Origin of the sequence: Clostridium sp. BJN0013, from assembly GCF_040939125.1 — a bacterium.
Taxonomy (GTDB): Bacteria; Bacillota; Clostridia; order Clostridiales; family Clostridiaceae; genus Clostridium_B.
On sequence record NZ_CP162495.1, the window covers coordinates 1,895,836 to 2,126,521 of the forward strand.

Here is a 230,686-nt window from a genome sequence, read left to right on the forward strand (position 1 = left end):
GTGTAGGAATAGATTTAGGCGTTCATGATTTAGCTATAGTAAATTGTCTGGACAATCCTATAAAAAACATTAATAAATCAGGTAAAGTTAAGAAATTAAAGAAAAAACTTAAAAGATTACAGAAACAAGTATCAAGGAAGTATGAAGCAAATAAACAAGGATTCCAATTTATCAAGACTAATAATATTGTTAAATTGGAAAAGAAGATATAAATTAGTAGAATAATCACATGAAAGATACTACTAATGTGTAGGATGAGTTGTATCCGAATTTAAGCTCTGGGAGTGTTATATCAAACGAAAGTAGTATATTCTTTTAGGATTACAAAATCGGACACTATGAATAGAGAATTAAACAAATTTATATATATTTATACATTCGTATAGATTTTTATAGAATTTTGGCAACTGATTAGGATGAATGATAGAATTTTAGAAGTAAAACATATCTCTAAAAAACGAGGGAAGAAAAAAGTATTAGATGATATTAATTTTTTCATAAACAAAGGAGAAATCTGTGGTTTTGTAGGAAGAAATGGTGCAGGTAAGACCACATTAATTAAAATTATAACAAGTATGTTATTTCCTGATGAAGGTGAAGTTATAATCTGCGGAAAAAATCTTAAAACTGAAAGAGAGGAAGCCTTAAGAAATATTGGAGCAGTGGTAGAAACACCAGTAATGTATGGATATATGACAGGAAGACAAAACTTAAATTATATATCAAGTATGCTTAAGGATGTAACAAAAGATGAAATAGAAGATGCTATAAAATTTTCAAATTTAGGAATTAAAATTGATGAAAAAGTGAAAAAATATTCATTAGGTATGAAACAAAGGCTGGGTCTTGCACAGGCCATAATGTCTGAACCGGAATTATTAGTATTAGATGAACCAACAAATGGATTAGATCCTATAGGAATTAGTGATCTTAAAAGCACCATTAAAAAATTATCAAATGATAAAAATACTACAGTATTTATATCTTCACATATTTTAAGTGAAATAGAGAATGTGTGTGATAAAGTTATTTTTATAGATAATGGCAAAATTGTTGACATACTAAATATTAGGCAATTGCGAAACTCACTGATAAAAATGAATTGAGGAGTAGGGGGAATTTCAAAAAAGATAATTAGAAGATTAAAGGTGATTTTCCTGATTTGTAATGGCTAAATAGAAAAAAAGGGTGCAAGAAATAGAACCATGATTAATTCTAAAATTTAAAAATAGCTGATATTTATGCAATTAATGGTTTTAGACTTCTGATATATTCATGCTTGTGTATTTTATTGGCTATAACAACTGTTATTAGCTGGGTTATGCCTGAAAGAAGTAAGTCAGCATGAAGAGTTTTTTCATTTTGTGTTCTACGGTTTGCAATGCAATAGCTGTTTTTAAAATGTCCAATGCTTTTTTCAACAGTAGAACGAATTTTATAAGTATAATTCCAATCTTGGGAACCACGAGTTGTTCCTGGGTATGCACGCAAATTTTTTTCTGGATAAATGTAGAACATTCTGCCACAAGATGATTTAGTACAAGGATCTTCACAAAGAGTTTTTCGTTTACTCTTTTTCGTTTCTTTATTATAAATCCATTTCATTTTAGGGCAAACGAATTTCATTGTTGGAATTTCTGAGCGTAAGTGTGATTTGCTGCCTTCTTGCTTCATGGGTAGTGAATGATCATGAGGGCAGCATGGAATACCATCTTCATTCAAAGGACAATCGGATTCTTCTGGTGCAAGCTTAGTTTTTAGTGGAATATATGCTTTTTCAAACTTTAGTTCTTGAAAAAGATATTGATAAATTTCAATACTATCAAAAGCAGCGTCACCTAAAAAAGTTTTAGGATTTATCAAAGGATGTTTTTCAAAAAAATCCTTAAGGACAGGTATAAGTGCTTTAGAATCAGCAAGGGACTTATCTTCATCAGGAGAATTGGATTTTTTCTCAACAACGATATCTGGATGAGTTTTAAGGAAATCTTGGTTGTAAAATGAAATATCTCTCACAATACCAAGGCCGTTGGTTACAATGCCAAATTTAAAAGCGTAACAAAAATGACCGTTAATGTACATCTGCTGGATGGCTGGATTAGCTGCAGCATGAGAAGGCATAGCCCTGTAAGCAGCTTTATAAGGGTCATAAGAATCATCCAGACCATGTGTCTTCTTAAAAGCTTTAAGTTGTTTTATGATGCGGTTAGCATATTTAGGGTTGTTTTCAGTGACGAAAGCTTCAATACCAGAAGTATCAAAGATAGTCATAGAAGCAAGGTTCTTATCAATTTGTTGACATATTGGCTCAGTAATATTAACAAGATTATGGAACATTGATTGTAAGTCCAAAATAAAATCTTGTCTAAAGCGTGTGAATTTAGAAGCATCAGGAACTTTGGTGAAACCGCAAAAATCCCTCAACTCTTTTGAATATTTAAGAAAAATAATCAAAAGGGAATCTGTAGGAATAGAAAAAATACGCTGCAAAATCAAAGCACGAAGCATGGCATAAAGTGTATATTTACGAGGTCTTCCAGTAGAAGCATAAAAATGATTTATAAAAGAAACTGGAACTAAATCATCCAGATCAATAGTATCTTCAAGTAAAGAAAGAAACTGGGGCTTGTTGTTTTCAAATTTTTCTTTGCAATCAGAAAAAACTTCTGCCAAAGAAAGCTGTTTATATGGTATCATAAGTATATAACTCCTTTCTGAGGTATATGGTGATTTTGTTTCTTGGCAATTCAATTTTACCATAAATCAGTGAGGAGTTATTCTATTTTACAACAAAAAATATACCGCATTTATGCGGGTTATAGCGTTTCGCAAACCCTATTACTAAATATGGATGAAAGGAATAAAAAAAGTATTGGGAAAACTATATTTATAAAAACAAACATGAATAAAGAGGCAGTAAAGATTATAGAGAATATAGAGAATATAGAAATAATTGATATAAAAGAAAAAAGTGTTGTAATTTATATAAAGGACAATTCACTTGATACTTTTAGAATATTAAAACAATTACATGACAATGGTATTGAAGTACAAGATTTTCACGAAAAAAAGGAAAGTTTAGAAGATATATTTATGAAAGTTGTTGGGAGAAAAAAACATGATTAATTTTATATATGAAGAATTAAAAAGAATAGTGATAAAGAAAAAATATATGTTAATTATGATTTTCCTAATAATAATCATTTTTGGCATATTAATGATTAGATTTATAGGAAGCAATGAAAAAAATATAACTAAATTGGAGAGTGCAATAGGATACTTTAAAAAAGCTGAAGTATCAACTTATGATAAAGATAAAAAAGAATATTATAAAAACCAAATAAATGTTGAACAACAAATCCTAAATAATTTAAAAAATCAGAAAAAAGAAAATTATGACGAAACTAAAGTTGATAATACAATAAATTTGTTAAATAAACAATTAAAATCTCAAAATGATGATAATATAAATCAACAAATATTAAAATTACAATATTATAAGGAGCATGATATAAATAAAAAAAACTTAATGGCAGAAGGTATGCAAAATGCCATCCAAATATTAGGCATATTGTTTCCCATACTTTTAGGATTTATATTAACTGCAGTAGCATCCGATATAATCTCTGGAGAATATTCACCAAATACAATAAAATTATTAATTACAAGACCAATTTCACGTGGGAAAATTATAATAGGGAAAATATGTTCGTTATCAATCGTAAGCAGTGTCATTGTTGCTATTAGTTTTATAATTATTTCTGTTGAATGTGGTATTGTATATGGCTTTAGTGATTATAAGCTTCCAATTATGGTAGGTAAAAGATATGTACAAGATAAATCTATAGTAATAACAGAAATAACATCTCAAATGAAATATATAAAAGGAAGTGGTGAGTTGATTTCGAATGTAAGTGCTATAATAATAATGGCACTTATGCTAATAATAGTATCAATAGCATTAATATCGTTTTTAGTATTTATCTCTATTGTTTGCAAAAATTCTTTAAGTTCAGCACTGTTAAGCATAGGCATATCAATAATTTTAGAGAGTTTAATGTTTTATGAATGTGGTTTTGATCAAGTTAAACATAGAATATTTATAGGAGCATTACTTCAATTTTTTCCATATACTTTTTTAAATGTTGGAGATACAATCACGGGAGACTTAGCATTAAAAACTAATATACCATACATGAATGTAAACTATTCCATAACTATATGTGTAATATGGATTATAATTATGATTATCTCAAGTGTATTTATTTTTAAAAATAAAAATATTGATTGATACTATAAAAAATATATTCTCCTTTTTTTATTAAAAATGGACACAATTCTGATTTTTATGAAAGGCTGTGATTATTTAAAAGATTGACATGTACTCGAATTGATGAACACATATGAGTTAGATATAATAATCATATGGAGGAGATAAGAAATGTCAGGCAATAGTAACAGGTATAATGCAGAATTTAGGGAAGATGCTGTTATTACCCAGGAGGAATTCTTTAAAGATGTATCTGCTACAGGCAATATAAATACAATTGAGAAAAATAGTAAACAGTATAAAGTAGGCACTACCGTTAATCCAGAAAAATTAATAGATAAACTTGAAAAAGAAAAATAAGTGATATAATTGTTTCAGAATTTTAACCAATAAGGGTGAGTTAAGTGGAAGAAAAAATATTAATTGTAGATGATGATGCAGATATAAGAGAAATGCTTGTAAATTATTTTACTAAAGAAGGTTATATTGTACAAGCTGCATGTAATGGAGAAGATGGGATTCAGATTGTAAAATCAAAGTCAATCTCTTTAATACTTCTGGATGTGATGATGCCTAAAATGGATGGCTACACAATGCTCATTAAACTCAGGAAATTTTCAAACATACCTGTTATATTGCTTACTGCAAAAGGACAGCAGGTAGACAAAATAAAAGGATTTATAGATGGGTGTGATGATTATATAGTAAAGCCCTTTGATTTTACTGAACTTTCATTAAGAGTTATGGCTATACTTAGGAGAACTAAGATTAGTAGTGCAGTACAAAATCATATTCTCAAGGTTAAAAATATTGAAATCAATACTTTAGAACATACAGTAAAAAAAGATAGTGTGGAAATAGTATTAACTCCAAAGGAATATGAAATTTTATACACGTTGGCATACAATCGAGGTAGAGTGTACTCAACCAAAATGCTTTATGAAATGCTGTGGAAAGATAACTTTATGCAAAATGACAATACTGTGACAATGCATATTAAAAATTTGAGGGAGAAGCTTGGTGACAGTGTTAAACAGGGTAAATATATAAAAACTATCTGGGGAGTAGGGTATAAAATTGAAAAGAATATTTAAGCTTAGGAGTGAATTAGTTTTTTGTGCAATTATTTCGTTAATTATATCAGTTATACTTGTAGTTTTTTTGAAGGAATTTGTTTTAGGCTCTTTTCTAAATGATTCTAAAGATACTACAAAATATGTACATGAAGATATGATTGCTAAAGTTGAACAGGACTTAAAAAATATGAATATCAATGATTCTAATAAATTGCAAAAATATATGGATGAAAAATTCAGCATGTTATACTTTATTTTTATAGTACATAAAGATGGAAAAATAATAGCTTCAAATAACAAGGAAATAGAAAGTATAGATGCTAATAAAATTGTAGATGGTAAAAAAACATTTAAATTTTTGAATGCACATAGGGACAACTTAGTTAAAATAACTAGATGTGATTATTTAAAAGACGGATGTTATTTATACTATATATATATTGGTTATGGGAAATTAGAAAATGGAAATATTGTAGGTATAATGATATTTATAATTTTTGTAATTATTTTTTTCTTACTTATATGGAGACGTATATCCTATGTATCTAAAATAAAATCAACAGTTAGAAATATTACAGAAGGTAATTTATCTAATCGTGTTCCATTGAAGTACAAAAATGAACTACGTGAGCTTGCTGAAGACATAAATTACATGGCTTTAAAGATTGAAAAAGAAGAAAAAAATAGAAATGAATTCTTGACTAATATAGCCCATGATCTAAGAACACCATTGACTACTATTCTTGGATACATAAATATGATTAGGAATGATAAATATGAGTCAAGAGATGAACTTAACAATTATATAGACATAATGGATAAAAAAGGGCTTTATTTAAAAAGGATGCTTGACGATTTTTTTGAATACTCAAAACTCTCATCTAATGATATTGTCCTTGAAAAACAAAAACTTGAAGTAAATGAATTGGCACGTCAGATATCAGAAGAAGAGGAAGACGAATTCATGCAAAAAGGACTGAAACTTTCACTTAAGTTGCCACAAGAATCTGTTTATATTGAAGCAGATCCTAATTTATTCTTAAGAGCAGTGAATAATCTCTTAAGTAATGCATTTAAATACTCCAAACAGAATACAATTGTTGAGTTTAGTGTTAATAAAGAAATTTTTAATAACGCATTTTATGCAGTACTTTGTGTGTCAAATATACCCTATGACTTAATTCCCAATAGTGATCTAGAAAATTTTTTTGAGAGATTATATAAAAAGGACTCATCAAGGCAAAAAGAAGGTAGTGGTTTAGGATTATCAATTGTTAAAAATATAATAAAGCTTCATGGAGGATTTGTAGAAGTCTATAGGAAAGGCAGTAGATTAGTATTCAAAATATATCATCCATGTTAGAAAAGAGCAAGAAAGTTTATATTTTAAGGTAGATTCTAAAACAATTTATGAAATTCTAGTATAGATAAATCGGAAAAACCCATGCTAAAACATATTTTAATTCATTACTTATTATTTTCAGCATAATATTTTAGAGCTTCTCCGATAAATTTAGACGTACCCTTCCCATATCTCTTATCTGCAGTATTCATTTACTCCTCACTATCTATTTATTAATAAAAACTATTTAATTTTTATTTTTGTTGGATTTATATTTACATAAGATTCACCATTTGAATAATTAAGTTGATTTATCACCAGATATAATTTATTTATTTTGTTAAAGTAAGGGCTTTCAAATGATAAATTTACACAATTTTCCGAATCCATACTTACCAAAGCATTTCCTGAAATACTATATTTATTTCCTTTCTCATCTGTCAAATAAGGCAATTTGCTATTATCCCCTCCAATTATTCTTCCAATTGAGTTACATTGAGATTTATTGATACTATTTTTACCTAATTGTATCCTAATTTCAGTATGGGTAGGGTAGATTTTTACACTTTTTAAAGTGAAATCAGTATTATTAATTGAAAATGGAATATTATTATATTCTTCTGGTTTTTGTGATTTTAGGTTTTTGTCAAGTTTTATTTCAAAATTCCAATTGCCAGATATATTTTTTGGCTCTCTATTGAATTTTGAAGTAAAATTACTGTAAGCTTCTTTAGAGTAAGACATATTATATGCTTCAGTAATACCTGAAACCATTAAATTTATTTCATCAGGTATTTTCATATCCTTTATACTTATTAACTCTATTGAACCAAAAGTTTTCTTATTTTGGGAATAATTTTTAATAGAATTACCTAATGATGAAATTATGCATTTATAATTTGTATTGCTTAACGATAAGCTATCTTCATTTTTATTATTCAGCTTAGGCGGAAGTATTTGTGACCTAAAATCATTACTACTCAAGAGAGTTTTTCCATTGTTATCATTTATAGAAAATTTTTCTAACAAAAGATTTTTGATATCCTCATCAGCCATTGTTCCATTTAACGTATATAATATAAATATATCTTTATCATCTGTAATTACATTATCAATAGTAATACTTATATTTTTATCTTTTTGAATTTTACTTATATCTTGAGATAAATTTTGATTTACAGCACTATTTATATTTTTATCATAATGAAATTGTACGGCATTGGCTATAGATGATATTACAGGCACATCATTTAATGACTCTGCAAAAGCAGGCACAAAATTAACACTACTAATAAAAATAATAATCAATGAAGCTATCGCAGCATTAATCTTAATCAGTCTTAGTTTTATAGTTCTTATTTTTTTATCCCTCTTCGCTTTTGAAATAGATTTTTTAATTACGTCATCAAGCCTGTTTGATATAGTAATTTTTTCAAATCCATTTTTAGGATCATACTTCATTTAAATATACCCCTTTTCTAATTCAACTTTTAATTTTTTTAATGCTCTTCGTAAATAAACTTTTACCGTACCTTCCGGATATTCCAAAAGTTTAGAAATTTGAGGAATAGTCATATCCTGAAAATATTTTAAAATAATTAAGTTTTTATATTTTATACTCAAATTATCCATAGCATTATATAAGTCAATATTTTTAGATATGTTAAATTCCATTTCTGAAATATTGCTATCTTTATCTAATAAATTATAATCATCTACATAAACAATATTTTTATTACTTTTCAATTTATTTATAGATAAATTTATGAGTATTTTTATAATCCAACTGCTAAAATACTGTGATTCTCTTAATTTATTTATATTCATATAAGCTTTATATACAGTATCACTCACAATATCCAAAGCATCCTGTTCATTTTTAACGTATATAAACGCCATTTTATAAAGATTTTCTTTATAAGAATTTATTAACTCAACAAATGATGTATCATCCCCTTTTTTAGCATTATTCACAAGAATTTGAATTTTATCTGTTTCTTTCACTACCTCACTCCTCTATAAAAACATCTGAGAATAATTTATCATACACTAATTAGACAATTTTAATATATAAAAAGTTACACTTAATACCAATTATTGAGTTAAAAAAGTTAATAAAATTTCTAAATAAAAAAATAAATTATCATAATTTACGATAATTTATTTTAAAATTGGGTTTATTTTTTTAAAAATGTGCTATAATATAGTTAAAAGAAGTCGTTGCGGTTTTTTATAATTGAATGTAATTTTTAATTAAACTAAATGTACTTTGAGAGAGTGCATTTAGTTTTTTGAGTTTTTATCTTTAATACTGTCAACAGTAATTGAAATTTCATTATCACTGTCTTTGAAGCTGTTCTTAAATTTAAGAATAGCTTTTTCTTTTAGGTATGCTAGTATAGCAAAAATACTTACTATACTTACTATAGCAACGCATACTATAGATGTAATAACAATATCATCACTCATTGTGCCACCTCCCCTGCTGTCAATTAACCGCAATGACCTCTTTGTGAGAAATAAAACCTGGAAGGTGGCTAACTAAAAATCTTTTATTTTCTCATAAATATTATATCATAACAGAAGATAATTATATAGAAATTTAAGTACCTTTCAAGCCATTTTTCTACAAGCTCTGTACGCCTTTTCCCTATTATCTTTGTTACAGTAGGGGTGTCGCCAACATTTCCAACAAAACCCACGCTAAGACATAAAATGGATAATATTTTCAACTATTATGCTTTACATAATAGTTAAATTCATTTATAATAATATTAACTAATATGTAATGCAATATAGATGAGGTTAGGAGGGATATTTTGAAGCAAACTCAGCTTTTGAAAGGTGTACTTAAAGGATGTGTTCTTCTGATTGTTTTGGGAAATGAAGTATATGGATATGAAATGGTACAGTTGTTAAAAGAATATGGGTTTAAGAAAATAGTTGCAGGTACTGTGTATCCATTATTACAAAAATTAGAAAAACAAGGGTATCTTTCAAGTACAATAAAACCTTCACCAGAGGGTCCAGATAGAAAGTACTATCATATAACTCCAGAAGGAAGGATTCATTGTGAAGGATTTATTGAACAGTGGGAAGATTTAGCATCTACTGTTAACAATCTGATATGTTTGAAAGGAGAAAAACTATATGAGTAAACAAGGTAATTCTGTGGAAAAAATGATTGAAGAGAATAATAAATTACGAGAAAAACTAACAGATAATAACAAAGAATATTATGAAAAGCTGTTGTTGTATATTCGCAGCGCTGGTTTATTTTACGACGATTATGAAGTAGAAAGTTTATTACTACAAATTTTACAAGATATAATATCTGCTCAAAACCATGGACAATCCGCAGAAGAGTTCTTTGGAAAAAATCTGCAGGTGGCAGCAGATGAATTAATTCACAATCTTCGAAAATCCAGCAAGAAAGAAATATTCAAACTAATAGGTTTAGTCTTTAGTATTAGTTCTTTCTTTTATCTATTGGGTGTATTAACTACTAAGGATAGAGGGATAAATATACTTGTGCTAATTTTAAATGGCTTATTAAGTTTTTTAGTTGTGGGAATCGTATTTTTCATACTACACAAGGGCATTTATAAAAAAATCATTACAAAAAAATTTACTGATTTTCTGTTTATATGGCTCTTTTTTGTTTTGATTATCGGGTTGTTTGTATTGATTCAATTATTTACTCCTTCCATTTTAACGGTATACTTATCGAACTTATCAGGAATTTGTATGATATCCATATTGCTTATTGGTATTACTGTATTCACATTTACTCGTAATAATCAAGTTAGACAGAGTTGGTGGACCTTTTTACCTTTTGTATGGATTTTAGGGGTTATCGGGATTGTCTCAAGATTACCCTTAATGGAAAATTATATATCAAGTAATAATGGTAAAATCATGATAATATTATTGACTGTTTTTGGACTAATCCTTTTTTATGGATTGACCTATTTAAACTTCAGAAAGGAAAAATAGATTTTTTCCACTTAATTAAATATGAAATAGAAAAATTGGACTTGATATTGTTTGAAGGCGAGTTCAATAATAAATATGTAAAATTTATATATAATTTTAATTTATAAGGGAACAATATATTTGTAAAAAAGTTTAAGGAGGGAAAATTTATGGTAACTGGTGAAAAACAATTAGATTCCGGCAATTTAAAGGTATTAAAGGATCAAATAGGATATGAAGCACTGATGAATAAAAAATTTAATGATTGTTCAGGAAAGTGCGGTGATGTTCAAATAAAGAATTTGTGCAGTGAAGCTGCTCAAGTTCACAAACAAAATTTTGTTTCTTTAAAAACATACTTGGATTCACATCAATAAAAGAGAGGAGAATTAGAATTATGGATGAAAGAGAACTTATGCAGGACCTTTTAACTAGTGAAAAACAGGTTATTTCAGCGTATAGTACAGGGATAACAGAAACTTCTTGTGTCAATTTAAGAAATACTCTGGTAAACAATTTCAAGAATGCTCAGGATGTTCAATACAAAATTTTTGATACTATGAGACAGAAAGGTTGGTATCCTACAAAGGATGCTCAGGCAACAGAGGTACAACAATTGAAAGATCAGTCTAATCAGATGATGAGTTCATTGAAATAGTGGAAATATGAAGTATTTAGGATAATCCACTGAGGATAAAATGGAGCGGTATAAATGTGCAATGCGTGTATTTTTAAAGTGCACGTCATTTATATTGCTCCATAACTATTTTAAAAAATCAGATATAATAATATTATGGCAGAACTCTACTTGAATTTAAAAATCACTTGATAAACATAATAAATATTGTAGAAACTACTCCAAAATTTCTGGATTTATCGTATAATGTTAATAAGATAACTACATATTATGATAAAAATGGATTTTAATCAAGTGATTCTTAGGTTCAGGTGGAGTTCGCTATAGAGAAATACCTATCTCCATCTGAACCTTAGAAGAACTTATCCAGGCGCGTAGCAGTGTTTATCTCCCACTTTGAAGAAGATGGGAGTGTTATCAATGGTAGCGTTCGGATAAAAATTATATAATACGTAAGAGAAAGGAAGAGTGTTTATGCCTTATATAAATTCAAGACTTACAATGGAACTTTCAAAAAAGCAAAAGGAAGATTTAAAGAGAAAAATGGGAGAAATTATTGGAGAAATTCCAGGAAAATCTGAAGAATGGCTTATGGTAAGTTTTGATGATAATAAAACTGTTTATTTTAGAGGAAAAGAAATGGATAAAGCAGCTTTTGTGGAGGTAAAGATATTTGGAACTACTGAAAGGGAATATAAAAATAAGGTTACCCATTTAATATGTTCTCTTTATGAAAAAGAGCTTGATATACCAGGAGACAGCATATATATAACTTTTAGTGAGGTAAGGGACTGGGGTTTTAATGGTAAATTATTCTAAGCATTTAGAATATAGTACTAGGCTGAGGGGGATTATTTATGGAGGAGAAAAAACAACGTGAACTTGAGGAATTAAGTGATGAAGTGGATATAATACTTTCATATAAAGATACTATATCCACAGAGGAAATAAATAATTTTGTAAATAAATTCTCCTTATTATCTGAATATGAGATAAGAGAAAAAATAAAAGAGTTAACTGGAGACAGTCTATATATACAGGAATCTGATGACAAAGCCATAGAAGAAAAGCAATATGAAGATATAAAAAAAATAGAGATCATGGAAAGTACAGAAGAGGATTTAAAACCGCATAATAATGCATCTCAGGACTCTGAGGCTAAAAGTATGTCAGAAAATGAACCTTTCTATAATACACCAGAGGAAGTATTTGATATAAATAATATTCCAGAAGTTTCTTTTGTAAAGGCCGAAGTGAAGTATGGACAGCTCTCTTTGGAGTGGGGATGGCCCCGGGGTATAAACAAGGTTATGCTGTGTTATAGAATGGATAGGTTTCCTTCAGGATATAAGGATTCTTCTGCCCATCAGATTTTAATAGAAAAAAAAGATCCTTCTTCTGCAGGAGATTATATAATGGATAGGGTAGTGGAGGGAAACTACTATTTTTCCATTTATACTTTAGTTGAATGTGGAGGAAAAATGATATTTTCCCAGGGTCAAAGAAGACTTGTAATAAATAAGATACCTCAGGAAATATTTTATGAGATAAAAATAAGAAGAAATATTTTAGGTAAATTAAAAAGTGCGGAGTTGATTTTATCTACAGATAAAAAAGAAATAAATGTTCCACCGCTTGTTTTGATTGGTAGAGTGGGGAATATGCCTCTTCAAAAATCCCAGGGAGAAACTCTGGTTACCACAGATTATCAAACTTTTACAAAGAATGAAAGATTATCTTTTCCCATATCAACTGACAGTATAGGAAGAAATATGTATGCAAAATTATTTTTTGTAGAAGATATAAACAGTAAAATGTATAGAATAATATCTCCGGCAAAGAATAAGTTATATTTTAAGTGACTTTGAATATAAGGTACATGATAAGGAGGTTTTCGGATGAAGTTTAACTTAAAAAAGAAAGATTATTACATATGTCCCTATTGTTTCTCAAAACATAGTTTAAATGATGTGAACTTTATATGTAAAAATGATCCTGACATATGTAAAAATGCCAAAGAAGGCATTATACTGAAACCAGATAGAGAGGAAAATAAAAATGAAATATTAGATTCTATATGCTGCGGAGAATGTGGAGAGAGAACTCATATAAAGATATGTCCAACCTGTCAGGCAGAATTGCCTTTTGCCATAGGACAATATGATGATTTGGTATTTGCAGTAATTGGGGCAAAAGAAGCAGGGAAAAGTCATTACATTGCAGTTCTGATAAATAAAATAATGAATGAAATAGGCTCTGCCTTTAATTGCAGTCTTTCTGCAGTAAATGATGCCACCATAAACAGATATAGAAATGATTTTTATAATCCTGTTTTTAAAAGAAACGAGCTTATAAGGGTAACCCGTTCCGCTAAAACAGATTCCTCTGTAAAACAGCCTCTTATCTATAACCTTACATTTAAAGAACAGGGTATTATGGGGAAATTTTTTAAAAGCAAGAGAATAAGTAATGTAGTTACCATTGCTTTTTTTGATACTGCAGGTGAAGACCTGGATTCTGAAGATACTATGAAAACTGAAAATAGATATATATATAATTCTTCCGGTATAATATTTCTTCTTGACCCACTGCAGCTAGAAAATGTAAGAGAAATGCTGCCAGAGGGAACAGTACTTCCTGAGGAAAATACAAAAATAGAGGATTTGCTCTCAAGGACTGCAAATCTAATTAGAAAGGCAAATGGTATAAAAATGAATAAGCTTATAGATATACCTGTAGCTGTGGCTTTTTCAAAAATGGATGCAGTGGAATCTTTAGTAGATCCCTCCAGTTGTATAAATTATCCCAGTAAACATATAAGCAGGGCCTGTTTTGACTTATCAGATTTTGAGGATATGAATGGAACTATGGAATCTTTGGTTAGAAGCTGGGGAGGAGAAAACTTTGCAGAGCAGCTCAGCCTAAATTTTAAAGAATATGGATATTTTGGGTTAACTGCTTTAGGATGTAATTCTGTAGATGGGAAAATTACAAAATTAAGACCTCATAGGGTAGAGGATCCCTTTTTATGGCTTTTATACAAACATAAACTGATAAAGGGAGAAAAAAGGAAGTGATTGTGAGTTATGGCAATTAAACAGCTTTTTTATACTTCATGTAAAAGGGGGGTATCTTCAGGTATGGGATTCCAGACATATTCCATGTCAGAAGGTATCAGCCATGAAGAACGAAAAGAAATAGAGAGCTATTGTGTATATATACCTCCGGACAATCTACCTACATTGCCTTCTCATGAAGAAATAGATAAATTGTTTCCACTATCTTTTTCCTCTTTTAAACTTAAAAATAATAAATACTGTATATGCAGCAGCAAATATATAGGCAGAGATTATTCAGGAAGATATGGAAATTACTTTTGTCATGTGCTAATATCCCAAGAGCCCTGGGATTTTTATCCCATAGAACTTTATGGCTCTCCTGTTTTTAGGGAATTTCTCACGGATGAAGAGCAAAATAGAGAAGAAATTGCATATCTGCCGGAGCTGGAAGAAATACCTTTAGGCAATATAATTAATTTTGATACCATAAGCCAATTTCTTAAAAAAGGTGCAGTAGGTAAAAAAAGAAAGAGTTTTATACAGCTTATGGAGTCAGTTCTGGATTATAGTGAAAGCAAAAAAAGAATAATATACTGTGATGATAAAGATAATGTACCCTTCTGGATTGGGGCAGTTTTAATGTGTCTTCCTAAAAAATTGGCCAGGCAATTTAGCTTTACTACTTACTGTTATAATCCTGAGGATTTAAATTGTATAATTTGTGCTGTAGATAAAAAAGGAAGTAAATTTAATTTTAAAGAGAGTCAGAAATCATATATGTATCACATCCATAATTTTTCCGGGGAGTTTAATTATGAAGTTAACTACAGCAGCAGTTTCATAAAACTGGCTGAAGTAGGGTATACAGTCTCCAAAGAAATATTTTTACCTTTTATAGATTTTATAAGTCAGTTTGAATATAATTTTTTGGATAAAGATATAGATAACTGTGTAAATCTATATAATATAGTGAAAAGAGGAATAGAAAAATCCAATATTGAAAATATTAAAAAAGCATTAAGTTTTGCAATTAACTATAAGTCCATAGGGGCTTATAATGAACTATTTGACATGCTTGTTCCAAAACTTGAAAAGATGAGTACTCAGGTAGACTTGGAACTTTTAGAGATAATAACAAAATTTTTATTTAAAGCTGGACTGGAAATAGAAAATAGGGAGTATGTAACAAAAACTTATGAATTCTTTTTTAATTCTATTCATTATCTATTGGTAGATGTTGAAGAGATTCCATTAGAAGATATAATAGATTTATATAATAAAATAAGAGAATTAGAACAGGTGTCTACAGACCAGTTTGCTAGAGCTTCACTTAATATAGATAGAATAAAAAATATTGAAATCTATATTAAAGGGGGCAAGATAAGACATGCAAAGTTCTATTTTAATACTTTGGTAAGGGATATAATTATATTTAACAATAAATGTGATACTGAAAGCAGAAAAGTTCTATTCAGCATGGAGCAGGAGGAAGATAAGAATATAACCATTTTATTTAATAGGTGTCTGGAAATACTAATAAAATCTCCAGAAGATATTTTAGACATACTAAACTCTTTTAAAAAAGATTATGAATACTTTGCAAAGATAATTTTAAGGGCTTATTATATTAATAATTATTCACAAAGACGCAATGAAGTTGAAAAAATTCTAGCAGGTTTTATTATAGATGAGGGAAATAAAGACAGTCAATGGAAGAGAAAAATATATTCTGAAATAAACAAGTTAAATGGTGCAGAGAATTTTTTCTTTTCCATATATAGTTTTGAACTAATAGAAAATGGTGATAAAGAGAATTTTTTTGTAAATTATTGCCAAAATGTATTTTGTTTTTTTCAAGATTACAGAGATAAAAAATTTTCTGAATCCCTTGAATTATACCTATATAATGAGGATATTCCGCTGGAAGAATATAAGAATATAATAGATTACATAGATAAGGGTTCTATAATAAGCCTAATCTCTAAAAATGTACTTGAAAAACTTTTTACAGATTTTGAAGAAAAGATTCATATAGAAGATGCAGAAAAGGAAAATTATATTATAGAAAAGGCTGTAGATATAAAAAATCAGTTTAAAATAAAAACTCCTTTAAGCATAACAGAGTTGTTGTATACGGGAAATAAAATTCAAAATTATAAAGAGGGCCATGAGGGTCATAAAGTTACACTTCTTAAAAAGATTAAAATTGATTTTTCTAATATGGATGAATATGAATATGGAGAATATTTAAAATGGTTTTTATCTAACATATGTGTATACCTTGAAAATGCAGGGGAGCATTTTAAGGTTAAGAAGGCCCTTTGGTGTGAGAGGCATTCAAATATTTTTTATAGTGTATATATGGATACACTGGAGGATATTATACTTACCAAAAAGTATAAAGATGTATTAAGAGCCTATGGCATAGAGGGATATACCATATTTCTGGATTTTATCATATCTACATTTAAGAATATGGATAGTATGGATGAGAAGTCAGAAGAAATTTTAGATAATAGAATTATAGATATACTTACAAAGATTTCTGAAAGAAAATTAAAAGAGTATAATAGTTATTTTACAGAAAAGGTTAAAAGACTTGTGCAGGTAGAGCAAATTATCACAAGATGGCAGTATATTATGACTAAAGTACATGAAAAAAATAAAAATAAAAGCCGATTTAAATTTTTTAAGAAATAGTAAAAACTCATAATTGAACTGCCAGGAGGTGATTCTTAAAACATATGTTTAATTTTATTTCATTAGTGTTTTTAGGTACAGCAGGTATAATTGCAGGAATAGTTTATGGATTTTTAAAGTGTGCCTTAAGCTATTTTAAAGCTTTCAACTATAGTTTTAATAGAAAATATTCACTGAAAACCAAGGCAAAATTGGGAGAACCTGCAGTGGAAAAATATTTTTTTAATAAACAGTATGAGGATTTGTCAAATACTTATGAAAGTGCAAAATCCATCAACAGTGGTAATATTTTAATGTTAAAAAGCCAGATGGAAACGAAATCATATTTTACATATTACAGGGTAAAAACTGCTCAAAAGGTAATATATATATTAGGTAATTTAATAAACGTAATCTGTGTTTCAATACATTTTTTAATAGTAACCATTATAAGTATGCCCATTTACCTGTTTTATTTTATAGTGTTATGTGGTGAAAAGTTTAAATTTAAAAAAGGAAAAATAGGAGGAGTGTGTCCAAGCTGTCTAACCAGGTTTGATATACCTTATTATATATGCCCAAATTGTGGAAGAGTTCATAAAATGCTAACTCCAGGACCCTATGGTATAATTAAAAGAAAGTGCAAGTGTAAAGAAGTAATTCCCTGCACTAATTTAGGAGGAAGATTTAAGCTTCAGGCTATATGCCCTGTATGTGGAAAAGATATTGAAAGCAGAGAATCCTCTCCTATATGTATACCTGTTGTAGGACCGGAATATTCAGGGAAGACTTCCTTTATATATTCTGCTATAAATACCTTAAGGGATCATATTTCAAGAGAAAAAAAGTGGAATGTAGCATTTTTAAATCAAGATTGTGAGGATGAAATTAAAAAGTGTTTAGAATCTTTTAAAAAAGGTATTCCACCTAAAAAGACTGATAACAGTCATACAGAGGTATATAATATTTTTATACATTCACCTAGATTTTTCAATAAAAAACTTTTATATTTTTATGATATTGCAGGGGAATATTTTAATTCAAGGGCTAATATAAGGACACAAAAACATTATAAGTATATAGAAGGTTTGATTTTTGTCATGGATCCCTTGTGCATGGCTCAGGGGGAAAGGTATATTAAAAAAGATGAATCTGTAAAAAGTAGGTTCAGAGATATAAAAAATATACATGATTTTATAGATCGTTTTATACTTGGATTAAGGGAAATTAATCAAATCGAGCCTAAGAAACTTATTACAATACCTGCTGCAGTTGTAATAAATAAAATGGACTTGTTTGGGTATAGTGGACCTATAGAAGATTTTCTTCGGGAACTAGGAGAAGATGCCATAATAAAAAAATTTGAATATAACTTTGCAAATTATAAATTCTTTTCCTGCAGCCTGTTTCAATATGAAAAAACTGCTACAGCAGAAGTTGTAAGCTGGATTTTAAGTGAAGCAAATAGTGAGCTTAAATAAGGAGTGTATTATTGTGAAGAGCAAAACTAAATGGACTTTAGTTGTAATTTTAATATGTGTGCTTCAGATGTTTTTTATTCCTTTTTCAGGGGTTGGAGCAGAGGAGGCTTCTAAAGGTACCAGCATGGATGTGATTTTTGCACTTGATTCCAGTGGTTCCATGGCAGAAAGTGACCCTGAAAAAATACGGGAGGAAGCCATAAAGATGTTTCTTGATATGGGTCAGATTCAAGGTAACAAGGCAGGTCTTGTAGCTTATTCAGACAGCATAGTGAGAGAACATAATTTAGACAGTATAAATTCATCGGAAGACAGAGACAGAATAAAGAGTATGGCCTCTAATATTTCTCTTGGGCAGAAAACAGATACAGGCAGGGGACTTTTAGAGGCAGTAAAATTAATGGAAAGTGGCCATAAAAGTGGAAACAATCCGGTTATAATTTTATTATCCGATGGGAAAAATGATCCTGAAAGGAGTCAGGATGAGTCTTTAAATGATTTAAAAAATGCCCTTCAAATCTGTAAAAGTAAAGGTTACCCTGTATATACCATAGGACTTAATTATAATGGAACCGTAGATAAAACTCAGCTTGGTGACATATCCAGTTCAACTGGAGGTAAAAACTACATAACAAATACAGCCTCGGATCTTCCTGCCATCCTTACAGATATATATGCAGATAATTCAAAGCTTAAGGTTCAAGATGGAGGTACCATTAAAGCTAATGGGGATTTCCAGGAATTAAAGGTTAACATCCCCAATTCAAATGTACTTGAGGCCAATATATCAATGCTTTCAAGTACTCCTGTAGAAGTGAAACTTTTAAATCCTTCAGGAAGTGAGGTTTCCATACCTTCTGAAAATACCCTGTTTACCTCATCTAATAAATATTCAATGCTTAAACTTATCAACCCTGTAAAGGGACAGTGGACAGTTAAGGTTAAAGGAGTAAGTGGAAATGATATAAAAGTAAGTTATATATTTAACTATGATATTCAACTGAAGGCAGCCTTTACCCCTGAAAATCCAGGTAAGGGAGACAAGATGAAGATTGAAGCTTATTTTACCAGTAATGGAAATAAGGTTACAGATGAGGAACTTTATAAAAATGCAGGGGCAAAACTCATTGTTAAAAATTTAAAAGACAGCTTGTCTAAGGAAATACCTTTAATTTCAGAGGACAATTTATTTAAAGGTGAATATTCCTATTTGGAAGAGGGAAAATATGAGCTTAAGGTAAGAGTAGATGGAGACAGCTTTTATAGGGAAAGCAATACCCTGGTTATAGGAGATAATACTGGTGTGGGGACGCCTAAGGCCCAGCCAAAATCCTTTATTAAAAACCCAATAATTTTAACTGTAATTGGAATTATACTGGCAGCTATTTGTATTTATATAATTATTATAGTGATAAAGAAAAAACGTATCAGAGGCTTTGGACGCATAGAGTTAAACATAAGGGATGAGAATACCGGTGAAGCTTTATCTCCGCAATTTAGAAATTTAGACAACTACACAGGAAGCTTTACTCTATTTGATGTATTGGGGCTTAAAGAAGAATATGCAGAAACTGAATCCATCAAATTTATATTTAAAAAGGATGACAGCATAGAACTAATTAATAAGTCAAACTGTACCCTTCAAAGGTCAGGAAAAATATTGGAAAATAACTCCGGCATAATACTTTATAATGGAAATAAAATAAAAGTGTTTTTAAATAAAGTTCCAAAAAGCATACTGGTGGAATTTCATGCTAAATAGGTTAAAAGGTAAACTTATATGAAGGGAAGATAAATTATGAACAGTAGAATTAGAGAACATCTTCAAGACCTTGAAGTAAGCAGGGGAGGAGGAATTATAAGCGATAAAATACGTATAGAAACCATACCAAATCCCATGCTTATAATAGGACTTGGAGGAACTGGCATAGATGCAATGCTTAGATTGAAATATCAAATCAACAAAAGATTTATCCTGGAGGAGGATACTATTTCAAATACAAGAAAAGATAAGCCCAAAAAAGTAGAATTTTTAGGCTTTGAAACCAACCAGGGAGAAAAGAATAAAAGATATCCTGGAAATGGGGGGGTGGGACTTGACCCTCAAAGTGAATTGGTCATGCTGTCAAATGCAGAAATAAGATCTATTTTAAAAGATCGTAAAATATTGGATGACTGTATAAAGGAGTGGCTGTCACCGGAGCTGTCTTCTGAAAGTGGTACCGATGGTGCAGGAGGGGTAAGACAGGTAGGAAGACTTTTACTATTTACAAAAATCAATGAAATTGTTGACTGTATTGAAAAGAAAATAAGATTACTGCAGGAAGACAAAGAAGAAACTCTTCATGTATTTATACTTTCCGGACTTTCAGGGGGAACTGGCAGTGGTACTTTTATAGATATAGCCTATATAGTAAGGGGAATAATGAATAATATATATGGCTCAAAAGGTGATGACAAGGTAAATATAATGGGATATTTATTTACTCCTGATGTAAATTTGTCGAGGTCTGCGGATAATCAGTCTTCACAATCCTATATTATAAAAAATGGTTTTGCAGCACTTAAAGAGTTGGATTATCTCATGGGTATAGGAGACAGACACGAGAGATTCACACAGAAATACAGAAACAGACTTACTGTAGATTCACCAATGCCCCCTTTTAATTTGTGTCATTTGATTTCTGCCACCAATATAGATGGAAGACCCATGAGTAATGCCTATGATTACTGTATGAATGTTACAGCGGAAAATATTGTTAATTTCATGTCCAGTGAAGTAAGGGAATCCGGTGGAGTATTTGCAATACAGGATTATATAAGTAATTTAAAACAAAATACTGATAACATGGCAAAGCCCTATATGTCAAACTACAAATATGTAATTATAGGAGCATCTTCTGCAGTACTGCCTCTGGAAGAAATAACTACATATCTTGCCTATAAACTTTTTGAAAAAATGCAGTATATATTTCATAATATTCCAGAGGAAAATGAAGTGGATAAGTTTATAAAAAGGCTTAATCTGGACGAGGATGGTGTAATTGAAAGATTTGAAGAGCAGGTTCAAAACAGGAAGCCAATAACAGGGTACAAAGATAGAGAAAAATACAACTATAGCAATGTAATAAAAAAACAATCAGTTAATATTGATGAGGAAATGAAAGAATATTTAAGAGACTGTATAAATGAATATAATAAAGTGAAAGTTCAATATCCAGGACAAATTCAAAAAGAAGTACGGGAATTGGTAGATGGAATTTTTAAAGATCCAAAAAGAGGACCTTTTTATGCATCTAGAATTTTATTTTCCAAAGGCTTTTGTGTTATAAAGACATTGGAGGTAGAAATTACATTCCTTAAGGAAAGATTGTCTAATATATCCCGGGAAATAAAGTTAAAAAAGGAACTAGCTGAGGATAAATTTATACAGGCTAAAAAAGCAATTTTGTTCACCAAAGAGGGTAGAAAAAATGATTTCATAGAAGCAAAAAGTGAGGAGTATATATTAAAAGCAGAAGAAGAAAGAATCATAAGAATGATAGAGTTCTATGAAAAAGTAATTGAAAATTTAAGCCAATTAAATAATAGAATATACAAGGTATATACAGATATATTAAATGAATTAAATAAAATATTTAAAGAAGACGGGGATATACTGGCAAAAGGTGAAGAAATAGAAGGGGCTCTTGGAAGGACTTATTCCTGGACGGTAGTTAGGGTGCCGGATTTAACAGACTATATAGAGAGGGTTGTAAACAAGGAAACTGCAGATGAACTGGTGAGAAAATTCTCCTATAAACTTTTGGAAGAATCCCAGAAGTGGCTGGATGAGGTTCACATAGATGTGGTGGGCTCAATTTCAAATTTTGTCTCTGAAGAGTACGGAAGTGTAATAACCCAGTCCATGGAGGAATTTTTATCTCTTGAATATGGAGAAGATAAATCAATTATCAGCATAATAAAGGATAAAATAGCACCAAAACTTGATAAGGATGCAGTTCCTATTTTCCATATAAATAATATGGAAGCTTTGAATTTTCCTACATGGAGCATGGTTTCAGTACCTACAAACGCCAAAAAGATTCTTGAGGGAATTAAAGAGTATAAGAGAAATTCCCATAAGGGTGATTCTATTAATATTAAAAAAAGTACAGTGACTAACAGGATATTCTGGCTTAACACCAAAAATGGAGTACCTCTTTATTCCTATGCCCCTATAAAGCATTATGAAGAAATTTATGAAAAAACACTATTTGAAAGAGATGGAATAGGAAGACACTTATATCAAAGTGAAAATAAAAACTGGATATATCTCCCTTCACCTATTCCAGAGCAGTCCTGGGGTACAACTTATGTAAATGAAAGGGTAAAGAACTATAATGAGGAGGTAAGAGGCCTTTTTAAAAGGGCAATGGAACTTGGATGTATAGTAGATACGGAAAAAGGAAGCAATGAAAGATATAAATGTATTATTACAAAAAAGTTTAATATTGATGAATTTATGAATCAGTACAGTATTGATATGCAGGAAGATAAACCTAATGTAGGGGAAATAAAAAGGGCAATATCGGATATTGAAAAACTTTTGGAAGAGGGAATTACCCCTGTGGAAAACCATGATATGCAGAAATATTATATATTTGAAAGCAGTGATGAGGAAAAGGCACAAAATAATCTTATAAGAACTCCTGAACTTACCAAACTTTTAAGAGGAGAAGTAGAAAAATATGAAACAATTCTGGCTAAGAAAGAGGAGCTTTGTAATATAATAGAAAATTTAAGCAAGTCTCAAGCAGATATGGATAATTTTATAAGGGCTTTATATACAGATACTATAGCGAAAAAGGGGGTATTTTATGTTTACAATGGAGGAGAAGAGAGTAAAGTAAGTATAGAACCTTTTATAAACACTTTAAAACAAAAGGAATATCAGCATGAAGCTATATTTAGAAAATATGTTTCACTAGATGAAAGAGATAAGGTAATTATAGATGTAACCTCTGATAGAAGGCTTGAAAATCTTTCAATGGAGGAGAATACTAAAACTCTTATTTTAAATATAGATACTCTCCTAGAAACTTTTAAAGATTGTGTTCGGGAATTGGATATCAGAAAATATCAACTGGTAAATGGAGATGAACTTTTTGCTTTCTACAATGAAATACTTTCAAGGCTGCAGGAAGTAAGAAAACAATTGGAACAATAGTTTTGAAGGTAAGGTTAGGCCTTGCCTTCCATTTCCTTAGGAGGAATTTTTATGGAGCATATGTTGAAGAGTTTCAAGGAAGAATATGATTCAGTAATTCACAGAAGAATTTATCATGGTAAAGGAGGAAGGAGTGTAAATAATCCTATACTTTTTGTATTTTTGGGAGAAGGCGTCAAAGAAGCATATGAACATATAGAAAGCAGTATAAGGCAACAATGGGACAATGGAGAAGGTATAGCCTTTATAAATATTACTGTAGATAATGTAGAGGATAAAGACAACTCCTTTAATTTTCAATTTGAATTTGATCTTGAAGATAAAAAGTGTTTGAGAAAAAATATCAGAGAAAAATTTTATAATGATAAGGAAAATCTGGAATATTTAAATAAAAAAATAACAATGGCAAGAGATAAAATACTATCCAATGGAAGTTTGTTTAATTCTTTTGAAAATATAAGTATTTCTGTAATTACTGCTTCAGATGATCCTTTTAATATAATAGTTCCAGAAATAACTTTGCTTATAAGAAAAAAGATGATGGAAGTATTTAAGACAGGTACTTTAGATCTTTATATTCTCATAAGGGAAAAAAATATGGAAGATGAATTTTTTTCCAGGGCAGTTTCGGTAAGCTTTTTTAGGGAAGTAGAATATATGCAAAGTGATAATTTTAATTTTAATGAAAAAATAGATGTGTACGGAGAGGGTAGGGAGCTTTCTGTAAGTTTTAAGGGAGCTGTATTTTATATGACCTACGTCCTGGAAGAAAAAAATGAAAAGGGCATAATACCAGAGAGCTCCATGGTCAATAATTACGAAATAATATCCTATATTAACCTTATAAAAAATAAAAGTATAAATATTGATAGTTTTGCAAATACGGAAAATCAGCATTACGATAATGCAAGGTTCAAAGCAAATATATTAAGGGAAGGTTTTATAAACAGATATGTTACCGCAGGGCTTTCTAAAGTGAGGAGACCAGGAGGTGCCATTTGTATAACAGTACTTAAGGCTTTTTACGAAAGAATTATAGATAAATTGAATGAATTCTCTATAAAAAAAGTGGAATTTATAACTGAAATCTTAAAAATAGACGAGTCAGGTTTAAATCTAACAGTGGATAATATTTTACCAAAGCACATATCTGTAATGGATATGAAAGGCATTATGATGTCACCTATTTCAAGACTGGAAAGATTTACTTTAAAACAAATTGAAGAAAAGTTGTATAGAGATAGATGTAAAAATTTTTTTAAGGAAAATTTTATAAAGCCTTCGGAAAATAATCTGGAAGCCATAAATTTTGAGGCACAGATTAAAGCTTTAGTAAAGAAAAATATAATAGATAACACTAAGTTAGGATTATACTGTGCTTTAAAGTGGACAGGGGAAGAAGGAGAGACAGTAAAATATTTAAGAGATAAAATAAACTCTATGGATATGCTTATAAATAACATAAAAAATGAAGTCAATAACCTATATGAATCAAGATTTATAGAAGGTTTCAGCCTTAAAAATATTTTTGTCAAAAGTAAAGGATTAAAGGAAGCAAAGAAAAAAATATTTAAGGAAATATATCCTAGAAAGCTTGAAATTTTAAAGTTAAGTATTTCAAAAAAAATTCTTAAACAATATGAATGTATTTTACTGGAAATCCATAATCAGCTTTTAGAAGAAATGGGAAAGCTTACCTGCATTGGAGAAGTAATTAATAAATATGAAGACAAAACAATAAAAGGTGAAGATGACTATGCAGCACAAAATGTAAAAGCTTATTATAAAAATGTGGTAAATAATATTTTGGATGATCTTGAAAAAAATTATGGTGAAGCTTTTTATCTGGAAGATAACTATATAGGAAATATTTCAATAGGATTAAGGGAAGGAAAGGAAAAAATACTTGAAAAAATGATACTGTTTTGCAATAAATATATTTTAACACAAGATGAATTTAACCAATCCTTTGAAGAAGAGTTCAATAAAAGAACCAATATTAGTCTTTCCGACTATAATCTAAAGGTACTTTCCAGGGAGGAACTTTACCGTAAACTTTACAATATGCTTGAGGATAATTCTGCCCTTAAAAGCCATATTATGAATTATGACGTAAAGATGTACCAGGAGAAATATTTTTTTGGAGATTACAGCAGTGATTTTATAAAATATGCTTTTGATTTTGACAGAAAAACGAGAAACTATAAAATAGGATATATACATGAAATAAAAAGCAGCGGTATTGAAAAATTAAATCTAATGGGAGGATTCGGGGCAAAGGATATTATTTATATAAAATCTTCTATTGAATTTTATGATTATTGTCTGAAAAAGGGATACCTGCTTCATGGTATTGATATAAACCTATTGCCTCATATAATTTAGATTTTGAATCATCTAAAGGAAGGTAATGTTATGAAAATAGTTGAACTTTTAGATAATAAAGATGAAATATACAATATAAGTTGGGAACTGGATAGGGATAAATTTACTATAAGATGGAGATGGCCCAAAGATATTGATATAGTGTATATAGTAAAAACAAATACCCTGGATAATTTTTCTCTAGATAATATAGATAAAAATAATGTTAAATTATATACTAGGGAGGAATATAGAGAATTTAATGGATACTGTGAAGCTGTAAGAGAAATAAGCCAATATACATATTATATTTTTCCTGCAGTTGAAAAAGAAGATGAGATCTTGCTTTTAAAACAGGAAAATGGCAAAAACAAAGTATTGATAAACACGGGAAAACCTAAAATTTATTATGAAATAAGGCAGATAAAACCTTTGAGAAGTTTTTTTTCCAAGGAAAAAATATTACAGATTATTATAGATTCAGAAGCAGCTTTAAATAAAGATGTGTTATGCTATGTGAAAAAGTTAAATTTTTATCCACTTAATAAAGAAGATGGTATAGCTTTTGATTTTATTGACAATATTTCTGCAGGAAAAAATGTTATGCCAAAGATAAGGGTGGGAAAAAATGAGTATGTAAAAGTTTTTATAAAAGATACAGATAAATATGGCAGTGCCTATACTTTAAAAGGAAAGTAAAAATAATATCTGGCAAGTTTAATTTTCTTTGCAGGAAAGGAGCAGGGTTTATGGGCTTTTTAAAAATTTTTTCTGGAAACAGAAAAAAACAAAATAATGATTATATAAAAGCAACTTATGAAAAGGGGCCTTTTATGATAAAATGTCCTTTTTGTTTTAAAAAGTTTAAAACTGATCAGGTGATTTTTAGGGCCTCTCACTTTGAAAAGGGAGATCCTGAATATGAAAAAACAGTAGATGAAGTGCTTAATGAATACAATAAAAAGATAGGAAAAGGGCTGCTTGGAGAAATAAACCCTGTAGTCAGGGCAGAAAGTCTTCCAGAGAGCAGTAAAACAAGGGTGGATAAAGTGCTTATAGAAATTAAGGATAAGTACGATATAAGTACTAATGAAAGGCTGTGTCCCCACTGTCACAATGAGCTTCCCATAACCTCGGGAAGAGGACCTTCTAAAATTATTTCCGTTGTAGGGGCTTCCCAGGCAGGAAAATCTGTATACATGACAACTCTTTTATATGTTCTTGAAAGATATACCTGTGAAAGAATAGGTGCTTCCATAATTGCAGGAAGTTCCACATATAACGATGAAATAAGAGAAAATCAGGAAAGAATTTTTGACAGAAATATAATGCCGGACCCTACCCCAAAACAGCATATGGAACCACTTATAGAAAATTTTAAATTTAAAGATGATAAAATACCACCAATTACCCTCATTTTTTATGACGTACCTGGAGAGGGTATGACGGACAAGGGGTATATAGAAAAACACGGAGAACATATAAAGAATTCCGACGGTATAATATTTCTTGTAGATCCCCTGCAGATGAGGGCTCTAAGAAAAAAGATAAATATTGCAAACAGGGAATTTAAAGGAGATTTTACAGAAAAATATCAAGAATCAAAAGATATAATTGTATATTTATTTGAAAATTTTATATCTAAGCAGTCAAGAGAGAGAACCCCTATACCTACGGCGGTAGTGATAACTAAAAGTGATATGCTGAAAAATTTAAATGATGAAGAATACATAAGTAAAAACAGTAATATATTTAAAAATTACAACCACAGAAAGTTTTTTAATTTAAATGAATTTGAAAATATTGACGGTGAAGTGAGAAAATTTTTAGCCAGGGTAGACAGTGCTTTCAAAGGAGCTATGGATACATATTTTAAAACTACAGGATACTTTGCAGTATCATCTTTGGGATGTAATCCTCATAACCTTCAAATAGACAGCAGTACAAGTATAAATCCCGTGAGAGTGGATGAACCTTTTTTGTGGCTGCTTTACTGCATGAATTATTTAGATGGGGGAAGAGAGTAAAATGATTGAACAACATTATTACACAAGGGATAGAAAAGGAGTTTTCAGTAAGACCCCAGGCTATGATACTGTAGCTAAAAGTTCTGGACTTGAAAATGAATTTATAATAAACACTCTTCAGAATTTATGTTTTTATGAAGCTCCTGCTCAGCTTGCAGGAGAAGAGGACATACTTAAATACCCTGTGGCACTGTTTTGTGCAAATACAGGAAATAAAATGATAATTGGTGTATCTGCCTTTGGGGGAAAAGACTATACAGGGCAGAGAAATCGTTATTTTACCCACAGTTATATAATTCCAGAAGAAGAAAGAGAAAATTATATAGAAAACCCCGAAAAAATAATATATGCTTCAGGATTTGTAAAGGATTATGATATAGAAGAAGGAAACACCCTGGAGCAGATAAGTAAAATTCCACTAAATAGTCAGGATGACTGCTTCAATTCTATAGAAGACATGTTTTCTGCAGTCAATATGAATAGGGAAGTATTTGAGGATTTAATTAAAGCTTGTTTTAAGTCAGTTAAATACTGCAGAAAAATATATATTGTACTGGATGTGGATTACAGCCATATAAATTCTACTTCAAAGGGAATACTTAAATATCTATATAGGGTACTTCCCTTTGAAGTAAGGAGAAATTTAGGCTTTATAACTTATATGAAAGAACCTAAGATAAAAGATCCAATAAATATTATATTTTTGGCCAGGGGAAGTATAAAGAGACTTTCTACAGAAATAAAGGCAGGTTATATATTTGATCTTTCAAAGGAAGATTTTTATTTAGATGATATTGACCATGAAAAACATGAATTTATAGAGTTAACTTGAAAGAAATTCAGGTGTTTTTGAACATGACAAAAAGACCTATTAAAATGAGGTCAAAAAAAGAGACTTATATTATTTATAATTAAAAATCAACTTATTTTCGGTGATATCTCTTGACTTACTTTTGTTACTTCAAAGCCTTGAGCTTGAAGAAATAAAATAATTCTATCTATATCAGGTTGAAAATGTCGAGAAGTGTTTTCTCTTTTTAGATATTTTTCATAAATAGAATTATCAAAGGCTTCATTTTTTAAAAGCATATTATAAATACAGGTTAAAAGCATTCTTGCTATAGCAATAATTGCTCTTTTGTGCCCACGTCTTTTCTTTATACTTTCATAACGATATTTAAAGTATGGGCAGGACTTGTTTTTTATTGCTGCATTAGCACACTGAATAAGTATTGGCTTTAAATAAGCTCCGGCACGGCTTATACGAACACTTTTCTTTTTGCCAGCACTTTCATTATTTTGTGGTGTAAGACCTGCCCAAGAACACAGATGTTTAGCATCTGGAAAGACTGACATATCCACTCCAATTTCAGAAATTATAGTTGTAGCAGATTGTGTAGTTATCCCAGGGGCAGAAGCAATAAGCTCAATTTGTGACTTAAATTCACTTGAAATTAATGAAATGGCAGTATCAAGTTGAGAAATACAATTGTTAATATAATCATAATGATTCAAGCATACAGACATCTTTGCTGTTTGATTTTTAGAGATGCTTCCTTGCATAGCAATCTTAATTTCGTCAGCCTTAGATAACATACTCTTGTGTAGAAATTGAGTATAGTCTATATCTAATTTATCAGGATGCTCCATGGCATATTTAATTATAGCTGATGATGATTTACCAAAGGTATCTGATACTACGCTTGAAATCATGATATTTGAAACTGTTAATGAATTTTGGAATCTGTTTTTCTCACTTGAACGGAAATTTGTAAGTTTAAAGCGATAGCGCATAAGGTCTCGTAGTTCTCTTATGGCCTTTGGAGGAATAAAACTTCCTTTAACTAATCCATGCTTATGTAAGTCTGCAAGCCATAGAGAATCTTTTTTATCAGTTTTTTTGCCGGGAATGTTTTTAACGTACTTTGGGTTAGCCAGAGTAATATTACAGGAATCTTCAAGTATGTTATAGATAGGTATCCAGTACTTTCCGGTGCTTTCCATACAAACTTCTTTACAGTTATGCTCAGATAACCACTCTTTTAAATGGAAAAGATTCTTTGAGTAAGTACTGAATTGTTTGGTTGCATAGGTAGTGATGTTATTCTCATTGGTTGATGTTACAGTTGCAACTACAAATTTTTTGTGAACATCAATACCGCAACAAATAGAATAAACGATTTTTAACATTTATATCACCTACAAATAAAAAAATAAAGTACACAGGTGTTGACTGAATACTCATACTTTTAAACGGTCTTTGTTTAAACAAAGATTAACTTACGTGCCCTAGGGCACACTTATTTGTACTTAAAAGAGTAATCGGCACATGTTATTATACGGATTACAGTGAAGTGCAATCACACTCACCCCGCCGTGCTCTGTAGTACACCTGTATACTTGTCTATATTATTCACAGTAATTGGTAATTTTAATCACTCTTTCATTAATTTTTGTGCCTTGAGCACAGCGAAAGGAATGAATGTTATTATGGATAACATTGAAAATATAGAGAAATTAAAAAAAATTTTTTCTATGGTGGATAGTGCTCTTTTAGAAGATAGATTAAATATATGTGAATATGATGGATTTTTTAAAGAACCCATTCAGGAGGAAAAAGAGGTACCTTTGGAAAATTCTACAATGCCTTTAGTAAATAAAAATAGTAATTTCTCTTTTAAGGGTACTTTTAAAAAAATTTTTGCTTTTTTAAAGAATAAGTAAAATTTAAAAAGTTATTTTGGGTAAATGAGAGGAGATAGTAATTTGAGCAAGAATTATCAAGAACTAATTTTAAATTAAGTATATAAAATTAAGTATATAGTTAATATATCTTCTTGAAAGGAAGGTGTGTGGAAGTAATAAATCAAATAATGTTATAAGTATCAGAACATACAATTAGTGTAGGTCAGTCAGGGAGTGCCGCTTCATATGTTTTAATAAAGTCTATTTGCAAATTTAAAAAGAAATGATTAAATACATCAAATATGCTACTTACTAAAGTTCTTACCTCACCTTTGGAATGATTATTACCACATTCTCCTAAAAATGCTCTGTTTTCATCAGAATTTGGGACTTCTGCTTTACTTCCGTCAACAGCAAACACTAGATAGTTATTCCATAATATTGGCTCGGTAGAGTGATAAAAATCCTTGAGATATTCCCTGTTCAAAAATGAAAAAACTTTGTAGTAAACACCCCTACTTTATTCTCAAAAGCCAATGAATATTAGTGAATGTTTATGCAAAGAAGTAAGACGCATACCTTGCTTCTTTGCTAACAAATTATATTATATGGATAATACCACCATTTGAGCATTATACTTATACTACCGATATATTATTCTGTTTGCTCTTTTCTGGCATTCATTTCGCTCAATGCCTTTGTTAACAATGGTGAAGCTATATATAGTGCTTTGAGATTATCCCTAAGCATCGTATGCTGCCAAGTGCCTTGCTTTAATTTTTTCTGGGCTTTCTCACTCTTGCTAATCAGTGAAGCTATTGGTGCAAGCGCTTTTTCCAAGTCTTCTTTCGTAAATTTATCTGTTACATCATTCTCTGCTAATTCATTTATTATTAATGACGAGGCTGCATAAAGCGCTTTGCTCCTGTTCCTTTGCAACGTGTACTGGGAAGTACCTTGTGCAAATTTTTCTTGTGCTTTCTCACTCCGCTCAATCATTGAAGCTATAACTCGGAGTGCTTCCTCCATATCTATCTTCGTGGAATCATCCATAAACTCAAACTCCTCACAACATATAAATTTGCCACACCTACACGCATTATAATCATAATTATCTATTGTAAATATTATATCAGAATTATTGACTTTTGAGTAGAACGAATAATTATTAGACAATATTCAATCAGAAAATGTTTTATAGACTTTGTCAATACCTCCATGTTGGCTCAAAGTGCCGAGACAAGATTCGCAAAGTCTTGACAATATTGTCGTTCCCTTTCACGAATGGTAAAATATAGGCAGAACCAAGCCAAGAAAGGGGTTGCTATTATGAAGGTCATACTAAAAATCTTGCGATACCGTTCATTATTGCGTTGAGCATCACTGTCGCATCTCTGTATTCCATTTTCTGTGTTTCTGAATGGATATGTACGGCTGCCGCTGTCCTACTTGCCACGTTAGGAGCAGTAACGTTTATTACAGGCGGCTCTGCTTTTAGCATCTTTATCGTGAATTTCGGGCCAAGTTGGCCTGAAGTTGCAGGGTTTGGGGAGGCTCTCCAACAAGTAATTTTTTGTATGCGCTATTGACTTCAGAGTCAACGGATGCTATACTGAAATAGATATATTGACTTTTAAGTCAATAGAATATGAGGTTGGAGGTTATATTAATGGCGAGGAAGAAAGACGATGCCGAATTTATATGTGAATATAAAATCAAAGACCATAAAATTATAACTATGGAAGAAGAAAAACGTGAACGGGTTATCGCAGCAGCATTTAGAGAATTCAATAAAGGATACCATCTGGCAAATTTAGATGAAATAGCCAAGAAGGCGGGTATATCTAAGGGATTAATATTTCATTATTTTGGCTCGAAAAGGGGGCTTTTCCTGTTTCTCATTAAGTATTCACTGGACATTATTATTATGGAGTATAGAAAGGTTATTTTAGAAAGCAGTGACTTTCTTGAAAATATCAGGATTGTGTCAAAACAGAAACTAGAGATGTTCTTTCGTTACCCGCTTATGTTTGGGTTTCTGGTGAAAACCTACTCTGACTCAGCAGTGAAGGATGTTTTTCCGGAAGGGCTTCCGGGAGATTTGCCGCAATCGTCGCCCTTTATTGCGGTGCAGTTGGTCCGCCAAAGATCCAATCATGACAATATGCTGTTCAAGGATGATATTGACAGTGAAAAGGCACAAAACATCATTATGTGGACGATGCATGGCTACATCGACAGCTTGTTCCGGTATGGCGACGATGTTGACGCCTACAAGGCGCATTCTGAGGAGATGCTAAAAGAGCTTGACGAGTATCTGCAGATTCTTCGCAAAATCTTATATCGATAAAAGGAGGAAGATGATATGTTCATTGAGGTTACAACCTTAAAGAAAAGCTACACGACGGATGTGATTAAGACCGAAGTCTTAAAAGGAATCGGGATGAAGCTCGATAAGGGAGAAATCGGCGTCATTCTCGGGCCTTCCGGTTCTGGAAAATCCACACTGATGAATATCATCGGGGGTATCGATCGTGGCGACAGTGGACGGGTTTTCGTTGACGGTGTCGAGATCAACAATCTGAATGATGATAGGTTAACCGATTATCGGCGCGGGGACGTCGGTTTCGTCTTCCAGTTTTATAATTTGATTCCCAATCTTACAGTCGGGGAGAACATTGAAGTGGTATCCAATATAAGTAAATCACCTCTCGATACTGACGAAGTTTTAGCAGCAGTCGGTATGCAGGATAAAAAGCACCGCTTCCCCCGGGAGCTTTCCGGTGGTGAACAGCAGCGGGTATCCATTGCAAGGGCGATTGTCAAAAATCCGAAGCTGCTGCTTTGTGATGAACCAACCGGAGCACTGGATTTTCAGACTTCCCGCAGCATTTTGAAACTCCTGCAAGAGGTGAACAAGAAATACGGAACCACCATTTTGATGATCACCCACAACGCCGCCATTGCCGGTATGGCGAACCAGGTGTTCAAACTCAGGAGCGGTGAAATCGTGGAAGAATTGGTGAATGAGCAAATTGTTCCGGCGGAAAGGATTGAATGGTAATGGTCATCAATAAGAGAATCAAACGTATTTTTTTCGAGAACAAGGCGCAATATATCGGCTCCGTTTTACTGATTCTTTTAAGTTGCGTCCTGTTTACGGGCATGGTTTTAGTAGGCAGCAACCTAAAACGGCTAACGAATGAATTTGAAAACGGATATGTGCAGGAAGACGCTTCTTTTATAACTGACAAAAGCATAGACAGTTTACCTGAGCTTGAACTGGCGGGAGACGCGGTCATTGAGGAAGGCAAAAGCATCGATTATGTGCTTTCAGAGGGGATCACGCTGCGCGTTTTCACTAAAAATGATAAAATCAATATTCCGGCCATCATCGAAGGCAATGAACTAAACGGAAGCGGAGAAATCCTGCTCAACCCGGCTTTTGCCGCCGCCCAAAATTATAAAATCGGTGATGTGCTGACCATAATGGATAAGCAGTTTACGGTTGCCGGTTTTATGGCGCTGCCGAATTATATTTATCCGCTGAAATCAGAAACAGACCCTAACCTACGGACAGCTAATAACCATATAAATGGGAATTAAAATTTGTATAGAAATATTCTGAAAATAATAAAAAGCACCAATTCATAGTATAAAATTGATTTGCAGCACAATTTTACTAGAAAAGGTGGCTTATTATGATCAATGATCAAGAATATATTACTACAGAATTAAAAAAAATACTAGAAAAAATGATAATTTTATCATCATACCGTTTAAATAACTTAATAGCTATAGTTGTAGGAATAATAGTTTCACAGTCAGTTATATTATCCAAAATATCTCAAGAGCTGAAGGATTCCTATTCTTCAGGTACAGAAGAAAGTAAAATTAAAAGATTGAGAAGATTTTTAACTAACAAGGCTATTAATTGTGAGAAAATATATGAATTCTTCGCATATAGGTTACTACAAAAGTATAAAAGTCATTCAAAGAAAATATATATAATTTTTGATCACACAACTATTATAGATAAATTTGTTATATTACAGTTTTCTTTAAAAGTGGGAAGAAGGGCAGTTCCCCTGTGGTATAAGATGTTCTTATATAAAGATGAGGGAAGTAAAGATTTCAAGTATATTAAACAAGGACTTAATTTTATACATAAAATAGTAGTTCCCTATAATTTTGATGTTACAATTTTAGCAGACAGGGGATTTAAAAGTGTCGATTTGTTTAAGTTTATAGATAAGACTTTAAAATTCAAGTATTGTATCAGGTGTACAAAAAATTTAGAAATATCAATATGCGGTAAACCAAATATAAAAAAGCTGGGAAATATAATACCTTTAAAGGGAAAGACAAGACACTTTTACAATGTAAAATTAACATCTAAAAAATATATATGCAATCTGGCAGTCTGCAGGGCAGAAAGTTCTGATGATACCTGGTTCATAGCAAATAATTTAGAACAGACCTTTTCAATTAGAGAATATAAAAAAAGATTTGATATAGAAGAAATGTTTAAAGATTTTAAATCTGGTGGGTTCAATTTAGAAGGTACCTGGACACATAATATCCAGTATGCAAGAACCTTATATTTATGCATTTGTATAGCTTACTGCTGGATGATAACCCTTGGAACATCTTGTACAAAAGATAAGAAAAATAAACTTATTGGGGCTACAAAAACATTGAGAGACAAACAGGTAAGAATCTACAGCTTATTTAGGGCTGGAGTTAAATGGTTCAAAAGATGTTATTATTCTTTAAGAAATACCTATTATTTAAAAATTGCTTTTACATTATATGAATATTAGTTCCTTTTATTTACATTGACATAAAACACTGTTATAAGTATAAATTTATACTTACATTTTAATCAATTTATTCAATAATGATCAATTAGGAATATGATTAAATCCTTGAGTATAAACATCAACATCAATCATTATACTTTAATGGAATTTTATATAAATTTACTGTCCGTAGGTCAGGTGGTGATGATTGTTTTATATTAATTGATATCTGGAAAATAAAATGTGTATCCCCTCATCTTGTAAAAGTTGGGGGATTTGGTTAATTGTATCCTTAGGATAAAGGTATATTGACAATATATATTCTTCTAGTGTATTATAACTATAGTACACTAGAAGAATATATGAACAATATTATCTTGAAAATGGAGGGAAATTATATGATAGAAATAAAAAATGTCTCAAAGATTTATAATATGGGTAAAGAAAAGGTAATTGCACTGGATAATGTAAATTTAACTATTAAAGAAGGTGAATTTACAGCTATAGTAGGACCTTCAGGTTCAGGTAAATCTACTTTGATGCACCTCGTGGGAGGGCTTGATACACCTACCTCAGGAAGTATTTTTATAGATGGAAAGGATATAAGCAAGCTTAAGGATAAAGATATGTCAAAGTACAGAAATAAATCTGTGGGCTTTGTATTTCAATCCTTTAATCTTGAAAATACACAAACTGCCCTTGAAAATGTGATGATGCCCTTGATATTTTCTGGCATTGATAAAAGAAAGAGGAAAGTAAAGGCAGAAAAGGCTCTTGAAATGGTGGGACTTAAAGATAAAATAAAAAATAAGCCCACAGAGCTTTCTGGAGGACAGCGTCAGAGGGTGAGTATAGCAAGAGCCCTTGTAAATGAACCTAGAATAATTTTTGCAGATGAGCCAACGGGAAATTTGGATTCAAAAAATGGACAACTTATAATGAATCTTTTAAGTGATTTGAATGAGAGAGGGTATACAGTTATCATGGTTACCCATAATATGGAAGAGGCAAAAAGGGCAAGGAGAATTATAAGTATAAAAGATGGTAAAGTGCAGGAGGTAAAACAGGATGAAATTTAAAGACATATTAAAAGTGGCTTTAAATGGCCTTGGGAGCAGAAAAGGAAGAACCTTTCTCACTTCTCTGGCAGTTGCCATTGGAACTATGCTGATAGTGACTCTTGTGAGTATTGGAACCTCAGGTGAGAATTTAATTTTAAAAGAGGTGGATGTTTCACAGTTAAAGCAAATTCAGGTAATGAACTTTAAATATTATGATATGTATGAAACAGACTCTGGTGATATTGACATGAATGATATGTTCAAAAAGATTGGTGGAGATACCGTTGAGAAGTTTAAAGGTATAAAGAATGTAGAAAATGTACAGGCATTTGTAAATACATCTGCAGGAAGTATAAAGGTAGAAGATAAGGAAGATAATCAAGGAACTAAAATAACGGCACTTTACAATAATGATAATTACTTTACAGATGAAAAAATTACATCTGTTAGAGATAAAAATAAAGACAGCAGCTTAAAACCTATAATTGCAGGGAGAAATTTAGTGAAATCAGATAAGGAAGCATTACTTGTAAGCAAAAAATATCTGGACTCCATGGGCATAAAAAATTACAATGAAGTTCTGGGAAAGGATGTACTTATTACGCAGTCTAAAACCAATAATTCCAATATTACTCTGCAGCCTTTTCAGATTAAAGCAAAAATAGTTGGGATAATAGGAGATAAGTTCCATGAGGATGAAAGAATAATATCATCACTGGACATTGCTTCAGAAATTAGCAGTTATACTTCTCTTCAGAAGGATTACATAGAAAATTTGGGATATGACAGTGTAATTATATATACAAAGGATTCAAAAAATGTTTCTGATATAACAAATTCAATAAAAAAAATGGGGTATTTATATGTCAGCTATCAGGATATGATAGAAAAAATACAAAATTCATTTAAGGTAATAAAAGTAATACTTGCCCTTCTTGGATTAATAGTGTTGTTTGTTGCCAGCGTGGGTATTGTAAATACCATGACTATGGTTATATATGAAAGAACTAGATTTATAGGCATAATGAAGACATTAGGTGCGAATAGAAATAATATCCACAACATATTTATCACCCAGTCAGGAGTAATAGGATTTATAGGGGGTATAATGGGAATTGTATTTAGCAGTATAAATTTAAGCATAATCCAGTTTGCATTGAACATGTATATGAAAAGCAGGGATATAACACAATCTGTCAATTTGAATATGCCTCTTTGGCTTCCACTGGCTACTTTGGCCTTTTCAATTGCCATTTCCATAATATCAGGGATTTATCCGTCCAGAAAAGCTTCAAAGATGAATCCTGTAGATGCTTTAAATTCATAAGGAGGAGATTTACATGAGATTTTCAGATTGTTTAAAAATGGCATTTTCAGATCTTGGCAGGAGAAAAATTCGTACTGTACTTACATCCTTTGGCATAGCTATAGGGGCAATGTTGGTGGTTTTAATGGCAGGTTTTGGCCAGGGAATTCAAAAAATAGCCATGGATCAAATAAAACAGATGGATACTATGAGAATAATTCAAGTAAAACCTGAACAAAACAGCAGTAAAAATTCACAGCAAAATAAAAGTGAATTTAAAAAGATAGACAATGCTGTGCTTGATAAATTTAAGAGTATGAAGAATGTAGAGGAGGTCAGTGCATCTATTGACACCCAGATACAGGAGACTTTTATAAATGGAAAAGAAATTTCCGAGGTAAATGTTAAAGGAAGCAATATGGAACTTCCCATATTTTTAAACTCACAGCAAAATGAAATAAAGTCAGATAAAAAGAAGACCCAAAAATATGGATATAATCCCATTATTTCAGGGAAGATTATAAAACAGGGAGATGAGGATTATGTACTCTTAGGTCAGGGACTTGCAGATAAAGCTGGTATAAAGGACTATAAAAGTATTATTGGAAAGAATATAGAAATGAGAGTTTATCTGCCTTCTATTCCAGGACTTCCTGAAAAAGAACCTCTTGTGATAAATGCAAAAGTTTCAGGTGTTGTAAATAAAAATTATGACAATGGAAAAAATGTAATAACAGCTTCCAGTAAAACAGCAGCAAAAATTCAACAATATTATACAGAAGAAGAAAATTACCTGGAGGAAAAGGGATATAACAACATAAGTGTGGAGGTAAATACCGCAGAGGGTGTAGAGAGTGTGGACAGCAGTATTAAGAAAATGGGATATGTTACAAGTTCACAAGTTGAAAGCACTAAAACCTTAAAAACCATGATGACCATAATAAAGGCACTTTTAACTGCCGCAGGTATAATAGTGCTTCTGGTGGCATCCATAGGAGTAATAAATACCATGACCATGGCAGTATATGAAAAGACCAAATCCATAGGTATAATGAAGGCAGAGGGTGCATCCAGAAAGAATATAAGCAGAATGTTTACAGTTCAAGCTGGAAGCCTGGGATTTATAGGGGGTCTTTTTGGAGATGTAACAGCTGTTGTATTAGGTATTGTTATAAATAAAGTTGTGGTAATGTATAATATAGGAGGTATACAGCCCGGCATGAAAATAATAGATGTAAATATTTCAGTTTTTGTATTTACCTTGTTATTTACTATACTGGTATCTGTAGCTGCAGGTATGGTTCCAGCTAGGAGAGCTTCTAAACTGAATCCTGTGGATTCACTGAGAAATGAATAATAGGAGGGAGCTATGAACATTCAAATATTTGGTACTAAAAAATGCTTTGATACCAAGAAGGCAGAAAGGTATTTTAAAGAGAGAAAAATAAAGTATCAATTTATAGATTTAAACCAAAAAGGACTCAGCAAGGGGGAACTTGAAAATGTTAAAGCTTCTGTAGGTTTAAATAACTTAATCAATGTGAAGGCGAAGGAATACAAGACACTAAATATGGACAAGATAAGAAGCAGTAGTGTAAGAGAAGAAATGCTTTTAAACAATCCTAAATTATATGAGACTCCTATAGTTCGCAACGGCAAACAGGCTACTATTGGATATGAGCCTGAAGTATGGAAAAACTGGGAGTAACAGATGTTGACCACAGTAGTCAATGGTGATATAATTTCATTATTGACTACTGTGGTCAATTTATTTTAATTCATTTAGAAGAAGGTGATATTATTTTCTCAAAATTTTTGAGTTTAAGTGAGGAAAAACAGCAGCGCATTTTAAATGCGGCATTAAAGGAATTTGCACAAAAGGGCTATAAAAATGCATCTACAAACCAGATTGTAAAGGAAGCTGATATATCAAAAGGTTTGTTATTTCACTATTTTAAAAATAAGAAACAACTATTTTTATTTCTGTATGATTACTGCATAGAGCTTAGTATGAAAGAATTTTATAAACAATTTAATTTAGATGAAAAAGATTTTTTTATCAGGCTGCGGCAAGTACAGTTGATTAAGCTGGAATTGTTAAATAAATATCCACAAATACTTAAATTTATAGAAATTGTAAATGTAGAAAAATCAAATGATGTAAAAAATGATTTAGAGACTATAAACAGAGAAACTATAGACAGTGCCTCTTATAAGGTATTTGAAAATATTGATGTTTCTAAATTTAGAGAAAATGTAGATGTGAAGAAAGCAGTAAATGTAGTTATGTGGACTTTTAAGGGATTTAATGAGAAGTTGATGGAAGATGCAAAATTATCTCCTTCAAGGCAAATTGATTATGAAAAAGCTGTTGCAGAAGTAAATGTATATACAAAAATGCTTGAAGATTGTTTTTATAAATAATATTTTTAAAATAGTGAATTCATAAAGGAAGAAGGTGTTTCATGTGCTGGATATGGCTAAAAGTTTTAAAGAGCTTACTCCAGAACTTGAAAAATTTGCAGGAGGTAAGGGATATATGCTTTCTAAGATGTTTCAGGATGGCTATCCTGTACCAGAGGGATTTGTAATTTTACCTGCAGCTTTTCAAGAAGGAGAGCTTAAAAGTGAAGTCTGGAATAAAATACAGTACTATTTAGATGCAATTAAAGATAAGAAAGAAAAGGCTTCTTTTGCAGTCAGATCCTCTGCTTTAAGTGAAGATTCCGCAAAGGCTTCTTTTGCAGGAGAGTTTGAAACAGTTTTAAATGTCAAAACATATGAGGAGATTAAAAATGCTATAGATATAGTTTTTAAATCCACACAAACAGAAAGGGTAAGGGTCTACAGTTCTGCTCAGGGTATAGACAGATCTCATCAGATTGCCGTGGTGGTGCAGCTTATGGTACAGTCTGAGATTTCCGGAGTACTGTTTACTGCTGATCCAATTACGGGAAGTCATGCAAATATGGTGGGGAATTTTGTATATGGATTAGGAGAAAAACTTGTATCAGGAGAGTCAAATGCACATACCTTTACACTTAAGAGGCCTAAAGGAAAGTATGAGGGATCTGCAGACTTAAAAAAATATGCCTCAAAATTATATAAGTATTCATCCAGCCTTCATATAAAATACAATGCTCCCCAGGATATTGAGTGGGCTGTAGAGGATGGAAAATTATATATACTTCAGGCCAGGCCTATTACAACTTTGAGGACTGGTAATCCAGATACCTATGAATGGAATGATTCTCTTGATGGAGATTATATTTGGACCAATAACAATGTGGGAGAGGCAATGTCTGATGTTTTTACCCCGCTGAGCTGGTCTATTATAAGAGATTTAGATGAAGAACAAACTCCAATCCCCGGATATTATCTGTTTTCTGGTAATGTATATGGAAGAGCATACACAAATATAAGTTATGCATTGTCTATATATCCTGCCTTTGGTAAGAGTATAAAATCTCTTATGGGAATAATGAGTGAAGTATTTGGACAAATGCCAGAAGGGATAGAGGTACCTGTTTATCCATTTTCCAAGTTAAGTTTAATGAAACAAATGATTCCCACAGTGGGGCATCGTTTAAAGAAAATTATTGAAAGTTCCAGTAAAATACCAGACCATTTAAAAGATTCACCTAAATGGTGTATAAATATGAGAAAAAGGATTGGAGAAATAAAAAGCAGAGAAGAGCTTTATAACTTATGGAAAAAAGAACTTTTACCTTATAATTTTAAAGCTTTATGGATTGCGCTTGCAGGTGGGCGTAAAATGGTAATTGCCAATAAACTGAAAAATGAACTTGTAAATCTGGTGGGAATTGAGGATACTAATATACTAATGTCAAATTTTAGGGGAAATTCATCTCTTGAAAGTCTTGGTCCCATTGTGGGAATGTCAAAGATCATAAGGGGAGAAATGAGCAGGGATGAATACAAAGTGCAGTACGGTCATAGAGGACCTCATGAATTTGAACTATCCATACCAGATTCTCTAGAGGATGAAACCTGGTTTAATAACCAAATAGAGGAATTACGAAAATCAAATACAAATGTAGAAAGTCTGCTGGATAAGCAGAAGACAGAATATGAAAATGCTTTAAAGGAATTGAAAAAGCGCTTTCCTCGGAAAGTACGAAGCATTGAGAAAAAAATGATAAAGGCAAATAAAGCAGCACGTCTCAGGGAATCAGTGCGTTCAGAGTGGACCAGGGCATTTAGAGTGAATCGTGCTTTTGCCCTTAAAGCAGGGGAACTTACAGGCATAGAAGATAATGTATTTTTTTTATACATTGATGAAGTTTTAAATCTGCTTTTAGGAGATGATTCTGCAGTAGGACATATTGCTGCAAGAAAAGATAATTATAATAAGTATAAAAAATTGCCTCCTCTGCCATCCATTATCCGTGGGACTTTCAATGCTTTTGATTGGTCACAAAACCCAAATAGAAGAAGTGACTATTATGACTCTAATGCAGCTGCAGCTGGTCAATCTGATTCTGGGACACTAAAGGGATTTGCAGGAGCAGCAGGGAAAGTAGAAGGAATTGTGAGAGTTATTATAAATCCTGAAGAGGGAGAAAATCTTAAAACAGGTGAGGTTTTAGTAGCAGCTACTACTAATGTAGGTTGGACGCCTCTTTTTCCCCGGGCCGCAGCTATAATTACAGATATTGGTGCACCATTATCTCATGCTGCCATAGTTGCCAGAGAACTTGGCATTCCAGCGGTAGTTGGATGTGGTAATGCCACTAGAAGACTTAATACGGGAGATAGAGTCATAGTTGATGGTGGACATGGAATTGTGCAGATTGTCAGTGGAAATGATTGTGTGTCAGAAGATTCATATGGTAAAATGTAATTACAATTTTAAGTCATTAAATGAATTGTTGGTATTAGGAGTTGAATTTATGAATTTACCAGAGAAAAAATTCATTACTATTGATGAATTTTATAAAATGAAGGAAGAAACTGATGATATATTAGAATATATCGATGGAGTTGTATATATGTCTCCTTCACCATCTATAAAACATCAAAGAGTATCAGGTAGATTATATGTTAAATTATTTGATTTTTTAGAGGGAAGGGAATGTGAAGTATTTTCAGCACCTTACAATGTACAGCTGCATAGTGAAGAGTTTGAAGGAGATAGAGTAGTAATACCAGATATTTCGGTTATTTGTGATAAAACCGGTATAGAAGACAATAAATATGTTGGTATACCTACTCTTATAATGGAAATAGTATCACCTTCTAATCAATCAAATGACTTGGTGGTAAAACTAAACTTATATATGAAATATGGTGTTAAAGAATATTGGATTGTAAATCCTATAATTAATACGGTGCAAATATATAGCCTTAATGATGATGGATTATATGATCAACTTGATGTTGTTAAAAATAGTGGTAGTATAGCATCCAGTATTTTTACTGGATTTACTGTAGATGTAGAAGAGTTGTTTTAATATAAAAAGATTGTAATAGACGCAGTTGGAATTGATTTACACAGATCTAACTGCGTTTATTTTTATTTTTTTGCGAAGTTTTATTAAATCATAGTAATTTACAAGTATTTTATGATAAAATGATAATTAATATGTTAATTAATTCATAATTTGATTATAGGGGAGGGCGGAGTATATGCAAGACAAGATAGTGCTTGCGGAAGATGAACCCATTACTAGAATGGATATTTTTGAAATACTTACATGTTGTGGATATAATGTGGTTGGAAAAGCCTCTGATGGACTTGAAGCTGTTGAATTGTGCAGGATAAATAGGCCAAATCTAGTCATTATGGATATAAAGATGCCAAACCTGGATGGCATACAGGCTGCTAAAATTATAGCAAAGGAAAATTTGGCAGATGCTATAGTTATGCTTACAGCTTATAGCGGAAAAGAATTTATGGATAAGGTAAAAGAAGTTGGTGCTATAGGGTATGTTGTAAAACCTATAGATGAAAGAAATTTAATTCCACAAATTGAAATTGCCATATCAAAAAGTAAGGAAATAAAAAACATTAAAGATGAGGCAGCTTGCGCCAAGCAAAAAATTGAAGATATGAAGGTAATATATAGAGCTAAAGAGATGTTAATGGACAGGTATTCTATAAAAGAAGAAGATGCCTATAAGAGAATAAGAAAGCTTAGCATGGATAGGCAGTGCTCTATTTTAAACACTTCAAGAAGTTTAATAAGAGGATATGAAAGGTAGATTAACATGCTTAGAAAATTGTGCAGGACATACACAAACTTATCCCAGGAAGATATAAAAATTTTAGAAAATATGGAAAAGTATCTTCAAAGTGTATCCAATCTAGTTAAAGCGGATATTTTTATTGACTGTCTAACCAGAGAATCAGGAACTGCCATTGTAGTTTCGGAAGCTAAGCCTTCAAATTCCATATCTCTATATAGGGGAACAGTAGTGGGTGAACTTGCTTTAATGAAAAATGAACCAGCTGCACTTAGAACGCTTCAGATAGGCATGGGAACTTCAGATTTAAAGGCAATTACCCAGGAAAATAAAGTAGTAAAACAAAATACGGTACCTATTAAAAATAGTGAGGATAAAGTAATAGGTGTGCTTATAATGGAAAAAGACATAACTGAGGATTTAAGTAAAAATAGAAATATGGAAATATTGTCTGAAACCACAGAACAGTTAAGTCAGACACTCATGAATTTAAAGAGTCCAGAACTATCTAATACTGTAGATTTTAATCTGATTAATGATGCTGTTATTATATTTAATGAGTGTGGAATTTCTATTTATGCTAACCATATTGCAGAGGATATTTACATAAAACTTGGTTATAAAGATAAGATTGTGGGAATGAAATTTGATAACCTTGTTTTAAGTAAAACCAGTTTTTCCAAAATATTAAAAGAGAATAATTCTATATTATCTGAAGTTTCAATAGGAAATTTTTCGCTGCAGATAAAGTATGCTGTTCTTAAAAAAAATAATAGTATATGTGGTGTTGTTATGTTAATTAAGGACATAACAGATATAAAAGAAAAAGAAAAGCAGCTTATTCTAAAAGCTGTGGCAATAAGAGAAATACATCATAGAGTTAAGAATAATCTTCAAACTATAGCAAGTATTTTAAGGCTGCAATCCAGGAGGATAAATAACGAAGAAGCTAAAAAAGCCTTTAAAGAGAGCATAGGCAGAATACTTAGTATAGCTGCAACTCATGAGGTGCTGGCACAAAACGGAATTGATGATGTGGATATAAAAAATATACTATCCAAAATTAAAGATAATGCCATTAGAAACTTTATTCAATGCAATAAACAAATAGATATAAAATTTATTGGAGATAGTTTTTATGTGGACTCGGACAAGGCTACATCTATAGCTATAGTGTTAAATGAATTACTTCAAAATTCCCTTCAGCATGCTTTTGTAGATAAAAATGAAGGATTTATAGAGATAATTATAAAAAAAGGTATTATGTATTCCAATATATCAGTTATTGACAGTGGAAAAGGATTTGATATAAATCTAGTTAAAAATGAAAGCTTGGGACTGGACATTGTAAAAAGTATAGTAAAGGATAAATTAAATGGGGATATAAATATTGATTCAAGTAAAAGCGGGACAAAAGCAGTTTTTTGCTTTAAAAATTAATATAGTAAAGCGTATTGAGGATGCATTAAATTATAGGAGAATATTTTATTAATTTTTTATAAAAATACTCTTTACATTGATAAATTGTTATGATAAACTGTGTATAAATTATAAATGAAATGCAATGGAGCATTTCATTCAAAGTTTATAATTTTTGTTTAAAAATTTATAAATAGTTAGAGAGCAGCGGAGCTTAAAATATTTTAGGTATTTTAAGCTCTTTTTTCATCTAGTGGCCTTAAAGGGAGGTGTACCAAAATAGTAAATGACAAAATATTAAGTGTAGGAATTGACATTGGTACCACCACTACACAAGTTATATTTAGTGAAATCACAATACAAAATACAGCAGGTTCTTTTTTTGTACCAAAAGTTAAAATTGTAGATAAAAGAATAACTTATAAAGGTAAAATATACTTTACCCCACTGGTATCCAGAAAAAGCATAAATTTAGAAAAGCTAAAATCTATAATACAGCAGGAATATAATAGAGCCAATGTGAAAAAAGAACACATTTCTACCGGGGCAATAATAATAACCGGGGAAACTGCAAGGAAAGAAAATGCACAGCAGGTTTTAAATATTCTTTCAGACTTTGCAGGGGATTTTGTAGTGGCAACTGCCGGGGCTGATCTGGAATCAATACTGGCAGCATATGGGGCTGGAGCTTATAAGGTTTCTAAAAATATTTCCGGAAAAGTTGTAAATTTTGATATAGGAGGTGGTACAACTAATGCATGTGTGTTTGATGAAGGAAAAATAGTGGATTCCTTTGCCCTGCATATAGGGGGAAAGTTAATTGAATTTGATGACAGCGGTAATGTAATTTACATATCTGAAAAGATAGAAAGGCTGCTGGAAAGCTTAAATTTAAATATCATTATTGGCAGCAAGCCTAAATTTTGTGATTTAAATATGCTTGTAAGTAAATTTGCAGATATTATTTTTAAAATTGGAAGTAACATAAATTTATCTTCAGAAGAAAGGGAGCTTTTTATCCAGCATAAAAATAAAGAATTGACGGCACAAATATTTATGTTTTCAGGAGGGGTTGCGGAATTTATATATAGTGATTATGAGGTAAATACACTGCAGGATACTTTAAAGTACAAAGATATAGGACCACTTCTAGGAGTGTATATAAGAGGCATTTTAAAGGAAGGCAAATATAAATTTTTGGAGCCAAAGGAAAAAATAAGGGCCACAGTAATAGGGGCAGGAAGCCATTCTATAAAAATAAGCGGAAGTACCATAATTTTTGATGAAGACATACTGCCAATAAAAAATATACCTATTATAAAGATAAAGGATGATTTGTTGGAAGACCAAGATGTGATGTATGAATATGTATCAGAAAAAATTAAGCTGTATGATGATTCTATGGTGGCCATTTCCTTTAAGGGACCATTAAGCCCTTCTTATAGGCAAATACAGCTAATGGCTGGAGGAATAATAAAATGTTTTAAAATTATAAAGGATTACCCAATTATAGTTGTGGTAGAAAATGATTTTGCAAAGGCACTTGGACAGACAATAAAAGCTGGGTGTAATTTTTCTAGAAAAGTAATATGTATAGACGGAATTTCCACTGACAACGGAGATTATATAGATATTGGAAAATCTGTAGGGGGAATTATACCTGTTGCTGTGAAAACTTTAATATTTAACAATTAATTCATTGATGGAAATTATAAATAGTTTTGGGAGGGTTTTTAATGCAAAGTGAATTAAAGAAGACATTATCACCATTTCAACTTTGGGCTATTATAGTTGGTATGGTTATATCAGGTATGTATTTTGGATGGAATAATGCATTGGCATTTGCAGGACCGGTGGGGTTTATAATAGCAATAGTAATTGTAACTATTTTTTATACTGCTTTTATGTTCAGTTATGCAGAACTTTCCACTGCTATACCTGATGCAGGAGGGTCTGCCGAATATGCAACTAGGGCTATGGGAAGATTTGGAGGTTTTTTGGCAGGCTTTTCTTCTGTAGTTGAATTTTTATTTGCTACGCCAGCTATAGCTATATCTATTGGCGCCTATGTTCATTTTATAATACCGGCTGTACCAATAACTGCGGCTGCCCTTGTATCTTACGGGATTTTTGTGATTATAAATTGTGGGGGAGTTAAAACTGCGGCTATTATTGAGACTGTAGTTACTATTGTTGCCATTGTAGGACTTGTAATATTTGCAGGTGCCAGTTTTACCCACATTGATATTACAAGAATAGTAGGACAGGGTGCTTTCCGTGGAGGGGTTGGAGGCGTATTTAATGCTATACCATTTGCCATATGGTTCTATTTAGCTGCAGAAGGAGGGGCAATGTCTGCAGAAGAATGTAAAAATCCAAAGAAAGATGTACCTAAGGGCTTTATACTTGCCATACTTACTCTTGTAGTGCTGGCACTTGTTACTTTTGTATGTACTGCAGGAGTAATGGATGCTAAGGCACTTGGTTCGACTGATTCACCTCTTCCTGATGCACTTGATGTAATATATGGAAAAGGAAATGCATTTTCTAAATTGATGAGTTTTATAGGACTTTTTGGGCTTATAGCCAGTCTTCATGGAATAATAATTGGGTATTCAAGACAGATATTCGCAATGTCCAGGTCAAGATATTTACCTAAATTTTTATCAAAAGTAAATTCGAAAGCCTCACCTGTAGCGGCAACAATTATACCAAGTCTTATAGGAATGCTATTTGTACTTTTAAATAGTACCGCAGTAATTATAGTGATTTCAAGTTTTGGAGCTATTGCACTTCATGCAGTGAGTATGGCTGCACTGTTAATTTTAAGAAAAAAAGAACCTGATTTAGAAAGACCATATAAAGTTTCGATTACACTTCCTATAATATCTCTTGTACTTGATGTAATTTTACTTGTGACTGTTGGGTATTCAAATATATCAACTGTATCTTTTGTAATAGGTGCTTATGTACTGGCCATCATATATTATTTTGTGTATTCAAGATTTACTGAAGTATCATCAGAAAAGGAGGTATCACAAAAAATTACAGAACAGGATAGGGCAATTTAAATATATTTAAGACAGGTGATTTCTATGAATTTAAAGACTATTTTATTTAATAAAGTATACAAATTTAAGGATATAAAAGATTTACTGGCTAAGGCCAATGAAAAAAAATCTGGAGATGCCCTTGCAGGAATTGCAGCCTGCAGCACTTCAGAGAGAATTGCTGCAAAAATTGTATTGGCAGATATAACTTTAGAAGATCTTAGAAATAATCCCGTTGTTCCCTATGAAAAAGATGAAGTAACAAGAATTATACAAGATTCCATAGATAAGTTTGCTTACAATAAAATAAAGCATATGACAGTGGGAGAACTTAGAGAGTTTATATTGAGTGCCAAAGAAAGAGATATAAAATTAATAAGAGATGGATTAACTGCGGAAATGATTTCCGCAGTGACAAAACTTATGAGCAATATGGATCTTATATATGCTGCACAGAAAATTTGTAATACCGCATGCTGTAATACTAAAATTGGAGAAAGAGGAACTCTTTCTTCAAGACTTCAGCCAAACCATCCAACGGATGATATAGAGGGAATAATGGCATCGGTTATGGAAGGACTAAGTTATGGTATAGGTGATGCCGTAATTGGATTGAATCCTGTAAATGACAGCATAGATAGTGTATACAGAATTTTGTGTAAATTTAAGGAGTTTACTTCTGAATGGCATATTCCAACTCAAAATTGTGTACTTTCCCATGTAACTACCCAAATGGAAGTTTTAAAGAGGGGAGCACCTATGGACTTGATGTTTCAAAGCATAGCGGGCTCAGAAATATCCAACAGGAGTTTTGGCATAAATACTGCCCTTATGGATGAGGCCTACTTCCTTATGAGAGAAAATAAGTATTCAAAGGGAGCAAATTTTATGTATTTTGAAACGGGACAGGGTTCAGAACTTTCCTCGGATGGAAACAATGGTGCGGATCAACTTACCATGGAAGCCAGGTGCTATGGTTTTGCTAAAAGGTATAATCCATTTTTAGTAAATACAGTGGTAGGATTTATAGGTCCTGAATATTTGTATGATGGAAGTCAGGTTATAAGGGCGGGACTTGAAGATCACTTTATGGGTAAACTTACGGGATTGCCTATGGGAGTTGATGTATGCTACACAAACCATATGAAGGCAGAACAAAATGACATGGATAATCTAGCAATGCTTTTAACAAATGCTAATTGTGCTTACTTTATGGGAATTCCCTGTGCTGATGATGTAATGCTTATGTACCAATCTACAAGTTATCATGATATTGCAACTCTTAGAGAAATTACAGGTAAAACTCCCATTAAAGAATTTGAAAGAAGATTGGAACAGCTGGGTATTTTACAAAATGGAAAGCTTACAGATATAGCGGGAGATGCTTCATTGTTTTTAAAAAAATCAATGGTCTAGTGAGGTGAAATTATGGATAGCAATTATGAAATATATAAGCGTATGAAAAAATCAACAAATGCAAGAATTTGTGTGGGCAGGGCAGGAACTAGGTATAAAACTGAAACTCTTCTAAAATTGAGAGCAGATCATGCAGTGGCAATGGATGCAGTTTGGTCACATGTAGATGAAAGTATTATAGATAAGCTTAATTTTTTAAAGGTTCAAACCATGGTAAAAGATAAGGAACAGTATATACAAAGACCTGACCTTGGAAGAAAATTTTCCAAAGAAACTATAGAGTATATAAAGAATAACTGTATAAGGAATCCAGATGTTCAAATAATAGCTGGAGATGGATTAAGTTCCCCGGCTATTACAGTTAATTTAGAAGATATATACTGTATAATAATTGACGGACTTAAAGCAAAAGGATATAAAATAGGAACTCCTATATTTGTAAAATATGCCAGGGTAGCTACTATGGATAAAATAAGCGAGGCATTGGATGCGAAAGTTACCATTATCCTTATAGGTGAAAGACCCGGACTTGCAACAGGTGAAAGTATGAGCAGCTATATGGCTTATAGATCAAGTACTAAAAAGCCTGAATCTCAAAGAACTGTGATTTCAAATATACATAAAAGTGGTACTCCTCCAGTGGAAGCAGGGGCACAAATTGTATATTTGGTAGATTTGATGATGAAGGAAAAGAAAAGCGGTATTGAACTTAGGATATCAAGTGACATGAAATTAACTTAAAAGATCTGCTGCACAACTAACTGGATAGTTTGGCTGTGGGCAGATCTTTTTTATTTGAGCTAATAATTAAGAGTTTTTGTTTTAAAATCTAATGGGATATAGAAAATAATAATTTATTAATAGCCTTATCTATACTTGTATCATTTGGATTATTAAGCCATTTGGAAGAAATCACAATATATGTACGGTTGACGGATTTACTTTTTAAATAGGAGTAGATTATTTGAGATTCGTCCATTTTTTCCTTATGGAGTTCTGTGGACTTTTTTATAGTTTTATTATTAAAATAGAATAAAATATTACTTTTCAAAAAAGATTTCAATTTTTGAAAATTAATGTTTTCCAAATAACATTTTTTACTAAAAATAACTTTATTTCCTTTAATAAGAAAAAATTTCACACTATTATATTCCAAATATTCCAGCAAAGCTATATTCTTATTCTTTTTTGTGAATTTAGAGATTTTGGCTTTATTTAGCAGATAATTTACTGCACTTATATAATCTCTATATTTAGCGGCACTTTCAAAATTAAATTTCTCTGATGCTTTATTCATGTTGTATTCCATTTCTTCAATAATACTTTTATCAGTGCCGTTAAGCAGATTTATTATTTTATCAAAAATAGAGGAGTACTGTTTTTTTTCAGTACTGCCTAAGCACATACCTAAACATAAGCCTAAAGAATAATTTAAACAGCATGAAGCTTTTTGGAAATTGTTGCTGCAAAATATTTTGCAGCATTCCTTTATGCCTTGAATGCCTCGTTCTACTGTGTTTCTACTTGAGTATGGTCCAAAATAAAGATTTCCGTCATTTTTTACATATTCATTGGAGATTTTAATATCAGGATATTTCTGGTTAATCTTTATATAGCAATAAGATTGGGTATTCTTCATTTGTCTGTTATATATAGGCTTTATTTGTTTTATTAATTTACATTCCAGCATAAGGGCTTCAAATTCTGTATCTGTAAGTATATAGTCAAAATCTCTTAGGTTTTTGACTAACTTTAGAACTTTTGGAGTATGTGATCTTGAATTTTGAAAATATGATGCAACTCTGCTTTTTAGATTCTTTGATTTTCCTACATATATAACACTATTAAGGGAATCCTTCATGAGGTATACGCCAGGAGAAGAAGGAAGTTTTTCAATTTTTTCTTTTAAATCCATAGACTTTTCTCCTAAACACATATATGATTTGATTATAGTATAGATTAAAGCTGTAATATATACAAGAGAATTCTGTAGATTATAGTATGGTTGACTAATCAACTGTATTATGTTATTTTATCTAATGAAAGGGGTAAAATAGAATTGAATGATAAAGCACAAACTTTAATTAAGTTAACTAACAATATATATAGATGTACCCAGGTTTATATTGATAAAAAACTAAAAAAATATAATCTTACTACAGGTACATACCCATATTTACTTGTATTGAGTAAAAAAGAAGGTATAAGCCAAAGTGACATAAGCAGAGAACTTAATGTAGATAAATCCATGTCTGCAAGAACCATTAAAAGATTAATATCACTGGGTTATATAAAAAAAGAGGAAAATAAGGAAGATATAAGAGCATATAAACTCTATATAACGGATAAAGCAAAAGCTATAATTCCTGAAATTATAGAAACTATTCATAATTGGATTGATATTTTAATATATGGAAATGATGAAAAGGACATAAAAATATCTATAGAATTTTTAGAACAAGTTTTAGAAAATGGGAAAAAATATAGGGAGAAAAACTGCGAAAGGATGAAAAAGAATTGAATAAGACCGAAAATCAAACCTATGAAAAAAGATGGATAATTTTATTTACTGTTATTTCAGCTACTTTTATGGCCACATTGGATGGAAGCATTGTAAATGTGGCCCTACCTAATATGTCAGATAAACTAAATGTTAATATGGCACAAATTTCATGGGTGGTTACCAGCTTTCTTATAACCATTTCAGCTACCATTTTAATATTTGGAAGACTTGGGGATATAAAAGGAAAAATGAAAGTGTTTAAATTTGGAGTAGTGGTTTTCACATTAGGCTCCCTTTTATGTGGATTTACACATTCCCTGCCTCTACTTGTAACTGCAAGAGTTATACAGGCAGTGGGAGCTGCTGCTACAATGGCCACCAATCAAGGAATTATAACTCAGGTTTTTCCAAAACATGAAAGGGGTAGAGCACTTGGACTGATAGGCACTTTTGTTGCACTGGGTTCTATGGCAGGTCCACCTATTGGAGGGCTAATTGTCTCTGCTGTAAGCTGGGAATATATATTTTTAATCAATGTGCCTATTGGGATAATTGTATTTATAATGGCAATGAAAGTACTACCAAAATCTCATGATGTAGTTGAAGAAAAAGTAGATGGAAAAGGCTCTCTTCTATTTACTGTATTTATAGTACTTTTATTTGGAGCACTGCTTCAAGGCCAGAGCATAGGATACAATAATCCTTTTGTAATAAGTGCCTTTATTATTTCATTTGTATCCTTTGTAATATTTATTATTGTAGAAAATAAAATACAAGTTCCCCTGCTTGAACTTGGAATTTTTAAGAACAGCTTATTTTCTATAAGTATAATATGTGCCTTTATTTCTTTTATTTGTATTGGTGCTTCAAATATAATATTACCCTTTTATTTTCAGGATGTATTAAAGTTTTCACCTGCTGCAACAGGGCTATTTATGATGGTATCCCCTGTGGTATTATCTATAGTGGCTCCTATTAGCGGATATATGTCAGATAAGATTGGCTCGGAAATACTTACATTAATTGGTCTTTTGCTTACAAGCATAGGTCTGTTTTTAATATCCAGTTTAAGTGAAAAATCTTCTCTAATTATTTTAGTAGTATATATAGTAGTTATGACTATAGGAAATGGAATGTTTCAATCCCCTAATAATTCACTGGTTATGTCAACTGTATCTAAAAATAAACTTGGTATAGCCGGAAGTGTAAATGCACTTATTAGAAATCTGGGGTTGGTTTTAGGTACAGCTGTTGCCACTTTACTTCTGTATAATAGAATGAGTTACAGGATTGGATATAGGGTAGTGGATTATGTTAAGGGCAGGGATGATATATTTATCTATGGAATGAGATGGGTATACATATCTGCTGGAATTTTATGTTTAGTGGGAGTTGCAATCACAGCTTTAAGGTTTTATCGCAATAAAGGAGATGAAATCAAACTTAAAATGAAAAAATCAAAAACATCGGAAGATAATGCAATTTGACATATTATTTAAATTAGAAGAATATAATAGAGGGTGAAAGCGTGTATATGAAAGGAATCCGGAATGATTTACTTTAGGTATCCTCATAAATATAAATATCCTTTTGAAGCTGAAGAGCCCTATTATCGTAATGACACTTACAAAGAAGATCTTAAAAAATCCATAAAACTGCAGGAACAAAAGCTTGCCCCTGCTAATTTTAGCATACAGTATCCATTTATAGATCCTTTAAATTATAAAGGAAGTGGTGTGGGTAAAGTCAATAATGAAATTATAAATCAGGTAAGTGAACTTTTTAAAAAACAGGTACTTCAAATTGGAGCTGTAGACTTTAATGAGGTGCTTGGAAATTATGAAGTGATGTTAAATAAAAATGGGATTTTAAGCATATTGTTCAGCATGTATATTTATGTAAATAGGGCAGCCCACGGTTCTACTTTGTATTCTTCTATGACAGCCAATGTAAAAACTGGTCAAATTTATAGTTTTAGTGATCTTTTTAATAGCAAAGTATATTATAAGGGATTTCTAGATCCTATAGCAAAGCAGTATATCAAAGAAAATAATATTACTTTAATTAATGAATACAATGGGATTACTGAAAATCAGCAATTTTATTTAACTCCTAATAGTTTAGTGCTTTATTATCAAATTTATGAATATACGCCTTATTATTATGGACTGTTTAAAATAGAAATTCCATATGAGAAAATAGCCAATATTCTGAGTCCTAGAGGACCTATAGCTAAGCTGATGAGATAAAAATATAAAGTACATGAATACGTTCTTGTAAATTCATGTACTTTATATTTTTATATCTATTTCAGAAAAAAATAATCATTAACATATTGATAGTATCCAAAAAAGATACTATAATATTTATATACTATTTGAAAAAAGTACTCTTTATAAGTAAACTGCATCTTAGCCTCTAAATCACTTGATAGGAGTACAAGCGATTACTTTAAAGGAGTTAAAATCTTAATGATATTAAAAAAATTTGATAAAAATTATAATTTTGTTTCTGTATTTAATACAGAAAATGGATTTTACATGAGAACGGGAATATTAAATAGTTCGGGAAAAGACACTGGAATAGAAGCATTCCAATCTTCTTTTCCCGAACTTATAGATATAGGAATTATGGGTCATTGTATTCATGGAAAATCTGGATTGTGCTTAAAAGCAGGAGTTCAATGCTATCAAAATGGTATGAATATACAGGATGAAAATATGAGTTTAGAAAATTATATTAGAATAATAGATGAAATAAAAGGAAAGACTTTTCAAGTAGCACTTGGGGGAAGAGGTGATCCTAATAAACATGAAAATTTTGCCGAAATATTGAAATATACATGGATGAATAATATTGTTCCCAATTATACCACATCAGGATTTTTATTGGATGAGGTGGAAGTAGAACTAACAAAAAAATATTGTGGTGCAGTTGCAGTTTCATGGTATTCTGAAGAATATACTATAGAGGCCATAGATATGTTTAAAAATTCAGGTGTAAAAGTCAATATTCATTATGTATTAAGTGACAAGAGTATAGAAAAAGCTTTGTATATGCTTAAAAATAATAGTTTTCCAAATGGAATAAATGCAGTTATATTTTTAATACATAAGCCTGTAGGTCTGGGAAAAGAAGATAATGTTTTAAAATATGAAGATATACCTGTGAGAAGTTTTTTTAGTAATATAATGTCAAAAAAATATCCCTTCAAAATAGGTTTTGACAGTTGTAGTGTGCCAGCACTAATAAATTTTAATAATAATTTTAATATCTGCAGTATTGATACCTGTGAAGCAGCTAGATGGTCTATGTATATTACTCCAGATATGAAAGCTCTACCCTGTAGTTTTGATCAGGAATTAAAATGGTCTGTGGACTTAAAAGATAAAAGTATAGATGATGCCTGGAACAGTGATATATTTGAAAATTTTAGAAATAAACTAAAAAAATCATGTCCCCATTGCAGGGAAAAAGTTAATTGCATGGGAGGATGCCCATTATGCAGAAGTATTATATTATGCAATAGAGAGGAAATGTATAAATTATGAAAATAAGAATGGATTTTGTTACCAATAGTTCTTCATCAAGTTTTATCTTAGGTGTAAAAGATGAACTGACAAAGGAAAAAATATTAAATATGATGAAAGTACCTGAAGATTCACTTCTGAGAGGATTAGCTGAGGAGTTTGCTTCTATTATTTATTCAAACTCATCAAAATTTAAATTAGATGAAATATTAGAAGATTACGGATGTGAGGATATTTCCGAATTGCCAGATATGTATAAGAAAATAATTGGTAATGATGAATTTATATTTTATGAAGGTGCAGTATCAGATGAAATAAGTAATATCTATAGTACTTTATGTCATATGGATTTTGATCATGAAGATGAAAATTTTATATTTTATAAGGAAGCTGGATATTAGAGAAGATACGAATAGTCAATTTGGATTATTGCCTATTCGTGTATATAAAATTTAACATAAACTGCCTTACCAATAACTTTGAAAGAATCTTCTTCTAGTTCTTCTTTAGACAAGGCTATAGGGTTATATTTATGATTTTCTGGTAATATTATTAAGTTATCTCCACATTTTAATACTCTTCTTAGTATAATACCCATATTTTTCACCTGTATAAGCATTAATTTATTATCTTCTATATAATCTTGTTTACAAATACACACTAAATCGTCTTTAAATATACGGGCATTTGACATGCTGTTATCTTTAACTTTGAAGAAAAAGTAATTTTTAGAAAGCTCCTGAGGCTTGTCAAAATATTCATATCCGCTGATATTTTCAGCGATAAATAGTGATGGATGATTTTTAGTAATTTGAAATATAGGAATCCTTGAGAGGTAATTGGATTCCACTTTTTTTATGTTTGTTACGCCAATTAGATAATCTATTGAAACATTAAAATAATCTGATAAAAGCTTCAGTGTTTCAATATTAGGTTGTAGTCTTCCAAGTTCATATTTTGATATATTTGCCTTGGTGAGATTTAAAATTGAAGCAATTGCTCCCTGGGTCAAATTGTTTTCTTCTCTAAGTTCTCTAAGTCTCATTGCAAAATTCATAACTGTACCAACTCCCAAGTATATTTTATAATAAATACAATAAAAACCATATTTTATTTCTAAAAAAGATATTACATTATAAAAGTTTCTAAAAAAGCTACTCACATTACTCGAAAATTGTCAAAAATATCTCCAGTAACAGCTTTGAGTAAGTTCCGGGCAAATACCTAGAGATATAAATTTCTAAATATCAATGAAGTATTTAAACTCATACATAATATGATAAAAACTGTTATAATTGTAAGTATAATAAAATAAAAATTAAAGGTGGTTTTTTATGTTGATTTCTGCCCCTGAAAGTGCACCATATAATGAGGCTAATGTATCTTGTGCAGCTGCCAATATTACTATTGCTGCCACTGAACTTGCATTTGGCTCTTGTTATGTAATTTCACCTCTGCCGGGATTGGATGTTGAAGTTGAACTAGACAAAAAAATTGGAGTTTCTGAAGGATTTGCACTTATTTGTGGTGTGCTGATAGGATATTCTGATGGAGATGCTTTTTCAGTAAAAAAATCTAGTACAAATAATGTGAATTACTGCAAATAGGCATTTTTTAATTTCAATATATCTATTTTGTATATTATTAAATTACTTTTTAGTTTTAAACTGCATGCAATATATGGGAAACAATTTTAATTAAAATATAAGATATTCTTCAAATAAAAATCTTTATAATAAAAGCCCTGACAACCCCAGGGCTTTTATTAATTAAGGTAAAACATAATGAGTGAGATAATAAAGTATTTTTATGAGCATTAATCATTATACCCAATCTATTATATTTTATATTTATTCTTATTGTTGTAATTAGAATTGTGATGTTCTGATAAAAAATAAAATTACAAAAATGTAAGATTCATATTTAAGTTGTAAGTCTAAAGTCATTGTTGTAGTGCAATTGAAGAAATATAATGAACTAGGAAAGGGTAATTACCTATGACAAATTATAAGTAAAGGGGTAAAAATATGGATGAGATATTGAAAGTTGAAAATTTATCAAAAATTTACGGTGAAGGAGAAAATAAGGTAGAGGCATTAAAAAATGTATCTTTTACTATAAATAGAGGTGAATTTATAGCAATAATGGGAGTTTCTGGTTCAGGCAAGAGTACACTTCTTCACATGATAGGAGGACTTGATAGACCAACAGATGGAAAAGTGTATGTTGATGGTGAGGACATATATAAATTAAATGAACAAAAGCTGGCTATATTTAGAAGAAGAAATATTGGGTTTGTATTTCAATTCTTTAACCTTATACCTGTTTTGGATGTAGAAGAAAATATATCCCTTCCTGCACTTTTAGATAAAGAAAAAGTAGATAAAAATTATTTAAATGAAATAATAGGCATGTTGGGATTGAAAGATAGGATAAAACATCTTCCTTCCGAGCTTTCAGGAGGCCAGCAGCAGAGAGTATCCATTGGCAGAGCTCTCATAAATAAACCTGCCCTGATCCTGGCAGATGAGCCCACAGGAAATTTGGACAGTAAAAATGGCAGAGAAGTTATAGAGCTTTTAAAGCTGTCATCTAAAAAGTATAATCAAACTTTAATTGTCATAACTCATGATATGAATGTGGCTGACCAGGCAGAAAGGGTAATTACCATAGGTGACGGAGAAATAAATAGGGGGTGATAAATACATGAAAAGCTATAAGGAAATAACAGATAAATATTTAAAACACAATAAAAAGAGAATGTTGCTTACTATTTTGGGGATAATACTTTCTGTAGCCTTAATAACCTCTGTAGGACTTTTTATAAAAAGCTTGCAAAATTCATTTATTGAAAGTACCATAAAATCGGAAGGTGGATTTCATGTCAAAATTTCAAATATAAGTAATGAGGATTATAATGAATTAAAAAACAATGCTAAAATTGACAGCATAGGTATTCAGGAAAACTGGCTGGAATGTGATGTAAATGAAGGTAAGAAGATAGAAATTGATAAGTTCGATAAAAATTCTCTGGAACTTTTGCCAGACTATTATAAAGCAATTAAAGGAAGGCTTCCACAGAAAGAAGGAGAAATAGCATTTGAGAACTGGATATTTAAATATATGGACAATTCTCCTAAGATAGGTGATACTATAAAGCTAAAAACAGCTAGTGGTCAGATGAAAAATTTTAAAATTACAGGAATTATTCCCAATCAAATTCAAACTCAGTATAACGGTATTGCTTTAGGAATGACCTATTCAAATAAATTTGATATAGAAAGATCAACAATATATATGACTATATATAAAAGTGGAGGAATACGTAATACTGTAGATGAGTTAAGTAAGAAATTTAAGGAAAACTGCATAAGTAATAAGCATTTGTTGGATTATTCAGGTGAGGGCAGCAATGATTTGAATAAAAGCCTTTATTCTACGGCAGCAATAGTAATAGTAATAATTATAATGGCTACTATAGCAATTATATATAATTCATTTCAAATAAGTGTAATGGAGAGAATTAAACAGTTTGGACTTTTAAGGGCCGTGGGAGCCACACCTTTACAAATAAGAAAAATAGTTTTAAGAGAAGCTTCCATAATAAGTGCAGCAGGGATTCCACTTGGACTTCTAGGGGGAATATTTGCAATGTTTGTGGTAAGCAAAGTATTTAGCATAATGTCAGGTACATTATTTGGGACTTTAAAAATAGTAATTCCATACTATGTACTTATTATAAGTGCTCTGGTGGGATTAGCGGCTGTATATATATCTGCATTTATTCCCGCAAGATCCGCAGGGAAGGTATCACCTTTAGCCGCCATAAGCAGTAGGGCGTATATATCAAGGGAAAAGATAAATAGAAACAGGGGAAGGATACTCAAAAAGTTTTTAAATATAGAAAGTGTTATGGCATTTAAAAATATAAAAAGAAATAGGAAAAAGTTTAGAGTTACTGTTTTTTCCATGGTAATAAGTATAGCCTTATTTATATTTTTCTCCTCTTTTATAAGTATGATGCAAAATTTCACAGAAGCTCCGTCTGAAAGTGATAAAATGCATTTTTGGGTTATTGGTATAATTGATAAAAGTGGTGATAGCTCCCTTAAAACTGATTTTATAGATAAAATAAAGAAAAATAATCTTGTAGATAAAGCATATATATCCTATGGAACCTACCAGTCAAATATTTTTATTTCTGATAGTGAAAAGAACAGTTATATAGCTGAAAATGCACCGGAAATATATAAAAAGGTAAGCGTTAAAAATGAAATTGTAAATTCTATGGATGCAGTTATGGACATATATGACCAGGATAAAATGACAAGTATTAAAAACTATATAAAAGAGGGCAGAGAAGATACTGATTACATGAAACAGGAAAATGGTGTTATCCTAGTCAAAAATAATAAAATGACTATAAATGAAAAATATTATAACGGGGCAATTACTAATTTAAAAGTAGGAGACAGCTTTTATATAAATAAAAATATGCTCTATAAAGGCATGACAGGTGAAGATTACACGGAAGAAAATAGTAGTTCCAATTTAACAAATTACAATATGGTTAAAGTTAAAGTAGCAGCTGTGGTGGAAAATGATCCCTATTATTTTTATAATGGAGACAACAAGTCTTTAAATATAATAATAACGAAGGACGTAATAAAAAATATAACAGGTAAAGATAAGTTTCCCATTAAAACAGCAGATATAACTTTGAAGAATGAGAAAGATGAGGATAAATTTAATGAATTTCTGCAACCCTTATGTGATAGTAATGGGGTAAAATTAAGAGATATAGTTAAAATAAATCAGGCAAGAAGGGCAGATTCACTTCAGCTTTTAATTCTTATGTATGGTTTTATAGCTGTAATATCTTTCATAGGGGCTGTTAATATAATAAATACCATAACCACAAACTTGGTTTTAAGAAGAAAAGAGATAGCCTCTTTAAGTGCACTTGGCATGACTTATAAAAATATAAGGCTTATGATTTTAACAGAAGGAGTTTTATATGGATTGTATGGTGCTCTTTACGGTGGAATTGTTGGAAGTTTGCTATCCTATGGATTATCTTTTCCTATGAGAAAAATTATGGATTTTAAATGGAGCATTCCATGGAGTATGATATTTATTAGTACAATAGCTGCAATATTTATCGGACTCATATCTGTAATTAAACCTTTATCAAAAATTAAAAAAGAAAATATAATAGATGTCATAAGAGAAGAGGATTAGTTATAATATATATTAGCTGATTATTACAACACATATTTTTAAATATGATTTTTAGTGGAGGTGGCTGCTAATTTGAGTAAAATATTGCTTCTTGAGGATGATAAAGCATTGGCTCTTGGAATTGAATTTACACTTTTAGATGAAGGATATGATGTTGTAAAATGTTCATATGCCAGGGAAGCAGTAGAGGCTTTCAATAGTGAAGTTTTTGATATTTTGGTATTAGACGTAATGCTTCCAGATGAAAATGGATATGATGTATGTAAATATGTACGTAAAAAAAGTCAGGTTCCAGTTATATTTCTAACTGCCTGTGATGAAGAAGTAAATGTGGTTTTGGGACTGGATATAGGAGCAGACGATTATATAACAAAGCCCTTTAGGGTAAAAGAATTTGTATCTAGAATTAAAGCTATTTTAAGAAGAACAAAAAGTAAGAATTATAAGCCTAAAATATTAAAATGCAAAGATATAGTTTTAAATACAGAAAGATTGGAAGTTTATAAAAAAGGACATGATGTGGCGCTTTCTATGCAGGAGTATAAATTGCTTTTACTTTTTATGACTAATGCCCAAAAAGTTATGAGTAGAGAACGGATATTGAATGAGCTCACTGATGGAAGCGGAGATTACTTTGATGCCAATACTCTTTCGGTGTATATAAAAAGGATAAGAGAAAAGATAGAACAGGATTCTTCAAATCCTGAGTACATAAAAACTAGAAGAGGTTTCGGGTATGAGTGGGATATAAAAGTTGAAAGGGAGTAGAATAATATGACTTTGTATTATGAAAATCCAGAACTTAAGAGGAGTTCATGTGTTATATTAATTCTGGCAATAATCTTTATGGTAATAAACTTTTTTATTCTCAATAGAGGTTATGAAAGGGTAAAAGAAGATTATATAAATAACAATGCAGCTTTAGTAGGGAAAATAGTAAAAATTCATCCTGAACTTAAATATGAAGTAGTATCTATAATAACAAAAGGCAGCAGTCAGGAAGATATTGAATTTGGAAGAAAGATACTTAACAATTATGATTATAAGGAAAATTTGAATATAAACTTATTACCTGAATTAAAAGCGGACTATAGTAATTTAAATAAGTCTGTGCTTTTTTCCATGGCTTGTTTTTTTATAATTGTATTTTTGATAAATAGTATTGAATATGTAAGAATGTATAAAAAACTTGAAAGTCTTATGTTAGCAGCAAAAAATATAATAGATTACAATTTTGATGTAGGTATTTATGAAAATACTGAGGGTATATTTGCAAAGCTTGCCCATACATTTAACAATATGAGAGTTATTTTAAAAAATAACTTAATTCAAATTCAGAAAGAAAAAAATTTTCTAATAAATACCCTGTCAGATATATCCCACCAGATAAAAACTCCTATTTCTTCTTTGATAATATATAATGATATACTTTTAAATAGAAAAATAAATGAAGAAAAGAAAATTGAATTTCTAAGGATCAGCCAGAATCAGCTAAATAGAATTCAGTGGCTTGTAAAAAGTTTGCTTCAACTTGCAAGACTTGATGTAGGAGCAGTAAAATTTGAAATAAAAAGTAATGATATAAATAAAACTGTAACAGAGTCTATAGAATCACTTAAAATAAAGTCAGAAAATGCAAATGTTGAAGTTGAATTTTATCCTGAAGAAAATGAAATTATGGTTAATCATGATCCAAATTGGATAAATGAAGCTATTATAAATATAATTAAGAATGCCATTGAGCACACTAAACCAGGTGGGAAAGTCCAAATATTTACGGAGAAATCTCAGGTATGTTCTAGAATAATAGTTAAGGACAATGGCGAAGGAATACACAGGGAAGAAATTAAACATATATTTGAGAGATTCTATAAGGGAAGAACAAATAGAAATGAAGAATCTATTGGAATTGGACTGGCACTTTCAAAATCCATAATTGAAGGAAATAAGGGTATGATTAATGTAAAAAGTAAAATGGGTAAGGGAACTACCTTTGAGGTTATTTTTTTAAACAGATTCATTTAATTTATCCATATATCAGGAATTAAAAAGAAAATATAATAGATGTCATAAGAAGAGAAGATTAGATATAATAAATTATATCAATTATTAAAGAAAGGAATGCGTATGATTTCTGATTTTTTACTGGTAGGAGGAATTATTTGTGCTGCTATAATTATAATGGTGGTTAAAGATAAAAAATCAAATAAATAGCATTCTATTATTAAAGCTGTAAAATAATAATGTGTTGATATATTTAATATAACCATCTTAAATATGTCAACATATAAATTTTAGCAGAACTTATCTAGGGGCGTAGTAATGCTTATCTCCTACTTTGAAGAAGGGAGTGCATTATAACATTTGCTTTTCAGCATATTTAGATTTTTTCATATCAATTCGATTACTATTTCTTATTTCACATCATAACCACTTTTTCTACAATTCAATTGAGAATTTTAACAAATTGTAAAATATAAAAAGGAATTTAGAACTTTTTGTAGAATATTTATAAAAAATGAATTTTGTGAGAACAAGTTGATATAGTGTTTACAATTTTAGAAGTATGAAAGTGTATTAAACATTAGAAAAAATTAAAAAGTATTGAATTTGTAGAAGTGGGAGGAGATTTTATGTCATATTGTTCCAAATGCGGGAAAAAATTCAAAGAAGAGGATGTGTACTGTTCCGATTGTGGAAGTAAAAGGGTGGATCTAGATGAAAATATACAAATTAGGAATAAAAACGTACAGAGTATTAAAGTAGATATTAATTTTAAGGTAGTTATGGATATTCTTATAAATATGTTTTTAAAACCAATTTCCACAGCTAAAAGATTTATAAATGACAGTAGAAAGGATGCAGTAATTATATTAACTATATTTATTGCAATTATGCATGGACTTTTGGGTATGTGGAGAATAAATCAGATTGTTTCAAGCATAAATTATATTGTAATAAAACTTGCAGGTAAGATACTTAAGATAATAAATTTGATTGTTCCTGGTGAATATTCTAGTTCAATAAGTAGTAACGATATTAATGAAATAACTATACAACTTGACAGGATGAAATCAATTGTAAAAATACCTTATGGAGAGATATTCCTACAAAATTTTATACTAATTTTAGTTTCAATATTAGTTGTTTTTATATTACTCTATCTGGCAAATACACTTTTATCAAAGAGCAAACCACGAGTTTTTCAATACTATAAAACAGCACTTATAGTTACAGTTCCAATTCTGTATTTTGAATTTTTTTCAATTTTATTTTCATACTTATCATTTAATATTGGACTAGCTATAGCTTTGTTTGGCTTTATAGTTTCATTGGTATGCTTTGTCATGATTATAAAGGAATCGTTAGTAATTCCTGAAAATTATACTTTATTTGTTGTTTCATTCATAGATTTGGTTACTATTATTGTTCTTATAGTGTGGTTTCAAAAATGTATGCCTTCTGTTATATCAAATATAATGTCTTCCATTATAAATGATATAAAGAGTTTAAATTTATAGTATTTAGTTAAATAAACTGATGATTTGGAGTGATAAATATGAAATTTTGTAATAAGTGTGGTTCAAAATTAGAAAAAGATGAATCCGTATGTCATAATTGTGGTTATAATTTTTATTCTGGAAAATATGAATTCGATGATAATGATACACAGATAATTGATACACAGCAATTTATAGATAGTGATAATTCTAACGAAGGACATATGCTTTTGCCAAGAAAAAAAAAGAATGTTATATTGCTCACTATAATAATAGGTATAATTATAATAGGTTCTTTTATTTTTATAGGTAAGTCATTGTCAAAACCATCTAGAATAGTGGCACGCTTTGAATCTGATATTTTATCTGGCAATAAATCTGATTTGAGCAATATATTTTATTCTAATGATAATAGATTAAAAATAGATAAAAAAAATAGTTCTTATTTGTTAACATATTTTAAGGACAATCCATCATATCTTAACAAAATAACAGATAATATGAATAGTCAACTTGAAAATGTTAATTTAATTAAAGAGGTAAGTGCCGATTCACGGAATAATTTTGATATTGTTGTTGATGGAAGGATATTGTTATTTTTCCCGAAATACAAGATAAATATAAAACCAACTTTTATAGATGTCAAAACGGGTATAAAAGATGTAGAACTATTTCTGGGCGATAGTAAGATCGGGAAAAGTGACACAGATGATTTTAGCAAGGAATTTGGACCTTTCATGCCTGGAAAATATAAATTATATGCAGAATATAAAGGGAAACACATATCCTTGAATAAAACCTATAATATTGATCTCGTAGATTCTACTAATGGAAAAGTGAGTGTGGATGTATTTAAAGATTTAAATTATGTAAATATAGATGGTGATTATCCCGATGCAGAGATCTTTGTAAATAGCAAGGATACCGAAGTTATGATAAGAGATGCAGAAAATTTTGGACCGGTGAATCCAGGAATGAAAATATATGCAATAGCTAATAAAAATGGAAAAAAGTTAAAAAGTAATGAACACACAGTAGTTGAAGGTGATAGTAATATTGATTTAAGTTTCAGTGATTCGGAGGCACAGCTAAACGGTATAGAAGCTCAGCTGCATAATCTTGTAGATATATACACTAATTCCTTTTGTCATGCTGTTAATTATGGATATTTTTCCGATGTAGAGCCTTATTTATATCCGGGAAGTAATTTGTATAATGAGCAAGCTAAGTATATTTTAGATACCTATAATAAAGGAATAAATGAAGATATAATGTCATATAATGTCATTTCTTATTCTATATCTGATGATAATAAGTCTGGCACTGTAACCACAGAGGAAGTTTATAAAATAACTAAAGATGGACAAAGTTCTGTGAAGAATTTTAAATATATTTATGGATTTAAATACAATGAAAATATGGGAAGTTATCAACTTTCAAGTATAACAAGTGCAAAATAGTTATCAATATTTTTAATGAAAATATGATTGAGAACTGTTTTGATTGGAACAGTTCTTTTACTAACAATATAGATATATTAAAAGATTTAGGATGTTACAGAAATTAATGAAGCTGAAAGAAGTAAAAAACATAAATTATGCTAATTCAGAAATAGCTTATATACGAACCTAATGAATACATTAAAATATCAAAGTGAAGTTTTGTTAAATAAATGAGTTTTTTCGTCGACCCCCAGTAGCGTAAAAAACCCCGGGGTTCGATAAATTAAAAAAGTAAAATATTACAGGGGTTTGTGATTCTTATTAACATTTAATTAATATGTTGATATTTTCATGAACCCTGTTATAATAGTATGTGGATGGGATTTTAGACTACCTATGAGGAATTGAAACTGGTTATGGGGCTTTTGGGCAAGCAGGCAGAATAGGGATTTTAGACTACCTATGAGGAATTGAAACTTTAGAAGTGCTCTTGAACTGGCTTTGAAGACCATAAGATTTTAGACTACCTATGAGGAATTGAAACTAGTCCCAGCACTTCCGTAAAATCTTTCCGTTCCTGTGATTTTAGACTACCTATGAGGAATTGAAACTTATGATTATCTTGAATTTCTAATTTACTAATTTCTGATTTTAGACTACCTATGAGGAATTGAAACTTTAAATGTGCTTGTCTCCATTGGGAAATTGGTATCGATTTTAGACTACCTATGAGGAATTGAAACTTGATAGGTACAGGTGTAGGACTTGCAGCGGTAGGCGATTTTAGACTACCTATGAGGAATTGAAACTGAGTTAGATAAATAATATAAAGACAGAGTGGGTAAGATTTTAGACTACCTATGAGGAATTGAAACCATAATCAAAAGAGTTATAATGGTCACTCACTGACAGATTTTAGACTACCTATGAGGAATTGAAACTGTATAACATTAACTGTTAATGAAAACCCTAATGATTTTGTTGACAGGCTTAAGAGATGGCAGAGAAATCCAGGAAGTGAACTAGGGTTTGAAAGTTGGTACCAAAATGTTTATAAAAAATCTTCCATGTATAAAATATGAAAACTATAGCAGCTAATAGTTGAATAATGGTAAAGTATACTTAATAATTTAATTATAGATAGTTAGTTCTATATTTTAGTTTTACTTTTATAGTAGAAAGGAATGATTAGAAATGAAAAAGGCTATATTAGGAGTTATAGTGATTGCAATAGTGTGTTTTATAGGAGTTTATTCATATACAAGTGTTACTGCAAAGAATAATTTTAGTATAAAACAACTATCATGGGATGCTAATGGTAAAGGTTGGACTGATAATTCTAAAAATAATAAATATGATGTTAAATTTGAAAGTTTAAATGGTAGTGATACTAAGGAAATAGTTTCAAAAAAAGATACCTTTAACATGAAAATTAATTCTAATATTGAGGATGGGAATCTAAATCTAAAAATTCACAATGATAATAGAGTTATATTCGAAAAAGATGGTTCAATTAGTAAAAAGAATATAAAAATTGAAAAAGACGATATTAAAAATTTAAAAGTTGAAATTACAGGTAAAGAAGCTAAAGGACATATTGTAATTAATATGAGCTAATTTGAGTTAATAAAAAAGCCTTAATAGGGCTTTTTATTTTGTTTAAGATTTTAGACTACCTATGAGGAATTCGAATTAATAATAAAAACTTCATAATTTTACCAATGCGTTTAAGCAATCCCTGGGTTGTTTTTTATAGTTATCATTTTTTGATGATTATGAGAAAGATTATTATGATATAATTATGTAAATAAAGTATTCCAATGCACAAAAATATAATTTGTGGAAAGGAGAATCACAGTTGGATATAAATGGTGTATTTTTATGGTATTATAATATTTGTAAAAGGGAATTGTGGCTTATGTCCAGAAAAATTGTACCGGATCAGCAGGACGAAAATGTAGATATAGGAAGATTTATACATGAAAATACTTATAAAAGAAATAAAAAGGAAATAAGTTTTGGCAATATAAAATTTGATGTAATATTTCGCTCCAAGGATAAGATGGTAATAGGTGAAACTAAAAAATCATCTAAATATAAAGAGGCATCTAAATGGCAGCTAATGTTTTATCTAAAAACATTGAAAGATACAGGAATACATGCCAGTGGGGAACTTCTCTATCCTGAAGAGAGAAAAAGAGAAGAAGTCATATTAGATGATACTTCAAATAAAAAATTAGCTGAAATGATTTCTGATATAGAATATATATGTAGTTTGGATAAGCCTCCTAGTGTAAAAAAGATTCCCTACTGTAAAAACTGTGCTTATAGAGAATATTGCTTTGCTTAGTCAAATTGGAGGTGTAGAAAATGAAAAAGGACATTTATATATTTAATGATGGAGAACTAAAGAGAAAAGAAAATACATTATATTTTGAAAGTGAAGGCAGAAAAAAATATATACCTGTAGAAGAAATAGATAATATATGGATATTTGGAGAAGTTACTTTAAATAAAAGATTCCTGGATTTTGTATCTCAAAAAGAAATATGCCTGCATTTTTTTAATTATTATGGCTATTATACGGGAAGCTTCTATCCAAGGGAACATTATAATTCAGGATATGTTATATTAAAGCAGTGTGAATTTTATTTGGATTTTCACAAAAGGATGTATCTAGCAAGGAAAATCATACAAGCAGCAGTGGAGAATATAATGGTAGTGCTTAAATACTACAAAAGCAGGGGGATTGAACTGGAAAGTGAAATAGTAGATATTTTTAATAAATCAAAAACTATGGAAGGGACAGAAAGTATTGAACAGCTTATGGCAGTAGAAGGAAATATAAGAGAAAAATACTATACCTGTTTTAATAAAATAATTAAGAATGAAGAATTTAAATTTAGAGGAAGGAGTAAAAGACCTCCTAAAGACAGTATAAATGCACTTATAAGTTTTGGGAATTCAGTTATGTACTCTACGGTACTTGGAGAAATATACCAGACACATCTAGATCCAAGAATAGGATACCTGCATTCTACCAATATGAGAAGGTTTACTTTAAATTTAGATATAGCTGAAATATTTAAGCCTATACTGGTGGATAGATGTATATTTTCACTATTAAATAAAAATATAATTACAGTGAAGGATTTTCAAGAAGAGTTTAATGGAATATTGTTATCTGAAAATGGTAAAAAGAAATTTTTACAAGAGTATAATAACAAACTCTATACCACCATAAAACATCCTAATCTTAATAAGCCAGTCAGTTATAAGAGATTAATCAGAATGGAACTTTATAAAATACAAAAGCATATTACACAAGATGAAGAATATATTGGCTTTATAGCGAGGTGGTGATAATGTTTGTCATTTTAGTCTACGATTTTGGAGAAAAGAGAGTGGGAAAAGCCTTAAAATTATGTAGAAAATATTTGACTTGGGTTCAAAACTCTGTATTTGAGGGGGAACTCAGTATGGCTAATTTTAAAAAATTGAAAATAGAAATAGAGAATATTATGGATAAAAAAGAGGATTCCATTATAATTTATAAGTTTAACAGTACAAAATACTCAAAAAGAGAACAAATAGGAGTGGTGAAAAATTCTCAAGAACTCTTCATATAATTTAATAATTGGAGCTGATTGGTATGAGACTGAACATAAATTTAAAGTTTAAAGATTGTTTTAATTTACCTATACAGTATAATAGTATAATGCAAGCAGTGATATTAAACTGGCTTGGGAATGAAAACTATCAAAAATTTATACATGATTGTGGATTTAAATTTGAAAATAGAAGATATAAGCTTTTTACATTTTCAAAAATATATGGTAAGTTTAAAATATACAGGGATAAGAAAATTATAAGTTTTTTTGATAACGCCAATTTCACTGTTTCCTCCCTTGAAGACAGATTTTTAAATTATCTTGTATTAAATGTGATAGGAAAAGATAATTTTAAGTTTGGAAATAACATAGTTGGCGTAGATCATATTGAAAGTGCATATAGTAAACTTTCTAAAAAAGAAATAGTATATACAAAATCTCCTATAGTTGTCTATAGTACATTTAAAAATTATCAGGGTAACAAAACTTACTATTATAATCCTTTAGAAAGTGAGTTCAGTGAACTTATAAGGAGAAATTTAATACATAAATATGAAGCCTACTATGGAGCAGAACCTTCAGATAAATGTTTTTCAATAACTCCTTTATATAGAGAAAAGTTAAAACAGAGAATTGTAATGTATAAGGGATATGTTATAAAAGGATGGGATGGAGAATTTTTGATTCAGGGTTCAAAGGAACTTATGGATATAGCCTACAATGCAGGAATTGGCTCCAAAAATTCTCAAGGGTTTGGATGCATTGAAGTAAAAAGAAAGTAGAAGTCTGGAATAATATTGTATCAATATTTATGGCTTATATTTTAAGGGTAGATTGAATATATTTTAGGAGGTTTTTAATGTCTTATAAAGATTGTATTAAAATTTGGAGAAAAGGTATAAGTGAAGAATTGTTAGATAGATTTTTTCTTAAGTTTACATATTCCTCAAATAAAATAGAAAATAATGAGACAAGATTAAGAGATGTTGAAACCATCTTTAAAGGGAAAAAAGTTGCAGATTTTAAAGGAAATAAGAAAACACTTGTAGAAATAGAGAATCACAGGGAGTTATGCAAAAATATTTTTAAATTATGTAAAAAATACGATTCAAAAGTATCTATTGATATAGTAAAAAAAATTCATTATGCATTGATGAAAAATTGTTTTTCAGAGCAGTTGTTATTAAAAGGAGAAAGTCCAGGAGAATTTAAAAAAGGTGATTATATAGTTGGCTTACATGATGTAGGGGTAAGTCCTGATGAAGTAGAAGAAAATTTAGATTCTTTATTTAAAGAAATTAATGAAGTGAAAATAAATGATAACAACGTTTTAACAGTGATTTCATATTTCCACTGCTGGTTTGAGAGTATACATCCTTTTGCTGATGGAAATGGAAGAACGGGCAGGATGCTGGTCAATTATCTTCTTATAGGCAATAACTTTCCACCAATAGTTTTATTTGAAAATGACAGGGAACAGTATTACCTGGCCTTGGAATATTTCAATGAAACGCAGGAAATATCTAAAATGGTTAGTTTCCTAGAAGATCAAGCTTATAAGACATGGATTAAAGATTATAATATCAAGTTAAAAAATTTAAAGGATTTTTTGGATTAGATGATAAAGGTAACACCAATAATTTTTTCGTCGACCCCCAGTAGCGTAAAAAACCACGGGGTTCGATAAATTAAAAAGATGAGTAATGATAAGGGTTTGTGATTTTTATTAACACTTCATTAACATGTTGATATTTTCATAAACCCTGTTATAATAATATATGGATGGATTTTAGATTACCTATGAGGAATTGAAACTCCTAATGATTCGCCACCAAAGTCTTTTGTTGTAACGAATTTTAGATTACCTATGAGGAATTGAAACTGGGTTACTATAAGAACAGTCTTACCTTCTTTATTTATTTTAGATTACCTATGAGGAATTGAAACCTTAATGCTGGGTTCCCCGTAATGATACTGGATAGAATTTTAGATTACCTATGAGGAATTGAAACCATATTTCTACTCTTTCACACTTTCTGCAGCACTTAATTTTAGATTACCTATGAGGAATTGAAACCCATGCAATCACATTCACCTTCGCATAAAATGAGTTCATTTTAGATTACCTATGAGGAATTGAAACTTTTTTGGCCGAAATGCCAGGCATTGTTCCTAGTATATTTTAGATTACCTATGAGGAATTGAAACTTAAAATGTGCAAAATTCCATCAAATTTAAATTTACATTTTAGATTACCTATGAGGAATTGAAACTTAAAATGTGCAAAATTCCATCAAATTTAAATTTACATTTTAGATTACCTATGAGGAATTGAAACGTAAAGAAAGGGCGTGAATATATGGATATGAAAGTATAATTTTAGATTACCTATGAGGAATTGAAACGATATATGAAGAGGTGATATAAATGGCAGATATACAATTTTAGATTACCTATGAGGAATTGAAACGTAACAAGTATGGTGTAGCTTCCCTAGAAGTAGCTGATTTTAGATTACCTATGAGGAATTGAAACCATTAATGTTAGATGAAAGTTCAATGATTAAAAATGAGATTTTAGATTACCTATAGTGATTTCATATTTCCACTGCTGGTTTTGAGGGTATACATCCTTTTGCTGATAAAAATGGAAGAACCGGCAGAATGCTGATCAATTGTCTTCTTATAGTAAATATTTTTCACTAATAGTTTTATTTAAAAATGACAGGGAACAGTACTACTGGTCTTGTAATATTTAGGATAAATATCTAATTTATAGAAAATAATAAGCAAGATATTTGTAAATATATGGAATGAAATTTTTTCATTTATAGAAATAAAAAATAATTTGTAATATTATATAAAATTATTCATATATATGAAGGAATTTGGAAAATAAGGTAGAATATCATATATAAGTTTAAATAAATTAATTTATAAGATAGATAGCATAGCAATGTGTATTTTGGGAGATATTAGTTTGTATTTATAAAAAAGTAAAATTATATTTATGGGTAAAAAAGGCAGGGAAAACATATGATTTATATTTTTTTAGATGAAGCAGGATCATTTGAATGCAATGATGGTAACAAAACTAAAAGAGAGATAATAGGAGGTGTAATTTGTAAAGGTATAAAAGATGAAGGATCTATAAAAACACTGAGCAGTAGTGTGGAGAAGCAATTTATAACTGCCGGAGGATATGATTATTATAATAAGATACATGGAAAGCAGAGAAATGGGAAAGTCCAAAATGCTGTTTTAAAAAGTATATTTATAGATAAAAAATGTGGAAATAAAATAATTCCTTTTTACATAGAGAGAGGGACTATTAATAAAAAAATTTTTTCAAATATAACAGATGATAACAATGCTTCATTTCTTTATTTAAATATGCTAAACAGAGTAGTATCAAATCTTCTATTATACAAATCAGGAATACTGAATTATGATAACAAAGTAATTATAAATCTGCCCACGAGAGTATTACCGGTAAAAAAACTCTCAACTCAGGAGATAAAGGCTTTCAAAGAACTTTCGTATGATATACTAAATGGCAAGGTGGTTCTTGATCTGTCTCCTAATCTCCTTTCAGCATTAAGCTGTGAAATTTCAAATTGCAGTTTCCTAAAAAACAAAATTTATGTGGAAATAAATGCAAATAAAATAGCTTATGGCGATGAATGCGATAATAAGGGTAATCTTAATGTTTTTTATCAACTTTCAGATTTTGTGTGCAATAATGCTTATCTTAAAGTTATGGATGATTTAAATGAAATTGTATTTGCATATGATGACATTGATGAGTGCTATAGAAAAATAATTCAATATTATAATGAAAAAAAGCTTTATGAATATATAAATCAAAAAGAGAAGTATAATATTGAATTTAAAAATTCTAAATATAAAAGAATATATGATTCCTATATAAAAAGTTTAGATGAAGAAAAGCTATATAATGATGTATCTATAAAAGATTTTATAATCAAAGAAGGGGAAGAAATAAAGTCAAAAGAATACAATAGGATATTTGTCAAAAAAAAGCTTGATAAGGTTGATGAGTATATAACTTCTTCTACTGCTAAAAATGATTTAAAGACAGCTATTGAATATTATATATTTAAAATGAGAACATATAACCATTTGGGAAATTTTAAAGAAAATAGTATCATATATAAACAAAATATCATGAAATTGACTTATAATGCAGATTCTTTAGATATTATAAGGTTAAGAATGGAAGCTATAAATTTATATGCAGTTACATTGTCGAATAGTTTCCTTTTTAAAGAATCAATTGCGTATATTGATAAACTTATTAAATATCAAGAGTTTGTAGAAGAAATGTATAAAGAAATAGCTTGCGATATGGATAAAAAGGAAATTCGTAAAAATTATGTTGACATAAATATGGGAAAATATTTGAGCTCAAAGGGGCAGTATATGTCATTTATTAATGAGGCATCTGCAGAAAAGTATTTTTTAGAGGCATTGGGATGCTTTAAATATAATGATAAGCAAAAAAATCAGGCAATATCTTACCTGATTCACTATTACTCATATTTCGAAATTGTTCCAGAAAATAATATAAGACAGATTATAGATAAATATTTTGGATTTGATAGTTTTCAGAATGGAATAAATTATTTTACAAAGATTAAATATGAAAATTTGCTTTCTCCAGGTGAATCTTTCAAGCTTTTTGCATTTATCAAATATTGGGTTATTTATGAAGAAATAGGACAAGACATTGGCCTAGACCAAATTGAAAGACTTGGTAATAAGCTTGTTAATTTATGTTCATATGTGAAAAAATATTCAAAGTTTTTTGAACATCCCTATGAGCTTATATTTTATAATATAGCCCAGAGGCTTGAAACTGCTTCTTTAAAAAAGGAATTTAATGATAAGGCCATAAGTATATGTAAAAATCCCAACAGTGAATTTACCTTAAAGGTTATTGGGTTTATGATAAAACTCAATTGCTATAAGAATAAGAAAGATTTGGGAAAATTCATAAAATTTTTGAATGAGGAGGATATTTTAGATGATACAAGAAAATATTTTGAAGTAAATGCTTTATCCAGAGAGGATGACATAAACAAAGCTTTAAATATTATAAATTCTAAATTTACATATATGTACAGATAGAAACAAAGGAGGCATTGAATTTATGCAAAAAGTAGAAAAGAAAGCTGATTTTCTAATAACTCTTGTAGGAACAAGCGCTATGCCCAATCTCATAGGTATAGTTGCAAGAATAAATCAACATGGGAAGGTATTTTTGATTCATACTTGTGAGACGAAAGATATTTCAGATGGTCTTGAGGATTTTATAGAACAAAAAGATAAAACTGATATAGAAGGAAACCTTCATGTAAAAAGTAAATCATTTGAATTAGAGAATTATGATAATCCAGAACAGGTGTATAAGGAGCTGCTTCCCAAATTTAAAGCAATATGTGGAGAAATTAAGAACTCGGCAATAGACAAACCTGTAATGGAGCTCAATTATACAGGGGGAACTAAAGTGATTTCAAGTTTATCCTGTAAAGCTTTTAAAGATGTGTTTGAAGGTTTTGGCAGTAGTCTGTATTTTACATATCTTGATGGAGAGAAGAGTGAAATACATATTTTTAAATCAAATTTGAATAGAGAAAGCATAGTTGATTATTCAAGTGAAAGTGGGACCATTCCTATTACTGTTGGAGATGTGGTTGCCGTGCATATGAGGTCATTTCTAAATTACAAGGGTAGTTCAGATACTTTTAAGCAGAGTAAATTCAGCAGAGATATGTATGATTTCATAGCAAATAATTTGGATAAAAGGAAGGAAATCATCTCGTATTTAACGGGATTATATGAGGGATTAGATGAAAAAACAAAAGGTAGTGCAAACAAAGTTACAAAGTTTTTAGATGAATTTTCAGATGGAAACAAACTTTTGTGCGGCTATGACAGTTCTGATGATTTTTTTAAATCGTTTTATACGGAAAGGCGTAAATTGTCCAGTAAAAATATAAGCTCAGAAATAAGTGAAAAACTTCGTGGAAAATGGTTTGAAGAAGTGATTCACCAAATATTGATGGAGCTTAAAAAGGAAAATGTAATAGATAATTTTGCAAATAATCTGTCAAGTAAGAGTATCAGTACAAATTTTGAATCGGATTTTATAGCTATGAAAGATTATAAATTATATTATTTTTCGGTAAGTACTGTTGATACTGAAAGAATGACTAAATTGAAATTGTATGAGGCTAAACAGAGAGTGAAAATTATTTCTGGTGCGGAATCAGCAGCCGCAGCTGTTACTTTTGTAGAGGATAAGAATGAAATCCTTGAAGGAGATATGGATATATGGCAGGAAAATCCTAAAAATGTGCTTATAACGACATGGGGTGAACTTCCCAAATTAAAAGAAATAATTAGAAATTGGATAATAAAAAAGGGAGCGGTTGATAAAAATGAGTACTAAAGCTGATTGTATAATAACTTTAATAGGTAAAAATCCTTCTCCTAGTTACTATACGATTTTAAATTACAGTAAAAGTGGAACAAAAGTGTATGCTTTTTATACGTTGAATGATGATGAGTCGGTAAGCAGTGAAAATGTTTTGAAAAATATAATCAGTTCTGTGAAAGAAAAAGATGATTCAATTATTATAAAACCTGTTCCCTGTGACAAAAGCAGGAGGAAAAGTATTAAAAAATGTGTAGAAAATGAATTTGGAAATATCATAAAAGACTGTGATTATGATAATCTTGGCAGCAGAACAGTAGATATTATTGTGGATTATACAGGATCTACAAAATCCATGTCAGCATTTTTCTATTCATTTTATGACAGAGTAGTTAAAGAAGGTGAATATAGGAAGTTGAATGTACACTCTTCTTATGTTTCTTCTGACAAGGGGGAAATCTATGAGTGTAAATTTAAACCAGTGAAAATTGAATCCATATATAAGATTGAAAATGTATTTAAACAATTTAGCGTAACAAAGGAAGATCTAATAAAACTTCACGGCTATAAATTAATTGGTGGGAATCAAATCAGTAATGTTCACCATAATCATAAGTTTGATCATATTGATACAGAAAAAGGAAATTTGAGATTTGGCATTACTGTAGAATGTAAAAAGATAAAAGATCTTGTGGATAAGTATTTTGAGATATCAGATGAGGTTGAAAAAGCAGGGGGAAGTGAGGCATGTATTGATTTCTATATTAAAGGGTATAAACTTGAAAATAAATTTTTAAATTATGGGAATGCAAAAAGTGCATTTTATGATTCCCTAAGCAGTGTATATTCCCGGGACTTAAAAGAGAAAGTAACTGTTACATTTTAAGAAGAGAGCAAGGAGGAAAATAAATGAAGAGTTTGGTATTATGGGAGTTTTCAAGAAAACAAAATTATGTATTTAGAAGTAGCAGACTTAAAGAATGTATTGGGGCATCCATGATCATAAGAAGGCTATCTGAGAACTTCAGAGAATATGATCTTGAAAATGAAAGTTTCATAGTAAAAGGAGGTGGAAAAAGCTTATATCTATTCGATGATGAAAAATGTGCAAATGAGTTCATAAAAAATTTTAGCATAAGAGTACTTAAGAATTATCCTGGCCTTGAATTTTTTATAGTCAAGGAAGCGGTTGATATTTCAAAGGATGATATAAAAGCTTCAATTAAAAATATATATAAAAAATTAGAAATAAAAAAAAGCAGTAGAAAAAATTCAGGGAATCAGATTGGCTTTGGAATAGAAAGAGAATGTGATTCTACGGGATACCCTGCTGTTTCTTTTTATTATGATGAAGGGAAAAAATATATTTCAAGTGAGATAAAAGCAAAACGGGAGGAAGAAAAGAGTGCTGTCAAGGAATATTTTGATGATCTCGTTCCGGAAAATTATAAATATAGTAAAGAAATTGATGATTTGGTAAATGAAAAAGGGAAAAGCTATATAGCTGTAGTACATATTGATGGGAATGAAATGGGTAAAAAATTAAGAAATTTGGAAAATAAAGTAGTTAAAAGAGATAACGAGACCATGGAGGTTTATAACAATAGATATATAAATATACTTAAAAATTTCAGTAAAAAAATAGATGAAAGTTATAAACGTGCATTTAAAAATATAGCAGTAAATGTAGTTAACAGCAGAGAAAATTTAGAAGATGTTTCGAAAATAGCTGACAAAATTATTCCGCTGAGACCGCTTATATTTGCAGGGGACGACGTGACTTATTTGAGTAATGCATATATTGGAGTTGAAACTGCAAGATCTTTTCTTCAGGAACTCGATAAAAATTATATTGATATTGAAGGCATGGATCTTGGAAAACTTCATGCATGTGCTGGAATTGCAATAATAAAAAAAGGATATCCATTTATAAAAGGATATGATGCTGCACAACAGCTTTGTGAAAATTCGAAGAAAACTATTCTTAAAGAAAAATATGGAGATACGTCAATGCTGGATTTTCATATTTTTCAGGGAGATATAGATAAATCCATATATGACATAAGAGAAGAAGAGTATACGTTTAATGGTAAAGATGCGAAACTCACGATGAAGCCATTGGTAATTGATCCTTTGAAGAATTGGAAAAATTATCAAAACTTTATAGAAGCATTGAACAATGTAGATGCAGCTATAAGTGAGAAAAAAATAGGAAGGAGTAAGGTTAAAACTTTAAGGGAAGTGCTTAAAAAAGGTGAACAAGAAACGAAATATTTCTTTAAGTTTTATAATATAGAACCAGGTAGGTATTTTAGAGATCTTCATGGTGCAAGAGGAGACTACTGTTTTAATGAAAGTGATAGCGTGTGTATGTATTTCGATGCCATAGAATCCATGGATATGTTTAAAAAACTTGAAAAGTGAGGTGGAGTTAAAATGACATATTTTAAAATAAAAATAAAACTACTTTCCGAAAGTATTTTTGGAAATGGGGAATCAGAATCGAGTGGAGTTGATGTTGATATATTAAAGGATGACATAGGTGTTCCTTATTTTAGAGGGAAGACCTTTAAGGGAAAACTAAGAGCGGAAATTTCTGCACTCGGAGAGTATATGTTCTGTTTCAGTAAAAATAGATATGACAAAATTATTGAAGGACTTCTTGGGAAAGAGGGAAAGTTTGACAGCAATACTTTAAAGTTTTCGGATTGTGTTATATCAGAGTGCGTGCATGATGATCTCAAATATGGTGTTGAAAATTATAAGTTTGACAAAAAAGATATACTTAATTCTCTTACGGAAGTTAGAACCTTTACAAGGATTGATGAGAATGGAGTTCCAGAAAAGGGTTCTTTAAGGCAGGCCAGGGTGATAAAAAAAGGTTTGATTTTATACTGTGATGTAGAATGTCAAAGAAATTTAGATGATATTGAAAAGGGCATACTTTCAGCAGGAGTAGCAGTTTTAAGGAATCTCGGCACAATGGAGAGCAGGGGAAAAGGAAATGTAAAATGCTCACTTATAGAAAAAGGTGAAGATGTGACAGCTAAATATATTGATGTACTGGAAAAGGAGGCTTAAATATGGCTAAATATGTTGTATTTGATATAAAAAATATAGAACCGATAAAAATTTCATCTACAGTTATGCAGTCCGATAATGAATATTCCAGAAGTTATATACCGGGATCGGCCATAAGAGGTGCATATATATCAAACTATATTAATGCAAATGATGTAAAGGATCTTAATTCTGGAATACATAGAGAAAAACTGTTAAAGGGGGGAATGAAATTTTTAAATGCCTATCCGGTAATTGATGAAGTCAGATCACTGCCATTTCCAAGATGTTTTTATGCTCTGAAAGATGATATAAAGAAATATAATGTAAGTAAAAAAATGAGGATAGCAATGTTTTACGAAGATACCGATAGGGACATCGATAAAGTGAAAGGATTTGAATTTGCAAATTTTAATTTTAGTAAAGAAGTATTGGAAACTCGAGGGATAGATAAAATAAATAATTTGCATATAAAAAAGGAAGCAAAGAATAAGATCTTTAGGTATGAAGCTATAGATTCAGGAGAAAAATTTAGAGGAATAATTAAATGCGAAAATGACGATTATATTGAAGAAATCAAACAAGTACTGAAGAAAGGATTATTCTATATAGGTGGTTCAAAAGGTTCTGGATATGGGAAGTGTAAAATAGATAATATAAATGTAAATGAGAAGAACCCTGAAATTAGGATTTTTGGAGATGCAGTAGATGATTTTGAAGATAGAGAGTCTTTTTCAATTTATGCATCATCCGATATATTATATAGGGATAAATTTGGAATTTATAAATCCTATATAGATGAAGAATATTTAAAAGAAAAGCTCGGCCTTGAGGAAGTTAAATTTGAAAACAGTTTTGTAGATATGGAATATTTTACAGGATTTAATAACAAGTGGGGATGCAGACTTCCCATAGTAAATGGAATAAAATCAGGAAGTATATTTGTTTATAAATTTAAAGGCGATTTGAATCTCGATAATATTAGGAATTTCGAAGAAGAGGGGATAGGAGAAAGAAAGCAGGATGGTTTTGGAAGATTTATAATTTTACCTGACATTGACCAGACTCTTTCTTTTAACCAGGTCGTCCTTTCAGATAGTCATAGTGAGAAAACTGAGGAAATTGAAGTTAAAGACGAAGAAGATAAAAATCAGCTCAGCATGATACTTGATAGAATTTATCTCAATAAAATCAATAAAAAACTCTCTGAAAATGTATTGGGAATGAACTCCCAGGTGAATTTGAGTTTAAATAAAAATCAATTTGGAAAACTTACAGAGTTAATGGACGTTCTTCTTGGAATGAAATATGGAGATGGAATAATAAGACTTAGAAATTACTTTCAGCATATTTCAGAAAGAAAGATAAATAGAGAACTTGCAAATAAACTTGAAAGACCTTTTATAGATAGAAAGCCATTAAAAGACTATATGTTAAGTGAACTTGAAAACAATGATAAATTTGATTTTGGAAATAAGTATGGGCAGCCTTTTAAAATAGGGGGAGTTGAGTCAAGACTCCATGGTGAAGCTCAAGTTATGTATAATTACAAATTAAGGATTTTCAAAGAGCTTTTTAGAATGCAGCTTAAAGACAATTCAGAGGGAGGGGAAAATTAATGCCACTTAAAAATGGAAAATATTTGAAAAGAATAGAATCTGAAATTGAAAATATTTCTCCTTTGAATATAGGCGGAAACGATGGAGAACTTTTAGTAGATATTGAAGAAAATAGTGTGTATTTGCACGGAACAATGCTTGCAGGGGCAATTAGAAGTTACCTTTCTTCGATTTGTGTTGAAGATGTAGAAGACATGTTTGGAAAGAGTAAAGAATCAGATGATAATAGCCTGAGTAAAATATTTATCTATGATTCCTGCGCGAATTTATTGGGCATAGAGGTAAGACCAGGTGTGTGTATTGATAAATTTTCAGGTACATCGAAAAATAAGGCAAAATTTGAAAGGAAATATATATGTGAAGGTCATAAATTCAAATTGTGTATTGAAATCTATGGTGATAATAAGGAGCAAGCTGAAAGATATGGCAAAAATATCTATATTGCACTGTCGGCAATAAATAATGATTATATAGCATTGGGCTCTTATAAAACAGGTGGGGCTGGGATATTTAAAGTAAATTTTGTAAAAGAAGTTAATTATGATTTTACAAATAAAAAAGATTTATTTATGTATCTTAAAAATTCTAAGGAATATGTGTCAGTTGATATTGGGAAACTGCCTTCTGAAAATTTGAAGAGCAGCGTATTTGTAAGATATGAACTTAAAGGAAAAATTGAAACTCCCCTGCTTGTAAAGGGGAATTCGTCACTTGACTATACTAGGCCGGATGATGAGCAATTTAGGAATGAAAAAGGGAAATGTGTCATTCCACGGACTTCACTTAAAGGAATCATAAGAAGCCAGGGTGAAAGAATATTGAGATTTTATGGGAAAAAAAATGATATAGAAAAGATATTTGGTTCTGAAGATGGTGCAGAAAAAAAACTTCCATCAAGATTTACAGCTTATGATTCTAAAATAGAGGATGTAAAAAAGGCAACTTATAGCAAGATAAAAGTGGACAGATTTACTGGAGGAGTTCTCAAAGGACAAAAAATGAGTGAGGAACCTGTAATGGGAAAAGTGAGGATTTCCGGGAAACTCAAACTTGATAAGAAATGTGAAAAAGATGAGGCAGTTGGGCTTATTGCTCTTGTGTTTAGAGATATTGCCAGGGGAGAATTAAGTATTGGAAGCGGCCAAAGCACAGGAAGAGGTAGAATTAAAGGTCAGCAGCTTAATATATTTAGTGGAAATAATCTGCTGTTTAGATGGAATATGAAAGATAAGAAAGCAGAGATAAATAAAATTGATGACTATATATCTGCACTTGGGGAGGAATAAAGAATGGAAGTTAATGTAACTTTAGAAGAACTCACGAGAGAGAACATTAAAAAATTTATAGATATAAATAATAAAAATTACAATACAGATGTAGGAATTGAAGCTGTTTTATCTGATAAAAAATTTTACGATATTCTTGGAATTAAATATGGAATAATATATAATTTTGATTCCGTAAAATATGATACTGTCGATAAGTTAAATATTGATTTTAACAATATTATTGAAGCAAGATTTTTTAACAGAGATACTGAGATTGATGTAAGAATGATGGATAATAAAATTGGCGGGAATATATTTATTGATAATGGAGAAAAAGAACTTTTTATTGATGAAAATTTTTATTTGAGATGCAATAGAGAAAATAATTACAACAAGTTAAAAGTTAAAAAATATATTGATTTTGATGAAGACGGACAAGCTTATATTTTCTACTTAAAACCATGTGAATTATTGAAGGAGGCGTAATTATGGGAAATAAAAATTATAGTATTATAAAAGATCATAGTGTAGCTCCATATAATTTTGTATCACTTCCACATAGGTGTGTGTTTCCTTATAAAACTTATGAAGATCTACCGGGTCATAATATTTTAAACGAGCTATACTTGAATGGCTGTATAGAATATGAAATAGTAAATGAAACTCCATTAATTGTGGGTTCCAGTGAAAGAAATAATGGAAAAGTCATAACTCCTTTCAAAAATCCCAAAAACAAATATACAATACCTGGAAATACAATTAGGGGAATATTGAGGAACAATACTGCATTTTTGAGCTTAAGCAGCCTTGAAGATTTTATAGAAGATGACAGGTTTTATTTCAGGTCTTTTGGAAAGGGTAAGAATAAAAAGGATTATTTCAAAAGGCTTAATATAGGTACAAAAGTTGTTGGTGGAGAAAGTATGTCTATGCCTAAAAACGTAAACGGTGGATATGTTTACAAGGATTCAAGGGATAAATATGTGCTTGTACCGTCTAAAAAAGTAGGCAATAATGATCTTTCCTATTTTGTAATAAGCGAACAGTATTTGAGGAGTATACATCCTAATGTGGGTGAAAACTATATGTACAGTTCTAAAATTCTCGATCTTATAGAAAATAAGAATAAATATAAATCTCGAGGATACAGGCCCAACCAAAATAAAAAAGAGCTTTTGGAAGATAGAAATGATAAATATAAACCTTATTGTGTAAAAATATCTTTTGAAATAAAAGGTGTTCGCACAGTATCTAAAATAGGTAAACCGGGGAAATATAAAAATCAAGGTTATTTGATGAGTTCAGAGTTTATCCAGGGGAAACTGGCTCACTATATAATTCCTGAACCTGATTTTGATAGTCCGGACAAGATTGAAATATCCAGGGATAATGGCAGATTTAAATTTATAAATTTTTATAAGAATGATTTACTGAGAACTAAAAAGCAGAGAGAGCCCGATAAAATAGACAAGGAAAACGATAGAACATATTTCTTTTTACCTGATAAAGAAGGCAGAAATTCGGGCAAACCTATATTTTATGGAAAATTTAACGATAAGTTATATTTTGGATTTAGTCCCTATCTCAGGATACCTTATGATTATTCAACAAAAGATTTAATGCCTGAAGGATATAAAGATAAAAGCGGTTTTAGTTATGTAGATGCACTTTTTGGTTTTACTGAAAGGGGCAAAGAAAAATATAATTACAAAGGAAGGTTGAGCTTTGAAGATGCAGTCTGCACGGATGAATCACCTAAACTTTGTGGAGAATATAGACTAGTTGCCAGTGAGCCCCATGCAAGTTCTTATCCATCATATTTGAAGCAGGATATTATAGGCGGGGAAGATACCAAGAAAATTAAAAATTACAATGATTCCGATTCGCAGATACGTGGAATAAAAGAATATTTAAATAGAGATAATGATACTATTAATGATACTGTTGAAAATGCAAATGAAAATGTAAATGGAAAGGTTAGTGAAAATGTTTCTGTATATATTAAACCTCTTGCCCCCAAAACGGTATTTAAAGGGAAAATATATTTTAACAATCTTACCAAAGAAGAACTGGGACTTATATCATGGGCACTCAAAGTGAAAGATGGTGCTTATGAAACTATAGGCTATGGAAAACCCTATGGATTTGGAAGGGTAAAAGTTGAAAATATAAATATAAAAACAGAAGATATCCGTAAAAAATATTCCTCAATGACTGCTGACTATTATAGAGAAGAGAACAGAGAAGTTCTTGTAGATGAATATAAGAAAAGTTTTAAAGAAAAATTCAATATTGATATAGAGTTGCAGGCAGCAGTTAAAGATTTTATGATTTTAAAAACTCTGGTTGTAGATAGAAATCATGAAAATGAAGCCAGGTATATGAAAATTAAATTTTATCCTGATAGATCTAAAAGTAATGAATTTAATATGCTTAAACCCCTGCCAAATCCTGAAGAACTTGAAGATATACTAAATGGTAAATTTATTCTAAGAGAAAACAGCAGTTCAAATGAAATTAATAGTAATCATTATAGAAAAACCCAAAAGGATAATGGAAAAAAACATATACGCAGTAGAGGTAACAATCCTGAACACCATGATAAAGATAAGTTTGATAGTAGTTCGGGCTTGAATAATTCCTTAGGAGATCAATTAAAAAAGTGGAAGAACGAAAATGAGAAAAAGGGTAGATGAATGTTTAATTTGTAAAAGGGTATATAAATATGAAAAATAGGTTTATAACTATCTTTTGAGATGTATGCTTTATAGGTTTTTAGGAACAGGTAAATATAACAAGTGTATATATAAGTTTAAAGGTGACTTGGTTGAAACACGATTTATTCAAGAAGCCATTATAAGTACTGTATGCAGGTTTTGGGATTGGAATAAAGATATTGTAAGTGTATTTATTCCAAAAAAATCCAAGGATGCAAATTGGTTTAACGGAAATGATGAAAATAGAAAACTAGAAGAAATACTTCGAAATAAAGGAGTGAATTTTGAAGAGATACAAATTCTAGAAGGACAAACAGAAAGGAAATTATGGAAAATATACGATGAAATTTTTGATGTTATAGATGATGAAGATAATGTTGTATTTGATATAACTCATGGACTGCGCTCAATTCCATTACAGGAATTAGTTGCATTGAACTGTGCCAAGGTAATTAAAAATATAAGTATAGCTGGGATTTATTATGGTGCCTACGAAGCAAGAGAAAAAGTATGTAATAAAGTTATAACCCCAATATTTGATTTAACACCTTTCAATAAACTACTGGATGAAATTAGATTGAAATAACTACTGGATATACAATTTTTTCTCGTTTTCTCTTCTCATTGTAAAAAAACCTGAAGTCTAATGAAAACTATTTTGAGTGAAGTCAATACTTAATAGAGACTAATCTGGGAAATGATAGGTATTAGATTTTGATTATTACAAGTGTACTGTATACTTTATATTTCGAGATACTTATGAAGTGATTTATAATTTAATATTTTGTCGTCGACCCTGAATAGAGTAAAAATTACTGAGGGGCGACGATTTTTACATTTGTAGCTAATTAGCAGGCTGAGATTAGTTTTTGAAATTTTTCCAGAGATTTTCTTGGATATTGCAGTTTTGGACAAGCTGATGTATTCTATATTTGATGGGTTTTTAGGATACCTATAAGGAATTGAAACTGTTTCTATGTTCCTCTAAGTCTTGATAAAAATTCGTTTTTAGGATACCTATAAGGAATTGAAACTTAAGAAAATCTTTTGACTGTTCAAGTAATGATGTCGTTTTTAGGATACCTATAAGGAATTGAAACATGATAAAGCAATATAGGGAAGCAAAAGGTCTATCTCTGTTTTTAGGATACCTATAAGGAATTGAAACATTATTTCCCATCCAGCATACTTTTTAGGTTCTTGGTTTTTAGGATACCTATAAGGAATTGAAACTTTACTTTTGATTCAACGTTAACTGTATCTGGTATAGTTTTTAGACTACCTATGAGGAATTGAAACTCCACTTAAAACGAACATTTCATTACAATCAGCACAAGATTTTAGACTACCTATAAGGAATTTGAATCAATAATAAAAACTTTATAATTTTACCAATGTGTTTAAACAACCCCTGGGTTGTTTTTATAGTTATCATTTTTTGATGATTATGAGAAAGATTATTATGATATAATTATGTAAATAAAGTATTCCAATACACAAAAATATAATTTGTGGAAAGGAGAATTACAGTTGGATATAAATGGTGTATTCTTATGGTATTATAATATTTGTAAAAGGGAATTATGGTTTATGTCCAGAAAAATTGTACCGGATCAGCAGGACGAAAATGTAGATATAGGAAGATTTATATATAAAAATACTTATAAAAAGAAATTTAATACATAAACATGAAGTACATTATGGAACTAAGCCTTGGGATAGTTGTTTTTCAATAACTCCTTTGAATAAAGAAAAATTGAAGCAGAAAATTGTAATGTATAAGGGATATGTTATAAAAGGATGGGATGGTGAATTTTTAATGCGGGGTTTAAAAGAACTTATGGATATAGACTATAACGCAGGTATTGGTTCTAAAAATTCTTAGGGATTTGGGTGTATTGAAGTAAAAAAAGATAGAAGGCTGAAGCAATGTTATATAAGAATTTGTGATTTTATTAACAATTTATTAGCATATTGTGCTATAATGATAATTGAATGGAATTTCAGATTACCTATAAGGAATTGAAACTTGTAAGTGCAATGAGAAACAGCTGATATTTGCAGTTGATTTTAGACTACCTATAAGGAATTAAGACTTTATTAAAGTATTAATTTTAATACAAAATAATACTACTGAATTTTAGATTACATAATAATAAAAAAAACTCTAGCTTATAAACTTAAGTTGGGATTTTATTTTTTATAGGAATAGTTTAGGTTATTGTAGATACTTTATGTCAAATAAAGAAAAAATACATAAATTTATATCACAAAAAGAAGGAAATTTAGACTATTTATAGAATTATAATACAGTATGAAAGAAGGTGAAAAGGTGCAGGAAGGTATATTGCAGATAGGAAATGCAGTACTATCTGAAGGAGATATGCTCCTTAGTTTGGTCCAGGAACTTAAGACAACTAGAAAAAATAAAAAGCTCTATGTAATGAAAATAAATTTTAATACAGGGATAAATACTTTAAATATTGATGTAACTGAAGAAATGGGTGAAAAAACAACATTGAAATACTTATTTTTAGGCAAATCAGGAGGTCCTGCTTCACCTCAGTGGTTTTCTTCCAGTACCACTGTAAGTTATTTTTTAACAGAAACATTTTTTAATTTAAAAAATAAATATTTTGATGAAGAATTAAATACTAAAATAAATAATATATTTAATAATTACTATGTGGATTTAGGAAAAAATGTAAAAAATAAATACAGGTACGTCCTGGATTTAAAAAAATTTGGCATAAGCGAAGAAAGTGTAGAAGACATATATCAGAATTTAAAAAATGAAAATCAGGAAGATAAGAAAATTACAGATAGACTTGGAAAAATATTAGAACAGTACATCAAAGAAAAATATGATTTGAAATTTAATGAAATAGGTCTTTTTACCATACTTATAGATGGTGTTCCATTATGTGACTTTCAGGCATACAGGGAAAAGGTAAAATGTGAAAAGTTAAAATTTGAGAATAAAAAGTCTAATGAAAACTATAATCAGTACTGTTCCATGTGCGGGAAAGATGAAAATCTTACGGATGACTTAACAGGTATACAGATAAAGTTTTATACCACAAATCAAGTGATATTCAGCAGTAATCTAAGTAGAAAAAATTATTCTAAAAACATGATATTGTGCCAGAATTGTTTAAATAAGTTATTGGCAGGAGAATCTTATATAAAAAATAATTTAAGTACAAACCTTGCAGGATTTAGTGTATATCTTGTACCGCATTTTGTATATGGAGAACCCCTTTCCAAAGAAGAATTGGATTATATATCTGAAAATATACAAAATTCCTTTAATACTGTGAAAAGTTTTAAAAGTATAGAAGAGATGAGAACAAATGCCCGAAATTCAATTCTTTCAAGAGATGAAAAGAGTTTTTATCTTCTTAATCTTATATTTTACAAAAGTGCCCAGGCATCTACAAAAGTTCAGAAGTTAATAAAAGATGTTGATCCTTCTATATTTGATGAAATAAATTATAATTCCACCAGAACCTATGAGCTTGCAAAGTCCATATTAAGTAATAAGTGGAAAACAGGAATGAATCTAGGAAGCATATATTATCTTATACCTGTAAAAATAGTAAATGGAGAACCAAAACAGTATAAGAGTTTGCTTTCTTTATATGATGCACTTTTTACAAGGAGAAATATACAGAAGAGCACTATAATAGAAAATGTTATAAAGGCAGTTAATGTTATATATTTTGAAAAAGAAGGATTTAATATAAACTCAAAATATAATTCTATATACAGTACAGTTTTAAATGGAAATTTGTGTATTGAATTTATGAGGTATATGGGATGCATGAAGGAGGAAATGGCTATGGATACAGAGGATTTAAAGCTTAAGGATCATATTAAAAATTATATAGAAAATATGAAATATAATGAACAGGAAACAGCTATGTTTTTACTTGGATACCTTATAGGAGAGATTGGAAATGCACAGTACAGGAGATTACATAAAAATTCAGGGGAAAATAATACAGATTCAAAAAAACCCATATTAAATAAATTAAATTACAGTGGCATAGATAAAAATAAAATTATAAGACTCACTACAGAAGTTTTTGGAAAGATGAATCAGGAAAAGATAAGACATTATAACGAAGTGATTTTTAATGAATTAAAAAGACTTTTAGATATGAATATTAAAAAGTGGAAAATGAACAAGCATGAAAATTTATTTTATGTATTATCAGGCTATAGCTATAATACTGCTAGGGCAATACTAAACAATAAAAAGAAAGAGGAGGTAATTTCAGATGAACAATAGTGAGATATTATACCTTTATGATGCAAAGCTTTCAAATCCAAATGGAGATCCTGACGAGGAAAACAGACCAAGGATGGACTATGAAAGGGACATAAATCTTGTATCGGATCTGAGGCTTAAAAGATACATAAGAAACTATTTAATGGACATGGGCTATAATATATTTGTAAGGAAACTGGAAGATAAATCGGTAACTCCAGAGGAAATAATAGCAAGTTTGAAAAATAATGATGTGGATACCATACTTGATGAACTTATAGATGTAAGATTATTTGGTGCTACTATGCCTATAAAGAAATATAATAAAACTTTTATAGGACCTGTCCAATTTAATTGGGGGTATTCCTTAAACAAAGTAGAACTTATGGAATCCAGTATAACCTCTCATTTTTCCTCAGACAGTTCAAATTCCCAGGGAGCTATAGGAAAGGATTACAGGGTAAAATATTCATTTTTGGCTTTTTCAGGAGTTATATCGGGTAAAAGGGCAGAAAAAACCAAACTTAAAGAAGATGATGTAGTATTACTTGATCAGGCTATGAGATATGCTATACCACAGCTTGCAACTAGGAGTAAAATAGGACAGTATCCAAGACTTTATATGAGGGTAGAATACAAAGACAATAAAACTGTACTTGGTGATTTTAGGGATTATGTAAGGTTGGAAGGGAAAACTGAAAATTTGAGGGCAATAAATGAATGTTGTCTTCATGTTGAAGAACTTCTTAAGTTTTTAAACAATTATAGTGACAGAATATTTAAAATCCACTATTTTGCAGATAAAAATCTTCAAATAATGAATGGAGAAAGCGAATGTGAATTTCAGGAGGTATTTAAAGGTTTCCATTTAGAAGAAGTTAAATAGGAGGCGGAAATGGATATATTGATTTTTGATTTAAAAGGCAAATTTGCTCACTTTAGAAAATTCTATACAAATTCTTCTTCTCTATCTTATTCAATTCCTCCGAGAACTGTAATTGAAGGTATAATAGGAGCTGTTTTAGGTATGGAAAGGGACAGTTATTATGAAATGTTATCTAAAAATATATGTAATATTGCCCTTAGAAAGCTTTGTAGTATCTATAAAATAATGCAGACTGTAAACTATATTAAAGCTACCAGTGAAAAGTATCTTATAGAACCAAAGGAACATACACAGATACCCTTTGAAATAATAACCTCTAAAGATAGTCTTGTGTACAGAATTTATATAAATTCAAATAATATGAAAATTATGGATAGCCTTAAACACAGTATAGAAAATAAAAATTTTGAATATATACCTTATTTAGGGGCTGCTCCTTTTAACTGCAGCCTGCATTTTGTGGCCAGTGTACAGGGAAAACAGATGGATTGTAATAGCTGGCAGGAAATAAGCTCCGTTATAAATTCAGAGTATATATGCAGTGGAGGTATTGATGTAGGTAAACAGAATCTATTTTTAGTAAAAGAAAAAATGCCTGCAGATTTTACAGATGGCAGAATAATACATGAAGTGAATTCCTATGTATATGATGAAAATGGACAAAGCATAAAAGTTAAATTAAATTGTAAGTCTGTGAATGTAAAATATAATAATGTAGATGAAAATATAGTTTTCATGTGAGAGGAGGAATTTCATGGAGTTTTATTCTCACAATAATCCGAAGAAAAAAATGATACTACATTTAAAAGAAGTAAAGCTTTTAAGTGAGACTTTAGTGCCGGATGATTTGAAACAAATAAATGAAATAATAAGTTTCACTCATGATTTTGGAAAATATACTACTTATTTTCAAAATTATATAATGAAGAATGATGAAAGTTCTGGTGAACTTAAAAACCATGGCTTTATATCTGCTGTTCTTGCAGCGTATATTTGTTTTGAAGTATTTGAAGCAAAAAGTAAATATCCTCTTATTGCATATAACTGTGTATTGCACCATCATGGAAATCTTCAAAATCCAGATTATGATCTTCCAAAAGAACTCAGCGGTATAAATAAACGTAAAGATGATGCATTTTTTCTAGAAAAGTTGAATAATTCTTTAGAACAACTTAGAGATTTAAAGAATAATAAAGAATGGATAATAAAAGACTATGAAGAATTGGGATATGGAAAATATATGGAGAAATTTTTAAATATGAATTCTTTTGATAACATACTTGTATCTCTTAGAAAAATAAGCTTTAAAATAGATATGACAGGTAAGAGCGAAGATATATATTTTTTACACCAGATATTATATTCTGCCCTTATATCCGGGGATAAATTAAGTGCTTCAAATACACATCTGCCCCAAGTCAAATTTGGAAATTATAGAATGTTAGATAAAGTTAGAAGGGAAAAATGTAGTAATGACACAAAGGATATAAATAGAATAAGAGGATATATATTTAATGAGGTAAGCTGTAATATAGAAAAAAATTATTTAAATAATGACATATTTTCCATAACTGCACCTACGGGAACTGGCAAAACTTATACTGGATTTTTTACAGCATTAAAGCTCAATAAATTATTAGGTGGAGGCAGAAAAATAATTTATGCACTGCCTTTTACATCTATAATTGATCAGAATTACAATGTAATCTATGAATTATTTAAAGATGTACAGAATTTTGAAAAGGAAGACAGCGGCTATATAATTAAACATCATAGCTTGTCCAATGTGGTTTATAATTCAGAAGATGAGGATTACAGTCGAGATCAGGCAGAACTTTTAATTGAAAATTGGAATAGTGGAATAGTGGTTACTACTTTTGTACAATTATTACAAACTTTAATTGGCACTAGAAATAGAATGCTCAAGAAATTTGATGCCATAAGAAATTCGATAATTCTTCTGGACGAGATTCAATCATTGGATATTAGATATTATAATTTAATAGATAATGTATTAAAGTGGTGCTGTAAATATTTAAATTGTAAAATTATATTTATGACTGCCACAAAGCCTATAATTCTAAAAGATGCATTAGAACTTTTGAAAAACAGTAAAAAATATTTTAATTATTTTAATAGAACTAGATTGATACTTGATTTAAGTCCTATAACTGTAGAAAAATTTCTAGAAAAATTCAATGATAATGTTGAAGAAAAATCTTACTTAATAGTTTGCAATACAATTTCACAATCGTTAAAGATTTATAATAATTTAAGTTTTTCCGATAGAAAAGTATATTATTTATCTACTAACTTATTGCCTTTACATAGGAGAACTGTAATTAGAGAAGTGGGAGATAGACTTGAGCATGGAGAAAAAATAATACTTGTATCCACTCAAGTAGTTGAAGCAGGGGTAGACTTTGATTTTGATAATGTTATAAGAGATATTGGTCCCCTTGATTCCATAATTCAATGTGCAGGCAGGGGAAATAGAAATGGACAAAAGGATACCTGTAATGTTTATGTTCATTTTATGGTAAATGAACATAATAGTTCCTTTGGCTCTATGGTATATGGTAAAGGACTTATCAATATAACTAAAGAAATTTTAGAAGATTTAAATATTGTTGAGGAAAATAACTATTTTGATCTAATAGAAAAATACTTTAAAAAAGTAAACGATAATGTTAATGGGGATGATGTGTCTCGGGGATTTTTGAAGTCCATACAAAAATTATATTTTACAAAGGAGGGTTATGACTATAGTCTTGATAAATTTTCTTTAATTAAAGATAACCCTGATTATGTTGATGTATTTTTTAGAATTAATGAAGAAGCAGAAAAAATTTACGTCAAATTTTTGAAAATGATTGAAGAAAAAAACATAAATAAAAGAAGGACTATATATATTGAAATAAAAAATAAACTTAGAGATTATACTTTGTCTCTTCCTAAAAAGGAAGCATCAAAGTTTCAAGGAAAATTTATGTTAAATGTTTCTCAAGAGGCTTGTGACTATTATTACGATAAATATACTGGATATAAACGGAAAGATAATGATAACTTCATGGCATTTTAATGGATTACCTTCTATTTTAGATAATCTAGTATCTGATGGTACCATTACACAGGAACAAGAAGATGCTGTACAAAGTATATTTGAATCTAATATTTGGTTTTAATTTTAGTAAAGGTAATTATATGTTAAAAATACACACTTTTTAAAGATCTTAAATTATGATCGTTAAATTAATGTTTAGCGATCATACATGCTGAGAAATTAATTTAAGCTGAGAATATATAGTTTATTCTCAGCTTTTGATGTCAATATCTATATTTATAGATATGTATTTACTTTCCAGGGTTTATAAACATTTGAACCCAATATGGAGTTCCGTTTTTATCTTTAGCAACTCCAACTCCAATTTCAGTGAAATTAGAATTTAATATGTTTGCCCTATGACCTGGAGAATTCATCCAGGAATTCATTACTTCTGCAGCATTTTTCTGTCCGTAGGCGATATTTTCTCCTGCTGCTGTATAGCTAATACCGAATTTCTTCATCATATCAAAAGGTGAACCATAAGTAGGTGAAGTATGACTGAAATAACTATTATCAATCATATCCTGTGCTTTTGCTGTGGCTACTTTGGATAGTTCAGCATTAGCATTAAGCGGAGATAATCCATTTTTACTTCTTTCTACATTAACTAATCTAATTACTTCGTTTGCTTCTGCATCTATGGTAGAAGCTTGTCCACTATTTTCTGCTGGTTTAGGTGTAGTAGAAGTTTGTCCATTATTTTCTGCTGGTTTAGTGGTGCTGGTTTGATTGTTGTTTGTTGACGGTTTAGTGGTAGAAGTGTTGTTTTTACAAATATTTTCACAAGCATTTTTTGAAGTAACGACTGTACAGTTTTTAAGGCAGTTCTTAAATTGAGAATAGTTATTTAAGTTATTTAAATCGCATTTTAGTGAAACTTGTTGAATTGATGGATTGTTACAAGTATTTGATGTTGCTTTTGCCATAGTAGGTATAATAGTTGGTATGCCAGCTGCAATAATTAGTGTCGAAATTAAAAATTTGATTTTTTTATTCATAAAGTAAACCCCCTAAAATTTTTATGAAATTATATTAAATTTCATATTAAGTTTTTGTATATTTATTAAAAACTTATCTTAGAGTATAAATAATAAATATGAATAAATTAATTCTATTTTATGAATGAACTACAAACATTTTTGAAAATTATCAGAAATTTATGGTATATAAGGTTCATTTTTCATATAAATATAAATTTGTGAATAAAATAAGTAATTTTTTTCTTGATATGGATACAATGTTGAATTTATAGATATATATTAAATGTATTCATCATATACTATGTTTTTATTTATAAATTATAATAGAATTATGGTAAATTATTATTTCAAATTGTAATTTTAATACTTATTCATAAAATGACTTTACAGAATGAATATTATGAAAAATATATTTATAGAATTTTTTTATGCGTTTATAAATAATAATTAATTTATTAAAATCAGATATAATTTATATGCTTTAATAAAATAACTATATATCAGAATATTTTTAATATAATATTTATGCAAAAGTATATAAATTTATACTTTTATATTATAAATAAAAAAGAGTCAAAGTAGATATTGACAAATACATTTTATTATAATATTATATAGTAACATTATATATAAGAAGTTTGATTCTTATAATTTAAAATTTAATAGTATAAGTTAATATAGGATAATTTGTTAAGGTTTACTAGTAGGGGTAGAAGGAGCATCCATGTCATGTACTGAAGAATAAATGTTATAATATGGTATTTAATATTAAATTTCAGCTGTTTTAAATAAAAATTAGTATTATTTATAATAAATCAAAGGTTTATACAAATATTTTTACTTTGATTTATTTATTGTATGACTTTACTTACATAATGACTTAAAATCGTAATCTAACACAGAAATATGTTAAAGTATTGATATAAAAAGGCCTCTAGTGATTTTAAGTATAGGCCTTTTTATTATATTTATTTTGAATGTATTGTTTTATATGATATACTATAAAAATAATACATAACTTTCAGGAGGAAGAAAGCATGGTTGTGGAACCAATTAAAGATAAAAAGAAGATAGATGCACTGCTTACATACCTAAAGGAAAAAAATGAAAGGGATTGGCTGCTGGCAAAATTTCAACTTAATACAGGACTTAGAATATCAGATGTAGTTAAAGTAAGAGTACAGGATCTAATGACTTCACATCTTAGTTTTAAGGACTATTTTGTATTTCAGAAAAAGAAAATTAAATTGAATAACAATCTTAAGAAGACTCTAAAAGCTTATATAAAGCATAATAACCTTGGACAAACTAATTTTTATATTTTCCAAAGCAGAAAAGCCCCCAATGGGCCTATAAGCGTCACACAGGCGTATAGAATCCTAAAAGCTGCAGCCGTAAATCTTCATATAGAAAATTTCGGTACTCATAGTTTAAGAAAAACCTGGGGCTACTGGACTTATAAAATGAGTAGATATAACATTGGCCTCATTATGGATACATTTAATCATTCGTCCAAAAAGATCACTCTTAGATATATTGGAATAACCCAGGAAAATGAAGATGAACTGTATTCTTTAGTTCAATTTTAATGTATAATATCTGTATATATTTAGGGGCAGAAAAGCATCGTAATGAATTCATATGACAATATCCTAAAAAACTTTGTGAAGATATAAGCAAAAAGAATATTTTAGCAATTAATGAGCCAGAACTTGTAAAAGAATTTTTTAAGTTTACTATAAAGGAATTTACACTAAATTTAATTTACTAGGAGGGACCTTATATGAAAATAAAAAGCGCTTTAGAAAAAAATACTAAACAAGCTATTGTGAACAAAGTTGTTGATTATCTTGACAAAAACCCAGAAGAAAATATAAATAAGATATTTGCAGCTATTAAAATGCTCACAAAAGACAAATCTGCATTATCTCAGATTGAGTTTGTTGAGGATTACTACAATAACGATAAGCCCAAGCATGAATTTATCCAAGATATTTTAAAAAATACGGATACTAAATGTTTAAAGAAGTTTTTTACTAATTTTTTTGCAAATGCAAATTGGTATGCTGGTCCTAAGAGGCAAAAATATATGGGACAGGAGGATACTAAAATACCATTTGTTATGCTTTTAAGTCCATCTATGAGGTGTTCACTTCACTGCAAAGGATGTTATGCTTCAAGTTACAGTAAAAAAGATGATATTCCGCCAGAAGAAGTTGATAGAATTATAGGGGAGGCAAGAGACCTTGGAATTTACTATATTATTATTCTAGGTGGCGAGCCTTTCTTCAATGATTATCTTCTAGATATTTATGAAAAATATGATGATGTGATGTTCACACCATTTACTAGTGGACTTTTGCTTAATGAAAAAATTGCAGATAGACTCAAAAAATGTGGCAATGTAATACCTATGCTTTCAATTGAGGGGTTTGAAAATGATACCGATGCTCGTAGAGGAAAGGGAACATACCAAAAAGCTTTAAAGGCTATGGATATGCTCCATGAAAGAGGTATATTGTTCGGAGTATCTTCAGCGGTTACGAGAACTAATATAAACACAGTGCTCAGTGATGAATTTACAGATATGTTAATCGAAAAAGGTTCAAGAATGAGCTGGTACTTTTTGTTCATGCCTGTCAATGGAGAAGATGAAGATTTTAATATGATGCTTACAGCAGAACAGAGAGATTACCTTGGAAGAAGATCCAGAGAAATAAGAGCTAATAAACCATATTTTACTATAGATTTCTTTAATGATGCTCCATATGTTGGAGGATGTATTGCAGGTAAATACTTTTTCCATGTTAATTCGAAAGAAGATGTTGAACCGTGTATATTTTCACATTTTTCAACTGTTAATTTGAAGGGGAGACATTTGATAGATGCATTTAGGGATCCATTTTTTAAGAAGTTAAGATCTATGCAGCCTTATAATAAGAACATGTTGAGGCCATGTAGTATGATAGATAATACCAATGTCATAATAGATGTGTGTAAGGAAGTAGGGGCGAAACCGGATGATGATGGAGCAGAAAAAATGCTTCATGACAGTGAATTTCATAGAAAAATAACAAAATCAGCAGAAGATTTTGCACCATATGCAGAAAAAACATGGAAGGAAGTTTTTAAGCAAGAAGGTAATGATAATTTTTCTAAAGGATAATATAGACTATACCTTGTCAAGTAAACAATAAAGATAATAAAAAATCTGAAACTTTTACGAATTTAATTTGCATTATTATAGAAATTAAGAAACAAATGCAAGAGTACTTAAATATGGAAAAAATGAGCTGGAAATTTGTTTAGTAACAATTGATTTACATCAGTATCATATGCTTATGATGAAAGAATATTTTGCTATGTTTTTGAAAAATAAATCTTTTCTTATTCTTATTTATTGTATTTATATATATATATATATTAGATTGTTTATTTATAATTAATGTAGGCTATAGAATCAATGCAATAAAATATATTTTTTATTTAAGTTAGGTGATAATTATATGAAAATAGTTTTTATTGTGCCGGCAGCAGATATAAGAAGAAATTCTATATATAGGTTTGGAGAAAAGATATATGGACATACAAATAGTATTGTAGGCCCGCTTATACTTGGTAGAATTTTAGAAAATGCAGGTCATAATGTAGAAGTATATGAAGAATTATACAAAGATTTAAACTTTAATAAATTTAAAACTGCAGATTTGATACTATTGTATACCATGACTTCTAACTCAACTAGAGCTTACTATATTGCAGATTATTTTAGAAATAAAGAACATAAGAGGGTTATAATAGGAGGAATACATGCATCAGGTATGCCAGAAGAAGCTTTACAGCATGCAGATCAGGTGATTGTAGGTGAAGGAGAGAGAGTAATTAAAGATGTAGTTGAAGGTAAAATCAAGGATAGAATAGTTTATTCAAAATGTATAGAAAATTTAGATGAAATACCATTTCCAGATTATAATATTCTTAAAACCCCATGTGATGCGGCCAATGTAATTACATCAAGGGGATGTCCCTTTAAATGTTCTTTTTGTACTACATCAAGAATGTTTTATCCTTACAGAAAAAGGACGCCAGATAATGTAATAGAAGAACTTAAAATGTATAAAAAGCAAGGATTTAAATATATGAATTTTGAAGATGATAATTTTACTGCAGATAAAGCTAGGGCTAAAGAAATATTAAAAAAGATGATTTCAAATAATTTGGTATTTAAAGAGACGTTCTTTTTTGGAAGAACAGATATGGCAAATGATGAAGAATTGCTTCAATTGCTTCATGATGCTCATTTAAATAGAGTACTTATAGGAATAGAATCTTTGAACCAGAAATCTTTAGATGATATAAATAAAAAACAAAAAATTTCTGATATTGAGAAATGTGGTGAGGTTCTTGTAAAATATAAAATAAAAATTATAGCAAGTTTAGTACTTGGATTAGATGGCGACAGCAAGGACGATATGGAAAAAGGTGAGAAATTTTGCGAAAAAATAAATGCTTATCAATTTCAACCTGCTATTTTAACTCCTTTTCCCAAAACTCCTATTTATGAACAGTACAAAAATGAACATCGTATACTGAATAATGATTGGCAATATTTTGATATGATGGTAGTAAATTTTAAGCCTAAAAATATGTCGCCTTATGATTTACAAAGTGAGTTTTTTAAATTAACAAAAATGTTTTATACTTTTAAATCCTCTTTCATAATGTTTAAAATTTTTGGATTTGCAGCAGGAATTAGAAGATTAGGATTATGGTTTGCAGTTAAGTTTTCAAATATATTTTTTAAAATAAAATCTTGTATAAAAGATGGAAATATATATAATAAATTAAAAGAAATTTCTAATGGCATGAATAGTTTTAGTGGGTAATAATTAAAAAAAGTGTAAATACAAGGCTATATGCGAACTGGGAAGACAATGCCATTACATCATCTTTTATAAATTTTATATTGACAAAATATTTTAAAGGCCTTATAGTGTATATAAATCAAAAATGAGTTAATTAAATATAGATTTCTTATCAAGAGAGACGGAGGGACTGGCCCTATGATGTCCGGCAACCAGAAAATTTATATTTCATGGTGCTAATTCCAGCAGGTATTTAGTTTGGAACCTGATAGATAAGAGACTAGAGGATATAAACTTCCTGAAGTTTCTTTACAGGAAGTTTTTTATTTTAATTTAATACAAGATAATGAAAAATATATGGAATTGGCTCGCTATTTAATTATAAAGCATGAATTGGAGGTAGTAAAAATGAGTAGATTATTTACATCAGAATCTGTTACGGAGGGACATCCAGATAAAATTTGTGATCAAATATCGGATTCCATATTAGATGCCATTATTGAAAAAGATGAGAATGGAAGAGTTGCTTGTGAAACGGTTGTGAATACAGGAATTGTAATTTTAGTGGGTGAGATATCAACTAAGGCTCATATAGATATACCTAAGATAGTGAGAAAGACTATAAGTGATATTGGATATAATAATTCAAGATTTGGATTTGATGCATCTAACTGTGCTGTAATAACATCCATAGATGAGCAATCCTCAGATATTGCACTTGGAGTGGATGATTCTTTGGAATCTAGAAATGGTGAAAAAGATAGTATTGAGGCAATTGGAGCAGGAGATCAGGGAATAGTATTTGGATTTGCAACTAATGAAACACCGGAATATCTACCCCTTCCAATAGTATTGGCTCACAAGCTTGCAAAGCAGCTTGCGGAGGTAAGGAAAAATAATATAATTCCGTATTTGGGTCCGGATGGCAAAACCCAAGTTACAGTAGAATATGAAAGGGATAAGCCTATTAGAATAGATACTGTACTCATATCTTCTCAACATGAGGATAATATAAGTCATGATAAAATTGAAGAAGATATAATAGATAAGGTCATTAAAGTAGCAATACCAAAATGGTTAATAGATTCCCATACAAAGTATCTGGTTAATCCTACTGGACGATTTGTAAAAGGGGGGCCAGAAGCGGATTCAGGTCTTACGGGAAGAAAAATAATAGTTGATAGTTATGGAGGATATGGGAGACACGGAGGCGGAGCATTTTCAGGGAAAGATCCAACTAAGGTAGACAGGTCAGGAGCTTATGCTGCAAGGTGGGTGGCAAAAAATTTGGTGGCAGCGGGCATAGCAGATAAAATTGAAGTAGAAATAGCCTATGCCATAAGTGTTGCTAAACCTGTATCTATAAGTGTAGATACTTTTGGCACAGGTAAAGTAATAGATGATGATCAAATAGTAGAAATTATAAATGAAGTATTTGATTTAAGGCCGGCAGCTATTATAAGGGATCTTAATTTAAGAAGACCTATATATAAAAATACTGCTGTATATGGACATTTCGGCAGAACTGACATAGATGCCCCTTGGGAAAGGCTTGATAAAGTTAATGAAATAAAAAGTGTATATAAAAATTATAAAAAATTGGTCAGCAGTCTTTAATTATATTAGTATATCAAATAAATCATTATACCTTGCATAATACTGCTTGAACAGCAGTATTATGCAGCAAAATATTGGAGGGGAAAATATAAGATGATTGATAAGAACAATGTTGATTTTATAACAAAATGCATTCATGTAGGAAATGGAATTGACAAGGAAACAGGAGCTATCAGACGTCCTATAACTATGGCAAATTGTTATAGACTGCCGGAGGATGCATCTTCTATAAATTGGAGTGATGTAGATCAGCTACTTTATACAAGGAATACTTCTGCTAACCAGATATACCTTCAGGAAAAGTTAGCTTCCCTTGAGGAGGGAGAAGATTGTGTGGTACTTGCAAGTGGTGTTTCTGCATTGGCTGGTGTATTTTTTGCCTTTTTAAATAAGGAGTCACATGTAATTTGTTCCAATGTCTCCTATATAGCAGTTTATAGATTATTAAATGAATATTTACCAGATAAGTATGGAATAGAAGCAAGTCTTGTAGACACTTCTAATTTAGAAGAGATAAAAAGAGCAATACGACCAAATACAAAGCTTATCCATATTGAAACTCCAGGAAACCCTACTACTAAAATAAGTGATATTGAAGAAATATCTAAAATTGCAAAATCCATTGGAGCTTTATTAAGTGTTGATAGCACCTTTGCATCTCCATTTTTACAAAAACCTCTGCAGCTTGGGGCTGATCTTGTCATACACAGCTTGACAAAGTATATAAATGGACATGGAGATGCCATGGGAGGAGCAGTAATTGGTAAAAAAGAACTTATAGATAAAATAAAACGTGAAGCTATGGTTAATCTGGGAGGAACTATAAGTCCTTTTAATGCATGGTTAATTATGCGTGGAGTTGTAACACTTCCACTGCGTATGAAACAGCATAGTGAAACTGCATTGGAGGTGGCTAAATATCTTGAATCAAACCCAGTAGTAAAGTTTGTAGCATACCCTGGACTAGAAAGCCATCCGCAGCATGATATTGCCAAGAAACAGATGAAAATGTATTCGGGGATAATTTCTTTTGCACTTAAAGCAGATGTAGATACACATAATAAATTTATTAATTCACTGGAATTGATCACTCAGGCCGTTTCATTAGGGCATGATGAGAGCTTAATTGTTTATACTGGCCCAAATGATGAGAGAATTAACTTTTACCCAGAGGTGTTTAAGGATGGATATGTTAGATTTAGCATAGGACTAGAAAGTGCTAGTGATATTATATCTGATTTAAAACAGGCCTTGGAAAAATGCGGATTACAGTAAGTTGGTAAATAAAAATTAAGTAAGCATTATCTGGAGAAATACTTACTTAAAGAGCAGATTTAATTTTTATGTAAATCTGCTCCTATTTAGTATAATAGAATTATTTTAAATAGATATTATTATAGCTTATTCAAATCATAAGGTGTTTCCTGATATACATAATAATTGAGCCAATTTAAAAATAGTAGGTTAGAATGGCTTTTCCAATTTGATAAAGGGGTTTTATCTGGATTATCATCTGGAAAATAATTTTTGGGTATATCTATAGGTAAATTCAGTGCTATATCTCTTTCATATTCTGATTTTAATGTTAAAGTATCATATTCAGGATGTCCAGCAATAAAGATCTGGCGTCCACCTTTTGTCGCTACTATATAGACACCAGCTTCCTTGGATTCAGAAATTATTTCTAGTTCAGGAATTTTTTCGATATCCTTTCTTTTTACAAAGGTATATCTGGAATGTGGCGCATAAAATATATCATCAAAACCTCTAAAAAGTTTAATATTAGCCCTATTTATAGTATGAGAGAAAACACCGGATATTTTTTTATCCAGCATATATTTTGGAATTTTAAAGTGATGGTAAAGTCCTGCCTGAGATCCCCAGCATATATACATAGTTGAATAAACATTTTGGGTACTCCAATCCATAATTTCAGTTAATTCTTTCCAATAATCAACGTCCTCAAATTCAAGTTTTTCTATGGGTGCACCTGTTATTATCATACCATCGAATTTTTTGTTTTTTATCTCTTCAAAAGTTTCATAATATTTAATTAAATATTCTTCAGGAGTATTTTTTGAATTATGAGACTTTAAATACATTAAAGATATATCAACTTGTATAGGTGAATTACTTAACAATCTTAAAAGTTGTATTTCAGTAATGGTTTTAAGGGGCATTAAATTTAATATAATTATATTAAGTGGTCTTATATCTTGTCGTACTGCATGATTTTCATTCATAACAAATATATTTTCAGCTTTTAATACTTTAGAAGCTGGAAGATTATTAGGTATATTTATTGGCATAAAATCCCTCCTTAAATTATAATATTTTTAGTGGTAATCAAATAAAAATCTTATTATTCAAATTTCAATTTTGGAGTTAAAATAAAATAAAAGTTATTTTTCTGTAAGAAAAATAACTTTTACAATAAACTAATTTGAAATTATTTTCCTTATCTCTCAGAAATAATCTGCTGGAATTAACACCATACATTTTAATAAAATGTTGGTTGTCGGGTTTCATAGGGCCAGTCCCTCCGCCGCTCTTGATAAGATTAAATTTGATTTTATATTACATGCTATACTAAAATTTCATTTTTGTCAATAATTCATTTTAACTGAAGACTAATCGATTTAAAGACCGGATTCTCTAAATTTATGTTCTGAAGTTCTTATTAAATTATGTAAAGGCCGTTTTAAAAGTGACAAAAGTAAAAATACACAAGAAAAATCATAATTATTACTGCTTAGTTTATTTTGAATATCTTTTAATTCTTTATTTAAATTTATGTAATAATATATTATATTACTGACTAGTCAGTAATATAATTAAACATCTTTTTTGTACTGGTGTCAATAAATTAAACCATGAAATTTATTGATTAGTCTATTTATTCTCTTAGACTTTATCTAAATCTAGAAATCATTTAACATAAATAGTATATGAGAATTAAAGCATGGCCAATCTTAGATAAAAAAGAGTATGCTGTTTATAGAGTAGTTAGTAAAGGCATAATAGGAGATAGGCTGGCGTTAAAAATGCCTTAAATACGAAACTTATATAATTTATGGATTATGTGATATAATAATATGTAATGTAGATAAAGTATTAGTTCAGTAACAAATTGTATAAAAAATTTTAATGAATAAATATTTATTTTGAAATTTCACTTTTTATAATACCTTAGTTTTTTCAAAATGAGTATAATCAGTGTAAACCATGTTACTGGTTATAAATTGTTAACAATATTGACACATAAGTGTAATAACTATTTAGTAATATGTAGTAATATTCATTATTATAAAATTATTATAAAAGCCTTTTTAGGCGGAAATGGAGAGAAATTATTATGAAATTTAAAGGTAAGAGTGCATTTGAAAAATCAGGTAAGTTTTCCAGCTGGATTGCTTTTTATATTGCTGCTTTAGTCACAGCATTGGTTGGAATTGCATTATTGGTAAATAATATTATATTATTTAGAAAGACTGTAAATCAATATGTAGCTCAAGGGTATTCTGCAAATATTGTACTTGAACAATTAGTACCATCTCAATTATTACCTGGAATATTTGAGTTTATTGGTGTGTATGGGGGAATTGTATGTATTTTAATAGGAATAGGTATAATTAATAAGAAATTTTCAAAACTTTTTGGTAAATTATATAATTGTGATAATAGTTTAGAAGAAGATATGCCAGAACAAGAGGTTATCGAAGTAAATCAGGCAGAAAATGTAGAAACTCCAAAAAACACAGAAATGGATAAATACGATGAAAATAAGGGTATAGAAGAGACAAATAAAGAACAATAGCCAGTAAAAAAAGTTTTACTTTTTAATCTTAAGTCAGTACATATTAAACATATAATTATATAAAGAAAAATAATTTATATTATTTTATTCCAATATTAAAAAAAAGATTATATAATTTAATTAAAACAAAAATATGGGGGATGTTTGCTGATGGATTGGAAAGAAAAGTATATTTATGAATTATGCAGTAAAACAATTGATGGCGAAAAGGCGTTAAATGCAATTAATAACTTTGTAGCTGAGATGAAAAACGTATTAGACAAGTATTATGTAAAAAAGTCTACTATAGAAATTGATGAGGATAAAAATACTATTAAAATTTATGGAAATGTTATAAAATGGAATATTACTGGAGAAAAATTTGAATTAAGTTCTAATAATGGTAAAAGTATAAATATATCTGTTTATAAAAATAAACATAAAATTAGATATTGTGAGGGTAGTCATACTAAAAAATCAGGAGTGTATATACTTAATAATAGTGATGCATACAATCATTATGTAGATGAAGCTTTTGAATATCTGTTAATGCTAGATAATTAGTGTATTAAATTTTTTAATTATTCTTCTCTTTGTATTGAAAATTAATATGTAAATCATTAAAATATCATAAATCTATTTTATCCGAAGGCTGCCGACAACATTCACAACTCCTTTAAAGTGGGAGATAATCACTGATATGCTATGGATAAGTTCTTCCAAGGTTCAAATGGAAAAAGGTAGTTCTCATGAGTAAGTTCCACCTGAACCTAAGAATCACTTGATATGTAAATTATATTACAGTATAAATGAAAAAGAATAGTGGCAACATATAAACGTAATTTAAAGTGGTTAGATTATAGATTCATGATATGGAGGAGAATAAAAGTATGAATATTAACGACAAGAATTTACAAGAAGCAAGAAAATTAAATCAACAATCTAAAAATAAAAAGGGAAATGCATCAAGCAATGTGAGTTCTTTAATAAATAATGATTCAAATATTCAAGAAGCCAGACAATCGAACCAGCAATCAAGGGAAAAAAGTAGTTCACCTAGTTTTACTAATAGTATAAATAATTTAGAAGAAACTAAAAAATTAAATCAACAATCAAGACAAAATAAAGGTAAATAACTAACTAATTAATTTTACCAGTAAAATTTACAAATAAAATCCATCATATTACAGTAACATAATATGATGGATTTTAGTAAATATTTTATAAATGTGAAGTGTGAAGTTTTATTGCATTGATTAGGAATTTAAGCATATCATCTCAATTAAGAGGACAGCCCTAATAAAAAAGATTATGAAGTGTTTTAAATTATATAATATACATTTAAAAATTTATACGATTGAACTTAAAAATTGTTTGATAAATTATGGCAGTTTATAAAAATAGAAAGAAGTGATATATATGGAAAGGACATTAGTACTTATAAAACCAGATGCTATGGAAAGAAAATTAATGGGTGAGATAATATCTATTTATGAAAAAAAGGGATTGCATATAGCCGCTTTAAAGATAGTAAAGCCAACTATAGAAATAGCTGAAAAACATTATAATGAACATAAAGGCAAACCATTTTTTCAAGAGCTGATTAATTTTATTACACGCAGTGAAGTCTGTGCTTTAATTATAGAGGCGGATAATGCAGTAGAATTAGTGCGAAAAATAAATGGAGATACAGACCCTTTAAATGCAGAAGTAGGAACTATAAGAGGAAAGTTTGCTATATCAAAATCTGAAAATGCAGTCCATTCCTCAGATAGCTCGGAAAGTGCAGAACGTGAAATAGAAATATGGTTCTCTAATTAAATTTTATTTAAGTGGTATATTGAGTTAAAGCTGAAATATCAAATTGAAATTATTATGCTCTAACTTTAAAGCTTAAACCAGTAAAAGCAGCTTATACAACAAAAATTAATTTTAAGGGAAATTATTTGCAATAACCTTTAACTGCATCTCTCCATACTATATATCCCTTTCCATTTATATGCAGTCCATCTACAGTATATTCCCGGTAAAGCTTATTTTCATTGGGTAAAGTGAAAAGAGAATATAAATCTATATATTTAATATCAAAATTTTTACAAAGTTCTCTTAAAGAAGCATTTAGCTCTATTATTTGTTTGTCATTTGTATTAGTTTTAAATAAATCCTTATTTATAGGTAGTACACTTTGAACATATATAGTAGTGTCAGGGGAATTCTCTTTTATAGTTTCTAGTATCTTAGAGTAGTTAGTTATTATGTTTTTTGAGGTTAAGCCCCTGCCTATATCGTTTATTCCCAGCATAATAAAAATTTTGCTTGGTTTTAATCTGGTTATTTCACTTATTCTATTTAATGTACCAGAGGTTGTATCATAACTTATACCTCGATTTAACACATTAGGATTATTCAATAGTTCATTCCATTCGGCAATATCTATCAAGCTATCTCCTAAGAATATTATTTTTCCATAACCACTATAGGTATTCATAAAAGTGGTTACTCTGTTTATGTAATATTGTTGATAGATATCAGTACTTAAATTTATATTGATCATTTGTTCCATATTTTCTGGATTTGAAGAACTAGCAGTATTATTTAAATAATTAGAGCTTGAGGATGTAGAGCTAAAAGGTGTATATATTTTATTAATATGTTTTTCGCAGTTTACTAAAATAATTAATAATGCTAGAGTAACTATAATTAATGTTGAAATTTTTTTGATTTTCATATATTATCTCTCCTTGTATAATGTAGTTACAATATTCGATAGAAAACTATCTTGAATTCTAACGAACATTATAACTCATTTCTTTTAATTCATTCGAAGATTTTCTACCCGATAGGGTGTACTAATCTCGTCTAATTTAGTTTTCTATTTAAGCCACACTAGTAAATACTGTCGTATAATATCTTCTGAATAGAAGATAGATGTATCTCTCCTAGGAAGTAACTCTAAAAAGTTATTACTACCTGAAAAAAGAGTATCATTCCATCAGTGAGAGTTCTATGTTTAGAGTGTTATACAATTTTAATTTTACATATTTATTTTTAAAAAAATTAAAATAAATATACTTCCGTAAAATTTAATTACATAACTAGAATAACATGTTATTGAAAAAATTGTTTAAAAAATATGTAAAAATTACAAAGAAAATTAAATATTAATAAAAAAATTTGTTGTTTTTGAATATATTTTTGAAGACAAGCCTTTTATATGTTAAAATGAACTGGGTGGTATCCATTTGGAACTACACTTTATTTTATGGGAGGAAAATCATGCAGTTAAATATGCTGAAATCCAAAATTCATAGAGCTACTGTTACAGAAGCAAATCTTAATTATGTAGGTAGTATAACAATTGATAGAGAGCTTATGGAAAGAGCCCACATAATTGAATATGAAAAGATTCAAGTTGTAGATATAGATAATGGAAATAGACTTGAAACTTATGTTATAGCAGGAGAAGAGGGAAGTAAGGTAATTTGTTTAAATGGAGCTGCTGCCAGATGTGTACAGCCAGGAGATAAAGTTATTTTAATGACTTATTGTCAGATAGATGAAAAAGAGGCTAAAGCTCATAAACCCATAGTGGTATTTTTAAATGAAAATAACTCAATTTCTCAAGTAACTGATTATGAAAAACATGGACAAGTAAAATAATAAAATTAAGCCTATTTTTTAAGTAGGCTTAATTTTTATATTCTTCTAATTTTGAGAGAATTCATACCATTTAGTTTTCATTATAGGAGGAGTATAGTTTTTCATTTTTTCTACTAATAAGAGGGGGTTGTCCGATATTGAAATAATTTTTAAACTAGATTTATCCATAAAGCCCTCAGTACAGGTAGCATTAAGCATATCCATAAGAGGATTGTAGTAATTTAATACATTTAATAATCCAATGGGCTTTTTATGAATTCCAAGCTGGGCCCAACTGAGAACTTCAAATAGTTCTTCATAAGTGCCAAGACCCCCAGGAAGGGCTATAAATCCATCAGAGAGATCAGCCATAATTTTTTTTCTTTCATGCATATCTTTAACCTCAATAAGTTTGGTTAAATTTTCATGAACTGATTCACCGGAGAAAAGTCCTTTAGGAATAACACCTGTAACTTTTCCATTATTTTTTAAAACTTCCTTTGATATTTCTCCCATAAGTCCTACTTTTGAACCACCATATATTAATTCTATTTTATTTTCCACTAATATTTTGCCAAGAAGTCTGGCGTTTCTCTGGTATTCTGGATGTAAACCGGAATTAGAACCAGAATAAACACATATTGCTTTCATTTATGATAAACCTCCTGAAATACATTTTTAAGCTGAAATAGTACATATTGTTTATCTTATATTATATGAATAAGACCTTAATAAACTTACAGTAATTTTTATTAAATTATTATTTATTATCATATAGACTCATATGTTTTATAATATCCTTATATTTTTGGGAAACTTCAGGATAGACTGTGAGCATGGTATCAATAACATAATCAATATTTGTGTCATCAATTTTTTTTGCATTGGTGCCATTAAAAACTATCATGTCCTTGCTGTCTAAAGAATTATAGATCTCACTTACAATAGGTGACTGCATAACCTTATCATTTTCTATGCATTTTTCTGAAAAATATAGTATATCTTCGACTACAATAAGCTGACCATAAGTGTATTCTTTTTGACAAGGTTTTAAATTGTAATCTGTACTGCAATCAAACATAGTATGTTCAACATGTTTAAAATCAAGTACATTTTCATTTTCTTTTCTAGTTAGCACGCATCTAACATCTAATTCCATTAATCTTTTTTGCATATGTTCTGAAAAACTTTTTCCAAATTCAGCAATAAACATTTTCATTGATATTGTTTTTTTCATTTTATAATTTTTTTTATACATATCATATCTCCTTTTTATTTTATATATAAAAAACCACCTTTTAATGGCGGTATATCAATACAAATTATATATTAAAGCTAGGTTTTAAATTAAATATTTTAAAATTTATAGAGTTTTTGCATGAATAATAGGGGTATACTACTCTTTATTTAGAATTTTTATATTAGTTTTTGGATGTAAATCAATCATTACATAATAATTATAACATAAATAGATGTGTAATAGTAGAAGAATAAAAAACTTCTATGAAAATCAAGTGATTAAGAGATTAAGGTAGGAGTTTGTTTATAAGGGATGCTTTTCTCCATCTGAACCTTAGAGGAGCTTATAAAGGGGTGTAGCAGTGATCATCTCCAGTTTTGAAGAAGCTGTAGGTGTTAGCTAATTCCAGTCTTTGGATAAATGATTTGAATGTTAAGTAATTTGTATAAAAAAGTGAAATTATAATTTATAAAACTTGCATAGTATAAAAAAATGTGATAAAATCATTATTAAAATGTTGATAAATTTATAATATCTTTAATATCAGGTAATTAAAATTTAAAGATATTATTGTATTTATTCATAATTAAAGAAGAATAGGTTTGAGATGCATTTCTGGGGCTTAGAGAAATGCATTTTTATTCAAAAAGTTTTTTAGATAGGGGCTGACGGTATGAATTATAGTTCGGGATTTCCTTCAAAACAAGGTCTTTATGATCCAAAATATGAGAAGGATTCTTGTGGAGTGGGCTTTATAGCCAGTATAAAAGGTGAAAAAACCCATGATATTGTAAAAAAAGGTATTCAAATTTTAGTTAATTTAACTCACAGAGGGGCAGTAGGTTCTGATACTAAAACTGGAGATGGAGCAGGTATACTTGTTCAAATTCCAGATGAATTTTTTAGAATAAGTTGTGATAATTTAGGGATGGAATTGCCTAAGGCTGGAGAGTACGCAGTTGGAATGGTATTTTTCCCTAAGGAAACCGCTTTAAGACTGCAGTGTGAAGGAATAATTGAAAGGGTGACAGAAGAGGAAGGACAAAAAGTATTAGGCTGGAGAGATGTTCCAACTGACAACAGGAGTATAGGAGAAACTGCCAAAGGTACAGAACCTATTATAAGACAGATATTTATAGGAAAGAATTTAAAAGATCAAAATGCGTTTGAGAGAAAGTTGTACGTAATTAGGAAAAGAGTAGAAAATGAAGTAAGAAAACTTCTTGGAGATATAGTAAAATCTTTTTATATATGTAGTCTTTCAAGTAGAACTATAGTTTACAAAGGGCTATTACTGGCAGAACAGATAAAAAAGTTTTATATTGATTTAAATGATATAAATTTTAAAAGTGCTATTGCCTTAGTACATCAAAGGTATAGTACAAATACTTTTCCTACATGGGATTTAGCACAACCATTTAGATATCTTGGACATAATGGAGAAATAAATACTATAAGAGGAAATAGGAATTGGATGAAGGCACGTGAAGGCGTACTTAAATCTGAAACTTTTGGAAAGGACATACAAAAGCTTTTTCCTATAGTAGATTCAGAGAGCAGTGATTCTGCTTCCCTTGATAATGCGCTGGAATTATTATATCAAGATGGCAGATCTCTTCCTCATGCACTTATGTTGCTTATACCAGAAGCATGGTTTGGAAATCAGCATATGGAGCAATACAAAAAAGATTTTTATGAATATCATGGCTCATTAATAGAGGCCTGGGACGGACCTGCTGCAGTTTCTTTTTCTGATGGTGTACAAGTAGGTGCAACTTTAGATAGAAATGGTTTGAGACCAGCAAGATATATAGTAACTAAAAGTGGTTTTGTGGTAATGGCATCGGAAGTTGGGGTATTGGAATTTAAAGAAAGTGATATAGCAGAAAAAGGAAAACTGAAACCAGGAGAAATGTTTGTTGTAGATACTGCAAAGGGAAAAATTATTAAAGATAAGGAATTGAAAGAAGAAATATGTAAGATGAAACCTTATGGGGAAATATTAAAAAATTTGAGATTTACCCTTGATATGTTCAATTCCGTTAAAGAAAAAGAGGAAATAACTCCAGAGGTGTTAAAAGAAAAGCAACAAGCCTTCGGATATACTATTGAAGATTTAAAAAGAATAATAGAGCCTATGTCAGAAAATGGTAAAGAACCGGTGGGTTCTATGGGAAATGATGCACCTTTTGCAGTGCTTTCAAATAAAAATCAGTTGCTGTTTTCCTACTTTAAACAACTTTTTGCCCAGGTAACTAATCCCCCTATAGATCCTATCAGAGAAAGACCGGTAATGTCACTTTTTAATTATATAGGATCTACTCAGGCAAATGTATTAAATACTGAAATTTTAATTGATCCTTTTATAGAGATTTATAGTCCTACATTAACAGATGAGGAAATATCAAAAATAAAAAGTTTGAGAAATAAAAATTTCAAAACTACAACAGTACCTATTACTTTTAAATATGATATGGGAATAGAAGGTTTTAAAGATGCTCTTAAAAAAATTTGTGAGAGGGCTTCAAAGAGAATAAAAGAAGGTTATAATATATTGGTGCTTAGTGATAAAAATGTGGATTCCTATGAAGCGGCAATACCAAGCCTTTTGGCAGTTTCGGCAGTACAGCATCATCTTATTAGAGAAAAAAGTCGTACAAAAGTTTCAATTATTGTAGAAACAGGGGAAGCAAGAGAAACTATGCATTTTGCATTACTTGTAGGGTGCGGTGCTTCTGCGGTTAATCCTTATCTTGTATATCAGACTATAGATCAAATGATAAAAGATGGTGATATGAAAAATATTACACCAGATGAGGCAAAGAAAAATTATATTAAAGCTGTAAATAATGGTATACTTAAGATTTTATCGAAAATGGGTATATCGCCGCTGCAAAGTTATCATGGTGCACAGATATTTGAGGCTATAGGTCTGGATTCAGAGTTTATAGATAAATATTTTGAAGGTATGCCTTCAAGAATAGGCGGAGTTGGCATTGACGTAATAGCTCAAGAAGTACTTACAAGACATAATAATGCTTTTAATAAAATAAGGAAACCTATTTCTCAGCTAGATGTAGGGGGCAATTATTCATGGAGAAAGGGAGGAGAATTTCACCTTTTCAATCCAGAGACTATATATAAACTTCAGGTTGCATCTAGAACCAATGATTATGAACTCTATAAAGAATATGCAGATATAATAAATAACCAGGATAAAAATTTATGTACAATACGTGGTTTGTTTAAATTGAAAAAGGGAAAGGAAATTCCATTAGAAGAAGTTGAACCGTTAAGTGAAATACTTAAAAGATTCTGTACAGGGGCTATGTCTTTTGGTTCTATAAGTAAAGAAGCTCATGAAACTATAGCTATAGCTATGAATAGGATAGGCGGAAGAAGCAATACAGGAGAAGGTGGGGAAGACCCTGAAAGATATATACTGGACCCTAATGGAGATTCAAGAAGAAGTGCTATAAAACAAATAGCTTCAGCACGTTTTGGCGTAACTACTGAATATTTGGTTAATGCAGATGAACTTCAAATTAAAATGGCTCAAGGGGCAAAACCAGGTGAGGGTGGACAACTTCCAGGTAGAAAAGTAGATAAGTATATTGCTAAAACTAGACACTCTACTCCAGGCATAGATCTTATTTCACCGCCTCCTCATCATGATATTTATTCTATAGAAGATTTGGCACAACTTATATATGATTTGAAAAATGTAAATCCTCAAGCAAACGTAAGTGTTAAGCTGGTCTCAGAGGTAGGAGTAGGAACAATTGCCGCAGGAGTAGCAAAGGCTCATGCAGATTTAATATTAATAAGTGGACATGATGGTGGTACAGGAGCATCGCCAATTTCATCTATTAAACATGCGGGAATTCCTTGGGAGCTTGGCTTATCAGAAACCCAGCAAGTTCTCTTGTTGAATGATTTGAGGAGTAGGGTAAGAATTCAAACTGATGGACAGCTAAAAACTGGAAGAGATGTAATTATTGCAGCTTTGCTTGGAGCAGAGGAGTTTGGATTTGCAACTACAGCTCTTGTAGTAATGGGATGTACTATGCTTAGAAAATGTCATCAAAATACCTGTGATATGGGTATAGCCACACAGGATCCGGAACTTAGAAAGAATTTTAAAGGTAAACCTGAATATATAATAAATTTTCTTACTTTTATTGCACAGGAAGTGAGAGAATATATGGCTAAACTTGGATTTAGAACGGTAAATGAAATGGTTGGAAGGGTGGATATGCTAGAAACAAAGGATGCCATTGATCATTGGAAAGCTAAGGGATTGGATTTGTCTTCAATTTTGTATAAACCATATATGCCAAAGAGAATTAAATCTTACTGTGTAATACCTCAAGATCATGGGCTCAGTGAAGCACTAGATTATAAACTTATTGAAATGTCAAAGAAAGCAATAGCAGATAAATCTAAAGTTAATATTAACATGGAGATAAAAAATGTAAATCGTTCAGTAGGTATAATGTTAAGTGGCACAATTGCTAAAAAGTATGGAAGTGTTGGACTGCCAGAAGATACCATTACAATAAATTTCAAAGGCTCTGCAGGACAAAGTTTTGGTGCTTTTGGAGTACGTGGACTTACCTTGATACTGGAAGGTGACGCCAACGATTATGTGGGCAAGGGACTATCAGGAGGTAAAGTGATTATTAAAACTCCAGAAGAAGCAACTTTTGTAGAAGAAAATAATATTATAGCTGGAAATACTATCTTATACGGAGCTACATCTGGAAAGCTGTTTTTAAATGGAAGTGTAGGAGAAAGATTTGCCGTAAGAAATAGTGGAGCTATGGCTGTAGTAGAAGGTGTTGGAGATCACGGTTGTGAATATATGACTGGCGGAATAGTGGTTATTATAGGTAAAATGGGTAGAAATTTTGCAGCTGGTATGAGCGGCGGTATAGCTTATGTACTGGATGAAGATAATTCTTTCAATGATAAATGCAACATGGAAATGGTAGAAATTGAGGAGAACTTAGATAGTGACGATATGGAAGTGATAGATAGTCTACTCAAGGAACATTATAAATATACAGATAGTACAAAGGCTGAAAAAATTCTTAATCAGTGGAATGTTTATAAAACCAAATTTAAGAAAGTAATACCTACTGCATATAAACTTATACTTGAACAACAAAAATCAGAAGCAGCTACTGCTTCTAATATGTAGGAGGTACATTATGGGAAAATTAACTGGTTTTAAAGAATATAAAAGAGAAAATCCAAAAAAGCGGACAGTGGAAGAAAGAATTAAAGATTATAAAGAAGTATACTATAAATTTCCAGAGGACAAATTGAATTTACAGGCGGCAAGATGTATGGACTGTGGTACTCCTTTTTGCAATTGGGCATGTCCTATTCAAAATTTAATTCCAGATTGGAATGATTTTATATATAAACGTGAGTGGAAAAAAGCTTTTGAAAGACTTTCCCTTACAAATACTTTTCCAGAATTTACAGGCAGGATATGTCCTGCGCTCTGTGAAGGTTCCTGTACCCTTGGAGTAAACAGAGAACCTGTATCGGCGAGGGAAATAGAACTTAATATAATAGAAAAAGCTTTTGAAAAAAGTTGGGTAGAACCTATACTTCCAAAAGTAAGGACAGGGAAAAATATAGCCATAATAGGTTCAGGACCTTCAGGACTTGCTGCTGCTGCGGAACTTAATTCCGTAGGTCATAGTGTTACTGTATTTGAAAGAGAGGATGAACCAGGGGGATTATTAAGGTATGGTATTCCTGATTTTAAATTGGAAAAGTATGTAGTAACCAGAAGAATAAATATAATGAAAGAAGAGGGAATAGTTTTTAAAACCAATACCAATGTGGGAGTAAATTACTCTACCCGTGAACTTTTGAAAAATTTTGATGTGGTAATTTTAACAGGAGGCTCTACTATTCCGAGGAATCTTAATATTGAAGGAAGAGAACTTGGAGGGATATATTTTGCTGTAGATTTTTTAAAGCAGCAGAATAAAAGAGTGTCGAAGAAATCCATTAAAGGGAAAAGTGTAACTGCAGAAGGTAAAGTGGTAGTAGTTATTGGTGGGGGAGATACAGGATCGGATTGTATAGGTACTTCTATAAGACAAGGAGCCAAAGCTGTTTATCAATATGAAGTCATGCCAAAGCCTCCAGTGGAGAGAAATGATAAAATGCCTTGGCCCATATTTCCTAAAACTCTTAAAGTAACAACTTCTCATGAAGAGGGATGTATTAGAGAATGGTGTGTAAGTACTAAAAAATTCATAGGAGAGAAGGGAGTTTTAAAAGCTCTTGAAGGTGTAAAAGTACAATGGAAAAATGAAAATGGAAAAATGGTGATGGAGGAAGTACCTGGTACGGAATTTCAGCAGCCTGTGGATATAGTTCTTTTAGCTATGGGATTCCTCCATCCTCAACATGAGGGCTTGCTGGAAGAACTTGGAGTAAAATTTGATGCTAGGGGAAATGTAATAGCTGATGAAAATTATATGACTGAAAAAGATGGCATATTTGTAGCTGGTGATATGAGACGGGGACAGTCTCTTGTAGTATGGGCATTAAATGATGGAAGAAGAGTAGCAAAAAGTGTGGACGAATATTTAATGGGAGAAACATCTTTAAGGGGATAGTGAATTAATTCACAATTCACGATGCACAATTTGTAATGTATAATTGATTTTAAAGTATAGAGTTTGATGACGATTATGCAGCTATTTCAAGGGAACTCACTTTATGTAGGCTAAATACTACATGGAGTGAGTTTGCTGTTTTGTCTTTAACAATATTTTAATGTATAGAATTATATAAAAATTTAAAAAATCTATTGACATGTAAATTGATTTATATTATACTTAGTTCATATTTAAATAGTAAAAACTATGATAGGGAACAGTAGATATGGAGAGTGTTTTAAAGAGAGTGGGAATTGGTGAAATCCCATAGGCATGTTGTGTTGAACTCACCCTTGAGTTGCAGGCTGAAATAGTAGTAGGCTGTGCCGATATGAGTCGTTATTAAATTAAGTAATAAATTTGGGTGGTACCGCGAACAGACTTCTCGCCTCATAAGGAAGCCTGTTTTTTTATGTTTATTTTAATAATATTGATGTTTAAAAATGTTATAATCTTAATATTAAGTGTATAAAAGCTATGATAGGGATTAAGTAGGTTTATGAGTATTTTAAAGAGAGTGGCAATTGGTGGAAATCCACAAATACTTTATACTGAAACTCACCCTTAAGCTGTAGACTGAAATTTAGTAAGTCATGCCGGCATGTGTCGTTATTTAATTGAGTAAAATTTGGGTGGTACCGCGGACAGACTTCTCGCCCCATGAAGAGGTCTGTTTTTTTGTACTTAAAAAGCATATTAGCTATAATCTGCCATGATTTTTCACTACATAGAATTTACTAAAAATATCAAATTAAATTTACAAGGAGAGATGACCATGAAAGTTGCTGAAGCAGTTATCCAATGTTTAAAACAAGAAAATGTGAAAATGGTATTTGGGTATCCTGGTGCTACAGTAGTTCCTATGTATGAAGCTTTTAGGAGATCAGATATTGAACATGTACTTGTAAGACAGGAACAAGGTGCAGGACATTGTGCTAGCGGGTATGCTAGGGCTACAGGAGAAGTGGGAGTCTGCATAGTTACTTCAGGCCCTGGTGCAACTAATGTTATTACAGCCATTGCTGCGGCATATATGGATTCTATTCCTCTTGTTATCATTACAGGTCAGGTTAAGTCCGTATTAATTGGAAAAGACGTGTTTCAGGAAGTAGATATTACAGGTGCTACAGAATCTTTTACAAAATATAATTTTCTTGTAAAAGATGCAAAATCCATACCTAAGACCATAAAAGAAGCTTTTTATATAGCAAATACTGGTAGAAAAGGACCTGTACTTATAGATATACCTACGGATATAATGGAAGAAGATATTGATTTTGAATATCCTGAAAGTGTCAATATAAGAGGATATAAACCTACTACTAAAGGACACTTTAAACAGATAAAAAAAGTAGTAAACAGACTTAAAACCAGTGAAAGGCCAATTATCTGTGTGGGTGGAGGAGTTATACTGGGAAAAGCTGAAAAAGAACTAAAACAATTTGTGGAAAAATCCCACATACCTGTTATACATACTCTCATGGGAAAGGGGAGTATGGATGAAAATAGTGAGTATTATGTAGGCTTAATTGGAACTCATGGCTTTGCCTATGCAAATAAGGCCGCTGAAAATTCAGACGTTTTAATACTTATTGGAGCTAGAGCTTCAGATAGAACTACCTTTGGTGTAAAAACTTTTGCCAAGAAGGCGGATATAATTCATATAGATATTGACCCTGCGGAGATAGGAAAAAATTTGGATACTTATATTCCAATAGTTGGAGATTGTGCTAATATTTTAACAGAGTTAACAAAAGAAATAACACCTATAGAGACTAAGAACTGGATGAATGAGATTAAAGAATGGAAAGAGAGTTTAAAGGTAGTTAGAAAACCTACAGATAAGGTAAACCCTAAATATGTTTTAAAAGTTGTATCTGATATGGTAGAAGAAGATGCTATTTTAACGGCAGATGTAGGCCAAAATCAGCTCTGGTGTGCACGTAATTTTAAAATAACAGGAGATAGAAAGCTTTTGACTTCCGGTGGACTGGGTACCATGGGATATTCCCTTCCAGCAGCTATTGGAGCCAAACTTGCTTGTCCAGATAAGAGAGTTATAGCTTTTGCAGGTGATGGTGGATTCCAGATGAGTGTATTTGAATTGGGTACTGTCACTGAAAAAAATGTAAATCTAATTATAGTGGTTTTTAATAATTCAGGACTGGGTATGGTTAGAGAAATTCAAAATAATAGATCCCTTGACGAGTTTGGGGTTAATTTTAGAACTAATCCAGATTTTATTAAACTATCAGAAGCCTATGGGCTATCAGCAAAAAGAGTGAAAAATGACAATGAATTTGAGGAAGTTTTTAAGGAAGCTTTAAATTCAGACAAAGCATTTTTAATAGAATGTATTGTTGATCCACATGAAAGAACTTTTTAGGAAGAGGTGAGTACCATAAAAAAGCATGTATTATCAATATTAGTAGAAAATCATTCAGGTGTTTTAAGTAAAGTAGCTGGCCTGTTCAGTAGAAGGGGATATAATATCCACAGTCTTACAGTAGGAATCACAGAGGATCCTGAAATATCAAGAATAACCATTGTATCTATTGGGGATGACTATGTGGTGGAACAGATTAATAAGCAGTTGAATAAGCTAATTGAAGTTATAAAAATAATAGATCTTACAGATACTCCTTCAGTGTATAGGGAACTTTCCTTGGTAAAGGTATCTGCAGACCCAAGTAATAAATTGATAATTATGGAAACTGTAAATACTTTTAGGGGAAACATAGTTGATATGAATGAAAAGAGTATGATGATTGAGATAACTGGAGATGAAGATAAAATATCTGCCTTTATTGAGATCATGAAACCTTATGGAATCAAGGAAATTGTACGTACAGGACTTACAGCCCTTCAAAGAGGATGTAAATCATAATTTAATAGTTGCTTATAAATCGAACCGATAAACCAACAAGAGAAGCAAAAATGCTTCTCTTGTTGGTTTATAACTTAACTATTATTTTTGTAACAAAGATACTTTTAGTTTTTCTTCCTCTTCTACAATAGGACTTACTTTATCGAAGGCATTTATATACATCTGTTTTATTTCACTTATAAGCGGATACCGTGGATTTGTCCCTGTACACTGATCATCAAAGGCCTGTTCCGACATATCATCTAAGGTGGCATAAAATTTTTTCTCCACAACTCCTGCCTCCCTAATGGTTTTTGGGATATTTATCTTTTCTTTTAGCTCATCTATTGCCTTTATCAAAAGCCCTACTTTTTCATCCTCACTATTTCCGCCTAACTGCAAATGATCAGCTATTCTGGCATATCTCCACTTGGCGTTTGGGTATTTATATTGAGGAAATATTGCCTGTTTTCTCGGATCATTTACTGCATTAAATTTTATAACTTCATCTATCATAAGTGCATTGGCAATTCCATGAGGTATATGGTGCGCAGCTCCTAATTTGTGTGCCATGGAGTGGCATACTCCTAAAAATGCATTGGCAAATGCCATACCTGCCATAGTTGAAGCATGTGCCATTTTTTCTCTGGCTTTTACATTAGTGGTTCCTTCTGCATAGGCTAACGGTAAATACTTAAATATCAATCTTATTGCTTCAAGTGCCAACCCATTGGTATATTCTGAGGCCATTACAGATACATAAGCCTCCAGGGCATGGGTCAGTGCATCTATACCCGATGCTGCAGTTAGTCCCTTTGGCATATTCATCATAAGCTCTGCATCAATTATAGCCATATCTGGTGTTAATTCATAATCCGCCAGAGGATATTTGGCTCCTGTTTTTTCATCAGTAATTACTGTAAACGGAGTAACTTCTGAGCCTGTTCCTGCAGAGGTAGCCACCGAAATCATCATCGCTTTTTCGCCCATCTTAGGGAATGTATAAACTCTCTTTCTTATATCCATAAATCTCATGGCCAGGTCTTCAAATTTTATTTCAGGATGTTCGTACATCACCCACATAATTTTTGCAGCATCCATTGCGGAACCACCGCCAACTGATATAATAGTATCCGGATTATATTCAAGCATTTCTGCTGAACCTTTTTTAGCTGTAGCAATACTTGGATCTGGTTCCACATCTGTAAATATTTTATAACCTACTCCCATTTCTCCAAGAATTTTTGTAATACTATCCGTATATCCTAATTGATAAAGAACTTTATCTGTTACTATAAAAGCCTTCTTCTTATGCATAGTCTTTAATTCTTTCAAGGCAGTTCCAAGTCCACCATATTTGAAATAAATTTTTTCAGGAACTCTAAACCAAAGCATGTTTTCTCTCCTCTCCGCAATACTTTTTATATTCAACAAATGTTTTGGTCCAACATTTTCCGATATGGAGTTTCCTCCCCAGGAACCGCAGCCAAGGGTCAATGAAGGAGCCAGTTTAAAATTATATAGATCTCCTATAGCTCCCTGTGCTGACGGCATATTTATAAGGGTTCTACCTGTCTTCATAGCTTCACCGAATTTTTCCACTTTTTCTTTTTGGGTCATGGTATTTACATAAAGCACAGAAGTATGCCCTATGCCTCCCAATTCAACCAGTCTTGCTGCTTTTTCCAGACCATCATTGAAATTTTTAACTTTGTACATGGCAAGAACCGGAGATAATTTTTCACGAGAGAATGGTTCTTCAAGTTCTACGGACTCTACTTCACCTATAAGTATCTTTGTTCTCTCAGGCACTCTCACTCCTGCCATTTCTGCTATTTTACAAGCACTCTGTCCAACAATATCAGGACTTATACTTCCATTAACCAAAATAGTCTTTCTGACCTTATCTATCTCGTCATTTTTCAGTATATAGCCTCCTCTTTCTGAAAATTCTCTCCTTACTTCCTCATATATTCCATCCAGTACCATTACCGACTGTTCCGAGGCACAAATCACACCATGATCAAAGCTTTTTGAAAGAAGTATGGAGTTTACTGCCATTTTAATATTTGCACTGTCATCAATTATAACCGGAGTATTTCCAGGACCAACTCCTATGGCAGGTTTTCCCGATGAATAAGCTGCCCTAACCATACCTGGCCCGCCTGTAGCAAGGATTAAATCCGCCTCCCTCATTACTAGCTGAGAAAGCTCAATTGACGGTTCATCTATCCATCCTATAATTTCCGCCGGTGCCCCTGCCTCAACTGCAGCATCGAGGACTATTTCTGCTGCCTCAACAGTTGATCTCTTAGCTCTAGGATGAGGTGAAAAAACTATGCCATTTCGGGTTTTAAGGGCTATTAGAGCTTTGAATATTGCCGTAGAGGTGGGATTTGTAGTGGGCACAACTGCTGCAATAACACCTACGGGTTCTGCAATTCTAACCATACCAAAACCTTCATCTCTTTCTAAAACTCCGCAGGTCTGTTCATCTTTATATTTATTGTACACATATTCTGAAACAAAATGATTTTTGATAACTTTATCTTCCACAATTCCCATGCCAGTTTCTTCTACAGCCATTTTAGCAAGTTTTATTCTGGCACTATTGGCTGCCATAGCTGCCTGTTTGAAAATCGCATCTACCTGTTCCTGGGTATAAGTAGAAAATTTCTCCTGTGCCTCTCTTACCTTTTGTAATTTTTTCATTAATTCCTCATCATTTGTAACTTTCATAAGCAACACCTCTTTTTTAATTTTTTAATAGTGTTAGCATATGTATGGTATATTTATTCTTCCAAGCAAAAAAGTTGTAGAAAACTACAACTTTTTTAAAGTAAAATGCTATTGTTGATTTTTCAATGGGTCATATCCAACTACAGTCCATATTCCTGTATTATCTTCTCTTATAAGTCTTTTTAAATACACTCTTTTTATAGTAGTCTTATCTCCGCCTACCTCTACAATTGCTTCTTTGCCGGTATTTTCAATCACCTTTAATTCTTCATATTTAATAGGATACTCCCCTTGAATACCTTCAGGCGAAATTTTTAAACTTGCGAAAACCTGAGCTACAAAAACAGGATCTAATTTCCAGGGTGAATGTCCTGCATCCACATTTTTCTGTTCCTGCTCTTCCACTTTTAAATCAACAGGAACTTCAACTTGTGGTTTATCTGATGACTGTTCTTTTGATGATATGTCAACTATACCACTAGTTAAACCCTTTATAAATAATTCTAGTTCTTCTAAATAAGTGTTACCAATCACAGCATATTCAAAACCATCTTGCTTCCATCTAACTGAACTTATACCTGTTATATCTGCATAAGCCCCCTGTCCTTGAAGAACTCCTACCTCACTCTGTATAGGCGATTGAATTTCTGCTACATTGTTGTTTACCTTTCCTAAAACTGACATAGATGCTGGTTTAAATTCACTATCAGATTTTTTTTGTAAAATCACAACCTTTTTTTTATTATCTTTGGAGGTATAATTTATCTTAACAACTTTAGCATCATTTACTATTGATATATTGTTTTGAATAAATGATGATGGAACATCTTTAGGTACTGTAGGTGTAAATCCCAAGATTTCTTTAACATCTGCCAGACTATTTACAATCTGCTCCGTATTTGTATCTATTTCTTTAAACCCTTTTGGTACATTGTAGGCCAAAAGTTCCTTAGGAATACTTTCAATAAAATCTATACTTGTATAGCATACCTTATATTGAATGGAGTACTGCATGGCAGATTGTTTTTGCAGTGGCATTTTGGTATCTTTATCAATCCATATTTTATAAGGGCTTCCCCCCTTTGGAGTTACTTCCATTACAATAGCAGTTCTTCCTGAAACCTTGTCTTCAGCTACAATCTTAGTTTCAAGTGCATTTTTTACGTCATCTATCTCTTTTCCCAATTCAAATATAAAACTATAGGAATCAGGAAAAGCAGCTAATACCTCTACTTCCTTTTGCCCTGGCTGAATCTGCCATTTCTTTTGTCCATTATTTACAGTAATCACATCCTTTTGAGCTCCTTCCAATCCTTTAACATAATATTTTCCTTCCTTATCAGCCCATACTTCCAATTTCGACTGTACTGTAGATTTTCCCTGTGCATTAGTTTCTATAACCTGAAGAATCCCATGATAAGCTTTTACTTCCTTAAAAGCCTTCTCCATGGCATAGACCATATCCAACTTTCCAAAAGGCCGCAGTATATTCAATATAACGATTAATGCAACAGCTGCCGCAACAGAGGCTATCCCTAAAAACCACCTTTTTCCTGACCTCTTTAAGGCTTTTTCTCTCAGGAACTGCTTATTTACATTATTAGCTAAATTTTTAACATAATTGTCTTCTGGAAGACCTGGTTCTTTTAAACTGCGTACTAACCTTACAGTTTCAAAAAGTTCCTCCATTTCAGGTGTATCTGCTGGGTTTCCATGTTCTTTAGGTTTTTTTTCATTATTTAAACTGTCAATATAATCCGTTAACTTCTTTTCTTTATCGGTCATCAATTACACCTCCATAATTTAATATTCATCCTTGAGAATTTTTGTAAGGTTTTGTAGTGCCCTATATTGTAGGACCCGAATATTGCCCACTTTTTTATTCATCTGCCTGGCAGTATCCTCTACGGAGAATCCTTTTAATATTCTTAACTCAATAACAGTGCGCTGTTCCTCATTTAAAAGCTTTAATGCATTTTGTATAACTTCACGCTGTGCCATATCCTCCGTACAATCTTCTACTGACGCTGACTCCGGGTTTATATTATCAAAGTTAACTATGCTGCCCTGACGTTTGTTTTTACGCCACTTATCTCTCAGGATATTTAATGAAACAATTTTTAAAAAACCTATAAATTTATCCACTTCTATATTATTTTTTCGTATATATGAAATAGCTTTGAAATAAGTTTCCTGAGTAATATCTTCAGCTTCTTCACGATTTTGTACTTTAAAGTATATAAAACGATACAATGGTTCCCATGTAGCTATACACATCTTTTCAATAGATCTTATGTCATCTATCTTAATATTCTTTTCACCATCTATCATAAGTTACAACCCCCTTTACAAGTTACCTAGTTACATTAATAATGACGTTGAAAACAGCAAAAAAGTTACAATTTAAAGATATTCTTTAATAATATTTTTAATGGAAATTCAATATTGTAAGTATTTGTTTATATCATTAAAATGATGTGTAATTTACATTTTGGAAAGGATCCATCCAGTATAGTTTTATATATTTAATAATTCAAATTCAAGTAAACAAAATAAGAGTTACATATTGACACGTAAAAAATATAGAGATATAATAAATAAATATTTATTTATTTATTATATCTGAGAGTCGAGGGTGATATATATGGCAAGAATTGCAGATCCTGAAAAAATGGATAGTATTAAGAGAGCAGTCATGGAATGTGTAATAGATTATGGATATGCAGGAGTATCTACTGCTCTGATCTGTAAGAAAGCAGGAGTTTCACCTGGATATTTATATCGATATTATGATAGTAAAGAAGAATTGGTACAAGAATTGGTAGATTCAAAGATAGGAGTAATAGTTAATGATTTTATATCAGATATTGATTCTTCTGATACTATGTATGAAGCCGGATATAAAACAATAAGAAAATTATTTATGAATGCGAATAAGGAACCAATGCTGGCAAAATTTTCTGCTTCTATTGTAATGGATCTAAGAATACCGACAAAAGAAAAATTTAATAAATTTAGTGGTGTCTTAAATTTAGCGAAAAAATGCATTGAGTTAGGAAAAAAAACAGGTGAAATTAAGTCTAACATAACTACTACGGAAGTACTGATTGTATCTTTTACAATTCCATTTAGGTACTTATCATTTTCGTTAGAATTGGAAAATGATAAAAAATTTACAGAAGAAGAAGCTAAAAGAATAGCAAAAATATGTGTTAATGCATTGAAATAATCTTTTTATTTATTAATAAAAGTAAGAGCAAAAATTTTATAATAAATATTTATTCCTATATGATAATGCATTAAAATTGTTTCCTAGATTAAATTCTAAAGTCAGGTAGAATTAGAGATGGAACTGCTATAAGTGAAATACTAAATTAAAATTATATGACAGCTTAATCCATATGGAGAAGCCCTTTGAAATCTTTGATTTGATTGTATATTTTAGAAGAAATCCATAAGAAATGGAGAGGTAGAAACTTGATGAAAAATAGAGTAAAAATTGAACCATCTGATTTAGTAATCAATTTTATCGTAAATAAAAGCAAATATATCGAAATATTTTTCGCTATCTTGGTTGCAATCAGCATGTTTTTATATCCGTTTGTGAAAGTCAATTATGATCTGACCAAATATCTGCCCGATACGGTGGCATCCAAAGTCGGCTTAAATCTTATGAAGAAGGAGTTTGGTTATCCCGGTACCGCACGTATTATGATCAAAAATGTATCCTTGTATCAAGCAAAGCTGTATAAAGAAGAGATAGAGGCGGTAGATGGCGTAGATACAGTTTTCTGGGCAGATACAACAGAGGATATTAAAAAGTATACCGATGTGTATACTTCTGATACCTTTATAAAAGCTGAAAACATCCAGGATTATTATAAAGACAATTGTGCAGTGATGGATATTTCTTTTATTGCAGGAGATTCCGATACAAGAACGTCGAAAGCACTGGACAAGATTTATGAGATTGTAGGGGATAAGGGCAGCTTTACAGGACCGGCTGTTCAAAATAAATCTTTGAGTGAGAGCTTGAACAAGGAAATGAAAAGTGCTACGGTCATTGTCGTCATCGTCGTGGCAGTGGTACTGCTTCTAACAACAACAGCATGGCTGGAGCCGTTGTTGTTTCTTCTGGTCATGGGGATCGCCATCGTGATCAATATGGGAACAAACGTATTTCTGGGAGAGATATCATTTATGACGGCAAGTGTGGCTCCCGTCCTTCAGATGGCAGTTGCAATGGACTATTCTATTTTTCTGATGCATGCGTTTACCAGAGAAAAAGATGAGGGCAAAGAACCCAAAGAGGCGATTAGGATTGCCATACGGCAATCCGCATCCTCCGTTATTGCCTGCGGCATGGCAACCATTATTGGTTTTTTAGCGTTGACCATCATGAAGTTCTCAATAGGCTACGACTTGGGCATTGTTCTGGCAAAGGGAATTTTTATCAGCCTGTTGACCGTTTTGTTTTTGATGCCTTGCATGATTATACGCAGCCAAAATATGATTCAAAAAACTGCACATCGTAAACTGATAAAGCTTCCCAAAAATCTAGCCAAAAATATTTTCAAGGTCAAATATGTGGCACTGGGGCTTGCAATATTTTTGGCAGTGCCATGCTTTATTGCAAAAGATATGAACAGCTTTCTTTTCGGCAACTCGGCGGTGGGTGCGGGGGAAGGAACTCAGGTTTATAAAGATGAGCAGGAGATTGACAGGATTTTTGGAAGAAGCAATATGCTCATGGCATTGGTACCAAATGATTCCAACATAAAAGAGAAACAATTGTCCGATGAACTGGGGAAACTCAGTTATGTGAAAAAGGTAACCTCACTGGAAAATACGCTGCCGGAAGGTATACCGGAAAGCATCATTCCCAATCAAATCACCACACAATTTCACTCGGGCAAATATGCCCGGATACTAGTTTACATAAGGACACGGGAAGAAAGTGCCTCGGCATTTCGATATTCTGATGAGATCAAAGGCGTCGTTCAAAAGTATTATCCACAGCATTCGTTTTTGATTGGAGCCACGCCTTTTACACAGGATATCAAAACCATCATCACCCGTGATTATACCTTTGTAGACAAGCTTTCTCTACTGGGAGTGGTAGTTGTGGCAATGTTGGCTTTCAGATCACTGTTGCTTCCTGTTTTACTGGTAGTACCTATCGAAATAGCCATTTTTTTCAATATGGCAATACCTTATTTTATGGGAGAAAATATGATTTTCATGGGTTACATTATCGTCAGCTGCATCCAATTGGCTGCAACCGTGGACTATGCAATATTGATGACCAACTACTATTTAGAATATCGAATGCGTTTGGATAAAAGACAGGCTATCCTGGAAATGATTTGGGCAGCAGTTCCACCCATTATGAATTCCGGAATAATTCTGTCCTTTGCAGGATATACACTTTACTTCACTTCCAGTATTGCGGCCATTGGTGCTATGGGACATCTCATCGGACGTGGGGCACTGCTGAGCATTGCAATGGTAGTTGTGCTGCTGCCGGCACTGCTGTACATTTTTGATTCGCAAATCTACAGGCATATTTCCAGAAGAAAGCAGCTGAAAGATAAAATCAAGAAAAAACTTGCACATAAGCTGCAATTGGCTGGAATGTTGTCTGAAGCAGAAGGGGAAAGCAGTGAATTCTAAAAACAACAGCGATAAATCTATTGAAAGTTTGGAGGGATTGAAGGATGAAAATTAGAAAAAGAATTTTGTCAAGTATAGTAGTATTGCTGATTCTGCCCGGCACCTTATCGACTACGGTCATAGCGGCAGCGCCGGGAGTTTCGGTGGATGAATCCGCCTATGTAAATCTTAATTACTATGGCATACCCACCAATATAAATATAGTAAAAAGCTTAAGTTTAAACGGAAATAAGCAATTTACAGACTATGGTGAATATGAAAAGGTGACTAATATGTCCAACAATGTTGTTCCGACGATGAAAGATGGGGCAATCAGCTGGAATTTGAACAACTACAATGGAAAATTTTATTACGAATGCACTCCTAAAAAGGGAACTGTGGTTTTACCCTGGAATGTGGATGTGTCCTATTCTCTTAACGGCACTCCCATAGATGCCTCCAAGCTGGCAGGTGCATCTGGTTTGGTTCAGGTAGATGTAAAGGTAACGCCAAATACCAAGGCCGATATATATTACAGAAACAATATGCTTTTGCAGATGCAGACTATAGTGGATATGTCAAAGGCATCCAATGTGGATGCTCCGGGGGCACAGGTTCAGACCATAGGCAATAAAAAAATTATTGTGTTTGCCGCGCTTCCAGGAGAGAAAGATACCTTTACACTCCGCATCGGTACGAACAGTTTTGAGACCGATGGTATTCTGCTGACCATGGTGCCGGGAACCTTAAAACAGATGCAGGATGTGAAGGACCTCAAAGAGGACATTGATACATTTAGAGATTCCGTGAATTCTATCTACGACAGCACAAATGCCCTTTTACAAACCGCTGAAAATATGGAAAGCGGTTTGTCACAGGCTCAGTCCGGTTTATCCTCGTTGGATCGTGCCAACAGCAACATAAGTGCATCCAAGGACAGTTCTTTTGCCAAATCAGAAACAGCATTGGCGGATTTGTCAAATATCGCAGCCAATACGGCAGCAATGATTCCTCATATCGGTGAAGGAGAGAATGCTATTGAAGACTTGAACTATGATTTGAATGCCATGACAAAAACCATTGAAAGCACAAAGACCGAGCTGGAGCAATATAAGACTTCCATCAAAAATGTGCAGGATGACATCACAAAGCTGCGAAATGTTGTGAAAGATGTAAACAGCAAATCCGATGAAAGAGATGATCTGCTCCAACGTACCAAGTCGGATATAAAAGATATGCAGACGGATTTGGACGATTTGAGCGACAGCTCTGCTGACTTGAGCAGCAAGTTGAGCACAATTAGTTCTGACATATCTACATTATCAGATGCCATGAAAAATGTAGAGTCGGAGTTTTCAGAGTTTTATGGAAAATATTCACAAATCATTGAGTCTGATGAAACATTGAAAACATTGTGCGATAACATACAGAGAATGCTTTCCTACGTTGACTCAACGCTCTCAGATCTTGCTGCGCCATGTGATTCTGCCAGTGAACTGCTCAGCGTAATATCCGATATATCTGAAAATGGGAAAGATTATCTGAGTACTGCCAATAAAAGTATCTCTTTGTTAGAAGATTATTTTGAGGATTTTCACAAGGCAAATAAGATTACAGACAAGATGCTGGGTGAGCAGGAAAAGATCTTGTCAACCACCAGCAGTATGCTGACAAAAAGTGAAACGCTTATTGACAATGTTTCGGCAATCAACGATACAGCCAATAAGTATGAGAGCAGTTCTATAAAAGCACTGCAGGATACGGAAACCCTTTTAGAAAGCATGGTGAAAGGACTTAATAGTTCCCAGGATTTCCTGAATGATTTTGAATCTACGCTTAAGAACAACAGCGATGATATCAGCCAGGGCAACAGCGATACACTGAAGGGCCTCATCGGTGTATTGAAGCAGAGTCTTGAGGGAATTAAAACTACACCTACCATGCGGAAGGCAAACGATTCTATTAAGTCTACTACGGACAAGGAAATTGATAAATTTGAAAATGAGAACAGGTTACTGTATTTAGATCCGGAAGCAGAATTAATCTCGTTTACTTCCAGCAAAAACTCTTCGCCCAGGAGCATCCAGGTGATCATGAGAACACAGGAAATCAGCAAGGATAGTGGTAATAATAATATAGCAAATGCAGATTTGGACGAGAAAGATAAAGGTGTACTTTACAGAATCGCTCGTGTATTTATTGAGCTAAAGCAGGCTGTAGTATCAATTTTCTCTAATATCAATCAGTAAAGTGTCAAATCTGAAATTGAGTCAAAACAGTAAATGACATGAAACAACCAAATTCTTTATACACCGGGATCTGGTTGTTTTGCATTAGCAGCTTTTCTTAAAAAACAGTTTTATTTATTGATAAAGAGTGTGGTATCATTTACTATGATAATAAATTGAAATTATTTTCTAAATTAAATTCTAATCTACTGTAAAATTAATAATATGTCTTTTGACTTTAATGTTATCGATGTATTAAAAGATTAAATTATATTTGGTGTGAGCAAACTAAGTCTAAATTCCATAATTTACATAAAAATTATTGAATTATTTTTTTATATCAGGGCATATTAAATAGTGTAAAGAGCATGAGAATTGAGCCGAAGCTTATATATGTTCTTATATTTAAGAATATATATAAGCTAGCCTAAAATTGTATATAGTTTTTTAGAAATTTAGTAGATAATTTAAAAATACTTCTTGGTAAGTTTTTGTAATGTTCACGCTAAAAATTAAAAAATGTTATGTATACAATTAAAGGTGGATCTTATATGTCGGTGAAAGGTTTTATTATAGTTAATTATATTGATTATAATAAGATCCCAAATTGTTGTATAAGGTTCAGCGAAGATCATTCAAGGTGCTGAAATGGTTATATACAGCTAAAGGGTTGTATATGGCTGTGTAGGTATGTTGTGTGGTTGAACGAATCATCAATATGGGTGATGAACTGTTTAATTATAGTTTTTGACTTATAGCAATATAATAGAGGATTATAATTAGATATTAAATTATCTGTATTGGTGTAAGGTAAATTCTCATGTTCTTTATATTTTGTCTTATATATAAATGTAATTCTTCTATAACATATAGAGAAAAAAGGTAACTTAAAATTAAAGTCGTACTATAATTTATATTATTATAGTATGGCTTTTTTTGTAAAATTTTAGTTTTCAAATATAAATGGCTATGTTATAATAAAATTCAATAGAGAGGGGATTAATTATGGATTTAAGCATGAAAATAAGAGAAACTGTGGAATATATAGATATGAATATAAGAGTCACTCCTAAGATAGGGATTATACTGGGCTCGGGGTTAGGAGAGCTGGCAGAGGAAATTGAGGAACCTAAAATTTATAATTATAATGAAATACCGCATTTTCCGGTTTCTACAGTGGAGGGACACAAGAATAGATTTGTTATAGGAGATCTTGAAGATAAACGTGTAATTGCAATGCAGGGAAGGTTTCATTATTACGAAGGATATTCAATGGAAGAGGTAACTTTTCCCATTAGAGTAATGAAGAAATTAGGAGTAGAAATACTTATAGTTACTAATGCCGCAGGAGGAGTAAATAAAAATTATAAAAGTGGAGAACTTATGCTTATAAGTGATCATATAAATTTATCCGAACGGAATCCACTTATAGGAAAAAATTTAGAGGATTTTGGAACTAGATTTCCGGATATGTCAGAGGCGTATAATAAAGGGCTTATAAAGATAGCAAAGAATGCAGCACTACAATTAAATATACAATTACAGCAGGGAGTATATGTATACATGAGTGGGCCAAGCTATGAAACACCAGCTGAAATAAATATGTTAAGTATATTAGGAGGGGATGCAGTAGGTATGTCCACAGTTCCAGAAGTAATTGCAGCAAATCACAGTGGTATGAAAGTTATGGGAATATCCTGTATAACTAATATGGCAGCAGGAATACTTAGGCAGCCTTTAAACCATGAGGAGGTTATAAAGACTTCATCTATGGTATCTAAAAATTTAAAATTACTTTTAAGAAAAATATTGAGGGAACTATAAAAATAAGGCACTAAATCTAAAGGTTTGGTGCCTTATTTTATAATTTTAACGAAAGAATATATTTAAAGTATATTATACATATCTTTTTCATGTTCATGTTTTTGCTTTACCTCTAGTATATTATGAAGCACTAATTTTATAGCTATAATATCATCTAGATATCCAATTGGAAATACATAGTCTGGAATAATATCTACGGAAAGTATAAAATAAAGCAGTCCACTTCCAAGTAGAGCGTGAATTTCTTCTGGAATACTCTCATCACAGAATTTTTTATACATTTGCTTTAGTTCCTCTATAAATAAACCACTTCCATTTACAGCTTCTATTTTTTTATTAAAATCTTTGTATATGATATTTTTCCCTTCTTCTGTAAGGGCATATATTTTATATTTTTCTAGTTCCTCTTCTATTTTTGATAAATCACATTTGTAATTTAGTAGATCAGGCAATTTTAAAAGTTCATGAATGTTTTTTATAAGGGAAGATGAATCCATAGAGTTTTCATCATTTAAGGATGTTATATCATATCCATCAGCTATTAATAATTTTTTTATAGGCACATTTAGACATTTAGAGAGAATTCTAAGATGATTCATATTTGCACATTGTTTGCCATTTACAATTCTTGAAATGGTGGCAGTATCTATCCCACTTAGGGAACTTAATTTACGCATGGAAAGTGAATTTTCTTTTAGTAAAGTTCTAATCATAGATCCTAATTTAGATTTTTTCTTATCTTCATACACACTTATCTCACTCCTTAATTAATTAAAAGGTTATTTAAAAAAAATAATAATTATTTATATTAAAGTATATGCATGATGGGCTATGTTAGTATAATTGACTTTAATAATTTTGTTAATGTTGAATTTATTTCAACATTAATTTGAAAAATAAGAAACAATTTCTACATATAAGTATACTATGATATTAGATTGAATTAGGGATGTAATCTATTTTGGAGGTAACAATACAATGAATGGTTTAAATGAAAATAGATTAGAAGGATTTAATATAGGTAAATCAAAATTTTATAATAGTATAGATAAGAAAGAAAAAAAATATTTAGATCACAGTACATTATTATGGACAGTTATAGGTCCGGGACTTTTGGCTGCCATGGGAGATAATGATGCTGGGGGAGTCATATCTTATTGTGTAACAGGTATTAAATTTGGCATAAGTTTATTCATTCCCCTATGTATTTGTCTTATTATAATACCCTATGCAGTTCAGGAAATGTCAATGAGGGTTGGTACTATAAGTCAAAGCAGCCTTATAAAACTTATTGAAAAGCACTATGGCAAGTATTGGGTAAGGTATCATGTAGCTGCTTTGTTTGTTGAAAATATTTTAATGCTTTCTACGGAATTTATAGGTATGACTGCAGGTTTAATTGTCATTGGAATACCTATTTGGATGTGTACAGCTATTAGTTTGGTGCTGATACTATCAATTGTTACGTTTGCAGGATACAAAAAAAAAGAAAGAATGGCACTTTTAATTGGCAGTTCCAATATAATATTTATTGTGATTGCATTTATTGTTCATCCTAATGTAGTAACTAGTCCGTATAATTTTATGCCCTTGAATTTAGTTCATGGCAGTAATGATTTATTGTGGTATATTGCAGCTATTGCAGGTAATTCGATAGCTCCCTGGATGGTATTTTTTCAAAGCAGTGCTTATGTGGATAAAGGTGGTGCAGGGAAAAGTGATATTTTTGAAAGGCGTGTGGATATTCGTATAGGGTGTATAGTTCAGGTGATAATTGCAATTTGTATACTTATTTCTGGAGCAGCATTATTTGGACATATACAGAATATAGAAAATGCAGGACCTGCTGAACTGATAATTGGTTTTACAGATTATTGTGGTAGAGGCATAGGCACATTATTTGCTTTAGGTATATTTAATGCAGGCCTTCTTGCTTCCATTACAATATCACTATCTTCTTCCTGGTGTGTGGCAGATGCATTTAATTGGCCTTGCAGCTTGAATGATAAAATAAGGGAAGCACCTAAATTCTATATTATATACATTGGAAGTGTGATTATAGCGGCAATGATTATTTTAATACCTAATCTGCCTTTAAATTATATAGCACTTATTACTCAAATAATAGGTGGAATTATAATGATTCCTATTATTATTTTTATTATATTGATGGCAAATAAAAAGGATATTATGGGTAAATATAAAAATACTTTATTCATAAACATAAGGGCTTATATGGTTGCAGCAATATTAATAGGAATAACTATACTTCTTTTATGGAATTTTTTATAAATATATTAGTATTTTGAATTATAAAAGTAAGTACTTGTACCTTAGGAATTTTCATGATACCATGGTACAGTATGGAATAATCTATTTAATATAATGTATTAAGATTATTTTGATTTAGGCATGTTTTAATTCAGGAAGAAGGTTCAAGGGTGAAAAAGGATAATATTTCTATTGGCTATAGAACATTTATTTTAACTTTTACACTTATGGCTATTATAATGTGTATAATTTTTAATGTTCTTTTATTTTATGGATTGTTTATAAGTGTAATTTTTTCTTTAGGCATGTTCAAAGTATGTGGTTTTACATTTAAAGAACTTTTAATAATGATTACAAATAGTTTTATAGAATGCAAGGAACTTTTTATCTTAATATTACTTATAGGAATAACTATTCCAATATGGTTTTCCTCGGGAATTATACCTGCTATGATGTTTTATGGATTTAATTATATAATAGGTAAAAATTTAATATTTGTAGCATTTATATTTACATCTTTAGTTTCAATTTTTATTGGTTCCGCAGTTGCCTGTATAAGTACTATAGGAATTGCATTACTTGGCCTTGGCAAGATATTTCAAGTTCCAGACTATATTCTTCTTGGAGCCATTGTTTCAGGTGCATTTTTAGCGGATAAACTTTCCCCAATTTCAGGACTGGTAAATCTTATGATTTCTACTGTTAAGATATCCTATAAGGAAGCACTTATATCCATGCTAAGAACTATTTTACCTGCTTATATAATTGTATCTATAGTTTATTTTTATATGGGTAGAAATTACACTATAGCGCAGTATGCATTAGGTGATTTTCAAAAATCTATTGGAGAAAATTATTTTATGTCTCCCCTGCTTTTATTGGTACCGGTTTTAATATTTTTGTTATGCTTTTTAGGAGTAAAGATGGTTAAATCCCTACTTGCAGGGGTAACTGTAGGAATAGTAATAAGTATTTTTTTTCAGAAGGTATCTTTGGTAAAAATTTTTAGTTATGTTCTGTTTGGATATAAAGGGCATACTACTTCATTGCAATTAGATAAAATATTGGTGGGAGGAGGCATTCAGTCAATAGTTAGTATATTTTTTATAATAATGATGGCTGTTGCTTTAAGCAGTATATTTAGTGGTACTGGAATTATAAATCCTATAATAAATAAAATGATTTCTAAAGTAGAGTGTAAAGAAGAGATTATTGTAAAAACAGGGGTTATAAGTTCTATGTTAACTATAATTTGCGATCAAAGTATGGGAATAATACTACCAGGAGAACTGTTAAGAGATAAATATAAAAAATTGAAAATTGAAAATCATGTTTTAGCCAGGACCATATCTGATACAGGAGTTATGGTGGCACCCTTGATACCCTGGAATGGAAATTCACTGTTTATTTTAGCACTTACAGGAGTGTCATCAATCAAATATGGGCCTTATGCATTATTGTGTTATGTTTTACCTGTAGTTGCTTTATGCCTAGTTTTTTCACAAAAAATATTTCAAGAAGAGAATTGTTAGATTATAAAAAACTTAGAATTTAAGTTTTTGGTCTAATATCGGCAAATATTGGAATAATGCAATAAATAAGTATATTTATAGTTGCAGAAGGGTAAATCCTTATATATAATAATAAATAGGTAAATTTAAAATTACGGAGGTGTATATTATTAATAGAGTTAATAACTTAAATGAAGAAATTAAAGTAGAAAAAATTAGATTGGTAGGAGAAAAAGATAGTATTATTATAAATACTAAAGAGGCTTTAAATATAGCCAGGGAAAAGGGCTTGGATTTAGTAATGGTTTCGCCTCAGGCTAAACCACCTGTGTGTAAAATAATGAACTATAGTAAATTTGTCTATGAGCAATCTAAAAAGGCGAAGCTGGCTAAAAAGAATCAAAAAATTGTGGAGTTGAAAGAAATTAGACTGAGTGCTACTATCGAGGAAAATGATGTAGAAATTAAAGCTAATAACGCAAGAAAATTTTTAGCTAAAGGTAATAAAGTTAAGGTATCTATAAGGTTTAGGGGGAGACAAAATAATTATACAAATTTAGGTAGAAATGTTTTGAATATATTTTTAAGCAAGGTGGAAGAGGAAGCATCTGTAGAAAGAGCTCCTAAATTAGAAGGGAATAATATGTTTATGATTCTAGCTCCTAAAAAGTAGTATGTCTAATAAAAATATAAAAAGTTCTATCAGGGCTTGACGAATTAAGTCCTGATTTTATTTTTTTGCAAAAAATACAACAATTTTGTATACAATGTTTACAAAAAAAATTTAGTGTATTATAATGATAATGATGAATGATATTGAATGTCATTATCGTAAATTTGATTAAAGTAAGTTTAGTTGCTACATAAATAATGGTTTATAGGGTAAATGATTTTGATAAATACATAATTTTTGTAGAATTTGTGGAAGAGGAGGAAGTATAATGATACCTATTACAATGATAAAAGTAGGAGAAACAGGCAGTATTAAAAATATTTTAGGTAATGATGATACCCGTCGCCATCTGGAGCATCTTGGGTTTGTTCTTGGAGAAGATGTAACTGTAGTGGCTGAAATAGCTGGAGATATTATTGTAAATGTAAAAGATGCTCGTATTGCCTTAAATAAATCTATGGCAAAGAGGATTATTGTATAGTATATTCACAAATAGAAAGGGGATAAGTATATGAAGACGTTGAAAGACATCAAATGTGGTGAGACAGTTACTGTTGTTAAGGTACATGGAAAGGGTGCCATTAAAAGAAGATTTATGGACATGGGCTTGACTAAAGGTGCTGAAATTTATGTGCGTAAGGTAGCTCCCTTTGGAGATCCAGTAGAAATTAATGTAAAAGGCTATGAGCTCAGTCTGAGAAAAGAAGAGGCCTTAATAGTAGAAGTTAGTTAGATTAACACTTAACTAAGAACTATAAATTTTAAATATTGACACCAATTAGGAGGGATGTAAATGTCAATTAAAATTGCTCTTGCTGGTAATCCAAATAGCGGTAAGACAACTATGTTCAATAATTTAACGGGCAGTTCACAGTATGTGGGCAATTGGCCAGGTGTTACTGTGGAAAAGAAAGAGGGTAAGCTTAAAGGCCATAAAGATGTTATTATTCAAGATTTACCCGGTATCTATTCTCTTTCTCCCTATACTCTGGAGGAAGTGGTTTCAAGGAATTATTTAATTAATGAAAAACCAGATTGTATTATTAATATTGTTGATGGCACTAATATTGAAAGAAACCTATATCTCACTACGCAACTTATGGAAATTGGCGTACCTGTGGTTATGGCTGTAAATATGATTGATATGGTTCGTAAAAATGGAGATACCATAGATATAAAGAAATTAGGAGAAGCCATTGGTTGTGAAGTTCTTGAAACATCTGCAACAAAGGGTATTGGTTCTAAGGAAATAGCGGAAAAAGCAATAGAGCTTGCTAAAATGAAAGCTGTTTCTTCTCCAGGTCATACTTTTTCAAAGACAGTAGAAAATGCTCTATTAGAAATTCAAGATATTGTTAAGGATAATTTAAATGGCCTAAATGCCCGTTGGCTTGCTATAAAATTATTTGAGCGGGATGAGAAAATTGAAGAACAGATAACTCTTTCAGATGATATAAAAGAACGCATAGAGAATATTATAGATGAGTGTGAGACAAAATTTGATGATGATAGTGAAAGTATTATTACAGATGAGAGATATTCTTATATAGGCAAAGTTGTAAAACAAGCTGTTCATAAGAAGAATAGAAATAAGTTAACAGTTTCTGATAGGATTGACAAGATTGTAACCAACCGTATTTTGGCCTTACCTATTTTTGCAGTTGTTATGTTCCTTGTTTATTATCTTTCTATTTCAACAATAGGATCATGGATGACCGACTGGGTAAATGATGTCTTGTTTACTGATATTGTACCTAATGCAGTGAAAGGTTTTCTAACAGCTATTGGCACTGCTGAATGGTTGAATTCCCTTATTTTAGATGGTATTGTTGCCGGTGTAGGTGCCGTACTTGGCTTTGTGCCTCAAATGATGGTATTATTCTTATGTCTTGCTTTACTAGAGGACTGTGGTTATATGGCACGTATTGCATTTATTATGGATAGACTATTTAGAAAGTTTGGACTGTCAGGTAAATCTTTTATTCCAATTCTTGTGGGAACAGGCTGTGGTGTTCCAGGCATTATGGCAAGTAGAACCATTGAAAATGAACTTGATAGGAGAATGACAATTATGGTCACTACTTTTATACCTTGTGGAGCTAAGTTACCTATCATTGCCTTAATTGCAGGGGCTTTGTTTCCAGGCTCTACGTGGGTTGCACCTTCTGCATATTTCTTAGGAATTGCAGCTATTATTGTTTCAGGTATTATGCTGAAAAAGACAAGGATTTTTTCTGGAGATCCGGCTCCTTTTGTAATGGAACTTCCGGTATATCATGTACCAGGTGCTAAAGGTGTTCTTATTCATACATGGGAGCGTTCAAAAGCATTTGTTAAGAAAGCAGGAACTGTAATACTTCTTGCTACTATCGGCGTTTGGTTATTAAGCTCATTTAGCTGGACTTTTAAAATGGTGGATATAGAACAATCCATACTTGCTAGTATAGGAAATGTAATTGCACCTTTGTTTGCTCCACTTGGATGGGATAACTGGAAAGCTGCTGTGGCTTCAATAACTGGATTAATAGCAAAAGAAAATGTTGTGGGAACTTTTGGTATTTTATATGGTTTTGCTGATGCGGGTGAAAATGGAGCGCAGGTTTGGGGGACTCTTCGATCGGCATTTACCCCTCTTTCAGCATATACATTCCTTATATTTAATTTATTATGTGCTCCTTGTTTTGCTGCCATAGGTGCTGTTCGTAATGAAATGGCTTCGGCAAAATGGACATGGGGTACTATTGGCTATCAGACCGTATTTGCCTATGTTATTGCATTGATTGTATATCAATTAGGTTCATTATTTACAGGTGGAGGTTTTGGCATAGGTACAGTTGTTGCTATTGCTTTAGTTTGTGTATTGATTTACCTCTTATTTAGAAAACCTGTTAAGGTTAATAATAAAGTTAGTGATTCTAAAAAACAGGAGGCGGTGGTATAATATGTCTACTGTCATAGTTGGAGTAATTTTATTTGGCATAATAGCATTTGCTGGATATAAAACTTATAAGTCTCACAAAGGAGGCAGCGGTTGTGGCTGTGGTTGCTCTGGCTGCGATAAATCTGAAGAACATTAAAATACAAAAACAGCTTGGTGTTGTGCCAAGTTGTTTTTGTATTTTAAAACTGAAATTAAATTATTATATTTAATAAAAACATAACAATTTTATGTACCATGTTATATTTATTATTGATAGTAAAATTTAATATCATTACATAACAATTAATATACCGTAAGAATTTTAAAACGGTAAATTTGAGAGTGTTATTATCATATTAATAAAAACGGCGGTAGGAAATTGATGTATTTTCTATTGCTGTTTTTGTTTTATTATAATTAAAAACATTATCTAAAATCGAGTAAATAAAATGTCAGAAACTCTTCAGGTATTTGGGGTAATGGGAGGAATCGTGGTGCGTCCCGACAGGGCGCATATTCTAGCAGGTGGAAATCCTGTCAAGGTAAGATTTAGCAAATCGCCTTGTATCGAGTCTTGGAGGTGTTGCGGTAACGTAACATTTTAAGCGTAGACAGAAAGCTAGCGAGGTAGAATTGACTGGGTGGTAATCCAGCAGTGAATGGGATTGAGCTTCGAAAACTTCTTGATGATGTGGCAGAAACGGTCACGGACGTGGAAAGCAATATTTGTTTGTGCGATAAAGCGAGTGCAAATAAACACATCCGGGGTCAGAGACCCTACCTAGCTAAGTATTGAGAATATGAGGAAACTCGGGGAGATCCTGAAAAGATTGAATAACACTGCATCTCCAGGTATTGATAAAGAAAGTTATAAAGTACATTTGGATGAAAATGTGAGTAATTTGCTAATCAAATTAAAGAAAGGTTGGTACAGACCTCAGCCAATAAAAAGACAGTATATACCTAAAGCAGGAAGTGATAAAATGAGATCACTTGGTATTCCTGTTTTAGAAGATAAAATAGTGCAAGGTGCTTTAGTTATTATTCTACAAAGTATTTATGAAGAAGATTTTCTTCCTATATCATTTGGGTTCAGACCCAATAAAAGTTGCCACGATGCATTGAAAAATCTAAGCAATGACATAATGAAGAAAAAAGTTTACAAAGGTAGTAGTTAAACACTGTAATAGAAATCTTCCACTAGGTCCAATATGGGAAAAAGTAAAAGATGAAGACTTAATACTGAAAGTTCTTGATCTTCAATTCTATTTGTTGATATTTCACCACTTTTACCATAAAAAATGAATGAATTAGCTGAGTTCCAATTTTCAACTACATTAAGTCCTTCATGTATCTCTATTCTCAATTCTTCTGAATTAAGGTATCCATCAACAGCTAAACTATATCCAAATTCATAATCTATAGCTGCCTTTTAATTTTTTATAGAAGAATAAAAATTATTTAAAAAATCTATAATATTATTTTTTGACACATACCATTTACTTGATAATACATTATTTTTACTATCACATGATGTAATATATATTTTGTTAGAAAATATAATTAAAGTTTGATAAGCTATTTTTGATGATGGTTTATTTACTATTTTTATTGAATATATATTACCCTCTAAATTATTTTCTGAATCATTTATTTCTGTTAAATTTAAAGAATTTAAAAATTTTAAGATAGTGTTTTTATCAGTACTATTTATAGATTTCATTTCACCTAATTTATATATGTAAATGGTATCTATATTTTTACTTAAAAAATTCTTGGTCGTATTATTTCTATTTATATACATTAAGCATAATAAAATACAAATTATTATACTTAATAAAAAAATTAAAATATATATTTTTTTCATATATACACCTATCAAATAAAATTTTATCATTAGAGGCAATACAAGCCGCCTTGTCATATACTGAAAAGCATATACCATAAAGTAACTAGTAAGCGTTTATTTTATCCAATTTATTGAAGATACTTTACACTTCATAACACAGCTGCTGGTATTAACCCTATTAGGAGTACCTACAACGAAAATCTTTTTACATACTAGTTTATATAGAAAATATAAACCCATATAAAATGTTTCAAACTATACCTATGTCCATTTTTATGTTCTTTTTTAACCATAACTATTTGAAATATAATACAAAAAAATATTAAACATATATATTCATAAAACAGTGATTTAATAGCTGTAACAAGCATAAACATTTCATCTCCAATCATTATAATTTTTAACTTTATAAAATATAACGATTTTAAAACATAAAATACTTCATAAAATGAATAGATTCGTATTCGGATTTTGAGCTTATAAAAACTAACACCATAAAATGTATACCTTAAATGGTGTTAGATGCTAAAGTTGCTCAATTTCCGAAACGAATTATAGGACGAAGCCACGGGGCAGTTACTATGGGGTTTCAATATCCCTCACATATCCTTAAGTTTAATATTTTCTTATATTTTAGCACAGAATTTAGAGTAAAACTGTAAGATACCCCTACAATTGTTGAATTTTCACTTAATCACATATGTACTTTCCCCCTCCCCATAGTTAATAAACTAATAACAATTTCCATAATCTATGCCGTTTTAGAATTTTTATCTGGTGGTCCCGAAATCCTCGGTTCTATTTTCCTCATGGTTACCATTTTGCCACTACAGCATGGACATTTATTTATATCTATTCCTGCAACTTTTAAAATAAACTCTGCTGTTGTTAAATTTAATTTAGCTTTGCTTTCACTCACCGGAGCTTTAAGAATCATCTTACATTTTTTAAGTTTTGTTCTACGGTTGCGATTACTTAAGATTCCATAATGTCTTATCTTAACAAATTTAGGTGGCAGCACATGCATTAAAAATCTACGTATGAATTCTTCAGCTGTAACTGTCATAACTTTTTCTTTATTATTATCCCGGTAATCTCTCCATTTAAAACTCACAAGTCCATTTTCAAGAGCAAGAATTCTGTTGTTTGAAATTGCAACCCTGTGTGTATATCTTCCTAAATATTCAAATACATGTTCACTGCTCTTAAATGGAGCTTTACAATAAACCACCCATTCTTTTTTATACAACTTGTCTAAAAAGCAGTGAAAAACATCCTTGTATTTTAAATCTTCAATACCGACAGTAAATTTTAATTTGGTATTGCTGTAGTATTCTTTTTTAAGATAGTATAAAAATTTTCCGCGAAATTTTGCAGACAGGACCTTAACAGGTATAAAAAAATCTTCCTTGGAATTAATCCACCTTACCCCATCAAAAGATATTCCGCCACCGGTAACTATACAATGAATATGGGGATGATTCATAAGATTTTGTCCCCAAGTATGCAGTATTGTTGTAAAACCTATTTCTGCACCAAGATACTTTGCATCCTTTGAAAGTTCCAGAAGAGTTTCTGATACAGACTTAAACAAAATAGAATACATCTCTTTCTGATTTGTAAGTACCAAAAAATTTAGTTCTTCAGGTATAGTGAATACAACATGAAAATATGGTACTGGTAATAAGTCATTTTTTCTATCTTCAATCCATTTTTCTTTTTTTAATGTCTGGCATTTAGGACAGTGTCTATCTCTACAAGAATTATAAGAAATTTTAATATGGCCGCATTCTTCACATTCATCCATGTGACCGCCTAACTTTGACGTCCTGCATGAGATAATATTCCAAATTACCTTTTTAATGTGGAATGGCAGTTTATATTCTTTCCAGTACTCCCTTAGAACTTGAAGATTTAATTCTGATAAAAGTGAATATCGATCTTTTTTACATTTACCCTGCCTTATAAATATTTGCATATTTTTACTGTCTATATCTGTTACTTTGAGATTGCAAACCTCACTTACTCTTAATCCTGCAGAATAAATTGTCATAAAAATTGCCTTGTGTTTAATATTTGGGGCAGCATCAAAAATAGCTTTTATCCCTTCAGGCGATAATACAACAGGTAACCTTCTACATTCTTTTATTCTCGGGATTTTATTAATATCCCAGGTCCGGTTTAAAACTTTTGTATATAAAATTTTAAGGGCTGTATAAATTGAACCTACAGATCCTTCTGTCAAACATCTTTTTGTGATACAATAGTGTAAATACTCTTGTATTTCTTTTTCACCCAATAAATTAGGTGATTTTTTATGGTATTTTGCAAAATTGCCAACGTGATTAATATAATATTTTGTAGTAATTGGACTGTACCCTTTCAAATCCATATAGATTTTCATTTGTTTTCTTAATTCTGACATGATAACACTCCTCAATTATTTTGATTTTTGTCCTAAAATAATAATAATTGAAGTGTTCATGATAATAAAGTGGTATTTAGATAAAAATAAATACCACTTTTAAAATACATATCTTTAGATTTTACCACAGAAGTTTAAATTACTTACAACGCAGCCACCACTTAATAGTGGTTTCGTTCTAATTTACAATTACGAATTAATACATAACCACCCATATCAAGATTATACTAAACATAGAAAAATAATTAAACCGCAAACTCATTTACATTTTAAGGAATTGAGTTTGCGGTTTATCGTAGCTACCCTAGGATTGACCCAATTACATTAAATGGACAATTATACTCTCATTGGCTCTTCCCATATTAATGCTAATCTTTTATATGAGTACTTCATCATCAACTTACTAATTGAGTGATAAATTGTTGATCGAATTTTCGGACAAGAGATCCATTACAGTTAAGTAAACTAGCCCATTGCCTTCAAGTTTGGGGGAACTTCCCAATGGTAATGTTCTTTTTATTAATTGGGCATAAAGTTCAGCCTCCGTGAGATTTCGTTCGAAGCTTGTATTGACCAGCATTTTTATCAGAGCCAGTGCCCCCGAAACATGAGGTGCAGCCATGGAGGTTCCACTCAACCTAGCATAAGTTCCATTCAAATAGGTTGATAAAATTTCCTCTCCAGGAGCTACTAAATCTATTTCATTGTTAGAATTTGAAAAATCGGAAGAGCGTCTTTGCAAGTCAATTGCACCTACACTTATCACTTCATTATAACAACCGGGATAGTCAAACTCATTTGTTGATTCATCGCCATCACCAGCATTTCCTGCCGCACAAACCACTAGAATGTTGTTGTTGACAGCTTTTTGAATGGCTTCATGTAGTTCAGGAACATCCTCTGGCCCTCCAAGCGACATGGAGATAATATCAGCTTTTTGTTCTATTGCATAGTTAATCCCATTAATAATCCATTCGTATTGACCAGAACCATCTTCATCAAGAACCTTGATAATAAGTAGATTAGCTTCAGGGGCTACCCCTACAATACCAGTATTGTTTTCTATTGCAGCGATGGTTCCTGCAACATGGGTACCATGGCCATTGTAATCCTCGTATACATCGATGTTACCCCCATCATCGTTGGTGAAATTTCTTCCGCCGACAATTCGTTCTTTTAAGTCGGGGTGGGTAGTATCGCAGCCAGTATCCAATACGGCAACTGTGATACCTTTTCCTTTTGTTTGATCCCAGATTTTTGGAGCCTGAATCATTTCCACCCCTTTGGGAACCTCATTGACCTTTTTTAGCTGTTTAATCACTTGAAACGGAATTAAATGTACTTTTCCATCCATTTTTAATCTCCCCCTATAGAATTAAATTAACCCCAATGTTAGTATGCATACTTTGTATAATAAATATAATATGAAGTAATACGTAATTTAATGTCTATTAATTAATTATAACTAAACGTGTAAATTTAAAGGTGAAGAAAAATGAAGAATAGAGCAAATGCATATTTAGGGGCTATGGGGTAATACCAGCAGCTGTGTTATGAAGTGCAAAGTATCTCCAATAAATTGGATAAAATAAATGCACATTTCTCAAAAGGCGTATCAACCGTTGATACGCCTTTTGAGAATATTAATGGCCGTAGTTTTATTACTTTGTCCCTGATGACACGTTCGCTGGTAATACCCCATAAAGTAAAATGTATTTCCAGAAGAATATGCCTGTTTATAATATTCATAAGCAGGATCCATTAGGAGTAATGCATTACCTCCGAGGATGTTATTCATCCATTTATGACTGTAGCATGGTTTCCTAAAATTATATAGTTGTACTCCATCTGAAGTTCTCTGTGTAACTATAGGTACTTGTAAATATCTCCAGTTATAAGATGTTGAGATTTGTATATTTATGCTCTTTTGAGTTGTTGGCAAAACATTTTTTACATCTATTTTTTGTGTACTTAGAATTTTATTTAAATTGTTCTCATCAATTAAATGATTACTACTAATACATGTATCACTTAATTTGATTGTTCCATAGGTATTTTTAGCTATTAGAAATCCTTTAGATAGGATTACTAAAGGATTATCTTATAGTATCTGTTACAGATGCAGCACAGTGTAATTTATACCCTTTATATTTCCCAAGATGAGTACCTTTACCATAATTGACAAACCAATTCTCAATAGTGTTTTTTATTTAGGTAACTATTATGGAGATAAAAATTAAGGAAAAGTAATCTTTCTAAATAATAAATGGATATACTAAAGAAAAACTGTAATATAGTTGGGTTTGGGGTATAGTATTACAAGAGGTGATTAAAATGGAACAACAACTCTGGTGGAAAGAAGCAGTATTTTACGAGATATATGTGAGAAGCTTTATGGATTCTACAGGGGATGGTATAGGGGATTTAAAAGGTATAATTTCAAAATTGGACTATTTAAAGGATTTGGGTATCGATGTGATATGGATTTCTCCCGTGTATAAATCCCCTAATTGTGATAATGGATATGATATCAGCGATTATAGGGATATTTCACCAGAGTTTGGAACATTGGATGATTTTTATGATCTTCTAAAACAAGTTCATATGCGTGATATGAAGCTTATAATTGATTTAGTTATGAATCATACCAGTGATTTACATCCATGGTTTATTGAATCTAGAAGCTGCAGGAATAATTCAAAGAGAAATTTTTATATATGGAAGCAGGGGATAAAAAATAAAGAACCTAATAATTGGAAAAGTATATTTGGAGGCTCTGTTTGGGAATATGACAGAAATACCAAGGAGTATTATTTTCACTTGTTTTCTAAAAATCAACCGGATTTAAACTGGGAAAATAGGGAAATGCGTGAAGAAATATATGATATGATAAATTGGTGGCTTGAAAGAGGCGTAGACGGCTTTAGGATAGACGCCATAAGTCATATTAAGAAAGATGTGCTTGATGAAAAAATGCCTTATGTTAAAGGGGAAAGGTATGTAAATGCCTTTGAGAGATATACTAACGTTCAAGGGATCTTTTATTATTTAAAAGAACTTAAAGAAAAGGCGCTTAATAAATACGATATTGTTACTGTAGGAGAGGCAAATGGGGTTACTGCGGAACAAGCGCCTCTCTGGGTAAATGAAAAAGATGGTATATTTAATATGATATTTCAATTTGAACTTTTGAATTTATTTGAAGCACAATCATATCATAAAGTAAATATATTAGATATAAAAAGAATCCTGTCTAAGTGGCAGAAAGTGCTGGAGAACAAAGGATGGAATGCACTATTTATAGAAAATCATGATGTACCTCGTATTGTTTCTATTTTAGGGGATAATGAGTATTTAAGAGAAAGCGCTACTTGTATTGCAGCCATGTATTTTATGATGAGGGGTACTCCTTTTATATATCAGGGACAAGAAATTGGTATGACCAATATAAAGTTAGAAGATATTGAAGAATATAACGATATAAAAAGCAAAGAATTCTATTACACCAAGATAAAGGAGGGAGTACCTAAAGAAAAAGTAATGAAAATATTAGGATTGTCCTCAAGAGATAATGCAAGAAGTCCCATGCAGTGGAATGATAAAAAGAATGCAGGTTTTACCACAGGTATTCCCTGGTTTAGTGTAAATGAAAATTATAAGAAAATTAATGTGGAAAATCAATTGAAGGATTCCAAGTCCATACTTAATTTTTATAAGAAAATGATTAGTATTAGAAGAGAAAATAAAGTTTTTATCTACGGAAATTACAAAATGATTTTGAAAGATCATATGAGTATATTTGCATATACAAGAACTTTTAAAGGTGAAAAGGCCATTGTAATATGTAATTTAAGTGCGGTTAATGCGTTATATAGATATGATACAATAAAATTAAATTATTCAAATTTTCTATTAGGTAATTATCCCATAGATAAAGAAAAATATGCTACAGAATTTGTATTAAAGCCTTATGAAACTAGAATTTATAAATTAAATTGTTTGGAGGAAGATTCAGTTTGGAAGAAAAATATGTAATAGGAGTTGATTTAGGGGGCACTAAAATAGCTGCTGCTTTAGTGGATTTTAAAGGAGCAATAATATGTAAATATACCTTGCCTACAAAAGCGGAAAAAGGAGAAAAATATATATTAGATAATATAATAAAAATCATAGAAAAAGTAATGAACTTTGGCGGAGTTTGTAGTAAAAAAATAAAATGTATTGGATTAGGAGCTCCGGGTCCTCTTGATATAGACAAAGGAAAAATTATATGTACTCCAAACCTGCCCTTTAAAAATTTTAATATTGTAAGCCCCTTGAAAAATCATTTTAAGATGCCCGTATTTTTAGATAATGATGGTAATGCTGCGGCTATAGGCGAACACACGTTCGGTGCAGGAAAAGGAATTAATAATATGGTGTTTATAACTGTTTCTACGGGGATAGGAGGAGGAGCAATATTAAATGGACAGATATATAGGGGTAATACCAAAAATGCTCTGGAAATAGGACATATGACCTTAGATGCACAGGGTCCGCTTTGCAATTGTGGTAATTTTGGATGTGCAGAAGTAATGGCTTCAGGAACAGCTATAGCTAGAGAAGCAAAAAAAGCAGTAGAGATGGGATATAACACCACACTTGCATTATATAAAAATATAACTTCAAAAGAGGTCTTTAAAGAAGCTCAATTGGGAGATAGTATATCACAAAACATACTAGATACAACTTTAAATTATCTGGGTATATGTGTAGCGAATATAATTACTTGTTTAGATCCGGAAGCTGTGATTATAGGTGGAGGAGTCTCAAAAGGGGGAAAAATCATCTTTGATAAAATAAATGAAGTAGTGAAAAGGAGATGTTTTGATACAGTAAGTAAAAATACAAGGATACTTCCTGCACTTTTAGGAACAGATGCAGGCGTTATAGGAGCTGCAGCACTTGCATTTATAGAAGAAAAATTTTAGTGGTTTTCTTCTATAAATTATGTGGATCAATTTAAAAAAGAACCTCAGTCTCATCTGGAGTTTCATCTGGGTTATCTAGTGGTGCAGTAGGTGAAATAGATGTTCTAATTTCTCCACCAGTTTCTTTTACAATTTTATTTAATTTATCAATATCATCATCCGTAATAAAATCCGCATCCACTATTACTTTATAGCAGATGTTCTCAATCTCTCTGAAACTACCAAAACCGCCCATTATAGGACTTCCAGGATGAGAACTGTATAAGGAATTTCTATAATTTATTATATTTGAAAAGTTCATTTCCGAATCTGAATCCATAGTATTTATGTCTATGTAATTATCATTTAAATCAAGAGCAGTGTTAAAACCATTCAAGTTAAGTTCTTCTACTGCAATATTAGCGTTTTTTATCCCTCTATAGTGAATTTCAATTCTCATTTTTACCATCCTCCTTATGAAATATATAATGTATTTTCCCACTTATTTTAAATAATATTCAATTTCTTAAAGTAGCCTATTTTTGATCACTTACATATTTATATATTGAGGTGATTTTATTGATAGTAGATGCTGTATTTGAAGGTGGGGGAATGAAAGGAATAGGTCTTGTAGGGGCAGTATGTTATTTTGAAAAAATGGGATATAAATGGAATAGATTTGCAGGAACTTCTGCTGGGGCAATAATAGCTGCTCTTTTAGCAGTGGGGTATACAGGGGAAGAATTGAAAGATATCATTATGAATTTGGATGAAAAAATATTTTTCAAGAAGAAAAAAATATGGGAGCTTTCCATGATAAAAAAATCTATCTCATTTTTCAAAGATAAAGGTATATATTCTTCAGATGCTGTGGAGAAATATATAAGACAATTACTGATTAAAAAAGGTAAGATAACTTTTGGAGATATAAGTATAGATGGAAAATCTCCTCTTAAAATAATAGCTTCGGATATAACAAAAAAAACTATGTTGATATTGCCAGATGATTTAAAAAACTATGGAATAGACCCTATGAAATTTGAAATATCCGAGGCAGTGAGAATGAGTATTAGTATACCTTTATATTTTAAACCAGTAAAATTTCATTATAAAGAAGGCTGCAGTTATATAGTTGATGGAGGTATACTTAGTAATTTCCCTATTTGGATATTTGATACGGAAAAAGTTCCAGCCTGGCCTACTATAGGATTTAAACTAGTAGAAAACAGTGTGAGTTATAAAGAATCTAAAAAAACGGATTTTATTTCATATTTATTTGATATAATGGAAACTATGCTTGATAAAAATGAGGAGATATATGTAAAAGACAAATATGCAGTTAGAACTGTTTTTATCCCAACTCTTGGAGTTAAGGCTACTGAGTTTAATATTTCTAAAGAAATGAGATTGAAATTATTTAAATCAGGGTATAATAGTGCAGAACGTTTTCTACATCTATGGGATTTTCAAAATTATATAAGAGATTATGTGGTTAAATAAAAAATTATGTAATGGATTTTAAAAATTAATTAATTTAAGGTAGATTGATGCGAAGTTTGCATCAGTCTATTTTTGTAGAAAATTAATTATAAGTAATTATTAGAATAAGTCCTGAAGGTATATTGCCAATATCGACGAAGCTACTCTTATTAGTGTATTTTTGTCTGTCATTAAATGATAATATTTTACGAATTTTTTAGTTTGGTGACTATATTATCGTATTTCATGTAAATATAAGACGATTATAAAAAATAAATTTTTAAATTCTCCGACAGATTATAGCAATATATTTAAAAATTACATGATATACTATATTCAATATCAAATTATAAAACAAGAGAACTTATAATAGTGAAAAATTATTCACATCATTAGTTCTTAGAGACTCTATAAAAACCTAGGTTGTTAAAATTTGGTATAATTGTGTTTTAATATTAAAAAGATTATACAAACGAAGAATTAATGGAGGGATTAATCTTTTCTTTGGATCTGAATTTAACAGTAAAAAATTTTTAGTAAGAAAAGGAATATTATTTATGATCAAACATTCAAAAAAAACAATTAGTCTTATCTTAGGTGCAGCAATATTAGTTTCAAGTACAATTACATTATCTACAACAACAGTAAAAGCTCAATCTATCCCGCAAACTCAAAGTACAAGTGTAACAAAAATAACAGATATTAGTGAAGCTATAAAACTAATAGAACAACAATTTTTAATCAAAAATTCAGATGGAACAACAACAATAAATGTACAGGCTAGCAAATATATCGATTCAAATATTTTAGAACAAATAGAGAAAGGCTCTGAACAAATAAATTCAAGTATAAAAAATGGAACTCTAATATATGATAAGAAAAGTAATACTCTAAAAAGTAATATTCTAATTAAAAATTCAAGTACAATACAAACGATGAGTACAACAGTAGATGGTACCTATGTTTGGCATTGGTATGGATTTGATTTTGTAATGAATGGTACTAATTCTGGTATTTTTTCTGCTAAATTAGCTCAATATTCTGCTGTTTTGGCAGCTGGAGGTGTTGTAGGGAGTGTAATACCAGGAGTGGCTTTTGTATGTGGTGCTAGTTCTGCAACAATGGCTTATTGGTCAGCTGTGGCAGCAGAAGGGGCTGCAAGTGGTAGAGGGTCTATAGCATATTACCTGGGTGATCCTTCTTGGGCTCAATTAACTCATGTAGACGCTAGATAGTAAGTGTTTTTACTAGCAAAAAGAGTATTTCTACTCTTTTTGCTTTTTTACATAAAGAAAACCACGAGTAAAGAGCAAAATTATAAACTTAGGAATTTTTATATAGTTAATGATATTTTTTGCTGAATAGATTATGATTGATACATTTCAAAATAAAAAAATAGCATATAACTACTCTGCTTAAAATTATGTTACCATTTATAATATAAAAAGTCAGGAGGAAATAAATTTGAAAAGCAAATATTCAATAAATTCAATAATTAGATTTATACTTGGAATATTAGTAATTATATTATCTATAAGTATATTGATAGGTAATTCTAATGCAAAAGTAATAATGATTTCTATGCTTATTTGTTTAGGCATTTTTCAAATTTTTAATGGGATACACTTTTATAAACAAAATAAAAAATCAGATGGAGTATTGTTGATTTTATCCAGTATATTCATTTTTGCTGTTATACTTAAAATTGCAATATTTTAAGTATGTTATTGTATTTAGAATACCACAGGTTTTACCTGTGGTTCCGGAAAGCTTATAGCTATGAGTAGGAAAAAGAAAAACTCCAATATAAAATAGGAGTAGGTTTGCCAACCACTATAGGTGTAATCTTAAGGAAACTATGTGAACAAAAAGGAGTTAAAATTATTGAGGCTAATGCATGTAAAGATCATATACATATGCTTATAAGTATACCACCTAAATTAAGTGTATCGCAGTTTATGGGATATCTTAAAGGAAAAAGCTCACTTATGATTTTTGACAGACATGCAAATTTAAAATATAGATATGGAAATAGACAGTTTTGGTGTAAAGGGTACTATGTTGATACTGTAGGAAGGAATAAAAAAGTCATAGCAGAGTATATAAAAAATCAGATACAGGAAGATTTAGCATACGAATAAATGAGTTTGAAAGAATATATTGACCCGTTTACGGGTGAGACAGTAAAAAAAGGCAAAAAATAAAGCACCTTTTAGGTGCAGCCTGTAAAGGCATATGCGGTTGGCACACCGTTCAGTGTGCGAGTAGCACAGCCAAGTGCGTCCTCCCAATTAAGATAAATATCTAGAGAGTTTACTTAGATATTTATTAGATATTTAAAGGAGGAAAAGGTTGAAAAAGAAAGTACACTTTACTAATAGTATAAGAAGGCATAACAAATAGACCACCTTTCGCTGGTCAAAAAATTGAATATTGAAATAAGTTAAGGTTAAGAAGCTGACTTGATTTTATAACCTTGGAACTGTGCCATTAGTATTGCTTGCTCAACTTGGAAACCCGGACGGATTTTTTCTTTCCTGCACTTTCATTGTTGGTAGGTGTAAGACCAGCCCATGAGCATAAGTGTTTCGCCGAAGGAAAAGCCTCCATGTTGACACCAATCTCTGAAATGACAGTGATTGCAGAGAAAGGATTACTAAACGATGGTGCGGTTAGAATTAGATCGAGTTCTTGCTGATAGGGACTGGCGAGCGCAAGGATCAGTTTTTCTAACTCTGCTTTCCGGGATTCCAAATCCTCAAAATGTCTTTTGATAATCTTTAATTTACCAGCCTGTTCTGGTGTAATAAACTCATCAATGGCGAGCTCCAATTCGGAAATTTTGTTTCTCATAGAGCCATGAATTAAAGGTTCTAAATCAAAAGAAGTATCAAGAGGATTTTCGAGAATCTTATCCAGAATTTTTTTAGAACTTTTACCAAAAGTGTCCGAAACAACGTTTCCCAATTGAATGTTGGGAACCGTGAGACAGTTTTGGAGACGGTTCTTCTCACTGGACATAAAGCAGGTTAGTTTGTAACGATAGCGCATAAGGTCACGAAGCTGACGGATATCGCTAGGCGGCATAAAGCTACCGGCAACAAGATCGCGCTTAAACAGGTCAGCAATCCATTTCGCATCTTTCTTGTCAGTTTTATTACCACGAATAGCCTTAACATATTTAGGATGTGCAAGTACAATAGAACAACCATTTTCTAAAATATTGTAGACTGGAATCCAATACTTACCAGTAGATTCCATGCAAACATCCTTACAATTGGAATCAAGCAGCCATTGTAACAGCTCTTTCAAACCTTTGGTATAGGTAAAAAAGCGATGGCTTTTGTAAGTGGTAACACCACAAGAATTAGTGCTTGCAATGCAAGCAACTACAAAAGTTTTGTGGACATCAATACCACAACATGTTTTATAGATAATTTTTAAAGTCATAGGGACTCCTTTCTGAACTAAAAAGTTCTAAAGAATAATAGGGGAAAACGGCATTGACTGATAGCCTAGCATTTAAACGAGATTGTTTAAACAAAGATAAGGTTACGTGCTCAAAAGACACACTTATTTGTGCTTGAAAAGGCTATCTACACATATAATCATTCGGTCATCTGACAAATCAGACAGCCCACTCACCTCCCCGTGATTTGTAGTATACCGAAATCCCTATGACTTAATAATAGAATAGAAACTCGCTCAAAGCCAGCATTTTTCATCACGTTTTGTGCCTTGAGCGAAGCGAAAGGAATGGATATAATCATGAATATAAGTATAACAAATATTTTAGCAATTCCTATTATAATTAGTTTTATATATATTATTATCCTTATAGGATATTCAATTGTTAAAAATAAAAAATAATAAATTAGCTTGAGGTATCGCCAACATTTGTGACAATATTGGTGATACCCTTAGATTTCTGCAAACACAATGAAACATTTAAAGCAAAATAGGCACAAAAGGACTATGAAAATAAGTAAGATTGATGAACTTTACAAGCAAATTGGCAGACTTACCACTGAAAATCAGTGGATGAAAAAAAATCTGGTTTCTAGCTTTAGCCGTAATGAACGCATTTTCATGATCGATTTTAACTGGAGAGAACTTCCTCTTTCTGTATAGGCTGCTGTATGGCTTAAGAAATATAATAACATGACTGTAAATAGATGAACCAGGGCACATTATTTATCCTTATTTGCTTAAAGGACTTGTACTTAATAGGCCTAACCAGGTCTGGAGCATTGATATCACCTATGTTCCCATACATAAAAGCTGGCTTTATTTAGTTGCAATTATTGACTGGTATTCACGCTTTTTTATAAGCTGGGAAGTAGATGACAACCTTGAGATTCATTTTGTACTGGATGCATGCAAAAATGCCTTAGAACAGGCATGTCCTGAAATTATGAATGGTGACCAGGGCAGTCAGGTGCGACAAGAAGTCGCGTAATACATTGTCGTAAGACTGCCCCATCCATTCGGGGTAACTCTATCGTGACTAGCGTGAATGGTAACGTTTGGGTTAGAAAGCTCACGAGACAATGTGGAAGTTCGAGTAGCCTAAGCTGGGACAACTGCTAGAGTAAGAATGCTATGGAGAACGTAAAGTGAATCATTGTAGGAATCGTTACGCTGGAGAAAGCGAAATAGGCTGAAACGCTTTGACCAAAATGGTAAGGAGTCGAGCAAAGGCCAACTGTTAAACCAATGCGAATGGATAAAGAACTCCCGGTTTAAAGATGACTCCTAAGGCATTTACAATTATGTATTATGTGGAACTTGGTAAACCCTATATGTTCCTCCATCGAGAGGTATCTAACCGTAAGGGGCGAAATGACATAGAGGGCAGAAGAAAAGGATAAAAAGCGAATGCTGATTTTGTAATGAAAACAGATAAGGGTTCAAAATTTGCCCTAATTCGAAAGAGTGCAGACTTATCCTATGGTATTTCTTAGCAGGAAAGGAGTATATATTTATGAATTTTAGTAATTCAACGACGGATAAAACCGAGAGACTAAAAGACACGAAATCACTTGAATTTCAATGGGAAACAATTGACTGGAAACAAGTTGAATTCGATGTTAATAGACTACAAACCCGAATCGCTAAGGCAACAAAAAAAGGGGACAATAATAAAGCCAAAAGATTACAATACTTATTAACCCACTCTTTTTCAGCTAAGGCTTATGCTGTAAGAAAAGTAACAACAAATAAAGGGAAGAATACGTCTGGAGTAGACAAAAAACTATGGTCTACCTCTGCTTCGAAGATGAAAGCTGTGCTTTCACTTACTGACAAAAACTATAAAGCAAAACCTTTAAGACGAGTATACATCGAAAAGAAAGGTAAAAAACAGAAACGTCCATTAGGTATACCAACAATGTATGATAGAGCAATGCAAACATTATATGCACTAGCGCTTGAGCCAATCGCAGAAACAAAAGGTGATTCCATTTCCTTTGGATTCCGCCGTGGACGAAGTGCAAAAGATGCCTGTGAGCAGATATTTTGTGTATTAGCTAGAAAGTGTTCTCCGACATGGATACTTGAAGGCGATATTAAAGGTTGCTTTGATAACATTAACCATGAATGGTTACAAAACAATATACCAATGGATAAAATTATTATGAAGCAGTTCCTAAAATCGGGATATATATATGAAGAAAAGCTGTTCCCAACGGAAACAGGGTCGCCACAAGGCGGTGCAATCTCAAGTATATATGCAAATATGACATTAGATGGACTCGAAAAAGTGATTCAAGATAAATATCATAGAAATTCAAAAGGTAAAATAGAAAATCATTACAGAGCCAAAACTAAAGTGAACTTGATTCGGTATGCTGATGATTTTGTTATTACTGCAAACTCAAAAGAAATTGCTGAAGAACTTAAAACTACTGTTAGTCAATTCCTCCAATCAAGAGGTCTAACACTATCAGAAGAAAAGACTACAATCACACATATCGACAAAGGGTTTGACTTTCTTGGCTGGACATTTAAGAAATACAGTGGGAAATTAATAGTTAAACCTTCTAAAAGTTCTATTAAAAACATAATTAGGAGATGTTCCACAATAATCCTTAAGGAGGGGAAAGCTAGCACCCAATCTGACTTAATAAGAAGGCTTAATCAAGTCATAAGAGGTTGGACAAATTATCACAAACACGTGGTTGCTAGTAAAGCCTTTTCAAATATTAACAACACCCTTTATCACTTACTACAGCAATGGGCAAAACATAGACACCCAAATAAGAACAAATGGTGGAGACTAAATAAATACTGGCATGAAAAAGGTTGGAAAAGATGGCTTTTCAAGACGGACGAGTACAGTCTAATTAATTTGAGACGGATTAAAATCGTCAGATATCCAAAATTGCAGATCATAAAAACACCTTTCTTAGACAAGGACTATTTTGATAAAAGAAAGATAAAACTGCATACATTTGTTGCTGCCTGAAAGGGTGAAGAAATGCTTGAGCCGTATGAGCGGGAAACTCTCACGTACGGTTCTTAGATGAGGGAAAGGGAGCAATCTCTTTTTCTTAATCGATTTTACAAACTCTAAATATACAAGTCTATTCATTGAATATGATAATATCTTTATTGAAAGACTATGGCGCAGCCTTAAATATGAAAATATTTATTTACAGGATTATAAGAACCCGAGGGAATCATGTATTTATAATCCAACATTTCTAGCTAATTGATACCTATACAATTGAGGGTTGTTCATGTTTTTTAAATTATTCTTTAGTATATCATAATTATGTATTATAACCCTCTGTTTATTATTACAAGTTATTACTTTAGGTTGTTTTGCATCTCTAATCTTATTAATAAACTCTTCAAAATTTATACACACCACTTTAATTAAAATATAATATTAAACAAACTACTATTATAATTATAAACGAATCTCCCAAAGTTTCTATATCGTGTTTATATTTAAATTGTTCCCTTTCTTTTGACGTAAAAAGTTCGTCAAAAATAATTTATAAAACAAAATATCCTAATATGATAAATTGACTTTAATAGCTTTTAAATCATTGCAAACACCAACTACATATAATTCATATGGTTTTTTATAAAAAAAGTACCTATAGATTTTATTATATGTAATAATTCTTTTAAATATGGTAAAACTATTTGTGAAAAGTTAATAATAGTATAAAGCGTTCGGATAAAATTATGGGTTGGAGAGTGTGAAGTTATAAGGAGGTATGGTATATTGACTGTTGGATCAAGAGTAAAAAATACATTGGTTACGCTTAGGAGCATTGAGAGTACTTTGAGGATATATTCTCTTCAAGAACAAAATAAAAAAGCTAAAGCTGCCTATAAAAAAGCTTTGGAAGAGGTTGATGGGGTAACCCAAAATTTAGATAAAAGATTAAAATTTTTGGAGTATGAAGAGCCTCAGTACAAAGGTAACTGATTTGGAGGAATATTGTATATGAAACCATGGATTGCAATTTTAGTTAAATCTATATTATTATTTTTTATATCCATAGCTTTTATAAGAATTATGGGAAAGAAACACTCAGCTAGGATGAATGCTTTTAACTTTATAAATTATAGTGTAATAGCAATCCTTGTAGCATTAATTTCTGTAAATGTTATAAGCAACTGGGTATGGGGCATGTTGGCACTAGGTGTATGGTTTTTGTTACCTATTGCTTTAGATTATATATGTATGAAAAGTAAACTTATATATAATTTAATAAATGGTAAGGAACTTGTAGTTATAAAAGAAGGAAAAGTCATGGAGGAAAATCTAAGAAAAATAAGATATAGTGGGGAAGATTTACTGAGAGAGCTTCGTTTTAAAAATATATTTAATTTGGCAGATGTGGAATTTGCGGTAATGGAATCTACAGGAGATATGAATGTAGTATTAAAATCGGATAAAAAACCGGTTACTGCAAAGGATTTGGGAATACAGGTAGCACCTGAAGGAGCACCTCAGACTGTAATTTTGGATGGAAACATAATAAATGAATCCTTAAGTAATTTGGGATTAAACCAAGGGTGGCTAAATACTCAACTGGAGTTATTGGGAGTATATTTAGACAATGTGTTTATAGGTCAAGTAAATTCAAAAGGAGAACTTTATGTGGATTTATTTGATGACGTTATTGAAGTCCCAAAATGTAATGTAAGAGAAATGTTATATGCTAACTTAGAGAAGGCTCAGTCAGATTTAATGTCTTTTGGGCTTGAGACTGAAGATGAAAGGTTAAAGAATAGTTATGAAAAAGATTCTACTATATTAAAAAATGTATTAGAGGAATTAAAGCCCTACTTATTAAGATAGAAGGTGACAATATGTCAAATAAAAAGACTAAAAAATTGACTCCTCTGCAGAGAGAATATCAAAATCTTGCAAAGGAAAAAGAACCCAAAAGAAAAGTACTTAAAAATTGCCTTAAAGCATTTTTGGTAGGAGGAAGTATATGTACCATAGGCCAAGGACTTCAATTTATGTTTATAAAGTATTTTAATTTCACAGAGACAACTGCGGGTAATCCTACTTCTGCAGTTTTAATAATAGTTTCTGTAATTCTTACAGGATTTGGGGTATTTGATCATATTGCACAGTGGTCTGGGGCAGGAACTGCTATACCAGTTACTGGATTTGCAAATTCTATTGCCTCTTGTGCTATAGAACATAAAACTGAAGGATATGTGCTTGGGGTAGGAGGAAATATGTTTAAATTGGCTGGTTCAGTAATAACTTTTGGAGTTTTTGCTGCATTTGTAGTCGCTACATTACAGATAATTATTAAATGGTTAGGTGGGATTTAAATGATTCAGGGACATCAATCTTGGGTATTTGATTCTAAGCCTGCAATAATTGGATGTTCTACTGTAGGAGGACCCTTTGAGGCAAAAGGTGCCTTAGCCAAGGAATTTGACTTACTTCATGAAGATATTTGGATTGGCCAGGATAGTTTTGAGAAAGCTGAAAAAAAATTATTAGAGGAAGCTTGTGATTTAGCTGTAAAAAATTCAAAATTAAAAAATGAAAATATAAATTTTTTCATAAGCGGAGATCTTATGAATCAAATAATCACCAGCAGTTTTGCAGCAAGAACTCTAAAGATACCTTATCTAGGAGTATTTGGTGCCTGTTCAAGTTCTATGGAAGGCTTAGCTTTGGCATCTTTTATTATTGATAATAATGGAGCAGAGTATGTACTTTGTGGAACTTCAAGCCATAATGCTGCTGCTGAAAAACAATTTAGATATCCAACAGAATATGGAGGACAAAAACCTCCTACAGCACAATGGACGGTAACTGGAGCTGGTGCTGCAGTTATTGGAAAAGCTAATGATAGACCTAAAGTTACCACGGCTACCATAGGTAAAGTGGTAGATATGGGAGTTTCAGATCCCTTTAATATGGGAGCTGCTATGGCAGCAGCTGCTGTAGATACCATTGAAGCACATTTTAGAGATTTAAAAAGAAAACCGTCTGATTATGATATTATAGCTACTGGTGATTTAGGTAAAATTGGCCATGAAATAGCAGAGGATATGTTAAAAAGAGATGGGTTTGAATTTTCACAAGGAGTATTTAAAGATTGTGGTACTCTAATTTATAAAAAAGATCAACCTGTATTTTCAGGTGCTAGCGGATGTGCCTGTTCTGCTATAGTAACTTATGGACACTTTTTAAAGGAAATGGAGCGAAAAAGATTAGGAAAGATATTAATAGTTGCCACAGGGGCACTGATGTCACCTATGTCCTATCAACAGAAGGAAAGTATACCTGGCGTTGCACATGCAGTGTCCATAGAAATATAGAAAAGAGGTGCATTTTGTTTAATGGAAAAATTTTTTTTGGCATTTTTAATAGGAGGAATAATATGTGTAATAGGACAAATAATGATGGATGTATTTAAACTTACTCCTGCACATACTACAACTACCCTTGTGGTATTAGGAGCTATACTAGGAGGTTTTGGCTTATATGAGCCTTTAATAAAATTTGCAGGTGCAGGTGCTTCTGTACCTATAAGCAGTTTCGGAAATGCTCTGGTAAAAGGAGCCCTTATGGAGGCTGAAAGATATGGATTAATAGGAGTTTTGACGGGAATTTTTGAAGTAACCAGTGCAGGTATTTCAGCAGCTATAATATTTGGGTTTATAGGGGCGTTGATTTTTAAACCCAAAGGATAGATTATTTCAGAAGGAGGTGATAAAATATGACAGTTGGAACTCAAATGCAACAAGCTATAGCTGGAATTCAAAGTGCATGTGCTACAATGAAGACATTTGCTTTGGAGACACAAGATGAAAATGCTAAAAATGATTTTCAAAATATAGCACAAAATTTAGACGAAGCATTGCAAATACTTAAAGGAAGGCAGCAATTTATACAACAGCAGGAACCACAATATAGTAAAAATTAAAAACATAGTGTAAATAAAAAGTCATAATTTTTATTATGACTTTTTATTTACATACTAAATATTATGTTTACTAATAAAATGTAAACTAATTTTAACAATCTTTAACAATAAAACCTACTTAACAAAAATTATCATATATTATATAATAAGTATAAATCAATATTTATTGTAGGAGGGAGCAAGGAAAAGTAAAATTTATATTTAATTTTGAAAATCTTATGATTATAATTATGTTTATATTAATATTTTTAATTGTAAAAGGTGTGACTTTTAAACAAGTTTATTTATTAAAAGAAGTTTTATTTTATATCACATATATGATTATAAGTTTTTCCGTTCTTTTAATAATAGCTCAAAGTATAAGATGGAAATGGTATGGATATTTATAGGTATAATATTGGAATTATTTATTAATATGAATTTTTTAAGAAATAATAATCAGATTTATATATTTATTAGTAAAAGGGTAGATTAATTTTGGAAATATGTGGTATAATATATAAAAATTCAAATAAACATTTTTATTAAAGTTTTATTAAAGGGGGATTTAGCAATGGACGAAATAAAGGTGATAATAGATAGGTTTGAAGGTCCTTATGCTGTTTGTGAAAAAGAAGATAGAACTATGATGGACATAAAACGAATAAAATTACCTAATAATGCGAAAGAAGGTTGTGTTCTTATTATTCGGGGAGATAAAGTAACCATAGATATAGATGAAACAGAAAAAAGAAAAAAACATATTGAATCATTAACTAAGAATATGTGGAATTAATTAATCATCACCACCCGTAAAACGGGTGGTTTGCTCTAGCCCTATAAGGGCACATTACCAGCATTATGCCTCAAGGCATCTTAAAGATCTCGCCAGCCGCAATATTGCTTTTTTATTTTTTCCAACTATGTCTACATAGAATCCTCTGCACCAAAAGTGCCTATTTCCATATTTATATTTTAAATTTGAAAATCTCTCAAATATCATTAGACTACTTTTTCCCTTCAAGAATCCCATAAAACTTGAAACACTTGTCTTTGGTGGTATCGATAAAAGCATATGTATATGATCTTCACATGCATTCGCCTCTATTATTTCTACACCTTTCCATTCACAAAGTTTCCTTAATATTTTTCCTATCTCTTTTCTTTTTTCTCCATATATTTCTTTTCTTCTATATTTGGGTGAAAATACTACATGATATTTACATCTCCATTTAGTATGTGATAAACTATTACTGTCCATTTAGGGCAAACCTCCTTTGATTATAGATTTGGTTGACGAGACCTCTTCTATTTTATCAAAGTGAGGTTTTTTGTTCACCGCTTAAGCTATTCTGAACACACCTGCATAGCAGGTGGTTTTCATATAGACAAAAAGTATAAAGCTGGAAGTGTTAAAACACTTCCAGCTTTAGTGAATTGATTTTTTCTTATAGCCTTTTCCAGAAACTTCTACATGTCCTATAGTTATAAGTGCATTTTTATCAAAATCTCTAACTATAGATTTTAATTTGGATATTTCTAATCGGGATACTATTACATATAATACATTAGTAGGCGTATTAGTATATCCGCCTTTTCCATCTAAAAGAGTAACACCTCTGCCAAGCCTTGCAAGAAGAGCATCTGTTATATCTTGTGATTTATCAGTAATTATTAATACAGCTTTTGATTCATCTAATCCTTCTACAGTTATATCAATTAATTTAAAGGCTATAAAGTAAGTTACCATGGAATACATAGCTCTGTCCCAGCCAAACATTATTCCTGCACTACTTAATATAAATATATTAATAATCATTACCACTTCACCTATAGAGAATCCAGTACGCTTGTCCAAAATTATAGCTATAATTTCTGTGCCATCAGAACAACCACCATTTCGCATAATTAATCCAATACCAATTCCAAGTAGTATTCCTCCAAAAACTGAGGCTAAAAGAGTATCATTTGTTATACTTTTAACTGGTTCTAAAAAAGAAACAATGATTGATAAAGCAGATACAGAAAATAAAGTAGATACTGTAAAAGTTTTTCCTATGTGCTTATATCCAATTATGAGAAAAGGTATATTTAAAATAAAAATAAATAACCCTAGGGGCAAACCTGTGAGATAACTAGACATAATAGATATACCGGTAACGCCTCCATCTATTACACTATTAGGAATTAAAAATATTTCCAGAGCCACAGCTGCTAGGGTGGCTCCAATAAGCATGAACAAGAATTTAACAAATACTTTGAATATTTTGCGACCTTTTTTTCCCATCAAACCACATCCTTTAGGGTGTATATTAGAGTATCTACTTATTTAATTATATTTTATAAGTCTATATTTTGTCAAATATATTATGTAAAGTGGAATAAAATTATTTCAGCACAGAAATTTTCTATGCTGAAATAATTTTATTCCACTTTTCGCATCTTCCTCCGAAGAAACCTACTGTTTTTTCCTTATTCAATATTTTCACTACTTCACATCTATTAGAACATCCTGTACATTCAAAACTTTTAGATACAAAATTTATGTTTGCAAGATCAAATCCTCTAAAATTAGTAAGAGAATTATTTTTTTCTAAAGCTTCTTTTGCTAAAATAGCAGCTCCTATAGCACCCATTACTTTAAAATTTTTAGGAATTATTATTTCTTTTCCTAATATTTCTTCGAAGGAAGCTTTCATTCCTACGTTTGCAGCAACTCCACCTTGAAAAAATATTTCGGATTTTATATCTTTTCCTTTTGCCACATTATTTAAATAATTTCTAACTAGAGCATTACAAAGTCCTTTTATTATATCTAGATTACTATATCCCATTTGCTGTTTGTGTATCATATCAGATTCTGCGAATACAGCACACCTTCCAGCTATTCTGGCAGGATAGCTGGACTTTAAAGCATAATTTCCAAATTCTTCAATAGGAATTTCTAACCTTTCTGCCTGCCTATCAAGAAAAGAACCAGTTCCAGCTGCACATACGGTATTCATCGCAAAGTCTGAAACAATACCATTTTCTAAAATTATTATTTTAGAATCCTGACCTCCTATTTCTATTATAGTTTTTACAGAGTTGTTTAAATTTAAGGCTGCTATAGCATGAGAAGTTATTTCGTTTTTTGTTACGTCAGCTCCTATAATAGAGGATGCAATTTGTCGACCACTGCCTGTAGTACCTACAGCCTTTATATCCTTATTCTTATATTTATTTTTTAGTAATCTAAAGCCTTCTTGAATTGCATTTATAGGTCTTCCTTTTGTTCTAAGATATAGAGAATCTAGTACATTTATATTTTCATCTACTATTACTATATCTGTACTTACAGAACCTACATCAACTCCCATATAATACATTGTTTTTTCTCCTTTCAAGTAAATCTAAAAAAGCTTCTATTCTGGTAATATATCCAGCTTCTCCAGTCATTTCATCGACTATTAAAGTTAGTATAGGAAAGTTTTTATCTTTTGATATAGTGGGAAGTATAGATTTTGATACAATTTCAGGCATACATCCCATAGGAAAAATCTGAATTGCACCGTCAAAGCCTTTTTCATTTGCTAAAACAGCTTCTCCTATACATTCTCTAGCATGGCCGCCTATATAAAAGGGTAGATATTCCTTAGAGGCTCTCCTTATATTCAGTGAATTTAAATTTAATGCAGAGAGAGCTGTATTTTTAACCCACCAACTTGGAGTTATGCATCTTACCGTTGATACTCCATAGTCCATGAGTTTATCTTCTATAAACAGATTTGAAAAGGGTTCTACAATAGTATATATTTCACCGATTATAGAAATTTTTAAAGGAATTTTATTTTTACATATGGTGATTTTATCCAGTTTCTCCATATGTTCTTTTAATATATACAACATTTCTTTTGGGGAAGTGCTTCTAAAAGCTTTTTCTTTACACTGTTTTAGTATATTCTTACATTCTCCTTTGTTTAATTCATAACCAGCTAATAGTTTTGCTTTGCTTTCAATGCTGTCTATCAAATTTATTATCTTAATTGCCAAACTTGCTATTTTAAGTTTTTCTGCCGTACTTTTTTTGCTGTTTGAGATAATTGAAGTTATTCTGCGTATAAGTTCTTTTATACCTATGTCTTTGGGACAATCTATAACTATGAAATTTAAATTGTATCCTAGTTTCTTTAGTAAATTTATTTGAAGTTCGCAGTATTCTCCAAATCTGCAAGGGCCACAGCTGCCTACTATTAAAATTGTATCTGCCCCTTTTTCTATACTTTGAATATAGTTACCAATCATTATTTTAAAAGGAAGACATATCTCTTCAGGGGAATATAATGAGCCTATTTCCAAAGCCTTTTTATTGCTTAAGGGTGGTATTATATAGTCAATTCCTAATCCATCAAATAAAGCTTTTGCTGCAAAATATGTATTCCCCAAATGCGGAAAAGTTATCTTCATAAATTTTCACATCTCCTTTCAAGCATATCTGAGAAAGCTTCAATTCTAGTATCAAAACCAGCTTCTCCAGTTTGCTCATCTATTTTTAAAACTAAGAAGGGGAAATTTTTTAATCTATCCTTGATAAGTTCTATTACTACAGAATCTATGCCGCAAGCAAAGGAAGATACATATATTATTCCATCTACTTTTTTAGTTTCTGCAAGATAAGTGGAAAAACCATAGGAATTTCTAGCAAAGGTCCAAAAAGGTTTTTTGAACAAGTGTTTTATTTCATCATTTATTTGAGTTTTATCTATATCTTCCTCAGTAAGTATACCTATGTTTAATTTATTTAATTTTTTGATTATATTCATATTGGTAAAACTATCGTATAAGTTATAAGGATGACCAACTAAGGCTATATTTCTAGAAAAACTCATATTATTTGACGGCAAATTATAGGATTCTTGTACTTTTAAGGCCTTTTTATATGCTCTATTTATTTCTAAAAGATTTTTACTAAATTTTAAGCCTGCATTTAAAATCCAGTTTCTAAGTTTATTTTTAGAAAAGGCATATAAAGGATAAGTTAATGCCTCTGGCATATTAGGTATGTTGTCTAATACCATTTCCGGAAGCCCACAAAATTTAGGACAGATAAATTCATCTTTATTTAGTTGCATTATTCTAGGAATAAGAATTATATCACATTTGTCTTTTATAGCAGCTACGTGACCGTGAAATACTTTTATTGGAAGGCAAGCTTCATCTACGCAATACTTTACGCCCATATCTAGTATATATCTGTTAGTATCAGGAGAAGTTATTATTTCTGCTCCTAATTCTTGAAAAAAAGTTTCTGCAAAAATATGATATTTGCAGTACAATAATCCTTTTGGAAGTCCTATTTTCATACATTTATTAAGCTGTTTAGTACAGCAATACCTCCAATCTTTTTTAGTATTTAATATATCATTTCTATATTTTACCTTAAATATAGAAAATTATTCAGTTAAATAAAATAAATAGAGAATAGTTTATATAATAAATATTATGTTAAATAACAAAAAAATAAACCAAAAACAAAAACAATAGAAGGAATTTTTCTCTCCTTTGTAGAATATATAAATATATATAAGATCGTTAAATGATTATTTAACGATCTTATATAAGAAAGGGGAATTTTATATTATGAAATACAACTTAAACCATATATACAATCCAGAACTCCCTGGATATTTAAATGATTTTTTAAATTATCTTGGTACCATCAAAGGCAAATCAAAAAATACTTTGGAAGGCTATAAAGTTGACTTAACTATGTTTTTTAGGTTTCTAAAACTATATAAGGGACTAGAAAAAGAAGGTTCTCAATTTGAAAATATAAAAATAAACGATATTGATATTGATGTTATAAGGCAAATAACCTTAAGTGACTTATTTGCATTTATATCTTTCATAGAAAACTATAGACATAATAAGAGCTATGCTAGGGCCAGAAAAGTGGCTTCTTTAAAATCTTTCTTCAAATACCTGTATAGCAAGGCTAAATTGATAAATGAAAACCCTGCTCTAGAACTAGAATCTCCTCAAATAAATAAAAGAAATCCTATTTATTTGAGTTTAAAAGAAAGTAAGCTTTTACTTGAGTCTATTGATGGGAAATTCAAGGAAAGAGACTATTGTATTATAACTTTTTTCTTGAATTGTGGGATGAGACTTTCAGAGCTTTGTAGTATAAACATATCCAAAATCAAAGAGGATACCCTCACTGTAATAGGAAAAGGAAACAAGGAAAGAACTATATATCTAAATAAATCCTGTTTAAAAGCACTTAAGGATTATTTAGTTTCAAGAGATAAATATTTAAATAAAATAAGAGATAAGGATGCCCTTTTTATAAGTAAAAACTATACTAGAATAAATAAAAGATCTGTTGAAATTATGTTGAAAAAATATTTAAAAAAAGCTGACCTGGACAGCGAAAAATATACACCTCATAAATTAAGGCACACTGCAGCCACTCTTATGTATAAGTATGGTAATGTAGATATAAGAAGCCTTCAAAAAATACTTGGACATGAAAGTGTGTCTACTACTCAAATATACACTCATGTAGATGATGAAAAACTTAGAGAAGCAATAAAATCAAATCCTTTAAATGAAATAAATGAAGAACAGAAAGAGGTAGATTCTTAATTATTATTGTTTGTTATTTGTTTTTTGTGTTTACTTTTTGATAAATTCACATAATATTTATTATTTAAACATTAAATTTTTAGGCTGTCTCCAGAACTACTAAAATTTCAGATAACTCAAGGCAAATTACTACTTTTTAATTTGCCCTATTTTTTATAATTTTTATCAGCCCAGGATATTCTTCATGGATTATTTTATTGAATTTATCTTTATTATCTAAAATTTCTCTTAAACCATCTATATCATCTATAAATTCCAAAGTGCTTTCTTTCATATTCTCCATATAAGAATTATTTTGGTCATACGCCATTATTTCAGGCTCTTCAATTTGGTAATCCTTTAATTCATCTTCATCATCTAAAATTGTATCAATCTTTATGGCTTTCATATCATAGTCCTCTAATTCCAGACACTTACCACAATTGTTGCACCTTTTACTTGGATTTAAATCACATGTATTGCACTCATTACAGTTATTACAAACTTTTTTTTCATTAAATATACAGTATTTCATAAATATATTGAACTCCTTTTATTTTATTTCTTTTTTGGTTTACTTTTTATTTAATTTACATAATATTTATTATTTAAACATTAACTTTAAAACCGGTAAAATTAGTATAGAACATAAGTTTGCCATTTGTCAACTTCTATGATATAATTCACGTAAATAGATTTAGAGGAGTGTATTTTATGACAGAACACAGTAATAATAGACAATCTCAAATATATAACTTTATAAAATCACAAATTAAAGAAAAAGGTTATCCTCCTTCTGTTAGAGAGATATGTGCTGCTGTGGGGTTAAAATCTACTTCTACTGTCCACAGTTATCTTGAAAAATTAGAAAAAAGAGGTTTTATAAAAAGAGATGCCACTAAATCCAGAACCATAGAAATTATTGAAAAATCTCAAAAAAAAGAAATGATAGAAGTGCCTATAATAGGAACTATAACTGCCGGTATGCCTATTATAGCAGTAGAAAATATAGAGGATTTTTTTCCCCTCCCCATGAACTATATAAAAAATAGCAGAGAAATATTTATGTTAAGGGTAAAGGGAGAAAGCATGGTAGATGCAGGTATATTAGATGGTGATCTATCTATAATAGAAAAAATAAACTCTGCAGAAAATGGAGATATAGTAGTAGCTCTTATTGAAAATGAATCTACCTTAAAAAGATTTTTTAAAGAGAAAGATCATATAAGATTACAGCCGGAAAATAAAAATATGTCCCCTATCATAGTAGATGATTGTAAAATAATCGGAAAATTAATAGGTATATATAGACAATACTAATTATTTATCAATTATACTGGATAAAGCCATGAGTATTCCTATTTTAGCATGGTCAAAAGTCAATCCTCCCTGTAAATAAGCTATATAGGGTTTTCTTATTGGAGCATCTGCGGATAGTTCAATGGAAGAACCCTGTATGAAGGCTCCTGCAGCCATTATAACTTGATCTGAATACCCTGGCATATCCCAGGGTTCACACTGTGAAGAAGAATCTACAGGGGATGCTTTCTGGATAGCCCTGCAAAAATCTATTAATTTTATTCTGTCATTGAACTTAATACACTGTATTATATCGCTTCTTTTATCATTGTATCTTGGCAGAACTTCAAATTTGGCCAGTTCCATAATTCTAGCACAAAAAACAGCACCTTTTACTGCTTCTATAGAAATATGAGGTGCTAAAAACAATCCTTGATATAAAAGCCTCATTACTCCAAAAGTTGAACCACATTCCCCTCCTATACCAGGTACTGTAAGCCTATAAGAAGCTTGAGTGACATATTCTTCCTTTCCCGCTATATATCCCCCAGTAGGTGCTATACCTCCTCCTATGTTCTTTATAAGTGATCCTGCCACTAAATCCGCACCTACATCTGTAGGTTCCATTATATCTATAAATTCACCATAACAATTATCCACAAAGCATATTAATTCCGAATTGATTTTTTTTACAAAATTTATTATCTCCTTTATTTCCGATATAGAAAATGATTTTCTCCACCCATAACCTGTTGATCTCTGTATATGTACTATTTTTACTTTATTATTTTCTATTAAATATTTTTCTATACTTTTAAAATCTATTTTATTATCCAAGGTTAAATCTATCTGATGATAATTTATACCATATTCCTTAAGTGAACCCACTTTTTTATCACTGCATGTACCTATTAAATTATGAAGTGTATCGTAAGGAGTTCCACAAACAGATAACATTGTATCTCCTGGACGCAAGTTGCCAAAAAGAGCACAGCAAAGTGCATGAGTTCCATTTACAAAATGAGGCCTTACAAGTGCACTTTCTGAATTAAATACTCTAGCATATACTCTATCTAAAGCATCTCTTCCTATATCTCCATAACCGTAGCCAGAAGAATTGGTAAAATGGGATTCACTTATACCCTCTTGTTGAAGGGCATCTAAAACTTTTAACTGATTGTATTCTCTTATTTCATCATAATATATGAATTCACCTTTAACATCTTCTAAAGCCTTTTCATATAAAGAAATTACTTTATCATTTATTTTGTATTTATTTTTCAGTTTTTCTTTAGTTATATTTAACAAAATTATTACCTCCAAAATGTATTGACACATAGAAAAAGAATAGAAAATTGCCTATTCCTTTTCTATGACAGCTCTTTAAAATAAGCTTATGATCTGTCATCTGTTCCTACAGGAGTATTAAATAGAATTGCTTTTGATGGTGTAATAGTAGAAAGTGCATGTTTATATACCATCATTTGTTTTCCATCACACTCTAATATAACTGTAAAATTATCAAAACCTTTTACAATTCCTCTAATTTGAAAACCATTAGTTAAGTATACAATAACCGGAATCCTGTTTTTTCTGGCACCATTTAAAAAGATATCCTGTAAATTATTAGCTGGTTTACTCATAGTTTTTTCCCTCCGTAACCTTTATTTGTAGTAATTTTTAGTTCTATAAAGAAATTACTGGTACTTACTTTTTATTTTAGAAAAAAATGTTTGATATAATATATATTATATCAATATTTAACATTTTAACAAGTTATTAATATATTAATTATGTAATTCACTATTTCTCTATTTGAAGTAAACTCATCTTTATTTACCCAAATAACTCTTTCATCTTTTCTAAACCAGGTTAACTGTCTTTTTGCATAATTTCGGCTTCCTTTCTTAACCAGATATATAGCTTCATCCAAGGATATCTCTCCTTCCAAATACCTGATTATTTCTTTATATCCTATACCTTTCATAGATTGCATATCTTTCGTATATCCCATGGATTTTAAATTTTTAACCTCATCTATAAGTCCTTTTTTTATCATTAAATCCACTCTTTTATTTATTCTTTCATATAGTTTAATACGATCCATATTAAGTACAAAATAATATATTCTATAAGGTATATTATATAAATTATCTCTACTATTAAATTCACTTATGGTTTTTCCAGTAAGTTTATATACTTCTAGTGCTCTTATAACCCTTTTTAAATCATTTGGATACAATCTTTCATAGGAAATACTATCTATGTTTTTTAAAAGAGAATGTACATATTCCCTACCCTGTGCTTCCGCCAAACTTTCCAAATATTTTCTGTAATTTACATCCACTTTTGCACCGGTAAAGCCATAGTTATAAATAAGAGAGTTTATATAAAGTCCTGTTCCCCCTACCAACATGGGAAATTTATTTTTACTATATATATTTTCTATAGTTTTCTCAGCCAAATTCTTATATTTGGATACATTAAAATTCTCCTGAGGCTCAACAATATCTATCAGATGATGGGGAATTCCCTGCATCTCCTCTTTTGTAGTTTTAGCAGAGCCTATATTCATATACTTATATATCTGCATAGAATCTGCAGATATTATCTCCCCATTTATTTTTTTAGCCACCTCTATGGATATGTCAGTTTTTCCCACTGCAGTAGGTCCTGCAAGTATAAATAGATTCTTCATACCTTTCCTCTCCTACTGTATTCTCTTAAATTTTTTTTCTAAATCATTTAATGTAAATTTTATTATAGTAGGTCTTCCATGAGGACAGGTAAAGGGATCTTCTATAAATCTTAATTCCTCAAGCAAATATTCCATTTCCATTATTGACAGATTGCATTTTGCTTTTATGGCAGCCCTGCAAGCCAGTGTAGCTATGGAAAGATATTTTACCTCAATAGTATCTCCAAAACCCATATTTTTTAAATTATCTATTATATCTATAAATAAATTTTTAACATCTGGATTTCCAAGTATTACAGGTACTTCTCTCACATTTATAGTATTATTTCCAAATAGCTCCACGTTGAATCCAGCTCTTTTAAATACATCCTTATTCTCCACATAACATATATAATCTTCAGCAGTAAGTTCCATAACTACAGGGGTAATCAATATTTGGCTCATTACCTTCTCTTTCTGTATACTGCTTTTATATTTTTCAAAGAGAATTTTTTCATGGGCTGCATGCTGGTCTACAATATATAAATTGGAACCTGCCTCTGCTATTATGTATGTATTGTTAAACTGCCCAATTATTTTAAAAGGAGGCAGCTTGGAAATTTTACTCTCATGTGAAGTACTTATATTCATACTTTCATTTATAATGCTGTTTTTGTCTGTAATATTTTTGTATTCTTCGAAAATATTATCTTCCTCTTTGGAATTAACATACTGTTCTTTATTATTACCATATTTCTCTTTTATATAACTTTCATAACTTGGAGGTTTTAAATCAATGGGAATTTGAACTTTATTTGTCTCTACATATTCTTCTTCCTGTGGCAGAATTTTATCTTCCACATCTATTTTAAAAGAATCCTTTAAACTTTCCCTAAGCGCCTGATGAATTGTATCAAATACAAATGTAAATATCATTCTGGAATCACTAAACTTTATTTCCCACTTAGCAGGATGAACATTTATATCTACAAATTCAGGAAATATATCTAAAAATAGTATAAAAAAAGGAAATTTATTAACAGTTAAAAATGATTTAAAAGCTTTTTCTGCAGCTGCAGTTATAGACTTATCTTTAACGTACCTTTTATTTACAAATATACTTTGATTATTTCTACTTCCCCTGCTTACTTCTGAATTGCCTATATATCCATAAATTGAAGCTATATCACTATGGTTTTCTATAGGTATTATATTTTCATATATATTTTTACCGTATATGCATCTTATAACATCCATCACTTCTCCACTGCCATAGGTGACTAAGGATTTTTTCCCATTTTTAAAAAATTTAAAGGCTATATCCGAATTGGCCAAAGAAAGTCTATTTATTATATCAGAAATAAAAGCTCCTTCCCTTCCTGGAGATTTCAAAAATTTTTTCCTTGCAGGTACATTAAAAAATAGGTCTTTTACTAAAACTGTAGTTCCTATGTTACATCCTGTGTCCTGTATATAGTTTAAAACTCCTCCACTTATGGAAATTTCCTTTCCATAGTTAAATTCATCTTCCACCCTGCTTTTAAGAATTACATGGGATACGGCAGCTATACTAGATAAAGCCTCCCCTCTAAATCCCATGGTATATATCTTGTTTAAATCTTCCAAAGTACTTATTTTACTGGTGGCATGGGGCATAAATGCTTTTTCTATATCTCCAGGATGTATTCCTGTGCCATCATCTATTATCTTTATAGATTTTTGTCCTCCTTCTTCTATTTCTATAATAATATTTTTAGCTCCTGAATCTATACTGTTTTCCAAAAGCTCCTTTACTACAGAAGAAGGTCCTTCAACTACCTCCCCTGCAGCAATTTTATTAGAAGTATCCATATCCAAAAGATTTATTCTTTTCATTATAAATCAATCCTTTACTTTGAAAAATATTTTTTCAAATAGATTTAACTTTTTTTATTATATCATAGAGCTTATTAAAGCCTTCCATAGGAGTCATATTTAGTATATCTATATTTTTAATTTCATTGATTAAATTTTCTTTTTCTATATCTAAAAATTTTAATTGCTCTCCCTTGCTAGAAGCCTTTCTCTCCTTTTTTTCTTCCTGTAAATTATTTTCTTTTATGTTTTCATTTTCCAAACTATTTAGTATTTCCCGTGCTCTTGTTAAAACTTCCTCTGGAAGACCTGCCAGCTTTGCTACCTCAATACCATAAGACTGATCTGCTCCTCCTCTTATAATCTTTCTTAAAAAAACTATATTATTTTCCACTTCTTTAACAGATACACAATAATTTTTTACTCCTTTTATTTTACCCTCCAATTTAGTCAGTTCATGATAATGAGTGGCAAATAACGTCTTACACCTGAGTTTGCTTTCTTTGCATATATATTCTATTACAGACCAAGCTATGCTTAATCCATCATAGGTACTTGTTCCTCTACCCACTTCATCTAATAATATGAGGCTGTTATTGGTAGCATTTTTAAGTATATTGGAAACTTCCCACATTTCAACCATAAAAGTACTCTTTCCAGAAGCCAGATCATCGGATGCACCTATTCTTGTAAATATTTTATCACATATAGATATGGAAGCACTTTTAGCAGGTACAAAGCTGCCTATTTGAGCCATAATGGTAATCAAAGCCACCTGCCTCATATAAGTGGATTTTCCTGCCATATTAGGTCCGGTTATTAAAAGAAGTTGATTCTCTCCGGTATCAATATCTGTATCATTAGATACAAATTCTCCTGTAGAAAGCATATTTTCCACTACAGGGTGTCTTCCTTCCTCTATAAATATTCTATCTGAAAGAGTTATTTCAGGTTTGCAATAATTATTTTCAAGTGCGACCCTTGCAAGAGAAGTTAAACAATCTAATTCTGCAATTATCCTAGCTGAATTCTGCATTCTAGTAACTTCTTTTTCTACTTTATCCCTTACTTCTATAAAAACATTATACTCCAAATATATTAATTTTTCCTCTGCACCTAAAATTTTATCCTCCATCTCTTTTAACTCTGGAGTTATATACCTTTCTGCATTTGACAGAGTCTGCTTTCTTATATATCTGTGCTCCGGCACCAGATTCAAGTTGCTCTTAGTTACTTCAATATAGTATCCAAATACCTTATTATATCCTATTTTTAGGGACTTTATTTTAGTAAGTTCTCTTTCACTGGCCTCCAATGATGCTATCCAGTCTTTACCTTTAACTTTTGCCTCTTTTAACCTGTCTATTTCATGGTTGTAGCCTTCTTTTATCAAGTTTCCTTCTTTAAGAGAAACGGATGGATTATCCAATATAGCCTTATCGAGTAATAAATAAATATCTTTTAATTCATCTAAATTTTCATACATGTTTTTCAACAAATCTGTTTTAAAATTGGATAATAAGACTTTTATATCAGGTATCTTTTCTATGGAACTTTTTAAAGAATTTAATTCTTTTGCATTTACACTTCTAGATGATATTTTTCCTGCTAATCTTTCAATATCGTATATGTTCTTTAAAGCCTCCTTTAAATCCTCATGGTAACATATATTATTTAAAATTTCTTCTACTGAATCCAATCTTTCTATTATCCTATTCCTATCTATGAGAGGCTGCTCTATCCATTTTCTAAGCTGTCTGCCTCCCATGGAAGTATTGGTTTTATCTATAACCCCGAGTAGTGAACCTTTTTTCTTATTTTCTCGCAGATTTTCTACAATTTCTAAATTTCTTCTGGAATTTATGTCTATAGTTAAATAATCTACTATATTATAATATTGAAATTTGTTTATATGAGAAAGATTGGTCTTTTGGGTATGCTGTATATACTTAAGTAGAGCACCACAACATTTTATAACTTCAGTTTTATATTCTTTTAAATTTAAATCTTTAAACTGTTCTTTTAATACTTCTTCTCCTTTTGAGAAATAACATTCATCTACCCTACTAAAAGTTTCATTAAAAACTTCCTCTATAGATTCCAATATATTAGAATCTATATCCTCTTGAATTATTATTTCTCTTGGATTAAACTTACATATTTCATCTAAAATTATAGATAAATTAAAAGGAGTGTCTGTACAATTAAACTCTCCTGTGGATATATCTGCAAAACATAAGGCACAATTACTGCGTTTATTATTTATGTACAAACACATTATATAATTATTTTGATTTTCATCTAAAAAGTAAGTATCCATATAAGTTCCAGGAGTTATAACTTTAATAATTCCTCTCTTTACAATACCCTTAGATTGTGCAGGATCTTCCAGTTGTTCACATATGGCTATCTTATATCCTTTATTCACCATTCTGCCTATATATGATTTTGCCGCATGATAGGGTATTCCACACATAGGAGCTTTTTCTTCAAGTCCACATTCTCTTGCAGTAAGCACTAATTCCAGTTCTGCAGCAGCTATTTTTGCATCATCAAAAAACATTTCATAAAAATCACCTAATCTAAAAAACAGTATACAATCTTTATAACTTTCTTTTATTTCCATATACTGTTTCATCATTGGAGTTAACCCCACCTTATTTCCTCCTTTTCATTATATCTGTTTACCTAGAAGCGAAAAAGAAGTTGCTCTAGTTATTTCAATTTTTACTAATTTTCCTATGGAAGATTTATCTCCTTGAAAATTGACTAGCTTTCCAGTTCTGGTCCTTCCCATAAGTTTTGTATTGTTATTTTTACTAGGGCCTTCTACTAATATTTCTTCTATTCTTCCTTCATAGGCCTTATTTTTTTTTGCAGCAGATTCACTTATTACATCTACAAGCCTATTAAATCTTTCGTGTTTTACATCATCAGAAATTTGATCCTCTATTTTGTAGGCAGGAGTACCTTCCCTTTTAGAATATATAAATGTAAATGCCGAATCAAATTCTACTTCTTTTGCCAGGTTTAATGTGTCTTCAAAATCTTCCTCTGTTTCACCTGGAAAACCTACAATTATATCTGTAGTTATAGATGCACCTGGAATTTTGTCTCTTATTCTATTTACAAGATCTAAATACTGTTCCTTAGAATAATTTCTGTTCATTTTTTTAAGTATATTAGTAGAACCTGATTGTACCGGTAGATGTATATGCTCACATATTTTATCACAATTTGAAATTACATCTATTACATCTTCAGTTAAATCTTTAGGATGTGAGGTCATAAATCTAATCCTTTCAATTCCATCTATATTATTAATTCTTTTTAAAAGCTCACTGAAATTTACCCTGGGATTTAAGTTCTTTCCATAAGAATTCACATTTTGACCCAGCAGTGTAACTTCCTTATATCCCTTTGAAACCAGTTCTTTTATTTCATTTTCAATATCTTCAGGGTTTCTGCTTCTTTCACGTCCCCTTACATAAGGTACTATACAATACGCACAGAAATTATTGCAGCCATACATTATAGTTACAAAAGCTTTCACATTGCTTTCTCTATCTATTGGAACTCCTTCTACAATTCCATCCTCCCTATCCTGTATTTCCATTACGGATATGTTTTGCTGCTTTACTGTATTTAAATACTCGGGAAATTTATAGGCATTATGAGTTCCAAATATTATATCTACAAATGGAAAAGTTTTAATTATTTTTTCTGCCATATGTTTTTGCTGCATCATACAACCACATAAAGCTATTATAAGCTCTGGTCTTTGCTGCTTTAATTTTTTTAAAGCTCCTAAATTGCCATATACTTTAAGTTCTGCATTTTCTCTTACACAGCAGGTATTAAATATAATTAAATCTGCAGAAAATTTATCTTCTGCTTTTTTATAACCCATTTTTTTTAGCATTCCAGACAATTTTTCTGAATCTTCTTCATTCATCTGACATCCATGAGTTTGTATAAAAAAAGTTTTTTCGTTATTTGTCTGTTTATTCATTATTCCATTCTCCACTTTATAATTTTAGGCATCTAAAAAATAAATAACCTCTAAATGGGTATTTATTTTTAGATGCTCTAATACCTTACAATTATATCGTTAATATTTATATATGTAAATATGCTGTAATTATAGTTACAAGCCCACTTCCTTTTTCAGTTTATCTCTATCACTATTACAGCGAATTAACTTGAGCATATAAGCTTGCCTTTCTATACTTTCAAATTTATGAAATATATGAATTTTATCTGTATAAATATCAATATATTCTAAAATACTGTCTATTAAATTTTCCTTTGCAAGTTCCAGGTCATTACCTTCTCCATATATATTAACTTCATTTAAAGTTATAGTGCAAAATTCATCCCTTGATTGTATAACTGGTTTAAATCTAAAAAACCCCATTAAGAAATTTATATATGAGGTTTTTATATGATTTACCTCTTCTCTTTTGTTCTCATTTTTATCTATGTATTTTTCTAATATATTATTTAGTTCGCTAATGTAGTTTTTTGCATCTTTTACATTAAACTTTCTTTCAAGTAAAACTTTCATATTATTCCACCTTTTATAATAAAAAATCTTTAAATAAATCACAAGTCAATTAAACTACATATTTTGTTAATTATAATATATTCTTATCTTTTAATTCTTTTATAGCTTTAATAATGGAATATTTTATTGTGATATACAATAAAAACATGACTAAAAAAATTATTAACAAAGAACAAAATATAGTAGGCAAATAGCTTTTCATTAAAATACCTACTTTCTAATTAAATTTTATAAAATGATTTTTAGCCGTATGTTTCTGCAAAATTACAAATTTCGATATAATATGCAGGCACCATACTACAGCTATTACCACCATAACATCATAACAAAAATTCAACAAAAATAAATGTTTACCAAAATCACCATGGCCTGAACCTATGACCGGTAAAATAAGTTGAGATGCCCCTGATACAAGGATAAACCATAACATTAGTATAAGAAGACGTATATCTCTACTTTTATTTTTTATAAAATAAATCAGTGTTATAGAAAAATATGTCAGCGAAAATACAATAAAAACAAAAATATTTCTATGTATTTTGGGATAATTATTTACAAGATTGGTCCTAAAAGTATTTACTGCTTTATGTGGATCATATTGTCCTTTAGCAAAATTCCATGGGCCCGGTTTCGAAAAAGCATAAGCGCTATTTGCAGACTCCACAACTTTTTGCCAAAGTCTTTGTGGATGCATGACATAAAAAGCCAATATTTTTACAGGAGAAATATTAGGATAAAATTCCTTTAACATTTCCCTTCCCAGTGGATCATTTCCAGAATGTCTATTATAAAAAGATTTCCCATAAAAAACCATAAATTTTTTATCCAATCCAAGCTCCTCCAAATCTTTTTCAGGGTTCTCAGAGCCTCTTAAAATTCCTGAGAAAACCGCCTGATACATATTATTTTGATTCATTCTATCCGTTAATGAAATATAAGCGGCACTACAAAGTATAGTTACCAGTAATGAACCTACTATAATACATTTTCTATAATTTTTCTCTCTATAATATATAAATAACCCTGCATAAATTGCAAGCATAAAAACAAGTAATGGCAGTTCTTGTGCTTTAGAAGTTAAAAATCCCCCAGAGGCTATAAAAAAATACACAAAATGTCTTATCAAGGGTTTCTCTTTAGTTATTAAATTAAGATAAATACCTATATTCAAAAAAAAGAATACAATAGTTCCTGCTTCTCCATAAAAAGAATTAAAATAAGATATATAGGATGTATCTGTAAAAAATAAGATAATACATATCCCTACTGCTGCCTTTAATAAAGGAGACAATCTTTTAAAATTAACTATAAGAAATATTGCCCATATAAATACTATTGAATAAACAAATGCCAAATACCTTATATCAAATAACTTATTATTGAATTGATGTGAAAATAGTGATATAAATACAGCCAATTTTAATAATATACTTCCTGAAACCCAGTTTTTTCCAAAAAGTATAAATACATCTGGTTCTGATATTAAATAATTCAAATGTACGAATCTATCATAGATTTTCTTATAACTACTGGATAAATCCCATAATCCTCCATACAAAAGTAATCTTCCAAAATCTCCATTATCACATTTTCCTACAATAGGATATAAAAAGAGAGTATTTAATAAAATCCCCCCTATAACTAATAAAATTATTAACTGAATTATATAATTATCCCTAATATAAATTATTTTTTTTGTTAACCAATTCATTTTATTTAAGCTCCAGTACTTTATTTTTAATAAGTATTTAAAATATTGCTATTAATATTTAAATATTTCTTCAAAATGACAAAAAAGTCCTTCTAAAAATAAAAAATTTAATAATATCTTAATAATAATACTTATTAAATATGAATATTTCACCAGCAGTGATTATCTCTCACTTTAAATAAGATGGGAGTATTAGCTAATCGTCATGTTGTGATAAAATTATTGTTGAAAAATTTCTTTGAAAATTATATTATTGTATATATAATATATTAGAACTTAGGAGAGGATGGACATTTATATGAGATTATCAAATAGAATTTTAAATATGCAATTTTCACCTATTCGCAAACTGGCACCATACGCTGCGGAAGCTAAAAAAAGAGGTGTGAAAGTTTACCATTTAAATATTGGTCAACCGGATGTGCTAACTCCAGATATATTTTTCAAAGCAATTGAAAATTTTAAAGAAAGTGTACTAAAATATACAGATTCACAAGGTATGGATGCACTTCAGGAAAGTTTCATAGAATATTATAAAAAGTGGGGTACAGAGTTTTCTAAAGAGGAACTAGTAGTGACTAATGGTGGCAGTGAAGCTATAATGTTAACTTTTATGACAATATGTGATCCAGAAGATGAAATAGTTTCTCCAGAACCTTTTTATACAAATTATAACGGTTTTGCAGAATCAGCTTCTGCTAAAATGGTTCCATTTTTAACAAAAGCTGAAGATGGTTTTCATCTACCAGATGAAAAATTGATAGAAAGCAAAATAACCCCTAGAACAAAAGCAATTATGATTTCAAATCCTGGTAACCCTACAGGAACTGTATACACAGATAAAGAACTTAGAATGCTTGCAAATATAGTCAAAAAACATGACTTATACTTAATCGCAGATGAAGTTTACAGAGAATTTGTATATGATGGACTAAAATATACTTCCACTCTTACTCTAAAAGATATAGCTGACAGGTTAATAATCGTAGATAGTATATCTAAACGTTATAGTGCCTGTGGTGCTAGAATTGGACTGGTAGCTTCAAAGAACAAAGAATTTATGCATAACATAATGAAACTATGTCAAACTAGACTATGTGTGCCTACAGTAGAACAAATTGGAGCAGCAGCTTTAAAAGACACCCCTGACAGCTATTTTATAGAAACAAGAAAAGAATATGAAAAGAGAAGAAATATATTAATGGAAGGTCTGCAAAAAATTCCAGGTGTTATATGCAGAAAACCTAGTGGAGCTTTCTACATAGTTGCTAAATTGCCTATTTCAGATGCACAGGATTTTGCAAAATTTTTATTAACTGATTTTAATAAAGATGGTAAAACTGTAATGGTTGCTCCTGCCGACGGTTTTTATGCTACTGAAGGTCTTGGAAAAGACGAAGTAAGAATATCTTACTGCCTAAATTGTGATGACTTAAAAGATGCCATGAATTTATTAAAAATAGCAATAGAAGAGTATAAAAAAATTAAGAATTAAATATATTTTTATAGTGGCTAGCGCCAAGTGGTATCCTGTACCGAAAATTAGATTACATACAAAATAAATTAAGAGTTTACTTTAAACGTTATAGTTACTAAAGTAAACTCTTATATTTTAGAATTTTATTTCAGGAGAAAAGCATTCCGTTTGGCAAACTCCACCCTAATCTAAAAATCAAAGGGTTGTTTTTAAAAAATTATTTTTCTAACTCCCAATTAAATCTTTCCTTTTTAACCTCAAATCCAACACTTTTATACAAATTTAATGCTATATAATTAGAATCTCGTACCTTTATCATTATTTTATGAAAGTCATTTGAGTATATTATATTTAAAAGATAATTTAGAAGATATTTACTATATCCCTTACCTCTATACTTTTCTATTATACCAAAATTAACTATAACAGGAATATTATCTTCTATTATAATCTGTCCATATCCTATATATTCCTCGTTTCTTTTTAAAAAAACCGATCCCTTTTCAAAATAGTACCTCTGCAATTGTTCCATATATATATCTTCTAAAGTCAAAGGTATTCTATTATGCTCCTGGAATATTTGATTTTGTATTTCACATCTTTTTTGTTCATCTTTTCCTTTTTCAAATATCTGAAATTTTAATCCTTCATGAATACTCAAATCTATATTTTCATGTAATTCCTTGCAAAGAATTAAGGTACCTTCTTTTTTTTTAAAACCTATATTTTCAAGTAATGTGGAATTATAATTATTATCTTCGCACAAATATTTTAAAACGCAATGTTTCTTTATAGTACTTATCAAATGTATATAGGGTACACTATCTACCTTCTTATTAGAAATAAATGATACATTCATAGCATTTATATTATAAACATTTTTACGTACCATATCAGTCCAAATATAGCCTATATAACTAAAATTATTTCTAAGTAATTTCACTGTTCTTCTTAAAAATATCTGTTGAGCAAAATTGGATTTATCATAAATTTCAAAAAAATCTTTATTTAGGCTATTAAATAGAGTTCTTTTGGAATTTAGTTTTTTAAAACAGCTTAAATTTCTTTTTACCAGTGGTACACATTCATACATATAATTTTTCCCCTAAACTTATTGTTTAGAATAATAAATAAACTTCAAAATAAGAGACCATCCCCCGGCGATGATCTCCTATATATTTGAGGCTTTTACTTCTACAACTTGTTCAAATATACCTCTCTTTATTTCAGTTGCCGTCATATTTTTCGCATTAAATTTTTCAGTCATGTAGTTACAAGCATCCCAAGGATTTATTTTATCTCCACAAGTAAACACATCCACGGCAGCATAACCAAGTTCAGGCCAGGTGTGAATGGTTAGATGGGATTCAGATATTATAACTACCCCGCTTATGCCCTGAGGGCTAAATCTATGAAATGCAACTTCCCTTACTTCCGCTCCTGCCTTTAATGCTGAATCTACCATTGTTTTTTCTATAAAGTCTTTATCATTTAATATTTTGCCGTCGCATCCATAAATCTCTGCTAGAATATGTCTCCCTAATTCATTCATTTTTCACATTTACCCCCTTAGAAAAAAATATAACAATTAAATTTTATCAAAAATAATAGAAAAGTCAATATATAATGCTAATATTAAAAATTTACTTTTAAAATCTCTATTTTTTAAAAGATTTCTCTGATTTCCTATGTATATCACAATAAAAATATAGTGTTTACTTAAATTCAAGTAAATATATTTTATCCTTTGATATTAAATTTTTAATGATAAATGTGAAAATTTTCTATATTAATATTAAATTTCATCTACTTCTTTTATACTTAAAGCTATCTTTTCATTTTCCTTATTTACTTCTAAAATTTTAGCTTTTATTTCCTGACCTATTTCTAGTGCATCTGAAGGTTTATCTATTCTTTTATGACTTATTTGAGATATGTGAACTAATGCATCTACTCCAGGTTCCAATTCTATAAATGCCCCAAAATTGGCAAATCTAACTACTTTCCCAAGGACTACATTTCCTACCGGATATTTTATATCTACATTATTCCAAGGATCCTCCATAAGTTTCTTTAAAGACAGAGATAATTTTTTCTTTTCTTTATTTACATCCAATATATAAACTTGAATTTTATCTCCTATTCCCAAAACATCTCCTGGTTTATTAACTCTTCCCCAGGACAATTCAGATACGTGAAGAAGTCCATCAACTCCCTGTACATCAACAAATGCTCCAAAATCAGTCAACCTTCTAACTTCTCCTTCTACCACTGTATCTTTTTCAAGTCTATTCCAGGTTTCTTCTTCCCTTTTCTCTCTTTCAATCCTTAAAATTTCCCTTCTTGAGCCTACTACTCTAGTTCCCTTTCTTTCCTGTTTAAACTCAATTATATTAACTTCTAACTCCTTATCTACATACTGGGAAAGATCATTTACATGATATAGTTCCACATGGGAGGCCGGTATAAAAACTCTAGCTCCTTTATAATTAGCCACTAATCCTCCATTTACATCTTCTTTTACTGTAACTTTTAAAGAAGTATTATTTATATTTGCATTTTCTAATTCCCTATAAGCATTTTCCCTATCTAATTCCAACTTGGATAATACCACATATCCATCTTCATTTTGCCTTCTTATTACTTTAACATCTAATTCATCTCCAATATGAATTAATTCTTCTAAATTGTTATCTTCTTCTTTTGTTATTTCAGATTTTGGAAGTATACCATCTGATTTATATCCTATATTTAAAAAAGCCTCTTTTGAATTCACAGATATTACTATACCTTTAATTTTCTCCCCTAATATTATCTGGGTATCATTTTTGTCCATATAAGATAACTGCTCATTTAACTCCAAATTTTTGTCATCACTCATTTTTAAAACTGCCTCCTTTATTATCCAATTGGGTGTTGAAGCTCCTGCTGTAACACCTATAGTTTTAATTTTATTGGTCTTAATTATATTATCAGGTATTTCCCCTGAATTTTCAACATGAATTGTATTATTACAATTACTTTTACATATTTCATAAAGCTTGGTGGTATTAGAACTATTCTTACCACCTATTACTACCATCATATCTACTTTTTTTGATATATGTTCTGCAGCTTTCTGACGGAACTCTGTAGCACTGCATATAGTATTGAATGCAATAAATTCTTTGCATTTTTTAGCTACTATATTCAATACCTTTTCCCAATTAGACTGTTTTTCTGTAGTCTGTGAAACTATACATATTTTTAGGGGTAGCTCATCTAAATCAATACCATTCTTTGATATAATAGCAGTATTTTCACACCACCCATTTATACCTAATACCTCTGGATGATTAATATCACCTACTATCAATATATCATATCCTAATTTATAGTATTTTTCCACCTTTTTCTGTATGTTAGAGACATAAGGACAGGTAGCATTCACCACATTGATTTTTTTATTCTTTAAAAGATTCAATATATCTTTTGCCACACCATGAGAACGTATTACAACTACATCTCCCTCTTCAAGACTATATATATCATCTAATTCTATAGGATATATACCTTTTTCTTTCAAACTATTTACTATATCATTATTGTGAATCAAAGGACCTAAAGTATATATTTTCTTTTTGAATTTTTCCCGGGCATTTACAGCCTCAGTAACAGCTCTTTTTACACCAAAGCAAAATCCAGATTTATCCGCTAATATAATATTCATGATACTCACCTTTAGCTATGTTCTTCAATGTACTTTCTTATGTAAACTGAAATAATTTCTACAACCTCGTAAATAGAAAGTTCAGATGAATTTATTTCTATAGCATCTTCTGCTTTTATAAAAGGAGAAGATGCCCTATGAGAATCTATATAATCTCTTTTAATTATCTCATCTAATATCTTACTATACTCTACATTTATATTTTTCTTTTTTAATTCTAAATATCTTCTCCTTGCCCTTTCACTAGCACTAGCTGTAAGAAAAAATTTCAAAGGTGCATTTTTTAAAACTACAGTACCTATATCCCTTCCATCCATAATTACATTGAATTTTCCTGCCATATCTTGCTGCAATTTCACAAGTAATTTTCTAAGTTCAAAAATGGCAGCATAATTAGATACATTATTACTTACATCAGGATGTTTTATACTATCTGTTAAATCTTCACCATTTACAATAAGCCTATCTTCTTCAAACTGCATTTTAAGTGATTTTACAATTTCACATACTCTCTCCACATCCTTGTAACATACTTCCTCTCTCATGCATAAAAGTGCAGCAGCTCTATACATAGCACCTGTATTTATATACATAAGATTAAATTTGTGGGCTATAATATTTGCTATAGTACTTTTACCTGCAGCTGCAGGTCCATCAATTGCCACAGATATATTCAAAATGTCATTCCGCCTTTCTTTACCTAAGAAACATACCCAAATTTATATCAGGACTTTTACCTATATTCAAATCCTATTTATATATTCTATAAAAAAATATAAAATCCTTTATTTATATTATCATTGATTTAATTAAATTTGTACTACATCTTTAATTTTATTTCCTGCTAAAAATCCAGTAGACAATGCAATTTGCATATTGAATCCTCCTGTATTGGCATCTACATCTATTATCTCACCTGCAAAGTATAAATTTGAAACTATTTTAGAATTCATAGTAGACGAATCTATCTCTTTAACACTTACTCCCCCAGATGTAACTATGGCTTCTTCTATAGGCCTAAGACCTTTTATATGTATGGTGAAATTTTGTAATAGTCTGGCTAAATTTTGTCTTTCTTCCTTAGTTATGGAATTACACTTTTTATCTGATTTTATATTGCATAAATCTAGAATTATGCCAATAAGCTTTTTAGGGAGCAGCCCTTCTAAAGAATTCTTAAAACTTTTATTTGAATAGCTTAAAAATTCCCTCTGTAATCTTTTATCCAGCTCCTGAAAATTAAGGGCAGGTTTTAAATTTATAACTATTTTTAAATCTTTATTATCCTTCACCGCTCTACTGGCACTTAATACAATAGGCCCTGAAATGCCAAAATGGGTAAATAACATTTCTCCAAATTCCTTATATAAGATATTATCATTGGAATCCATTATACTTAATTCTATATTTTTTAAAGAAAGTCCCTGTAATATTTTTATCCAGCTCTCTTTAATTTCTATAGGAACAAGAGCAGGCACAATTTTTGTTATAGTATGGCCTAAACTTTCGGCTATTTTATATCCTTCTCCAGTAGAACCAGTTTGTGGATAGGACATGCCACCTGTACAGAGTATAAAAAAATCTCCTTCTATAAGTGAATTATCTTCAAGTTGTACTGCTTTTATAGAACTATCTCTACAAATAAGTTTTCTAATTTTAGAATTAAACCTTAACATTACATTTTTTTTTACTAATTCTTTTTCCATAGCTTTGATTAAATCAGAAGATTTATCTGATTTAGGAAAAACCCTTCCCCCCCTTTCAACTTTTAAATCTACCCCAAGATTATTAAAAAATTTAAAAGTATCCTTATTTGTAAAGGAGTAAAGAGAACTATACAAAAAATGAGAATTTACAGGAATATAATCAAAGAATTCACTTATATCCTTTGAATTGGTTATATTACATCTTCCTTTTCCTGATATGAACATCTTCTTACCAAGCTTTTCATTTTTTTCAATCAAAGTAGTATCAAATCCTCTGTTTGCAGCAGTTATTGCTGCCATCATCCCAGACGGACCTCCTCCAATTACTATTACCTTTGACATTAATTCATACACCTTATTTCCCACTAATTTTGATCTTTCAATGAATATACCTCATATTCTTGCCAAATAGTTTCTAAATTCGAAAAAGTAGAGGAAATTTTTTCTTTTTCCTGTAATCCCACAGCAATAATCAATGCATTAATTACACTTAAAGGAGCCACCAAAGAGTCCACAAAAGAAGTCATATTACTTTGAGCAATTAAGGTATAATCTGCTCTAGCTGCCAGAGGAGATAAAAGACTATCCGTAACAGCTACTACTTTAGCATTTCTGCTTTTAGCAAAAGCTAAAGCTTCAATAGTTCTCACAGCATATCTAGGAGACCCTATACCTATTACCAAATCATTACTAGTTAGATTTATCATCTGTTCAAAAATATCACTTATTCCATATCCTACAACTTTTACATTGTCTAAAATTAAATTTAAATAAAAGCCCAAAAAATCTGCAATAGCAGTGGAACTTCTAAGCCCTATTATATATATCCTATCTGCCTTAAATATATTGTTTACCACATCATCAAAAGTCTTATGATTTATTTTTTCAAGAGTAGCCCTTATATTTTCCATATCAGATTTTAAAACACTTTTTAGTGGACTTTCCTGACTTACAAAATCATTTGATAATTCAATTCTCTGTACCGTAGTAAGTTTGTTTTTTATAAGCTCCTGAAGGGATTTTTGCAATTTAGGATATCCTGAAAATCCAAGTTCATTTGCAAATCTAACTACAGTTGATTCACTTACACCTACATTTACCCCTAATTTTGCAGCTGTCATAAAGGCAGCCTTGTCATAATGCTTTAAAATGTATTCAGCTATTAATTTTTGACCTTTACTCAATCTAGGAAATTTAATTTGAATTGTTCTTATTAAGTCTTGATTATTAGTGCTTTCCATTTACTTCATTCCTTTCTCTCCATCCATGCCAACTTTGCAATATTTGTTTCATTTTAACATCTATTGAGTAAATTATCAATATAATATTCAATTGTTTATTCAATTAACTATTTAATCATATTTATAAATATTTATTATACTTTTATTATCTTTCTTGCATATTCCGAAAGTGAAACCATAAATATTTAAATTTTTATTCAAAAAATCTACAATTTTATACATATCTTCATAGTTACTAAACTCTTTTGATGAAATTAATTTCAACTCATTTTTCATAATAACTTTCCACCTTTTATATATTGTATTTCTTTTTCAGTTAAATATCTCCATGCACCTTCTTTAAGATTACCTATTTTTATATCTCCTATAGCAGTTCTCATTAAAGTTATTACAGGATGGCCTATGGCATCACACATTTTTCTAATCTGTCTGTTTTTTCCCTCATGTATTTCTATTTTTACCTTTGAACTTTCCTTATTTGAACTAATTAAATTAAATTTTGCTTTAGCTGTTATATATCCCCCTATATCTATACCATTTTCAAATCGTTTTATATCCTCACTAGAGGGTTTCCCTTTTATTGTAGCAATATACACCTTGGATTTTTGGCTCCCTGGATGAGCTATATTATTATATACTTCTCCATCATTGGTAAGTATTATAATTCCTGAAGTATTATAATCTAACCTTCCTATAGGATAAACTCTTTCATTTACTTTTACTATATGAAGAAGTGTTTTGCGTCCTCTATCATCTTTAACAGAAGATATATATCCCTTAGGTTTATTTAATAATATATACACTTTTTTATTTTCTTTCTCTATTCTTTTATTATCTACTAGAATTTCATCCCTCTCATCATCAATTGTTGTTCCTAATCTACTTACAATTACTCCATTTACTTTTACTCTTCCCTCCAATATTGTATGTTCACATTTTCTTCTGGAAGCTATCCCACAGGAAGCCATATATTTATGTAATCTCTCTATCATGTTATCATCATCCTACTCACATATTAAATATATTTTTATTATCATTATATAGCAATTTAATAGTACTTTACTATCACGTGATTCAGAGGTTCAGGTAAAATTTACTTATAAGCACTGTTTTTCTGAACCTTAATCAGTGTCTATCCACCACTTCTAAGAAAATATGTGATCTTTAAATAATAAAATTAATCCTCAATAATATGACTGAGGATTAATTTTATTATTCCACTTCCTGTATACTTATTTGTCTTATATGTTTAGTATGATTCCATTCTTTGTTATTCTTGTCCAATATTCCTTGTATTGTTATTGGTATCCATGTCAAAGTATATATACCATAGAGCAGATACCATATAAATATTCTAAGAGAATTTTTACCTCCTAATAAGGATATGCCTATTACAAATATCAAAAGATATAAAATACTTCCAGATACCGTCTCTAATAGAGTAGGTGAATCAAACATCAGCGCGAGTACTACTATATTGAAGGAATATAAAACAAATATAGAAAACATCTTCTTTGACAGTTTATTTTCTAACATCATTATAAAAGGGGTTACTAGAAATTGAACTATACTAAATGTTTTCCATACTATAGGTATAAAATATATATTTATAACAAATATATTTAAACCATGGGTATTCTGTAGAATAGTTATAAAAGCTGAAAGCCCTATTAACAAGGTGACAAAAGGTTGCACAGTATATATGGCACAGTCAAGTGCCGTGAGATTTTTATCTCTTAGTGCCTTTTTTATAAGTTTAAAGAAAAACCTGGAGGCAACATCGGTAAATCCTTTCATCCATCTTTTTCTTTGATGCCAGGACTGTTTCAGCGTTAAAGGCTTTTCATCATACACTACGGCATTGTGAGCCCATCCTACCTTATATCCATTTAACACTAATTTACAGGTGAATTCTAAATCTTCAGTTAAACAAGTGGCACCCCATCCAAGTTGCTTTAGTATATCTGTATTCATACAAAAGCCAGTGCCTCCAATTTGATTTGATAATCCAAGATTTGACCTAGAAAGTTGAAAAAGCCTATTGGCAGTCCAAAAAGAAATTGAATAAGAGCCTGTTATCCATGAGTCATTAGGATTTTTACTGTCTATGTAACCTTGAACAACTTTATATCCTTGACATAATTTATAATTCATTTCCATTAAAAAATTTTTTGAGACCAAATTATCTGCATCAAAAACAGCTATAGAATCATACTGTTTATCCATTTTAAATATTTTATTGAACATCCATTCCAGTGCATATCCCTTCCCTTTTTTATCCGGAACTCTTCTTTCAAATACATTTACATTATACTGTTTTGCTATGGATGCTGTATTATCATCACAATTATCCGCAATAACAAAAATATCATACATATCTTTGGGATAATCAATATCTTTCAGACTCTCTATTATTTTTGCAATAACCATCTCTTCATTATGAGCTGCTACCAAAAGGGCAAAAGTATTTTTAGGCATACATTTTTCTGCACCATTATCTCTTTTTTTATAGAGTCCAAATAAAGAAAGTATTAGATAATACATTGTGATTGTAAAAACTGATATTTGAAAAATAGCTGTAAAATTAAAAATAAACTCTTTCATCACAAAAATCCTTCCTTATAATATATTTATCCGCATGCGGCAATTAGCTAATACTCCCATCTTCTTCAAAGCAGGGGATAAGCACTGCTACGCGCCTGGATAAGTTCTTCTAAGGTTCAAATGGAGATAAGCAGTTCTCTACAGCAAACTCCACCTAAACCTAAGAATCACTTGATTCTATCATACTGAAACAAATATATATAAAATATCGTATATCATGATACCACAGATTTCTACTTATATGGTATATGTCGAAATATTCTGACTAACAGAATTTATATATTTTTTTACTTTATACTAAAGTAATTTTATATAAATCTTCTCTTCTATGCTTAAGTACAGGAAGAGATTTTCTTACCTCATCTATATAGTTTAAATCTATTTCTGATATTAGTATTCCCTCTTTTTCATCTAATATATTTAATATATTACCAAAGGGATCTACTATAAGAGAATTTCCATATGATACATAAGAATAATTCACATTCCTTGCTGGTGATATTCCTACAGTATAAAGTTGATTTTCTACTGCAGCACTTCTAAATAATAATTCCCAATGAGCAGGTCCTGTGGTAGTATTAAAAGATGCAGGAATAAATATAATTTTCGCCCCTTGAAGTGCCATTAACCTCATAAGCTCAGGAAATCTTACGTCATAACAGACAGCTACACCTATCTTTCCCCACTTTGTGTCTATTACAGTAGCTTTATTACCTGGCGTTAAAACTTCTGACTCTTTAAATGTTATTTTATTTTTTATATCTATATCAAATAAATGTACTTTTCTATGTTTTCCTATTATTTCTCCTAATTCATTAAATACAAAAGAAGTATTATAGATATTTCCCTTTTCATCAATTTCTGGTATAGAGCCTCCAATTAGATATATTCCCATCTCTTTAGCTGTAGATGATAGCATACTTAAGGTCTCTCCCTGACAATTATCTCTTTCAGCATATTCTCTAAAATACTTAATATTATATGGACAATTAAACATTTCTGGTAATGCTACTATATTAGCTCCTTTATTTACAGCTTCACCTATGATTTGTTTTGCTCTTTTCACATTATCACTCTTAGAGGACTTCAAAACCATCATCTGGCACAAACCTATTTTCATCACAAAACACCCTCTTTTAAATTAGCTTATATATTTATCTATAATATTATACCTACATACAACTTATATACTACCATTAATTATAGTTTATTATTATGGACTATTCAACGATGGATAAAAATTTAATATTTAAGATACAATTTTGTAATTTATTTTTTAATCCGGGCCTAAAAAGGGATAAGTATCTTGCTAACCCTTTTCTAAGTTCTTTTAATATTTTTCATACCCTAGAAAACTATTGATTAAAAATAATGTACATTATATAATTTTAATATTGTTATTTAAGTAAAAAATCAATTAAATCATTATGAATAGGAGATCATTTAATGAAACAACATTCCCTTTCCAGAACTGAACTATTATTTGGAAAAGAAGCTATAAAAAAATTAAATCATAGTACTGTAGTACTATTTGGTTTAGGTGGCGTAGGAAGTTTTGCCCTAGAAGCTTTAGCAAGAGGGGGTATAGGCCATATTATTATAGTAGATGATGATACTATTTGTCTGACAAATATAAATAGACAAATACATGCAAACTTTCATACAATAGGTAAATATAAAACAGATGTTTTAAAAGATAGAATTTTAGATATAAATCCTAATTGCAGGGTAGAATCTTATAAAATATTTGCAGACAAGAGTAATATAGATAATATTATACCCCTTACTGCAGATTATGTAATAGATGCTATTGATACTGTATCTTCAAAAATATCTCTGGTAGTATGGTGTAAAAATCATAATGTAAATATAATTAGCTGTATGGGTACAGGAAATAAACTAGATCCTACTAAATTTAAAGTATGCGATATTTACGATACAAAAATATGTCCTTTAGCTAAAGTAATGAGACATGAACTTAGAAAACGAGGAATAAAAGACTTAAAAGTATTGTATTCAGAGGAAATACCTAAAAAACCAAAAATAGAAGAAGTTACAACTTGCAGGGAAGGCTGTGTATGTACTGGCGGTTCAAAAAAGTGTTTATTAAAACGTCAAATACCTTCTAGCAATTCCTTTGTTCCTCCTGTGGCAGGAATGATAATAGCAGGTGAGGTAATTAAAGATATATTATCATTAAATTAATTTTTATCTTTATAAATGCCTTAATCAAGTGATTCCAAGGTTCAGGTGGAGTTTACTCATAGGAAATTTTTCTCCATCTAAACCTTAGAGGAACTTATAAAGGAACTTGTAACAGTGCTTATCCCCCACTTTGAAAAAGCTGAAGGTGTTAGCTATTGATATAAATTTATTTTGGATAATTAAGATTTTTTTCACTAATGCTATTTAGCACATCCTCTAAATATTTTTTTGCTAAATACTTAGCCATAGGTAAATTCATATCAAGATAATTTCCGCAATCTCTTGCTGATGCACCTGGAATTTCACCATTATATTCTGCAATAAATTTAAACATCTCTTTAACTAAACCTATAATTTCCCTTGATTCAAATCCCCTATCACTTCCTAGCAATAAATACAATCCTGTTCTACAACCCATAGGTCCGAAATAAACTATCTTATTGCCATATTCACTATGATTTCTTAAAAAGGTTGCTCCCAAATGTTCAATAGTATGCAATTCAGCAGTATTCATTACTGGTTCAAAATTTGGTCTTGTCATCCTAATATCAAATGTGGTTATTATTGCTCCATTAATATTATCTCTGCGTGAAACATATACTCCAGGTAATAATTTCAGGTGATTAATTGTAAAACTAGTGATCTTCTCCATATTTTTCTCCATTTCATTTTTATTGTTATAATTTTTAATATTTCCTATTTTTCTCTTTAGTTTTTTTATATGTTTTATATAATTATAGTATATATTCTTATATTTTTCTATATTAGTGGTTTACTTTAGTTTTTAATTAACATAATATATATGATGTTAATTCCACCTATACAAAAACAAATATTATTAAAGTCCTTATACCAACAATATTTGTTTTTATTGAATTTACTTTTTATCCCAAAACAAACAAGATACAAATACTCCTATTATAATTACTCCAAATATGGTTTCAAGCATAACCAATATCCTAACAACCATAGAATTAGGCAAAATATCTCCATAACCTAATGTAGTCATAGTAACAGCACTAAAATACATAAAATTCCATATTGGATATTTGAAATTTCCATTTATTATAGATCTCAGTACCAAAGGACTATCATCTAAAAAAGATATGGAGTTTTCTATAAGTTTTGGAAAATAAAAATTTAGAGGATAATAAAAATATTCCTTCCTAAAAATTTCATTATAAAGTGAGGTATAATTATTTACCCAGACATATTTGCTATCTATCTTTTTAAATTTACTCTTATCACTTTTTTTATAACTCTTAAAATCCTTATATTGTTCCTCTTCATTTATCTTGTAAAAACATATTTTTAACTTATTACTATTAAATTTACTACTTACTTTATCTTCTCCTAGGTCTTCTATACTTATATGGGTAATATCTTGACTTTGAAATAAAAGATAATAATAATTAGCCCAATTTTCTCCTAATACTTTATCAAAGGTAAATATATTTGCAGAAAAAGATGATCCAGGAGTCTCTAGTTTTGCAATGGGTCTTTTATATTCATTAGAGGATATTAAATATTTTACCATGTCTTTAAATTCTCTATTATATATGGGGATATTCAAACTCTTTCTAAAAGCTTCTACCTTTGTATTCATGTTCACATCATTTTGAAATATAAAAAATTCTCCCTGGGAATCATTAGCTATATCCCAGTAAATAAATCCAAAAGAAAATAATATGCTAACATAAAGCAATGCTAACATAAGTAAAATAGTCTTTTTCTCAAGCTTATGTAAATTAATAAACCACCTCATAAATATAACCTCTATATTAATAAAATAGATATATCTATTTATACTTTTACAAAGAGATTATTATCACATTTATTTATTATAATAAAAAGAAACCCACTTAAATTACAGCAGATTTCTTTTATTTGATTTAAATATATTTTTAATATATAAGTTACTCTTCCTCTATAATTTCATATAGTGTATTTAATCCCGCTTCTAATTCTTCTTTTGAAATAATAAGGGGTGGTAATAATCTCACTACATTTGGTCCTGCAGTTAATACAAGAAGACCTTTCTGGAGAGCTTTCTTTTGGATTTTGGATGCTTCCCCTTCAATTTCTATTCCTATCATAAGTCCCATTCCACGAACTTCTAATATGCTCTTTTTATTCTTACTTTTAAAATACTCCTTAACAAATTCCCCTTTTTCACTTACTTCCTCTAAAAAAGAATCCTCACTTATTATGTTTAATACTTCTAGGGCACCCGCTGCACAAACAGGATTCCCCCCAAAAGTAGAGCCATGATCTCCATATCCAAAGGTATTTTTCAATTTTTCATTACAAAGCACAGCACCTATAGGTAATCCTCCTCCCAGGCCTTTTGCAGTGGATATAATATCTGGACAAACACCATAATTATTAAAACCATAGATCTTTCCTGTTCTTCCTATACCACATTGAATTTCATCACATATAACCAAGATATCTTCCTTCTCTGCTATTTCAAAAACCTTATGAACGAATTCTTCACTTAGTGGATTTATTCCTCCTTCTCCTTGAATAGGTTCTATCATAATAGCACAAATTGATGAATCTATGGATTTTTCTAATTCTTCCACATTGGCCTCTGCATATTTAAAGCCTTCAGTAAAGGGATAAAAATATTTATGAAGCTTTTCCTGTCCTCCTGCTTTTAATGTAGTTATAGTTCTTCCATGAAAACTCTTTTTCAATGTGAGTATAGTATTTCTAGCCTTTCCATGTTTATCAAAACTATACTTTCTTGCTAATTTTATAGCTCCTTCATTAGCTTCTGCACCAGAATTACAAAAAAACACTTTATTCATATTTGAAATTTCAGTAAATTTTTTGGCTAGTTCCAATACAGGAATATTCAAAAATATATTAGAAGTATGAACTACTTTTTCCAATTGAGCTTCTACAGCTTTAATCCAGGTCATATTTCCATAACCTAAGGACATTACACCAATGCCAGATGTAAAATCTAAATATTCCTTGTTACAAGTATCATATAACTTACATCCTTTTCCATAGGTAAACACCACAGGGAGATGATTGTAAGTATTCATAAGATACTTTTTTGCATAATTTAAATAATCCAAATTAATCTCCTCCTAATAAATCATAGTCCCTATACCTTCTTTTGAAAATAATTCCACAAGAAGACAATGAGGTACTCTACCATCAATAATGTGTGCACTTTTAACTCCTGATTTAATTGCCTCAACACAACAATTTATTTTAGGTAACATTCCTCCTTTTATAATATTATCTTCATATAATCTTGGGATATCCTTTAACCTGAGTTCTGAAATTAATGTAGATTTATCCTCTATATCTGTCATAACTCCAGGTACATCTGTAAGAAGTATTAAATTTTGTGCTTTTAAAGCTGCCGCTATCTTAAAAGTACATGTATCTGCATTTATATTGTAGGTTTCGTTGTCATCTCCAAATGCTATACTACTTATTACAGGAATATATCCATTATCTATAGAACTTATAATAATTTCAGTATTTATGTTTGTTATCTCTCCTACTCTTCCTAAATCCACGTCTTTAGAAATTTTTTCAGCTTTTATCATCGCCCCATCTATTCCACAGAGCCCAAGAGCTTTTCCACCATAACTTTGAATTAACTTTACTAAATCTTTATTTACCTTTCCACTAAGTACCATTTGAACTATATCCATAGTTTCTTCATCTGTATATCTTAGCCCATCTATAAAAACACTTTTCTTGTTTAATTTTTTTAGATAAGAAGAAATAAATGGACCTCCTCCATGAACAACTACTAAATTTATTCCCACACATTTCATAAGTACTAAATCATTTATAACATATTTTTTTAGCTGTTCATCCAACATAGCACTGCCACCATACTTAACAACTATTGTTTTTCCTCTGTATTTTTGAATATATGGCAGTGATTCAGCTAATATTTTTGCCACCTCATTATAATCCAATTCCTCCCGTACCTCCCTTAAGACATATAACTTCCATTAATCTTTACATAATCGTAGGTTAAATCACATCCCCAGCAGCATACACTGGAATTTCCTGAATTAAAGTTTAAAACTATACCTACGGCATTTTCTGAAAGTATGTCTACAGATTTTTCAATTGAAAAATCTACAGGATTGCCATTTTTAAATACCAGTATACTTCCCTTTGAACTTTCCATTGATACTTCAAGCTTATTTATATCAAAGTTTACTCCAGAATATCCAAGGGCATCTAATATTCTGCCCCAATTGGCACTGCGTCCAAATAAAGCAGTTTTTACAAGATTTGAACATATTACGGATTTGCCCAAAATTTCCCCTTCTTTTTCTCCAGGTACATTTTTAACTTTACATTCTATTAATTTAGTGGCCCCTTCCCCGTCTTTTGCTATCATTTTAGCCAATTCTACATTCAATTTTTTTAATGCCTCTAAAAATACCTGATAATCTTCATTCTCTTCATTTATAATAGGATTTTCTGCTAATCCATTGGCCATAATAAGCACCATATCATTTGTAGAAGTATCTCCATCCACAGAAATTCTATTATAGCTTACTTTTACACTTTCCTTCAATGCCTTATCTAAAAGATTAGCATTTATATTTACATCTGTGGTAATAAAAGAAAGCATAGTTGCCATGTTAGGATGTATCATTCCCGATCCCTTAGCCATAGCCCCAATTACCACAGCTTTCCCCCCCAATTCTAATTTTACAGCTAATGTCTTTTTAAAAGTATCTGTAGTAATTATAGCTCTGGCTGCATCTTTTCCACCATTTTTATTTAGCTTTTTAACCAGTGATGGAATAGACTCCTTTATAGCATCAATATTTAATTTTACACCTATAATTCCAGTAGAAGCTACAAGTACATTATCCTCTTCAATTTGTAATTCTTTTCCTATACACTTGCACATTTCTTTTGCATGATTTATTCCATCTTCTCCTGTACAGGTATTGGCATTTCCACTATTTACAATTATGGCTTGAGCTTTTTTATTTTCCAAATGACTTTTAGTCACTAAAAGAGGTGCCCCTTTAACTATATTTTGAGTATAAACTCCCGCTGAATTACAAAGTTTAGTTGACATTACAAGAGCTAGGTCCTGTAAATTATTCTTTTTAAGACCACAGCTGATTCCTGAAGCTGTAAATCCTTTAGGAGAAGTAATTCCTCCTTCTACAATTTCTAAATTCATCCTAAATGTCCTCCTTAAAATTTAATTAAAAAACGGCTGGTACAGCAGTAAGTCCTTCTTCTTCATCAAACCCTAAAACAATATTCATATTTTGGATTGCCTGTCCCGCTGCTCCCTTTATCATATTATCTAAACAAGATATAATTATAAGTTTATTGTTTTCGCCGTCATAATGTATGGAAATACAACAATAATTAGAAAGTCTTACATTGTTTATCTTCGATACTTCTCCTAAAGGAAGGATTCTTACAAAAGGTTCATCTTTATAGAATTCACAATATTTTTGATGTATTTTTTCTATATTTATTAAACTTTTTGGAGTTGTGTATACTGTAGACAGAATACCCCTATTTATTGGAATTAAATGTGGAATAAAAGTAAGTTTTACCTCGTATTTTGATACACTATTTAAATTTTCCTCTATTTCTGGAGTATGCCTGTGGTTTGCCACTTTATAAGCACTAAAACTCTCATTACAATTTACAAAATGACTACTTTCACTAAGACCTTTCCCCGCACCGGTTAATCCTGATTTACAATCTGCAATTATACCTTTTTCTTCTATTAATCCTTCAGAAATAAGAGGTAAAATACCGATTTGAACAGAAGTGGCATAACAGCCTGGATTTCCTATAATTTTGGATTTTCTTATATATTTTCTATTTAGCTCCGGAAGTCCATATACAGATCTTTCATGCAATTGGGGTATGAGAAAATTTTTGCCATACCACTTTTTATATGAAGATTCACTTTTAAATCTAAAATCTGCACCCATATCTATACATATTTTATCTTTGGCCACTGCCTTTTCTACAATAGGTTCACTTACTCCGCTAGGCAAAGCCAAAAAAATCAAATCACTTTTTTCTATAACTTCGTCATCCTTTTCACATACAAGCTCTTTCAAATTGTAAAAACCTGGATATATACTGCTAATGGATTTTCCCTGACAACTTGTAGAGGATATACCTGATATTTCAATTTTATTATGATTTGATAAAAGTCTTATCAATTCTGCTCCCACATAACCAGTTCCTCCAACAACTCCTACTTGTACCAAATTAATTTGCCTCCTTTTAGATCATAATTGCCTATAAAAATATAATAACTACATATTTTTTAAATATGTAGTTATTATATGACTTTATAAATAAATATGCAATATTTTTTATAAAAATTAATTTAATATTTTTTTATTACTTAAATAAAAAATAATATTTCATATTATTTTTATCTTAATGCAGAGTATATTTCATGTATATATTTATTTCATCTTATAAGCAAACTCCACCTTAACCTTAGAAGAACTTAATTATAAATATACAGTAATTGAAAAAAAAATAAAAGTTTTTATAAACTTGTAAAAACTTTTATATCTTAAATATAATTATCAAACAGATAAACTCTATTTATTGCCCATAAACACATTATTCCATTTTGTATATATATTAAACAAGCTTACTATATCCTGCTCATTGTATAATAATATTTTTTCTTTTTTTATCTGTGGCATTCTGTTTATATACTCACTATCTTTAATTATTTTACTAAAAGTTTTAGCTAAATTTGAACCGCTTATAATTTTATCCTCTCTGGTGATTCCAAATTCTTTTTCCAATGATTTCAGTCCTATAGATTTATGGATTTCTTTTTCATATTGCTTTTGCAAATCCACACTTATAAAATGTTCTTCTATATTATTAAATTCCATATTATATTTTTCAAAAAGATAATTTATAACTGTAAAATCATTATTTCCTGAAAAAGTTACTATATACTTTTTATTTTCCCTAATCATATTTTCAAAGTATTCTTTAGCCAATTTTAGTATCAATTTTGTATCTTTCCTATTTTCTATCATGTACTGTGTTACCTTTAGCACCTCATTCTTATAATCATAAAAACAGCAACCAAAAACACCTATACATATAGGCTTTTTGTATATATAATGTTCTAAATCAAAAAATATAGCATCTCTAAAAATACATCTGCTTTCGTCTATCTTCAATGAATTTTCTATTACAGGTTTTTCAACATCCACATCGTTAAGTCTTTCTATCATGCCACCACTCTTTTCCAATTCCTTTTTAACCACACAGTTTTAATATAATTATATATAATAAAATTACATGCCATTTAAATTTCCTTTATACAAGAAGCTCCAAGTTTATATATCATATCTTTTCTCTCAACTATTATCTTTACTCTGCTGCTCACCTTATCATCTTCCAACACTTTTCTCAATAACTCTCTAGTAGGATTCACACAAACAGGATTTTTTACCATCTTCATCATAGAAAAATCACCTAAAGTATCTCCATAAGCATAACTTTTTTCTAAATCTATATTGTATTTTTTAGTTAACATCCTTATAGCTTTTTCTTTACTGATACTATCCCACATAGGAACTACCTCTCCTGTATATATATTATCCTTATTTCTTATATATACAGCTCCTACATAATCATCAAATCCATATTTAATTGCCATTTCTCTAACCAATTCTACAGGACTTCCAGATACAGTCACTACTATGTGTTTACTTTCTTTATGCCACTTTAGCATATCTCTGGTATAAGAATATACCCTATCTCCCTTCTGAGCTACTACAGTTTTAGCTATAAATTCTATTTGAGATCTATGAAGTCCTTTTATAGCTTCTATATATATATTTGCCATTTTCAAAAGATAGTTATCATAATTCCCCTTTCTTTTATCCCATCTTTCATATTCAGGTTTTACTTCTTTATACCATCTTTCTCCAGGTATTATTTCATACTTCACTAATTTTTTAAAAACTTCTGTTATAAGACCTTCTCTATATAAAGTACCGTCAATATCAAAAAAAGCTGCAATACTCATATCCATTCTCCTTATATAATATATTATCAAAATTAAAATACACAATATTATTATCTTATATGTTATGTATGTTAGTTTTGCAACTCTAATAAAAAAATATTAAATATATTTTTTTAAAGTCCTGATATTAAAATCAAGACTTCTCAATTACATAATCCATTATATCTCCAATGGAAACAATACCCTTTACCACATTTTTATCATCTATTATAGGAATGGCTACTATATTATTTTTTCTAATCCTTTTTGCTACAGTCATAATATCCTCTTCACTTCGGGCCACAACTACATCCTTTGTCATTGCCCAATCCACAGGACAGGTATCATAATGCCCCTCTTCCATTAAAAATCTATATATATCTGCCTTTACTATCATACCAATCAGTTGTCCATCTTCATCAACTATAGGTGCTCCGTTTACATTATGAGTATCCATTATATCTAAAGCTTTACACAAACTATCTTCCTTTTTTAACTTTACAATATCTGATTTCATTATTTCTTGAACCATAACAACACCCCTCCTTTTCTTAATTATACAATGTTTTTTCTAAAAAGTCTAAAAATTTCCCAAAAGTTAAATGCATTATTAATTTGAATTAAATATTCATTAATAACTACCATTTATAATATTGTCAAATTTTTCTACATCCTTTTCTCCTTTTATTAGGTAATCTATAATTTGTGATGCAACTCTTTTGGATATTTTTTCAAATTGTATATTTAAATTTACATTATTTTTCTTTAAAAGAATTTTTAAGTATCTTTTTTGCTTTTCTGTAATACAGTTTTCTCTCACCAGTAATTTATCATTCCTTATTTTAAAAGCAAATTCGTGTATTTTAGGTAAATTTAAAACATCTTCATAATTATGAAGCATTATTGTATATTTTATACTATCAGTATTAGACTTTAAAAATTCTTTATATAAATCTACACTAATTCTTCCATCTATTTTATCCTCTCTGTTTATACCCAAATACTTTTCCACAGTCTTTAAATTACATCTCTCCATACCCAGCTGTTTGTAATAAGGTCTTATAAGTCTGTATAAATCCACATGATATTTAGGAAACTCAAAGTATATGTTATTCCGGTGCATTCTCTCTTTTATAAAAGGTTCATCAAAGGCTATTCCATTATAAGAACACCATTTATCATATTTTAATATATCCATACCAAAATTATATAATACTTCATTTTCATCCTGTATACTATCTGCAAAATACTGTTTTATCGCCAATTTATTTTTATCAATAAACCTTCCAAGGGATATAAGTATTATGTTATCACATTCTCTATCGAAACCAGTTGTTTCTATATCAAAATAGGCTATACTTTTCATGTCACAACTTGAAAATGCATTACTTTCTACATTTACCAGACGATCATATTCTCTAATTTCCATAATATATGTTACTTTAACGTAACTTCTCCTTTCTATATTATCTGATTATCCAAGGGAATATCAATATTTATCCTACCATCAGTGGGCTTGAGATTCAAACACCTGACAATCTTTCAATAAAATATTTAAAATTCTCATTTACATCTTTTCTACTACTTCTATTCCCATTAAATTTAATCCATTCTTTAATACTTGACAGGTACATTTTACCAAAGACAATCTAGCCCTTTTAGTATCCTCATCCACTGCATTTATAATACTATGGGCATTGTAAAACTTATTAAAACCTTTAGCCACATCTATTACATACCTAGTTACTACAAATGGCTCCAGTCTATTTATAGCCTTTAAGATAGCTTTATTAAAACTCTCCAGTGTCTTTATAAGTTCAAATTCTTCCTTACTACCCAATTTACTATAATCCATCTGCTTTTTATCATAATCCGTCTCTTTAGCTTTCCTGAGTATACTCTTTCCTCTTGCATAGCTATATTGAACATAAGGACCAGTTTCTCCTTCAAAACTTAACATTTCATTCCAATCAAATACTATATCTTTTTCTCTGTTATTTTTTAGATAGGTAAATATTACAGCTCCTATACCAATCTTTTTAGCTACCTCTTCTTTATTTTCAAGTTCAGGATTTTTTTCATTTATTATCTCAAGAGTTCTCTCTACAGATTTATTTAATAGATCTTCTAGAAATATTACATCTCCTTTTCTTGTAGAAAGTTTTTTATTTGCAAATCTAACCAGTCCAAAACCTACATGTTTACATGAATCTGCCCAATCTTTACCCATTAACTTAAGGGTGGTAAATACCTGCTTGAAATGAAGCGATTGGTCAAGACCCACTACATATATACTCTTATAAAAATCATAGGTTTTTTTCCTATATATAGCTGCGGCTAAATCCCGGGTAGCATATATAGTCGTTCCATCTGATTTTTTTACAATACAAGGCGGTATATTGTATTCATCTAAAATTACAACTTTTGCACCATTACTTTCCACGAGAAGTCCTTTTTTATCTATTTCTTCTATAACTGCATCCATTTTATCCGTATAAAAACTCTCTCCTGCATAGGAATCAAAATCTACCTTTAATAAATCATATACTTTTTTAAATTCTCTAAGACTTAAATCTTTAAATTTTTTCCAAAGTTTAATTTCTTTTTCAGATCCATCTTCCAATTTTTTGAAATACATTCTACCCTCTTCATTAAGTGAAGGATCTTTTTCTGCTTCTTCATGGAACTTTACATATATTCTTAAAAGTTCTTTTATAGGATCTTTATTAAGATCTTCCTCATTACACCATCTATTATAAGCCGCTATAAGTTTTCCAAATTGAGTTCCCCAGTCTCCCAAATGGTTTATTCTTGTACAATTATACCCTTGAAAACTTATCATGTTATATAGAGCATTTCCTATAGAGGTACTAAAAAGATGTCCTACATGGAAAGGTTTTGCAATGTTAGGCGATGAATATTCTATAACTATATTTTTCCCTTCTCCCATGCTTGAACTTCCATAACTATCTCCCTTTAATAGTATTTCTTCTAAAGTATATTTAGTAAATATTTTTTTATCTATAAAAAAATTTACATAAGGTCCTAAATTTTCAATGTTTTCAAAGTACTTACTATGTAATTTATCTTTTAATTCCTTAGAAATTATATTTGGTGCCTTTTTCAATACTTTTGCCAATTGAAAACATGGAAATGCATAATCTCCCATTTCAGGTTTTGGCGGTATTTCTATTAAATTTTCTATAAAATTTAATTCCAAATCTATATTTTTCTTAATCTCTTCTGCCACTAACTTTTTAAAATCCATATTAACAGTTAAATAAGTATACCTTTATCCGAAGGCTACCCTTACTATACCTCACCCCAGCTTATTCAACCTAGGGGATTGGCACTGCTACGCCTTTGGATAAGTTCCTCTAAGGTTTAGATGAAAAAAGCATCTCTTTATGTGCAAACTCCACCTGAACCTAAGAATCACTTGATTTAACACTTTTCATCTCCTCTCCTATTTCTATTCTTTTAAACAAGAATTAAAAACCACAAGTTGCTATATAATATAAAAAACCGCCTCTTTTATCTTAAGAGACGGCCTCCTCCTATCACGATATTTAAATAATAGGTATACAGCCTATCTATTACATTTCTAGTTTATAACACCTCATATTCTTCATAACTTATATAGATGTTATTTAATAAAATCATACACAACTTACATCTTATTATATTACTACTAACATTTTTTTGTCAATATATAAATTTTAGTGTTTTTCATGTTTTAACCATTAATATTACTTTACTTTTCAAATCCATATAGGTGATTTTTATGCCATTTCCATGCAGTTTCAATAATTGTCTCAAGTGAATTATACTTTGGCTTCCAATGAAGCTCTTCTTCAGCTTTTTTAGAAGAAGCTATAAGTACTGCCGGATCTCCTTCTCTTCTAGGTGCAATTTCAGCTTTTATTTTCTGTCCAGTTACTTCTCGTGAAGCTTCAATTACTTCTTTTACAGAAAAACCCCTACCATTACCTAAATTATAAATTTTACTTTCCTCATCCTCAATAATTTTATCCAATGCTAGAAGATGAGCATTAGCTAAATCCATAACATGAACATAATCCCTGACACAAGTTCCATCTTTTGTATTATAATTATCTCCAAATATAAATATTTTATCTCTCTTTTTTAAAGCCACCTGAAGTATTATAGGAATCAAGTGTGTTTCAGGGTCATGATCTTCTCCTATAAGTCCTGAAATATGTGCACCTGCCGCATTGAAATATCTTAGTGCAGCATATTTTATACCATATGCCCTATCACTCCATTTTAACAACTTTTCTACCGTAAGCTTGGATTCTCCATAGGGATTAGTGGGATATGTTGAATCATCTTCAAAAATAGGTATGTTTTTAGGCTCTCCATAAGTTGCAGCAGTAGAAGAAAATACAATATATTTTACTTCATATTTTCTCATAGACTTTAATAAGTTCAAAGTACCTCCTACATTATTTTCAAAATACTTAAGTGGTTCCGATACACTTTCTCCCACCAGAGAATAAGCCGCAAAATCTATTACTGACTCAATTTTATTTTCTTTAAAAACCTTATCTACTGCACTTTCATCTCGCAAATCTCCGTAGTAAATTTTACCTCCTAATACAGCAGGCTTATGTCCTTTTTCAAAGTTATCCAATACTACAATTTCTTTTCCTCTTTCCAAAAGTTCTACTACCATATGGCTACCTATATACCCTGCTCCCCCACAAACTAGAATTGACATTTTAAAACCTCCAATATAAAACATAGTAGTCTATTTATTATATATTCTACTACAATTATTTTTCAATTTGTGTTAATAAAGGATTAAACTATAAATTTATATATTCACAAATAGAACAGACTATGTTTTTATATTTAGCTTCCTTCAATCCTTTATAATTCCTTATTTGACGATACATTTATTCTTTTTTTATTTCATCTTCCATTTTGCTTATTTACAAATAAGTAATAATTTTTCTACTTGTAGGCTAAACATTTTCCTGATATTCCCGGTTCTGTCATCCTTACAGTATTTAATACAACATTAACTTCTCTTTCATTTAAAAGAGCTTATTAATATATTAAAAATAAAAGATGTAATAAAAATCATTTGATTTCCGTCACATTTTAAATATTAAAATACAAATAAAAACTGCCAGAGAATATAAACATCCTCTGACAGTCGGGCAATTAATTAAATTATTGATTATAATTTAATTTCTTTTTCAATACTGTCAAAATCTACTTCTTTCAAATCTATTACTTTAGTCTTATATTTTTTCTTATACCATATCCATAGCCCTAAGAATAGTGGAAGCCCTATATAAGACGAAACTACTCCACTCCAATCTATATTGTTAGCTTCAAAATAAGTAATACCTTGTCCCAAGATAACTATAATGCAAAGCACCAATGCTATTATAGGTCCTAAAGGAAATAATTTAGCCTTATATTTTAATCTTCCAAAATCCCTATTTTGAGCAACATAAGCTTTTCTAAAACGATAATGGCAAATTGCTATACCAAGCCATGCTACAAATCCTGCAAGACCTGAAGCTGCTACCAGCCAAACATACACTGTACTTTCGGCATAAAGCCCTGTTAAAAAACATGCAGATGCCACTATTGTTGTAAGTATCAATGAATTTACAGGTACTCCTCTTGAATTAACTTTCGCCAGCCAGGCAGGTGCTTTCTTATCTTTAGCCATAGAATACAACATTCTAGTTGAGGCATACATTCCAGAGTTTCCTGCTGACAGCACTGAAGTCAATATAACCGCATTCATAAGAGATGCAGCTCCTGCTATACCAGCCTTTTTAAATACCAAAGTAAAAGGACTTGTATCAACTCCTGCATTCATATACGGAATTATGGCACCTACTACAAATATTGTTCCTATATAAAATATTAGTATTCTCCAAAATATACTATTAATAGCTTTCGGTATGGTCTTTTCTGGATTTTCGCTTTCTCCCGCAGCTATACCTACTAATTCAGTACCCTGGAAAGAAAAACCTGCAATCAAAAATACTAGGAATATAGATTTAAAGCCTCCTACAAAAGGTGCTTCTCCTACTGTAAAATTTTTAAGTCCTACTGGATTTCCATTAAATATACCTATAATAGTTGCTACTCCTACTAATATAAAAACGATAACGGTTACTACTTTGATGCCTGCAAACCAAAATTCCGATTCTCCATAGGCTTTTGCAGATAATAAATTTAATAAAACTATTACAGCTAAGAAACACACACTCCACACAATAGCTGGTACACCTGGCAACCAATATTTCATTATAAGTGCTCCTGCTACCATTTCTGCAGCTACAGTTATTGCCCAATTGTACCAATAATTCCATCCTAATGCAAATCCTAAAGCCGGATCTACAAATTTAGTGGCATAAACACCAAAAGAGCCTGAAACCGGCATATAAGTAGCCATTTCTCCTAAGCCAGTCATTAAAAAATAAACCATAATTCCTATACAACCATAAGCTACCAGCGCTCCTCCAGGACCTGCCTGATTAATAGTAGCACCTAATGCTAAAAATATTCCTGTTCCAATAGCTCCTCCTATGGCAATCATATTTAAATGTCTAGCTTTAAGCCCTCTTTTTAGTTCATTAGTTTGCTCTACTGAGCTTTCCATTTTTTTCTCCCCCTTATCGGTATCAAAATCCCCATAAGTAAAGTAAGTAAGATAAACATAAAAATAGCCTTGAGAGTGTACACCCAAGGTTATAAATATAAAGATATATTAATTCCACAATGAATGATAGCTCTTCACAAATTAGATTTGTGACAGTTTTGCACATATTTTATACAAAACCAGTTAATCCAACATCAAAGCATCTGTTGAACACTTCGGCAAAATTTCCTTTTAAGTTTCTTCACTGTGCTTACCTCCAAAACTTTACTTATAAATTTTGCACCTCTATCTTAAATATTCACTTATAGTACACGTACATTATGTACTATAAGTGAATATTAGTCAATGGTATTTTAATACATTTCTCTACTCTTTATGACAAAAATCAAAATATATTTTTAATGAATTTATTTCATGTTACTGAGCTTTAAACTGTCAAAATAATCTTTTATCTTTAAATCCATACCTAATATATGTTCTGATATCCAATTATAAATAAAATCCAATAGTTTCAATACAGATTTTTGTATATCCTCATCCAACTCCTCTAAATCTAAACTTTCAATTTTATTTATAAAGGTATCATGGGCTTTTTTTTGTTCCTTATATCCAGGATAATCATAAAGTTTCATTATTTTTTCTTCATCTTCAAAATGATATACAGTATATTCTTTGAGGTCATCAATTAAATTTAAAACATCTCCAAAATAATCTATGTGATTTTCATTTATTATAAGTTCATATACAGATTCTCCTATTTCAAAAAGTCTTTTATGTTCTTCATCTATCCTTTTAATTCTACAATTGTAACTATCCTTCCATTCAAACATTTTATTACCTCTCCCTCTGATAAATTTATCTCCTATATATAAACAACTTGCCTATTAGATTAAAACTAACTCTTGATATATTTTTATCCGAAGCCTGAACCTAACAATCATTTAATATAAATATTGTTTTTCTTAATTATAACAAAAAATTAGAAAATACTAAACTATTCTATTTAATATAAAAAACACACCAAAATTGAAGTAATTTATCAATTTTGATGTGTTCTAAACAAAACTATTAAATTCTATTGTCAGATTATAATTTATATTATACTGTTAAGAATTAAATTTTAAAAAATAACATTTTACATGATTCTTCCAGGAATTACAGCATCCAATATTCCTATAATAACTGATGCAATAATAGCTCCCAATATGGATACACTCATATTCGGCACTAAAAATTGAGTTAAATACAGTATTATAACTGCAATTACAAAACCTTTTATTCCTTTTCCAAAAGGGGATGCATCTACACCCATAAATTTTTCTACAAAATAGTCTATTAAACTTATTACAACTGCTGCCACTAAATAAGACCACAGTCCCACTATTCTAAAACCAGGTGTTAAAAATGAAGTTATCCCCAGTACAATTACTGTTAAAATAAATCTTACTATATAACTACCTATAGAAGATTTTTCTGACTCTCTTTTTGTATCACCCACGAAAGTCACTCCTTTTCAATAAAATATTTATTTTACATAAACATAGTCTTTACCTAAATCACAAAAAATATTTAAAAATAAAAAACTTTTTAAACTTAACATATTGACAAAAATATATATAATCTGCAATATTTTATATATAAAAGACTCGCATTATGTATATTAAAAATCAATATTGACAAAATAAGAGAAACAAGGTATAAGTAATATTGTCTATATAGAACAAATTTTAAGTTTAAAAGTATAGATATATTAGTTCTAACAATTTATTGAAAAGGAGTATAATAATGAAAACATTTCAAACTCTTATTGATGAAACTTTAAAATCCAGAGATTTGGATGAACTGGAGTCTGCTGCCGATTTATTTCAATTCGGCATTGAAAAGAGATACTATAATAAAAAACAAGCAAACGAATTCAACAATGCTTACTGGAAAACCAAAGATAAGCATTTAGCCCATGAAATTGCTAGTGAAATAAACTCCACCAGATTAAATGTTATAAGCATAGTTTCCAATGCCCCAATGAATATAAAGAACAATAAAACTGAACTTTTAAACTATGTAAATGGACGAATAAAAGCACTTAGAGGTAAAATAAGCGGCATAAAATAATTTATCCGAATTTATATATTTCTATTAAAATATTTTAAAAATATATTATTACGTTGAAAAAGTCAGATGAAATGAATTTCATCTGACTTTAGCTCATATTTATTCTATTTTAAATTCTGTTCATATGCCTGAACCATTTTTTTAACCATATTTCCACCTACAGAACCTGCTTCTCTTGAGGTAAGATCTCCATTATATCCTTCTTTTAAATTCACTCCTACTTCTCTTGCTGATTCCATCTTAAATCTATTTAAGGCTTCTTTAGCCTGTGGAACTAAAACTTTATTTGATCTATTTGCCATGATTAATTTCCTCCTCTTTTTCTGTATTCTTTTTTATATTCTGTGTTTTATATTACATTATAAGTTTGCTCCATATAAAAATTATTACACTATAAAGTTACATGAAAATAAGTTAATATTTATTATAAATAGAAATATTTTATATAAATTATGTTAATCCTACAATTACATACAAAATAATCTTTTTTAAAGTATAATTAATATATATTAATTTTTAACAAGTAGGTGATTTTATTGTATAAAAAAGGAGATCTTCATTTGCATACAACTGCTTCTGACGGTAGATTATCTCCTGCCGAAATAGTAAATAGTTCAAAAAAAGCAGGCTTGGATATAATCTCCATAACGGACCATGACACTATATCTGGTATAGACAGTGCTCTATACCAAGGAGAAAAGGTAAATATAAAGGTTATTCCTGGACTGGAGTTATCTACCCTATATAATAACAAAAGCGTTCATATATTAGGTTACTTCAAAGACCCATCTTTTATATCATTGAAATTTAAAAATTTTTTAAACCAAATGGATTTATACAGGGTGGAAAGAGGCAAAAAAATAGTTGCTAATCTAAATAAATTTTTTAATATAAATATTTCTTATGAAAATATAGTAAAAAATGCCCATGGAATCATCACAAGGCCTCATATTGCTCAGGCCATTATAGATGAAGGATACAATTATAGTTTTCAGGATATATTTAAAAACTTTATAGGTGAATCCTGTGCAGCTTATGTACCTAATAAAAAACTTTCCACATTGGAAGGCATAAAAATGCTTCAATCATTAAATGCATTAGTTGTATTAGCCCATCCTGTACTTATAAAAGATATTGATATCGAAGAACTAATCAGGCTTCCTTTCCACGGTATAGAAGCAATTTATGCTAACAATACAAAAGAAGATACAAATAAATTTATAGACTATGCTAAAAAATACAACAAAATAGTAACTGCAGGTTCCGATTTCCACGGCAGCACTTCACAAAAAGATAAGGACTCAAAACATTCCCACGCCCTAGGTCAAGTTTTTTTAGATGAGGATGGAATAAATATATTTTTAGATAAACTAAATAGCCTTTAAATATACTAATTTTCATATAACTTAAAATGCTGTATAACTAAAAGTTTCAGATTATACAGCATTTTTTATCCGAAGGCTATCATTGCTGATACTCCCATCTTCTTCAAATAAGTTCTTCTAGAGTTCAGATGGAGATAAGCAGTTCTCTACAGCAAACTCCACCTGAGCCTAAGAATCACTTGATTATATTCTATTTAAGAAAGCAGTATATCCTTTTACAGCTTCATATATATCAGCTTTGCTGGCTACTTCCCAAGGTGCATGCATATTTTGCAGCGCTATGCCGCAGTCTATAACCTGCATATTATATCGTGCCAATATATAGGCTATGGTTCCTCCTCCCCCTTGATCCACCTTTCCAAGTTCTGAAGTTTGCCAGTACACATCATCTTTTTCCATTATATTTCTTAGTTCAGCTATATATTCTGGATTTGCATCATTGCACCCAGACTTTCCCCTGGAACCAGTATATTTATTAAATACTATCCCCTTGCCAAAATAAGCTGAATTGTTTTTTTCCATAACAGAGGGGTAATTAGGATCGAAAGCAGCACTAACATCTGAAGATAACATTTTTGAATTTGTCAAAACTCTCCTTAATTTTAGATCATTATAATCTCCACAAAGTGCTATAGTTTCTGCCACTGTATTTTCAAAAAATCTTGAATGCATTCCAGTTGCCCCTACACTTCCTATTTCTTCTTTATCCACTAAAAGAGTAGTGCAGGTCTTGTCGGGATTGTTTATATTCATCATTGCCACAAAAGAGGTATATGCACATATTCTATCATCCTGTCCATAAGCCATAATCATACTTCTATCCAATCCAAAATCCCTAGCAGGTCCTGCAGGAACTACCTCCAGTTCAGCAGATATAAAATCCTCTTCTTCTATTTTATATTTATCATTTAATAGCCTCAAAATATTTTGTTTTACCCTGTCTTTAGCTTCCTTATCCTGAATTGGAATACTTCCAATTAATATGTTTAAATCCTCTCCCTCTATTACTTTGTTTGCCTTTTTTTCCATCTGGGTTGAAGATAAATGTACAAGTAAATCAGATATTCCAACCACAGGTTCATCCTCTTTTTCTCCCATTACTATCTCTACTTTACTGCCGTCCTTTTTTACTACTACTCCGTGAATGGCAAGAGGAATTGTAACCCACTGATATTTTTTTATGCCCCCGTAATAATGAGTATCTAAAAGTGCAAGATCTGTGTCTTCATAGAGAGGATTTTGTTTTAAATCAATTCTTGGAGAATCTACATGAGCCCCCAGTATTCTCATGCCTTCTTGCATATCTTTACTTCCAATTATAAAAAGTGCTAAAGTTTTGTCCTTATTATTAGCATAAATTTTATCACCTGGTTTTAAAGTAGCTTTTTCATTTATAATATCTTCCAAATTTTTATATCCATTTTTTTCAGCTCTAAATATAAATTCTCTTATACATTCTCTCTCGGTTTTACACCTGGACATAAAATCCTTATATCCATCTGATAACTCAAAAAGAAGTTTAAAATCTTTTTTTGAATATTTATCCCAGGCATATTTATACTTTTTAGTTAAATCCTTTGACATTTCTATCTCTCCTTATCTATATTTAACTTACAACAATACTATGAAAAAAACAAATGGTAACATTCATTTTATTACCATTTATATTTTATCACAATAATTTTATTACAATGCTATTAAATTAACTTAAAGCCATTTTTTTCTCTTAAATACACATATAAGAGTTATTGCTACAACTACCATAATCAATATCACATAATGACATCCATTGTCCCGTTCTACAAAAGGTATTCCTTTTAAGTTCATACCATACATGCTGCTTATTAAATTTAAGGGCAAAAATATGGTTGCTATTACTGTGAAAATTTTCATAAGTTCATTGGTTTTATTGGCTATTTCTGATTCAAAAGCTTCTCTAACCAAAGCTAAATCTTGAACTAAACTTTCCAGTGAAGACATGAGTTTCTCTATTTTTTTATTTAAATTTATAAAATACTTCATACTCTCTTTATCAATTACAAGGTTATCATTTATAACTAAACTATCTCCTATGTATATAAGGGGACTTAAATATTTTCTTATTTTATAAACTTGTCTTCTAAGAGTTATTAAATTATCTATTTGTTCATGTCTTGGGTTTTTTAAAATACTTATTTCAATTCTGTCTGCTTCAACTTCTAGTTCAGATATTATATCATGATTTCTAACTACTATCCTATCTAAAATATAATAAAGAAGTATACATACTTTTGGATTATCTTTAAGTACAAAACAATTTTTAGAATCATTTATATCCTTTATTAAAATATCTAATATGTCAATTCTGTCCTTGTATACAGTTATAATATACTTTCTACTTAAAAATACATTTAATTCTTTAGATATCACTATTTCTTCCACATAGCTAAGTACATTGAATATTAAAAAGATATATCCATCAAAAAAACTTATTTTTGGTACCTGTGAAAAACTTTTACACTCATCTATCGTTTCTCTGTCTACTGGTATAAAATCCTCTAATCTGTCAATTTCATCTATAGATAAAATTATCCAATAATGATTATCCATAAGATCAATATTTCTGGCAATTTCCCGGAAATCATTATCTATATTTAATATTCTCACAAAAAACACCACCAATAAAAACTACAGCTTATAATTTAGGCATTTAAAAATACAATTTATGAATTCCAATCTATATATCTGTCACCTAGTATAAGTTCAGCTTATATTAGTGTGTTAATTTTAATCATAAATAATTCGTTATTTCTAATAGATATAATTTTATCAGCTTTTTTACTGTGTATACTGCAAGAAGTACTGACAATGGAAGCTAACAAAAATCAACTAAACTCATATTATATAAATATAAATTATTAGGGGGTTCTTATGATACCATATTTTATAAAATTCACAGATGTAATGGATTTAATTCTTGCTAATCCTTATTTAAATCTTCCATATGTAAGGCCTGGTATTACGATGTTTACACCTTTACCTTTATATAGATTTATTACTTATAATATTCTTGGCAGCACAAATAAAATAAGTAAAGCTCAAATGAATGCTTTAACTGTATGGAGAAAATATATTGTTCAGCTTGCAAAAAATCATTCAAAGGAAATGTATATTAATGGATCACCCATAGAAAATAATGTAAGTTTAACATTTGATGATGGTCCCGATTCATCAGTAACACCTAGAATACTAGATATCTTAAAAAGTAATAATATAAAAGCTAATTTTTTCTTTGTAGGAACTCAAATAAACTACTTTCCCAATATGGTAAAAAGAGCCTATGATGAAGGACATTTAATATTGAACCATAGTTGGAATCATCCATATTTCACTAAAATAAACATTAAAAGAATACAAGATGAGATTATTCTTACTGAAAATAAAATAAAGGATATTATTGGTAAAAGGCCTACTTTAGTGAGACCTCCATATGGAGCAACAGATGAAAAAGTTTTAACTGCAGTTAGTGGAACAAATAATAAAATTGTCATTTGGTCCATTGATTCCATGGATTGGGTTCAGAATATAAATAAACAAACTATTGTAAAAAACATACTGGATAATGTAAGGCCAGGTGATATTATTTTAATGCACAGCAGCCTGGGACATAAAATAAATATAGAGGTTTTACCAGAAATTATAAATGAATTAAAAAGAAAGGGTTATAGAATTGTTGATTTAAGCGTATTGCTAAAAATAAATCCATATAAATAAAATAATTATAACAGTCTTAACCTCCCTTTCTGAAAGATGCTAAATTTATAGGACTTAATTGTACAATCTATATGCCAGTTATGTCACAATTATAAATTTTTATACATTATAGATATTTTGCTGGTGAGATAAAAGTTGAAAATAAAGAATAAATTTATCACAGGTATATATTAGTGATTTAATTAATATAGATGAAATAAATACTGTAACTTAGGACACAGTTATTCTAATATAGAAGGTGATATAGTGAAAAATAAAATATATAAGGATATAATTTTAATATTTATAATGGGTGCGTTATATATGGTTCTTGAAGGCATGTGGCGTGGATGGACTCATGTAAGTATGTTAGTGGTGGGAGGAATAAGTGCCTTTTTAATAGGTAGATTAAATGAACATCCAGTTTTCTATGACCGTAAAATGTGGCAGGAGTGCATCATCGGTACTGCTATAATTCTTGTTTTGGAATTTGCTTCAGGCATGGTATTAAATATGTGGCTAAAGCTTGATATATGGGATTATTCTAATACATGGGGTAATTTATATGGCCAGATATGTATACCTTATGCAATATTATGGTTTATGTTAGTGCCATTTTGTGTATTTGTGGACGACTATTTAAGATATAAACTGTTTGGTGCAAAAAAGCCACTGGAATTATTACAGAATTATAAGGATTTATTTACAGGTAACTAGAGATTAGAAATGGGCTTTTTTATTTTATGCTTTGCCATTATAAATATTATTTTAAAATATTCTTTTAAGAAAGAGGCTTTTTAAGGTCTTTTTTTTATCAATTAGTATTTAAAATGTATAGGATATCAGCATATTAAGCCTATTTTTTTGTGTCCAAGATATTGACATAAATTCAATATCTTTTTACAATAACATTAATGGTATTAATATCACTTGTGAGATAGTTTATCCATTGTTGAAATCGTTTAAATGGATTTTTCAGGAGTAACAGAAGAATAGCAATAAATATTTGAAAGAAGGTAATTTTGATATGGAAAGTAAATTAGCTCAAGCAATTCAAATGAGATACTCACCGGTTGCAGTAGTATTTACCAATGAAAAACCAGAAGAGGCTATCCAGTTTAAAGAAGGAAAACGTGGTTGCGTAGCAGCAATGTTAAACGGTGCTGCCAAAGGAAAAACAGCTGTATTTAGCCGAAAAACTTTTGGATGTTATGGCGGCGGTACAGGGCTAGGTTTTGGCAATACCTACAAAAATTTTCCTGGTGGAATAGAATATTTCCTTTCTACAGGAAACAAGAAATTTTGCAGCACAGAATTTGGTAAAAACCTTGCCGAACAGATGCCTCACTTAGAGCATGGAGAAGGTTTAAAGAAAAGTCCAGAAATAGCAAAAAAGTTTATTGATTCTTTACCAATGGTAGATGTACCTACAGAATATATTATATTTAAACCTCTGGAAAAATTATCTACTAATGAAACACCTCAGGTTATTATATTTTTTGTTAATCCTGACCAACTTTCTGCGCTGATTGTTATGGCAAATTATGCACGGGAAACAAATGATAATGTCATAGCACCATTTGGTGCTGGTTGCCATCAAATAGGCATAATTCCCTACAAAGAAAGTACTTCTGAATCTCCCAAAGCTACTATTGGTCTGACTGACATTGCTGTTAGAACAAAGTTTGATAAGGATATACTGTCATTTACTGTACCCTATAAGATGTTTATAGAAATGGAATCCAATGTAGAAGGAAGCTTTCTTGAAAAACAGGATTGGATACAAATTTTGAAGAGGAACAAATAAGCGCAGCAATTAGCTAACACCCTATCTTCTTCAAAGAAAGATAATCATTACTATACCCCTGGATAAACTCTTTTAAGGTTCAGGTAAAGAAAAACATTCCTCATGAATAAACTTTACCTGAACCTTTGAATCACTTGATACTTTCAGATTTTTTAATAAAATTAAGCACTTATGATTTTATTTTTTCAGGTCTTAATGTTTTATTTATGACCATTTGAATTGGAATTTTGTTTAGATAGGTTGTCTTTACTGGAATTATTATTATGGTTATTATCCTCATTTTTATCAGTTCTTTTCTGAGAATTTTGATCTTCTTTAATTCTATTACTATCTAAATATTGTGATTGTCTTAAATTAGTTTGGCCTCCATCATTATTTTTATCTAAGGTAGAATTATTTCCATTAACAGAACCATTTTTTCCCGAAGAACTGTTCTTATTGATATTACTATTTAATTCTTTATTATTATTTTCGTTATTTAATGACTTTACATTATTTAACGGATTATTAAATGTATCATTATTAGTAATCTTTGTACTGCTATTTGAATTACTATTTGAGTTCTTATTTAAAATTATATTACCATTAGATTGAATCTTAACATTTAAATTAGAAGTTTCTATATTGGATTTAAACTCAGAAATATCTATATTTTTACCACTTATATTAACAGAAATAGTTTTTGTTTTGATATAATCCTCATTAATAAATTTATCTTTTTTAGATTCATCAATTATTATTTTTAAACCATTATTGATATTAACATTATTTATTTTTACCTGACTTAATATTTTACTGCCATCACCATTTAATGCTTTGGAGGAAATAATTCTGTTTAAGAAGTTTACCTTTAATTCAATATGTGGATTTATATTTACCAGAATTGTAGCTACTGGACTATAATAAGCCTTCGCACCTCCACCTATAAATAATATAAACATTATACATGCTGCAGCTGCTATTACTTTCCCATTAAGATAAAAAAAATTATGAAAAACTTCATCTCCTTTAAATATTTCTCCAATATTAGGCTTCTTTCCATTACAGTTTACTTTTATAAATTCACCACAAGAAGTAAGCAAATTAGCATATTTTCCATTTATACTTATTACTATCCCCTCTTTTTTACCCATCATTTTCACCTACTTTTATATTTAAATAAGACTTTATGTAAAGGAAATTCTCACTGTTAAATATTATAAATAAAACAATAATATATTTTCTCCATTTATCAATAAATTTTTTATTGAATCCAGTATACATACATATTTGTTTAACAGGTAATTGCTTATTATTTAATATGGAATTGCTAATTTCACTATTATTACATATTTTGAAAACAAGCTTTAGAACATTATTTCTTGTATCTTTATGCTTGGGACTATTATTCACAAGGCTAGTAAAATCAATTTTATATTTTATAAGTTCTTTATTTAATTCAATAATTTCATCTGCTCTATTTTTATTTTCCAGTTCTAATTCAAATTTGGATATTGAATTGTTGTTATCTAATTTTTCCATGATATAATCACCATTATCAAAGGTAAGCAAAGGTGAATTTTTATTTTTTCTAAAATAATCAATTAATGCATTTCTAATTATAACTTTTGCATATGCATAGAAGTTTCCTTTAGATTCTGTATAACTATCACAAGCTTTGTTAAATGCAATTAAAGCAATGCTTAGTTCGTCATCATTTTCCCATTGAAGATATCTTTTGGAAATAGTATAGGTACATTTATATATAAAGTTTTTATTTTCACTAATAAATTTATTTCTGTTTTCATAGAACAAGTGACTGATATTCTGCATGAAATCACCTCATCTATAAATATTATACGCAATAAATAAAAATTTTAAGGGGAATTTATTAAACCCCCTAAAATATATTAAGACATCGTATATTTTAATGATTTAGTTAAATGCGTATGTAGAAAGGATGATTAAAATGAAAAAAATAACAATTTTAGTGGCAAGTGTAGTAATGACATTAAGCATAGGCGGCACAACATTTGCCGCTAATACAGCAACTCTAAAAGATCGGGCTGGTATAACACCAGATAGTATTTTATATCCAGCAGATAAAACAGTTGATAGTATAAAAGTTACATTGTGTTTTTCAGATGAAACAAAAGCAGATAAGTTATCTCAAATAGCTCAAGAAAGATTAGGTGAAAGCGAGGTAATGGTAAGTAAAAATAAGAAGGAGCTTGCAGACACAGCCCTTAATGATTATCAGAGTAATATGGACGCAGCTGAAAATAAAATTGAAGATGCGATAAACAATAATCAAACCGTAGATAATCAAGACAAACTCAAAAGACTGGAATATATAGAAAGTAAAATTACTGATAAACAGAAAAAATCCCTTGATGTATTAGCTGCACTTCAGAATAAAGTTGGAGATAAAGCAAAAGATGTAGTAGCAAAAGTTATAGAAATGCAGACAGCAAAAAGAGATGCTATACTAGCTCTAAGAAAAGAACGCACAGTTTATAATAATACTAAAAAACAATATAATGAAGCTAAAGCAGCCATTGAGAAAGCAAAGAAATCGGGAGATGAAACAACAATTAAGGCTGCAGAAGATTTACTGCAACAAAAACAACAGGCATTAGATATAGAAAAACAAAATCTCACAAAAGCTATTGAAACAAAAAAAGAAGCCTCTAAGATAAGCGTGGGTAAATTGATAAAGGAAACAAAAGAACAGACAAAGAAAGATTCCCAAAATAATGAAAATACACAAACAGGTGAAACAAGTACTACTACATCAACTACAACTGATACTATAACAATTGACACTACAACAACAGATACTACTGCAGATTCCACTGTCACTAATTCAACTTCAGTAACCAGTAAGAATGCAAAAAAACAGACATCAGAACCAACTATAAAAAGTGAAACTAAAAATGTAGTAACTGATAATAAAAATAAAAAAGAGAACAAAGCAAATAATGTTAATGAACAAAAAAAGGAAAAAACTCAACATTAGTTTTATCAAGTTCTTCTCAGGTTCAGGTGGAGTTTGCTTATGAGGAGAAATACTTTTCTCCATTTGAACCAAGAAAAACTTATTAATTAATTTATTTATGCATTATTCACTATTTCTACAGTTTCATTCAAAACCAAGTGTGAATCTATATCAACCCCATGTCTCTTGGCATAGTAGCAAACCTCAAAATGTTCTGAAGTACATATGGACTTATACTCTCGAAAAATTATAGCTTGGACTCTTACAGAAGCATTAGCTGTTTCCTGTGTTATTGACACAATTAATGAAGCTAAACAAAATAGGAAGCTGCTTAATCCCCTTATTATACATAGTGACAGAAGCAGTCAGTACGTATGCAAAGAATATAAATAAAGAAAGAATATGAAAAAACAGAAAACTAGACACGTCAATAGTACGTTAAAATATGGAAAATGATTAGAAGTGAGCTATTCTCATTTTAACTTGTACTTTTTCTTGACATAGCACCAATGCACCCTCTGTATCCAGCGAAAGATATGAAAGGAATGATGCATCATCATAAGGACTTAATTGAGACTGTTCAGGAGTGTGAGGTCACTTGCGAGCATATGACAACCATGATAATTGATAAGCATAATGTTCATATGAGAAAAAAACAGCTCAAATTATTACGCGACTGTGCAGATGTCTGCACATTAATGGCAAAATTTCTTGCTCGTTATAGTATGTTTTCAAAGTCTCTTGCTAAGTTCTGTGCAATTGTGTGTAAAACTTGCGGAAATGAATGTAAAAAACTTCCTGACGAAGAGTCTCAACGATGTGCTCAAATATGCTTTAATTGTGCAAAAGAATGCAAAGAATTTGCAGTTTCAATGATGTAAAACAAGAAGTTACTTATAATTTATAATTATCATCTATAAAAACAGTTAGTACCATAATAAAGTTATTAACTGTTTTTATAGACTATTCATGTAGCCATTTTTCTACATTCACCATTTACCTCCAATAACTTTCTACATTGTAATAAATGTAGTTGTAACTGCCCAAACTAATTCAGTATCTTAAGAGGTAACAACTGAAAAAACCAACAATTCATCCAATGTTAATTTCTCTTCTTCTATCATTTGTAAAAATGTTATTATTTCCCCTTAAATAATAACATTTTTACAAATGGGGGGCTTTATTTTATACAATTCTCTTAGCTTGATGGCTATGGGGTCTCGCCAACATTTCTCTGAATCATACCAACAGGAATTAAAAAATAGCCTAAAACTAACTACTATCAATACTAAGAAAAAAAGGCATTGCTGCCTTTTGAGTTGGTGTACAATATGAGAATATTATGATTTAAAATAGTGTCTTTAAATCTAAACTGTACCCTTTATTTTAAGTAACAATTTTAAAATTCTAATATATTAACTTATTTATAAACAATAGTTGTAAACATACCTCCTGTTGGATCTGTCATATTGTTGCTCATATGGTGAGGTATATGACAATGAAAGGGCCATATACCTGGATTATTAGCAAAAAACTCTACATCGTAAGTTTCCCCTGATGCTACATTAATTGCATTCTTTTTCACTCTATTGCGTGGGTGAATTGTGTTTCCATCTGAAGCTGATACATAAAATTGATGTCCATGAATATGAATTGGATGTCCATCTTCCATAGCATTTCCTAATCTTATTCTCACTGTTTCCCCATAGATTACTTCTAGTGGAGTAACAAAAGGAAAACACCTTCCATTCATAGTAAAGAAGTTAAAATTATGTGCAAGTGGATCAATATCATACTTACCTTTCTTAACTACTCCCATTAGCAGTTCTTCTACTTTAAATTCCTGAAGCATAATAAAGTAGTCTTTATCTATTTTTAAATCATAAGAAGGATCTACTATTATTAATCCTCCTTCTAATCCCATCATCTGCTGTTTATGGGCAATATGATGAGTATGGTACATGTGGGTACCTGGTGAATTAATTATTCTAAATCTGTAATCAAAATGTTCTCCTGGTTCAATTTTAGGTGAAGGCTGTATATCTGGTACTCCATCCATAACATTAGGTACATCTAAACCATGCCAATGAACACTAGTTGGTTCAGGTAATTTATTATATACTCTAAAATTAACATAGTCTCCTGGGTAAACTTTAATAGTAGGTCCTGGTGTACTTCCATTGTAACCCCAAGCCTTAATAAATAATCCGGGAAGTATTTCTCTTTCTACCTCTTCTGCTACAAGCTCAAAATATTTAACTCCCTTTATTTCCTTATACTTTAAATTAGAAAGATCCGGTGTGATAACCATTAACCAATTCTCCTAAAATATTACTTTTACTTTATTAATTTATGTTATATTCCAAAATAAGTGATTTTTGTCTTTTCTTAAAATTTTATTATCATATTAGTTTCTTTAGATTTTCTAAATAACTTTATAATATAAGCGAGTAAATTAATTAATAATCCATCTTTATATACCAGCATCCGTGTCACTAAGGGCAAAGTAAAAAAACGCATTCTTCTAAACATTTATTGAATTAGAAAAGTGCGTTTTTTACAATTTTTTAATCAATTAGAAGTGTTGGCAGCAAAGGTGAAGAATAATATAAGAATACTGTAACTAAATGTGTTGGCATATATTTACATACTGTTAATCTTTTTTTGAAACATATAATTTTTTAGAACTATCTATGGTAGCAATATAAATATTTTTTATGTTGTCTATATTGTACATAGCAAGATTATTCATAAGCCATTTTTTATCCACTCCCGATTTAACTAAATTTTCTTCAAATAATTTACCATCATTAACGATAACTAAAGGTAAATCTACAGGTTTTGCAAGTAAGTTAAAGTCTATTGGAGTAACTGGTCTATGAGATTCTTTTTTTATTATGCTAAAATGACCATTAGGTTCTAGAATTACATATTTAACTTCTGAAATATTAAAAATATTCTTAAGCCTTAGTTCACTCATAAGCAAATCAACATTTATAAAATGCTTTTTTAAATTCTTTCTTATTATCTTCCCGTCATCTATTAAAATTATGGGTTTGCCATTAAAAAATAAAGATAATTTTCTATTTTTTAAAGATATTAAACTAAATACATAATGCCAAAAAAATAAAGTTAATAATGGAATAATTATATATGTAAAGGATACCTCCCCATCTAACAATGGTGCAACTGTGAGAGCTCCAAGTATCCATACCAATACAAAGTCATACGAAGTAAGCTGATTTATAGTTCTTTTTGATATATATCTTCCTACTAAAAAAGCTATTATACCTACTATAAAAGTTCTTATTACAAACCCAAATAACGAAATGTTTTTAATAACACCAAAAACCCTCAGCATAAACTCACTCCTATGAACTTATATATAGTTTTTTATCTGAAGTTAAAATTCCTAAATAAATATCATTTACATTATCAATATTATTAGATTTAAGTTCTTCCTCAATCCAATTATAACCCAACCTATTCTTTTTAAGAATTTTTTCATCTATTTTTCCTTTATAAATAAGAATTTGTGATAAAATATCTTGCGGTGTATCCATTGCCATATCTAATTTAGTTATAGGGAGATTATTATTATTTACAGCAGCACTAAAATCCCCTGTGGATTCAGCAATTAAATACTCTACTTTTTCAAGATTAGGTGCATCTTTTTGTCTTAATATTGAAATCAAATTATCAATTGTTAGTTTTGCTTTTGAAAGATTATTCTTTATTAACTTTCCATTTTTAACCAGTATGATAGGTTTTTGAGAAACTACAGATGGAACTTTAAAATATAAGTATGCAATAAACAAATTAATTAAAGTGTATACTATAATTATAGCTATTGCGTCTACTAATCTTGCTTTAGGATTGACCATACGAGAAGCTGCGATGTGACTAATACCTGCAGCCATTAAAAAGTTGTATGAAGTTAATATACCAGGCTGACGAAATCCCATTACCTTTGCTGAACCAAATAACATAAAGTATAAAATAGATGTTCTAATAAATAATTCAAGTATACTTAACTTTTCTCCTTGAAAGAAAATAGTATATATATTCATAAAATCACCTTTATATAAATTTTATAAAAGATAAATTAAATATTCATATTGAAATTATTAATTTATCTTTTTACATAATATTTTATTTTACATTATACATTCCATGACTATTCATGTAATTAAAAAGTTCTTCACCATGCCTTTGTTCATCTTGTTGAATATGTTGCATTGCCTGCCTAACTACAGGATTAGCAGATTCAAAAATGTCAATATCATAAGTACCTGAAACATATTTTTCTGTAGATAACAAGTCACTACAAAGCATTTTATCCTGTTGATTATTTGTAGCTCCTTGGGGAGTACTTTGAGTCAACGGTTGTTGAGTTTGTTGATTGTGGCTTAAATTTGGTTGTTGACCTTGAAGCATTTCATTAATAATATCATAGTGATGTTGTTCTTCACCAGAGAGTCTATTAAAAAGCTGCTTCAACTGTGCATCTTGTGCTTGCTGAGAATACTTTTTATATTTTTCAATACAAATTTCCTCTTGAAATTTTCCATCTTCTAAAAACATTCTTTCTTTTTGACTAAGTTGTATTTGCATATTATTATCACCTCTAAAGTTTATTTTGTACAATAATTTTTTACATTATGTATGAAATTAAACTTTAATTACGAATTTAAGAGAATAAGTTTTTATAATCTATATATACTAACATTGTAAAATTCTATATTTAAAGGAGGACTTCATTATGACTACAGTAAATAAAATTGAAAAAGCTTTAACAAGTGCTCAAGGATTAGCTAGTCAATTAAAAACATTTTCAATGGATACAAACGATCAACAAGCTAAACAAACTTTTAAACAATTAGCACAAACAGCTGAAAATATAGCACAGATGCTCCAAAGTAGATTTGATTTTGTAAAATCAGAGGAACCACAATATAGAGAATAATATTAAATAGAAAATATATTGAGCTAATATAATGAATCTCTAAATTAAGTAATGTTATAACATAAAATAATGTTTTTATTAAGGGGTATAGGCAGATTTTGAGAAAAATTGTACGCTAAGAGTTCAAAGTATAGAACTTACATAAATATTTATACTCTAAGAAGAATTGCTTGCAATTTGTTGAAAAGTACCACTAAGAAAAAGCAGTTACTATAATTTCAAACAAATTGAAACGATAACTGCTTTTTTATTCATTACCTGTTATTTTCACAGTCTCTAATTATATTTTACAGAACATTCATCACAGTTTATTAATAAATTTCCAAATCAAAAATTTCGGGGGTTTAGGCTTAGAATCCCAATTAATTGAAAAGTGGTAGGTGTCTTCGCTCTGTACAATTAATAATTAATTGTACTCATTTCTTTGAGATTATATAAATACACTTATATATTATGTGAAATCGTAGAAAGTTATTCAATTTAATATATATTAATGTTATTTATCCTATTAATATTAAAATTATAAAAATGGTAAACTATTTACACACCCTACTATTACTAATAATCTCCTCTTCCTTCAGTATCCACTGTAAATTTCACATTAACCTGAATGTCAGACTCACATACTACCTTATCCCAATCAGTACCTGTACCTCTTCCATATTTTGCAGCAGCAATTCTTCCTAAATCCAAAATATCAGTTTTATACTTACATTTCATATCATTTATTGTTTTATTACACATTTTATCTACGTAGTTTTTCATGTCTTTTTCAAATTTTTTTAACACTTTGGGATCTGAATATAAGTTATCGTATAATTCATTAGATATTATATTTCCTTTAAGATTTAAGTCTATTACAAACTTATATTTTGCATTTTCTTTATAGCATTTAATCTTTCTTTTTGAGTATGTATAAGAATTTATATATTTCTTAGAGTCCTTTTGTAATGTCAGTATACCTTTAGTCCTATTTTGTTTTAAAATATTAATTATTCTTGTTTCATCTATATCTGCTTTTCCTACACCTGAGTGTAAGTGTCCTGACAGCAATTACGGAAGAGTTGTTTACATTAAGCCTGACTTTGACCCTAGGATGTTTCCTCCAGTACCGCGACATTCTGAAAAATTTAAAGCTGTGTTTAAAACCAGAACCTCTGTAGAGCGCTCAAACAAACGAATGTTTCAAGATTATGCAATTGAAGAATATAAATCTCAAAGTGCAGTAATGCGTATGTCTTTAGCCACTTTTGCAGTAATTAATATACATTTAGATGCCTGGATAAAACACACTGGATTCAGTTTTATCGACCTTTTACAAAATAAGGCTGCATAAAACACTTGTTGAATATTTTTCCAACTCAAAATCCTAGGCTTTTTTGTCATGCCCTTTTTTATATTAGTTCTCTCATAACAATGTGTGATTTTGAAGGTTCATTTAATAAATTCCCATTTAATGATAAACAGTTAACTAACTATATTCTTTTTCAAAATTTCCAGCTACTTTTCGAGAGTCTTCATTATAGTAGTATCATCACCATATGTAATTACTGAAAAGCATATACTATTGAATGGAATATAGTATAAAATCTAATATTAACTAACATTTGACTTGAAATAATTATCATATGCTTTTTATTTAATAACATAGAGCTTTAATATTTTACAAAAAATAAAAAACAACTTATAATATCTAAATTTTTATTAATGGCATATAATGCAACAGAGGTGACTAAAATTGTTCTCTTTAAACTCATTAGATCCAAATCAACTTGCAAAACTTAGTAGTTTTATAGCTATTGTTTTGTCCAAAAACAAAGATGCAGGTGAAATAAATGTACTTGGAAATTTAATTACATCAGTAGGAGATACTATGCTAGTTATTGCAGCTCAACAAAAAAACTAAAATCAATTCAGGATAAAAAGGATCAAATTTGCGATCTTGAAAAATAAATTAAAGACAGTACTTACGCAGACCAACTTAAACTTTGATACATCAAAGTTTTATAGACTCTAATGGAAAAGAAGTACTGTGGTTTTATTATTCTACAATATTAGGCTTATTTAATAAGCATAGCCTCTGTATAACATTAATATAGTTAGCAAAATTATGGTTCTTCTATATAAAAAATAAGGAAATCCGATAAACAGTAAATGTGTTATATCAGACTTCCTATTTTATAGTGATCATGACTTTGTTTGTCTATAACTATTTATCAGTGTCATATTTTTCAGTTAATATTTGCTTTTTTTTTAATGTGTGGAGCTTGTGAAAAATTTTTTAGGGTTTTAGGGGAAAAGTACAGGGGTTATCCCTTTCATGGCAAAGCAAAGTCAACGGGTTTTGGTTATAATTAGCGATATTAGAATATTGTACAACATTTAATGGGATTTAATTCTTCTATCTTTTATCTCTCTAAATACACCAATTGCTAATAATATTAATCCAAGAATAAATAAAGTTACTTCCAAGTATCCTGAAAGAGTTTTGTTTGGTAAAATCCTATGCCATTTAAAAAGCCAGTGAGAAAATATATTATCAAGTATAGCTATCAGTCCTAAAGAAATAAGACTGCCATTTATTAGAATTCTGTTCCTTTCGTTGTTTCTCATACTACTTTCTAAGTATTTCTTCCTTTTTCAATTTATATTCTTCAGAATCAATTTCCCCATTAGCATACCTTTTATTTAATATTTCTATAGCTTCGGATTTGTTATCAGAATCGTGGTTTGATTTTTTATGAAATCTTGGTATTCCACAGCCTCCACTCCATCCACACCCACGTAAAAAAAACATACCAACAAAAATCAATATTATAAATATCCAACTAAAATTGTTAAATCGCATAATTAAGCCTCCATGAAAACTCCACTAAAGATTAGATTATCCGAAAATTTTAATACTATTCACTTTTCATCTTAGTATGGGGTTTTGCGCATAGAACCCCATATCAGTTTTAAAAATTTCATAATCTTTTTTAGTTGTATTAGTTATTTCTTCAACAATTTGTTGAACTTTCTTTGAAGAAGTATCTTTACTTAAGTCATTTACCCATTAAAAGGCTTAAAACTATAGAAAAAGAAATTTAGATAGCAAAGTAGATAATAGGATCGTTTATGGGATTAATTTACTTAACGTGGGTTTTGTCGATTTTGTTGGCTGCACCCCTGTATAGTCTCCACTGATCCTACTTTAAATTTGGGTAGCTTTGACAATAAAACATGCCCGCCTTTAACCATAACCTTGTAACTCTGGCGTCGATATCTGTTGTTAGAAATTCAATTCTCCCGTCATAACAATCACTGCCATGCCACTGATTTTGACGCTGGTAATATTACCAGGCTTTCCAGCCACTTCAACATAGACGTGGCTGGGTCGTCCCAATTCGTTACCTTATTCAGCCGCGAGAATACGATAACCATCGGTTTTGTATATCCCATTTTCCACAACAAATGCGCCGATACAACTGTTACCTGTTCCACAGACAATATCTTCGTTGGTACCTTGTACGGGTAGAAAGGTACGCACATGAAAGTCGCAATTAGGATCGTCCGTCTCTGTAGTAAAAATCTGCAAGCCGCTTATCCAATTCTTACGACTAAGTTCAGCGATGGCAGCAAAATCGGGACACAGGCCTTTTATGGCCGACAATGACTTTAGGCCAACCACATAATAGTACAAGCCAGTATACATTTTGCAGATTGGATAATTTTCCAAATTGCCGGGATCAGTCCCTAGCATCGCAGCCAGAGTGTCATGAGATATTGCTGCGCTTTCAAACTTGGGAGTGGTCATTGTTATTGTAATAGTATATTTTCCATCGTCGGCGGAACTGATATCGATCGGTAGAATGCCGCCACCGGTTTCTAACCATACCTGTTTACAGTCCCGGCCAATCTTTCCCTCCTCCAGCAAAACATGAATTGTTGCGAGGGTCGGATGGCCCCCAACTGCTATTTCGCCGCAGGGTGTAAAATAACGGACCAGAAAATTGGCCTTGGTGTCATTAGGTGGAAATACGAATGTCGTCGCAGGCAAATTTATTTCCCTGGCTATGGCATGCATTTCGTCGTCTGTAAGACCTGCAGCGTTGCTGACAACACCCGCCGGATTACCCGCCATCGGCTTGCTGGTAAATGTATCTACTTGGTTAATCCTGATTCTCTTCATGTTATTCCTCCTTATTTTCATCATCTACTATGATGACTGTTGAGTTATTGATTATAAACTCTTCACTTACATTACAAATATATTTAAATTTGTTTTCATAATTCACTATACTCCCTTCAGTTATTTTCTAAGTAATTTTAACTAATAATTTCTTTTGATTTTGGATTATCTCCTTCAAGCATTCACAAGCAGATTAATAAAAGCCGTTAAGTTAATAGGATAATGATTATTAATGTAAATCTATATTGTATTTTCATATAATTTATTGTATCATAGAAGAATACTACAATAAAATTGAATATTTTGAATATAACATTCGATAATATTGAATCGCAGATGTCAAATTATGGAATTTTATCAACTCAAGACATTTTTAACTATCGCAAAACTGGGTAGTTTTGTACAAACAGCAGATGCATTAGGTTATGCTCCGTCAACAATTACAAGCCATATTCAGTCAATGGAAAAAGAAATGGGGGTTAGATTATTTGAACGTCTTGGACATCGAATAATACTAACGCATCAGGGCACAGCTTTACTTCCTTATGCTGAGCAAATAACTAAACTTACTTCTGAAGCATTAGAAATTGTAGCAAATCCTAGTGAGCCGAAAGGCAAATTGACAATAGGAACAAGTTATTTATTGGGAACTTACTGTTTACCCAATCTATTCAAAATATTCCGAAAAGCTTTTCCTAAGGTGGAAATGATAATAAAGTTTGCAAATTATAACACAATTTTCAATGATATCCATAGAAATGAAATTGATGTTGGATTTAACGTTAATGATAGGATTGATGATGATAATCTTATCGAAGAGAATCTTTCCAAAGAAGAAATGATATTTTTAACAGCACCGGACACCCCTCTAGCGCTAAAGGAAGTAGTTACACCTCATGATCTAGCAGAAACATGTGTTATTCTTACCGAGCAAGGCTGCAGTTATCGGTCGTTAGTGGAAAAAACCTTTAGGGATTTCGGGGTATACCCTCAAGCTATTTTAGAAGCTAGTAGTTCCGAGGCAATAAAACAACTGATTATGATAGGATTGGGGATTTCCATGTTACCCCGGTTTGCAGATGGTCGAATTTGCGCTGTCCGATGGACTGAAACATCTCCCCAATATTTTGTAAAGATGTTGATTCATAAAAATAAATGGATATCACCAACCCTTCAAGCTTTTTTAGAAATGACGCGGAATTTTTATGATTTGAAAACAAATAAGCACAGGTAGGCAATGAAGTTGACAGTACATCATAGTACATATTCCCTATTATCTTATGACTCTCAGTCAACTTTAATGAGTATCATTTATGTTGGGGTAATACCAGATTATCAATTTGTGTTAAAAGTATGCTAATCTATGGTGCATACTTTTCAGTACATGACAAGGCTGCTGGTATTACCCCTGTAAAAGAGTTAATATTTGTAATCATAAATTATAGCGATTTATATTTTACAAATATTAACTCTTGCTTTGCACTTATAGCAGCTTCGCTGGTAATAGGCCAATTAAGTAACTTTCTATAACTCAATTACAGCAAAATAAAAAGCCATATAATTAAAGTCAATATTTTATAAATTAACTTTAACTAGATGGTCTTTTATCCGATAGCTACCTACCGTAATACCCCGACTCACTCTGTGAAAGCGACTATCACCAAATTATAGATTTGGGATATTTACCAGTTTCCTGAAGAACCGCCTCCACTGGAGCTGCCTCCCCCAAATCCACCTTGGTCACCTCCACCAAGGCCTCCGCCTCCTCTTGGGCCTCCCCAAAAAGAATTCCAAAACATTGCATAAAATAAAAACCTAGTTATTCTTGCTTTATTAAGTATAATATCTAATGCAAAAGCACCTAAGATATAGTATATTACTACAGGATTTATAGCAATTGATTTTTGCTTATGTGTAGTTTTATTACTTCCTTGTAAACTAACATTATATTCTTTCGCTATATCTCTTGCAAAAACTGAATAAGCATTCTTTAAACCTTCACCATATCTTTTTTCTTTAAAAAGTTGAACTGCTTCACTATTCATAACTCTAGAAGAATATATATCTGTAATTACGCCTTCCAACTCTCTTCCTACCTCTACTCTCCATTTTTTATCATTTATTGATAATAATATTAAAAGTCCATTATCCTTACCTTTTTGTCCAATTCCCCAGTTTCTAAAAAGTTCATTGGAATAAGATTCTATATCTCTTCCTTCAAGTGAACTAATTATAACCACTGCTGCTTGTGAACCAGTTTTATTTTCTAATTCACTTCCAAGTGATACAATATAGTTTTTAGAATCTTCATCAATAATCCCTACATAATCATTTATATACTTTAATTTAGTTGGTACAGGTATATTTGAAGCACCCTTTACAAAATAAGGCAAAGTCAAAATAAAAATTAACACAGAAAGTAATACACCTAAAGATGATTTTATCACCTTAAATTTATTATTTATTTTATTCATTTAAATTTCCCATTTTAAGATTGTATAAAATAGCTTTTTTACAACTTAGCTCTATCAATGAATTATCCATATGATTCTAAGCTGTAAGATAAACTATTTTGTAAAATCTACCTTTGGAACTTCCTGTGCTCCCTGACTAGCCTTATAATATGTTTTTTGGGAAAAACCAAGCATACCTGAAATTATCGAATTTGGAAATCTTCTTATGGATGTATTATAGTTATTCACAGCAGTATTATAATCTTGCCTTGCTATTCCTATTCTATTTTCTGTACCCTCTAAAGCAACAGATAAATCTCTAAAATTTTGATTAGATTTTAAATCTGGATACCTTTCAACAATTACTAAAAGTCTTGAAAGTGCTGATGAAAGTGCTGCATCTGCATTTGCTCTATCAGTAATTGTTTGCGCTCCAGCAAGCTTAGCTCTTGCATTCGCCACATCTGTAAATATTGTTTTTTCTTGAGCTGCATAACCTTTTACTGTTTGAACTAGGTTTGGTATTAAATCTGATCTTCTTTGCAGCTGAGTGTCAATATTTGCCTCTGCTGCATTAACTTTTTGCTCTAACCCTACAATGGAGTTATAACTACCTATTAAAGGTAAAAATATAACTAACAACATACCTATAACAATTAAAGATGTTTTCAATCTTTTACTCATTTGATACACCACCATTTTCATAATAGTATATTTATTTTAAGTAATTTTTTTAATAAATATACTAGTGCATCAAATTCTTAAAGAGTACTTTTTCTAGAACCTGAAGTTCCAACAATATCTGTACACTTCCTTCATTTTTCAACTTAAATATAAAATCAAAAGTA

The 230,686-nt window shown here is 30.4% G+C and carries 206 protein-coding genes, 6 pseudogenes, 3 CRISPR repeat arrays, 3 riboswitches and 2 other annotated features (1 of these 220 cut by a window edge); of the genes and pseudogenes, 133 read left to right on the plus strand and 79 right to left on the minus strand.

The genetic code is table 11. The features are described 5' to 3' along the window. A protein-coding gene (locus AB3K27_RS09840) for a hypothetical protein (RefSeq protein ID WP_368491009.1) crosses the window boundary here: on the plus strand, positions 1-212 show its final stretch. Its footprint begins 385 nt before the window's first position; the window shows 212 of its 597 coding nt (coding positions 386-597); the start codon falls outside the window, past its left edge; it ends in the stop codon at positions 210-212. A gap of 204 nt (positions 213-416) precedes the next feature. Beyond that, positions 417-1,061: pseudogene (locus AB3K27_RS09845) on the plus strand (ABC transporter ATP-binding protein); the annotation flags it as partial. 258 nt (positions 1,062-1,319) lie between these two features. Here AB3K27_RS09845 and AB3K27_RS09850 read toward each other — a convergent pair. Continuing rightward, positions 1,320-2,697 (minus strand): annotated as a pseudogene (locus tag AB3K27_RS09850) (transposase). 150 nt (positions 2,698-2,847) lie between these two features. Here AB3K27_RS09850 and AB3K27_RS09855 point away from each other — a divergent pair. The 5 genes from AB3K27_RS09855 to AB3K27_RS09875 all read left to right on the plus strand — a co-directional run bounded on the left by AB3K27_RS09855 (position 2,848) and on the right by AB3K27_RS09875 (position 6,709). Continuing rightward, complete coding sequence (locus AB3K27_RS09855) at positions 2,848-3,126, plus strand: DUF4162 domain-containing protein (RefSeq protein ID WP_368491010.1); 279 nt, start codon at positions 2,848-2,850, stop codon at positions 3,124-3,126. Then, entirely contained in the window at positions 3,119-4,291 is a 1,173-nt protein-coding gene (locus AB3K27_RS09860; RefSeq protein ID WP_368491011.1) for an ABC transporter permease, read from the plus strand. Before AB3K27_RS09855 ends, AB3K27_RS09860 begins: the two co-directional genes overlap by 8 nt. 150 nt (positions 4,292-4,441) lie before the next feature. Beyond that, positions 4,442-4,630, plus strand: coding sequence for a hypothetical protein (locus tag AB3K27_RS09865; RefSeq protein ID WP_368491012.1), 189 nt, complete (start codon positions 4,442-4,444; stop codon positions 4,628-4,630). 44 nt (positions 4,631-4,674) lie between these two features. Then, a complete protein-coding gene (locus AB3K27_RS09870; protein ID WP_368491013.1) occupies positions 4,675-5,364 on the plus strand; it encodes a response regulator transcription factor in 690 nt (229 codons plus the stop codon). Then, positions 5,348-6,709 carry a histidine kinase dimerization/phospho-acceptor domain-containing protein gene (locus tag AB3K27_RS09875; protein WP_368491014.1) on the plus strand — a complete coding sequence of 454 codons (1,362 nt, stop codon included), beginning with the start codon at positions 5,348-5,350 and terminating at the stop codon, positions 6,707-6,709. The genes AB3K27_RS09870 and AB3K27_RS09875 overlap by 17 nt, the downstream gene beginning before the upstream one ends. Before the next feature lie 222 nt (positions 6,710-6,931). Here the strand turns inward: AB3K27_RS09875 and AB3K27_RS09880 are convergent, their stop codons facing one another. The 3 genes from AB3K27_RS09880 to AB3K27_RS09890 form a co-directional block, all read right to left on the minus strand. Next, positions 6,932-8,149, minus strand: coding sequence for a DUF4179 domain-containing protein (locus tag AB3K27_RS09880; protein WP_368491015.1), 1,218 nt, complete (start codon positions 8,147-8,149; stop codon positions 6,932-6,934). Further along, positions 8,150-8,692 carry a sigma-70 family RNA polymerase sigma factor gene (locus AB3K27_RS09885; RefSeq protein ID WP_368491016.1) on the minus strand — a complete coding sequence of 181 codons (543 nt, stop codon included), beginning with the start codon at positions 8,690-8,692 and terminating at the stop codon, positions 8,150-8,152. Between the two features lie 279 nt (positions 8,693-8,971). Further along, positions 8,972-9,157 carry a hypothetical protein gene (locus AB3K27_RS09890; RefSeq protein ID WP_368491017.1) on the minus strand — a complete coding sequence of 62 codons (186 nt, stop codon included), beginning with the start codon at positions 9,155-9,157 and terminating at the stop codon, positions 8,972-8,974. Positions 9,158-9,507: 350 nt separating this feature from the next. Here AB3K27_RS09890 and AB3K27_RS09895 point away from each other — a divergent pair, with 350 nt between their 5' ends. The 15 genes from AB3K27_RS09895 (at position 9,508) to AB3K27_RS09965 (ending at position 28,951) form a co-directional block, all read left to right on the plus strand. After that, positions 9,508-9,846 (plus strand): PadR family transcriptional regulator, encoded by a 339-nt coding sequence (locus AB3K27_RS09895; RefSeq protein ID WP_368491018.1) that lies wholly within the window; start codon positions 9,508-9,510, stop codon positions 9,844-9,846. After that, positions 9,839-10,684, plus strand: a complete 846-nt coding sequence (locus tag AB3K27_RS09900; protein ID WP_368491019.1) for a DUF1129 family protein — start codon at positions 9,839-9,841, stop codon at positions 10,682-10,684. Before AB3K27_RS09895 ends, AB3K27_RS09900 begins: the two co-directional genes overlap by 8 nt. A gap of 149 nt (positions 10,685-10,833) precedes the next feature. Next, a complete protein-coding gene (locus AB3K27_RS09905) occupies positions 10,834-11,040 on the plus strand; it encodes a hypothetical protein (RefSeq protein WP_368491020.1) in 207 nt (68 codons plus the stop codon). A gap of 20 nt (positions 11,041-11,060) precedes the next feature. Continuing rightward, complete coding sequence (locus tag AB3K27_RS09910) at positions 11,061-11,321, plus strand: spore coat protein (RefSeq protein ID WP_368491021.1); 261 nt, start codon at positions 11,061-11,063, stop codon at positions 11,319-11,321. 453 nt (positions 11,322-11,774) lie between these two features. Then, on the plus strand, positions 11,775-12,119 hold the full coding sequence (locus tag AB3K27_RS09915) for a phenylpyruvate tautomerase MIF-related protein (RefSeq protein ID WP_368491022.1): 345 nt from the start codon (positions 11,775-11,777) through the stop codon (positions 12,117-12,119). A gap of 38 nt (positions 12,120-12,157) precedes the next feature. Next, complete coding sequence (locus tag AB3K27_RS09920) at positions 12,158-13,162, plus strand: hypothetical protein (RefSeq protein WP_368491023.1); 1,005 nt, start codon at positions 12,158-12,160, stop codon at positions 13,160-13,162. 36 nt (positions 13,163-13,198) lie between these two features. Beyond that, positions 13,199-14,377 (plus strand): hypothetical protein, encoded by a 1,179-nt coding sequence (locus AB3K27_RS09925; RefSeq protein ID WP_368491024.1) that lies wholly within the window; start codon positions 13,199-13,201, stop codon positions 14,375-14,377. 9 nt (positions 14,378-14,386) lie between these two features. Then, positions 14,387-17,059: a hypothetical protein gene (locus AB3K27_RS09930; RefSeq protein ID WP_368491025.1), complete on the plus strand. Its 2,673-nt coding sequence runs from the start codon at positions 14,387-14,389 to the stop codon at positions 17,057-17,059. A 44-nt stretch (positions 17,060-17,103) separates the two neighbouring features. Next, complete coding sequence (locus AB3K27_RS09935) at positions 17,104-18,519, plus strand: GTPase domain-containing protein (RefSeq protein WP_368491026.1); 1,416 nt, start codon at positions 17,104-17,106, stop codon at positions 18,517-18,519. 13 nt (positions 18,520-18,532) lie between these two features. Then, entirely contained in the window at positions 18,533-20,281 is a 1,749-nt protein-coding gene (locus AB3K27_RS09940; RefSeq protein ID WP_368491027.1) for a VWA domain-containing protein, read from the plus strand. Between the two features lie 36 nt (positions 20,282-20,317). Then, a complete protein-coding gene (locus AB3K27_RS09945; RefSeq protein ID WP_368491028.1) occupies positions 20,318-23,728 on the plus strand; it encodes a tubulin-like doman-containing protein in 3,411 nt (1,136 codons plus the stop codon). Positions 23,729-23,779: 51 nt separating this feature from the next. Then, complete coding sequence (locus AB3K27_RS09950; RefSeq protein WP_368491029.1) at positions 23,780-26,113, plus strand: hypothetical protein; 2,334 nt, start codon at positions 23,780-23,782, stop codon at positions 26,111-26,113. Between the two features lie 30 nt (positions 26,114-26,143). After that, complete coding sequence (locus AB3K27_RS09955) at positions 26,144-26,791, plus strand: hypothetical protein (protein WP_368491030.1); 648 nt, start codon at positions 26,144-26,146, stop codon at positions 26,789-26,791. A gap of 50 nt (positions 26,792-26,841) precedes the next feature. Then, positions 26,842-28,119 carry a hypothetical protein gene (locus AB3K27_RS09960; RefSeq protein WP_368491031.1) on the plus strand — a complete coding sequence of 426 codons (1,278 nt, stop codon included), beginning with the start codon at positions 26,842-26,844 and terminating at the stop codon, positions 28,117-28,119. A 1-nt stretch (position 28,120) separates the two neighbouring features. Continuing rightward, on the plus strand, positions 28,121-28,951 hold the full coding sequence (locus AB3K27_RS09965; protein ID WP_368491032.1) for a hypothetical protein: 831 nt from the start codon (positions 28,121-28,123) through the stop codon (positions 28,949-28,951). Positions 28,952-29,037: 86 nt separating this feature from the next. Here AB3K27_RS09965 and AB3K27_RS09970 read toward each other — a convergent pair whose 3' ends face one another. After that, the gene (locus tag AB3K27_RS09970) at positions 29,038-30,309 is read right to left on the minus strand and encodes an IS110 family transposase (RefSeq protein WP_368488380.1); all 1,272 of its coding nucleotides are present in this window, start codon (positions 30,307-30,309) and stop codon (positions 29,038-29,040) included. Positions 30,310-30,579: 270 nt separating this feature from the next. Here AB3K27_RS09970 and AB3K27_RS09975 point away from each other — a divergent pair, with 270 nt between their 5' ends. Next, positions 30,580-30,843, plus strand: a complete 264-nt coding sequence (locus AB3K27_RS09975) for a hypothetical protein (protein WP_368491033.1) — start codon at positions 30,580-30,582, stop codon at positions 30,841-30,843. Positions 30,844-31,027: 184 nt separating this feature from the next. Here the strand turns inward: AB3K27_RS09975 and AB3K27_RS09980 are convergent, their stop codons facing one another. Together AB3K27_RS09980 and AB3K27_RS09985 are read right to left on the minus strand one after the other, a co-directional pair. Then, positions 31,028-31,291, minus strand: coding sequence for a hypothetical protein (locus AB3K27_RS09980; RefSeq protein WP_368491034.1), 264 nt, complete (start codon positions 31,289-31,291; stop codon positions 31,028-31,030). Between the two features lie 167 nt (positions 31,292-31,458). Next, a complete protein-coding gene (locus AB3K27_RS09985) occupies positions 31,459-31,857 on the minus strand; it encodes a hypothetical protein (protein ID WP_368491035.1) in 399 nt (132 codons plus the stop codon). Positions 31,858-32,473: 616 nt separating this feature from the next. On the opposite strand from AB3K27_RS09985, the gene AB3K27_RS09990 reads away from it, so the two are divergent. The 17 genes from AB3K27_RS09990 to eutC all read left to right on the plus strand — a co-directional run bounded on the left by AB3K27_RS09990 (position 32,474) and on the right by eutC (position 50,806). Then, positions 32,474-33,154 (plus strand): TetR/AcrR family transcriptional regulator, encoded by a 681-nt coding sequence (locus AB3K27_RS09990; protein ID WP_368491036.1) that lies wholly within the window; start codon positions 32,474-32,476, stop codon positions 33,152-33,154. Between the two features lie 15 nt (positions 33,155-33,169). Further along, complete coding sequence (locus tag AB3K27_RS09995) at positions 33,170-33,868, plus strand: ABC transporter ATP-binding protein (protein ID WP_368491037.1); 699 nt, start codon at positions 33,170-33,172, stop codon at positions 33,866-33,868. Further along, entirely contained in the window at positions 33,868-34,410 is a 543-nt protein-coding gene (locus tag AB3K27_RS10000; protein WP_368491038.1) for a hypothetical protein, read from the plus strand. Before AB3K27_RS09995 ends, AB3K27_RS10000 begins: the two co-directional genes overlap by 1 nt. Positions 34,411-34,505: 95 nt before the next feature. Next, complete coding sequence (locus AB3K27_RS10005) at positions 34,506-35,627, plus strand: transposase (protein ID WP_368491039.1); 1,122 nt, start codon at positions 34,506-34,508, stop codon at positions 35,625-35,627. 377 nt (positions 35,628-36,004) lie between these two features. After that, on the plus strand, positions 36,005-36,685 hold the full coding sequence (locus AB3K27_RS10010; protein ID WP_368491040.1) for an ABC transporter ATP-binding protein: 681 nt from the start codon (positions 36,005-36,007) through the stop codon (positions 36,683-36,685). After that, positions 36,675-37,994, plus strand: a complete 1,320-nt coding sequence (locus AB3K27_RS10015) for an ABC transporter permease (protein ID WP_368491041.1) — start codon at positions 36,675-36,677, stop codon at positions 37,992-37,994. Before AB3K27_RS10010 ends, AB3K27_RS10015 begins: the two co-directional genes overlap by 11 nt. A gap of 13 nt (positions 37,995-38,007) precedes the next feature. Further along, positions 38,008-39,330 carry an ABC transporter permease gene (locus AB3K27_RS10020; RefSeq protein WP_368491042.1) on the plus strand — a complete coding sequence of 441 codons (1,323 nt, stop codon included), beginning with the start codon at positions 38,008-38,010 and terminating at the stop codon, positions 39,328-39,330. 12 nt (positions 39,331-39,342) lie between these two features. Continuing rightward, positions 39,343-39,681, plus strand: coding sequence for an arsenate reductase family protein (locus AB3K27_RS10025; RefSeq protein WP_368491043.1), 339 nt, complete (start codon positions 39,343-39,345; stop codon positions 39,679-39,681). Positions 39,682-39,788: 107 nt separating this feature from the next. Beyond that, complete coding sequence (locus AB3K27_RS10030; RefSeq protein WP_368491044.1) at positions 39,789-40,397, plus strand: TetR/AcrR family transcriptional regulator; 609 nt, start codon at positions 39,789-39,791, stop codon at positions 40,395-40,397. A gap of 43 nt (positions 40,398-40,440) precedes the next feature. Continuing rightward, the gene (locus AB3K27_RS10035) at positions 40,441-42,837 is read left to right on the plus strand and encodes a PEP/pyruvate-binding domain-containing protein (RefSeq protein WP_368491045.1); all 2,397 of its coding nucleotides are present in this window, start codon (positions 40,441-40,443) and stop codon (positions 42,835-42,837) included. A 49-nt stretch (positions 42,838-42,886) separates the two neighbouring features. Next, positions 42,887-43,447, plus strand: coding sequence for a Uma2 family endonuclease (locus tag AB3K27_RS10040; protein WP_368491046.1), 561 nt, complete (start codon positions 42,887-42,889; stop codon positions 43,445-43,447). 175 nt (positions 43,448-43,622) lie between these two features. Then, the gene (locus AB3K27_RS10045; protein WP_368491047.1) at positions 43,623-44,198 is read left to right on the plus strand and encodes an ANTAR domain-containing response regulator; all 576 of its coding nucleotides are present in this window, start codon (positions 43,623-43,625) and stop codon (positions 44,196-44,198) included. Positions 44,199-44,204: 6 nt separating this feature from the next. Then, the gene (locus tag AB3K27_RS10050; RefSeq protein WP_368491048.1) at positions 44,205-45,620 is read left to right on the plus strand and encodes a histidine kinase N-terminal domain-containing protein; all 1,416 of its coding nucleotides are present in this window, start codon (positions 44,205-44,207) and stop codon (positions 45,618-45,620) included. Between the two features lie 273 nt (positions 45,621-45,893). Continuing rightward, entirely contained in the window at positions 45,894-47,294 is a 1,401-nt protein-coding gene (locus AB3K27_RS10055; RefSeq protein ID WP_368491206.1) for an ethanolamine ammonia-lyase reactivating factor EutA, read from the plus strand. 41 nt (positions 47,295-47,335) lie between these two features. Next, complete coding sequence (gene eat, locus AB3K27_RS10060; protein WP_368491049.1) at positions 47,336-48,670, plus strand: ethanolamine permease; 1,335 nt, start codon at positions 47,336-47,338, stop codon at positions 48,668-48,670. Between the two features lie 24 nt (positions 48,671-48,694). After that, positions 48,695-50,065 (plus strand): ethanolamine ammonia-lyase subunit EutB, encoded by a 1,371-nt coding sequence (locus AB3K27_RS10065; RefSeq protein ID WP_368491050.1) that lies wholly within the window; start codon positions 48,695-48,697, stop codon positions 50,063-50,065. Positions 50,066-50,077: 12 nt separating this feature from the next. Then, a complete protein-coding gene (eutC, locus tag AB3K27_RS10070) occupies positions 50,078-50,806 on the plus strand; it encodes an ethanolamine ammonia-lyase subunit EutC (protein WP_368491051.1) in 729 nt (242 codons plus the stop codon). A gap of 88 nt (positions 50,807-50,894) precedes the next feature. On the opposite strand, the gene AB3K27_RS10075 is transcribed toward eutC, so the two are convergent. Beyond that, a complete protein-coding gene (locus AB3K27_RS10075) occupies positions 50,895-51,980 on the minus strand; it encodes a UvrB/UvrC motif-containing protein (RefSeq protein ID WP_368491052.1) in 1,086 nt (361 codons plus the stop codon). 144 nt (positions 51,981-52,124) lie between these two features. Between AB3K27_RS10075 and AB3K27_RS10080 the strand changes: the two genes are divergently transcribed. The 5 genes from AB3K27_RS10080 to AB3K27_RS10100 all read left to right on the plus strand — a co-directional run bounded on the left by AB3K27_RS10080 (position 52,125) and on the right by AB3K27_RS10100 (position 56,499). Next, a complete protein-coding gene (locus tag AB3K27_RS10080; protein ID WP_368491053.1) occupies positions 52,125-52,586 on the plus strand; it encodes a MarR family winged helix-turn-helix transcriptional regulator in 462 nt (153 codons plus the stop codon). After that, entirely contained in the window at positions 52,583-54,055 is a 1,473-nt protein-coding gene (locus AB3K27_RS10085) for an MFS transporter (protein ID WP_368491054.1), read from the plus strand. Before AB3K27_RS10080 ends, AB3K27_RS10085 begins: the two co-directional genes overlap by 4 nt. Positions 54,056-54,118: 63 nt before the next feature. Further along, positions 54,119-54,817, plus strand: a complete 699-nt coding sequence (locus tag AB3K27_RS10090) for an RsiV family protein (RefSeq protein WP_368491055.1) — start codon at positions 54,119-54,121, stop codon at positions 54,815-54,817. Between the two features lie 222 nt (positions 54,818-55,039). Next, on the plus strand, positions 55,040-56,119 hold the full coding sequence (locus AB3K27_RS10095) for a radical SAM/SPASM domain-containing protein (RefSeq protein ID WP_368491056.1): 1,080 nt from the start codon (positions 55,040-55,042) through the stop codon (positions 56,117-56,119). Further along, complete coding sequence (locus tag AB3K27_RS10100; protein WP_368491057.1) at positions 56,116-56,499, plus strand: hypothetical protein; 384 nt, start codon at positions 56,116-56,118, stop codon at positions 56,497-56,499. The genes AB3K27_RS10095 and AB3K27_RS10100 overlap by 4 nt, the downstream gene beginning before the upstream one ends. A 32-nt stretch (positions 56,500-56,531) precedes the next feature. Here the strand turns inward: AB3K27_RS10100 and AB3K27_RS10105 are convergent, their stop codons facing one another. Next, positions 56,532-57,155 carry a helix-turn-helix domain-containing protein gene (locus AB3K27_RS10105; protein WP_368491058.1) on the minus strand — a complete coding sequence of 208 codons (624 nt, stop codon included), beginning with the start codon at positions 57,153-57,155 and terminating at the stop codon, positions 56,532-56,534. A gap of 277 nt (positions 57,156-57,432) precedes the next feature. On the opposite strand from AB3K27_RS10105, the gene AB3K27_RS10110 reads away from it, so the two are divergent. The 30 genes from AB3K27_RS10110 to cas3 all read left to right on the plus strand — a co-directional run bounded on the left by AB3K27_RS10110 (position 57,433) and on the right by cas3 (position 93,256). Beyond that, positions 57,433-57,705, plus strand: a complete 273-nt coding sequence (locus AB3K27_RS10110) for a hypothetical protein (protein WP_368491059.1) — start codon at positions 57,433-57,435, stop codon at positions 57,703-57,705. A gap of 420 nt (positions 57,706-58,125) precedes the next feature. After that, on the plus strand, positions 58,126-58,797 hold the full coding sequence (locus AB3K27_RS10115; RefSeq protein ID WP_368491060.1) for an ABC transporter ATP-binding protein: 672 nt from the start codon (positions 58,126-58,128) through the stop codon (positions 58,795-58,797). 7 nt (positions 58,798-58,804) lie between these two features. Then, a complete protein-coding gene (locus AB3K27_RS10120) occupies positions 58,805-61,339 on the plus strand; it encodes an ABC transporter permease (RefSeq protein ID WP_368491061.1) in 2,535 nt (844 codons plus the stop codon). A 72-nt stretch (positions 61,340-61,411) separates the two neighbouring features. Continuing rightward, complete coding sequence (locus AB3K27_RS10125) at positions 61,412-62,107, plus strand: response regulator transcription factor (protein ID WP_368491062.1); 696 nt, start codon at positions 61,412-61,414, stop codon at positions 62,105-62,107. A gap of 6 nt (positions 62,108-62,113) precedes the next feature. Continuing rightward, the gene (locus tag AB3K27_RS10130; protein ID WP_368491063.1) at positions 62,114-63,364 is read left to right on the plus strand and encodes a sensor histidine kinase; all 1,251 of its coding nucleotides are present in this window, start codon (positions 62,114-62,116) and stop codon (positions 63,362-63,364) included. Between the two features lie 608 nt (positions 63,365-63,972). Next, positions 63,973-64,860 (plus strand): zinc ribbon domain-containing protein, encoded by an 888-nt coding sequence (locus tag AB3K27_RS10135; RefSeq protein WP_368491064.1) that lies wholly within the window; start codon positions 63,973-63,975, stop codon positions 64,858-64,860. A 38-nt stretch (positions 64,861-64,898) separates the two neighbouring features. Then, positions 64,899-66,299, plus strand: coding sequence for a zinc ribbon domain-containing protein (locus tag AB3K27_RS10140; RefSeq protein ID WP_368491065.1), 1,401 nt, complete (start codon positions 64,899-64,901; stop codon positions 66,297-66,299). A gap of 363 nt (positions 66,300-66,662) precedes the next feature. Then, positions 66,663-67,223: direct repeats of the CRISPR family, unit length 30 nt; unit sequence GATTTTAGACTACCTATGAGGAATTGAAAC. A 252-nt stretch (positions 67,224-67,475) separates the two neighbouring features. Further along, positions 67,476-67,898 carry a hypothetical protein gene (locus AB3K27_RS10145; RefSeq protein WP_368491066.1) on the plus strand — a complete coding sequence of 141 codons (423 nt, stop codon included), beginning with the start codon at positions 67,476-67,478 and terminating at the stop codon, positions 67,896-67,898. Positions 67,899-68,139: 241 nt separating this feature from the next. Then, complete coding sequence (gene cas4, locus AB3K27_RS10150) at positions 68,140-68,631, plus strand: CRISPR-associated protein Cas4 (protein ID WP_368491067.1); 492 nt, start codon at positions 68,140-68,142, stop codon at positions 68,629-68,631. Positions 68,632-68,651: 20 nt separating this feature from the next. Continuing rightward, complete coding sequence (gene cas1b / locus AB3K27_RS10155) at positions 68,652-69,644, plus strand: type I-B CRISPR-associated endonuclease Cas1b (RefSeq protein ID WP_368491068.1); 993 nt, start codon at positions 68,652-68,654, stop codon at positions 69,642-69,644. 2 nt (positions 69,645-69,646) lie between these two features. Further along, entirely contained in the window at positions 69,647-69,910 is a 264-nt protein-coding gene (cas2, locus tag AB3K27_RS10160) for a CRISPR-associated endonuclease Cas2 (RefSeq protein WP_368491069.1), read from the plus strand. A 23-nt stretch (positions 69,911-69,933) separates the two neighbouring features. Next, a complete protein-coding gene (gene cas6, locus AB3K27_RS10165; RefSeq protein ID WP_368491070.1) occupies positions 69,934-70,674 on the plus strand; it encodes a CRISPR-associated endoribonuclease Cas6 in 741 nt (246 codons plus the stop codon). Positions 70,675-70,751: 77 nt separating this feature from the next. Further along, positions 70,752-71,510, plus strand: coding sequence for a Fic family protein (locus AB3K27_RS10170; protein ID WP_368491071.1), 759 nt, complete (start codon positions 70,752-70,754; stop codon positions 71,508-71,510). 168 nt (positions 71,511-71,678) lie between these two features. Continuing rightward, a CRISPR array of direct repeats spans positions 71,679-72,494; the repeat unit is 29 nt; unit sequence ATTTTAGATTACCTATGAGGAATTGAAAC. Positions 72,495-72,516: 22 nt separating this feature from the next. Next, positions 72,517-72,597: a Fic family protein gene (locus AB3K27_RS10175; RefSeq protein ID WP_368491207.1), complete on the plus strand. Its 81-nt coding sequence runs from the start codon at positions 72,517-72,519 to the stop codon at positions 72,595-72,597. A gap of 330 nt (positions 72,598-72,927) precedes the next feature. Next, positions 72,928-75,042 carry a hypothetical protein gene (locus AB3K27_RS10180; protein WP_368491072.1) on the plus strand — a complete coding sequence of 705 codons (2,115 nt, stop codon included), beginning with the start codon at positions 72,928-72,930 and terminating at the stop codon, positions 75,040-75,042. Positions 75,043-75,064: 22 nt separating this feature from the next. Beyond that, positions 75,065-76,366 carry a hypothetical protein gene (locus AB3K27_RS10185; RefSeq protein WP_368491073.1) on the plus strand — a complete coding sequence of 434 codons (1,302 nt, stop codon included), beginning with the start codon at positions 75,065-75,067 and terminating at the stop codon, positions 76,364-76,366. After that, positions 76,356-77,237: a hypothetical protein gene (locus AB3K27_RS10190; protein ID WP_368491074.1), complete on the plus strand. Its 882-nt coding sequence runs from the start codon at positions 76,356-76,358 to the stop codon at positions 77,235-77,237. Before AB3K27_RS10185 ends, AB3K27_RS10190 begins: the two co-directional genes overlap by 11 nt. A gap of 23 nt (positions 77,238-77,260) precedes the next feature. Beyond that, positions 77,261-78,775 (plus strand): hypothetical protein, encoded by a 1,515-nt coding sequence (locus tag AB3K27_RS10195; protein WP_368491075.1) that lies wholly within the window; start codon positions 77,261-77,263, stop codon positions 78,773-78,775. A gap of 12 nt (positions 78,776-78,787) precedes the next feature. After that, on the plus strand, positions 78,788-79,432 hold the full coding sequence (locus AB3K27_RS10200; protein ID WP_368491076.1) for an RAMP superfamily CRISPR-associated protein: 645 nt from the start codon (positions 78,788-78,790) through the stop codon (positions 79,430-79,432). Between the two features lie 2 nt (positions 79,433-79,434). Next, positions 79,435-81,030, plus strand: coding sequence for an RAMP superfamily CRISPR-associated protein (locus AB3K27_RS10205; protein WP_368491077.1), 1,596 nt, complete (start codon positions 79,435-79,437; stop codon positions 81,028-81,030). Further along, positions 81,030-82,316, plus strand: coding sequence for an RAMP superfamily CRISPR-associated protein (locus tag AB3K27_RS10210; RefSeq protein WP_368491078.1), 1,287 nt, complete (start codon positions 81,030-81,032; stop codon positions 82,314-82,316). Before AB3K27_RS10205 ends, AB3K27_RS10210 begins: the two co-directional genes overlap by 1 nt. Before the next feature lie 3 nt (positions 82,317-82,319). After that, positions 82,320-82,784 (plus strand): hypothetical protein, encoded by a 465-nt coding sequence (locus tag AB3K27_RS10215; RefSeq protein WP_368491079.1) that lies wholly within the window; start codon positions 82,320-82,322, stop codon positions 82,782-82,784. Between the two features lie 2 nt (positions 82,785-82,786). After that, the gene (locus AB3K27_RS10220; RefSeq protein ID WP_368491080.1) at positions 82,787-84,994 is read left to right on the plus strand and encodes a TIGR03986 family CRISPR-associated RAMP protein; all 2,208 of its coding nucleotides are present in this window, start codon (positions 82,787-82,789) and stop codon (positions 84,992-84,994) included. Positions 84,995-85,058: 64 nt separating this feature from the next. Beyond that, positions 85,059-85,601 carry a TM1812 family CRISPR-associated protein gene (locus tag AB3K27_RS10225; RefSeq protein WP_368491208.1) on the plus strand — a complete coding sequence of 181 codons (543 nt, stop codon included), beginning with the start codon at positions 85,059-85,061 and terminating at the stop codon, positions 85,599-85,601. A gap of 353 nt (positions 85,602-85,954) precedes the next feature. Continuing rightward, a CRISPR array of direct repeats spans positions 85,955-86,381; the repeat unit is 30 nt; unit sequence GTTTTTAGGATACCTATAAGGAATTGAAAC. Positions 86,382-86,545: 164 nt separating this feature from the next. Then, the gene (locus tag AB3K27_RS10230; RefSeq protein ID WP_368491081.1) at positions 86,546-86,701 is read left to right on the plus strand and encodes a Dna2/Cas4 domain-containing protein; all 156 of its coding nucleotides are present in this window, start codon (positions 86,546-86,548) and stop codon (positions 86,699-86,701) included. Beyond that, positions 86,694-86,900 (plus strand): CRISPR-associated endoribonuclease Cas6, encoded by a 207-nt coding sequence (locus AB3K27_RS10235; protein ID WP_368491209.1) that lies wholly within the window; start codon positions 86,694-86,696, stop codon positions 86,898-86,900. The genes AB3K27_RS10230 and AB3K27_RS10235 overlap by 8 nt, the downstream gene beginning before the upstream one ends. A gap of 429 nt (positions 86,901-87,329) precedes the next feature. Further along, positions 87,330-89,309, plus strand: a complete 1,980-nt coding sequence (locus tag AB3K27_RS10240; RefSeq protein WP_368491082.1) for a TIGR02556 family CRISPR-associated protein — start codon at positions 87,330-87,332, stop codon at positions 89,307-89,309. Further along, positions 89,299-90,174 (plus strand): type I-B CRISPR-associated protein Cas7/Csh2, encoded by an 876-nt coding sequence (gene cas7b, locus AB3K27_RS10245; protein WP_368491083.1) that lies wholly within the window; start codon positions 89,299-89,301, stop codon positions 90,172-90,174. The genes AB3K27_RS10240 and cas7b overlap by 11 nt, the downstream gene beginning before the upstream one ends. A 9-nt stretch (positions 90,175-90,183) precedes the next feature. Continuing rightward, positions 90,184-90,915 carry a type I-B CRISPR-associated protein Cas5b gene (gene cas5b, locus AB3K27_RS10250; protein ID WP_368491084.1) on the plus strand — a complete coding sequence of 244 codons (732 nt, stop codon included), beginning with the start codon at positions 90,184-90,186 and terminating at the stop codon, positions 90,913-90,915. A gap of 13 nt (positions 90,916-90,928) precedes the next feature. After that, complete coding sequence (gene cas3, locus AB3K27_RS10255) at positions 90,929-93,256, plus strand: CRISPR-associated helicase Cas3' (RefSeq protein WP_368491085.1); 2,328 nt, start codon at positions 90,929-90,931, stop codon at positions 93,254-93,256. A 272-nt stretch (positions 93,257-93,528) separates the two neighbouring features. On the opposite strand, the gene AB3K27_RS10260 is transcribed toward cas3, so the two are convergent. Beyond that, positions 93,529-94,278: a CAP domain-containing protein gene (locus tag AB3K27_RS10260; RefSeq protein ID WP_368491086.1), complete on the minus strand. Its 750-nt coding sequence runs from the start codon at positions 94,276-94,278 to the stop codon at positions 93,529-93,531. 1,019 nt (positions 94,279-95,297) lie between these two features. On the opposite strand from AB3K27_RS10260, the gene AB3K27_RS10265 reads away from it, so the two are divergent. The 5 genes from AB3K27_RS10265 (at position 95,298) to AB3K27_RS10285 (ending at position 102,017) form a co-directional block, all read left to right on the plus strand. Continuing rightward, complete coding sequence (locus AB3K27_RS10265) at positions 95,298-95,849, plus strand: tyrosine-type recombinase/integrase (RefSeq protein WP_368491087.1); 552 nt, start codon at positions 95,298-95,300, stop codon at positions 95,847-95,849. Positions 95,850-96,043: 194 nt separating this feature from the next. Continuing rightward, positions 96,044-97,426: a radical SAM protein gene (locus AB3K27_RS10270; RefSeq protein WP_368491088.1), complete on the plus strand. Its 1,383-nt coding sequence runs from the start codon at positions 96,044-96,046 to the stop codon at positions 97,424-97,426. A gap of 340 nt (positions 97,427-97,766) precedes the next feature. Beyond that, positions 97,767-99,146: a radical SAM protein gene (locus tag AB3K27_RS10275; RefSeq protein ID WP_368491089.1), complete on the plus strand. Its 1,380-nt coding sequence runs from the start codon at positions 97,767-97,769 to the stop codon at positions 99,144-99,146. Between the two features lie 145 nt (positions 99,147-99,291). Continuing rightward, a riboswitch (SAM riboswitch) is annotated at positions 99,292-99,404 on the plus strand. A gap of 129 nt (positions 99,405-99,533) precedes the next feature. Then, complete coding sequence (metK, locus tag AB3K27_RS10280) at positions 99,534-100,742, plus strand: methionine adenosyltransferase (RefSeq protein WP_368491090.1); 1,209 nt, start codon at positions 99,534-99,536, stop codon at positions 100,740-100,742. 93 nt (positions 100,743-100,835) lie between these two features. Continuing rightward, positions 100,836-102,017 (plus strand): PLP-dependent aspartate aminotransferase family protein, encoded by a 1,182-nt coding sequence (locus AB3K27_RS10285; RefSeq protein WP_368491091.1) that lies wholly within the window; start codon positions 100,836-100,838, stop codon positions 102,015-102,017. A 119-nt stretch (positions 102,018-102,136) separates the two neighbouring features. Here AB3K27_RS10285 and metA read toward each other — a convergent pair whose 3' ends face one another. Then, positions 102,137-103,051 carry a homoserine O-succinyltransferase gene (gene metA / locus AB3K27_RS10290; protein ID WP_368491092.1) on the minus strand — a complete coding sequence of 305 codons (915 nt, stop codon included), beginning with the start codon at positions 103,049-103,051 and terminating at the stop codon, positions 102,137-102,139. Between the two features lie 146 nt (positions 103,052-103,197). Next, a riboswitch (SAM riboswitch) is annotated at positions 103,198-103,303 on the minus strand. 794 nt (positions 103,304-104,097) lie between these two features. On the opposite strand from metA, the gene AB3K27_RS10295 reads away from it, so the two are divergent. The 4 genes from AB3K27_RS10295 to ndk all read left to right on the plus strand — a co-directional run bounded on the left by AB3K27_RS10295 (position 104,098) and on the right by ndk (position 106,359). Continuing rightward, positions 104,098-104,559, plus strand: a complete 462-nt coding sequence (locus AB3K27_RS10295; RefSeq protein WP_368491093.1) for a hypothetical protein — start codon at positions 104,098-104,100, stop codon at positions 104,557-104,559. A 150-nt stretch (positions 104,560-104,709) separates the two neighbouring features. Beyond that, positions 104,710-105,102, plus strand: a complete 393-nt coding sequence (locus AB3K27_RS10300) for a hypothetical protein (protein WP_368491094.1) — start codon at positions 104,710-104,712, stop codon at positions 105,100-105,102. A 326-nt stretch (positions 105,103-105,428) separates the two neighbouring features. Further along, positions 105,429-105,674, plus strand: coding sequence for a hypothetical protein (locus AB3K27_RS10305; RefSeq protein ID WP_368491095.1), 246 nt, complete (start codon positions 105,429-105,431; stop codon positions 105,672-105,674). 283 nt (positions 105,675-105,957) lie between these two features. After that, entirely contained in the window at positions 105,958-106,359 is a 402-nt protein-coding gene (gene ndk / locus AB3K27_RS10310) for a nucleoside-diphosphate kinase (RefSeq protein WP_368491096.1), read from the plus strand. Between the two features lie 121 nt (positions 106,360-106,480). On the opposite strand, the gene AB3K27_RS10315 is transcribed toward ndk, so the two are convergent. Continuing rightward, the gene (locus tag AB3K27_RS10315; protein ID WP_368491097.1) at positions 106,481-107,266 is read right to left on the minus strand and encodes a GDSL-type esterase/lipase family protein; all 786 of its coding nucleotides are present in this window, start codon (positions 107,264-107,266) and stop codon (positions 106,481-106,483) included. 548 nt (positions 107,267-107,814) lie between these two features. Between AB3K27_RS10315 and panD the strand changes: the two genes are divergently transcribed. Continuing rightward, complete coding sequence (gene panD, locus AB3K27_RS10320; RefSeq protein WP_368491098.1) at positions 107,815-108,198, plus strand: aspartate 1-decarboxylase; 384 nt, start codon at positions 107,815-107,817, stop codon at positions 108,196-108,198. Positions 108,199-108,243: 45 nt separating this feature from the next. On the opposite strand, the gene AB3K27_RS10325 is transcribed toward panD, so the two are convergent. Beyond that, positions 108,244-108,828, minus strand: coding sequence for a TIGR00730 family Rossman fold protein (locus tag AB3K27_RS10325; protein WP_368491099.1), 585 nt, complete (start codon positions 108,826-108,828; stop codon positions 108,244-108,246). A gap of 109 nt (positions 108,829-108,937) precedes the next feature. After that, complete coding sequence (locus AB3K27_RS10330) at positions 108,938-109,435, minus strand: hypothetical protein (protein WP_368491100.1); 498 nt, start codon at positions 109,433-109,435, stop codon at positions 108,938-108,940. 655 nt (positions 109,436-110,090) lie between these two features. Between AB3K27_RS10330 and gltB the strand changes: the two genes are divergently transcribed. From gltB to ilvN, 4 genes are all read left to right on the plus strand, one after another. After that, positions 110,091-114,620 carry a glutamate synthase large subunit gene (gene gltB / locus AB3K27_RS10335; RefSeq protein ID WP_368491101.1) on the plus strand — a complete coding sequence of 1,510 codons (4,530 nt, stop codon included), beginning with the start codon at positions 110,091-110,093 and terminating at the stop codon, positions 114,618-114,620. A gap of 10 nt (positions 114,621-114,630) precedes the next feature. Beyond that, positions 114,631-116,064: a glutamate synthase subunit beta gene (locus AB3K27_RS10340; protein WP_368491102.1), complete on the plus strand. Its 1,434-nt coding sequence runs from the start codon at positions 114,631-114,633 to the stop codon at positions 116,062-116,064. Between the two features lie 240 nt (positions 116,065-116,304). After that, positions 116,305-116,502 (plus strand) — a binding site (T-box leader). 72 nt (positions 116,503-116,574) lie between these two features. Further along, positions 116,575-116,770: a binding site (T-box leader), on the plus strand. 111 nt (positions 116,771-116,881) lie between these two features. Continuing rightward, complete coding sequence (gene ilvB / locus AB3K27_RS10345) at positions 116,882-118,492, plus strand: biosynthetic-type acetolactate synthase large subunit (protein ID WP_368491103.1); 1,611 nt, start codon at positions 116,882-116,884, stop codon at positions 118,490-118,492. A gap of 15 nt (positions 118,493-118,507) precedes the next feature. Beyond that, the gene (gene ilvN, locus AB3K27_RS10350) at positions 118,508-118,993 is read left to right on the plus strand and encodes an acetolactate synthase small subunit (RefSeq protein ID WP_368491210.1); all 486 of its coding nucleotides are present in this window, start codon (positions 118,508-118,510) and stop codon (positions 118,991-118,993) included. An 81-nt stretch (positions 118,994-119,074) separates the two neighbouring features. Here the strand turns inward: ilvN and adhE are convergent, their stop codons facing one another. The 3 genes from adhE to AB3K27_RS10365 all read right to left on the minus strand — a co-directional run bounded on the left by adhE (position 119,075) and on the right by AB3K27_RS10365 (position 124,042). Beyond that, on the minus strand, positions 119,075-121,711 hold the full coding sequence (adhE, locus tag AB3K27_RS10355; protein ID WP_368491104.1) for a bifunctional acetaldehyde-CoA/alcohol dehydrogenase: 2,637 nt from the start codon (positions 121,709-121,711) through the stop codon (positions 119,075-119,077). 108 nt (positions 121,712-121,819) lie between these two features. Then, positions 121,820-123,496, minus strand: a complete 1,677-nt coding sequence (locus AB3K27_RS10360) for an outer membrane lipoprotein carrier protein LolA (RefSeq protein WP_368491105.1) — start codon at positions 123,494-123,496, stop codon at positions 121,820-121,822. A gap of 18 nt (positions 123,497-123,514) precedes the next feature. Beyond that, positions 123,515-124,042, minus strand: a complete 528-nt coding sequence (locus AB3K27_RS10365) for an RNA polymerase sigma factor (protein WP_368491106.1) — start codon at positions 124,040-124,042, stop codon at positions 123,515-123,517. Positions 124,043-124,355: 313 nt separating this feature from the next. Between AB3K27_RS10365 and AB3K27_RS10370 the strand changes: the two genes are divergently transcribed. The 4 genes from AB3K27_RS10370 (at position 124,356) to AB3K27_RS10385 (ending at position 131,415) form a co-directional block, all read left to right on the plus strand. Further along, a complete protein-coding gene (locus AB3K27_RS10370) occupies positions 124,356-124,940 on the plus strand; it encodes a TetR/AcrR family transcriptional regulator (RefSeq protein WP_368491107.1) in 585 nt (194 codons plus the stop codon). Between the two features lie 251 nt (positions 124,941-125,191). After that, the gene (locus AB3K27_RS10375; protein WP_368491108.1) at positions 125,192-127,384 is read left to right on the plus strand and encodes an RND family transporter; all 2,193 of its coding nucleotides are present in this window, start codon (positions 125,192-125,194) and stop codon (positions 127,382-127,384) included. A gap of 44 nt (positions 127,385-127,428) precedes the next feature. After that, the gene (locus AB3K27_RS10380) at positions 127,429-129,612 is read left to right on the plus strand and encodes a hypothetical protein (RefSeq protein ID WP_368491109.1); all 2,184 of its coding nucleotides are present in this window, start codon (positions 127,429-127,431) and stop codon (positions 129,610-129,612) included. Between the two features lie 984 nt (positions 129,613-130,596). Then, positions 130,597-131,415, plus strand: a complete 819-nt coding sequence (locus AB3K27_RS10385; protein WP_368491110.1) for a purine-nucleoside phosphorylase — start codon at positions 130,597-130,599, stop codon at positions 131,413-131,415. Between the two features lie 62 nt (positions 131,416-131,477). Here the strand turns inward: AB3K27_RS10385 and AB3K27_RS10390 are convergent, their stop codons facing one another. After that, positions 131,478-132,164 carry a DUF1232 domain-containing protein gene (locus AB3K27_RS10390; protein WP_368491111.1) on the minus strand — a complete coding sequence of 229 codons (687 nt, stop codon included), beginning with the start codon at positions 132,162-132,164 and terminating at the stop codon, positions 131,478-131,480. A gap of 229 nt (positions 132,165-132,393) precedes the next feature. Between AB3K27_RS10390 and AB3K27_RS10395 the strand changes: the two genes are divergently transcribed. The 8 genes from AB3K27_RS10395 to AB3K27_RS10430 all read left to right on the plus strand — a co-directional run bounded on the left by AB3K27_RS10395 (position 132,394) and on the right by AB3K27_RS10430 (position 139,968). Further along, positions 132,394-133,707: an NRAMP family divalent metal transporter gene (locus tag AB3K27_RS10395; protein ID WP_368491112.1), complete on the plus strand. Its 1,314-nt coding sequence runs from the start codon at positions 132,394-132,396 to the stop codon at positions 133,705-133,707. Between the two features lie 149 nt (positions 133,708-133,856). After that, positions 133,857-135,218 carry a Na+/H+ antiporter NhaC family protein gene (locus AB3K27_RS10400; protein WP_368491113.1) on the plus strand — a complete coding sequence of 454 codons (1,362 nt, stop codon included), beginning with the start codon at positions 133,857-133,859 and terminating at the stop codon, positions 135,216-135,218. Between the two features lie 139 nt (positions 135,219-135,357). Beyond that, entirely contained in the window at positions 135,358-135,870 is a 513-nt protein-coding gene (gene infC, locus AB3K27_RS10405) for a translation initiation factor IF-3 (RefSeq protein WP_368491114.1), read from the plus strand. Between the two features lie 268 nt (positions 135,871-136,138). Continuing rightward, entirely contained in the window at positions 136,139-136,351 is a 213-nt protein-coding gene (locus tag AB3K27_RS10410; protein ID WP_368491115.1) for a ferrous iron transport protein A, read from the plus strand. 30 nt (positions 136,352-136,381) lie between these two features. Continuing rightward, positions 136,382-136,603, plus strand: a complete 222-nt coding sequence (locus tag AB3K27_RS10415; RefSeq protein WP_368491116.1) for a ferrous iron transport protein A — start codon at positions 136,382-136,384, stop codon at positions 136,601-136,603. Between the two features lie 60 nt (positions 136,604-136,663). Next, on the plus strand, positions 136,664-138,811 hold the full coding sequence (gene feoB, locus AB3K27_RS10420) for a ferrous iron transport protein B (RefSeq protein WP_368491117.1): 2,148 nt from the start codon (positions 136,664-136,666) through the stop codon (positions 138,809-138,811). Between the two features lies 1 nt (position 138,812). Beyond that, a complete protein-coding gene (locus AB3K27_RS10425; RefSeq protein WP_368491118.1) occupies positions 138,813-138,947 on the plus strand; it encodes a FeoB-associated Cys-rich membrane protein in 135 nt (44 codons plus the stop codon). A 673-nt stretch (positions 138,948-139,620) separates the two neighbouring features. Then, positions 139,621-139,968: a hypothetical protein gene (locus AB3K27_RS10430; protein ID WP_368491119.1), complete on the plus strand. Its 348-nt coding sequence runs from the start codon at positions 139,621-139,623 to the stop codon at positions 139,966-139,968. Positions 139,969-140,012: 44 nt separating this feature from the next. Here the strand turns inward: AB3K27_RS10430 and AB3K27_RS10435 are convergent. The 4 genes and pseudogenes from AB3K27_RS10435 to AB3K27_RS10450 form a co-directional block, all read right to left on the minus strand. Further along, positions 140,013-140,174, minus strand: a pseudogene (locus tag AB3K27_RS10435) (Tn3 family transposase); the annotation flags it as partial. Positions 140,175-140,222: 48 nt separating this feature from the next. Then, a complete protein-coding gene (locus AB3K27_RS10440; protein ID WP_368491120.1) occupies positions 140,223-140,513 on the minus strand; it encodes a hypothetical protein in 291 nt (96 codons plus the stop codon). 877 nt (positions 140,514-141,390) lie between these two features. Further along, positions 141,391-143,064: an IS91 family transposase gene (locus tag AB3K27_RS10445; protein ID WP_368491121.1), complete on the minus strand. Its 1,674-nt coding sequence runs from the start codon at positions 143,062-143,064 to the stop codon at positions 141,391-141,393. Between the two features lie 403 nt (positions 143,065-143,467). Further along, entirely contained in the window at positions 143,468-144,418 is a 951-nt protein-coding gene (locus tag AB3K27_RS10450; protein ID WP_368491122.1) for a S8 family peptidase, read from the minus strand. Between the two features lie 980 nt (positions 144,419-145,398). Between AB3K27_RS10450 and AB3K27_RS10455 the strand changes: the two genes are divergently transcribed. Together AB3K27_RS10455 and AB3K27_RS10460 are read left to right on the plus strand one after the other, a co-directional pair. Further along, on the plus strand, positions 145,399-147,099 hold the full coding sequence (locus tag AB3K27_RS10455; protein WP_368491123.1) for an alpha-glucosidase: 1,701 nt from the start codon (positions 145,399-145,401) through the stop codon (positions 147,097-147,099). Further along, positions 147,081-148,034: an ROK family protein gene (locus AB3K27_RS10460; protein WP_368491124.1), complete on the plus strand. Its 954-nt coding sequence runs from the start codon at positions 147,081-147,083 to the stop codon at positions 148,032-148,034. The genes AB3K27_RS10455 and AB3K27_RS10460 overlap by 19 nt, the downstream gene beginning before the upstream one ends. A 31-nt stretch (positions 148,035-148,065) precedes the next feature. On the opposite strand, the gene AB3K27_RS10465 is transcribed toward AB3K27_RS10460, so the two are convergent. Beyond that, complete coding sequence (locus AB3K27_RS10465) at positions 148,066-148,473, minus strand: hypothetical protein (protein WP_368491125.1); 408 nt, start codon at positions 148,471-148,473, stop codon at positions 148,066-148,068. A gap of 119 nt (positions 148,474-148,592) precedes the next feature. On the opposite strand from AB3K27_RS10465, the gene AB3K27_RS10470 reads away from it, so the two are divergent. The 4 genes and pseudogenes from AB3K27_RS10470 to tnpA (AB3K27_RS10485) all read left to right on the plus strand — a co-directional run. Further along, positions 148,593-149,513 carry a patatin-like phospholipase family protein gene (locus tag AB3K27_RS10470; RefSeq protein ID WP_368491126.1) on the plus strand — a complete coding sequence of 307 codons (921 nt, stop codon included), beginning with the start codon at positions 148,593-148,595 and terminating at the stop codon, positions 149,511-149,513. 536 nt (positions 149,514-150,049) lie between these two features. Next, positions 150,050-150,727, plus strand: a complete 678-nt coding sequence (locus AB3K27_RS10475; protein WP_368491127.1) for a hypothetical protein — start codon at positions 150,050-150,052, stop codon at positions 150,725-150,727. A gap of 229 nt (positions 150,728-150,956) precedes the next feature. Beyond that, complete coding sequence (locus AB3K27_RS10480) at positions 150,957-151,211, plus strand: hypothetical protein (RefSeq protein WP_368491128.1); 255 nt, start codon at positions 150,957-150,959, stop codon at positions 151,209-151,211. A gap of 116 nt (positions 151,212-151,327) precedes the next feature. After that, positions 151,328-151,696: pseudogene (gene tnpA / locus AB3K27_RS10485) on the plus strand (IS200/IS605 family transposase); the annotation flags it as partial. A gap of 304 nt (positions 151,697-152,000) precedes the next feature. On the opposite strand, the pseudogene AB3K27_RS10490 reads toward tnpA (AB3K27_RS10485), so the two are convergent. Then, positions 152,001-152,942 (minus strand): annotated as a pseudogene (locus AB3K27_RS10490) (IS110 family transposase); the annotation flags it as partial. A 489-nt stretch (positions 152,943-153,431) separates the two neighbouring features. On the opposite strand from AB3K27_RS10490, the gene AB3K27_RS10495 reads away from it, so the two are divergent. The 10 genes from AB3K27_RS10495 to AB3K27_RS10540 all read left to right on the plus strand — a co-directional run bounded on the left by AB3K27_RS10495 (position 153,432) and on the right by AB3K27_RS10540 (position 160,691). After that, positions 153,432-153,623 (plus strand): hypothetical protein, encoded by a 192-nt coding sequence (locus tag AB3K27_RS10495; protein ID WP_368491129.1) that lies wholly within the window; start codon positions 153,432-153,434, stop codon positions 153,621-153,623. A 73-nt stretch (positions 153,624-153,696) separates the two neighbouring features. Further along, positions 153,697-153,951, plus strand: a complete 255-nt coding sequence (locus tag AB3K27_RS10500; RefSeq protein WP_368491130.1) for a DDE-type integrase/transposase/recombinase — start codon at positions 153,697-153,699, stop codon at positions 153,949-153,951. Positions 153,952-154,476: 525 nt separating this feature from the next. Next, a complete protein-coding gene (ltrA, locus tag AB3K27_RS10505) occupies positions 154,477-155,958 on the plus strand; it encodes a group II intron reverse transcriptase/maturase (protein ID WP_368488991.1) in 1,482 nt (493 codons plus the stop codon). Between the two features lie 771 nt (positions 155,959-156,729). Further along, entirely contained in the window at positions 156,730-156,936 is a 207-nt protein-coding gene (locus tag AB3K27_RS10510; protein ID WP_012101989.1) for a DUF1657 domain-containing protein, read from the plus strand. Between the two features lie 18 nt (positions 156,937-156,954). Further along, positions 156,955-157,815 (plus strand): DUF421 domain-containing protein, encoded by an 861-nt coding sequence (locus AB3K27_RS10515; protein ID WP_368487402.1) that lies wholly within the window; start codon positions 156,955-156,957, stop codon positions 157,813-157,815. 11 nt (positions 157,816-157,826) lie between these two features. Then, positions 157,827-158,306, plus strand: coding sequence for a stage V sporulation protein AC (gene spoVAC / locus AB3K27_RS10520; RefSeq protein WP_368487403.1), 480 nt, complete (start codon positions 157,827-157,829; stop codon positions 158,304-158,306). Continuing rightward, complete coding sequence (gene spoVAD, locus AB3K27_RS10525) at positions 158,307-159,308, plus strand: stage V sporulation protein AD (protein ID WP_368487404.1); 1,002 nt, start codon at positions 158,307-158,309, stop codon at positions 159,306-159,308. It begins immediately after the preceding gene. A 21-nt stretch (positions 159,309-159,329) separates the two neighbouring features. Beyond that, complete coding sequence (spoVAE, locus tag AB3K27_RS10530) at positions 159,330-159,683, plus strand: stage V sporulation protein AE (protein WP_368487405.1); 354 nt, start codon at positions 159,330-159,332, stop codon at positions 159,681-159,683. A 26-nt stretch (positions 159,684-159,709) separates the two neighbouring features. Beyond that, positions 159,710-159,916, plus strand: a complete 207-nt coding sequence (locus AB3K27_RS10535) for a DUF1657 domain-containing protein (protein WP_368487406.1) — start codon at positions 159,710-159,712, stop codon at positions 159,914-159,916. Positions 159,917-160,469: 553 nt separating this feature from the next. Beyond that, positions 160,470-160,691 carry a DUF3006 domain-containing protein gene (locus AB3K27_RS10540; protein WP_368487407.1) on the plus strand — a complete coding sequence of 74 codons (222 nt, stop codon included), beginning with the start codon at positions 160,470-160,472 and terminating at the stop codon, positions 160,689-160,691. Positions 160,692-160,799: 108 nt separating this feature from the next. Here AB3K27_RS10540 and tnpA (AB3K27_RS10545) read toward each other — a convergent pair. The 5 genes and pseudogenes from tnpA (AB3K27_RS10545) to AB3K27_RS10565 form a co-directional block, all read right to left on the minus strand. Further along, positions 160,800-161,156 (minus strand): annotated as a pseudogene (gene tnpA, locus AB3K27_RS10545) (IS200/IS605 family transposase); the annotation flags it as partial. A 168-nt stretch (positions 161,157-161,324) separates the two neighbouring features. Then, the gene (locus AB3K27_RS10550) at positions 161,325-162,182 is read right to left on the minus strand and encodes a YitT family protein (protein WP_368487408.1); all 858 of its coding nucleotides are present in this window, start codon (positions 162,180-162,182) and stop codon (positions 161,325-161,327) included. Positions 162,183-162,303: 121 nt separating this feature from the next. After that, positions 162,304-163,263: an acyl-CoA dehydratase activase gene (locus AB3K27_RS10555; RefSeq protein ID WP_368487409.1), complete on the minus strand. Its 960-nt coding sequence runs from the start codon at positions 163,261-163,263 to the stop codon at positions 162,304-162,306. Next, positions 163,244-164,341 (minus strand): 2-hydroxyglutaryl-CoA dehydratase, encoded by a 1,098-nt coding sequence (locus tag AB3K27_RS10560; protein WP_368487410.1) that lies wholly within the window; start codon positions 164,339-164,341, stop codon positions 163,244-163,246. Before AB3K27_RS10560 ends, AB3K27_RS10555 begins: the two co-directional genes overlap by 20 nt. After that, positions 164,338-165,237, minus strand: a complete 900-nt coding sequence (locus AB3K27_RS10565; RefSeq protein ID WP_368487411.1) for an acyl-CoA dehydratase activase-related protein — start codon at positions 165,235-165,237, stop codon at positions 164,338-164,340. The genes AB3K27_RS10560 and AB3K27_RS10565 overlap by 4 nt, the downstream gene beginning before the upstream one ends. Before the next feature lie 277 nt (positions 165,238-165,514). Here AB3K27_RS10565 and AB3K27_RS10570 point away from each other — a divergent pair, with 277 nt between their 5' ends. Beyond that, complete coding sequence (locus AB3K27_RS10570; RefSeq protein WP_368487412.1) at positions 165,515-166,522, plus strand: tyrosine recombinase XerC; 1,008 nt, start codon at positions 165,515-165,517, stop codon at positions 166,520-166,522. A 136-nt stretch (positions 166,523-166,658) separates the two neighbouring features. On the opposite strand, the gene AB3K27_RS10575 is transcribed toward AB3K27_RS10570, so the two are convergent. After that, on the minus strand, positions 166,659-167,042 hold the full coding sequence (locus tag AB3K27_RS10575) for a hypothetical protein (RefSeq protein WP_368491211.1): 384 nt from the start codon (positions 167,040-167,042) through the stop codon (positions 166,659-166,661). Between the two features lie 173 nt (positions 167,043-167,215). On the opposite strand from AB3K27_RS10575, the gene lexA reads away from it, so the two are divergent. Continuing rightward, on the plus strand, positions 167,216-167,821 hold the full coding sequence (lexA, locus tag AB3K27_RS10580) for a transcriptional repressor LexA (RefSeq protein WP_368487413.1): 606 nt from the start codon (positions 167,216-167,218) through the stop codon (positions 167,819-167,821). Here lexA and AB3K27_RS10585 read toward each other — a convergent pair whose 3' ends face one another. From AB3K27_RS10585 to AB3K27_RS10620, 8 genes are all read right to left on the minus strand, one after another. Beyond that, entirely contained in the window at positions 167,822-169,108 is a 1,287-nt protein-coding gene (locus AB3K27_RS10585) for an aminotransferase class I/II-fold pyridoxal phosphate-dependent enzyme (protein WP_368487414.1), read from the minus strand. Positions 169,109-169,194: 86 nt separating this feature from the next. Next, positions 169,195-169,443, minus strand: coding sequence for an RNA chaperone Hfq (gene hfq, locus AB3K27_RS10590; RefSeq protein WP_368487415.1), 249 nt, complete (start codon positions 169,441-169,443; stop codon positions 169,195-169,197). A 125-nt stretch (positions 169,444-169,568) separates the two neighbouring features. Continuing rightward, a complete protein-coding gene (gene miaA / locus AB3K27_RS10595) occupies positions 169,569-170,498 on the minus strand; it encodes a tRNA (adenosine(37)-N6)-dimethylallyltransferase MiaA (RefSeq protein ID WP_368487416.1) in 930 nt (309 codons plus the stop codon). A gap of 12 nt (positions 170,499-170,510) precedes the next feature. Continuing rightward, entirely contained in the window at positions 170,511-172,352 is a 1,842-nt protein-coding gene (gene mutL, locus AB3K27_RS10600; RefSeq protein WP_368487417.1) for a DNA mismatch repair endonuclease MutL, read from the minus strand. A gap of 34 nt (positions 172,353-172,386) precedes the next feature. After that, the gene (gene mutS / locus AB3K27_RS10605) at positions 172,387-174,987 is read right to left on the minus strand and encodes a DNA mismatch repair protein MutS (RefSeq protein WP_368487418.1); all 2,601 of its coding nucleotides are present in this window, start codon (positions 174,985-174,987) and stop codon (positions 172,387-172,389) included. A gap of 18 nt (positions 174,988-175,005) precedes the next feature. Continuing rightward, complete coding sequence (gene miaB, locus AB3K27_RS10610) at positions 175,006-176,343, minus strand: tRNA (N6-isopentenyl adenosine(37)-C2)-methylthiotransferase MiaB (protein WP_368487419.1); 1,338 nt, start codon at positions 176,341-176,343, stop codon at positions 175,006-175,008. A 135-nt stretch (positions 176,344-176,478) separates the two neighbouring features. Beyond that, positions 176,479-176,898 carry a hypothetical protein gene (locus AB3K27_RS10615; RefSeq protein WP_368487420.1) on the minus strand — a complete coding sequence of 140 codons (420 nt, stop codon included), beginning with the start codon at positions 176,896-176,898 and terminating at the stop codon, positions 176,479-176,481. A 217-nt stretch (positions 176,899-177,115) separates the two neighbouring features. Beyond that, positions 177,116-178,609 (minus strand): hypothetical protein, encoded by a 1,494-nt coding sequence (locus tag AB3K27_RS10620; RefSeq protein WP_368487421.1) that lies wholly within the window; start codon positions 178,607-178,609, stop codon positions 177,116-177,118. A 298-nt stretch (positions 178,610-178,907) separates the two neighbouring features. Between AB3K27_RS10620 and AB3K27_RS10625 the strand changes: the two genes are divergently transcribed. After that, a complete protein-coding gene (locus AB3K27_RS10625; protein ID WP_368487422.1) occupies positions 178,908-180,104 on the plus strand; it encodes a pyridoxal phosphate-dependent aminotransferase in 1,197 nt (398 codons plus the stop codon). A gap of 199 nt (positions 180,105-180,303) precedes the next feature. On the opposite strand, the gene AB3K27_RS10630 is transcribed toward AB3K27_RS10625, so the two are convergent. The 10 genes from AB3K27_RS10630 to AB3K27_RS10675 all read right to left on the minus strand — a co-directional run bounded on the left by AB3K27_RS10630 (position 180,304) and on the right by AB3K27_RS10675 (position 190,466). Beyond that, positions 180,304-181,179: a GNAT family N-acetyltransferase gene (locus AB3K27_RS10630; RefSeq protein WP_368487423.1), complete on the minus strand. Its 876-nt coding sequence runs from the start codon at positions 181,177-181,179 to the stop codon at positions 180,304-180,306. A gap of 78 nt (positions 181,180-181,257) precedes the next feature. Continuing rightward, positions 181,258-181,638 (minus strand): adenosylmethionine decarboxylase, encoded by a 381-nt coding sequence (gene speD, locus AB3K27_RS10635; RefSeq protein WP_368487424.1) that lies wholly within the window; start codon positions 181,636-181,638, stop codon positions 181,258-181,260. 243 nt (positions 181,639-181,881) lie between these two features. Then, entirely contained in the window at positions 181,882-183,795 is a 1,914-nt protein-coding gene (locus AB3K27_RS10640) for a bifunctional 4-hydroxy-3-methylbut-2-enyl diphosphate reductase/30S ribosomal protein S1 (RefSeq protein WP_368487425.1), read from the minus strand. Positions 183,796-183,806: 11 nt separating this feature from the next. Next, on the minus strand, positions 183,807-184,472 hold the full coding sequence (gene cmk / locus AB3K27_RS10645) for a (d)CMP kinase (RefSeq protein WP_368487426.1): 666 nt from the start codon (positions 184,470-184,472) through the stop codon (positions 183,807-183,809). A 132-nt stretch (positions 184,473-184,604) separates the two neighbouring features. Then, positions 184,605-185,843 (minus strand): NAD(P)/FAD-dependent oxidoreductase, encoded by a 1,239-nt coding sequence (locus tag AB3K27_RS10650; RefSeq protein WP_368487427.1) that lies wholly within the window; start codon positions 185,841-185,843, stop codon positions 184,605-184,607. A gap of 23 nt (positions 185,844-185,866) precedes the next feature. Then, a complete protein-coding gene (locus AB3K27_RS10655; protein ID WP_368487428.1) occupies positions 185,867-186,742 on the minus strand; it encodes a MurR/RpiR family transcriptional regulator in 876 nt (291 codons plus the stop codon). Positions 186,743-186,853: 111 nt separating this feature from the next. Next, on the minus strand, positions 186,854-187,018 hold the full coding sequence (locus AB3K27_RS10660) for a DUF4264 family protein (RefSeq protein WP_368487429.1): 165 nt from the start codon (positions 187,016-187,018) through the stop codon (positions 186,854-186,856). Continuing rightward, complete coding sequence (locus AB3K27_RS10665) at positions 187,015-187,734, minus strand: pseudouridine synthase (protein ID WP_368487430.1); 720 nt, start codon at positions 187,732-187,734, stop codon at positions 187,015-187,017. Before AB3K27_RS10665 ends, AB3K27_RS10660 begins: the two co-directional genes overlap by 4 nt. 220 nt (positions 187,735-187,954) lie before the next feature. Beyond that, a complete protein-coding gene (locus AB3K27_RS10670) occupies positions 187,955-189,346 on the minus strand; it encodes a glycosyltransferase family 2 protein (RefSeq protein WP_368491212.1) in 1,392 nt (463 codons plus the stop codon). Positions 189,347-189,638: 292 nt separating this feature from the next. Beyond that, positions 189,639-190,466: a carbon-nitrogen hydrolase family protein gene (locus AB3K27_RS10675; protein ID WP_368491213.1), complete on the minus strand. Its 828-nt coding sequence runs from the start codon at positions 190,464-190,466 to the stop codon at positions 189,639-189,641. Between the two features lie 326 nt (positions 190,467-190,792). Here AB3K27_RS10675 and AB3K27_RS10680 point away from each other — a divergent pair, with 326 nt between their 5' ends. Beyond that, positions 190,793-191,551 carry a ThiF family adenylyltransferase gene (locus AB3K27_RS10680; protein WP_368487431.1) on the plus strand — a complete coding sequence of 253 codons (759 nt, stop codon included), beginning with the start codon at positions 190,793-190,795 and terminating at the stop codon, positions 191,549-191,551. A gap of 166 nt (positions 191,552-191,717) precedes the next feature. Here the strand turns inward: AB3K27_RS10680 and AB3K27_RS10685 are convergent, their stop codons facing one another. The 15 genes from AB3K27_RS10685 to AB3K27_RS10755 form a co-directional block, all read right to left on the minus strand. Next, positions 191,718-192,203 (minus strand): S-ribosylhomocysteine lyase, encoded by a 486-nt coding sequence (locus AB3K27_RS10685; RefSeq protein ID WP_368491214.1) that lies wholly within the window; start codon positions 192,201-192,203, stop codon positions 191,718-191,720. A gap of 225 nt (positions 192,204-192,428) precedes the next feature. Further along, positions 192,429-193,316 carry a potassium channel family protein gene (locus AB3K27_RS10690; protein WP_368487432.1) on the minus strand — a complete coding sequence of 296 codons (888 nt, stop codon included), beginning with the start codon at positions 193,314-193,316 and terminating at the stop codon, positions 192,429-192,431. A gap of 151 nt (positions 193,317-193,467) precedes the next feature. Further along, positions 193,468-194,640, minus strand: coding sequence for an aspartate aminotransferase family protein (locus tag AB3K27_RS10695; RefSeq protein WP_368487433.1), 1,173 nt, complete (start codon positions 194,638-194,640; stop codon positions 193,468-193,470). Positions 194,641-194,652: 12 nt separating this feature from the next. Continuing rightward, positions 194,653-195,504 (minus strand): acetylglutamate kinase, encoded by an 852-nt coding sequence (gene argB / locus AB3K27_RS10700; protein WP_368487434.1) that lies wholly within the window; start codon positions 195,502-195,504, stop codon positions 194,653-194,655. Positions 195,505-195,521: 17 nt separating this feature from the next. Beyond that, positions 195,522-196,742 (minus strand): bifunctional ornithine acetyltransferase/N-acetylglutamate synthase, encoded by a 1,221-nt coding sequence (argJ, locus tag AB3K27_RS10705; RefSeq protein ID WP_368487435.1) that lies wholly within the window; start codon positions 196,740-196,742, stop codon positions 195,522-195,524. 25 nt (positions 196,743-196,767) lie between these two features. Further along, on the minus strand, positions 196,768-197,802 hold the full coding sequence (gene argC / locus AB3K27_RS10710) for an N-acetyl-gamma-glutamyl-phosphate reductase (RefSeq protein WP_368487436.1): 1,035 nt from the start codon (positions 197,800-197,802) through the stop codon (positions 196,768-196,770). A gap of 345 nt (positions 197,803-198,147) precedes the next feature. Then, entirely contained in the window at positions 198,148-198,804 is a 657-nt protein-coding gene (locus AB3K27_RS10715) for a ribonuclease H-like domain-containing protein (protein ID WP_368487437.1), read from the minus strand. A 74-nt stretch (positions 198,805-198,878) separates the two neighbouring features. Further along, positions 198,879-199,604 carry an HAD-IB family hydrolase gene (locus AB3K27_RS10720; protein ID WP_368487438.1) on the minus strand — a complete coding sequence of 242 codons (726 nt, stop codon included), beginning with the start codon at positions 199,602-199,604 and terminating at the stop codon, positions 198,879-198,881. Between the two features lie 133 nt (positions 199,605-199,737). Further along, a complete protein-coding gene (locus AB3K27_RS10725; RefSeq protein WP_368487439.1) occupies positions 199,738-200,115 on the minus strand; it encodes a CBS domain-containing protein in 378 nt (125 codons plus the stop codon). 99 nt (positions 200,116-200,214) lie between these two features. Continuing rightward, on the minus strand, positions 200,215-201,012 hold the full coding sequence (locus tag AB3K27_RS10730) for a ribonuclease H-like domain-containing protein (RefSeq protein ID WP_368487440.1): 798 nt from the start codon (positions 201,010-201,012) through the stop codon (positions 200,215-200,217). 138 nt (positions 201,013-201,150) lie between these two features. Next, positions 201,151-202,851: an arginine--tRNA ligase gene (gene argS, locus AB3K27_RS10735; RefSeq protein ID WP_368487441.1), complete on the minus strand. Its 1,701-nt coding sequence runs from the start codon at positions 202,849-202,851 to the stop codon at positions 201,151-201,153. A gap of 486 nt (positions 202,852-203,337) precedes the next feature. Continuing rightward, positions 203,338-204,324 (minus strand): UDP-glucose 4-epimerase GalE, encoded by a 987-nt coding sequence (gene galE / locus AB3K27_RS10740; protein WP_368487442.1) that lies wholly within the window; start codon positions 204,322-204,324, stop codon positions 203,338-203,340. A 465-nt stretch (positions 204,325-204,789) separates the two neighbouring features. Beyond that, positions 204,790-206,235: an amino acid permease gene (locus AB3K27_RS10745; RefSeq protein ID WP_368487443.1), complete on the minus strand. Its 1,446-nt coding sequence runs from the start codon at positions 206,233-206,235 to the stop codon at positions 204,790-204,792. 119 nt (positions 206,236-206,354) lie between these two features. Continuing rightward, positions 206,355-206,531, minus strand: a riboswitch (Lysine riboswitch). A gap of 111 nt (positions 206,532-206,642) precedes the next feature. Beyond that, positions 206,643-207,065: a bacteriohemerythrin gene (locus AB3K27_RS10750; protein ID WP_368487444.1), complete on the minus strand. Its 423-nt coding sequence runs from the start codon at positions 207,063-207,065 to the stop codon at positions 206,643-206,645. Between the two features lie 305 nt (positions 207,066-207,370). Further along, the gene (locus AB3K27_RS10755; RefSeq protein WP_368487445.1) at positions 207,371-207,733 is read right to left on the minus strand and encodes a phage holin family protein; all 363 of its coding nucleotides are present in this window, start codon (positions 207,731-207,733) and stop codon (positions 207,371-207,373) included. 287 nt (positions 207,734-208,020) lie between these two features. On the opposite strand from AB3K27_RS10755, the gene AB3K27_RS10760 reads away from it, so the two are divergent. Beyond that, positions 208,021-208,347 carry a hypothetical protein gene (locus AB3K27_RS10760; protein ID WP_368487446.1) on the plus strand — a complete coding sequence of 109 codons (327 nt, stop codon included), beginning with the start codon at positions 208,021-208,023 and terminating at the stop codon, positions 208,345-208,347. 104 nt (positions 208,348-208,451) lie between these two features. On the opposite strand, the gene AB3K27_RS10765 is transcribed toward AB3K27_RS10760, so the two are convergent. Further along, positions 208,452-208,649, minus strand: a complete 198-nt coding sequence (locus AB3K27_RS10765) for a small, acid-soluble spore protein, alpha/beta type (protein ID WP_368487447.1) — start codon at positions 208,647-208,649, stop codon at positions 208,452-208,454. A gap of 234 nt (positions 208,650-208,883) precedes the next feature. Between AB3K27_RS10765 and AB3K27_RS10770 the strand changes: the two genes are divergently transcribed. Next, positions 208,884-209,732 carry a PHP domain-containing protein gene (locus AB3K27_RS10770; RefSeq protein ID WP_368487448.1) on the plus strand — a complete coding sequence of 283 codons (849 nt, stop codon included), beginning with the start codon at positions 208,884-208,886 and terminating at the stop codon, positions 209,730-209,732. A gap of 183 nt (positions 209,733-209,915) precedes the next feature. Here the strand turns inward: AB3K27_RS10770 and AB3K27_RS10775 are convergent, their stop codons facing one another. Continuing rightward, positions 209,916-211,316 carry an aminopeptidase gene (locus AB3K27_RS10775; RefSeq protein WP_368487449.1) on the minus strand — a complete coding sequence of 467 codons (1,401 nt, stop codon included), beginning with the start codon at positions 211,314-211,316 and terminating at the stop codon, positions 209,916-209,918. A gap of 123 nt (positions 211,317-211,439) precedes the next feature. Beyond that, a complete protein-coding gene (locus AB3K27_RS10780; RefSeq protein ID WP_368487450.1) occupies positions 211,440-212,378 on the minus strand; it encodes a magnesium transporter CorA family protein in 939 nt (312 codons plus the stop codon). Between the two features lie 264 nt (positions 212,379-212,642). Between AB3K27_RS10780 and AB3K27_RS10785 the strand changes: the two genes are divergently transcribed. The 3 genes from AB3K27_RS10785 (at position 212,643) to AB3K27_RS10795 (ending at position 215,271) form a co-directional block, all read left to right on the plus strand. Next, a complete protein-coding gene (locus AB3K27_RS10785; RefSeq protein ID WP_368487451.1) occupies positions 212,643-213,485 on the plus strand; it encodes a polysaccharide deacetylase family protein in 843 nt (280 codons plus the stop codon). A 246-nt stretch (positions 213,486-213,731) separates the two neighbouring features. Continuing rightward, positions 213,732-214,181 carry a hypothetical protein gene (locus AB3K27_RS10790; protein WP_368487452.1) on the plus strand — a complete coding sequence of 150 codons (450 nt, stop codon included), beginning with the start codon at positions 213,732-213,734 and terminating at the stop codon, positions 214,179-214,181. Positions 214,182-214,491: 310 nt separating this feature from the next. Next, on the plus strand, positions 214,492-215,271 hold the full coding sequence (locus tag AB3K27_RS10795; RefSeq protein ID WP_368487453.1) for a DUF169 domain-containing protein: 780 nt from the start codon (positions 214,492-214,494) through the stop codon (positions 215,269-215,271). A gap of 200 nt (positions 215,272-215,471) precedes the next feature. Here the strand turns inward: AB3K27_RS10795 and AB3K27_RS10800 are convergent, their stop codons facing one another. Next, the gene (locus AB3K27_RS10800; protein ID WP_368487454.1) at positions 215,472-216,407 is read right to left on the minus strand and encodes an anti-sigma factor domain-containing protein; all 936 of its coding nucleotides are present in this window, start codon (positions 216,405-216,407) and stop codon (positions 215,472-215,474) included. Continuing rightward, positions 216,397-217,083: an RNA polymerase sigma-I factor gene (gene sigI / locus AB3K27_RS10805; protein WP_368487455.1), complete on the minus strand. Its 687-nt coding sequence runs from the start codon at positions 217,081-217,083 to the stop codon at positions 216,397-216,399. Before sigI ends, AB3K27_RS10800 begins: the two co-directional genes overlap by 11 nt. Before the next feature lie 136 nt (positions 217,084-217,219). Between sigI and AB3K27_RS10810 the strand changes: the two genes are divergently transcribed. Next, entirely contained in the window at positions 217,220-218,269 is a 1,050-nt protein-coding gene (locus tag AB3K27_RS10810; RefSeq protein ID WP_368487456.1) for a DUF5667 domain-containing protein, read from the plus strand. Between the two features lie 95 nt (positions 218,270-218,364). Here the strand turns inward: AB3K27_RS10810 and AB3K27_RS10815 are convergent, their stop codons facing one another. Continuing rightward, on the minus strand, positions 218,365-218,547 hold the full coding sequence (locus AB3K27_RS10815; RefSeq protein ID WP_368491302.1) for a hypothetical protein: 183 nt from the start codon (positions 218,545-218,547) through the stop codon (positions 218,365-218,367). Between AB3K27_RS10815 and AB3K27_RS10820 the strand changes: the two genes are divergently transcribed. Both AB3K27_RS10820 and AB3K27_RS10825 read left to right on the plus strand, forming a co-directional pair. Next, positions 218,474-218,641: a DDE-type integrase/transposase/recombinase gene (locus tag AB3K27_RS10820; protein ID WP_368487457.1), complete on the plus strand. Its 168-nt coding sequence runs from the start codon at positions 218,474-218,476 to the stop codon at positions 218,639-218,641. The genes AB3K27_RS10815 and AB3K27_RS10820 overlap by 74 nt on opposite strands. Positions 218,642-218,784: 143 nt before the next feature. Then, complete coding sequence (locus tag AB3K27_RS10825) at positions 218,785-219,129, plus strand: four-helix bundle copper-binding protein (RefSeq protein ID WP_368487458.1); 345 nt, start codon at positions 218,785-218,787, stop codon at positions 219,127-219,129. Between the two features lie 539 nt (positions 219,130-219,668). On the opposite strand, the gene AB3K27_RS10830 is transcribed toward AB3K27_RS10825, so the two are convergent. The 4 genes from AB3K27_RS10830 to AB3K27_RS10845 all read right to left on the minus strand — a co-directional run bounded on the left by AB3K27_RS10830 (position 219,669) and on the right by AB3K27_RS10845 (position 222,862). Then, the gene (locus AB3K27_RS10830; protein ID WP_368487459.1) at positions 219,669-220,559 is read right to left on the minus strand and encodes a multicopper oxidase family protein; all 891 of its coding nucleotides are present in this window, start codon (positions 220,557-220,559) and stop codon (positions 219,669-219,671) included. 342 nt (positions 220,560-220,901) lie between these two features. After that, positions 220,902-221,609: a DUF421 domain-containing protein gene (locus AB3K27_RS10835; RefSeq protein WP_368487460.1), complete on the minus strand. Its 708-nt coding sequence runs from the start codon at positions 221,607-221,609 to the stop codon at positions 220,902-220,904. Between the two features lie 10 nt (positions 221,610-221,619). Then, a complete protein-coding gene (locus AB3K27_RS10840; protein WP_368487461.1) occupies positions 221,620-222,318 on the minus strand; it encodes a YetF domain-containing protein in 699 nt (232 codons plus the stop codon). An 82-nt stretch (positions 222,319-222,400) separates the two neighbouring features. After that, positions 222,401-222,862 (minus strand): spore coat protein, encoded by a 462-nt coding sequence (locus tag AB3K27_RS10845; RefSeq protein WP_368487462.1) that lies wholly within the window; start codon positions 222,860-222,862, stop codon positions 222,401-222,403. A 148-nt stretch (positions 222,863-223,010) separates the two neighbouring features. On the opposite strand from AB3K27_RS10845, the gene AB3K27_RS10850 reads away from it, so the two are divergent. Beyond that, positions 223,011-223,214 (plus strand): DUF1657 domain-containing protein, encoded by a 204-nt coding sequence (locus AB3K27_RS10850; RefSeq protein WP_368487463.1) that lies wholly within the window; start codon positions 223,011-223,013, stop codon positions 223,212-223,214. A 558-nt stretch (positions 223,215-223,772) separates the two neighbouring features. Here AB3K27_RS10850 and AB3K27_RS10855 read toward each other — a convergent pair. Next, positions 223,773-224,267, minus strand: coding sequence for a Ger(x)C family spore germination C-terminal domain-containing protein (locus tag AB3K27_RS10855; RefSeq protein WP_368487464.1), 495 nt, complete (start codon positions 224,265-224,267; stop codon positions 223,773-223,775). A gap of 43 nt (positions 224,268-224,310) precedes the next feature. Between AB3K27_RS10855 and AB3K27_RS10860 the strand changes: the two genes are divergently transcribed. Further along, positions 224,311-224,550 carry a hypothetical protein gene (locus AB3K27_RS10860; protein WP_368487465.1) on the plus strand — a complete coding sequence of 80 codons (240 nt, stop codon included), beginning with the start codon at positions 224,311-224,313 and terminating at the stop codon, positions 224,548-224,550. Positions 224,551-224,952: 402 nt separating this feature from the next. Further along, positions 224,953-225,120: a hypothetical protein gene (locus AB3K27_RS10865; RefSeq protein ID WP_368487466.1), complete on the plus strand. Its 168-nt coding sequence runs from the start codon at positions 224,953-224,955 to the stop codon at positions 225,118-225,120. A 476-nt stretch (positions 225,121-225,596) separates the two neighbouring features. Here AB3K27_RS10865 and AB3K27_RS10870 read toward each other — a convergent pair whose 3' ends face one another. From AB3K27_RS10870 to AB3K27_RS10880, 3 genes are all read right to left on the minus strand, one after another. After that, positions 225,597-225,827 carry a hypothetical protein gene (locus AB3K27_RS10870; RefSeq protein WP_368487467.1) on the minus strand — a complete coding sequence of 77 codons (231 nt, stop codon included), beginning with the start codon at positions 225,825-225,827 and terminating at the stop codon, positions 225,597-225,599. Between the two features lies 1 nt (position 225,828). Then, positions 225,829-226,062, minus strand: coding sequence for an SHOCT domain-containing protein (locus tag AB3K27_RS10875; RefSeq protein ID WP_368487468.1), 234 nt, complete (start codon positions 226,060-226,062; stop codon positions 225,829-225,831). A gap of 546 nt (positions 226,063-226,608) precedes the next feature. Beyond that, positions 226,609-227,385 (minus strand): PhzF family phenazine biosynthesis protein, encoded by a 777-nt coding sequence (locus tag AB3K27_RS10880; RefSeq protein WP_368487469.1) that lies wholly within the window; start codon positions 227,383-227,385, stop codon positions 226,609-226,611. 346 nt (positions 227,386-227,731) lie between these two features. Between AB3K27_RS10880 and AB3K27_RS10885 the strand changes: the two genes are divergently transcribed. Further along, the gene (locus AB3K27_RS10885) at positions 227,732-228,619 is read left to right on the plus strand and encodes a LysR family transcriptional regulator (protein ID WP_368487470.1); all 888 of its coding nucleotides are present in this window, start codon (positions 227,732-227,734) and stop codon (positions 228,617-228,619) included. Positions 228,620-229,067: 448 nt separating this feature from the next. On the opposite strand, the gene AB3K27_RS10890 is transcribed toward AB3K27_RS10885, so the two are convergent. Continuing rightward, positions 229,068-229,859, minus strand: a complete 792-nt coding sequence (locus tag AB3K27_RS10890; RefSeq protein WP_368487471.1) for a YgcG family protein — start codon at positions 229,857-229,859, stop codon at positions 229,068-229,070. Positions 229,860-229,952: 93 nt separating this feature from the next. Next, the gene (locus AB3K27_RS10895; protein WP_368487472.1) at positions 229,953-230,522 is read right to left on the minus strand and encodes a LemA family protein; all 570 of its coding nucleotides are present in this window, start codon (positions 230,520-230,522) and stop codon (positions 229,953-229,955) included. Positions 230,523-230,686 lie beyond the last annotated feature (164 nt).

What these genes read in the sequence shown, in the direction of transcription:
- AB3K27_RS09855 (WP_368491010.1), top strand. Translation starts at nt 2,848, where the DNA reads ATGGATGAAAGGAATAAAAAAAGTATTGGGAAAACTATATTTATAAAA.
- AB3K27_RS09860 (WP_368491011.1), top strand. Translation starts at nt 3,119, where the DNA reads ATGATTAATTTTATATATGAAGAATTAAAAAGAATAGTGATAAAGAAA.
- AB3K27_RS09865 (WP_368491012.1), top strand. Translation starts at nt 4,442, where the DNA reads ATGTCAGGCAATAGTAACAGGTATAATGCAGAATTTAGGGAAGATGCT.
- AB3K27_RS09880 (WP_368491015.1), bottom strand. Translation starts at nt 8,149, where the DNA reads ATGAAGTATGATCCTAAAAATGGATTTGAAAAAATTACTATATCAAAC.
- AB3K27_RS09890 (WP_368491017.1), bottom strand. Translation starts at nt 9,157, where the DNA reads ATGAGTGATGATATTGTTATTACATCTATAGTATGCGTTGCTATAGTA.
- AB3K27_RS09900 (WP_368491019.1), top strand. Translation starts at nt 9,839, where the DNA reads ATGAGTAAACAAGGTAATTCTGTGGAAAAAATGATTGAAGAGAATAAT.
- AB3K27_RS09905 (WP_368491020.1), top strand. Translation starts at nt 10,834, where the DNA reads ATGGTAACTGGTGAAAAACAATTAGATTCCGGCAATTTAAAGGTATTA.
- AB3K27_RS09910 (WP_368491021.1), top strand. Translation starts at nt 11,061, where the DNA reads ATGGATGAAAGAGAACTTATGCAGGACCTTTTAACTAGTGAAAAACAG.
- AB3K27_RS09915 (WP_368491022.1), top strand. Translation starts at nt 11,775, where the DNA reads ATGCCTTATATAAATTCAAGACTTACAATGGAACTTTCAAAAAAGCAA.
- AB3K27_RS09920 (WP_368491023.1), top strand. Translation starts at nt 12,158, where the DNA reads ATGGAGGAGAAAAAACAACGTGAACTTGAGGAATTAAGTGATGAAGTG.
- AB3K27_RS09925 (WP_368491024.1), top strand. Translation starts at nt 13,199, where the DNA reads ATGAAGTTTAACTTAAAAAAGAAAGATTATTACATATGTCCCTATTGT.
- AB3K27_RS09930 (WP_368491025.1), top strand. Translation starts at nt 14,387, where the DNA reads ATGGCAATTAAACAGCTTTTTTATACTTCATGTAAAAGGGGGGTATCT.
- AB3K27_RS09935 (WP_368491026.1), top strand. Translation starts at nt 17,104, where the DNA reads ATGTTTAATTTTATTTCATTAGTGTTTTTAGGTACAGCAGGTATAATT.
- AB3K27_RS09945 (WP_368491028.1), top strand. Translation starts at nt 20,318, where the DNA reads ATGAACAGTAGAATTAGAGAACATCTTCAAGACCTTGAAGTAAGCAGG.
- AB3K27_RS09950 (WP_368491029.1), top strand. Translation starts at nt 23,780, where the DNA reads ATGGAGCATATGTTGAAGAGTTTCAAGGAAGAATATGATTCAGTAATT.
- AB3K27_RS09955 (WP_368491030.1), top strand. Translation starts at nt 26,144, where the DNA reads ATGAAAATAGTTGAACTTTTAGATAATAAAGATGAAATATACAATATA.
- AB3K27_RS09960 (WP_368491031.1), top strand. Translation starts at nt 26,842, where the DNA reads ATGGGCTTTTTAAAAATTTTTTCTGGAAACAGAAAAAAACAAAATAAT.
- AB3K27_RS09965 (WP_368491032.1), top strand. Translation starts at nt 28,121, where the DNA reads ATGATTGAACAACATTATTACACAAGGGATAGAAAAGGAGTTTTCAGT.
- AB3K27_RS09970 (WP_368488380.1), bottom strand. Translation starts at nt 30,309, where the DNA reads ATGTTAAAAATCGTTTATTCTATTTGTTGCGGTATTGATGTTCACAAA.
- AB3K27_RS09985 (WP_368491035.1), bottom strand. Translation starts at nt 31,857, where the DNA reads ATGGATGATTCCACGAAGATAGATATGGAGGAAGCACTCCGAGTTATA.
- AB3K27_RS09990 (WP_368491036.1), top strand. Translation starts at nt 32,474, where the DNA reads ATGGCGAGGAAGAAAGACGATGCCGAATTTATATGTGAATATAAAATC.
- AB3K27_RS09995 (WP_368491037.1), top strand. Translation starts at nt 33,170, where the DNA reads ATGTTCATTGAGGTTACAACCTTAAAGAAAAGCTACACGACGGATGTG.
- AB3K27_RS10000 (WP_368491038.1), top strand. Translation starts at nt 33,868, where the DNA reads ATGGTCATCAATAAGAGAATCAAACGTATTTTTTTCGAGAACAAGGCG.
- AB3K27_RS10005 (WP_368491039.1), top strand. Translation starts at nt 34,506, where the DNA reads ATGATCAATGATCAAGAATATATTACTACAGAATTAAAAAAAATACTA.
- AB3K27_RS10010 (WP_368491040.1), top strand. Translation starts at nt 36,005, where the DNA reads ATGATAGAAATAAAAAATGTCTCAAAGATTTATAATATGGGTAAAGAA.
- AB3K27_RS10015 (WP_368491041.1), top strand. Translation starts at nt 36,675, where the DNA reads ATGAAATTTAAAGACATATTAAAAGTGGCTTTAAATGGCCTTGGGAGC.
- AB3K27_RS10020 (WP_368491042.1), top strand. Translation starts at nt 38,008, where the DNA reads ATGAGATTTTCAGATTGTTTAAAAATGGCATTTTCAGATCTTGGCAGG.
- AB3K27_RS10025 (WP_368491043.1), top strand. Translation starts at nt 39,343, where the DNA reads ATGAACATTCAAATATTTGGTACTAAAAAATGCTTTGATACCAAGAAG.
- AB3K27_RS10040 (WP_368491046.1), top strand. Translation starts at nt 42,887, where the DNA reads ATGAATTTACCAGAGAAAAAATTCATTACTATTGATGAATTTTATAAA.
- AB3K27_RS10045 (WP_368491047.1), top strand. Translation starts at nt 43,623, where the DNA reads ATGCAAGACAAGATAGTGCTTGCGGAAGATGAACCCATTACTAGAATG.
- AB3K27_RS10050 (WP_368491048.1), top strand. Translation starts at nt 44,205, where the DNA reads ATGCTTAGAAAATTGTGCAGGACATACACAAACTTATCCCAGGAAGAT.
- eat (WP_368491049.1), top strand. Translation starts at nt 47,336, where the DNA reads ATGCAAAGTGAATTAAAGAAGACATTATCACCATTTCAACTTTGGGCT.
- AB3K27_RS10065 (WP_368491050.1), top strand. Translation starts at nt 48,695, where the DNA reads ATGAATTTAAAGACTATTTTATTTAATAAAGTATACAAATTTAAGGAT.
- eutC (WP_368491051.1), top strand. Translation starts at nt 50,078, where the DNA reads ATGGATAGCAATTATGAAATATATAAGCGTATGAAAAAATCAACAAAT.
- AB3K27_RS10075 (WP_368491052.1), bottom strand. Translation starts at nt 51,980, where the DNA reads ATGGATTTAAAAGAAAAAATTGAAAAACTTCCTTCTTCTCCTGGCGTA.
- AB3K27_RS10090 (WP_368491055.1), top strand. Translation starts at nt 54,119, where the DNA reads ATGATTTACTTTAGGTATCCTCATAAATATAAATATCCTTTTGAAGCT.
- AB3K27_RS10095 (WP_368491056.1), top strand. Translation starts at nt 55,040, where the DNA reads ATGATATTAAAAAAATTTGATAAAAATTATAATTTTGTTTCTGTATTT.
- AB3K27_RS10100 (WP_368491057.1), top strand. Translation starts at nt 56,116, where the DNA reads ATGAAAATAAGAATGGATTTTGTTACCAATAGTTCTTCATCAAGTTTT.
- AB3K27_RS10105 (WP_368491058.1), bottom strand. Translation starts at nt 57,155, where the DNA reads ATGAATTTTGCAATGAGACTTAGAGAACTTAGAGAAGAAAACAATTTG.
- AB3K27_RS10110 (WP_368491059.1), top strand. Translation starts at nt 57,433, where the DNA reads ATGTTGATTTCTGCCCCTGAAAGTGCACCATATAATGAGGCTAATGTA.
- AB3K27_RS10115 (WP_368491060.1), top strand. Translation starts at nt 58,126, where the DNA reads ATGGATGAGATATTGAAAGTTGAAAATTTATCAAAAATTTACGGTGAA.
- AB3K27_RS10120 (WP_368491061.1), top strand. Translation starts at nt 58,805, where the DNA reads ATGAAAAGCTATAAGGAAATAACAGATAAATATTTAAAACACAATAAA.
- AB3K27_RS10130 (WP_368491063.1), top strand. Translation starts at nt 62,114, where the DNA reads ATGACTTTGTATTATGAAAATCCAGAACTTAAGAGGAGTTCATGTGTT.
- AB3K27_RS10135 (WP_368491064.1), top strand. Translation starts at nt 63,973, where the DNA reads ATGTCATATTGTTCCAAATGCGGGAAAAAATTCAAAGAAGAGGATGTG.
- AB3K27_RS10140 (WP_368491065.1), top strand. Translation starts at nt 64,899, where the DNA reads ATGAAATTTTGTAATAAGTGTGGTTCAAAATTAGAAAAAGATGAATCC.
- AB3K27_RS10145 (WP_368491066.1), top strand. Translation starts at nt 67,476, where the DNA reads ATGAAAAAGGCTATATTAGGAGTTATAGTGATTGCAATAGTGTGTTTT.
- cas1b (WP_368491068.1), top strand. Translation starts at nt 68,652, where the DNA reads ATGAAAAAGGACATTTATATATTTAATGATGGAGAACTAAAGAGAAAA.
- cas2 (WP_368491069.1), top strand. Translation starts at nt 69,647, where the DNA reads ATGTTTGTCATTTTAGTCTACGATTTTGGAGAAAAGAGAGTGGGAAAA.
- cas6 (WP_368491070.1), top strand. Translation starts at nt 69,934, where the DNA reads ATGAGACTGAACATAAATTTAAAGTTTAAAGATTGTTTTAATTTACCT.
- AB3K27_RS10170 (WP_368491071.1), top strand. Translation starts at nt 70,752, where the DNA reads ATGTCTTATAAAGATTGTATTAAAATTTGGAGAAAAGGTATAAGTGAA.
- AB3K27_RS10180 (WP_368491072.1), top strand. Translation starts at nt 72,928, where the DNA reads ATGATTTATATTTTTTTAGATGAAGCAGGATCATTTGAATGCAATGAT.
- AB3K27_RS10185 (WP_368491073.1), top strand. Translation starts at nt 75,065, where the DNA reads ATGCAAAAAGTAGAAAAGAAAGCTGATTTTCTAATAACTCTTGTAGGA.
- AB3K27_RS10190 (WP_368491074.1), top strand. Translation starts at nt 76,356, where the DNA reads ATGAGTACTAAAGCTGATTGTATAATAACTTTAATAGGTAAAAATCCT.
- AB3K27_RS10195 (WP_368491075.1), top strand. Translation starts at nt 77,261, where the DNA reads ATGAAGAGTTTGGTATTATGGGAGTTTTCAAGAAAACAAAATTATGTA.
- AB3K27_RS10200 (WP_368491076.1), top strand. Translation starts at nt 78,788, where the DNA reads ATGACATATTTTAAAATAAAAATAAAACTACTTTCCGAAAGTATTTTT.
- AB3K27_RS10205 (WP_368491077.1), top strand. Translation starts at nt 79,435, where the DNA reads ATGGCTAAATATGTTGTATTTGATATAAAAAATATAGAACCGATAAAA.
- AB3K27_RS10210 (WP_368491078.1), top strand. Translation starts at nt 81,030, where the DNA reads ATGCCACTTAAAAATGGAAAATATTTGAAAAGAATAGAATCTGAAATT.
- AB3K27_RS10215 (WP_368491079.1), top strand. Translation starts at nt 82,320, where the DNA reads ATGGAAGTTAATGTAACTTTAGAAGAACTCACGAGAGAGAACATTAAA.
- AB3K27_RS10220 (WP_368491080.1), top strand. Translation starts at nt 82,787, where the DNA reads ATGGGAAATAAAAATTATAGTATTATAAAAGATCATAGTGTAGCTCCA.
- AB3K27_RS10225 (WP_368491208.1), top strand. Translation starts at nt 85,059, where the DNA reads ATGCTTTATAGGTTTTTAGGAACAGGTAAATATAACAAGTGTATATAT.
- AB3K27_RS10240 (WP_368491082.1), top strand. Translation starts at nt 87,330, where the DNA reads ATGAAAGAAGGTGAAAAGGTGCAGGAAGGTATATTGCAGATAGGAAAT.
- cas7b (WP_368491083.1), top strand. Translation starts at nt 89,299, where the DNA reads ATGAACAATAGTGAGATATTATACCTTTATGATGCAAAGCTTTCAAAT.
- cas5b (WP_368491084.1), top strand. Translation starts at nt 90,184, where the DNA reads ATGGATATATTGATTTTTGATTTAAAAGGCAAATTTGCTCACTTTAGA.
- cas3 (WP_368491085.1), top strand. Translation starts at nt 90,929, where the DNA reads ATGGAGTTTTATTCTCACAATAATCCGAAGAAAAAAATGATACTACAT.
- AB3K27_RS10260 (WP_368491086.1), bottom strand. Translation starts at nt 94,278, where the DNA reads ATGAATAAAAAAATCAAATTTTTAATTTCGACACTAATTATTGCAGCT.
- AB3K27_RS10265 (WP_368491087.1), top strand. Translation starts at nt 95,298, where the DNA reads ATGGTTGTGGAACCAATTAAAGATAAAAAGAAGATAGATGCACTGCTT.
- AB3K27_RS10270 (WP_368491088.1), top strand. Translation starts at nt 96,044, where the DNA reads ATGAAAATAAAAAGCGCTTTAGAAAAAAATACTAAACAAGCTATTGTG.
- AB3K27_RS10275 (WP_368491089.1), top strand. Translation starts at nt 97,767, where the DNA reads ATGAAAATAGTTTTTATTGTGCCGGCAGCAGATATAAGAAGAAATTCT.
- metK (WP_368491090.1), top strand. Translation starts at nt 99,534, where the DNA reads ATGAGTAGATTATTTACATCAGAATCTGTTACGGAGGGACATCCAGAT.
- AB3K27_RS10285 (WP_368491091.1), top strand. Translation starts at nt 100,836, where the DNA reads ATGATTGATAAGAACAATGTTGATTTTATAACAAAATGCATTCATGTA.
- metA (WP_368491092.1), bottom strand. Translation starts at nt 103,051, where the DNA reads ATGCCAATAAATATACCTAATAATCTTCCAGCTTCTAAAGTATTAAAA.
- AB3K27_RS10295 (WP_368491093.1), top strand. Translation starts at nt 104,098, where the DNA reads ATGAAATTTAAAGGTAAGAGTGCATTTGAAAAATCAGGTAAGTTTTCC.
- AB3K27_RS10300 (WP_368491094.1), top strand. Translation starts at nt 104,710, where the DNA reads ATGGATTGGAAAGAAAAGTATATTTATGAATTATGCAGTAAAACAATT.
- AB3K27_RS10305 (WP_368491095.1), top strand. Translation starts at nt 105,429, where the DNA reads ATGAATATTAACGACAAGAATTTACAAGAAGCAAGAAAATTAAATCAA.
- ndk (WP_368491096.1), top strand. Translation starts at nt 105,958, where the DNA reads ATGGAAAGGACATTAGTACTTATAAAACCAGATGCTATGGAAAGAAAA.
- AB3K27_RS10315 (WP_368491097.1), bottom strand. Translation starts at nt 107,266, where the DNA reads ATGAAAATCAAAAAAATTTCAACATTAATTATAGTTACTCTAGCATTA.
- panD (WP_368491098.1), top strand. Translation starts at nt 107,815, where the DNA reads ATGCAGTTAAATATGCTGAAATCCAAAATTCATAGAGCTACTGTTACA.
- AB3K27_RS10325 (WP_368491099.1), bottom strand. Translation starts at nt 108,828, where the DNA reads ATGAAAGCAATATGTGTTTATTCTGGTTCTAATTCCGGTTTACATCCA.
- AB3K27_RS10330 (WP_368491100.1), bottom strand. Translation starts at nt 109,435, where the DNA reads ATGTATAAAAAAAATTATAAAATGAAAAAAACAATATCAATGAAAATG.
- gltB (WP_368491101.1), top strand. Translation starts at nt 110,091, where the DNA reads ATGAATTATAGTTCGGGATTTCCTTCAAAACAAGGTCTTTATGATCCA.
- AB3K27_RS10340 (WP_368491102.1), top strand. Translation starts at nt 114,631, where the DNA reads ATGGGAAAATTAACTGGTTTTAAAGAATATAAAAGAGAAAATCCAAAA.
- ilvB (WP_368491103.1), top strand. Translation starts at nt 116,882, where the DNA reads ATGAAAGTTGCTGAAGCAGTTATCCAATGTTTAAAACAAGAAAATGTG.
- adhE (WP_368491104.1), bottom strand. Translation starts at nt 121,711, where the DNA reads ATGAAAGTTACAAATGATGAGGAATTAATGAAAAAATTACAAAAGGTA.
- AB3K27_RS10360 (WP_368491105.1), bottom strand. Translation starts at nt 123,496, where the DNA reads ATGACCGATAAAGAAAAGAAGTTAACGGATTATATTGACAGTTTAAAT.
- AB3K27_RS10365 (WP_368491106.1), bottom strand. Translation starts at nt 124,042, where the DNA reads ATGATAGATGGTGAAAAGAATATTAAGATAGATGACATAAGATCTATT.
- AB3K27_RS10370 (WP_368491107.1), top strand. Translation starts at nt 124,356, where the DNA reads ATGGCAAGAATTGCAGATCCTGAAAAAATGGATAGTATTAAGAGAGCA.
- AB3K27_RS10375 (WP_368491108.1), top strand. Translation starts at nt 125,192, where the DNA reads ATGAAAAATAGAGTAAAAATTGAACCATCTGATTTAGTAATCAATTTT.
- AB3K27_RS10380 (WP_368491109.1), top strand. Translation starts at nt 127,429, where the DNA reads ATGAAAATTAGAAAAAGAATTTTGTCAAGTATAGTAGTATTGCTGATT.
- AB3K27_RS10385 (WP_368491110.1), top strand. Translation starts at nt 130,597, where the DNA reads ATGGATTTAAGCATGAAAATAAGAGAAACTGTGGAATATATAGATATG.
- AB3K27_RS10395 (WP_368491112.1), top strand. Translation starts at nt 132,394, where the DNA reads ATGAATGGTTTAAATGAAAATAGATTAGAAGGATTTAATATAGGTAAA.
- AB3K27_RS10410 (WP_368491115.1), top strand. Translation starts at nt 136,139, where the DNA reads ATGATACCTATTACAATGATAAAAGTAGGAGAAACAGGCAGTATTAAA.
- AB3K27_RS10415 (WP_368491116.1), top strand. Translation starts at nt 136,382, where the DNA reads ATGAAGACGTTGAAAGACATCAAATGTGGTGAGACAGTTACTGTTGTT.
- feoB (WP_368491117.1), top strand. Translation starts at nt 136,664, where the DNA reads ATGTCAATTAAAATTGCTCTTGCTGGTAATCCAAATAGCGGTAAGACA.
- AB3K27_RS10425 (WP_368491118.1), top strand. Translation starts at nt 138,813, where the DNA reads ATGTCTACTGTCATAGTTGGAGTAATTTTATTTGGCATAATAGCATTT.
- AB3K27_RS10440 (WP_368491120.1), bottom strand. Translation starts at nt 140,513, where the DNA reads ATGAAATCTATAAATAGTACTGATAAAAACACTATCTTAAAATTTTTA.
- AB3K27_RS10445 (WP_368491121.1), bottom strand. Translation starts at nt 143,064, where the DNA reads ATGTCAGAATTAAGAAAACAAATGAAAATCTATATGGATTTGAAAGGG.
- AB3K27_RS10450 (WP_368491122.1), bottom strand. Translation starts at nt 144,418, where the DNA reads ATGGATGGAAAAGTACATTTAATTCCGTTTCAAGTGATTAAACAGCTA.
- AB3K27_RS10455 (WP_368491123.1), top strand. Translation starts at nt 145,399, where the DNA reads ATGGAACAACAACTCTGGTGGAAAGAAGCAGTATTTTACGAGATATAT.
- AB3K27_RS10465 (WP_368491125.1), bottom strand. Translation starts at nt 148,473, where the DNA reads ATGAGAATTGAAATTCACTATAGAGGGATAAAAAACGCTAATATTGCA.
- AB3K27_RS10475 (WP_368491127.1), top strand. Translation starts at nt 150,050, where the DNA reads ATGATCAAACATTCAAAAAAAACAATTAGTCTTATCTTAGGTGCAGCA.
- AB3K27_RS10495 (WP_368491129.1), top strand. Translation starts at nt 153,432, where the DNA reads ATGAAACATTTAAAGCAAAATAGGCACAAAAGGACTATGAAAATAAGT.
- ltrA (WP_368488991.1), top strand. Translation starts at nt 154,477, where the DNA reads ATGAATTTTAGTAATTCAACGACGGATAAAACCGAGAGACTAAAAGAC.
- AB3K27_RS10515 (WP_368487402.1), top strand. Translation starts at nt 156,955, where the DNA reads ATGAAACCATGGATTGCAATTTTAGTTAAATCTATATTATTATTTTTT.
- spoVAC (WP_368487403.1), top strand. Translation starts at nt 157,827, where the DNA reads ATGTCAAATAAAAAGACTAAAAAATTGACTCCTCTGCAGAGAGAATAT.
- spoVAD (WP_368487404.1), top strand. Translation starts at nt 158,307, where the DNA reads ATGATTCAGGGACATCAATCTTGGGTATTTGATTCTAAGCCTGCAATA.
- spoVAE (WP_368487405.1), top strand. Translation starts at nt 159,330, where the DNA reads ATGGAAAAATTTTTTTTGGCATTTTTAATAGGAGGAATAATATGTGTA.
- AB3K27_RS10535 (WP_368487406.1), top strand. Translation starts at nt 159,710, where the DNA reads ATGACAGTTGGAACTCAAATGCAACAAGCTATAGCTGGAATTCAAAGT.
- AB3K27_RS10540 (WP_368487407.1), top strand. Translation starts at nt 160,470, where the DNA reads ATGGACGAAATAAAGGTGATAATAGATAGGTTTGAAGGTCCTTATGCT.
- AB3K27_RS10550 (WP_368487408.1), bottom strand. Translation starts at nt 162,182, where the DNA reads ATGGGAAAAAAAGGTCGCAAAATATTCAAAGTATTTGTTAAATTCTTG.
- AB3K27_RS10555 (WP_368487409.1), bottom strand. Translation starts at nt 163,263, where the DNA reads ATGTATTATATGGGAGTTGATGTAGGTTCTGTAAGTACAGATATAGTA.
- AB3K27_RS10560 (WP_368487410.1), bottom strand. Translation starts at nt 164,341, where the DNA reads ATGAAGATAACTTTTCCGCATTTGGGGAATACATATTTTGCAGCAAAA.
- AB3K27_RS10565 (WP_368487411.1), bottom strand. Translation starts at nt 165,237, where the DNA reads ATGAAAATAGGACTTCCAAAAGGATTATTGTACTGCAAATATCATATT.
- AB3K27_RS10570 (WP_368487412.1), top strand. Translation starts at nt 165,515, where the DNA reads ATGAAATACAACTTAAACCATATATACAATCCAGAACTCCCTGGATAT.
- lexA (WP_368487413.1), top strand. Translation starts at nt 167,216, where the DNA reads ATGACAGAACACAGTAATAATAGACAATCTCAAATATATAACTTTATA.
- hfq (WP_368487415.1), bottom strand. Translation starts at nt 169,443, where the DNA reads ATGAGTAAACCAGCTAATAATTTACAGGATATCTTTTTAAATGGTGCC.
- miaA (WP_368487416.1), bottom strand. Translation starts at nt 170,498, where the DNA reads ATGAAGAATCTATTTATACTTGCAGGACCTACTGCAGTGGGAAAAACT.
- mutL (WP_368487417.1), bottom strand. Translation starts at nt 172,352, where the DNA reads ATGAAAAGAATAAATCTTTTGGATATGGATACTTCTAATAAAATTGCT.
- miaB (WP_368487419.1), bottom strand. Translation starts at nt 176,343, where the DNA reads ATGAATAAACAGACAAATAACGAAAAAACTTTTTTTATACAAACTCAT.
- AB3K27_RS10615 (WP_368487420.1), bottom strand. Translation starts at nt 176,898, where the DNA reads ATGAAAGTTTTACTTGAAAGAAAGTTTAATGTAAAAGATGCAAAAAAC.
- AB3K27_RS10620 (WP_368487421.1), bottom strand. Translation starts at nt 178,609, where the DNA reads ATGAATTGGTTAACAAAAAAAATAATTTATATTAGGGATAATTATATA.
- AB3K27_RS10625 (WP_368487422.1), top strand. Translation starts at nt 178,908, where the DNA reads ATGAGATTATCAAATAGAATTTTAAATATGCAATTTTCACCTATTCGC.
- AB3K27_RS10630 (WP_368487423.1), bottom strand. Translation starts at nt 181,179, where the DNA reads ATGTATGAATGTGTACCACTGGTAAAAAGAAATTTAAGCTGTTTTAAA.
- speD (WP_368487424.1), bottom strand. Translation starts at nt 181,638, where the DNA reads ATGAATGAATTAGGGAGACATATTCTAGCAGAGATTTATGGATGCGAC.
- AB3K27_RS10640 (WP_368487425.1), bottom strand. Translation starts at nt 183,795, where the DNA reads ATGAATATTATATTAGCGGATAAATCTGGATTTTGCTTTGGTGTAAAA.
- AB3K27_RS10650 (WP_368487427.1), bottom strand. Translation starts at nt 185,843, where the DNA reads ATGTCAAAGGTAATAGTAATTGGAGGAGGTCCGTCTGGGATGATGGCA.
- AB3K27_RS10655 (WP_368487428.1), bottom strand. Translation starts at nt 186,742, where the DNA reads ATGGAAAGCACTAATAATCAAGACTTAATAAGAACAATTCAAATTAAA.
- AB3K27_RS10660 (WP_368487429.1), bottom strand. Translation starts at nt 187,018, where the DNA reads ATGAAAAATGAGTTGAAATTAATTTCATCAAAAGAGTTTAGTAACTAT.
- AB3K27_RS10665 (WP_368487430.1), bottom strand. Translation starts at nt 187,734, where the DNA reads ATGATAGAGAGATTACATAAATATATGGCTTCCTGTGGGATAGCTTCC.
- AB3K27_RS10670 (WP_368491212.1), bottom strand. Translation starts at nt 189,346, where the DNA reads ATGAAAGAGTTTATTTTTAATTTTACAGCTATTTTTCAAATATCAGTT.
- AB3K27_RS10675 (WP_368491213.1), bottom strand. Translation starts at nt 190,466, where the DNA reads ATGAAAATAGGTTTGTGCCAGATGATGGTTTTGAAGTCCTCTAAGAGT.
- AB3K27_RS10680 (WP_368487431.1), top strand. Translation starts at nt 190,793, where the DNA reads ATGAAACAACATTCCCTTTCCAGAACTGAACTATTATTTGGAAAAGAA.
- AB3K27_RS10685 (WP_368491214.1), bottom strand. Translation starts at nt 192,203, where the DNA reads ATGGAGAAGATCACTAGTTTTACAATTAATCACCTGAAATTATTACCT.
- AB3K27_RS10690 (WP_368487432.1), bottom strand. Translation starts at nt 193,316, where the DNA reads ATGAGGTGGTTTATTAATTTACATAAGCTTGAGAAAAAGACTATTTTA.
- argJ (WP_368487435.1), bottom strand. Translation starts at nt 196,742, where the DNA reads ATGAATTTAGAAATTGTAGAAGGAGGAATTACTTCTCCTAAAGGATTT.
- AB3K27_RS10715 (WP_368487437.1), bottom strand. Translation starts at nt 198,804, where the DNA reads ATGATAGAAAGACTTAACGATGTGGATGTTGAAAAACCTGTAATAGAA.
- AB3K27_RS10720 (WP_368487438.1), bottom strand. Translation starts at nt 199,604, where the DNA reads ATGAGTATTGCAGCTTTTTTTGATATTGACGGTACTTTATATAGAGAA.
- AB3K27_RS10725 (WP_368487439.1), bottom strand. Translation starts at nt 200,115, where the DNA reads ATGGTTCAAGAAATAATGAAATCAGATATTGTAAAGTTAAAAAAGGAA.
- AB3K27_RS10730 (WP_368487440.1), bottom strand. Translation starts at nt 201,012, where the DNA reads ATGGAAATTAGAGAATATGATCGTCTGGTAAATGTAGAAAGTAATGCA.
- argS (WP_368487441.1), bottom strand. Translation starts at nt 202,851, where the DNA reads ATGGATTTTAAAAAGTTAGTGGCAGAAGAGATTAAGAAAAATATAGAT.
- galE (WP_368487442.1), bottom strand. Translation starts at nt 204,324, where the DNA reads ATGTCAATTCTAGTTTGTGGGGGAGCAGGGTATATAGGTAGCCATATG.
- AB3K27_RS10745 (WP_368487443.1), bottom strand. Translation starts at nt 206,235, where the DNA reads ATGGAAAGCTCAGTAGAGCAAACTAATGAACTAAAAAGAGGGCTTAAA.
- AB3K27_RS10750 (WP_368487444.1), bottom strand. Translation starts at nt 207,065, where the DNA reads ATGTTTGAATGGAAGGATAGTTACAATTGTAGAATTAAAAGGATAGAT.
- AB3K27_RS10760 (WP_368487446.1), top strand. Translation starts at nt 208,021, where the DNA reads ATGAAAACATTTCAAACTCTTATTGATGAAACTTTAAAATCCAGAGAT.
- AB3K27_RS10765 (WP_368487447.1), bottom strand. Translation starts at nt 208,649, where the DNA reads ATGGCAAATAGATCAAATAAAGTTTTAGTTCCACAGGCTAAAGAAGCC.
- AB3K27_RS10775 (WP_368487449.1), bottom strand. Translation starts at nt 211,316, where the DNA reads ATGTCAAAGGATTTAACTAAAAAGTATAAATATGCCTGGGATAAATAT.
- AB3K27_RS10785 (WP_368487451.1), top strand. Translation starts at nt 212,643, where the DNA reads ATGATACCATATTTTATAAAATTCACAGATGTAATGGATTTAATTCTT.
- AB3K27_RS10795 (WP_368487453.1), top strand. Translation starts at nt 214,492, where the DNA reads ATGGAAAGTAAATTAGCTCAAGCAATTCAAATGAGATACTCACCGGTT.
- AB3K27_RS10800 (WP_368487454.1), bottom strand. Translation starts at nt 216,407, where the DNA reads ATGATGGGTAAAAAAGAGGGGATAGTAATAAGTATAAATGGAAAATAT.
- sigI (WP_368487455.1), bottom strand. Translation starts at nt 217,083, where the DNA reads ATGCAGAATATCAGTCACTTGTTCTATGAAAACAGAAATAAATTTATT.
- AB3K27_RS10810 (WP_368487456.1), top strand. Translation starts at nt 217,220, where the DNA reads ATGAAAAAAATAACAATTTTAGTGGCAAGTGTAGTAATGACATTAAGC.
- AB3K27_RS10820 (WP_368487457.1), top strand. Translation starts at nt 218,474, where the DNA reads ATGGACTTATACTCTCGAAAAATTATAGCTTGGACTCTTACAGAAGCA.
- AB3K27_RS10825 (WP_368487458.1), top strand. Translation starts at nt 218,785, where the DNA reads ATGAAAGGAATGATGCATCATCATAAGGACTTAATTGAGACTGTTCAG.
- AB3K27_RS10830 (WP_368487459.1), bottom strand. Translation starts at nt 220,559, where the DNA reads ATGGTTATCACACCGGATCTTTCTAATTTAAAGTATAAGGAAATAAAG.
- AB3K27_RS10835 (WP_368487460.1), bottom strand. Translation starts at nt 221,609, where the DNA reads ATGCTGAGGGTTTTTGGTGTTATTAAAAACATTTCGTTATTTGGGTTT.
- AB3K27_RS10840 (WP_368487461.1), bottom strand. Translation starts at nt 222,318, where the DNA reads ATGAATATATATACTATTTTCTTTCAAGGAGAAAAGTTAAGTATACTT.
- AB3K27_RS10845 (WP_368487462.1), bottom strand. Translation starts at nt 222,862, where the DNA reads ATGCAAATACAACTTAGTCAAAAAGAAAGAATGTTTTTAGAAGATGGA.
- AB3K27_RS10850 (WP_368487463.1), top strand. Translation starts at nt 223,011, where the DNA reads ATGACTACAGTAAATAAAATTGAAAAAGCTTTAACAAGTGCTCAAGGA.
- AB3K27_RS10860 (WP_368487465.1), top strand. Translation starts at nt 224,311, where the DNA reads ATGTTTCCTCCAGTACCGCGACATTCTGAAAAATTTAAAGCTGTGTTT.
- AB3K27_RS10870 (WP_368487467.1), bottom strand. Translation starts at nt 225,827, where the DNA reads ATGAGAAACAACGAAAGGAACAGAATTCTAATAAATGGCAGTCTTATT.
- AB3K27_RS10875 (WP_368487468.1), bottom strand. Translation starts at nt 226,062, where the DNA reads ATGCGATTTAACAATTTTAGTTGGATATTTATAATATTGATTTTTGTT.
- AB3K27_RS10880 (WP_368487469.1), bottom strand. Translation starts at nt 227,385, where the DNA reads ATGAAGAGAATCAGGATTAACCAAGTAGATACATTTACCAGCAAGCCG.
- AB3K27_RS10885 (WP_368487470.1), top strand. Translation starts at nt 227,732, where the DNA reads ATGGAATTTTATCAACTCAAGACATTTTTAACTATCGCAAAACTGGGT.
- AB3K27_RS10890 (WP_368487471.1), bottom strand. Translation starts at nt 229,859, where the DNA reads ATGAATAAAATAAATAATAAATTTAAGGTGATAAAATCATCTTTAGGT.
- AB3K27_RS10895 (WP_368487472.1), bottom strand. Translation starts at nt 230,522, where the DNA reads ATGAGTAAAAGATTGAAAACATCTTTAATTGTTATAGGTATGTTGTTA.